At 31.9% G+C, this 230,686-nt stretch carries 189 protein-coding genes, 8 tRNA genes, 1 other RNA gene and 2 riboswitches (1 of these 200 cut by a window edge); of the genes, 117 read left to right on the forward strand and 81 right to left on the reverse strand.

Features of this window, described 5'->3' with window-relative positions; genetic code table 11:
• On the forward strand, nt 1-451 hold a 451-nt coding region (locus HSX10_RS02325; protein WP_367651249.1), incomplete at its 5' end, for a DUF6876 family protein.
• A gap of 352 nt (nt 452-803) precedes the next feature.
• Nucleotides 804-1,241, forward strand: a complete 438-nt coding sequence (locus tag HSX10_RS02330) for a BfmA/BtgA family mobilization protein (RefSeq protein WP_173586603.1) — start codon at nt 804-806, stop codon at nt 1,239-1,241.
• A 445-nt stretch (nt 1,242-1,686) separates the two neighbouring features.
• Here HSX10_RS02330 and HSX10_RS02335 read toward each other — a convergent pair whose 3' ends face one another.
• Nucleotides 1,687-2,928 (reverse strand): site-specific integrase, encoded by a 1,242-nt coding sequence (locus HSX10_RS02335; protein WP_173586604.1) that lies wholly within the window; start codon nt 2,926-2,928, stop codon nt 1,687-1,689.
• Nucleotides 2,929-3,187: 259 nt separating this feature from the next.
• Nucleotides 3,188-3,581: a transfer-messenger RNA gene (ssrA, locus tag HSX10_RS02340) on the reverse strand.
• Between the two features lie 533 nt (nt 3,582-4,114).
• Between ssrA and HSX10_RS02345 the strand changes: the two genes are divergently transcribed.
• The 3 genes from HSX10_RS02345 (at nt 4,115) to HSX10_RS02355 (ending at nt 10,991) form a co-directional block, all read left to right on the forward strand.
• A complete protein-coding gene (locus tag HSX10_RS02345) occupies nt 4,115-4,999 on the forward strand; it encodes a tetratricopeptide repeat protein (protein ID WP_173586605.1) in 885 nt (294 codons plus the stop codon).
• Between the two features lie 7 nt (nt 5,000-5,006).
• Nucleotides 5,007-8,975: a choice-of-anchor D domain-containing protein gene (locus HSX10_RS02350; protein ID WP_173586606.1), complete on the forward strand. Its 3,969-nt coding sequence runs from the start codon at nt 5,007-5,009 to the stop codon at nt 8,973-8,975.
• A gap of 129 nt (nt 8,976-9,104) precedes the next feature.
• Nucleotides 9,105-10,991 (forward strand): cytochrome-c peroxidase, encoded by a 1,887-nt coding sequence (locus HSX10_RS02355; protein WP_173586607.1) that lies wholly within the window; start codon nt 9,105-9,107, stop codon nt 10,989-10,991.
• 76 nt (nt 10,992-11,067) lie between these two features.
• Here the strand turns inward: HSX10_RS02355 and HSX10_RS02360 are convergent, their stop codons facing one another.
• A complete protein-coding gene (locus tag HSX10_RS02360) occupies nt 11,068-12,021 on the reverse strand; it encodes a T9SS type A sorting domain-containing protein (protein ID WP_173586608.1) in 954 nt (317 codons plus the stop codon).
• 410 nt (nt 12,022-12,431) lie between these two features.
• On the opposite strand from HSX10_RS02360, the gene HSX10_RS02365 reads away from it, so the two are divergent.
• Both HSX10_RS02365 and HSX10_RS02370 read left to right on the forward strand, forming a co-directional pair.
• Nucleotides 12,432-13,637, forward strand: coding sequence for an NAD(P)-dependent oxidoreductase (locus HSX10_RS02365; protein WP_173586609.1), 1,206 nt, complete (start codon nt 12,432-12,434; stop codon nt 13,635-13,637).
• Nucleotides 13,624-14,415 carry an SDR family NAD(P)-dependent oxidoreductase gene (locus tag HSX10_RS02370; protein ID WP_173586610.1) on the forward strand — a complete coding sequence of 264 codons (792 nt, stop codon included), beginning with the start codon at nt 13,624-13,626 and terminating at the stop codon, nt 14,413-14,415. The genes HSX10_RS02365 and HSX10_RS02370 overlap by 14 nt, the downstream gene beginning before the upstream one ends.
• Here HSX10_RS02370 and HSX10_RS02375 read toward each other — a convergent pair.
• From HSX10_RS02375 to HSX10_RS02395, 5 genes are all read right to left on the reverse strand, one after another.
• Nucleotides 14,412-15,074, reverse strand: coding sequence for a DUF1361 domain-containing protein (locus tag HSX10_RS02375; RefSeq protein WP_173586611.1), 663 nt, complete (start codon nt 15,072-15,074; stop codon nt 14,412-14,414). The genes HSX10_RS02370 and HSX10_RS02375 overlap by 4 nt on opposite strands.
• Nucleotides 15,062-15,469 carry a ribosomal maturation YjgA family protein gene (locus HSX10_RS02380; protein WP_173586612.1) on the reverse strand — a complete coding sequence of 136 codons (408 nt, stop codon included), beginning with the start codon at nt 15,467-15,469 and terminating at the stop codon, nt 15,062-15,064. The genes HSX10_RS02375 and HSX10_RS02380 overlap by 13 nt, the downstream gene beginning before the upstream one ends.
• 67 nt (nt 15,470-15,536) lie before the next feature.
• Complete coding sequence (gene creD / locus HSX10_RS02385) at nt 15,537-16,928, reverse strand: cell envelope integrity protein CreD (protein ID WP_173586613.1); 1,392 nt, start codon at nt 16,926-16,928, stop codon at nt 15,537-15,539.
• Between the two features lie 83 nt (nt 16,929-17,011).
• A complete protein-coding gene (locus HSX10_RS02390; RefSeq protein WP_173586614.1) occupies nt 17,012-17,305 on the reverse strand; it encodes a winged helix-turn-helix domain-containing protein in 294 nt (97 codons plus the stop codon).
• A gap of 54 nt (nt 17,306-17,359) precedes the next feature.
• On the reverse strand, nt 17,360-17,968 hold the full coding sequence (locus HSX10_RS02395) for a hypothetical protein (protein WP_173586615.1): 609 nt from the start codon (nt 17,966-17,968) through the stop codon (nt 17,360-17,362).
• 314 nt (nt 17,969-18,282) lie between these two features.
• Between HSX10_RS02395 and HSX10_RS02400 the strand changes: the two genes are divergently transcribed.
• Both HSX10_RS02400 and HSX10_RS02405 read left to right on the forward strand, forming a co-directional pair.
• Nucleotides 18,283-20,832, forward strand: coding sequence for an adenosylcobalamin-dependent ribonucleoside-diphosphate reductase (locus tag HSX10_RS02400; RefSeq protein WP_173586616.1), 2,550 nt, complete (start codon nt 18,283-18,285; stop codon nt 20,830-20,832).
• A 160-nt stretch (nt 20,833-20,992) separates the two neighbouring features.
• Complete coding sequence (locus tag HSX10_RS02405; protein WP_173586617.1) at nt 20,993-21,361, forward strand: DUF1801 domain-containing protein; 369 nt, start codon at nt 20,993-20,995, stop codon at nt 21,359-21,361.
• Between the two features lie 172 nt (nt 21,362-21,533).
• Here the strand turns inward: HSX10_RS02405 and crcB are convergent, their stop codons facing one another.
• The gene (crcB, locus tag HSX10_RS02410; protein WP_173586618.1) at nt 21,534-21,899 is read right to left on the reverse strand and encodes a fluoride efflux transporter CrcB; all 366 of its coding nucleotides are present in this window, start codon (nt 21,897-21,899) and stop codon (nt 21,534-21,536) included.
• A gap of 355 nt (nt 21,900-22,254) precedes the next feature.
• Between crcB and HSX10_RS02415 the strand changes: the two genes are divergently transcribed.
• The 5 genes from HSX10_RS02415 to HSX10_RS02435 all read left to right on the forward strand — a co-directional run bounded on the left by HSX10_RS02415 (nt 22,255) and on the right by HSX10_RS02435 (nt 30,116).
• Nucleotides 22,255-25,278 carry a tetratricopeptide repeat protein gene (locus HSX10_RS02415; RefSeq protein WP_173586619.1) on the forward strand — a complete coding sequence of 1,008 codons (3,024 nt, stop codon included), beginning with the start codon at nt 22,255-22,257 and terminating at the stop codon, nt 25,276-25,278.
• Nucleotides 25,279-25,336: 58 nt separating this feature from the next.
• Entirely contained in the window at nt 25,337-25,891 is a 555-nt protein-coding gene (locus HSX10_RS02420; protein WP_173586620.1) for a T9SS type B sorting domain-containing protein, read from the forward strand.
• Nucleotides 25,892-25,931: 40 nt separating this feature from the next.
• Nucleotides 25,932-27,662 (forward strand): porin family protein, encoded by a 1,731-nt coding sequence (locus HSX10_RS02425; RefSeq protein ID WP_173586621.1) that lies wholly within the window; start codon nt 25,932-25,934, stop codon nt 27,660-27,662.
• A 102-nt stretch (nt 27,663-27,764) separates the two neighbouring features.
• Nucleotides 27,765-29,429 carry an amidohydrolase gene (locus HSX10_RS02430; protein ID WP_437344038.1) on the forward strand — a complete coding sequence of 555 codons (1,665 nt, stop codon included), beginning with the start codon at nt 27,765-27,767 and terminating at the stop codon, nt 29,427-29,429.
• A gap of 9 nt (nt 29,430-29,438) precedes the next feature.
• A complete protein-coding gene (locus HSX10_RS02435) occupies nt 29,439-30,116 on the forward strand; it encodes a hypothetical protein (protein WP_173586622.1) in 678 nt (225 codons plus the stop codon).
• Here HSX10_RS02435 and HSX10_RS02440 read toward each other — a convergent pair.
• Nucleotides 30,113-30,808 carry a class I SAM-dependent methyltransferase gene (locus HSX10_RS02440; RefSeq protein ID WP_173586623.1) on the reverse strand — a complete coding sequence of 232 codons (696 nt, stop codon included), beginning with the start codon at nt 30,806-30,808 and terminating at the stop codon, nt 30,113-30,115. The two genes, HSX10_RS02435 and HSX10_RS02440, sit on opposite strands and share 4 nt — an antisense overlap.
• Before the next feature lie 79 nt (nt 30,809-30,887).
• Between HSX10_RS02440 and HSX10_RS02445 the strand changes: the two genes are divergently transcribed.
• From HSX10_RS02445 to HSX10_RS02455, 3 genes are all read left to right on the forward strand, one after another.
• Nucleotides 30,888-31,382 (forward strand): YkgJ family cysteine cluster protein, encoded by a 495-nt coding sequence (locus HSX10_RS02445; RefSeq protein WP_173586624.1) that lies wholly within the window; start codon nt 30,888-30,890, stop codon nt 31,380-31,382.
• A gap of 47 nt (nt 31,383-31,429) precedes the next feature.
• Nucleotides 31,430-32,329, forward strand: coding sequence for a thioredoxin domain-containing protein (locus tag HSX10_RS02450; RefSeq protein ID WP_173586625.1), 900 nt, complete (start codon nt 31,430-31,432; stop codon nt 32,327-32,329).
• A gap of 65 nt (nt 32,330-32,394) precedes the next feature.
• On the forward strand, nt 32,395-33,222 hold the full coding sequence (locus HSX10_RS02455; RefSeq protein WP_173586626.1) for a glycerophosphodiester phosphodiesterase: 828 nt from the start codon (nt 32,395-32,397) through the stop codon (nt 33,220-33,222).
• Nucleotides 33,223-33,234: 12 nt separating this feature from the next.
• Here HSX10_RS02455 and HSX10_RS02460 read toward each other — a convergent pair whose 3' ends face one another.
• Nucleotides 33,235-34,533 carry an exo-beta-N-acetylmuramidase NamZ family protein gene (locus HSX10_RS02460; RefSeq protein ID WP_173586627.1) on the reverse strand — a complete coding sequence of 433 codons (1,299 nt, stop codon included), beginning with the start codon at nt 34,531-34,533 and terminating at the stop codon, nt 33,235-33,237.
• An 8-nt stretch (nt 34,534-34,541) separates the two neighbouring features.
• Between HSX10_RS02460 and HSX10_RS02465 the strand changes: the two genes are divergently transcribed.
• The 29 genes from HSX10_RS02465 to HSX10_RS02605 all read left to right on the forward strand — a co-directional run bounded on the left by HSX10_RS02465 (nt 34,542) and on the right by HSX10_RS02605 (nt 64,020).
• Entirely contained in the window at nt 34,542-35,774 is a 1,233-nt protein-coding gene (locus HSX10_RS02465) for an ABC transporter permease (RefSeq protein ID WP_173586628.1), read from the forward strand.
• Between the two features lie 132 nt (nt 35,775-35,906).
• The gene (locus HSX10_RS02470) at nt 35,907-36,887 is read left to right on the forward strand and encodes a PLP-dependent cysteine synthase family protein (RefSeq protein WP_173586629.1); all 981 of its coding nucleotides are present in this window, start codon (nt 35,907-35,909) and stop codon (nt 36,885-36,887) included.
• Nucleotides 36,888-37,077: 190 nt separating this feature from the next.
• Nucleotides 37,078-37,971 (forward strand): T9SS type A sorting domain-containing protein, encoded by an 894-nt coding sequence (locus tag HSX10_RS02475; RefSeq protein ID WP_173586630.1) that lies wholly within the window; start codon nt 37,078-37,080, stop codon nt 37,969-37,971.
• A 223-nt stretch (nt 37,972-38,194) separates the two neighbouring features.
• On the forward strand, nt 38,195-39,262 hold the full coding sequence (locus HSX10_RS02480; protein ID WP_173586631.1) for a methyltransferase: 1,068 nt from the start codon (nt 38,195-38,197) through the stop codon (nt 39,260-39,262).
• Nucleotides 39,263-39,587: 325 nt separating this feature from the next.
• On the forward strand, nt 39,588-40,715 hold the full coding sequence (locus HSX10_RS02485) for an FIST signal transduction protein (protein ID WP_173586632.1): 1,128 nt from the start codon (nt 39,588-39,590) through the stop codon (nt 40,713-40,715).
• Between the two features lie 8 nt (nt 40,716-40,723).
• Nucleotides 40,724-42,430: an ATP-binding protein gene (locus tag HSX10_RS02490; RefSeq protein ID WP_173586633.1), complete on the forward strand. Its 1,707-nt coding sequence runs from the start codon at nt 40,724-40,726 to the stop codon at nt 42,428-42,430.
• Between the two features lie 43 nt (nt 42,431-42,473).
• Nucleotides 42,474-43,748, forward strand: a complete 1,275-nt coding sequence (locus tag HSX10_RS02495; RefSeq protein ID WP_173586634.1) for a DUF2851 family protein — start codon at nt 42,474-42,476, stop codon at nt 43,746-43,748.
• Nucleotides 43,749-43,759: 11 nt separating this feature from the next.
• Complete coding sequence (locus tag HSX10_RS02500; RefSeq protein WP_173586635.1) at nt 43,760-43,987, forward strand: PspC domain-containing protein; 228 nt, start codon at nt 43,760-43,762, stop codon at nt 43,985-43,987.
• A 2-nt stretch (nt 43,988-43,989) separates the two neighbouring features.
• Nucleotides 43,990-45,012: a potassium channel family protein gene (locus HSX10_RS02505; protein WP_173586636.1), complete on the forward strand. Its 1,023-nt coding sequence runs from the start codon at nt 43,990-43,992 to the stop codon at nt 45,010-45,012.
• Between the two features lie 97 nt (nt 45,013-45,109).
• A complete protein-coding gene (locus tag HSX10_RS02510; protein ID WP_173586637.1) occupies nt 45,110-46,735 on the forward strand; it encodes an alanine/glycine:cation symporter family protein in 1,626 nt (541 codons plus the stop codon).
• A gap of 17 nt (nt 46,736-46,752) precedes the next feature.
• Entirely contained in the window at nt 46,753-47,634 is an 882-nt protein-coding gene (locus HSX10_RS02515; protein ID WP_173586638.1) for a ComEA family DNA-binding protein, read from the forward strand.
• A 13-nt stretch (nt 47,635-47,647) separates the two neighbouring features.
• Nucleotides 47,648-48,814: an acyl-CoA dehydrogenase family protein gene (locus HSX10_RS02520; protein WP_173586639.1), complete on the forward strand. Its 1,167-nt coding sequence runs from the start codon at nt 47,648-47,650 to the stop codon at nt 48,812-48,814.
• Between the two features lie 116 nt (nt 48,815-48,930).
• Nucleotides 48,931-49,821, forward strand: a complete 891-nt coding sequence (locus tag HSX10_RS02525) for a tyrosine-type recombinase/integrase (protein ID WP_173586640.1) — start codon at nt 48,931-48,933, stop codon at nt 49,819-49,821.
• Between the two features lie 81 nt (nt 49,822-49,902).
• Complete coding sequence (hpf, locus tag HSX10_RS02530) at nt 49,903-50,205, forward strand: ribosome hibernation-promoting factor, HPF/YfiA family (protein WP_173586641.1); 303 nt, start codon at nt 49,903-49,905, stop codon at nt 50,203-50,205.
• Nucleotides 50,206-50,316: 111 nt separating this feature from the next.
• Nucleotides 50,317-50,390 (forward strand) — tRNA-Thr (locus HSX10_RS02535).
• A gap of 65 nt (nt 50,391-50,455) precedes the next feature.
• A tRNA-Tyr gene (locus tag HSX10_RS02540) sits at nt 50,456-50,537 on the forward strand.
• A 44-nt stretch (nt 50,538-50,581) separates the two neighbouring features.
• A tRNA-Gly gene (locus tag HSX10_RS02545) sits at nt 50,582-50,654 on the forward strand.
• A 70-nt stretch (nt 50,655-50,724) separates the two neighbouring features.
• Nucleotides 50,725-50,796: transfer RNA gene (locus HSX10_RS02550), tRNA-Thr, on the forward strand.
• 78 nt (nt 50,797-50,874) lie between these two features.
• Entirely contained in the window at nt 50,875-52,062 is a 1,188-nt protein-coding gene (gene tuf, locus HSX10_RS02555) for an elongation factor Tu (protein WP_173586642.1), read from the forward strand.
• A 64-nt stretch (nt 52,063-52,126) separates the two neighbouring features.
• Nucleotides 52,127-52,199 (forward strand) — tRNA-Trp (locus tag HSX10_RS02560).
• A gap of 52 nt (nt 52,200-52,251) precedes the next feature.
• Nucleotides 52,252-52,446 carry a preprotein translocase subunit SecE gene (secE, locus tag HSX10_RS02565; protein ID WP_173586643.1) on the forward strand — a complete coding sequence of 65 codons (195 nt, stop codon included), beginning with the start codon at nt 52,252-52,254 and terminating at the stop codon, nt 52,444-52,446.
• A gap of 20 nt (nt 52,447-52,466) precedes the next feature.
• Nucleotides 52,467-53,012, forward strand: coding sequence for a transcription termination/antitermination protein NusG (nusG, locus tag HSX10_RS02570; protein ID WP_173586644.1), 546 nt, complete (start codon nt 52,467-52,469; stop codon nt 53,010-53,012).
• A gap of 66 nt (nt 53,013-53,078) precedes the next feature.
• A complete protein-coding gene (rplK, locus tag HSX10_RS02575; protein WP_173586645.1) occupies nt 53,079-53,519 on the forward strand; it encodes a 50S ribosomal protein L11 in 441 nt (146 codons plus the stop codon).
• Nucleotides 53,520-53,529: 10 nt separating this feature from the next.
• Entirely contained in the window at nt 53,530-54,219 is a 690-nt protein-coding gene (gene rplA, locus HSX10_RS02580; protein WP_173586646.1) for a 50S ribosomal protein L1, read from the forward strand.
• Nucleotides 54,220-54,238: 19 nt separating this feature from the next.
• Nucleotides 54,239-54,760 carry a 50S ribosomal protein L10 gene (rplJ, locus tag HSX10_RS02585; protein ID WP_173586647.1) on the forward strand — a complete coding sequence of 174 codons (522 nt, stop codon included), beginning with the start codon at nt 54,239-54,241 and terminating at the stop codon, nt 54,758-54,760.
• 60 nt (nt 54,761-54,820) lie between these two features.
• Entirely contained in the window at nt 54,821-55,195 is a 375-nt protein-coding gene (gene rplL / locus HSX10_RS02590) for a 50S ribosomal protein L7/L12 (RefSeq protein WP_173586648.1), read from the forward strand.
• Between the two features lie 122 nt (nt 55,196-55,317).
• Nucleotides 55,318-59,130, forward strand: a complete 3,813-nt coding sequence (gene rpoB, locus HSX10_RS02595) for a DNA-directed RNA polymerase subunit beta (protein WP_173586649.1) — start codon at nt 55,318-55,320, stop codon at nt 59,128-59,130.
• A gap of 140 nt (nt 59,131-59,270) precedes the next feature.
• A complete protein-coding gene (gene rpoC, locus HSX10_RS02600; RefSeq protein WP_173586650.1) occupies nt 59,271-63,572 on the forward strand; it encodes a DNA-directed RNA polymerase subunit beta' in 4,302 nt (1,433 codons plus the stop codon).
• A 124-nt stretch (nt 63,573-63,696) separates the two neighbouring features.
• Nucleotides 63,697-64,020, forward strand: coding sequence for a DUF3467 domain-containing protein (locus HSX10_RS02605; RefSeq protein ID WP_173586651.1), 324 nt, complete (start codon nt 63,697-63,699; stop codon nt 64,018-64,020).
• A 278-nt stretch (nt 64,021-64,298) separates the two neighbouring features.
• Here the strand turns inward: HSX10_RS02605 and HSX10_RS02610 are convergent, their stop codons facing one another.
• Nucleotides 64,299-65,888 (reverse strand): peptide chain release factor 3, encoded by a 1,590-nt coding sequence (locus HSX10_RS02610; protein WP_173586652.1) that lies wholly within the window; start codon nt 65,886-65,888, stop codon nt 64,299-64,301.
• Between the two features lie 386 nt (nt 65,889-66,274).
• Between HSX10_RS02610 and HSX10_RS02615 the strand changes: the two genes are divergently transcribed.
• The 9 genes from HSX10_RS02615 to HSX10_RS02655 all read left to right on the forward strand — a co-directional run bounded on the left by HSX10_RS02615 (nt 66,275) and on the right by HSX10_RS02655 (nt 84,323).
• Nucleotides 66,275-78,205 carry a CLIPPER-2 domain-containing protein gene (locus HSX10_RS02615; RefSeq protein ID WP_173586653.1) on the forward strand — a complete coding sequence of 3,977 codons (11,931 nt, stop codon included), beginning with the start codon at nt 66,275-66,277 and terminating at the stop codon, nt 78,203-78,205.
• A 28-nt stretch (nt 78,206-78,233) separates the two neighbouring features.
• On the forward strand, nt 78,234-79,160 hold the full coding sequence (locus tag HSX10_RS02620) for a PorP/SprF family type IX secretion system membrane protein (RefSeq protein ID WP_173586654.1): 927 nt from the start codon (nt 78,234-78,236) through the stop codon (nt 79,158-79,160).
• 10 nt (nt 79,161-79,170) lie between these two features.
• Nucleotides 79,171-81,147 (forward strand): OmpA family protein, encoded by a 1,977-nt coding sequence (locus tag HSX10_RS02625; protein WP_173586655.1) that lies wholly within the window; start codon nt 79,171-79,173, stop codon nt 81,145-81,147.
• 222 nt (nt 81,148-81,369) lie between these two features.
• Entirely contained in the window at nt 81,370-81,792 is a 423-nt protein-coding gene (locus HSX10_RS02630; RefSeq protein ID WP_217363221.1) for an OmpA family protein, read from the forward strand.
• 125 nt (nt 81,793-81,917) lie between these two features.
• Nucleotides 81,918-82,442 (forward strand): isopentenyl-diphosphate Delta-isomerase, encoded by a 525-nt coding sequence (gene idi / locus HSX10_RS02635; protein WP_173586656.1) that lies wholly within the window; start codon nt 81,918-81,920, stop codon nt 82,440-82,442.
• On the forward strand, nt 82,442-82,852 hold the full coding sequence (locus HSX10_RS02640; protein WP_173586657.1) for a 6-pyruvoyl trahydropterin synthase family protein: 411 nt from the start codon (nt 82,442-82,444) through the stop codon (nt 82,850-82,852). The genes idi and HSX10_RS02640 overlap by 1 nt, the downstream gene beginning before the upstream one ends.
• Nucleotides 82,853-82,856: 4 nt before the next feature.
• Entirely contained in the window at nt 82,857-83,828 is a 972-nt protein-coding gene (locus HSX10_RS02645; RefSeq protein WP_173586658.1) for a type I phosphomannose isomerase catalytic subunit, read from the forward strand.
• Between the two features lie 82 nt (nt 83,829-83,910).
• Nucleotides 83,911-84,180: a hypothetical protein gene (locus tag HSX10_RS02650; protein ID WP_173586659.1), complete on the forward strand. Its 270-nt coding sequence runs from the start codon at nt 83,911-83,913 to the stop codon at nt 84,178-84,180.
• Nucleotides 84,181-84,249: 69 nt separating this feature from the next.
• Nucleotides 84,250-84,323, forward strand: a tRNA-Thr gene (locus tag HSX10_RS02655).
• A 230-nt stretch (nt 84,324-84,553) separates the two neighbouring features.
• Here the strand turns inward: HSX10_RS02655 and HSX10_RS02660 are convergent.
• The 16 genes from HSX10_RS02660 to HSX10_RS02735 form a co-directional block, all read right to left on the reverse strand.
• Entirely contained in the window at nt 84,554-85,255 is a 702-nt protein-coding gene (locus HSX10_RS02660) for a DUF4369 domain-containing protein (RefSeq protein WP_173586660.1), read from the reverse strand.
• A 51-nt stretch (nt 85,256-85,306) separates the two neighbouring features.
• The gene (locus HSX10_RS02665; protein ID WP_173586661.1) at nt 85,307-86,617 is read right to left on the reverse strand and encodes a DUF819 family protein; all 1,311 of its coding nucleotides are present in this window, start codon (nt 86,615-86,617) and stop codon (nt 85,307-85,309) included.
• Between the two features lie 65 nt (nt 86,618-86,682).
• The gene (locus HSX10_RS02670; protein WP_173586662.1) at nt 86,683-86,862 is read right to left on the reverse strand and encodes a type II toxin-antitoxin system antitoxin; all 180 of its coding nucleotides are present in this window, start codon (nt 86,860-86,862) and stop codon (nt 86,683-86,685) included.
• Between the two features lie 5 nt (nt 86,863-86,867).
• Nucleotides 86,868-87,368 (reverse strand): hypothetical protein, encoded by a 501-nt coding sequence (locus HSX10_RS02675; protein WP_173586663.1) that lies wholly within the window; start codon nt 87,366-87,368, stop codon nt 86,868-86,870.
• Nucleotides 87,368-87,526: a DUF4177 domain-containing protein gene (locus HSX10_RS02680; protein ID WP_173586664.1), complete on the reverse strand. Its 159-nt coding sequence runs from the start codon at nt 87,524-87,526 to the stop codon at nt 87,368-87,370. The genes HSX10_RS02675 and HSX10_RS02680 overlap by 1 nt, the downstream gene beginning before the upstream one ends.
• A gap of 4 nt (nt 87,527-87,530) precedes the next feature.
• Nucleotides 87,531-88,391 carry an SPFH domain-containing protein gene (locus tag HSX10_RS02685; RefSeq protein WP_173586665.1) on the reverse strand — a complete coding sequence of 287 codons (861 nt, stop codon included), beginning with the start codon at nt 88,389-88,391 and terminating at the stop codon, nt 87,531-87,533.
• A 335-nt stretch (nt 88,392-88,726) separates the two neighbouring features.
• Entirely contained in the window at nt 88,727-89,653 is a 927-nt protein-coding gene (locus HSX10_RS02690) for an alpha/beta hydrolase family protein (RefSeq protein ID WP_173586666.1), read from the reverse strand.
• Nucleotides 89,654-90,088: 435 nt separating this feature from the next.
• The gene (locus tag HSX10_RS02695; protein ID WP_173586667.1) at nt 90,089-90,583 is read right to left on the reverse strand and encodes a YqiA/YcfP family alpha/beta fold hydrolase; all 495 of its coding nucleotides are present in this window, start codon (nt 90,581-90,583) and stop codon (nt 90,089-90,091) included.
• Between the two features lie 129 nt (nt 90,584-90,712).
• A complete protein-coding gene (locus HSX10_RS02700; protein ID WP_173586668.1) occupies nt 90,713-91,414 on the reverse strand; it encodes a sulfite exporter TauE/SafE family protein in 702 nt (233 codons plus the stop codon).
• Nucleotides 91,415-91,861: a FixH family protein gene (locus tag HSX10_RS02705; protein WP_173586669.1), complete on the reverse strand. Its 447-nt coding sequence runs from the start codon at nt 91,859-91,861 to the stop codon at nt 91,415-91,417. It abuts the gene before it with no gap.
• A 70-nt stretch (nt 91,862-91,931) separates the two neighbouring features.
• Nucleotides 91,932-93,356, reverse strand: a complete 1,425-nt coding sequence (ccoG, locus tag HSX10_RS02710; protein ID WP_173586670.1) for a cytochrome c oxidase accessory protein CcoG — start codon at nt 93,354-93,356, stop codon at nt 91,932-91,934.
• 18 nt (nt 93,357-93,374) lie between these two features.
• On the reverse strand, nt 93,375-94,262 hold the full coding sequence (locus tag HSX10_RS02715) for a cbb3-type cytochrome c oxidase N-terminal domain-containing protein (protein WP_173586671.1): 888 nt from the start codon (nt 94,260-94,262) through the stop codon (nt 93,375-93,377).
• Nucleotides 94,259-94,447, reverse strand: a complete 189-nt coding sequence (locus tag HSX10_RS02720) for a CcoQ/FixQ family Cbb3-type cytochrome c oxidase assembly chaperone (protein ID WP_173586672.1) — start codon at nt 94,445-94,447, stop codon at nt 94,259-94,261. Before HSX10_RS02720 ends, HSX10_RS02715 begins: the two co-directional genes overlap by 4 nt.
• A gap of 5 nt (nt 94,448-94,452) precedes the next feature.
• Nucleotides 94,453-96,648, reverse strand: a complete 2,196-nt coding sequence (gene ccoN, locus HSX10_RS02725) for a cytochrome-c oxidase, cbb3-type subunit I (RefSeq protein ID WP_173586673.1) — start codon at nt 96,646-96,648, stop codon at nt 94,453-94,455.
• Between the two features lie 5 nt (nt 96,649-96,653).
• Nucleotides 96,654-96,842, reverse strand: coding sequence for a cbb3-type cytochrome oxidase assembly protein CcoS (gene ccoS, locus HSX10_RS02730; protein WP_173586674.1), 189 nt, complete (start codon nt 96,840-96,842; stop codon nt 96,654-96,656).
• Between the two features lie 79 nt (nt 96,843-96,921).
• Nucleotides 96,922-99,297 carry a heavy metal translocating P-type ATPase gene (locus HSX10_RS02735; protein WP_173586675.1) on the reverse strand — a complete coding sequence of 792 codons (2,376 nt, stop codon included), beginning with the start codon at nt 99,295-99,297 and terminating at the stop codon, nt 96,922-96,924.
• Nucleotides 99,298-99,403: 106 nt separating this feature from the next.
• Here HSX10_RS02735 and HSX10_RS02740 point away from each other — a divergent pair, with 106 nt between their 5' ends.
• Nucleotides 99,404-100,081 carry a Crp/Fnr family transcriptional regulator gene (locus HSX10_RS02740; RefSeq protein ID WP_173586676.1) on the forward strand — a complete coding sequence of 226 codons (678 nt, stop codon included), beginning with the start codon at nt 99,404-99,406 and terminating at the stop codon, nt 100,079-100,081.
• 69 nt (nt 100,082-100,150) lie between these two features.
• On the forward strand, nt 100,151-100,399 hold the full coding sequence (locus HSX10_RS02745; protein ID WP_173586677.1) for a hypothetical protein: 249 nt from the start codon (nt 100,151-100,153) through the stop codon (nt 100,397-100,399).
• Nucleotides 100,400-100,514: 115 nt separating this feature from the next.
• On the opposite strand, the gene HSX10_RS02750 is transcribed toward HSX10_RS02745, so the two are convergent.
• Both HSX10_RS02750 and HSX10_RS02755 read right to left on the reverse strand, forming a co-directional pair.
• Nucleotides 100,515-101,864 (reverse strand): DEAD/DEAH box helicase, encoded by a 1,350-nt coding sequence (locus HSX10_RS02750; protein WP_173586678.1) that lies wholly within the window; start codon nt 101,862-101,864, stop codon nt 100,515-100,517.
• A 42-nt stretch (nt 101,865-101,906) separates the two neighbouring features.
• A complete protein-coding gene (locus tag HSX10_RS02755) occupies nt 101,907-102,797 on the reverse strand; it encodes an aldose 1-epimerase family protein (RefSeq protein ID WP_173586679.1) in 891 nt (296 codons plus the stop codon).
• Nucleotides 102,798-103,012: 215 nt separating this feature from the next.
• Between HSX10_RS02755 and HSX10_RS02760 the strand changes: the two genes are divergently transcribed.
• From HSX10_RS02760 to HSX10_RS02775, 4 genes are all read left to right on the forward strand, one after another.
• Nucleotides 103,013-103,405, forward strand: a complete 393-nt coding sequence (locus HSX10_RS02760) for a group III truncated hemoglobin (RefSeq protein WP_173586680.1) — start codon at nt 103,013-103,015, stop codon at nt 103,403-103,405.
• A gap of 51 nt (nt 103,406-103,456) precedes the next feature.
• Nucleotides 103,457-103,906, forward strand: a complete 450-nt coding sequence (mscL, locus tag HSX10_RS02765) for a large conductance mechanosensitive channel protein MscL (protein ID WP_173586681.1) — start codon at nt 103,457-103,459, stop codon at nt 103,904-103,906.
• A gap of 102 nt (nt 103,907-104,008) precedes the next feature.
• Nucleotides 104,009-107,212 carry a cytochrome c biogenesis protein CcsA gene (locus HSX10_RS02770; RefSeq protein ID WP_173586682.1) on the forward strand — a complete coding sequence of 1,068 codons (3,204 nt, stop codon included), beginning with the start codon at nt 104,009-104,011 and terminating at the stop codon, nt 107,210-107,212.
• Nucleotides 107,213-107,343: 131 nt separating this feature from the next.
• Complete coding sequence (locus HSX10_RS02775; protein ID WP_173586683.1) at nt 107,344-108,495, forward strand: trans-sulfuration enzyme family protein; 1,152 nt, start codon at nt 107,344-107,346, stop codon at nt 108,493-108,495.
• On the opposite strand, the gene HSX10_RS02780 is transcribed toward HSX10_RS02775, so the two are convergent.
• Together HSX10_RS02780 and pckA are read right to left on the reverse strand one after the other, a co-directional pair.
• Complete coding sequence (locus HSX10_RS02780) at nt 108,479-109,168, reverse strand: DUF2490 domain-containing protein (protein ID WP_173586684.1); 690 nt, start codon at nt 109,166-109,168, stop codon at nt 108,479-108,481. The two genes, HSX10_RS02775 and HSX10_RS02780, sit on opposite strands and share 17 nt — an antisense overlap.
• A 57-nt stretch (nt 109,169-109,225) precedes the next feature.
• Nucleotides 109,226-110,836, reverse strand: a complete 1,611-nt coding sequence (pckA, locus tag HSX10_RS02785) for a phosphoenolpyruvate carboxykinase (ATP) (protein WP_173586685.1) — start codon at nt 110,834-110,836, stop codon at nt 109,226-109,228.
• A gap of 254 nt (nt 110,837-111,090) precedes the next feature.
• On the opposite strand from pckA, the gene bshB1 reads away from it, so the two are divergent.
• From bshB1 to HSX10_RS02845, 12 genes are all read left to right on the forward strand, one after another.
• A complete protein-coding gene (gene bshB1 / locus HSX10_RS02790) occupies nt 111,091-111,810 on the forward strand; it encodes a bacillithiol biosynthesis deacetylase BshB1 (protein ID WP_173586686.1) in 720 nt (239 codons plus the stop codon).
• Nucleotides 111,811-111,869: 59 nt separating this feature from the next.
• A tRNA-His gene (locus HSX10_RS02795) sits at nt 111,870-111,945 on the forward strand.
• 467 nt (nt 111,946-112,412) lie between these two features.
• Nucleotides 112,413-112,706, forward strand: coding sequence for a hypothetical protein (locus tag HSX10_RS02800; protein ID WP_173586687.1), 294 nt, complete (start codon nt 112,413-112,415; stop codon nt 112,704-112,706).
• Between the two features lie 467 nt (nt 112,707-113,173).
• A complete protein-coding gene (locus HSX10_RS02805) occupies nt 113,174-116,206 on the forward strand; it encodes a T9SS type A sorting domain-containing protein (protein WP_173586688.1) in 3,033 nt (1,010 codons plus the stop codon).
• 397 nt (nt 116,207-116,603) lie between these two features.
• Nucleotides 116,604-118,124, forward strand: a complete 1,521-nt coding sequence (locus HSX10_RS02810; RefSeq protein ID WP_173586689.1) for a helix-turn-helix domain-containing protein — start codon at nt 116,604-116,606, stop codon at nt 118,122-118,124.
• A gap of 5 nt (nt 118,125-118,129) precedes the next feature.
• Nucleotides 118,130-119,281 (forward strand): tetratricopeptide repeat protein, encoded by a 1,152-nt coding sequence (locus HSX10_RS02815; RefSeq protein ID WP_173586690.1) that lies wholly within the window; start codon nt 118,130-118,132, stop codon nt 119,279-119,281.
• Between the two features lie 152 nt (nt 119,282-119,433).
• Nucleotides 119,434-126,720, forward strand: a complete 7,287-nt coding sequence (locus HSX10_RS02820; RefSeq protein WP_173586691.1) for a choice-of-anchor J domain-containing protein — start codon at nt 119,434-119,436, stop codon at nt 126,718-126,720.
• 125 nt (nt 126,721-126,845) lie between these two features.
• Nucleotides 126,846-127,781, forward strand: a complete 936-nt coding sequence (locus HSX10_RS02825) for a PorP/SprF family type IX secretion system membrane protein (RefSeq protein WP_173586692.1) — start codon at nt 126,846-126,848, stop codon at nt 127,779-127,781.
• Between the two features lie 18 nt (nt 127,782-127,799).
• Nucleotides 127,800-129,671: an OmpA family protein gene (locus tag HSX10_RS02830; RefSeq protein WP_173586693.1), complete on the forward strand. Its 1,872-nt coding sequence runs from the start codon at nt 127,800-127,802 to the stop codon at nt 129,669-129,671.
• Between the two features lie 273 nt (nt 129,672-129,944).
• The gene (locus HSX10_RS02835; RefSeq protein ID WP_173586694.1) at nt 129,945-135,896 is read left to right on the forward strand and encodes a T9SS type B sorting domain-containing protein; all 5,952 of its coding nucleotides are present in this window, start codon (nt 129,945-129,947) and stop codon (nt 135,894-135,896) included.
• A 140-nt stretch (nt 135,897-136,036) separates the two neighbouring features.
• On the forward strand, nt 136,037-136,666 hold the full coding sequence (locus HSX10_RS02840; protein ID WP_173586695.1) for a nitroreductase family protein: 630 nt from the start codon (nt 136,037-136,039) through the stop codon (nt 136,664-136,666).
• 71 nt (nt 136,667-136,737) lie between these two features.
• A complete protein-coding gene (locus HSX10_RS02845; protein WP_173586696.1) occupies nt 136,738-137,931 on the forward strand; it encodes a DegT/DnrJ/EryC1/StrS family aminotransferase in 1,194 nt (397 codons plus the stop codon).
• On the opposite strand, the gene ribB is transcribed toward HSX10_RS02845, so the two are convergent.
• The 8 genes from ribB to pheT all read right to left on the reverse strand — a co-directional run bounded on the left by ribB (nt 137,928) and on the right by pheT (nt 148,709).
• Entirely contained in the window at nt 137,928-139,076 is a 1,149-nt protein-coding gene (gene ribB / locus HSX10_RS02850; RefSeq protein ID WP_173586697.1) for a 3,4-dihydroxy-2-butanone-4-phosphate synthase, read from the reverse strand. The two genes, HSX10_RS02845 and ribB, sit on opposite strands and share 4 nt — an antisense overlap.
• Nucleotides 139,077-139,109: 33 nt before the next feature.
• Nucleotides 139,110-141,116, reverse strand: coding sequence for an LptF/LptG family permease (locus HSX10_RS02855; protein ID WP_173586698.1), 2,007 nt, complete (start codon nt 141,114-141,116; stop codon nt 139,110-139,112).
• A 21-nt stretch (nt 141,117-141,137) separates the two neighbouring features.
• Nucleotides 141,138-141,779, reverse strand: coding sequence for an outer membrane lipoprotein periplasmic chaperone LolA1 (lolA1, locus tag HSX10_RS02860; RefSeq protein WP_173586699.1), 642 nt, complete (start codon nt 141,777-141,779; stop codon nt 141,138-141,140).
• A 38-nt stretch (nt 141,780-141,817) separates the two neighbouring features.
• Nucleotides 141,818-144,274: an FtsK/SpoIIIE family DNA translocase gene (locus HSX10_RS02865; RefSeq protein ID WP_173586700.1), complete on the reverse strand. Its 2,457-nt coding sequence runs from the start codon at nt 144,272-144,274 to the stop codon at nt 141,818-141,820.
• A 61-nt stretch (nt 144,275-144,335) separates the two neighbouring features.
• Nucleotides 144,336-145,094 carry a M15 family metallopeptidase gene (locus HSX10_RS02870; protein WP_173586701.1) on the reverse strand — a complete coding sequence of 253 codons (759 nt, stop codon included), beginning with the start codon at nt 145,092-145,094 and terminating at the stop codon, nt 144,336-144,338.
• A 110-nt stretch (nt 145,095-145,204) separates the two neighbouring features.
• The gene (locus tag HSX10_RS02875; RefSeq protein WP_173586702.1) at nt 145,205-145,573 is read right to left on the reverse strand and encodes a diacylglycerol kinase family protein; all 369 of its coding nucleotides are present in this window, start codon (nt 145,571-145,573) and stop codon (nt 145,205-145,207) included.
• Between the two features lie 7 nt (nt 145,574-145,580).
• Nucleotides 145,581-146,081, reverse strand: coding sequence for a thiol peroxidase (gene tpx, locus HSX10_RS02880; RefSeq protein WP_173586703.1), 501 nt, complete (start codon nt 146,079-146,081; stop codon nt 145,581-145,583).
• 201 nt (nt 146,082-146,282) lie between these two features.
• Complete coding sequence (gene pheT / locus HSX10_RS02885; RefSeq protein ID WP_173586704.1) at nt 146,283-148,709, reverse strand: phenylalanine--tRNA ligase subunit beta; 2,427 nt, start codon at nt 148,707-148,709, stop codon at nt 146,283-146,285.
• A 339-nt stretch (nt 148,710-149,048) separates the two neighbouring features.
• On the opposite strand from pheT, the gene HSX10_RS02890 reads away from it, so the two are divergent.
• A complete protein-coding gene (locus tag HSX10_RS02890) occupies nt 149,049-150,293 on the forward strand; it encodes a peroxiredoxin family protein (protein ID WP_173586705.1) in 1,245 nt (414 codons plus the stop codon).
• A 34-nt stretch (nt 150,294-150,327) separates the two neighbouring features.
• Here HSX10_RS02890 and HSX10_RS02895 read toward each other — a convergent pair whose 3' ends face one another.
• A complete protein-coding gene (locus HSX10_RS02895; RefSeq protein WP_173586706.1) occupies nt 150,328-150,759 on the reverse strand; it encodes a PH domain-containing protein in 432 nt (143 codons plus the stop codon).
• Nucleotides 150,760-150,926: 167 nt separating this feature from the next.
• On the opposite strand from HSX10_RS02895, the gene HSX10_RS02900 reads away from it, so the two are divergent.
• The 6 genes from HSX10_RS02900 to HSX10_RS02925 are packed head-to-tail and all read left to right on the forward strand — an operon-like array spanning nt 150,927 to nt 154,842.
• Complete coding sequence (locus HSX10_RS02900; RefSeq protein ID WP_173586707.1) at nt 150,927-151,349, forward strand: DUF2141 domain-containing protein; 423 nt, start codon at nt 150,927-150,929, stop codon at nt 151,347-151,349.
• Nucleotides 151,350-151,367: 18 nt separating this feature from the next.
• Nucleotides 151,368-151,991, forward strand: a complete 624-nt coding sequence (locus tag HSX10_RS02905) for a hypothetical protein (RefSeq protein WP_173586708.1) — start codon at nt 151,368-151,370, stop codon at nt 151,989-151,991.
• A 6-nt stretch (nt 151,992-151,997) separates the two neighbouring features.
• On the forward strand, nt 151,998-153,350 hold the full coding sequence (locus HSX10_RS02910; protein WP_173586709.1) for a histidine kinase: 1,353 nt from the start codon (nt 151,998-152,000) through the stop codon (nt 153,348-153,350).
• 11 nt (nt 153,351-153,361) lie between these two features.
• Nucleotides 153,362-153,682 (forward strand): 2TM domain-containing protein, encoded by a 321-nt coding sequence (locus HSX10_RS02915; protein ID WP_173586710.1) that lies wholly within the window; start codon nt 153,362-153,364, stop codon nt 153,680-153,682.
• 11 nt (nt 153,683-153,693) lie between these two features.
• Nucleotides 153,694-154,044, forward strand: coding sequence for a 2TM domain-containing protein (locus HSX10_RS02920; protein ID WP_173586711.1), 351 nt, complete (start codon nt 153,694-153,696; stop codon nt 154,042-154,044).
• A 42-nt stretch (nt 154,045-154,086) separates the two neighbouring features.
• Entirely contained in the window at nt 154,087-154,842 is a 756-nt protein-coding gene (locus tag HSX10_RS02925) for a LytR/AlgR family response regulator transcription factor (RefSeq protein WP_173586712.1), read from the forward strand.
• Nucleotides 154,843-154,844: 2 nt separating this feature from the next.
• Here the strand turns inward: HSX10_RS02925 and HSX10_RS02930 are convergent, their stop codons facing one another.
• Nucleotides 154,845-156,023 carry an LETM1-related biofilm-associated protein gene (locus tag HSX10_RS02930; RefSeq protein WP_173586713.1) on the reverse strand — a complete coding sequence of 393 codons (1,179 nt, stop codon included), beginning with the start codon at nt 156,021-156,023 and terminating at the stop codon, nt 154,845-154,847.
• Nucleotides 156,024-156,170: 147 nt separating this feature from the next.
• Between HSX10_RS02930 and HSX10_RS02935 the strand changes: the two genes are divergently transcribed.
• From HSX10_RS02935 to HSX10_RS03005, 15 genes are all read left to right on the forward strand, one after another.
• Nucleotides 156,171-156,749 (forward strand): RNA polymerase sigma factor, encoded by a 579-nt coding sequence (locus tag HSX10_RS02935; protein WP_173586714.1) that lies wholly within the window; start codon nt 156,171-156,173, stop codon nt 156,747-156,749.
• Between the two features lie 39 nt (nt 156,750-156,788).
• Nucleotides 156,789-157,103, forward strand: coding sequence for a hypothetical protein (locus HSX10_RS02940; protein ID WP_173586715.1), 315 nt, complete (start codon nt 156,789-156,791; stop codon nt 157,101-157,103).
• A 2-nt stretch (nt 157,104-157,105) separates the two neighbouring features.
• A complete protein-coding gene (locus HSX10_RS02945) occupies nt 157,106-157,612 on the forward strand; it encodes a hypothetical protein (protein WP_173586716.1) in 507 nt (168 codons plus the stop codon).
• Nucleotides 157,613-157,741: 129 nt separating this feature from the next.
• Complete coding sequence (locus HSX10_RS02950; RefSeq protein WP_173586717.1) at nt 157,742-158,023, forward strand: EF-hand domain-containing protein; 282 nt, start codon at nt 157,742-157,744, stop codon at nt 158,021-158,023.
• A gap of 111 nt (nt 158,024-158,134) precedes the next feature.
• A complete protein-coding gene (locus HSX10_RS02955; RefSeq protein WP_173586718.1) occupies nt 158,135-158,887 on the forward strand; it encodes a hypothetical protein in 753 nt (250 codons plus the stop codon).
• An 85-nt stretch (nt 158,888-158,972) separates the two neighbouring features.
• Nucleotides 158,973-160,010, forward strand: coding sequence for a YHYH protein (locus tag HSX10_RS02960; protein WP_173586719.1), 1,038 nt, complete (start codon nt 158,973-158,975; stop codon nt 160,008-160,010).
• Nucleotides 160,000-160,656, forward strand: a complete 657-nt coding sequence (locus HSX10_RS02965) for a DUF6702 family protein (protein WP_173586720.1) — start codon at nt 160,000-160,002, stop codon at nt 160,654-160,656. The genes HSX10_RS02960 and HSX10_RS02965 overlap by 11 nt, the downstream gene beginning before the upstream one ends.
• A gap of 11 nt (nt 160,657-160,667) precedes the next feature.
• On the forward strand, nt 160,668-161,660 hold the full coding sequence (locus tag HSX10_RS02970; protein WP_173586721.1) for a YHYH protein: 993 nt from the start codon (nt 160,668-160,670) through the stop codon (nt 161,658-161,660).
• 3 nt (nt 161,661-161,663) lie between these two features.
• Nucleotides 161,664-162,260, forward strand: coding sequence for a hypothetical protein (locus HSX10_RS02975; RefSeq protein ID WP_173586722.1), 597 nt, complete (start codon nt 161,664-161,666; stop codon nt 162,258-162,260).
• Between the two features lie 158 nt (nt 162,261-162,418).
• Nucleotides 162,419-164,752 carry a CotH kinase family protein gene (locus tag HSX10_RS02980; protein ID WP_173586723.1) on the forward strand — a complete coding sequence of 778 codons (2,334 nt, stop codon included), beginning with the start codon at nt 162,419-162,421 and terminating at the stop codon, nt 164,750-164,752.
• 112 nt (nt 164,753-164,864) lie between these two features.
• Entirely contained in the window at nt 164,865-165,389 is a 525-nt protein-coding gene (locus tag HSX10_RS02985) for an EF-hand domain-containing protein (protein WP_173587019.1), read from the forward strand.
• 192 nt (nt 165,390-165,581) lie between these two features.
• A complete protein-coding gene (locus HSX10_RS02990) occupies nt 165,582-166,343 on the forward strand; it encodes a YHYH protein (protein ID WP_173586724.1) in 762 nt (253 codons plus the stop codon).
• A 2-nt stretch (nt 166,344-166,345) separates the two neighbouring features.
• Entirely contained in the window at nt 166,346-166,957 is a 612-nt protein-coding gene (locus tag HSX10_RS02995) for a toxin-antitoxin system YwqK family antitoxin (RefSeq protein WP_173586725.1), read from the forward strand.
• Complete coding sequence (locus HSX10_RS03000; RefSeq protein WP_173586726.1) at nt 166,932-167,630, forward strand: SCO family protein; 699 nt, start codon at nt 166,932-166,934, stop codon at nt 167,628-167,630. Before HSX10_RS02995 ends, HSX10_RS03000 begins: the two co-directional genes overlap by 26 nt.
• Nucleotides 167,631-167,725: 95 nt before the next feature.
• Nucleotides 167,726-168,814, forward strand: coding sequence for a WD40/YVTN/BNR-like repeat-containing protein (locus tag HSX10_RS03005; RefSeq protein ID WP_173586727.1), 1,089 nt, complete (start codon nt 167,726-167,728; stop codon nt 168,812-168,814).
• 67 nt (nt 168,815-168,881) lie between these two features.
• Here HSX10_RS03005 and HSX10_RS03010 read toward each other — a convergent pair whose 3' ends face one another.
• From HSX10_RS03010 to HSX10_RS03040, 7 genes are all read right to left on the reverse strand, one after another.
• Complete coding sequence (locus HSX10_RS03010; RefSeq protein WP_173586728.1) at nt 168,882-169,352, reverse strand: sensor of ECF-type sigma factor; 471 nt, start codon at nt 169,350-169,352, stop codon at nt 168,882-168,884.
• Nucleotides 169,353-169,358: 6 nt separating this feature from the next.
• Nucleotides 169,359-169,865: a hypothetical protein gene (locus tag HSX10_RS03015; protein WP_173586729.1), complete on the reverse strand. Its 507-nt coding sequence runs from the start codon at nt 169,863-169,865 to the stop codon at nt 169,359-169,361.
• A gap of 82 nt (nt 169,866-169,947) precedes the next feature.
• Nucleotides 169,948-170,490: an RNA polymerase sigma factor gene (locus HSX10_RS03020; RefSeq protein WP_173586730.1), complete on the reverse strand. Its 543-nt coding sequence runs from the start codon at nt 170,488-170,490 to the stop codon at nt 169,948-169,950.
• A gap of 305 nt (nt 170,491-170,795) precedes the next feature.
• Nucleotides 170,796-172,622: an ABC transporter ATP-binding protein gene (locus tag HSX10_RS03025; RefSeq protein ID WP_173586731.1), complete on the reverse strand. Its 1,827-nt coding sequence runs from the start codon at nt 172,620-172,622 to the stop codon at nt 170,796-170,798.
• Nucleotides 172,623-174,353, reverse strand: coding sequence for a phospho-sugar mutase (locus HSX10_RS03030; protein ID WP_173586732.1), 1,731 nt, complete (start codon nt 174,351-174,353; stop codon nt 172,623-172,625). It abuts the gene before it with no gap.
• 81 nt (nt 174,354-174,434) lie between these two features.
• Nucleotides 174,435-175,403 carry a glycosyltransferase family 2 protein gene (locus tag HSX10_RS03035; RefSeq protein WP_173586733.1) on the reverse strand — a complete coding sequence of 323 codons (969 nt, stop codon included), beginning with the start codon at nt 175,401-175,403 and terminating at the stop codon, nt 174,435-174,437.
• A 44-nt stretch (nt 175,404-175,447) separates the two neighbouring features.
• On the reverse strand, nt 175,448-175,981 hold the full coding sequence (locus HSX10_RS03040; protein WP_173586734.1) for a DUF4199 domain-containing protein: 534 nt from the start codon (nt 175,979-175,981) through the stop codon (nt 175,448-175,450).
• Between the two features lie 160 nt (nt 175,982-176,141).
• On the opposite strand from HSX10_RS03040, the gene HSX10_RS03045 reads away from it, so the two are divergent.
• The 3 genes from HSX10_RS03045 to HSX10_RS03055 all read left to right on the forward strand — a co-directional run bounded on the left by HSX10_RS03045 (nt 176,142) and on the right by HSX10_RS03055 (nt 178,626).
• Nucleotides 176,142-176,393 carry a type B 50S ribosomal protein L31 gene (locus tag HSX10_RS03045; protein WP_092467308.1) on the forward strand — a complete coding sequence of 84 codons (252 nt, stop codon included), beginning with the start codon at nt 176,142-176,144 and terminating at the stop codon, nt 176,391-176,393.
• Nucleotides 176,394-176,540: 147 nt separating this feature from the next.
• Nucleotides 176,541-177,716 (forward strand): GlmU family protein, encoded by a 1,176-nt coding sequence (locus tag HSX10_RS03050; RefSeq protein ID WP_173586735.1) that lies wholly within the window; start codon nt 176,541-176,543, stop codon nt 177,714-177,716.
• Entirely contained in the window at nt 177,685-178,626 is a 942-nt protein-coding gene (locus HSX10_RS03055) for a TolB family protein (protein WP_173586736.1), read from the forward strand. The genes HSX10_RS03050 and HSX10_RS03055 overlap by 32 nt, the downstream gene beginning before the upstream one ends.
• Nucleotides 178,627-178,635: 9 nt before the next feature.
• Here HSX10_RS03055 and HSX10_RS03060 read toward each other — a convergent pair whose 3' ends face one another.
• On the reverse strand, nt 178,636-180,252 hold the full coding sequence (locus tag HSX10_RS03060; protein WP_173586737.1) for an ABC transporter substrate-binding protein: 1,617 nt from the start codon (nt 180,250-180,252) through the stop codon (nt 178,636-178,638).
• A 45-nt stretch (nt 180,253-180,297) separates the two neighbouring features.
• Here HSX10_RS03060 and mtaB point away from each other — a divergent pair, with 45 nt between their 5' ends.
• Nucleotides 180,298-181,632: a tRNA (N(6)-L-threonylcarbamoyladenosine(37)-C(2))-methylthiotransferase MtaB gene (gene mtaB / locus HSX10_RS03065; protein ID WP_173586738.1), complete on the forward strand. Its 1,335-nt coding sequence runs from the start codon at nt 180,298-180,300 to the stop codon at nt 181,630-181,632.
• Nucleotides 181,633-181,711: 79 nt separating this feature from the next.
• The gene (locus tag HSX10_RS03070) at nt 181,712-182,212 is read left to right on the forward strand and encodes a hypothetical protein (RefSeq protein WP_173586739.1); all 501 of its coding nucleotides are present in this window, start codon (nt 181,712-181,714) and stop codon (nt 182,210-182,212) included.
• Nucleotides 182,213-182,286: 74 nt separating this feature from the next.
• Here HSX10_RS03070 and HSX10_RS03075 read toward each other — a convergent pair whose 3' ends face one another.
• The gene (locus tag HSX10_RS03075) at nt 182,287-182,583 is read right to left on the reverse strand and encodes an N-acetyltransferase (protein WP_173586740.1); all 297 of its coding nucleotides are present in this window, start codon (nt 182,581-182,583) and stop codon (nt 182,287-182,289) included.
• A gap of 184 nt (nt 182,584-182,767) precedes the next feature.
• Between HSX10_RS03075 and HSX10_RS03080 the strand changes: the two genes are divergently transcribed.
• The 4 genes from HSX10_RS03080 (at nt 182,768) to HSX10_RS03095 (ending at nt 187,511) form a co-directional block, all read left to right on the forward strand.
• The gene (locus HSX10_RS03080) at nt 182,768-183,430 is read left to right on the forward strand and encodes an alpha/beta hydrolase (protein ID WP_173586741.1); all 663 of its coding nucleotides are present in this window, start codon (nt 182,768-182,770) and stop codon (nt 183,428-183,430) included.
• A gap of 137 nt (nt 183,431-183,567) precedes the next feature.
• Nucleotides 183,568-184,524 carry a lytic transglycosylase domain-containing protein gene (locus tag HSX10_RS03085; protein WP_173586742.1) on the forward strand — a complete coding sequence of 319 codons (957 nt, stop codon included), beginning with the start codon at nt 183,568-183,570 and terminating at the stop codon, nt 184,522-184,524.
• A 3-nt stretch (nt 184,525-184,527) separates the two neighbouring features.
• Complete coding sequence (cls, locus tag HSX10_RS03090; RefSeq protein WP_217363222.1) at nt 184,528-185,976, forward strand: cardiolipin synthase; 1,449 nt, start codon at nt 184,528-184,530, stop codon at nt 185,974-185,976.
• 77 nt (nt 185,977-186,053) lie between these two features.
• A riboswitch (SAM-I-IV-variant riboswitch) is annotated at nt 186,054-186,149 on the forward strand.
• Nucleotides 186,150-186,197: 48 nt separating this feature from the next.
• Complete coding sequence (locus tag HSX10_RS03095; protein WP_173586743.1) at nt 186,198-187,511, forward strand: Na+/H+ antiporter NhaC family protein; 1,314 nt, start codon at nt 186,198-186,200, stop codon at nt 187,509-187,511.
• Between the two features lie 5 nt (nt 187,512-187,516).
• Here HSX10_RS03095 and HSX10_RS03100 read toward each other — a convergent pair whose 3' ends face one another.
• Nucleotides 187,517-188,098, reverse strand: coding sequence for a tetratricopeptide repeat protein (locus HSX10_RS03100; RefSeq protein WP_173586744.1), 582 nt, complete (start codon nt 188,096-188,098; stop codon nt 187,517-187,519).
• Between the two features lie 170 nt (nt 188,099-188,268).
• Between HSX10_RS03100 and rpmH the strand changes: the two genes are divergently transcribed.
• The 3 genes from rpmH to HSX10_RS03115 all read left to right on the forward strand — a co-directional run bounded on the left by rpmH (nt 188,269) and on the right by HSX10_RS03115 (nt 191,766).
• Nucleotides 188,269-188,430: a 50S ribosomal protein L34 gene (gene rpmH / locus HSX10_RS03105; RefSeq protein WP_173586745.1), complete on the forward strand. Its 162-nt coding sequence runs from the start codon at nt 188,269-188,271 to the stop codon at nt 188,428-188,430.
• Between the two features lie 100 nt (nt 188,431-188,530).
• Entirely contained in the window at nt 188,531-191,383 is a 2,853-nt protein-coding gene (gene carB / locus HSX10_RS03110; RefSeq protein ID WP_173586746.1) for a carbamoyl-phosphate synthase large subunit, read from the forward strand.
• 74 nt (nt 191,384-191,457) lie between these two features.
• Nucleotides 191,458-191,766 (forward strand): T9SS type A sorting domain-containing protein, encoded by a 309-nt coding sequence (locus HSX10_RS03115; RefSeq protein ID WP_173586747.1) that lies wholly within the window; start codon nt 191,458-191,460, stop codon nt 191,764-191,766.
• Nucleotides 191,767-191,988: 222 nt separating this feature from the next.
• Here HSX10_RS03115 and HSX10_RS03120 read toward each other — a convergent pair whose 3' ends face one another.
• The 3 genes from HSX10_RS03120 to recF are packed head-to-tail and all read right to left on the reverse strand — an operon-like array spanning nt 191,989 to nt 193,832.
• Complete coding sequence (locus HSX10_RS03120; RefSeq protein ID WP_173586748.1) at nt 191,989-192,285, reverse strand: DciA family protein; 297 nt, start codon at nt 192,283-192,285, stop codon at nt 191,989-191,991.
• Nucleotides 192,286-192,330: 45 nt separating this feature from the next.
• The gene (locus tag HSX10_RS03125; RefSeq protein WP_173586749.1) at nt 192,331-192,756 is read right to left on the reverse strand and encodes a lipocalin family protein; all 426 of its coding nucleotides are present in this window, start codon (nt 192,754-192,756) and stop codon (nt 192,331-192,333) included.
• Nucleotides 192,753-193,832: a DNA replication/repair protein RecF gene (gene recF, locus HSX10_RS03130; RefSeq protein WP_173586750.1), complete on the reverse strand. Its 1,080-nt coding sequence runs from the start codon at nt 193,830-193,832 to the stop codon at nt 192,753-192,755. Before recF ends, HSX10_RS03125 begins: the two co-directional genes overlap by 4 nt.
• Nucleotides 193,833-193,971: 139 nt before the next feature.
• On the opposite strand from recF, the gene HSX10_RS03135 reads away from it, so the two are divergent.
• From HSX10_RS03135 to HSX10_RS03170, 8 genes are all read left to right on the forward strand, one after another.
• Nucleotides 193,972-194,745: a tetratricopeptide repeat protein gene (locus HSX10_RS03135; protein WP_173586751.1), complete on the forward strand. Its 774-nt coding sequence runs from the start codon at nt 193,972-193,974 to the stop codon at nt 194,743-194,745.
• 3 nt (nt 194,746-194,748) lie between these two features.
• Nucleotides 194,749-195,255 carry a 6,7-dimethyl-8-ribityllumazine synthase gene (gene ribH, locus HSX10_RS03140; RefSeq protein WP_173586752.1) on the forward strand — a complete coding sequence of 169 codons (507 nt, stop codon included), beginning with the start codon at nt 194,749-194,751 and terminating at the stop codon, nt 195,253-195,255.
• 213 nt (nt 195,256-195,468) lie between these two features.
• The gene (locus tag HSX10_RS03145; RefSeq protein ID WP_173586753.1) at nt 195,469-195,684 is read left to right on the forward strand and encodes a hypothetical protein; all 216 of its coding nucleotides are present in this window, start codon (nt 195,469-195,471) and stop codon (nt 195,682-195,684) included.
• Nucleotides 195,685-195,691: 7 nt separating this feature from the next.
• Nucleotides 195,692-195,976 (forward strand): riboflavin synthase subunit beta, encoded by a 285-nt coding sequence (locus tag HSX10_RS03150; protein WP_173586754.1) that lies wholly within the window; start codon nt 195,692-195,694, stop codon nt 195,974-195,976.
• Entirely contained in the window at nt 195,976-197,859 is a 1,884-nt protein-coding gene (gene mutL, locus HSX10_RS03155) for a DNA mismatch repair endonuclease MutL (RefSeq protein WP_173586755.1), read from the forward strand. The genes HSX10_RS03150 and mutL overlap by 1 nt, the downstream gene beginning before the upstream one ends.
• Nucleotides 197,860-197,862: 3 nt before the next feature.
• Nucleotides 197,863-198,615, forward strand: coding sequence for a rhomboid family intramembrane serine protease (locus HSX10_RS03160; RefSeq protein ID WP_173586756.1), 753 nt, complete (start codon nt 197,863-197,865; stop codon nt 198,613-198,615).
• A gap of 2 nt (nt 198,616-198,617) precedes the next feature.
• On the forward strand, nt 198,618-199,490 hold the full coding sequence (locus tag HSX10_RS03165) for a rhomboid family intramembrane serine protease (RefSeq protein WP_173586757.1): 873 nt from the start codon (nt 198,618-198,620) through the stop codon (nt 199,488-199,490).
• A gap of 4 nt (nt 199,491-199,494) precedes the next feature.
• Complete coding sequence (locus HSX10_RS03170) at nt 199,495-200,517, forward strand: endonuclease/exonuclease/phosphatase family protein (protein WP_173586758.1); 1,023 nt, start codon at nt 199,495-199,497, stop codon at nt 200,515-200,517.
• Here the strand turns inward: HSX10_RS03170 and HSX10_RS03175 are convergent, their stop codons facing one another.
• From HSX10_RS03175 to HSX10_RS03235, 13 genes are all read right to left on the reverse strand, one after another.
• Nucleotides 200,518-200,826, reverse strand: a complete 309-nt coding sequence (locus HSX10_RS03175) for a DUF6122 family protein (RefSeq protein ID WP_173586759.1) — start codon at nt 200,824-200,826, stop codon at nt 200,518-200,520.
• Between the two features lie 75 nt (nt 200,827-200,901).
• Complete coding sequence (locus HSX10_RS03180) at nt 200,902-201,522, reverse strand: WbqC family protein (protein ID WP_173586760.1); 621 nt, start codon at nt 201,520-201,522, stop codon at nt 200,902-200,904.
• A gap of 3 nt (nt 201,523-201,525) precedes the next feature.
• Nucleotides 201,526-203,133, reverse strand: a complete 1,608-nt coding sequence (gene lepB, locus HSX10_RS03185; RefSeq protein WP_173586761.1) for a signal peptidase I — start codon at nt 203,131-203,133, stop codon at nt 201,526-201,528.
• A gap of 116 nt (nt 203,134-203,249) precedes the next feature.
• Nucleotides 203,250-203,951: a 4-hydroxy-tetrahydrodipicolinate reductase gene (dapB, locus tag HSX10_RS03190; protein ID WP_173586762.1), complete on the reverse strand. Its 702-nt coding sequence runs from the start codon at nt 203,949-203,951 to the stop codon at nt 203,250-203,252.
• 1 nt (nt 203,952) lies between these two features.
• Entirely contained in the window at nt 203,953-204,498 is a 546-nt protein-coding gene (locus tag HSX10_RS03195; protein WP_217363223.1) for a DUF5683 domain-containing protein, read from the reverse strand.
• Nucleotides 204,499-204,532: 34 nt separating this feature from the next.
• Nucleotides 204,533-205,435: a ParB/RepB/Spo0J family partition protein gene (locus tag HSX10_RS03200; protein WP_173586764.1), complete on the reverse strand. Its 903-nt coding sequence runs from the start codon at nt 205,433-205,435 to the stop codon at nt 204,533-204,535.
• A 3-nt stretch (nt 205,436-205,438) separates the two neighbouring features.
• Complete coding sequence (locus HSX10_RS03205; protein WP_173586765.1) at nt 205,439-206,206, reverse strand: ParA family protein; 768 nt, start codon at nt 206,204-206,206, stop codon at nt 205,439-205,441.
• 229 nt (nt 206,207-206,435) lie between these two features.
• Nucleotides 206,436-209,279, reverse strand: coding sequence for a M16 family metallopeptidase (locus HSX10_RS03210; protein ID WP_173586766.1), 2,844 nt, complete (start codon nt 209,277-209,279; stop codon nt 206,436-206,438).
• Nucleotides 209,280-209,677: 398 nt separating this feature from the next.
• Nucleotides 209,678-211,801 carry a methylmalonyl-CoA mutase gene (scpA, locus tag HSX10_RS03215; RefSeq protein WP_173586767.1) on the reverse strand — a complete coding sequence of 708 codons (2,124 nt, stop codon included), beginning with the start codon at nt 211,799-211,801 and terminating at the stop codon, nt 209,678-209,680.
• A gap of 47 nt (nt 211,802-211,848) precedes the next feature.
• On the reverse strand, nt 211,849-213,216 hold the full coding sequence (locus HSX10_RS03220; protein ID WP_173586768.1) for a methylmalonyl-CoA mutase subunit beta: 1,368 nt from the start codon (nt 213,214-213,216) through the stop codon (nt 211,849-211,851).
• The gene (locus HSX10_RS03225) at nt 213,209-213,535 is read right to left on the reverse strand and encodes an FtsB family cell division protein (protein WP_173586769.1); all 327 of its coding nucleotides are present in this window, start codon (nt 213,533-213,535) and stop codon (nt 213,209-213,211) included. Before HSX10_RS03225 ends, HSX10_RS03220 begins: the two co-directional genes overlap by 8 nt.
• Complete coding sequence (gene udk, locus HSX10_RS03230; protein WP_173586770.1) at nt 213,535-214,140, reverse strand: uridine kinase; 606 nt, start codon at nt 214,138-214,140, stop codon at nt 213,535-213,537. The genes HSX10_RS03225 and udk overlap by 1 nt, the downstream gene beginning before the upstream one ends.
• 55 nt (nt 214,141-214,195) lie before the next feature.
• Nucleotides 214,196-214,639, reverse strand: coding sequence for a c-type cytochrome (locus tag HSX10_RS03235; RefSeq protein WP_173586771.1), 444 nt, complete (start codon nt 214,637-214,639; stop codon nt 214,196-214,198).
• Nucleotides 214,640-214,877: 238 nt separating this feature from the next.
• On the opposite strand from HSX10_RS03235, the gene HSX10_RS03240 reads away from it, so the two are divergent.
• Nucleotides 214,878-214,952 (forward strand) — tRNA-Pro (locus HSX10_RS03240).
• A gap of 174 nt (nt 214,953-215,126) precedes the next feature.
• On the opposite strand, the gene HSX10_RS03245 is transcribed toward HSX10_RS03240, so the two are convergent.
• From HSX10_RS03245 to HSX10_RS03305, 13 genes are all read right to left on the reverse strand, one after another.
• Complete coding sequence (locus HSX10_RS03245; RefSeq protein ID WP_173586772.1) at nt 215,127-216,101, reverse strand: T9SS type A sorting domain-containing protein; 975 nt, start codon at nt 216,099-216,101, stop codon at nt 215,127-215,129.
• Nucleotides 216,098-217,384 carry a YncE family protein gene (locus HSX10_RS03250; RefSeq protein WP_173586773.1) on the reverse strand — a complete coding sequence of 429 codons (1,287 nt, stop codon included), beginning with the start codon at nt 217,382-217,384 and terminating at the stop codon, nt 216,098-216,100. The genes HSX10_RS03245 and HSX10_RS03250 overlap by 4 nt, the downstream gene beginning before the upstream one ends.
• Before the next feature lie 21 nt (nt 217,385-217,405).
• Complete coding sequence (locus HSX10_RS03255) at nt 217,406-218,494, reverse strand: YncE family protein (protein ID WP_173586774.1); 1,089 nt, start codon at nt 218,492-218,494, stop codon at nt 217,406-217,408.
• A 4-nt stretch (nt 218,495-218,498) separates the two neighbouring features.
• A complete protein-coding gene (locus tag HSX10_RS03260) occupies nt 218,499-220,334 on the reverse strand; it encodes a TonB-dependent receptor plug domain-containing protein (RefSeq protein ID WP_254453189.1) in 1,836 nt (611 codons plus the stop codon).
• Nucleotides 220,335-220,368: 34 nt separating this feature from the next.
• Nucleotides 220,369-220,597, reverse strand: a riboswitch (cobalamin riboswitch).
• Nucleotides 220,598-220,759: 162 nt separating this feature from the next.
• Nucleotides 220,760-221,944 carry an ABC transporter permease gene (locus HSX10_RS03265; RefSeq protein WP_173586775.1) on the reverse strand — a complete coding sequence of 395 codons (1,185 nt, stop codon included), beginning with the start codon at nt 221,942-221,944 and terminating at the stop codon, nt 220,760-220,762.
• Nucleotides 221,941-223,122, reverse strand: a complete 1,182-nt coding sequence (locus HSX10_RS03270; RefSeq protein WP_367651250.1) for an ABC transporter permease — start codon at nt 223,120-223,122, stop codon at nt 221,941-221,943. The genes HSX10_RS03265 and HSX10_RS03270 overlap by 4 nt, the downstream gene beginning before the upstream one ends.
• 12 nt (nt 223,123-223,134) lie before the next feature.
• Entirely contained in the window at nt 223,135-224,109 is a 975-nt protein-coding gene (locus HSX10_RS03275; RefSeq protein ID WP_173586777.1) for an HlyD family secretion protein, read from the reverse strand.
• Nucleotides 224,106-225,575 (reverse strand): TolC family protein, encoded by a 1,470-nt coding sequence (locus HSX10_RS03280; RefSeq protein ID WP_173586778.1) that lies wholly within the window; start codon nt 225,573-225,575, stop codon nt 224,106-224,108. The genes HSX10_RS03275 and HSX10_RS03280 overlap by 4 nt, the downstream gene beginning before the upstream one ends.
• A 210-nt stretch (nt 225,576-225,785) precedes the next feature.
• Entirely contained in the window at nt 225,786-226,268 is a 483-nt protein-coding gene (locus HSX10_RS03285; protein WP_173586779.1) for a DUF4625 domain-containing protein, read from the reverse strand.
• 57 nt (nt 226,269-226,325) lie between these two features.
• A complete protein-coding gene (locus HSX10_RS03290; protein WP_173586780.1) occupies nt 226,326-227,108 on the reverse strand; it encodes a DUF4625 domain-containing protein in 783 nt (260 codons plus the stop codon).
• Between the two features lie 45 nt (nt 227,109-227,153).
• Nucleotides 227,154-229,523, reverse strand: coding sequence for a TonB-dependent receptor (locus HSX10_RS03295; protein ID WP_173586781.1), 2,370 nt, complete (start codon nt 229,521-229,523; stop codon nt 227,154-227,156).
• A gap of 188 nt (nt 229,524-229,711) precedes the next feature.
• Entirely contained in the window at nt 229,712-230,005 is a 294-nt protein-coding gene (locus HSX10_RS03300; protein WP_173586782.1) for a hypothetical protein, read from the reverse strand.
• 67 nt (nt 230,006-230,072) lie between these two features.
• On the reverse strand, nt 230,073-230,462 hold the full coding sequence (locus tag HSX10_RS03305; RefSeq protein ID WP_173586783.1) for a MerC domain-containing protein: 390 nt from the start codon (nt 230,460-230,462) through the stop codon (nt 230,073-230,075).
• 135 nt (nt 230,463-230,597) lie between these two features.
• On the opposite strand from HSX10_RS03305, the gene HSX10_RS03310 reads away from it, so the two are divergent.
• Nucleotides 230,598-230,686 carry the start of a Fur family transcriptional regulator gene (locus tag HSX10_RS03310; RefSeq protein ID WP_173586784.1) on the forward strand. Its footprint extends 286 nt past the window's final position, so the window shows 89 of its 375 coding nt (coding positions 1-89); it begins with the start codon at nt 230,598-230,600; its stop codon lies off the right edge, out of view.

Consider the following 230,686-nt stretch of genomic DNA (forward strand, 5'->3'; position numbering starts at 1 on the left):
TAAAAGAGAGCGTTCCTATCCAAAAGATGCGCTCTCTTTTTCATTATTAATCTTACTAAATAGAATTACAATGAAGAAACAAGTTAACAAAATAAAAGCCGATTTACAACATTTTTTTGGGACAGAAAAGGTCTTTAAAATTCCATTAATTGGAACGCGTTTTACTGACGGATTAAAATATTTAGCCAACGAAGCGGAATGCTTTTGGCTGATTACAGATGCATCCGTAATTGCAAAAAGTTTATCGAATAGAAGTGAATTTATTACCATTGATTTTAAACGACTTTCTGAAAAGGAACAGTTTGAAAAGCAATGCGAAGCCATCATAAATTATAGTGATGGAAAGGGTACTATTTTTGAAACGCATCGCTATAATGTAAATGATTTTCCTTTGGATGAACTGCGCTTATTATTCGTAGATAATACACTAATGCTTCCGAGCGAATATTAACAGTTGCATGAGCTCAAAAGGCAGTCTTTTTTTGTCCTGATATTTTGTATTCTTCAACAAAAAGAGCTATTCCTTAAGGATACTTTTAAACTTCAAGAATAACAGTCTTAAAAAATCGTAATACAATTAGCACTCGTTAAAAAGCCATTACATTTTTGGATGTAATGGTATTTTTTTTGTCCAGCGCGCTGGACGAAAAGGAATAGCAAGAGGGTAACACGCTACGCGATGTTACTGTTTTTTAACTTATTGACTATTAGTGTTTTATACGTAATTAAAAACTGGTTTAGAAATCATTTTTAGCGTAAAAATGCTCGCAGCCCAGTGAAATCAATAAAAATTTAGCGTAAAAATGGATAAAGGCTATGAAAAAGAACGATTTGAAAGTTTAAGCATCAAAAGTTCTGTAGTGAAGAAATTTAGAGATTATTCTAAATCAATTTCAAAATCGAACTCAATGACTTTGCTTTTGATGGTTGAGTTTTTTGAGCGTAATGAACTTTATCCAGGAGATGATTTGAAACCAGGCTTAATGGAAACTGAAAATCGGATTAAGAAAAGAATCAATGCGCTCATTGCCATTATAAAAGATATAGAAAAGAACCAATCTAAACCGACATTGGCAATGTTGCAATCTCTTTTTGAAGGATCTGAGCCAAAGCAAAAATTAATTCTTGCGAAAAGTTTTGAGGAGTTAGAGAAAGAAAGATTGAATAAAGAATTTAAATTGCGATTTAAAGAAAAAAGTGAATCTAATTTTAAAAATGATAGCGAGGATTCAAATAATTGAAAGCAGATATCAAATTAAATCAATTAGCATCAAATGCTATGAACACCTAAAAACACTGTAAATATGTTAATTTTAAGGGCTTTAAAATCATTTTTTCAAGCCTCGACAATGTAGTTGTCCAGAATGATGAGATAATTGGTTAAATCATTTGTAAATTACCTTATTTTTGATTCTGAGTTGTAATTATAAACCAGATAAATAATTTAGAGTTTTTTGAAATAAAAAAAATAATTTTAAATTATTGTTAGCTTAGTTTATAAATGTTTTCTTTTGTTTGTTAATGTTTATATATACATACCAATGCTTGTTCATTGCTTGTCCACTACTTGTTCAGTACTTGTACCGATTTTGATCATGTTCTAATCATATCGCAAAATGAATCATTTGATAGCAAAACTAATTAGGGTTAAAAGCACTATAAATTTCAGCTTTAAAATTGAATGTATTATTGGTTTTCTTTTCGGTCTTTTCTCTGGGTTTTCAGTTTCTCTTCAAGTATATTCATATCGTCACTCACTTTTCGATCGACTATTTTCGCATAATGTTGAGTCGTTCTTAACGATTTATGTCCAAGCATTTTACTAACGGTTTCTAATGGCACACCGTTCGTTAATGTTACAGTAGTAGCAAACGTATGTCGTGCCAAATGTGTGGTTAGTGGTTTTGTGATACCGCAGAGCATCGCTATTTCTTTTAAATAGGCATTAGATTTCTGGTTACTAAATACAGGAATTAAACGTTCACTTTTTAGCACTTGTGGGTCGTAGGCATACCGATTTAAGATCTCTTTCGCTATGGGTAACAACGGAATACTACTTCGTGTATTTGTTTTGGTTCGTTTGATATTTATCCACTGCTTGCCATCAATGCCAATAGTAATATCTGATTTTGAAAGTTTCTCAACATCAGAATAGGCGAGACCTGTGTAGCAGGAAAATACAAACATGTCTCTAACGACTTTCAGCCTATCAAAATGTAATTCTTTAGTGTAAAGTGTTTCTATTTCTATAGTAGTTAGATATTCACGTTCTACAGCTTCAAATTGGACTTTGTAATTATAAAATGGATCGCGATCCATCCATTGATTGGCTAAAGCAATGCGAATGATTTTTTTGAAATTATTAATATATTTCAATGCCGAATTATGATTGCACTTTCTAGTCGTTTTTAAAAAGAACTCAAATTTGGTAATGAATCGATAATCTATATCTTTTAGTTTGTAATCTTCCAGTTTGTATTCCTCTTCAATAAATTGTTTTACATGATCGTAACACGTCCAATAGCGTTTTGCAGTACTGACAGAGATATTTTTCCCTGCTAATAAATCGGTTCTTTCATTATGTTCTTTGAATACTTCAAGAATAAATCTAATTTTCTTTCCACCACCTTTTAAAAGATTCATCATAGACCTAGCAGATATCAAATTATTCTCGTCCATGCATCTTTGATGAATTTTATATAGCTTATGTTTTAGATTATCAATGTGGTTATTAATTTCGATAGCCTCACGATTTGTACCCATAACTTTTTGGGATTTAGTACTCCAAAATTTTGGATCAATCTTCCTGCTAATACTATATTCAATGCGTTTATTGTCAAATGTTAATCGTAAATAAATGGGTGCTAATCCTCTACTATTTATCTTTGAATTGACAAGATGAAAATGGATAGAAAAGTCTGTTCTCATAATTATACAAATTTTAGGTCTCGCTAAAGTCCTAAAAAGGTAGTAAATTAGAACTTAAAAACCTAATTCGTTTTTTTTGTAAATAACTGAAAATGAGTAAAATATTGTGCGTAGCGAGACCTATTTTAAAAATCGAAAAGGGGTCACCGAATTGGTCTCGATTGAGATGGTTTTAAAGGATATCATTTAATATTAAATAAAACACAAAACCCTGTAAATCATAAATTTACAGGGTTTTTGAAGAGTTTTGATACTCTAAAAGTGGAGTCGGAGAGAATCGAACTCTCGTCCAAACAAGTAACCAAAAGGCTTTCTACACGTTTATTCTTTTCTTAGGTTTTCGACTTGAAGCTGGTTAAAGACAACCCACTTTTAGCTTAGCTTCTTAATCTCGAAAAGGTATCGAAGCACTACCTAATCTAAGTCAATTTTTACGATGCCTAATAAAGAACGCCATTAACTAAGGCTTTCTCGAGACATTTAGCACTCCTACCTAGTAGGACGAGGCTTAATCTTACTGTAATTCAGATTATGCAGCTAAAGCGTAGTTATTCTCGCCGTTTAAAATTTGGTCTAGCCTTTTACGTGTATCAATGCCATTACACGACGTGCTTACAATTCGCTTAATCTCGCTGTCAAAACCAGTCGACCCCAATTTAATAGAATAGTAATTTCCAAGAAACAGATAATAAAGTTTCAAGGGCTGCAAATTTACTAAAAATACTAACGCAAAAGCTATACCAAATACATTTTATAAACTTCTTAACTAACATTGTCAGCTTATAACATCCCAAATTGGCACTCTTTTTTACATTTTAACCTAAGATTTGTGTTGAATTACCTACGTTCTATATAAAGTTTTTAGACTTAAAATACAGCAAATTTTCATTTACTTTTTTGTTTGTTTTTACGCTTCAAGTCAGAGGCTTATAGTCTGCTTTTTTTATTTCAAAAATCACTCCTTAACAATTAGAATACATTATTAACAATGCCTTGGTGATCATTTAAAGTAATCTTAATAAGGTGTGTTAAGTTGTTGTTTGTTAGGTTTTTGGTAAAATGTAAAAAACTAAAAAACGCACTTTAACGATGTTTTGTGCTTTTCAGTGGGGTCTCAATTTAATGCAGGAAGACGATGTTTTGTTAGAATTTCTACATTTGTTTCGAATTAAAAATAAGTGTTCTCATGAAAATAAAATTGCATACTTTACTCTTAAATCAGAGTGCTTTTCTAAGTGTATTTTTATTCAAAATTATACTATCTATTGTTGTATTTATAAGCTTGTCTACAAAAGCATCTGCTCACGGAGATTTAACAAAACAAATAGCAATAAAGACACACCAAATTTCAGAAAGTCCAAACAATTTTAAACTGTATTACGAAAGAGGATTGTTATATCAACAGCATGTTGAATATCCAAAAGCAATGGAAGATTATTTAAAATCTAAAACTCTAGGAAATACTGATAATGCATTACAATACCGAATTTCTGAACTTAATTATCTATCTGAAGATTATCCAAAAGCTTTACAAAACATAACTTCTTATTTAGATATTACACCTACGGATGTAAAAGCTAAAAAGCTTGAAGCACAAATATTGTTTCATTTAAAATCTTACCAGAAATCCTTAAGTGCCTATAAATATGTTATGGAGCATATGGTTGATTTAAGACCAGAGGATATTTTAGAATATACAGACATAATTCTAGCCGAAAATAATGAAAATTATAAAGTAGCCTTAGAGGTTATAGAATTAGGTTTAAAGAAGCTAGGTTCAAATACGCTAGCTCTTCAACTTAAAAAACTAGACTATCTCAAGGCAGATCATCAAATAGAGGAAGCTTTAAAACAATATGATTATTTCATTTTAGAATACAAAAGAAAAGAGTTTTGGTACTATAAAAAAGCCAATTATTTAGCCCAATTAGATAGATCTAACGAAGCCAATATTGCTCTAAAACAAGCAACGATTGCTATAGATCAATTGGATAACAAGTTTAAAAAAATGAAATCGATTACAGAATTAGAAGTCAAAATACAAGATTTAGAAAACACAATTAATAACTGAAAAAATTATGATTAAGAAAAGTACTTTTATGTTAATGATGCTGCTGGTTATGGCGTATTCATTTTCTCAAACCGTATCGGTAGATATTCCCATTAATGGGAGTGCGGGTTCTGCTGAAGAAAATTATAGCGGCAGTGGTCAAGTCTACACTGGTAGTTCGGATTTAGAATTATACCAAGACGGAACGGATGAACAAGTCGTTGGTCTTTATTTTCAAAACATAGGACTTCCTCAAAACGCAGTTATTACTAATGCGTACATTCAATTTCAAGTAGATGAAAATGGCGCAGGAGATGTTACTGTAAATGTAACAGGAGATGATACAGATAATGCATCAAGTTTTGTTGGTAATGCTGCTTATGGTGTTTCTTCAAGACCCTCTACAACAGCAAACGTAGATTGGGCTATTGCGAGTTGGGATGGACAAATTGGTCAGGCATCAACAGATCAAAGAACACCAGATATCAGTGCTATACTTTCAGAGATTACCTCAAGAAGTGGTTGGGCAGAAGGAAATAGTATGGTTTTTAAATTTACAGGAGTTTCCAGATCAGATGGTGCTTGGAGAGAAGCTGAAAATAATTCAGGAGGCACACCTTCATTACATATTGAATACACAGCTGAGCCTTCAGAAGTTGTTATTTCTACAGTAAATATTACAGCTAATGAAGATGATGGTACGGCTGAAGAAGCGTTTAGTGGTAGTGGTTTTGTAAGTACTATTAGTTCCGATTTAGAATTGTACTATGATGGTACTACAGAACAAGTTGTAGGGGTCCGTTTTGAAAATATTAATCTTCCACAAAATGCTGTGGTAACCAATGCTTATGTTCAGTTTGAAGTGGATGAAAACGGAAATGGAGATGTCACTGTAAATGTTACAGGAGATAATAGTGACGATGCTTCTGTGCTTGGATCTAATGGTAATTTTGGCCTTTCAACCAGAACAGCAACTACAGCAAATGTAGATTGGGCTATTGCGAGTTGGGTAGGGCAAATAGGTCAAGCTTCAACAGCGCAGAGAACACCAGATATCAGTGCTATTCTTTCTGAAATTACAGCAAGAAGTGGTTGGGAACCAGGGAATAGTATGGCATTTATGTTTACAGGAGTTTCGAGATCTGATGGAGCTTACAGAGAAGCTTCTAGTGCATCAGTTTTGTTGCATATTGAATATGAAACACCTCCAGTTGAAATCGATATTACAGGAAACTCTATTTCTATTGAAAATGGAGATACAACACCAGACCTTTCAGATTATACACAATTTGAAAACACAGGAATTAATGAAACATTAACCAGAACGTTTTCTATTACAAATTTAGGGGAGCAAGATCTAAACTTAACAGGTTCACCATTAGTTTCTATAACTGGTGATGCTGAGTTTACTATTCTTACACAACCAAGTTCTTCTATAGTAAGTGCTGGCGGAAGTTTAGATTTTGTAGTGCAATATGCACCAACTGCAGCAGTAACTAACACGGCAATGATTTCAGTTGCTAGTGATGATGCCAATGAAAATCCTTATACGTTTAGTTTACAAGCTACTGGTGAAACGGCTGTTATCGATTTAGATGTTTTAGGGAATGGAACATTAATTTCTAATGGAGATACGACACCAGATGTTTTAGATCATACAGATTTTGGTCCTACTTTTATTTCTATAGGAACAACAAAAACTTATACAATAGCAAATACAGGAAATAGTGTAATTACAATAGCTTCTATAATTAGTGACAACCCAGAGTTTGTGATTACTAATTCAGAGTCGACTATTAATGGAGGAATGTCTTCAACTTTTAATATCACTTTTATACCTACAAGTTCAGTCTCATCTACAGCGACAATCACTATAGAGAGTAATGATACGGATGAAAATCCATTCACATTTAATGTGCAAGGAGAAGGAGAAGAGGCTTCTTTCCCTGCTACAATTATGGCTGGTGATGATTGGTTCTACTTAAATGATGGTAGCGATCAAGGTACAGCATGGAGAACCTTAACGTTTGATCAAAGCAATTGGGAAGAAGGAGCTACGGAAATTGGTTACGGAGATGGAGATGAAGTTACCGATTTAGGAGTGCCTGCTACACCAAGACCTGTTACAACCTATTTTAGAAAGTACATTGATATGGAAAATATAGGAATGTATAATAGTCTAGATTTAGAAGCTGTTAGAGATGATGGGATTGTGGTTTATGTCAATAATGTTGAGGTTTGGAGAAATAACATGCCAACGGAAGGTCCTATAGCATTCGATGATGAGGCAATCACAGGAATTAGTGGGTCTGATGAAGATTTTTGGAATACACAAAATGTAAATTCTTTCCCGTTAGTTGAAGGAGTTAATATTATAGCCGTAGAAATTCACCAGAGTAGTGTAAATAGTGGAGATATTAGTTTTAATTTTAAACTAACACCTAGCACATCTATTGCACCAACTATTGAAGTAGAAAGAGGCCCTTATTTACAAAGTGGAACACCTACAAGTGTGGTTGTAAAATGGAGAACAGCAGTAGAAACGCAATCTGCGGTTAAATACGGAACAGCTTTAGATATGTTAACTTCAGTAGTTTCTAATTCAGAATTAACTACGGAACATGAAGTGACTTTAACGGGGTTAGATCCTAATACTACATATTACTATAATATTGGTAATGAAGATGAAGTACTTGCACAAAGCGAAACTGGAGATATGTTCATTAAGACAGCACCTGTTGCAGGAACAGATCAATTTGTAAGAGCATGGATTTTAGGAGATCCTGGAACAGGAAGTATTAATCAAAGAAATGTTAGAGATGCTTATTACAATTACGTTTCTACAGTAGAAACAAATACAGGTCAAACGGATATGATGTTGTTTTTAGGAGATAATGCTTACAGTAATGGTACTGATGCACAGCACCAAAGTTATTTCTTTAATGTGTATGACGACATGTTGAAAAAGGCAGTAGCTTGGTCTTGTTTAGGAAACCATGATGGTTTTACTTCAGATTTAGAAACTCAGTCTGGTCCTTATTATGACATATTTACATTTCCAACGGCTGCTGAAGCTGGTGGAGTTGCATCAGGGACGGAAGCTTATTATTCTTTCGATTATGCAAATATTCACTTTATAGTATTAGACTCTCATCAATCAGGTAGAGAAGTAGGAGGTAGCCAATACCTTTGGGCTCAAAATGATATTCAGAATACAACACAAGATTGGATCGTCACTTTATTTCATCACCCAGCATATTCTAAAGGATCTCACGATTCGGATTGGGAAGATAGATTGATTGAAATGAGAGAAAATTTTATGCCAGTATTAGAAGCTAACGGTGTAGATTTAGTATTAAATGGGCATAGTCATTCTTATGAGCGTTCTTACTTTATCAATGGACATCAAGGATTTGCAAACACTTTTAACATCGATAATATAACTAATGGAGGTCATACTGTTGGAGCAACAGGAGATGGAGATGGTAAAGTTGATGGCGATGGTGCATACCAAAAAACTAGCGATGCAACAGAAGGAGCTGTTTATATTACTGCAGGTTCATCAGGACAAATATCAGGAGGAGATTTAGATCATGAAGCCATGTTTTTATCTTTAAATCAACTTGGGTCTTGTGTGATGGAAATTGAAAGTGATGGTAATGGTGGACAAAACTTAACGGTTAAGTTTGTAAGAGATACTGGTGCTATTGATGATTATTTTACCATCAGTAAAACAGGAGTAACACTTAGTGTTGATGATAACGAAACAGTAGAGAAAACGATAAAAGTTTTCCCTGTACCAGCTAACGATTTACTTAATATTAAAGTAAACCTTAATGAGCATGTTACAAATGTTAAATTTTATAACAGCACAGGAAAGTTAGTTAAGGAAAGTGATAACGAAACTATCAATGTAAGTAATATGGCAACAGGAATGTATGTTATTGAAATTGCTACAGATAAGAATACGTATTACAAGTCTATAATTATTGAATAATTTACCTAACTAAATTATTTATTAAACCTCAACACAATGCTGTTAATAGCAGATTGTAGTTGGGGTTTTTAATTTATCTATAAGTTGATAAAATTTAAAGGATTTCTAAGTTGAAAATCTAAGTGTAAAATGAAAAAAATAATCTTTTTAATCATCTCTGTTTTAATTTGTTCTTTAGTATTGTCTGGGAAAGAAGGCACAGAGCCTTTTGAAACCAATGCCATTACAGAAAATATAGGAGTCTTATACGCTTCTAATTTTTATAAATTTCAAACAGAAGTCAATACCTTGGTGAAGTTGACTAGTAATTCTAATAGTTCTAGTGAATTAAAAGCCATTAAAACTCAAGTTGAAAAGACAAGATTAGTCTATAAAAAAATCGAATTTATTTTCGATTACTACCAAACCTTTTATAACGGGACTTATATAAACGGAGCACCTTTACCTAAAGTTAGTGAGTATTATGAAGAAGGAAAAATTATTGAACCTTCAGGATTACAAGCCTTAGATGAAGCTGTAAATGAAGAGGCTTCAATTGAAAATATAGAATATATAAAAAAATTAGCAACCGAACTTAAAGCACATGTAGATTATGCTTCTGAGATTCATTTACCAATTCGTGTAAAATCAAGTCAGGTTATAGAATGTATGCGTTCTGGTATGGTTAGGATTTTTACATTAGGTGTTACAGGTTTTGATACACCAGGTTCTGTAAATGCTTTAAAAGAAAGTTATGTGAGTTTGCAAAGTATGGAAACTGCATTTTTATATTTTGAAGAAGACATACAACCCAAAGCTAAATCTAAGTTCAGATCTATAAAAAAACTTTTTAAAAAAGGGAAAAAGATACTTAGTGATAATGTTAGCTTTAATGATTTTGATAGAATGACATTTCTAAAAGAAGTCATTAACCCTTTGTATGCAGAATTGTTAGAGTTTCAAAATTTAAATAAAATTACACTTGAACCTTATAAAAAACACGCTCAGAATTATAAAGCGGTTAACCTTTTTCAATCCGATTTTTTAGATACTAAGTTTTATTCAGAATTGGTGTATTTACCATTAGATAATCCTAAAACTATTCAGTTGGGTGCGTTGTTGTTTAAGGACACTAAGCTTTCTAATGGTAATATAATGTCTTGTGTTAGTTGTCACGATCCTAACAAAGGTTTTACAGATGGTTTACCAAAAAGTTTAGCCAATAAAAAAGGGTTTTATACATCTAGAAATTCACCTACCGTTATCAATTCTGGTTATGCGTCGCGTTATTTTTGGGATTTACGTTCTTATGATTTAGAACGTCAAGTGGGGCATGTTATAGATAATGATTTAGAGTTTAACACCACTTTTAAAGCTATTGTAAAGAAATTAAAAACAAATCCTAATTATTTAAAGTTATTTAAAGACGCTTACGGCGGTATTGATAAGCAAGATATTAATGAGCGTTCTATCAGTAATGCAATTGCAGCTTATGTAAATTCTCTAAAATCTTTTGATAGTCCATTCGATAAATATATTAGAAACGAGAGTAATGATTATCCTAAAGATGCCTTACGCGGATTTAATTTATTTATGGGAAAAGCAGCTTGTGGTACCTGTCATTTTGCACCGATGTTTAACGGAACTGTTCCGCCTTTTTATTTAGAGACAGAGTCTGAAGTTTTGGGTGTTACACAAGGATTCGATACTATTAACCCTAAATTAGATAACGATATGGGGCGCTATGCTAATGGGTTAGATATTGATAAACAACCTTATTTTAGAAACTCTTTTAAGACTGTTTCTGTTAGAAATGTCGCTTTAACAGCACCATATATGCATAATGGTTCTTTTAATACTTTAGAAGAAGTGTTAGAGTTTTATAATTTAGGAGGTGGTGCAGGTATGGGCTTAGATGTAGAAAATCAGACTTTATCTGATGCGCCGTTAGATTTAACAACTCAAGAAATTAAAGATATTATAGCCTTTATGGAATCTCTTACGGATACGTCTAGTTTTTTAGATGAAGAAGATTAGGGGGGATTTCAGTACCATTTAAAACAAAAAAACAGGAAGCTTTCACTTCCTGTTTTTTTATGGATATATTTTTGTGTTAATCCTTTGTAACTCTTAAAGTCTGTGTGTTATTTCCTGAAGAAACTTTTACTAAATAAAGTCCTTTAGATAATTCAGATAAGTTAATAGATGAACCTGTAATAGCATCTTTATCAAAATTAGCGACTGTTTGCCCTAATAAGTTAAATACAGTAACGTTGTCAATATCTTGAGCTGATTTAATGTTTAAAATTCCAGAAGTTGGGTTCGGGTAAACACTAGTCGTTTCAAATACGTTATCTGAGATAGATAATGCGGCATCCGTTGTAAAACTCCAAACATCACCTGTTGTTGATCCCATGCAATTTGTAGCATCTACACTCCAATAATACGTTGTATTAGCTTCTAAATTTGAAAAAGAATCTCCATTTTCAAAATCAGTATAAGCTTGTGTTGGCGGGTTTACAGTATCTAAGTAAAATACACTTGTATCTTCAGTAGTAGAAGCTGTCCAGTTAAAAGATACAGAAGCATCAGTTGTTTGAAGTTCAACATTAGAAGCTGAATTTGCAGGACTAGGTGCCGATGCTAATTCAGGAGCAGCGTCATTAGGGCAACAAGTAACACATTGAATCCTTGTATATGTTGTTGTGTCATCATTACTACAGTTCTCATCTATATGCCAATAAATAGTAATATTAGTAACTCCGATAGGTGCCGTAAAATTTAATGGACTCATACCATATGCAATTACAGTATCATCACTTTCTGTAACCGTTATATGTATTGGGTTATCTCCAGTAACCGAATAGTCATAGCCTGGTGTAAGATTTCCAATTAAAGAATATTCAGAATTTGGCCAAGTATCAAATACAATAGTTTCAGCATAACCTGTATTTTCCATAGCAACAGTCCCTCCTGGCCAATGTCCGCCAGAACCATCAAAACATTGTGCATTTGTAGTCATTGTTATTGTAAGACATAAGATAAATAATAGAGTAATTTTTTTCATTTTTTTTGTTTTAGTTAATGAGCTCAAAACTACAATTGATAATTACTAAATAGGTTACTTTATTATTATATAAATATTACTTTAAACTCTTGTTGTGACTGAGTTTTAAGGGAGTGTTAAGTGGTTGTGTTTTTAATGATGTAGATGTTTATGCCTCTATTATCTTAAAGTGAAATTTTATTTTATAGCCATATAATTGATACACAGATAAAAACTATTTCATTTATTTAATGCTGATTTTTTTCTTTTTTATCAATATGAAGAAGAATAAGCAGTATTAAAATAGAAATACAGTGTGTTAATTAGTATACGATGTTAAATAATATTAATTTGCTCATATATATTAATCACATTATTTTCGTGAAAACAACATTTTTTATTTTATTAGAATATAAAAACTCCATCGGTATATGATATTTGCCATTATAAAAGAACGTAAAAATCCACCGGATAGACGTGTGGTTTTCTCTCCAAAACATTTGGAAGAAGCTAGAACACAATTTCCTGAAGCGACATTTATTGTAGAGTCTTCTGATATTAGAATATTTCCAGATCAAGCCTATAAAGCATTAGGTTTTGAAGTTTTAGAAGATGTTTCGCATGCTAATGTAATGATTGGAGTAAAGGAGGTACCAATTGAAAATTTAATTCCTAATAAAAAATATTTCTTTTTCTCACATACGATTAAAAAACAACCTTACAACAGGGAATTGTTGAAGGCTATGTTAGATAAAAATATAGAAATGTACGATCATGAAACTATAGTAAGAAAAACAGGAGCTCGTCTTATTGGTTTTGGTCGTTACGCAGGTTTAGTTGGTGCTTATAATGGTTTTAGAGCATTAGGTTTAAGAGATGGTTTATTTACATTGCCAAAAGTAGAAACACTTGCCGATTTAGATGCCGTAAAAGCGGAATTAGATAAAATAACAATCCCTAATATTAAGATTTTATTATCAGGTACAGGTAAAGTTGCTAATGGAGCTAAAGAGATTTTAGACCATTTAGAGATTAAACATATTAGTGATGCGTTATATTTAACATCGCAATTTACAGAGCCTGTTTACGGTACTGTAGATGTTATGGAGTATTCTAAACGTATTGATGGTAAAGTAGGAGATAGATATAAGTTTTATAAAGATCCGTCGGGTTACGAAAGTAATTTTATGCCTTATGCTAAGGAAACGGATTATTTTATTGCAGGTCATTTTTATGGTAATAATGCTCCTTATTTCTTTACAAGAGAAGAGGCTAAGGATCCTGATTTTAGAATTCATTTATTAGCAGATGTATCTTGTGATATTGATGGTCCTGTGGCAAGTACATTGAGACCTTCAACAATTGAAGATCCTTTTTATGGTTATGATATTAAAACGGAGAAAGAAGTTGCTTATGATGCTGAAGGTGCTATAACCGTTATGGCTGTAGATAATTTACCTTGTGAATTACCAAAAGATGCTAGTGAAGGTTTTGGTGAAGCATTTTTAGAACATGTAATTCCTGCATTTTTTAATAATGATGAACGAGAAATATTGAAACGTGCTAAGATGACCAAAAATGGTAAATTGACTAGACGTTTTCATTATTTACAAGATTTTGTAGATGGAAAAGAGTAAAAAAACAGCTTTAGTTACAGGTGCAGCTTCAGGCTTAGGTTTTGAGTTGGCTTTATTGTTAGCTAAAGATGATTATAATCTTATTTTAATTGACATTGATTCTAAAAGATTAGACCAAGCAAGGGATATTATTTTAGAAACTTATACGGTTGAAATTACCTTGTTGTTAAAAGATTTAAGTTCCACAAATGTTGCTAGAGATATTTATGATAACATAAAAAGTACTCCTATAGATGTTATTATAAACAATGCCGGTTTTGGAATGTTTGGTGTTTTTTGTGAATCAGATTGGGAGCGCGATTCGCAAATGTTGCATTTGCATGTGTTAACAAGTACACATTTACTAAAGTTAATTTTACCAAATATGGTAAAACGTGGTTCTGGTAAAGTTCTTAATTTATCTTCATTAGCGGCCTTTCAGCCAGGTCCATTAATGGCTTTATATTATGCTTCAAAAGGTTATATTTTATCATTTTCAGAAGCTATTTCTAACGAACTCAAAGGAACAGGAGTAACCGTTACGGCTTTGTGTCCTGGCCCAACAAAAACAGCATTTCAAAGTACCGTTTCTGATGATGCAACAGAAGGTAAAATTGCCTTTAATATGGCTTCAGCAAAAGAGGTTGCTGCTTATGGATATGATGCTATGAATAAAGGTAAAGTTGTTGCTATACCAGGAACATTTAATAAATTTTTATCTGTTTTACCACGATTTTTAACTCGTAATAGAACAACAAAAATTGTAAGGAAAATTCAAGATAAAAATAGAGAGTGCTAATCATCTTGATGCTTTAAATTTTTAAACATCCAAAACCCAACGGTTAAAAACATCCCGAAGCCTAAAGTAAACAGCCATGCATTTATATTTTGAAAAGGTGTCATAATTATAATCAAAATGTCTTTAAATAAATAATGAGGTTGACTTATAATTTCCCAAGAATTATAACGTAAAAATCGACCAAGATAAACTCCAAATCCACATAGAAAGAAGATAGCTGTAGTTATTGTTTTTGTAGGGGTTTTTTTAAACGTTGAATTCATTAATTTTTGCATATCTATAATAGAAAGATAAAAAAGAAATAAGCCACTCAAAGCAAAAGATAAAACGACTAAGACATCTAGCCATAAAAAAGATTTACTACCAAATCTAATATGAATAAGGTCTGTTATAATATATGGAGCATTAGGTAAAAACAATACCCAAATTACAAACCCCAATACTAATTTTAATTTACTTAAATGAGCTTTAGTGCTAAGGTACATCGTAATTGTGTACGGTATAATGGCTAAAAACACATTCCATATTAAAAATAGAAAGAAAAAGGATTTGTTAAGTTTCATACGTACCATAAGTAATACAATGCTAAAGCTTACAGCAACAAGAATTAAGGCTAAGGTTTTAAACCGGGTTTGAATTAATGTTTTTAAGGCTTCCATAGTTTTGCGTTTTCTTTAGTTTCTAATTTTAAAACTTTGGTTTCTAGTATTAAAACGGTAATAACTCCTAGTGTATAGGCTATTAAATCATTAATTTCAAAAGTGCTTCCAAAAATTAATTTTGCAGTAAAACTGCGTTCTAAATTAAAGTAAGTTAGAAATGGTGTGAGTTGAAGACACTCTACAGTATAAGCAAAAATGAGTACTGCTAAGCTTGATGTCCAAACCCCTAAATTAGTACAACCTCTTAAAATAGCGTACAGTAAAATAACCACCAGATAATCACCAAAGGTGTGACGTATAAAACCAGAATGAAGCGTAAATGCTATGGTTAATTCTATTAAAAATAAAGTAAGTGCTGTGATGAGGTATTTTTTATTGAATTGAAATTTCATATTTATATTTTTTAATTACATCTCGCTTTACTTTGTATGATAGAAGTGGAACGAGATGTTTTATTTATTATCCGTTATTCCAGTCAATTTTACGAGACACAAACATCACTATTGCTAAGATTAAGAATAGACCAACACTCCCCACTAATAAAGCATAGTTTTCTAGTTGAATAATGACGTAGATAAAGGCGTATAAAGCTGTAAGTGATAAGCCAATTAATGCCGAGAATTTAAAATTCTTGAGCATAGATTTAGAGTATAAGGTTATCAATAGTATTACGGAAACACCTGCAATTAAATAAGCTTTTAAAAAGTTACTATGTTCCGATATAGAAACTAATAAGGTGTAAAACATAATTAACGCCAAGCCTATCATGAGATATTGAAATGCATGAATATGAATTTTACTCATGGTTTGGATTAAGAAAAAGATTAAAAATGTAAGTCCAATGACTAAAAATCCATATTTGGCAGAACGTTCACTTTTTTGATATTCATCTACTAAGACCACAAATTTAGTTCCGAAGGCAAATTGGCTCAAACTTGGTACTTGATTTAAGTATTGTTGCGAAAATGCTCTATTGATCGCTAACACTTTCCAATCCACTTTAAAACCATCTTTGGTAATACTTCTTGTTTCGTCATCTGGTGAATAATTTCCAATAAATCCTGGATCGGCCCAATTAGAAGTCATTTCCATGGTAGTTGTCTTACCAACAGGAATCACTTGTATTTGCTCACTTCCGTCATAGGTTACATTCATATTAAAATTAAAATCACCTTTCAGTAAGTCTTCATTTAAAAATGCTGTTTCTAATTCATCTAAATTGTTTAAAGATGAGTTTTCGTTATAGCTGGTTTCAAAAGCATAAGATTTATCGTTAATAACTATAGCCATTTCGTTTTTAATACCTTTTAGATTACTTGTTTTAAATAGAATACTAGATTTTTCCCAAATAATATCTTCATTTTTAATTCCTTTTCCTTCAAGATTTATGGGGTGGTAACGTCCTGTTAAAGCCATGTCAGACGTAAAAACGGCAGACTCAAAATTACCTAAATACATGGTTTTAGATTTTACAGCGGCATCTACATGTAGTTTTTCTGGAAAAATATAAGCGTAATTAATTAGTGTTTTAGTTTCCTTTAAATAGGTTTTTGTCTTCTCATTAAAAGTAGAAGTTTCTGAATACGATTTGTAAGGTATTTTTATAATTGGACCATAAATTAAGACTTCATTTCCCCATTTCTGATTAATCTCATTAACCACATCTTTTTGTCGGTAAGAGCGTTCACTTATTAAAATATTCACATAACTTAAAGGAATAAGTAATACTAAAATTAAGGCTCCAACCATCATCATTCGGGCAGTAATAGACGTTTTTAGCCATTGCGAGAATTTGTTGGGTTGCTGAATTTGTTTTTGAGGTTCTGGTTTTTGGTTTTCGGTACTGTTCATTATATATGGTTTTAGTTGCTGTAAAGTACTTTGTTTTTCAAAGTAAATGTGTAAAAAAAAGATTTTATAAAAGTGAAAGGGTACTAAGTTTTTCTGATTAATTTTTCAAGGGCTTCAATATGTTTTTTAAACTCTGCTTTTCCTAATGTTGTGGCGCTGTATCTAGTGTTAGGTTTTCGGCCTATAAATTGTTTTTCAACTAAAACATATTCTGCTTTTTCTAGAGCTTTGGTATGGCTGGCTAAATTACCATCGGTTGCACCCAGCAATTCTTTTAGCATATTAAAATCGGCATACTCGTTTACCATTAAAACAGACATGATTCCAAGTCTTATTCTATGATCAAAAAGTTTATTTATGTTGGTTATAATGCTCAAAATTCAGTATTCAATAGTTGTATTGCGTTCTCTTTATGCTTTTATGTTTAAGGATTATTTTCTGTCATATTTAAAATGCATCCAGGTCCCATAAATAATATGCATAACCCCAAAACCTATAACCCAAAGCCAAAATCCATAGCCAGGATATAACGTTGCAATAAGTCCTAAAGTGATCTGAATAAATCCTAAATATTTAATGTCACCAATACTAAATTTAGCAGCATTGACTAAAGCTAAACCATAGAAAATAAGCATAAGCCCACCAGTTTGTCCGTATCTGCCTTGAGATAAAATAATTAAGATGTATAAACCGCCAGCAATTAAAGGAATTAAGAAATTAAAGATTAGGCGTCTAGAGGATTTATCCCATATTTTCTCACCCGTTTTCTTTGCTTTTCTAGTGGTTAGTAAAATCCCCGTTGCTATACTAAACACTGCGACTAAAATTAAAACTAACATTACCGATCTAAAAATCCAACCGTCTAGCATTAATGTACCATAACTATAAGTGTCTACTAAATAATAAGTAATGGCAGCACCAATTAAGGCATAGATTCCGGCCATGATTCCAGATAAGCCACTCAATGAAATAAATCGAGAAGATTTATTCATCAGGTTTTTAATCTCGCTAATATCTTTTAAGTAATCCTTATCACTCATAATTAAAGTACTTTGAATTGCAAAGTGAATTAAATTATTCTATTGAAGCAAATTTATTTTTAATATTTTATTATTTACTTCTGTATTAAGAGACGTATAGGTTTTAGAAATTAAATTATATAAGGTTTCAGATCAATTAATGACTTTTAAAACTGCCATTGGTATTTTGCTTTTAGTTATCATAATTCTACAGCTTTTTAAATTAATCAACAATCCTTCTCACTTATTAACAAGTATGATTTTTGTCATGTTTTGAGGTTTTATGTTCGCTAGCTTTGTAGTTATTCTAAAAATATTTCAAAATATATTCCGTTATGAATGAAACTGTTTCGTCCACAAAATCAAAGACTTATCAAAATGTTTTAAAAGCTTCTCTATCTTATTTTAATAACGATGAACTTGCTGCAACCACTTGGATTAACAAGTATTGCCTAAAAGATAGGCAGGGCAATTATTTGGAAAAATCACCAGATGATATGCATAAGAGAATGGCAAAAGAATTTGGTAGAATTGAAAATAAATATGCAAAAACAGAAACAATTTTAGAAAGTTTATCAGCGTACGGAAAAAATAGAGACCCATTAGACGAAACTAAAATTTACCAACTTTTTAAAGATTTTAAATACGTTATTCCACAAGGAAGTGTGATGTTTGGTTTAGGAAATAAGCAAGTCATCGCCTCTTTATCTAATTGTATTGTGGTGCCATCGGTTTTAGATTCTTATGGTGGCGTTTGCCATACCGATGAGCAATTGGCACAATTATTTAAAAGACGTTGTGGTGTTGGTGTAGATTTATCAGAATTACGACCTAAAGATGCTTTGGTATCTAATGCCGCTGGTTCTACAACAGGAGCCGTTTCTTTTATGAATCGTTTTTCTAATACAACAAGAGAGGTTGCACAAAATGGAAGACGTGGTGCTTTAATGTTAACTATGGACGTAAAACATCCCGATATAGAAGATTTTATTACCGTAAAACAAGATCTAACCAAAATAACAGGGGCTAATATCTCTATTCGTTTGTCAGACGAGTTTATGGAAGCTGTTGTTAACGATACTAAATTTACGTTGCAATGGCCAATAGATAGTAAAGATCCAAAATATACTAAAGAGATTGAGGCTAAAGATTTATGGAATAAGATTATTACTTGTGCACATAATACAGCAGAGCCAGGATTGATTTTTTGGGACAGACAGCATAAATATTCCACCTCTTCGGTATATCCAGAATTTAAAAATAGCTCTACCAATCCGTGTTCAGAAATTGCCATGCAAGGTGGCGATAGTTGTAGATTAATCGCTATTAATTTATTCAGTTTTGTAGATGAGCCTTTTACAAAACAAGCTAAATTCAACTTTAAGAAATTTTATGAAGTGACTTACGAGTCGCAACGTCTTATGGATGATTTGGTAGATTTAGAACTAGAAGCTGTTGAGCGTATTTTGGCAAAAATCGAAGCCGATCCAGAGCCAGATGCTGTAAAACGAACTGAAAAAGAATTATGGAACCTTCTCTATGAAACAGGGAAAAAAGGAAGACGAACTGGTCTTGGTTTTACAGCCTTAGCCGATGCTGTTGCTGCTTTAGGTCTAAAAATAGATACGGATGATGCGCTAGTTGCTGTAGGTGAAATTATGAAAACTAAAATGACTGCAGAGTTTGATAGCAGTATTGATATGGCGATTACTAGAGGTCAATTTGATGTATTTAATAGAAATATTGAAGATACTTCAGAATTTGTTCAAATGCTAGCTAGCGAGTTTCCTGAAATCTATAATAGAATGATGGAACACGGTCGAAGAAATATTTCCATAAGTACAGTGGCTCCAACAGGTTCTTTAAGTATGTTGGCACAAGTTTCTTCTGGGATTGAGCCCGTTTTCTTACTCTCTTATGTAAGACGACGAAAAGTAAATACGAATGATGAAAACTCAAAAGTAGATTTTGTTGATGATTTAGGCGATGCGTTTGAAGAATTTACCGTCTATCACAAAAAGTTTGAAACTTGGATGAATGTCACAGGGAAAACTGAAATAGCAGATAGTCCATATGCAGGTGCAACAGCACCCGAGATAGATTGGAAAAAACGAGTAGAATTACAAGCTTTAGTTCAAAAATATACCACGCATTCAATTAGTTCTACTATTAATCTAGCTTCTGATGTTACCGTAGATTTGGTAGGGGATATTTATGTAGATTCTTGGCAAAAAGGGTTAAAAGGAATTACGGTTTATAGAGATGGTTCTCGAAGTGGGATTTTAGTCGCTACAAAAGAAGAAAAGCCAGAAGAAAAAAATAATACTTCCACTGAAACTTTAATAGCAAAACGACCAGATAAAATAGAAGCAGAGATTGTGCGTTTTCATAATGATTCTGAAAAATGGTTAGCTGTTATCGGTTTGGTAGAAGGACGTCCTTATGAAATCTTTACAGGCCAGATGAAAGATGCCTTCAATTTACCTCAATGGGTAGAAAAAGGTTGGGTTATTAAACAACGAAATGATGATGAATCTTCAAGATATGATTTTCAATATATAGATAATGAAGGTTATAAAATAACGATTCAAGGTTTATCGCGATCATTTAACAAAGAATTTTGGAATTATGCTAAGCTAATTTCTGGGGTGTTACGTCATGGAATGCCAATTCCGTATGTTGTAGGTTTAATTCATGATCTAAATTTATACGACGATCATATCAATACATGGAAAAATGGTGTCGCAAGAGCCTTAAAACGTTTTGTGCCAGAAGGAACAGAAGCTGTGGATAAAAAGTGTCCTAGCTGTAATGATCCTGAAGGTTTAATATATGAAGAAGGATGTTTAAAATGTAAAAGTTGTGGGTATTCTAAATGCGGATAATAAACTATTTTAAGCTATCTTTTTTTTTGAATGATCTGTATTAAAGATTAATAAAAAGACCTCATTTGTTATAGACTTTGAGGTCTTTTTTATATAAATAAATTACCCTTAAATTTGAATGAATAAAAAAGTTAAAAAAAAGCGTAAATAAAAATATAATTTGAATCCAGCAGAAGACTATATCTTAAAACAAGAAGAGCCTTACAAATCTATTTTAATGCATTTGCAAGTTTTAATAATACATACGTTACCTGAAGCAGAGTTGTTATATAAATGGAGATTGCCTTGTTATTATATAGGAAAAAGGCCAATCTGTTATATCAATCAGAGTAAAGATTATGTTGATGTTGGTTTTTGGCATTCCGCACACTTATCTAAACAATGGGATGCGTATTTAATTTCAGAAAATCGTAAAGTCGTTAAATCATTACGATATAAAACTATTGAAACTATTGATGACACCGTTATTATTTCAATACTAAAAGAAGTCGAAGCTTTGAAGGAAAAAGGATTTTATAAGAGAGATTAGTTTTTTTTAGTCCACCTTCTGCAGTTCTCAGTTTGCAGTCTACAGTTTGCAGTCAAAAGTCTTCAGTTGATAAATAACAATAAGATTTTAAAGGTTATCTAAATTTCTCTGTGAATCTCGGTGTAATCTCAGAGTATCTCAGCGAAACAATAAAACAGCAGTTTCAATAAAATTACTTCACCAAAAACATACCTAAAAACACAGCTAAAAACCCAACCACAAAACTAGCAATCGTATAAATTGCAAAAGTCATAAAATCACCAGATTTTAAAAACATATGATTTTCATAAGCAAAGGTAGAAAATGTAGTAAATCCACCACAAAATCCAGTCGCTAAAAGTAAAGTCTGACCTTGAGATAACGTTTCATTTTTAGCAGCTAAGCCAAGAAATACACCGATTAATAAACTACCAAAAATATTAGCAGTAAAGGTTCCGTAAGGGATTCCGGTTTCAGTATTATTAAGCCATTTTCCTATAAGAAATCGTAGTACACTACCGCAACCACCACCTAGAAATACGAGTATAAGATGTTTCAATTTTTTTAACTTTAATTATTAATTTGATGTAAGATATTTATCTCAAATAATAGGTTGAGCTCTTCATACAAAGCATAAACTTATAAAAGGAAATTTAAAAGTATAAAAGTAACCGATTTTTCCGAATGAATAATAATCAAAACATGTAGAGTTTATAAGCGCACGCCATTAAATGACTTTTTAATTAAAAAGGAATTGTAAATAGTGAAAAATAAGCGCTTTGGTTTTTAAAAATTAAATTATAGTTTTAAATATAAATAAGAGCATTTATAATTATAGGCAAATTATCTCGTTATAGATTTTGTATTGAATTATATTTGCACATAATAAAATCATCAATAAAAACACGTAACAAATGATGTTCATCAAAAGACAGTTAATCATCGTTTTCCTTATAGTTTCTTCAATAGGTATGGCACAAAAATCTGCCGTATATACTAACGATTATAAAGATTACCAAAAGGCATTAACGCTATATAATAACAACCAGTTTAAAGCTGCTCAATCTTTATTCGACGATGTAAAGTTGAATACAAAAGATGCAACAATAGAATCTGATTGTGCTTACTATATTGCGAATTGTGCTGTAAGATTAAATCAAAATAATGCAGATAATCTTGTAACAGCATTTGTTGAAGATTACCCGACTAGCACAAAAAGAAATACAGCATTTTTAGATGTAGCCGATTATTATTTTAATAATGGAAAATATGCTTATGCTCGTAAGTGGTACGATAAGGTAGATCAGCGTAGTATTTCTGGAACGGAGAAAGACCGTTTCAATTTTAATTATGGCTATGTTTTGTATTCTACACAAGAAGAAAAGCAAGCTTCTAAATATTTTAATCGTGTTGTTAATTCAAAAGAATACGGATCGCAAGCCAAATATTATATTGGGTTTATGGCTTATCAAGGCGATGATTATGATACCGCAAATGAGTATTTTGATCAAGTTAGTGATAACGAAAAATACAAAGAGAAGTTGTCTTATTACCAAGCCGACTTAAACTTTAAGTTGGGGAAGTTTGAAAAAGCTATTGAATTAGCTTCTGCACAATTGGCAAAGAGTAATGCAGCAGAAAAGTCTGAATTATCAAAAATCATAGGAGAAAGTTACTTTAACCTTGAGCAATATGATGCTGCTATTCCTTATTTAAAAGCGTATAAAGGAAAAGATAGAAAATGGAACAATACAGATTATTACCAACTCGGTTATGCGTATTACAAGCAAAATGATTTTGAAAGTGCCATTTCAGAATTCAATAAAATTATTGGAGGTGACAATTTTGTAGCTCAAAATGCTTATTACCATTTGGGTGAAAGTTATATTAACCTAGATAAAAAACAAGAAGCATTAAATGCATTTAGAAATGCATCTCAAATGGATTTTGATTTAAAAATTCAAGAAGATGCTTGGTTAAACTATGCTAAGATTAGTTATGATATTGGGAATCCTTATCAATCCGTTCCTCAGGTTTTAACAGGCTATTTAAGTCAATATCCAGATACAAAATATAAAGATGAGGTTGAGACTTTATTAATCGATTCTTACATCACATCAAAAAATTACAAAGAAGCTTTAGAGCTTTTAAAAGGTAAAAATAGTTTTGAAAATAAATCGGCTTACCAAAAAGTAGCCTTTTTTAGAGGAGTAGAATTATATAACGAGAATAAATATAATGAAGCTTTAGATTTATTTAAAGGTTCTTTAAAAGAACCAATTGATTCAGAATTTGTTGCAAGAGCTACATTTTGGAAAGCTGAAACAGAATACAACTTAACTAATTACAATGATGCCTTAATAGGATTTAAGCAATTTGCAGGTTTTAGTGATATTTCAGATTTATCAGAAAATGAAAACTTAAATTATAATTTAGCTTACACTTATTTTAAGTTGAAGGAATATACAAACGCTTCAAGTTATTTTGAGAAATTCATAAAGAATAAATCGAATGACCAACTGCGTCAAAACGATGCGTATTTAAGATTAGCAGATGGTTATTTTGTATCTAGCCAATATCAAAACGCAATTGATGCTTATACCAAAGCCATTAAAATTAATGAAATAGAAACGGATTATGCAGCGTTTCAAAAAGCAATGAGTTTAGGTTACTTGGCAAAAGGACCTGAAAAGATTTCAGAATTAAACTCATTTATAAAAACATATACAAAATCATCTTTACGAGACGATGCTATGTATGAGTTAGCAAATTCATATGTAAAAGCAGGTGATACCAATAAAGCGATGCTTATGTACGATCGTTTAAATTCAGATTATCCTACGAGTGCTTTCACTTCAAAATCTTTATTACGTCAAGGTTTAGTTTATTATAATGGTAACGATAATACTAGAGCGTTGACTAAGTTTAAGAAAGTAGCAACAGATTTCCCGGGGTCTGGTGAAGCAGTTCAAGCGGTATCAACAGTACGTTTAATTTATATCGATTTAGGTCAAGTAGAAGAATATGCCTCTTGGGTAAGGACTTTAGATTATGTTGAGGTTTCTAATGTAGAATTAGATAATACCACGTATTTAGCAGCAGAAAAACCATATTTAGATAACGATACGGATAGAGCAATTCGTCAATTTAATAAATACTTAAATGAATTTCCTAAAGGACTAAATAGTCTAAAAGCACATTTCTATTTAGCACAATTATATTACAAAAAGAATTTGTTTGATAATGCTTTACCTCACTATTTGGCAGTTGTTGAAGCTTCTAAATCTGAATATTCTGAGCAAGCAACGGTTAAGCTTTGTGAGATTTATTTAAGTCAATCTAATTGGGAAAAAGCAATTCCGGAATTAAAACGTTTAGAGGTTGAAGCAGATTATCCTCAGAATGTTATTTATGCACAGTCTAATTTAATGAATGCGTATTACCAAACTGATGATTTTGCTAAAGCTGAAGGTTATGCAGCAAAAGTATTGAGCAATCCAAAATTAGATAATAAAGTAAAGAGTGATGCAAAATTAACTATTGCGCGTTCTGCTATTAAAATAGGAGATGAAGCTAAAGCAAAAATGGCATATGCTGAAATTGAAACCATAGCGACAGGAAGTGTTGCAGCAGAAGCATTATACTACAAAGGTTATTTTGAAAATAAAGAAAGCGCTTACGAAGCGTCTAACATTACCATTCAAAAATTAGCTAAAGATTACGGAAGTTATAAATTGTATAGTGCAAAAGGTTTAGTGGTTATGGCTAAGAACTTCTATGCTTTAGGAGATGCGTTTCAAGCCACTTATATTTTAGAAAGTGTAATTAGTAATTTCCCTGACTTTACAGAAGTTGTTAGCGAAGCAAAAACTGAACTTAGTAAAATAAAGGCAGAAGAAGCTAAGACTAATTCATCGGTAGAAACGGATGAAAATTAATAAATTCCTGTAAAGGCAGGAATCTCTAAGTCGAAAATTAAAAACTTAATTATAAGTAATGAAAAAACTAAAAACCTTCACTTTATATATTCCAATACTATTATTAGCACTTATATTAACTTCATGTGAAGAAGATAATGAAAAACCTCAAGATGTTGATGTTTTTTTAGGGTGTTGTTCTGAAGATCCTGTTTACGGTGATAATGTTGATAATTTAGATCAATCAATAAATGGTGAGATTTCTGTTTCGGATATACTTACACCTAATGGAGATGGCATGAATGATCTATTTGGAATTACAAATATTGAAAACTATTCTAATCATTCAATAACAATTTATAATTCGGAAGATGAATTGGTTTTTGAAAGTAATAACTATGTAAGTGGTTTTAATAGTGAAGGGGATTTTTTTCCTAATGGTGAACAAACCCAATCTGGCATTACAACATATACAGATGGAACCTATAAGTATAAATTAGTAATTGAAGATGAGCAAACATTTTATAAATCAGGAACCTTTTGTTTATTCACTAACAATCCACCTGTAGAACAGCAAAATTTTAGTGAATGCTTAGATCTTGGAGAGTTTGATCAAATTCTAACAGGATATTAAAATAGTCGTTAGCAGACGCAATCAAATCAAAATATTACACATGAAAATTAAATATTTAATATTAACAATGTTTACCTTGAGTGCAGCTTTTAGTTTTGCTCAAGAGCGTACCAAAGATACTCTTGGAGATCAAACGGTAAACGTTATAAGACCATATACACCAACAATTTCAGATGCTTTTAAGATTAAAGATAATCCGAAGTTAAACGATTCTAATGCGGTTAAGAAAAAGGAAATAAAGTATAATATATTTTCAATTCCTGTAGCTTCAACATTTACACCTGCAAAAGGAAAAGCAGCAACGGTAGATAAGGCTAAAGCTATAAAATTATATGATAATTATGCTTCGTTAGGTGTCGGTTCTTACACCACTATTTTAGGTGAGGTTTATCTAAATCATGAACTGAGTAGGGATGAAAATGTAGGTGGTTATTTTAGTCATCATTCATCTCAAGGTGGTATTGATGGTGTAGAATTAGATGATAATTTTTCTAAAACAATGTTAAATGCTTATTACAGAAAAAGTGATAGAGATTTTACATGGCAAGTAGACGGAGGTTTTAATTTGCAAACCTACAATTGGTATGGTGTACCACAAGATTTTTATGATGAAAGTGTTTTAAATGATATTGATTCTGGGCAGACTTATAACGATTTGTATGTGGGTGGTGAAATTGATTTTGAAGATGCTATAGTAAAAGATGCAAGTCTTCGTTTTAGACACTTTGGTGATAATCACGATTCTGCTGAAAATAGATTGGTAGCTAAGTCGGGCTTTGATTTTGAAGTGCAAGATGCTGTTATTAAATCAGAGTTTTCTATAGATTATATCAGCGGTACTTTTGATCGCGATTACTATAATATTGACGAAATTAATTATGGTAATGTTACTTTCGGGTTTGCACCTTCATACCAACTTATTCAAGATGAATTAACTCTAGATTTGGGAGTTAAATTGGCATACCTTAATGACACAGAATTCAGCAATAATAAGTTTTATATTTATCCAAACATCGAAGCATCTTACCGTTTAGTAGACGAAATATTAATCGCTTTTGGGGGACTTAAAGGTGATTTAATTCAAAATTCTTATTACGATTTTGTAAATGAAAATCCATTTGTATCTCCTAGTTTATTTGTTACACCAACCAATCAGCAATACAAAACTTTTGTAGGAGCTAAAGGGAAGCTTTCTAGTAAGATGGCATATAGTTTAAAAGTGAATTATTCATCAGAGAAAAATAAGGCTTTATACAAATCAAATGAAGTGCCAAGTGCAGTTTTAACAGATTATCAGTACGGAAATTCATTTAATGTAGCTTATGATGATGTTACTACATTTTCTTTTGCAGGTGAGCTTAATGTAGATTTAAATAGAAACTTTACGTTAGGTCTAAAAGGAGAATATTTTGGGTATAGCACAGATAACGAATCTGAAGCTTGGAACTTACCAGATCTTACAGCTTCTGTATTTTTAGATTATCAAATTTCAGAAAAATGGTCTGCTGGTGCTAGTATGTTCTTTGTAGGAGAACGTAAAGATCAAGCTACATTTTATGATGTGTTAGATCCTTTGAACACAACCATAACAACGGTAAGTTTAGATAGTTATTTTGATGCTAATATGCATGTCGGTTATAAAATAAACGATCAGTTATCTATTTTTGCTAAGGGTAATAATTTAGCAAGTCAAAATTATGAACGTTGGTTAAATTACCCTGTACAAGGTATTCAGGTCTTAGCAGGCGCAACATATCAGTTCGATTTTTAAAAATAAGTAGTTCAATTAATTTAATATTCAACTTACAATTAAAAAAAGCGTTCCCTAATCGGAGCGCTTTTGTTATTTTTACATATCAATAAACCTAACGAAATGAAATTTCAAAATTACAATTACCCATTATCACGTTTAATTAAGATGAGTAAAAATGCCTTTTTATTGTTGGCTGTATTCTTTTTTATGTCTTGCGAAAAAGGGAAACAAGAAGTAGATTTAATTGTTACCAATGCTAATATTTACACCGTAGATGATGCTTTTAGTAAGGCGGAATCGTTTGTCGTTAAAGACGGTAAAATTATTGCTGTGGGGACAACTTCAGAAATGGATAAACAGTATATAGCTGCAGATACTATTAATGCAGATGGAAACACAATTGTACCAGGGTTAATTGATGCACATTGTCATTTTTTAGGCTTAGGATTTAATCAACAATCGGTTGATTTATTTGGGACGAAGAGTTTTGAGGAAATGATGAAGCGCTTATTAAATTTTCAGAATAAAAATAATAATGAATATATTTTAGGTCGTGGTTGGGATCAAAATGATTGGGAGATAAAAGAATTTCCTAATAAAAACCTGCTAGATAAACTTTATCCTAATACACCGATAGCTTTAACAAGAATAGATGGACATGCTATATTAGCTAACCAAGCAGCTTTAGATTTAGGGAATGTAACTATAGATAGTAAGATTGAAGGGGGTGAAGTTGTAGTGGAAAACGGTAAGCTAACTGGTATTTTAATAGATAATGCAGAAAGCTTGGTAATGGACCATTGGCCAAAACCAACAAAATCTGATATAACAACAGCATTATTAGAAGCACAAAAAATGTGTTTTGATTTAGGGTTAACAACTGTAGATGATGCTGGTTTAAATAGAGAGGCTATTGAGGTGATTGATAGTCTTCAAAAAGCTGGAGAATTAAAAATGCGTATTTACGCCATGGTTTCTCATACAAAAGAGAATTTAGATTACTATTTAGATAAGGGAATTACTAAAACAGATTATCTTAATGTACGTTCATTTAAGTTTTATGCCGATGGTGCTTTAGGATCAAGAGGCGCAATGCTGCGTGAACCTTATTCAGATAAACCAGGACATTTAGGCTTGTTGGTTACCGATTTAGAAACTATGAAAAAGTCTGCTGAACGTATTGCGAATTCAGAATTTCAAATGAACACACATGCTATCGGTGATTCTGCAAACCATGCTATATTAGAAACCTATAATAAAATTTTAGCAGGTAAAAAAGATAGACGATGGAGAGTAGAACATGCCCAAATTGTTTCACCTGAAGATTTTGGATTATATAAAAATGTAATGCCATCTATCCAGCCAACACATGCAACGAGTGATATGTATTGGGCAGAAGATAGAATAGGAGAAGAACGTATAAAAGGAGCGTATGCTTACAAGCAATTATTAGAAGCTTACGGAAAAGTTGCTTTAGGAACCGATTTTCCTGTAGAAAAAGTAAGTCCGTTTTTAACGTTCTATGCGGCTGTGGCAAGACAAGATTTTGAGCAGTACCCAGAAGGTGGTTTTCAAATGGAAAATGCATTAAGTAGAGAAGAAGCTTTAAGAGGAATGACCATTTGGGCAGCTTACTCTAATTTTGAAGAACATGAAAAAGGAAGTATCGAAGTTGGTAAGTTTGCCGATTTTATTATTTTAGATAAAGATATTATGTCAGTTAATACAAGTGTTATTCCTCATATTAAAGTATTAAAAGCGGTTGTAGGAGGAGAAGCGCAATAATAAATAGTTATGATAAAAAAGTCTCTTTACACGTTATTGTTCTTAGTGTTTTGTTCAAATTTTACTTTTGCTCAATACGGTTGGACAGATGCAGTTGTTTATCTTAAAAATCAAAAAGTGTTAACAGGTTTAGCTAAGATACCCATGATGTCGGATGGTTTAAATCTTAAAAAAGAGCAACTTAAATTTAAGACAGATAAAAAATCTAAGAAGTCTAAATATAAACCCGAAGAGATCGATAGTATTGTTTTTACCATTACATATAAAGAGCGTGTAAATGGTAATCGTATTGAGAAAACTCGAGTTGAAACTTATATACCTATTTATTTAAATAATAGACAAACTAAAATGGGCTTTGCTGAAATATTAGTAGATGGAGCTTTAAAATTAGTTGGTAGAACTGTATCTGTGCAATCAGGTGGAGGATTTATGCCAACTGCAGGTGCACCAAATATGGCTCCTATTTATCACCCAGGTTATATGGGGAGTCATAATCAGGTATTGATATTAAGAGATGGTGAAACACCAGAGATATTCAATCAAGTAAGTTTAACAAAGTCCTTTAGAAAAAGAGCAATGGAATATTTTGAAGATTGCCCAGTTCTTAAAACTAAAATAGAAACGAAAGAGTTTAAAAAGGAGGATTTGCAAGATATCATCAGATTTTATAATTCAAATTGCAATTAAGAAAGTCTAGCTAAATAATCAAAGTGTTCGCCATCCATTACTTTTTCGCATTTTAACCCCACAGTCAAACAAGCTGTTTTTAGAGTTTCAAAATCTAAATAGAGCCATTTCATAGGCTTTTCCTTTTTACCTTTATAAGATAAGAAATAATCTAATTCACCAGGATAACTTTGGTTTAAATCTAACCACATTCCGCCATCTTCATCTTCATACATGTAAGAAATATCAGAAGAATCAATCAAAATTTGACCATCAGTATTTAATAACGATTTTAGATGGTTTAAATGTTTAGAAACTTCAGATAACTCTTTAAAAATTCCGGTGCCATTCATCAGTAATAAAATGGTATCAAAAGTCTCAGTTTCTTCTAACAGAGGTTTTAATTCAGCATGTAAAACGCCACGTTTTTTAGCTACTTCAATAGCGCCTTTAGAGTTGTCTATAGCTTTTATTTTTAATCCTTTTTCTTGCAACCATAAAGAATGACTCCCAGAGCCACAACCAACATCTAAGGTTTTGCCTTTACTTAATTTTAAAGCTTTTTGTTCTAATTTAGGCATTTCAGCATAATTTCTAAATAAATAAGGAAGAGGTAAATCATCTTCATCCGAAATATTTGTAGACGTGATTAAGTCTTCAGTATAATTTCCGTTTTGATAATCTAATAACGCTTGTCCAAAAATATCTTTCATAAATAATTAGTGCTAAAACTTAGTTGAGTGATTTTGTTTTTCTCGGATATGAATCGAGAACTTTACTTAAATTTGTATTATGCAAGATCAAATAAATAACCTTCCAAAGCTCGCCAAAGATAAGCATAAGGAAAACAAAACCTTTTTTACAAAGCTAAAAAAGAAGCCACCAAAACAGTTAGATTATATAATGCAAGAACTCCATGAAGAAGAATTTGAACGTACCGACTGCCTAGAATGTGCTAATTGTTGTAAAACAACAGGTCCTTTATTTACCGCTAAAGATATACAGCGTATCTCCAAGTTTTTTAGAATGAAGGAGCAGCAGTTTATTGAAACCTATTTGCATTTAGATGACGAAAATGATTATGTTTTGCAATCAGTGCCTTGTACATTTTTAGGCGCAGATAATTACTGCTCTATTTACGATGTAAGACCAAAAGCATGTAGTGAGTTTCCGCATACAGATCGTAAAAAGTTTCAACAAATTTCTAATTTAACGTTAAAGAATGTGGCTATTTGTCCGGCAGCTTATAATATTGTTGAAGAAATGAAAAAGAGGATTCCTAAGTAAGAGAATAGCTTCGGAATAATTTTTGATATTTAAACAGAAAACACTTTATGAAAAATCTATTTAAAAAATTTATATTTCTATTCTTTGTGGTTAATGTCTCTCACTCACAAGCATGGTTAACTAATTTAGATATCGCTCAAAAATTAGCTTTGGTTCAGAATAAAATGGTGCTGATGGTATGGGAAGATGCTACAGAGTACGATTATCAGGTTGTTGTAAATAATGAGAATGGTAATATTGTTTTTGTTCAAAATTTATTTGAGAATGAAGAGGTGAGTCCTTTAATATGGAAATATTTTATACCTGTTATTGTAGATGAATTAGAGTATGAAGATTTGTATATGAATATTAAAGACAAACGATCTCAAAAATACATTGATAAGTTTAATGATGATTCAATTAAAATTATGGATATAAATGGTCATATTTTAAACGTATCTAATCAACCTGAAGGTTACCAAAACATCACAAAAATCATTTTAGATTATGGGTTAAATACGGAATTTATAGCAACAGAATTAAAAGGGTATAATACTAATCCAGATTTTTATTCAGCTTATTATTTGGCTTCAAAATATTTAGATTATTCATTATACACAAAAGAAAGTATTAGAGAGAATATTTTAGATTTAGCGACCATTTATTTAGATACTGCAGCTGAGTATTTAGTGAATAACCCAGAAGAAAATCAATCCGATTTATTGCAAAGGGTAGCACTTTCTAAAATTGAACAATACCTAATATTAAAGCGTCCAAGAAAGGTTTTAAGAGAGTTAAAACGAATTGATACTGAAACTATAGCGCAAAATAATCAAGGATTTGTAGACTTTTTATACTATACGTCTTACCGTGTTTTAGGAGATATAGAAGAAGCCGAATTATGGAAATCTAATATTTCTTCGTTAGATTTAAAGAAGGCACAATTGCTTATTAATCTTAATGATTAATGATTCTGAGAAATTTACACTTACAGTATAAGTTGCCCATTTGTATATTCACTTTAATAATAATTATGAGTTGTAGTTCAGAGAAAAAAATAGGAGTTCAAGGACATAGAGGTTGCAGAGGTTTAATGCCAGAAAATTCTTTAGCCGCTTTTGAAAAAGCAATAGATCTTGGTGTACAAACTTTAGAACTAGATATTGTAATTTCTAAAGATGGAAAAGTTGTGGTATCTCATGATCCTTATATGAATTCTATATTTTGTCTGACTCCTGAAGGTGGAATTATTCCTAATGATTCAGAGACTGATTACAATTTATATGAAATGAATTACGATGAAATTAAGACATTTGATTGTGGTACAAAATTTCATCCCACTTATCCAAATCAAGAAAAATTTAAAACTTATAAACCTCTATTGTCAGAAGTATTCGATTTAGTAAAAACTAAAAAATCGGATGTTAAGTTTAATATTGAAATAAAATCTGACCCTAGTTATTACGATATTTTCACACCACAACCAGAAGCTTATGTAGCTTTAGTTTTAGAAGAAATAGATAAACACGACATGTTTAGTCGTGTAAATCTTCAATCTTTTGATGTTGCTATTCTTGAAGAAGTAAAGGTACAAGCACCTAAAATACCTTTGGCTTTATTAGTGGAAGATGATGAAACTATTAATGAAAAGTTGAATCTATTATCATTTCAACCCGAAATTATAAGTCCTTATTTTAAATTGTTATCAGAAGCGTCTATTTCAAATTATCAAAAAGAAGGTTTTCAAGTTATTCCTTGGACAGTAAATACAGAAACGGATATGAAGCAAATGATAGCCTGGAATGTGGATGCAATTATTACAGACTATCCTAATGTGCTCATAGAAATTCTAAAACAATAAATAAGTATTAATTTATTTATACAATAAATACTTGTTTCTTGTAATGTTAAATTTAGCTAAGCCATTTTTCCAAGTGGCTCTAATTTCACTTTCAGATAACCCAGATTCTATTTGCTGTTGTAGTTTTTTTGTTCCTGCTAATAATGTAAAAAAGTCAGTAAAAAAGGGACCTTTAGAGCCTGCTTTTTTGTCTTTATTATAGAATTCAATTAACCATTTTAAATTAAGGGTGTCTAAATGTGCTTCTTTAGATAAGTCATAACCAAAACAAACTTTATTTTCATGTTTAGGATATTTCGCTCCCTCATTAGCTTTTGGTGTAAACTGAAATGGTAAAGATTGCTTTGCAAATAAAGGTGAGCCAACAATTTGAAATTGTTTATCTGTTCCGCGTCCTACACTAATATTAGTGCCTTCAAAAAAGCATAAACTTGGGTAGAGGTTTATAGCCGCTTCGTTAGGTAAATTTGGAGACGGTTTTATCGGTAAATTATAAGGAAGTTGATGGTTATAATTTTCAACAGAAATGACACTCAATTCACATTGTATTCCGTTCTTTAGCCATCTTTCGCCATTAATCATTTTTGCGTATTCACCAATAGTCATACCGTGAACCACAGGGATGGGGTGCATACCAACAAAACTCGTGTGTTTTTTTTCTAAAATAGGCCCATCAATATAATGCCCATTTGGGTTGGGTCTGTCTAATATGAGAACCGGAATGTTTTGCTCTGCACAAGCTTCCATGACATAATGTAGACTAGAAATATAAGTATAGAAACGAGCACCAACATCTTGTATGTCAAAAACAACAAGATCAAGTCCCTTTAATTGCTCAGCGCTTGGTTTTTTGTTTTTACCATAAAGTGAAATAATAGGTAAGCCTGTTTTAGTGTCAATGCCATCTTTTACAACTTCGCCTGCATCTGCAACACCTCTAAATCCGTGTTCTGGTGCAAATACTTTTTTTACATCAACTTTTAGATTTAATAACGAATCTACAAGATGTGTTTGATTTATAGCGTTAGATTTAGAATTGCTAGTTTTAAAAATAACACTGGTTTGGTTGGCAACAATCCCAACACGCTTTCCTTTTAATAATGGAAGGTAGTCTTGCGTTTTATTAGCACCAACAATAATTTTTTGTTTATTTAATGTACTTAACGGGGCTGGTGTGTCGTTAATAGCTAAAGTGTCTATGCTATAGTTTCCTGCATCTTTGTTTGTGCTATTTCCACATGAAAATGTTACCAATGAAATCCCAATAATTATAGAGAATAAAACTGTATTTTTGAAAACCTTTAAAAGCATATATAAGTTTGAATTTTGAATTATTTATAGCTAAACGCATAATTGGCAATAAAACGTATAAAAGTAGTGTATCGGGACCAATAATTAAAATTGGTATCGCTGCAATTGCTATTGGTGTTATTGTAATGCTTATTGCAATAGCTACAGGTTTGGGTTTACAGCAAAAAATTAGAGATAAAGTTGTTGCTTTTAATGGTCATATAGAAATTACCAATTACGATAATAATACTTCAGATGAGTCTCAAGTACCTATTTCAATTGATCAAGAATTCTATCCGAACTTTAAAGATGTTGAAGGTGTAAAGCATGTTCAAGGGGTAGCTCAAAAATTTGCAGTTGTTAGGACTGAAACTGATTTTGAAGGTATAGTTGTTAAAGGTGTTGGTGCAGATTACAGTTGGGAGTATTTTCAGGAATTTTTAATTGACGGTCGCTTACCAGATTTTACAAAAGACAGAAATGAAGAAATTTTAATATCTCAATATTTAGCCAATCGCTTAGGGTTTAAAGTAGGAGATAAGATGCAAACGTTGTTCTCAGAACGTATTGATAGATTACCTCGTCTTATGAGTTTTGAAATTGTTGGGATTTATAATTCTGGTTTTCAAGAGCTCGATGAGAAATTCTGTATTGCAGATTTAAGACATATTCAGCGTTTAAATAAATGGGAAGCTGACCAAATTGGGAATTTTGAGGTTTTTATAGATGATTTTTCAAAGATTGAAGAAAAGACATTAGAGATTTATAAAACAATTCCATCTTTAATGAATGCAAATCCAATCACTAGAAAATATTATGCGATTTTCGAATGGATTAAAATTTTTGATAATAATACTTATGGTATAATTGCTATAATGATTATTGTTGCAGGTATTAATATGATTACCGCATTGTTGGTTTTAATTTTAGAGCGTACTCAAATGATTGGTATTCTAAAAGCTTTAGGAAGTTCTAATTGGACGATTCGAAAAGTGTTTCTCTATAACGCATCTTATTTAATTGGTTTAGGTTTGCTTTGGGGAAATATAATAGGTTTAGGTTTATTATTTGCTCAAAAGTATTTTAAGCTATTTCCATTAAATCCAGATACTTATTACGTCAGTAATGCACCTGTTTATATCAGTTTAGATTATATCGTTCTACTTAATATTGGCACATTTATAGCTTGTTTATTAATGTTGTTAATTCCTTCAATTATTATTTCTAAAATTTCCCCAGTAAAAGCTATCCGATTCGATTAATCCATTATTAGAGGTTGTTAGTTAGTTGTTTAATGTTTGTGTTTTAGTATGGCTGTGCATAACTAGATTAATTAATATTTATCGTTTATTTCCTTTCAATTCCATTATTTTTGCACTTCTGAAAAAATAATTATGGATTACGTAGAAAATATATTAGGTACTATAGGGAACACACCATTGGTTAAAATGAATAAACTAGTGGAAGATTTACCTTGTTTGGTACTTGCTAAATACGAAACTTTTAACCCAGGAAACTCTGTAAAAGACAGAATGGCTTTGCAAATGATTGAAGATGCAGAAGCAGATGGTCGTTTAAAACCAGGAGGAACTATTATTGAAGGAACTTCGGGAAATACAGGAATGGGATTGGCTCTAGCAGCCATTATAAAAGGATACAAATGTATTTTTGTAATGGCAGATAAGCAGTCTAAAGAAAAAGTAGATATTCTTAAAGCTGTTGGTGCAGAAGTTGTAGTTTGTCCTACAGCAGTAGAACCAGATGATCCACGTAGTTATTATTCTGTATCTAAACGTTTAGGAGCAGAAACACCAAACTCTTGGTATGTTAATCAATATGATAATCCTAGTAATACAAAAGCACACTATTTAAGTACAGGTCCAGAAATTTGGAAACAAACCGATGGTAAAATCACACATTTTGTTGTTGGTGTTGGTACCGGTGGAACAATTAGCGGCGTAGGTAAATATTTAAAAGAACAAAATCCAAATATTAAAGTTTGGGGAGTTGATACTTATGGTTCGGTATTTAAAAAATATCATGAAACAGGTGAGTTTGATGAAAATGAAATTTACCCTTACGTAACCGAAGGTATTGGTGAAGATATTTTACCTAAAAATGTAGATTTCGATATTATTGATGGCTTTACTAAAGTTACAGATAAAGATGCTTGTGTTTACACACAACGTTTAAGTAAAGAAGAAGGAATGTTTTTAGGAAACTCTGCAGGATCTGCAATTAAAGGAGTGTTACAGTTAAAAGAACAGTTTAAACCAGAAGATGTTGTTGTTGTTTTGTTTCATGACCACGGAAGTCGTTATGTAGGAAAAATGTATAATGATGATTGGATGCGTGAAATGGGTTATTTAGATTAATAAATAACTCTTTATATAAAAGTGAAAATCCTGATTTAATTATCAGGATTTTTTTGTTTAACAGCATTATAAAAGCAACGAAATAACTTGTAGTACATTTTAAAAAGGAAGTTACAGTTAACATATTTAGATGATTACAGCTTTCTCTATAACCTAAATTTGTCTATATTGGGTCCCTAAACCAATTTCTATGAAGCAATTATACATATTCGTTTTAGCTATAAGTATCAGTTGTGTTAGTTTCTCGCAAAACACATATATTCAATTAGAGTTGGTAAATCCAAGTATTGGTCAGCCGTCAACAGGTAGTTCATGGGATACAACTTCTAATGATGATGGTTTAAATGCGATATTAAATTCGTACACTATTTCTTCGTATCAGGTTTTATATCCTGAAGTTCACTCTGGTTTGTTTTACGATGAAGATGCAATTAACTCTAGATATATGAATGTTGTATGTCAAAATTGTGATTTAGAACAACTAATTTTAGATTTAACAGCTTATTCAAATGTTGTTAAATATGCTATCGGAAATGATACAGATGATTATTTGAAAATAAGTAACGGTCTATCTTTTAATTTGGTTGATGATAACATAGGAGCTGCAACAGGAGTAAATGCTATGAATATTATTGAAACAAATGATGACGGTTTAAATCAGATTTTTAGCAATTTTAATGTTAGAGGTTATGAATTGGTTGACAATCCTTATAACGGTTTCAATGGAAATAAATCTATTGTTTGTGATTGTAATGCTGATTTGTTAAAACTAGAATTAGAGTCGTACGACGCTGTAATTTCAGAAGTATATGATGTTAATTCTATAATATTATTATCTGTAGATGAAGTTACAGAAACAGCTGTGAGTATTTATCCTAACCCGTTTAATAATAAAGTAATAATTGAAATAAACCAACCTATAGAAAATGTAATGCTATATAATATTTTAGGAAAACAGGTTTACAAATCAGCTTCAATTAAAGATTTAGAGAATTTTTCTTCAACATTAAAATCTGGAGTTTATCTTTTAAAACTTTTAACTTCTAATGGAGAATCTATGACTAAAAAACTAATAAAGTCTTAGTTTTTAATCCGCGTTTTCTGTTTTTTGAGAATACAATAAAATTTTATTTATTGTATATATAAACATAAAGTATTTAATTCATCCCTATTATAAAACAAAAATCCTGATATCACTATCAGGATTTTTTATTTAGTAACTAAAAAATAGATGGCTTCAATTTAATAATACATTATGGTTGCAATAGTATTTGCCTACCTTCACCCAAAAGTAATACCATACTATAATGACAGAGTTAAAAGTAAATAGACCAGAACCGTTTTTACCATTACAAGATATGGTAATTTATAATCGAGGAGAAGATCTTCAGCAAGTTATAAAAGTATTAGAAAGCGGTAAGCCTGTTTTAATTACTGAATTTTATAATAACGGAGCTATATTACTTAGAGGTCTTCAAGAACATTTAAACAGAAAACTACCTAATAAGTCGTTCAAGGAGCAGAGAATTTATCGCTCGGAATATCATAAGCTTTCAAACCTTATTAAGATTCAGATTGAAAATCATCAATTGTTAGTGAAAAAATCACCTGTTATAGGATGGTTTGAAAAATTGTACCCTGATACTAGTGACTTTTTATTAAGTCTTCCGCAGGTACAAGGTTTTAATAGTGCGTGGCAATGGTATAAAAATGGGATTACAATCCCTGTTTTACGAAATAAAATTCACCCTTACTATGGTACTTATTTTCCAACACGCTTTGAACACTTAGAATTGTTTGATAACTGGTTAAAGCGCTATACAGGTCCTAAGAAGTCAGCGATAGATGTTGGTTTTGGTAGTGGAGTCTTAGCATTACAAATTATAAAGCATGGATTTCAAAAAGTATTCGGAACAGACACCAATCCTAATGCTGTTATTGGTTTAACAGAATCGATGGGTGAGACTAAGCTTTCAAGGAAAATAGAATTAGATTTTGGATCACTTTTTGGTAAATGGGATAAACCAGTGGAACTTATTGTTTTTAATCCGCCTTGGTTACCTGAAACTCGAAATGTAGAAAATTTAGATGCAGCTATTTATTATAATGATACATTGTTTCCTCATTTTTTCGAAGCAGCAAAACAAATGCTACTGCCAGACGGTAAGTTGGTGCTTATTTTATCTAATCTAGCAGAAATAACAGGCTTATCTAAATCAAATCCTATTGAACAAGAAATAGCAGAAGGAGGACGTTTTCAGTTAGAAAAATGTTATACCAAAAATGTTAAAAAGGCATCTGATAAAACAACTCGCGATTCTCATTATCGTAAAACCGAAGAAGTTCAGTTATGGGTGCTTACTCATGCTAAGTAAAAGGTTGTAACACTTGGTTTTTAAAATGTAAATACGTGAAGGTATTATTGATTTAAATTTTAATCAATATAATAAGTTCATTAATATTTCGGTGTACCTACAAATAAGGTTAAAGAAGAATACAGGGATATTATAAAGGTTTTAAAATCTTAATATTTAGACGTTTCTATTATATATTTGTGAAATTAATTAGATTAATTCTCTATAAGTATCAAATATGTGATGTATTCGTCATACTTTTTAGAAAGTATCAATAATTTAGTATATATTGGCTAAAGAGCATTTTTTACCGACAAAGTGTTTTTGAAATTAGCCCCAATATAACATGAAAGTAGAGCAACTATCCTTAAAGGATTCTACATGGAATGATGAGGTAAATAATATTAAGATTGTACCTACTATTCTCTTATTATTTGTATCACCTTTATTTGTTTCTAAGAATGATTTGGTAAACAAATTAATTATACTTTATCCTGAAGCTACAATTGTTGGCTGCTCTACAGCTGGTGAAATATCTAATACAAACGTATCTGATAATTCTGTCTCACTTACAGCAATTGAACTTGAAAAGACAAATCATAGATTAGTAAAAGTTGACGTCGATAGCATGGCCAAGAGTTATGAAGCGGCTACTTCTCTTGCAAAAAAACTTAATAAAGACAATCTTAAACATGTTTTGGTGTTTAGTGATGGCTTAAATGTTAATGGTGCTGAATTAGTAGCAGGCTTAAAAAGCATTTTACCAGAAGTTAGTATTACTGGTGGTTTAGCTGCTGATGGATCAGATTTTAACGAAACGTTTGTAATAGCAAATGGCACTACAACGGATAAGATAATTGTTGGATTAGGGTTTTATGGTGACCACTTAAAAATTGGTTATAGCTCTAAAGGAGGATGGGATAGTTTTGGCATTGATCGTTTGGTAAGTAGGTCTGAAAAAAATGTACTATACGAATTAGATGGTTTACCAGCATTAGAATTGTACAAATCTTTTTTAGGAGACAATGCATCAAAATTACCCAGTTCAGGCTTATTATTTCCTTTAAGTATGCGTGTAAATGAAACGGATGCACCTGTTGTAAGAACTATTCTAGGTATTAATGAAGAAGAACAAAGCTTAACTTTTGCGGGCAATATACCAGAAGGTTCTTATGTACGCTTAATGAAAGCAAACGTAGACCGGCTTATTAATGGAGCAGAAGATTCTGCAAAAAAAGCATTAGAAGTTACAAAGCAAGATACAAAATTGGCAATTTTAATTAGTTGTATAGGTCGTAGATTGGTATTAAAACAACTTATAGAAGAAGAAGTCGAGGTTGTAAGAGATGTAATAGGTAAGGATACTAAAATTACAGGCTTCTATTCTTATGGAGAAATAGCTCCCTTTGGTTTATACTCACCTTGCGAACTTCATAATCAAACAATGACAATTACGACATTATCCGAATGGTAAATTCTAACATGCATAGATTATTACGAAGACAAATTCGTAAAGCAGGCTTTGAAGAAGCAGATTTAGAAAAGTTTAAAGACTTTTTTGAAGTCGTTAATGAAGCCTATAAAAGTTTTGATGATGATGTAAAACATCATGAAATTATTTTTGAAGAAAGCTCTAACGAACTTTACAGAGCCAATTTAGCTTTAAAATCTAAAGTTAATAGTGTAGAGACTAATTTAAATGCCATTGTAAATACTATTGAAGGTGTCATCTTTAAAACAGATATGGATGGGAATTTTATATATCTAAACAAAGCGTGGGAAGATTTAATTGGTATACCTATTAAAGATGTATTGGGTAAGAACTATAGAGATTTATCAATAGGAATTAATAAAAAAGAACAAGTTAAAATTTCTAAATTTTTAAGAGGAAAAGATAATGATTATAGTTCTTTATTTTACTTTAATAAATCTAAAGGAGAAAAAATTTGGATTCAATTACGATTAGTTATTATTTGCGATTCAAATGGTACATATAATGGCACTATTGGTACTATGACAGATGTAACTCAGTTAAAAGAAATTGAACTAGAGTTAAGTGAGGCTAATAAAACAAAGGATGAATTTGTGTCTACAATGTCTCATGAAATAAGGACGCCTTTAAATGCTGTAATTGGTATGTCTGATATCTTGTTGTTGGAAAATTACTTGCCAGAACAATTAGAGAATTTGCAAATTTTAAAATATTCAGGAGAGCATTTATTAGAATTAATCAATGACCTATTAGATCTCAATAGATTTAAGTCCGATGAAATAAAACTGATTGAAAAGGATTTTAATCTTCCAGAATTTATTCAGAATATTCAGCTGCATTTTAAACAAACAGCAATAAAAAAGAATCTAAATTTCGATACCATTATTGACAGTAATATTCCTTTAGTCTTAAAAGGAGATAGTCTAAAATTATCGCAAGTTTTAAGAAATTTATTAAGTAATGCTTTTAAATTCACAGATGAAGGTAGTGTTATTTTTAAAGTAGAGGTTGTTGAAACTGTTTCAAATAAAACTAAAATACGTTTTAGCATTATAGATACCGGAATTGGTGTTTCTTATAACAAGCAAAAAGATATATTTAAAAGCTTTGTTCAGGCCAATGATAATACATCTGCGCTCTATGGAGGTTCTGGTTTAGGATTATACATTAGCAAGGAACTTATAAAAATTCATGATAGTAATTTACATATAGAAAGTGAAGAAGGAAAAGGGGCTAAATTTTGGTTCGAAATTTCATACAAGCACTCTAAAGTAAAATTAATCGATGACCATAATTATGTATCAAAAACAGAAACAATTGATATAAAAGTTTTAGTAGCAGAAGATAATAACCTTAATGCATTACTACTTAAGAAGTTATTTAAAAAATGGAAAATAGATTATGCAATAGCTAAAAACGGACAAGAACTATTGGATATATACATAAATGAAGATTTCGATTTAATCTTAATGGATTTACAAATGCCTGTTTTAGGTGGTTATGAAACAACAATGAGAATCAGAAAAATGTCGGATAACATTAAATCGATCATCCCAATTGTTGCATTGACAGCTTTTACAGAATCTGAAGTTAGAGATAAAACAAAGCGCTATAAAATGAATGGATATCTTAGCAAACCTTTAGATATTAATGAATTATATGATGTTCTTAATCTTTACAGTTCTAAAAAACAATAATTATTATAATTGTTTTTGTTCAATATTTTAGTACTTTAGGTCAATGCAAGAAGATTTTCTTCATTACATATGGAAACATAAAGCCTTTAATTCGTCACTTTTAGTAACTACAAACGACGAGAAAGTTCGTATTGTTAATTTAGGTCAACATAATCATAATGCTGGTCCAGATTTTTTTAATTCGCAATTAACGATTGAAAATCAATTTTGGGCAGGTAATGTAGAGATTCATATTAAATCTTCAGATTGGTATGTTCATAATCATGAAACAGATAAAGCTTACGATAATGTAATTCTTCATGTGGTTTGGGAGCATGATACCGAGATTTTTAGAAAAGATAATTCAGAAATTCCAACCTTAGAATTGAAACATTATGTAGATAAAAGTTTAATTCATAATTACCAGAAACTTTTAAAGTCTAAAACATGGATTAATTGTGAAACCAATTTCAATGAGGTTGATGATTTTTTACTTAATAATTGGCTAGAGCGTCTTTATATTGAGCGTTTAGAGCAAAAATCAGAAACTATTCAAGATTTATTAATAGCTTCTAATAACGATTGGGAAGCTGTATTGTTTAAAATGTTATTGAAGAATTTTGGATTAAAAGTAAATGGAGAATCGTTTTTAAGCATAGCAAATTCTTTTGATTTTTTAGTTTTTAGAAAATTACAAAATAATGTACATAATGTAGAGGCGTTATTGTTTGGTCAAGCCAATTTATTAGAAACGGAAACTATAGAAGAAACCTATTTTTCAGGCTTAAAAAAAGAATACAGTTTTTTTAAGCATAAGTTTAATTTAGATAGTCGAGGTGTGTTACCTCTACAGTTTTTTAGGCTTCGGCCACCAAATTTCCCCACAATTCGTTTATCTCAATTTGCAAATTTATATGCGACTGAGCCTCATTTGTTTTCAAAAATGATGAATTTAAATACTTTAAGTGAGTTATATGACTTCTTTAATTTAGGTGTAACTCAATTTTGGGAGACCCATTATACATTTGCTAAATCTTCAAAAAAGGCAAAGAAAATAATGACTAAATCTTTTATAGATTTATTAATTATAAATACTTTAATTCCTTTTAAATTCAGCTATGCTAAATCACAAGGAAAATCGATTGAAGAAGATTTATTTCAGCTTATTAGAGATTTAAAAATTGAAAATAACAGCGTAATCAATAAGTTTTTAGAGCTTAAGTCTGTTGATAAAAATGCATTGAGTTCTCAGGCATTATTGCAATTAAAACAATACTACTGTGATAAAAATAAATGTTTGCATTGTGCCATAGGAAATCGTCTAATTGTAAAAAAATAGTAAATTGCAGCATGAATTGGTTCTATGCACTCTTATTATATTTTCAAAAACGCGGTTATTACGTTTGTCAACGTATAGCTGATCGTCTAGGGATTAGAGCAAAAATTGTGAGAACATCATTTATGTATCTCACCTTTGTAACTCTAGGTTTTGGTTTTGCACTGTATTTATTTATGGCCTTTTGGATGCGTATTAAAGACATTGTTTATACAAAGCGCTCTTCTGTTTTTGATTTATAAAAATGAATAACACTCTTTTAAAACTTTACCGATCTAAGATTTATACAGCTGTGATGCTAGTCATTATCTTGCTTACTATTGGTGTTTTAGGTTATCGGTATATTGCAGGGTATTTTTGGTTAGATGCTTTATATATGACAGTTATTACCGTAACAACTGTTGGTTTTGCTGAAGTCAATCCGTTAGATACGCCTTCTAAGATATTTACTATTTTTCTAATCTTAACAAGTATTATTGTTTTAGGATATGCTATTTCAATTATAACAGAATATATTTTGAACAGGAATAATTATGAAGATATAAAACAAAGGAAGATGCAAAAGAAAATTGAAGAGATGTCAGAACATATTATTATATGTGGATATGGGCGTAATGGAAAACAAGCTGCTAAAAAATTATTATCCTATGAAAAATCATTTGTAATTATAGAAGAAAATAAAGAAGTCATAGAGAAATGTCAAAATCATGATTTGCCTTTTGTCTTAGGAAATGCAAATGATGACGAAATCTTAATAGAAGCAGGTATAAAAAAAGCAACAACTTTAATTTCTGCTTTACCTAATGATGCAGATAATTTATTTGTGGTTTTGTCTGCAAGACAGATTAATGCTAAGTTAAATATTATTAGTAGAGCATCTGAAGAAACATCGTACAGTAAATTAAAATTAGCAGGAGCTAATAATGTAATACTACCAGATCGAATTGGAGGAGACCATATGGCCTCTTTAGTGGTTACGCCAGATTTAATTGAGTTTATAGATAACTTAAGTATTGTTGGAGAACGCAACGTAAATATGGTTGAAGTTAAAGTAGAGCTACTTTATAATGCACAAGAAGAAAAAACAATTAAGGACTTAGATTTGAGAAATAGGACAGGTTGTACTGTTATTGGATTTAAGAATGATAATGGGGATTATGTTGTTAATCCTGAGGCAGATACTAGGCTGGTCCCTGGGTCTTATATCATAGTCTTAGGACGTCCTGAACAAATTATGAGGCTCAATTCTGAGTTCGAATTGGAGTAAAAAATATCATCATTTTTTGAGCTCATACTTCATATGCTCAATTTTTTTTTGCATCTTGTCGACTTCTAAACTTAAAAACTAACTAATAAAGATACTAATGAAGAAATACCTTCTATCAATTTTTGCATTGATTTTACCACTTTTAAACTTCGCACAAGAAACAACTTCCGAAAAAATTGATGTCATTTTTAAGGAATATACAGGTTGGTTTGTTGATGCTATTTTTTACGAAATTCCATTTTCAGAAACTTATAAAATTCCGTGGGTACTTATCATTTTAGTTGGTGGTGCCTTATTTTTTACGATCTATTTTAAATTTATCAATTTTACGGGCTTTAGAATGGCTATTAGAGTTGTTAAGGGTGAATATGAAGATATTGAAAAGCATGGTGCAGATACTTTATATGGTGATAATACAGCTAATGAAGGAGAGAATATTATTGAAACAATGAAAGATGATGGTGCAGACGGAGAAGTTTCGCATTTTCAAGCTTTAACAGCTGCTTTATCTGCGACTGTAGGTTTAGGTAATATTGCAGGTGTTGCCGTAGCATTGTCTATTGGTGGACCAGGAGCAACATTTTGGATGATTGTAGCAGGATTGTTAGGTATGGCATCAAAATTTGCAGAATGTACACTTGGTGTAAAATATAGAGATGTTGGAGAAGATGGAACGGTATATGGAGGTCCAATGTACTATTTAACTAAAGGATTACGATCTAAAGGAATGGGGGGATTAGGAAAAGTACTTGCTGTCATATTTGCTATATTTGTAATCGGTGGATCTTTTGGTGGAGGAAACATGTTTCAAGCCAATCAAGCTGCAGCTCAATTTGTTAAATTATTCGAATTAGATCCAGCTTCTAATGCAGGGTTATATTTTGGTTTAGTTATGGCGGCTCTTGTAGCTGTAGTAATTATTGGAGGTATTAAGCGAATTGCTAAGGTAACTGAAAAAGTAGTTCCTTTTATGGCAGGTATATACGTGTTAGCTTCTTTAATTATTTTAGGAGCTAATTTTAGTTTAATAGATGATGCCTTTGCTTTAATATATCATGGTGCATTTTCTGGATTAGGAATAGCGGGTGGACTAGTAGGTGTAATGATTCAGGGGATTAGAAGGGGAGCCTTTTCTAATGAAGCAGGTGTTGGTTCTGCGGCTATTGCGCATTCAGCTGTTCGCACAAGATATCCAGCTTCAGAAGGTATTGTTGCACTTTTAGAACCTTTTGTAGATACGGTTGTAATTTGTACAATGACAGCTTTAGTAATTGTAATTACTAATTTTGATGGTGGTTTTATGGAATATGGAGTAGAAATCACGGAAGGTGTAGAAATTACAGCCACAGCATTTGATTCAGTGATTCCACATTTCTCTATCGTTTTAACAATCGCTGTTATATTATTTGCTTTTTCAACGATGATTTCTTGGTCTTACTACGGAATGCAAGGTTGGGTGTTTTTATTCGGGAAAGGGAAAATTACAGATTTAATCTATAAAATATTATTCTTATTCTTTGTTGTAGTTGGTGCTTCTATTAGTTTAGGTGCCGTAATTAACTTCTCTGATGCTATGATTTTTGCGATGGTAGTCCCTAATATTATAGGTGTAGTAATTTTATCTCCAATTATTAAGAAAGAATTGACGAGATATTACAAAGCTATTAATGTAAAACATGAGGCAATAGAAGACGGTGCTGATAACTTAAATGAAATTCTATAAAATAAAAATATAATATTATGAAATCCCATTTCCAGTTTACTAATCAACAGCGGAATGGGATTTTTTTATTGTGTGCTATTATAGTTATTCTACAGTGTTTGTATTGGTTTGTTCCAAATGTCTTTTCATTTACTAATAATACTATTCCTGAAAATACAAATAAGATAAATGCTTTTAAGAAAGAATTAGATTCACTTAGATTAATTGAAATAGAAAATAGTAAACCTAAAATTTATCCATTCAATCCTAATTATATTACAGATTATAAAGGCTATTCATTAGGTATGACAAATGCTGAAATAGATAGACTTCATAAATTTAGAGCGACAAATAAATGGGTGAATTCAGCTAAAGAATTTCAACAAGTCACTAAAGTTTCAGATTCTTTTTTAAAAACAATAACACCTTATTTTAAATTTCCTGATTGGGTTACGAATCCAAAACCAAAATCTCAAGGGAATTATAACTCGTACACTTCAAAGCCAAAGACTTTTAATCAAAAGATAGATTTGAATACTGCAACGGCAATCCAGTTGCAAAAAGTGTATGGAGTAGGTGAAAAGCTTTCAGAGCGTATTATCAATTACCGAAATAAATATAAAGGCGGATTTATAGCAGATATTCAGCTTTCTGAAGTTTGGGGTTTATCCACAGAAGTTATTGAGCGTATACATAATGATTTTACTGTTAAAACTCCTAGAGCGATAAAAATTGTCCATTTAAATACAGCAACAAGAGATGAGTTAGTCACCGTTCAATACATAGATTATGAGGTTGCTAACAATATTATTGAAGAAAGAACGCTTAGGGATGGCTTCAGTTCTTTAGATGAATTAATGAAGGTCGAAGATTTCCCTATCAAAAAAATAGAGATAATTAAGTTATATTTGCAACTCTAACAAACAACAATTCATGTCTAACTTATATTTTACAGAAGAGCACAATTTATTCAGAGAAAGTCTTAGAGACTTCTTGCAAAAAGAAGTCGTTCCTCATATTGATAAATGGGAAGAAACAGGCCATATAGAACGTTTTATTTGGAAGAAATTTGGAGATATGGGCTATTTTGGAATTGCTTACCCAGAGCAATATGGCGGACTAGATCTAGATCTTTTTTATACCATTATCTTTCTTGAAGAATTACAACGTATTAATTCTGGTGGATTTGCCGCTGCAATGTGGGCACATGCTTATTTAGCGATGACCCATCTAAATAAAGAAGGTGATGATGCTATAAAAGAAAAATATTTAGCAGATAGCATTTCGGGTGATCAAATAGGATGTCTTTGTATAACAGAACCTTTTGGAGGTAGTGATGTTGCCGGTATGCGCACAACAGCTGTAAAAAAAGGAGATACTTATGTTATCAATGGTTCTAAAACCTTTATAACAAATGGTGTTTATAGTGACTATTTAGTTGTTGCTGCTAAAACCAATCCTGAATTAGGAAATAAAGGGATTAGTATTTTTGTTATGGATAGAGATACACCTGGTATTTCTGCTACAAAATTAGATAAATTAGGCTGGAGAGCTTCAGATACTGCAGAAATTGCATTTGATAATGTTGTAATCCCTACTTCTAATTTAATGGGGGAAGAGAATAAAGGATTTCCATATATTATGCAACATTTTGCTTTAGAGCGCTTGATAATGGGGGTTAATTCTCATGCAAGAGCAGAGTATGCTTTAGAATACGCAAAACAATATATGTCTGAAAGAACAGCTTTCGGTAGAACAATAGATAAATTTCAAGCCCTAAGACATTCTTATGCCGATTGCGAAACGCAAATGGAAATTTGTAAGCAATTTAATTATTATGTTGCCAAGCGTTTAGATATGGGAGAATATGTAGTGAAAGAAGCTACAATGTCTAAGTTGCAGTCTACAAAAATGGCAGATGATGTTATTTATCAATGTCTTCAGTTCTTAGGTGGTTATGGTTATATGGAAGAGTATCCTTTAGCACGTATGTCTAGAGACAGTAGATTGGGCCCAATAGGAGGTGGAACTTCAGAAATACTTAAAGAAATCATTGCTAAAATGGTAATAGATAGTAAAGACTATAAACCAGCAACGTAAATCTCACATTATAATATTGAATTTAAAATCCTGCTAATTAGCAGGATTTTTTTTACCTATTCTTTAATTTTAGAGATGTTAATCGTTATATTTAAAATTAGTCGCACATTTGTAATATGAGTCTAAAACCTTTTTCAGATTATTTATTATTAGAAAAAAAATACTCTAAGCATACACTGATTGCTTATGTCAGAGATATTGAAACTTTTCAAGAGTTTTTAAAAAAGCATCACAATTCAGAGAGTGTCACTAAAGCAGGTTATTCCGAAATCAGACAATGGATTGTAGAGTTAGTAGATAATGATATTTCAAATAGAACTATAAATAGAAAGATAACGTCATTGAACACCTATTATAAATTCTTACAAAAAGTAGAAGAGATTAAAGAGAATCCTTTAAAAAAACATAAAGCTTTAAAGGTTGGAAAGAAAGTACAACTTCCATTTTCAGAGAAAGAATTAAAAATAGTATTAGAAAATGCTATAGAAGTAAATGATTTTGAAACGGCAAGAAATCAATTAATCATTGAGATGTTTTATGCAACAGGTATGAGACGAATAGAATTGGTCAATGTAAAGTTAGTTGATGTAGATGTCGAAAGCAATCAAATTAAAGTGCTAGGGAAGCGAAATAAGGAGCGTTATATCCCATTAATTGATTCTGTTATTAAATCTTTAAAATGTTATTTAAAATATAGAAAAGATTTGCCCTTAATAGAAAATAGTGAGATGTTATTTTTAACCCAAAAAGGGGTTAAAATTTATGAAAAGCTTGTTTACAGAATAATAAATAAGTACTTTAGTGAAGCTTCCACGAAAGTAAAATGCAGCCCTCATGTGTTAAGACATTCGTTTGCTACACATTTATTAAGTAAAGGAGCTGATTTAAATGCAATTAAAGAACTTCTTGGTCATGCTAGCTTAGCAGCCACTCAAGTTTATACACATAATAGCATTAGTGAATTAAAAAAAGTGCACGAAAAGGCACATCCAAGAAACCTACGTTAAGCTTTATGCTTAACATATAGAAATTACTGCTAAAGCAAATAAATAGGCTTTAGTAGGTTTATACAACTTAAAATAAACAATATGAAAGTAAACACTCAATCCGTTAATTTTACAGCAGACACTAAACTGATAGATTTTATTCAGAAACGAATGGATAAATTAGATATGTATTACGATAAAATAATACAATCAGATGTGTATTTAAAAGTTGAAAACACAAGTGATAAAGAAAATAAAATTTTTGAAGTAAAACTAAGTGTACCTGGTGATAGTTTTGTTGTTAAGAAGCAATGTAAGACATTTGAAGAAGGGGCAGACGCTGCTATTGCATCTTTAGGAAGACAAATTAAGAAGCGAAAAGAGAAATTAAGAGCACATATTTAAAATTTTTTTCAAAAAAGTTTTGAATAACTGAAAAAAGGTTTTACATTTGCATCCCGTTAGAGATAGCGGGACTTTTTATGAGCTCTTTTAGAGAGTTGAAAAGTAATAAAAGCCGATGTAGCTCAGCTGGCTAGAGCAGCTGATTTGTAATCAGCAGGTCGTGGGTTCGAGTCCCTCCATCGGCTCTTTAAGGATTTAGTTTTTAAATAAATTCTTGATGTTTTTTTTTGAAATATTGAAATATTTTTTTGGGGAGATACTCAAGCGGCCAACGAGGGCAGACTGTAAATCTGCTGACTACGTCTTCGCAGGTTCGAATCCTGCTCTCCCCACAATTATTTTAAAACCTTTAATTAAAGAGATTTAATTATAAAATGCGAGAGTAGCTCAGTTGGTAGAGCGTCAGCCTTCCAAGCTGAATGTCGCCAGTTCGAACCTGGTCTCTCGCTCAAAATTTTCGAGTTTAGACGCGTGATTTTTACTTCATAAATCTAACTAATCGGTAATCGTAAATGAAAAGCCGGTGTAGCTCAGGGGTAGAGCGTTTCCTTGGTAAGGAAGAGGTCACGAGTTCAATTCTCGTCATTGGCTCTTTTTTTTCTAAGTTAATTACATTTAGAATATATAATTAAACACTAATAATATAATTAAGATTAAAATAAATTAAACATGGCAAAGGCAACTTTTGATCGTTCAAAACCACACTTAAATATTGGTACTATTGGACACGTAGATCACGGTAAAACAACTTTAACTGCTGCTATTACTAAAGTATTAGCTGATGCAGGTTTATCTGAAGCGAAAGATTTCGATCAAATCGATAACGCACCAGAAGAAAAAGAAAGAGGTATAACAATTAATACTTCACACGTAGAATATGCAACTGCTAATCGTCATTACGCTCACGTTGACTGTCCAGGTCACGCGGATTACGTAAAGAACATGGTTACAGGTGCTGCTCAAATGGATGGTGCTATCTTGGTTGTTGCTGCAACAGATGGTCCAATGCCACAAACACGTGAGCATATCCTTTTAGGACGTCAGGTAGGTATTCCAAGTATGGTTGTATTCATGAATAAAGTGGATATGGTTGATGATGAGGAGTTACTTGAATTAGTTGAAATGGAAATTAGAGATTTATTATCATTCTACGAATATGATGGTGATAATGGACCTGTAATTGCTGGATCTGCTTTAGGTGCTTTAAACGGAGAACAAAAATGGGTTGACACTGTTATGGAATTAATGGCAGCTGTTGATGATTGGATTAAGGAGCCTGTTCGTGATATGGACAAGCCTTTCTTAATGCCTATAGAAGATGTATTTTCTATTACAGGTCGTGGTACTGTTGCAACTGGTCGTATTGAGACTGGTGTAGCTAACACAGGAGATCCTGTTGAGATCATCGGTATGGGTGCTGAGAAATTAACATCTACTATTACAGGTATTGAAATGTTCCGTCAGATTTTAGATAGAGGTGAAGCTGGTGATAACGCTGGTATCTTATTAAGAGGTATTGAGAAATCTCAAATCTCTAGAGGTATGGTAATCGTTAAGCCTGGTTCTGTAACACCACACTCTAAGTTTAAAGCTGAGGTTTACGTATTGAAAAAAGAAGAAGGTGGACGTCATACTCCATTTCATAATAACTACCGTCCACAGTTCTACGTTCGTACAACTGACGTAACGGGGAACATTATGCTTCCTGATGGAGTTGAAATGGTTATGCCTGGTGATAACTTAACAATTACTGTTGAGTTGATTAACACAATTGCAATGAACGTAGGTTTACGTTTCGCTATCCGTGAAGGTGGTAGAACAGTTGGTGCTGGTCAGGTTACTGAAATTTTAGACTAAGCTTTATAGTTAAAATAATTTAATTAAGGTGTCTTGAAATCTCGAGACACCTTGATTAATGTTTACGGGTTTAGCTCAGTTGGTAGAGCACTGGTCTCCAAAACCAGGTGTCGGGAGTTCGAGTCTCTCAACCCGTGCAAATAAAATTTAATGGATTATTTTTTTAATCCTTAATAAAGTAAATTACAAATGGCAGGATTAGTAACATATATAAAAGAATCGTTTGGTGAGTTGAAGAACAATGTGTCATGGACACCATGGCCAGAAGCTCAAAAATTAGCCGTGATTGTTGCTGTATTTTCAATTATTTTTTCTCTAGCTATTTGGGGAGTTGATACTGTTTTTAGTAGAGCGGTAAAAACTTACTTTGAAATAATTCACTAACAATTATACAAGAAGAGAGTATGTCTGATAAAAAATGGTATGTTGTTAGAGCGGTAAGCGGTCAAGAAAATAAAATCAAATCTTATATTGAAAGTGAAATTTCAAGATTAGGTTTAGACGATTTTGTTGATCAGGTTTTAGTACCTACCGAAAAAGTAATTCAAATACGTAACGGAAAAAAAATAAACAAAGAAAAAGTTTATTTTCCAGGTTACATTATGGTGCAAGCTAATTTAAGTGGTGAAGTACCTCATATTATAAAATCGATTACTAATGTTATCGGTTTTTTAGGTGAAACAAAAGGTGGTGATCCTGTGCCTTTAAGACAGTCTGAAGTAAATAGAATGCTTGGTAAGGTAGATGAGTTATCTGTAGAAGCAGATGCTAGTGTTGCTATTCCATTTACAAAAGGAGAAACTGTTAAGGTTATCGATGGTCCATTCAATGGTTTTGATGGAACAATCGAAAAAATTAATGAAGAAAAGCGTAAGCTTGAGGTAATGGTTAAGATTTTTGGAAGAAAAACACCATTAGAATTAAGTTACATGCAAGTAGAAAAAGTTTAATAATTGTTACATAAAGAGCGTATTATCTATGCTTCCAATATAGATAATCGTAATAAACATTAAGAAATGGCAAAAGAAATAGACAAAGTAGTTAAGCTACAAGTTCGGGGAGGTGCTGCGAATCCATCGCCACCGGTAGGACCCGCTTTAGGTGCCGCAGGAGTTAATATCATGGAGTTCTGTAAGCAATTTAATGCTAGAACTCAAGATAAAGCAGGTAAAGTTTTACCTGTTGCGATCTCAGTTTACAAAGACAAATCATTTGATTTTGTAATCAAGACGCCACCTGCAGCAGTACAATTATTAGAAGCGGCCAAACTAAAAAAAGGATCAGGAGAACCAAACCGACGCAAAGTAGCAAAAGTAACTTGGGATCAAGTAAAAGCTATTGCAGAAGACAAAATGGTAGATCTAAATGCATTTGAGATCGGATCAGCTATGAAAATGGTTGCCGGTACAGCAAGATCTATGGGTATCACTGTTAAAGGAGGAGAAGCTCCAAACTAAATTTTTAGATATGGCAAGATTAACAAAGAAGCAAAAAGAGGCAAGAGCAAAGGTTGATAATAACAAAATTTACTCTTTAGAGGAAGCTTCAGCTTTACTAAAAGAAATTACATACACAAAGTTTGATGCTTCTATCGATTTAGCAATCAGATTAGGTGTAGATCCACGTAAAGCCAATCAAATGGTTCGTGGTGTAGTTTCATTACCACACGGTACAGGTAAAGACATGAAGGTTCTTGCACTTGTAACTCCAGACAAAGAAGCAGAAGCAAAAGAAGCTGGCGCTGATTACGTTGGGTTAGATGAATACTTACAGAAAATTAAAGAAGGTTGGACAGATGTTGACGTTATCGTTACAATGCCAAGCATAATGGGTAAGTTAGGACCATTAGGTAGAGTATTAGGACCAAGAGGTCTTATGCCAAACCCTAAGACAGGTACAGTAACTATGGATGTAGCTAAAGCAGTTGCAGAAGTAAAAGCTGGTAAAATTGACTTTAAAGTAGATAAAACAGGTATTGTACATGCTCCAATAGGGAAAGCATCGTTTGATACTGATAAAATTATTGGTAATGCCCAAGAATTATTATCTACAATCATGAAGTTAAAACCAACGTCGTCAAAAGGAACGTATGTAAAGAGTATTTACATGTCTAGTACTATGAGTCCAAGTATCTCAATTGACACAAAAATAGGATAGTAGTTAAACTTAGAATATTATGACAAGAGAAGAAAAATCCCAAGTAATTGAAGAGTTGACTGCTCAATTAGCAGATAATACTAATATCTATTTAACTGATATTTCAGGATTAGATGCAGCAACGACTTCAAATTTAAGAAGAGCATGTTTCAAAGCTAACATCAAATTAGCAGTTGTAAAGAATACACTTTTAGAGAAAGCAATGGAAGCATCGGATAGAGAATTCGGTGATTTACCTACAACTTTAAAAGGAAATACATCAGTAATGTATTCTGAAACAGGAAATGGTCCAGCTAAAGTAATTAAAGAATTCCGTAAAAAATCTGAAAAGCCTTTATTAAAAGGTGCTTTCATTGAGGAGTCTGTTTACATTGGAGACGATTTATTAGATACTTTAGTTGATATTAAGTCTAGAGAAGAGCTTATTGGAGAGATTGTAGGATTATTACAATCACCAGCTAAGAATGTAATCTCAGCACTTAAATCTAGTGGTGGAACCATCGCAGGTATCGTTAAAACATTATCCGAAAGAGAAGGATAATTGTATAGCATATACACATAGAAAATTATATTATAACACACATTATTAAACAATAGAAAAATGGCAGATTTAAAAGATTTCGCAGAACAATTAGTTAACTTAACAGTAAAAGAAGTTAATGAATTAGCAACTATATTAAAAGATGAGTACGGTATTGAGCCTGCAGCTGCTGCTGTAGCTATGGCTGGACCTGCTGCAGGTGGAGCAGATGCTGCTGAAGAGCAAACTGAATTTGATGTTATCTTAAAAGCGGCAGGTAGTTCTAAACTAGCTGTAGTAAAATTAGTTAAAGAATTAACTGGTTTAGGTTTAAAAGAAGCTAAAGGATTAGTTGATGATGCACCAAGCCCAATCAAAGAAGGTATTGCAAAAGACGAAGCAGAAGCTTTAAAAGCTCAGTTAGAAGAGGCAGGAGCTGAAGTTGAGCTTAAGTAAGCTTACTTTTTCTACAACATATGGTTTAGGTCTAGAGGGAAACTCTAAGACCTAAACCCTTTTGTGTATATAAACGTTATATACATTTTTTAGTTTTTATTTAATAAAAATCTCGTTCATCAATGTTAGCAAAAAAGGCTGAAAGAATTAATTTCTCTTCTATTGTAAATAGGACAGATTACCCAGACTTTTTGGATATCCAAATTAAATCCTTCCAGGATTTTTTCCAATTAGAAACAAAGTCAGAAGAAAGAGGTACTGAAGGTTTATACAATACCTTCATGGAGAACTTCCCAATAACAGATACACGTAATCAATTCGTACTAGAGTTTTTAGATTACTTTATCGATCCACCTAGATATTCAATAGAAGAATGTATCGAAAGAGGATTAACTTACAGTGTGCCTTTAAAAGCAAGATTGAAGCTATATTGTACGGATCCAGAACATGAGGATTTCGAAACAATAGTTCAAGATGTATATTTAGGTACTATTCCTTACATGACTCCTAGTGGGACATTTTGTATTAATGGTGCAGAACGTGTTGTCGTTTCTCAATTGCATAGATCACCTGGTGTATTCTTTAGCCAGTCTTTCCATGCTAATGGAACAAAATTATACTCTGCCAGAGTAATTCCTTTTAAAGGTTCTTGGATAGAATTTGCAACTGATATCAATCAAGTAATGTATGCTTACATTGATAGAAAGAAAAAATTACCAGTTACTACACTTTTCCGTGCTATCGGTTTTGAACGTGATAAAGATATTTTAGAGATTTTTGACCTTGCAGAAGAAGTAAAGGTTTCAAAATCTGGATTAAAAAAAGTTATCGGTCGTAAATTAGCTGCACGTGTATTGAATACATGGCACGAAGATTTCGTTGATGAAGATACAGGTGAAGTTGTATCTATTGAGCGTAACGAAATTGTATTAGATCGTGACACAGTTATAGATAAAGATAATATTGAAGAAATTCTTGAAGCAGACGTAAAAACTATTCTTTTACACAAAGAAAGTGCGCAACAAGGAGATTACGCAATTATTCATAATACATTACAGAAGGATCCAACAAACTCTGAAAAAGAAGCTGTTGAGCACATCTACCGTCAATTACGTAATGCTGAGCCGCCAGATGAGGAAACAGCACGTGGTATTATTGACAAATTATTCTTTTCAGACCAACGTTACTCTTTAGGTGAAGTAGGTCGTTATAGAATGAATAAAAAATTACAGTTAGATATCGGAATGGACAAACAAGTTTTGACCAAATTAGATATCATAACTATTATAAAATATTTAATTGAGCTTATCAATTCTAAAGCAGAGATTGATGATATTGATCACTTATCTAACCGTCGTGTACGTACAGTAGGAGAACAATTATCTTCTCAGTTTGGTGTTGGTTTAGCACGTATGGCACGTACTATTCGTGAACGTATGAACGTTCGTGATAACGAAGTGTTTACTCCTATTGATTTAATTAATGCTAAGACTTTATCGTCTGTAATTAATTCTTTCTTTGGTACAAACCAATTATCTCAATTTATGGATCAAACCAACCCTCTTGCAGAGATTACGCATAAGCGTCGTCTTTCAGCATTAGGACCAGGTGGTTTATCTAGAGAAAGAGCAGGTTTTGAGGTACGTGATGTTCACTATACTCACTACGGACGTTTATGTCCTATTGAAACACCAGAAGGACCAAACATTGGGTTAATTTCATCTTTATCTTGTTTTGCTAAAGTGAACTCAATGGGATTCATTGAAACTCCATACCGTAAGGTTGAAGAAGGTGTTGTAGATATTAAAAATGCACCAACATATCTAAGTGCCGAAGAGGAAGAAGATATGTTAATTGCACAAGCAACTATAAAAGTTGATGAAGATGGTAAAATTTTAGAGGACAAAATTATCTCTCGTCAAGAAGGTGATTTCCCTGTTATTGACCCAATCAATGTTAATTATACAGATGTTGCACCAAACCAAATTGCATCGATTTCAGCTTCATTAATTCCTTTCTTGGAACATGATGATGCCAACCGTGCATTGATGGGATCTAACATGATGCGTCAGGCAGTACCATTATTACGTCCTGAAGCACCAATTGTAGGTACAGGTTTAGAACGTCAAGTAGCATCAGATTCTAGAGTGTTGATTAATGCTGAAGCAGATGGTACTGTTGAGTATGTAGATGCTCAGAAAGTTACTATTAGATATGAGCGTACAGAAGAAGCTGCCATGGTTAGTTTTGAAAGTGATACTAAAACATATCCTTTAGTAAAATTCAGAAAAACCAATCAAGGTACTTCTATTAACTTAAAACCAATCGTTGAGAAAGGTGATAAAGTTGCTAAAGGTCAAGTTCTTTGTGAAGGTTATGCTACTGAAAATGGAGAATTAGCGCTTGGTAGAAATATGAAAGTAGCCTTTATGCCTTGGAAAGGGTATAACTTTGAGGATGCAATTGTAATTTCTGAAAAAGTAGTTAGAGATGATGTATTTACATCTATTCACATTGATGAATATTCATTAGAAGTAAGAGATACAAAATTAGGTAACGAAGAGTTAACTAATGATATTCCTAACGTTTCTGAAGAAGCAACTAAAGATTTAGATGAAAATGGTATGATTCGCATTGGTGCGGAAATTCATCCAGGTGATATCTTAATCGGTAAGATTACTCCAAAAGGAGAATCAGACCCAACTCCAGAAGAAAAACTTTTAAGAGCTATTTTCGGAGATAAGGCTGGTGATGTTAAAGATGCATCTTTAAAAGCATCTCCATCTCTTCATGGTGTTGTAATCGGTAAAAAATTATTTGCTAGAGCTGTAAAAGACAAACGTAAGAGAGCACAAGATAAAGAAGATATCGAAAAGTTAGAAGATGTTTATGATAACAGATTTGATGATCTTAAAAATGTTCTTGTTGATAAGTTATTTAATATCGTTAATGGAAAAACGGCACAAGGAATCTATAATGATTTAGGTGAAGAAATTATTCCTAAAGGTAAAAAATATACCTTAAAAATGTTAAATGCTGTAGATGATTATACACATTTAACTTCAGGAAAATGGACAACTGATGATCATACTAATGAGCTTGTTGCAGATCTAATCCATAACTATAAGATTAAGGAAAATGATTTACAAGGATCATTAAGACGTGAGAAGTTTACAATCTCTGTTGGTGATGAGTTACCTGCAGGTATCATTAAATTAGCTAAAATTTATATAGCTAAAAAGCGTAAGCTTAAAGTTGGTGATAAAATGGCGGGTCGTCACGGTAACAAAGGTATTGTTGCACGTATCGTTCGTCAGGAAGATATGCCATTCTTAGAAGATGGAACGCCAGTTGATATTGTATTGAATCCATTAGGTGTACCTTCTCGTATGAACATTGGTCAGATCTATGAAACAGTATTAGGTTGGGCAGGTAAAGATTTAGGTAAAAAGTATGCAACACCAATTTTTGATGGTGCAACTTTAGATCAAATTAATGCCTACACAGATGAAGCTGGTATTCCAAGATTCGGTCATACTTATCTTTACGATGGTGGAACAGGAGATCGTTTTGATCAACCAGCAACAGTTGGTGTGATTTATATGATTAAACTTGGTCACATGATTGATGATAAGATGCATGCACGTTCTATCGGACCATACTCATTAATTACACAACAACCATTAGGTGGTAAAGCACAATTTGGTGGTCAACGTTTTGGAGAGATGGAAGTATGGGCACTTGAGGCTTATGGAGCATCAAGTACACTACGTGAGATCTTAACTGTAAAATCAGATGATGTTATTGGTAGAGCTAAAACTTACGAAGCTATCGTTAAGGGAGAGCCTATGCCAGAACCAGGACTTCCAGAATCATTCAACGTACTTATGCACGAATTGAAAGGTTTAGGATTAGATATTAGATTGGAAGAATAATTTATTAGAAATTATTCTATGTGAATAAGGTTCGCGCAGGGATAACTCGAGAGTTGTCCGTAATCGCAAAATTATTCATAACAATCGCAAAAAATTATTGGGCAGTTAGCAATAACTGCCCATACATAACACAAAATAACATGGCAAGAAAACAAGATAAGAATACAGTACAGAAATTTAACAAAATTTCTATTGGTTTAGCATCGCCTGAGTCTGTTTTAGGAGCGTCTCGAGGTGAGGTATTAAAGCCAGAAACTATTAATTATCGAACACACAAACCAGAAAGAGATGGTTTGTTCTGTGAGCGTATTTTTGGTCCTGTGAAGGATTTTGAATGTGCTTGTGGTAAATATAAAAGAATACGTTACAAAGGTATTGTTTGTGACCGTTGTGGTGTAGAAGTTACAGAAAAGAAAGTACGTAGAGATCGTGTTGGTCATATTAACTTAGTTGTACCAGTTGCACATATCTGGTATTTCCGTTCTTTACCAAATAAAATAGGTTACCTTCTTGGATTACCATCTAAGAAATTAGATATGATTATCTATTATGAGCGTTACGTGGTTATTCAACCAGGTATTGCTATGAATGCTGAAGGTGAGCCAGTACAAAAAATGGATTTCTTAACTGAAGAAGAGTATCTAAATATCTTAGAAACTATTCCTCAAGAAAACCAATATTTAGATGATACAGACCCTAACAAATTCATCGCTAAGATGGGTGCTGAGTGCCTTATTGATTTATTAGCACGTATAGATTTAGATCAATTATCTTATGATTTAAGACATAAAGCTAATAATGAAACATCTAAGCAACGTAAAACTGAAGCTTTAAAACGTTTACAAGTTGTTGAAGCGTTTAGAGATTCTAACTTAGTTAGAGAGAACAGACCTGAGTGGATGATCATGAAAGCTGTTCCAGTAATTCCACCAGAATTAAGACCTTTAGTGCCTTTAGATGGTGGTCGTTTTGCGACTTCAGATTTAAATGATTTATACCGTCGTGTAATTATCCGTAACAACCGTCTTAAAAGATTGGTTGAGATAAAAGCACCAGAGGTTATTTTACGTAATGAGAAACGTATGTTACAAGAATCAGTAGATTCATTATTTGATAACACACGTAAATCATCTGCAGTAAAAACAGATTCTAACAGACCATTAAAATCATTATCAGATTCACTTAAAGGTAAGCAAGGGCGTTTCCGTCAAAACTTACTTGGTAAGCGTGTGGATTATTCAGCACGTTCTGTAATTGTTGTTGGACCAGAATTGAGATTATTCGAATGTGGTTTACCAAAAGATATGGCTGCAGAGCTTTACAAACCTTTTGTAATTAGAAAATTAATTGAAAGAGGAATTGTAAAAACTGTAAAATCTGCTAAAAAAATTATCGATAGAAAAGAACCTGTAGTTTGGGATATTTTAGAGAATGTTTTAAAAGGACATCCAGTTCTTTTAAACCGTGCTCCTACATTACACAGACTAGGTATTCAAGCATTCCAACCTAAGCTTATTGAAGGTAAAGCGATTCAGTTACACCCATTAGTGTGTACTGCATTTAACGCCGATTTCGATGGTGACCAGATGGCGGTGCATTTGCCATTAGGACCAGAAGCTATTTTAGAATGTCAGATGTTACTTTTAGCATCACATAATATTTTGAACCCTGCAAATGGTTCTCCAGTTACTGTACCTTCTCAGGATATGGTACTTGGTTTATATTATATGACTAAGCTAAGAAAAACGGATGCAGATTATACTGTAAAAGGTCAAGGTTTAACATTCTACTCTCCTGAAGAAGTAAACATTGCTTATAACGAAAAGCAAGTTGATTTAAATGCAGGTATTAAAGTTAGAACAACTGACTTTAATGAAGAGGGAGAATTAACAACTCAAATTATTGAAACTACTGTAGGTCGTGTATTATTTAACGAACATGTACCTGAAGCAGCTGGTTATATAAATGAAGTTTTAACTAAAAAATCATTAAGAGAAATTATTCATGGTATTCTTAAGAAAACTAGTGTACCAGAAACGGCTGATTTCTTAGATGCAATTAAAACTTTAGGTTACAAATTTGCATTCCAAGGTGGTTTATCATTTAGTTTAGGTGATATTATTATTCCAGCTGAAAAGCAAGGAATGATTGATGCTGCTAATACTCAAGTTGATGGTATTATGGGTAACTATAATATGGGACTTATTACTAACAACGAACGTTATAACCAGGTTATTGATATCTGGACGTCTACAAATGCTGAATTGACTGAATTGTCAATGAAGCGTATTCGTGAAGATAAACAAGGGTTTAACTCGGTGTTTATGATGCTTGATTCTGGTGCAAGGGGTTCTAAAGAACAGATTCGTCAGTTAACAGGTATGCGTGGATTAATGGCTAAGCCTAAAAAATCTACTGCCGGTGGTGGTGAAATTATTGAAAATCCAATTCTTTCTAACTTTAAGGAAGGACTTTCAATTTTAGAATACTTTATCTCTACTCACGGTGCTCGTAAAGGTCTTGCCGATACAGCTCTTAAAACAGCTGATGCAGGTTACTTAACACGTCGTTTAGTAGATGTTTCACAAGATGTAATTGTATACGAAGAGGATTGTGGTACATTAAGAGGTATAGAAGTTGCTGCTCTTAAGAAAAATGAAGAAATTGTTGAAAGCTTAGAAAATAGAATTGTTGGTAGAACTTCACTTAATGATGTTTATAATCCATTAACAGAAGAGTTACTAGTAGAAGCTGGTGGTCATATTGATGATATAATCGCTAAGAAAATTGGAGATTCTCCATTAGATTCTATCGAAGTACGTTCTCCATTATCTTGTGAAGCTAAGAAAGGTATTTGTGTTAAATGTTATGGTCGTAACCTTGCTACTGGTAAATTAGTACAAAGAGGTGAAGCTGTAGGTGTAGTTGCTGCTCAATCTATTGGAGAGCCAGGTACTCAGTTAACATTACGTACATTCCACGTTGGGGGTATTGCAGGTAACATTTCTGAAGATAATAAGTTAACTGTTAAATTTGACGGTATTGCTGAAATCGAAGATTTAAAAACTGTAAAATCTAAAGATAATGAAGGTAAAGAGGTAGATGTAGTGATCTCTAGAACTTCAGAATTGAAATTAATGGATGCTAAAACAGGAATTGTTTTAAGTACAAGTAATATTCCTTATGGTTCATTTGTTTACGTGAAACCAGGTGATAAGCTTAAGAAAGACGATGTTGTTTGTTCTTGGGATCCATATAACGGTGTTATTATTTCAGAATTTGCTGGTAAAGTGAAGTATGAAAACATCGAACAAGGTATTACTTACCAAGTTGAAATTGATGAGCAAACTGGTTTCCAAGAAAAGGTAATTTCAGAATCTAGAAACAAAAAATTAATACCAACGTTATTAATTGAAGATTCTAAAGGTGAAACTATCCGTTCTTACAACTTACCAGTAGGTGCACACATTATGATTGATGATGGTGATGATATTGAAATCGGTAAGATTTTAGTTAAGATACCTCGTAAATCTGCTAAAGCAGGTGATATTACGGGTGGTCTTCCTCGTGTAACTGAATTGTTTGAAGCACGTAACCCTTCTAATCCTGCTGTTGTAAGTGAGATTGATGGTGTTGTTTCTTTCGGTAAAATTAAACGTGGTAACCGTGAAATCATCATTGAGTCTAAATTAGGAGAGGTTAAGAAATACTTAGTAAAATTATCTAATCAAATTCTTGTACAAGAGAATGATTATGTAAAAGCTTGTATGCCTTTATCTGATGGTTCTATTACACCAAATGATATTCTTAACATTAAAGGGCCATCTGCGGTTCAACAATACTTAGTAAATGAAGTACAAGAAGTATATCGTTTACAAGGTGTGAAAATTAATGATAAGCACTTCGAGGTTGTTGTAAGACAAATGATGCGTAAAGTTAGAATTATTGATTCTGGTGATACTATTTTCTTAGAAAATCAATTAGGTCATAAATCAGATTTCATTGAAGAAAATGATAAGATTTTCGGAATGAAAGTTGTTGAAGATGCTGGTGATTCTGTGAATTTAAAATCAGGTCAAATTGTAACGGTAAGAGATTTAAGAGACGAAAACTCAAGCTTACGTAGAGAAGATAAGAATCTTGTTACTGCTAGAGATGCTAAACCTGCGACTGCAACTCCAATTTTACAAGGTATTACAAGAGCTTCATTACAAACTAAGTCGTTTATTTCTGCGGCATCGTTCCAGGAAACGACTAAGGTTCTTAACGAAGCAGCGGTAAATGGTAAAGTTGATTCACTTGAAGGACTTAAAGAAAATGTAATTGTTGGTCATAGAATTCCTGCAGGTACAGGTGTTAGAGAATTTGAAAACATTATTGTAGGTTCTAGAGAAGAATTTAATGAAATGATGAAAGCTAAAGAAGAGATGAATTTTAATTAATTCTCTAGTTTTTTTCAAAATAATAAATAAATTAAAAGCCTTCTTGTATTTTTACATGAAGGCTTTTTTAATTTAAAAAGTATTAATGAAGACTTCCTTTTTTAGGAAGCATAAATAATTTAGCATGGCAGACGAAAAAAATAATCCAAATAATAAAAAAGGGCAAATTAATATTGAGCTAGATGAGAAGATAGCAGAGGGTACATATTCTAATTTGGCTATAATTAATCATTCAGTATCAGAATTTGTTGTAGACTTTGTAAGTATTATGCCTGGTACACCTAAAAGTAAAGTAAAGTCTAGAATAATTTTAACACCACAGCATGCTAAACGTTTATTAAAAGCATTAGCTGAAAATGTTACCCGTTTTGAAAATGCTCATGGAGAAATAAAAGATTATGAGCAACCTCCAATACCATTAAATTTTGGACCAACAGGTCAAGCTTAATTTTTTTGATTCAAAAACAATTATAGCTTAAACCTATTGTTTATTTATATTAAATAGTTTTTTGTTATTTAAAAGGCTTATTTTAATATTGTTTATAGAAGATTTTTAATTTAATTAATCACGTTGTAGGTTATTTTAATTAAAGTCCTTTAAATTGGCTTTAATTGATTTTTCACCTATCTTATTACAAATAAAAACCCTTAAAAATTAATTTAAGGGTTTTTTTATGTGTAATCTGTTAATAGTAAAATTACCATATATAAGATAATCATAAATTTTTAATCAAATTCAGAAGTCATATGGAATGTAATAGTAGGATATTTCTGTTGTGTCATTTGTAATGTAAACATAGAATCTGCTAAAAAGACTAATTGATTCTGTTTGTCTTTGGCTAAAAAACGCTGTTTTACACGTAAAAATTCTTTAAATTCCTCGCTTTTTTCATTATCGGTTTGTACCCAACATGCTTTTTGTACGTTTAAGTTTTCGTAAGTACATTTTGCTCCATATTCGTGTTCTAAACGGTATTGAATCACTTCATATTGTAATGCACCAACCGTACCGATTACTTTTCTACCATTTAAATCTAAGGTAAATAGCTGTGCAACACCTTCGTCCATTAACTGATCTATTCCTTTAAATAATTGCTTAGATTTCATAGGATCAGCATTATTAATGTACCTAAAGTGTTCTGGTGAAAAGCTTGGTACACCTTTATAATGTAATATCTCGCCTTCAGTTAATGTGTCTCCAATTTTAAAACTACCAGTATCTTGTAATCCAACAATGTCTCCTGGGTATGAGATGTCTACAATTTCTTTCTTTTCAGCAAAAAATGCATTTGGACTAGAGAATTTTAATTTTTTGTTATTTCTAACATGTAAATAAGGTGTATTACGTTTAAATTCACCAGAAACAATTTTTATAAATGCCAATCTATTTCTATGATTAGGATCCATATTGGCATGTATTTTAAAAACAAATCCACTAAATTGATCTTCATCTGGTTTAACTAAACGTTCTTCACTCTGTTTAGGTCTAGGTTTAGGTGCTATATCAACAAAGCAATCTAAGAGTTCTCTTACACCAAAATTATTTAGTGCAGAACCGAAAAATACGGGCTGTTGACTACCGTTTAAATATTCATCTTTATTAAATTCAGGGTATATACCTTCTACTAATTCAATTTCCTCTCGTAAGGTATTTGCAGCTGTTTCTCCAATTAATTTGTCTAATTCTGATGAAGATAAATCTGATATTTCTATCGTTTCTTCAATGTCTTTACGACTATCACCAGAAAATAAATTTACATTCTTTTCCCAAATGTTGTAAATCCCTTTAAAATCATAGCCCATTCCAATAGGAAAACTTAGTGGAACAACCTTTAAACCCAACTTTTGTTCTATTTCATCTAACAGATCAAAGGCATCTTTACCTTCTCTATCCATTTTATTAATAAAAACAATCATTGGAATGTTACGCATTCTACAAACTTCAACTAATTTTTCAGTTTGTTCCTCAACCCCTTTTGCGACGTCAATAACAACAATAACACTATCTACAGCTGTTAATGTTCTAAATGTATCTTCTGCAAAATCCTTGTGACCGGGGGTATCTAAGATATTTATTTTTATACCATTATATTCAAAAGCTAATACAGATGTTGCTACAGAAATTCCACGCTGACGTTCAATTTCCATAAAATCACTTGTTGCTCCTTTTTTTATTTTGTTACTTTTTACAGCACCTGCTTCTTGTATGGCGCCACCAAACAAAAGTAATTTTTCTGTTAAGGTTGTCTTACCTGCATCTGGATGTGAGATAATTCCAAAGGTTCTCCTTCTTTCTATTTCTTTTAAAAAGCTCATAAATATTATTAAAAATCGATTACAAATATAAGTCTATAATAAGAAAAATTATAAAACCATTTGGAATATAAAACAAGATGTTTTTCTTGTATCGGCATTTTTTTTAACACGAGTTTATTTTTTTTAACTATATTTTAACTTTATTAAAAGAGGTTTTAAAATATTGATTTTTTTACTAATTGTTAATGTTCTGATATGTAGTTTGTTATTTTGTTTTAATATTCAGTTTAGTTTTTTTTTGTACTAAATACGACTGACAATAAAAATAAATAATCTTATAAATTTATTTGCTTTTGTGCATTTTATCGGATATATTCGCACTTTTATCGAAAAATTTCAATACTCATTTTTGAATGAGAAATAAGACTTTACAACAACTATAATATATGGAAATTACTACTCGGTTCTTATGGACTAAAAATTTAATTGCTAATCTTTGTTTTTCTTTAAACAAAAGTTTCGGTTCTCATTCTAAAGTTCTTATTCTAAGTTTCTTTTTTCTTTTTAGTTTAGTAATCAATGCTCAACAAGATGTCACAGCTATCTATGGAGATCAAGGAGGGTATTTTATGTCTTCTACTACTACGCCAGTAACTTCAGATGATTCAAATAATTTAATTGGTTTTACTTCTAATGGAGTAACTTATTCTACTGGGGTTGATAATTCTATTTTAACTGCTAATAGTGTAGCTTTTACAGCTCTTGAATTTACAGCTTTTCCTGTCCCTGGAAATATAACTTATAATAGTGAAGAATTAATAGGTGTTGCTTATAATTGGGATGGTAACCCACAAAATAATTCTGCTTCAGATTATATTAAAACATTCGATCCTATTGTTCCTAGTTTTTTTATTAGAGATGGAATTAGCGGACTAGAACTAGGAACTAACTTTTTTAATATACAAGCTCAGGATTTTGTTTACGATAACTTACTTATTAATGCTGTATCGGGTGTTAATGATGGTATACCTGATTTAATAGCGACACAGACTGGTGCTCCATCAGGAAGTGATGTTTTTAAATTTGTTGATGATTTAGGTAATACAGTCGGAAACGCAGTTAGTGTTGGTTTTGGAGGTGTTCCTATTGTTGGAGGAATGCATTGGACTATTTATAAAGTTGATACAAGTACAGGTGCTGTTTCAGGTACATTTAATAATGGAATTAATACATATAGAGATTTAAGATTATTAACTTTTGAGCTTAATGATTTCGGAATTACTACAGCTAACTTATCTCAAGCAACTAAATTTATACATAATACATCAGGAAATACTGATATTGCTTTTACAGCATATAATAAAAATACGCTTAGTTTTAGTCCAGTTGATCTAGCTATTACTTCTAAAATAGAGACACCTTCAGATTTGTGCTCTACTAATTCTTTAGATTTTGTAACTACAGTTTATAATAATAGTGGTATTGATAGTAATGGTTTTGATGTTGATATGCCTATTGAATCAGGACTTAATTATGTTAGTAGTAGTGCTGTGTTTTCTTCTGGTATAGCTGTTGCAAGTTATAATAGTACAACAAATTTATGGAGTGTATCTGGCTTAGAAGCTGGTGAAAGTGTTGTGTTGACTGTAAATGTATCAGTCTCAACTTTGTCTTTACCAATTGCATATACTAATAGTATTAGTAACATGTTACAAGATGATACTAGTACTAGTAATAATTCTATTAGTGTTTCTGAAAATGATATCGATTGTGATGGCATATTTGATTCTTCTGATATTGATAACGATAATGACGGAATTCTTGATATCGTTGAGAACTCTTGTGATGCTAAATTCACTTTTAATACCGGTACAGCTGGCTGGTATTCACTAAATGATAATGATCTAAGTAAAATTGCATCAAATCCTATATCTAATTCAACTTCAACAGTTACAGGAAACCATGGTTGTACCATTGATATTACAGGTTTAGCAAATACTAATATTGCAGGATTAAGTCCTGATGCAACTGATTATGCTGTAGATTCTGATATTGATACTGGATTAACATATTTAAGAAAATCAGATATAGGTGGTCTAAATTATGGTGGTTTAATAGGGGGGACATTCTCTTATGATCATTATAATTATAGAGCTGGTTATACGGGAAATCCTGGTTGGTTAACAACTGGATCTGGGTCAGCCGTTAACGTGTATTTTTATGATACAGCAGGGAATTTTGTTAATGCAACAAGATTACTGACTTCTGCAGAACTTAATAATTGGGAAAACGGGATATGGAATACAATTTTGATAAATATTGATGATGCTTCTTTTTCGGGAACATTAGAAGATTTAACTAATGTTTTAAGCGATTTAAATGAAATAAGTATTCGTGTTGAAAATATTGGTAGTGGTCATGATGGTAATTGTTCGGATATAGAATATTTTGCTTTAGATAATGTAGCTTTTTCTTCATCTTTAGCCGTCTGTGATAATGATACAGATAATGATGGTGTGCCAGATTATTTAGATTTAGACAGTGATAATGACGGTATTTATGACGTTGATGAAGCAGGGAATACGGCATTAGATACAAACAATGATGGTGTAATAGATTCGAATGATACAGGCTTTAGTGATGTTGATAATAATGGTGCTGATGATGATGCAGAAATAACAACACCTATTGATACGTTAACTGATGATAGTTACGATTTTCAAAATACGGATAGTGATGGTGATGGTTGTAGTGATGCCAATGAGGCTTATAATGATACGGTAGCTGATGGTGGTGATGGAGGCCAGTTTGGAACAACAGACCCTGCCACAGTAGATCCCTCGACAGGTTTAGTTACAGAAGCAGGTATCGATTATACTTTAGGAACCAATGCAGCAGTTACAGATAATTCTAGTTTAGTATGTACTGATAATGATGGTGATGGTAATCCAAATTCTACTGATCCAAACCCAAATGTGCCAACAGCAAGTAGTGATACTGCAAGTGCACTTCTAAACCAATCGAATACGATTAATATTTTAGATAATGATGATTATTTAGATAATGCTGATACTGACAACGCAGGTACAACAACGATTACAGATGAAGGTTCAGGTTCTTCAGGTGGCACAATAGCTTTTGATGCAAATACAGGTGATTTAATATATACACCATTATTATCTGAAGCAGGTACAACAGTAACTGTAGTGTACGAAGTTTGTAATGATTCTAATGGAGCAATTATTTGTACAACGGCCACAGTAACTATAGACGTTGAAGGTGATAATGATGGTGATGGTGTAGGCGATTCAGCAGATTTAGATAATGATAATGATGGTATTTTAGATGTAATAGAAAATATAGGCTGTTCTTCAGGTAATGGATATGTGGTTCAAAATTGGAGTTTAATTACCCAATCTGAAGTTGTATTTGAGCCATGGAATTCTGTAGCACCTCAGGTTGCTGTTCCTAGTAATAGAGTGGAATCAGTCGTGCCCTATGCTGGGTTCGATGGGGTTATTCTTACACCAGCACTTACTCCAGATGATGATTTTATAGTGGATGATATTAGTGGTAGTGAAAATTTAACAAGTGTTGGATCAATTACTTTTGGAGATGGTATGCAAATTGTTGATTCAGGTCCAATAGGAGGTTTATCAGGTAATGTTTTCTATGTAACGGCGATATTAGAAATTCCTGTGGGAACAACAAGTTTAGATATAAGAGTTGATAGCCCTGATAACGTATTTGATTTACAAGCACTTTATGTGGCACACGATGGATCAAATAATCCTAGTACACTGTCAGGAGACTTACGATATATTGGTGAATCACTAAGAGGTAACAGTTCGCCAGTTTTTACATTAAATTCAATATCAACATACATTAGGGTAGCTTATGTATTAACTGATGGTAGAGGAAATTCTTCTGCAAGTCTTAAATGGAGTATAAATAGTGGCGCTTTTGTAGATGTACCTTTTACATCTATGTATTCTGGGGTTCCATGTGATAGTGACGGCGATGGTGTAGATGATTATTTAGATTTAGACGCAGATAATGATGGTATTTACGATGTAGATGAAGTAGGCGGTACCGATGTCGATAACGATGGTATTGCAGATGGTGCCGTTGGTACAACAGCAACTACTAATGGTATTCCTTCTACTGCAGGTACTGGTACAACACCAATAGATACATTAAATGACGGAAGTTTCGATTTTCAAAATACAGATAGTGATGGTGATGGTTGTAGTGATGCCAATGAGGCTTATGTAAGCGCAACTGCTTCGGGTTCAGATGGGGGACAGTTTGGTGATTCAGATCCAGCTACGGTAAATCCAGCAAATGGTTTAGTTACAGAAACAGGTGTTGATTATTCTTTGGGAACTAATTCCGCAGTGACTGATGCAACAAATTCTTTTGCATGTTCAATAGCATTAGAAGCTGTTAAGACGGTGGCAATCAGCAATGATGTATTACCAAGCGGCTTAAGTTTAGGAGATACAATGACTTATACGATAACTGTAGAAAATACAGGAAACGTAAGTTTAGATAATGTAGCTATCGCAGATACCTTTATAGATGCTAACGGTAATACTTTAACTTTATTAACAGGCCCAACATTTAATAGTGCAGATGTAGGAAGTGCAGAAGGTTTATTAGCAGTAGGGGAAACGGCAACATATACAGCAACTTATGTTATAGAACAAGATGCAATAGATGCAGGAGGTTTTAGTAACAGTGTTTTAGCCGAAGGCGATAGTCCAGCAGGAACAACAGTTGATGATACCAGTGATGATAATGATGATACAGATGGCAATACAGAAGATGATGCCACAGTAACAACAATAACAGCATCACCAAGTATCGAAGCCGTTAAAACAGTAGCAATCAGCAATGATGTATTACCAAGCGGCTTAAGTTTAGGAGATACAATGACTTATACGATAACTGTAGAAAACACAGGAAACGTAAGTTTAGATAATGTAGCTATCTCAGATACCTTTGTAGATGCTAACGGTAATACTTTAACTTTATTAACAGGCCCAACATTTAATAGTTCAGATGCAGGAAGTGCAGAAGGTTTATTAGCAGTAGGAGAAACGGCAACATATACAGCAACTTATGTTATAGAACAAGATGCAATAGATGCAGGCGGTTTTAGTAACAGTGTTTTAGCCGAAGGCGATAGTCCAGCAGGAACAACAGTTGATGATACCAGTGATGATAATGATGATACAGATGGCAATACAGAAGATGATGCCACAGTAACAACAATAACAGCATTACCAAGTCTAGAAGCTGTTAAGACGGTAGCACTTACAACAGATGTATTACCAACAGGCTTAAGTTTAGGAGATACAATGACTTATACGATAACTGTAGAAAACACAGGAAACGTAAGTTTAGATAATATAGCTATCGCAGATACCTTTGTAGATGCTAACGGTAACACCTTAACTTTATTAACAGGCCCAACATTTAATAGTTCAGATGCAGGAAGTGCAGAAGGTTTATTAGCAGTAGGGGAAACGGCAACATATACAGCAACTTATGTTATAGAACAAGATGCAATAGATGCAGGCGGTTTTAGTAACAGTGTTTTAGCCGAAGGTGATAGTCCAGCAGGAACAACAGTTGATGATACCAGTGATGATAATGATGATACAGATGGCAATACAGAAGATGATGCCACAGTAACAACATTAACAGCATTACCAAGTCTAGAAGCTGTTAAGACGGTGGCAATCACAACAGATGTATTACCAACAGGCTTAAGTTTAGGAGATACAATGACTTATACGATAACTGTAGAAAATACAGGAAACGTAAGTTTAGATAATGTAGCTATCGCAGATACCTTTGTAGATGCTAACGGTAGCACTTTAACTTTATTAACAGGTCCAACATTTAGTAGTTCAGATGCAGGAAGTGCAGAAGGTTTATTAGCAGTAGGAGAAACGGCAACATATACAGCAACTTATGTTATAGAACAAGATGCAATAGATGCAGGCGGTTTTAGTAACAGTGTTTTAGCCGAAGGCGATAGTCCAGCAGGAACAACAGTTGATGATACCAGTGATGATAATGATGACGCTGATGGCAATACAGAAGATGATGCCACAGTAACAACAATAACAGCATCAGCAAGTCTAGAAGCTGTTAAAACAGTAGCAATCAGTAATGATGTATTACCAACAGGCTTAAGTTTAGGAGATACAATGACTTATACGATAACTGTAGAAAATACAGGAAACGTAAGTTTAGATAATGTATCTATCGCAGATACCTTTGTAGATGCTAACGGTAACACCTTAACTTTATTAACAGGCCCAACATTTAATAGTTCAGATGCAGGAAGTGCAGAAGGTTTATTAGCAGTAGGAGAAACGGCAACATATACAGCAACTTATGTTATAGAACAAGATGCAATAGACGCAGGAGGTTTTAGCAACAGTGTTTTAGCTGAAGGCGATAGTCCAGCAGGAACAACAGTTGATGATACCAGTGATGATGACGATGACGCTGATGGCAATACAGAAGATGATGCCACAGTAACCACGATAGGTGAATCACCAAGTATCGAAGCTGTTAAAACAGTAGCAATCAGCAATGATGTATTACCAACGGGCTTAAGTTTAGGAGATACAATGACTTATACGATAACTGTAGAAAACACAGGAAACGTAAGTTTAGATAATGTAACTATCGCAGATACCTTTGTAGATGCTAACGGTAATACTTTAACTTTATTAACAGGCCCAACATTTAATAGTTCAGATGCAGGAAGTGCAGAAGGTTTATTAGCAGTAGGAGAAACGGCAACATATACAGCAACTTATGTTATAGAACAAGATGCAATAGACGCAGGAGGTTTTAGCAACAGTGTTTTAGCCGAAGGCGATAGTCCAGCAGGAACAACAGTTGATGATACCAGTGATGATGACGATGACGCTGATGGCAATACAGAAGATGATGCCACAGTAACCACGATAGGTGAATCACCAAGTATTGAAGCTGTTAAAACAGTAGCAATCAGCAATGATGTATTACCAAGTGGCTTAAGTTTAGGAGATACAATGACCTATACGATAACTGTAGAAAACACAGGAAACGTAAGTTTAGATAATGTAGCTATCACAGATACCTTTATAGATGCTAACGGTAACACCTTAACTTTATTAACAGGCCCAACATTTAATAGTTCAGATGCAGGAAGTGTAGAAGGTTTATTAGCAGTAGGGGAAACGGCAACATATACAGCAACTTATGTTATAGAACAAGATGCAATAGACGCAGGAGGTTTTAGCAACAGTGTTTTAGCCGAAGGTGATAGTCCAGCAGGAACAACAGTTGATGATACCAGTGATGATAATGATGATACAGATGGCAATACAGAAGATGATGCCACAGTAACAACAATTACAGCATCAGCAAGTATTGAAGCTGTTAAAACAGTAGCAATCAGTAATGATGTATTACCAACGGGCTTAAGTTTAGGAGATACAATGACTTATACGATAACTGTAGAAAACACAGGAAACGTAAGTTTAGATAATGTAGCTATCTCAGATACCTTTATAGATGCTAACGGTAACACCTTAAATTTATTAACAGGCCCAACATTTAATAGTTCAGATGCAGGAAGTGTAGAAGGTTTATTAGCAGTAGGGGAAACGGCAACATATACAGCAACTTATGTTATAGAACAAGATGCAATAGATACAGGAGGTTTTAGCAACAGTGTTTTAGCCGAAGGCGATAGTCCAGCAGGAACAACAGTTGATGATACCAGTGATGATAATGATGATACAGATGGCAATACAGAAGATGATGCCACAGTAACAACAATTACAGCATCAGCAAGTCTAGAAGCTGTTAAGACGGTAGCACTTACAACAGATGTATTACCAAGCGGCTTAAGTTTAGGAGATACAATGACTTATACGATAACTGTAGAAAACACAGGAAACGTAAGTTTAGATAATGTAGCTATCACAGATACCTTTATAGATGCTAACGGTAACACCTTAACTTTATTAACAGGCCCAACATTTAATAGTTCAGATGCAGGAAGTGTAGAAGGTTTATTAGCAGTAGGGGAAACGGCAACATATACAGCAACTTATGTTATAGAACAAGATGCAATAGACGCAGGAGGTTTTAGCAACAGTGTTTTAGCCGAAGGCGATAGTCCAGCAGGAACAACAGTTGATGATACCAGTGATGATGACGATGACGCTGATGGCAATACAGAAGATGATGCCACAGTAACCACGATAGGTGAATCACCAAGTATCGAAGCCGTTAAAACAGTAGCAATCAGCAATGATGTATTACCAAGCGGCTTAAGTTTAGGAGATACAATGACTTATACGATAACTGTAGAAAACACAGGAAACGTAAGTTTAGATAATGTAGCTATCGCAGATACCTTTGTAGATGCTAACGGTAATACTTTAACTTTATTAACAGGCCCAACATTTAATAGTTCAGATGCAGGAAGTGCAGAAGGTTTATTAGCAGTAGGAGAAACGGCAACATATACAGCAACTTATGTTATAGAACAAGATGCAATAGATACAGGAGGTTTTAGCAACAGTGTTTTAGCCGAAGGCGATAGTCCAGCAGGAACAACAGTTGATGATACCAGTGATGATAATGATGATACAGATGGCAATACAGAAGATGATGCCACAGTAACAACAATTACAGCATCAGCAAGTATAGAAGCTGTTAAGACGGTAGCACTTACAACAGATGTATTACCAACGGGCTTAAGTTTAGGAGATACAATGACCTATACAATAACTGTAGAAAACACAGGAAACGTAAGTTTAGATAATGTAGCTATCACAGATACCTTTATAGATGCTAACGGTAACACCTTAACTTTATTAACAGGCCCAACATTTAATAGTTCAGATGCAGGAAGTGTAGAAGGTTTATTAGCAGTAGGGGAAACGGCAACATATACAGCAACTTATGTTATAGAACAAGATGCAATAGACGCAGGAGGTTTTAGCAACAGTGTTTTAGCCGAAGGCGATAGTCCAGCAGGAACAACAGTTGATGATACCAGTGATGATGACGATGACGCTGATGGCAATACAGAAGATGATGCCACAGTAACAACAATTACAGCATCAGCAAGTATTGAAGCTGTTAAAACAGTAGCAATCAGTAATGATGTATTACCAACGGGCTTAAGTTTAGGAGATACCATGACTTATACGATAACTGTAGAAAACACAGGAAACGTAAGTTTAGATAATGTAGCTATCTCAGATACCTTTATAGATGCTAACGGTAACACCTTAACTTTATTAACAGGTCCAACATTTAATAGTGCAGATGCCGGAAGTGCAGAAGGTTTATTAGCAGTAGGAGAAACGGCAACATATACAGCAACTTATGTTATAGAACAAGATGCAATAGACGCAGGAGGTTTTAGCAACAGTGTTTTAGCTGAAGGCGATAGTCCAGCAGGAACAACAGTTGATGATACCAGTGATGATAATGATGACGCTGATGGCAATACAGAAGATGATGCGACAGTAACCACGATTACAGCATCACCAAGTCTAGAAGCTGTCAAGGTAGTAGCAATCAGTAATGATATCGCTCCAACCGGCTTAAGTTTAGGAGATACCATGACTTATACGATAACTGTAGAAAATACAGGAAACGTAAGTTTAGATAATGTAGTTATTACAGACACATTTGAAGATGCTAACGGTAACACTTTAACCTTATTATCAGAACCAACTTTTGATAGTGCAGACGCCGGAAGTTCAGAAGGTTCATTATTAGTAGGGGAGACAGCAACTTATACTGCAACTTATGTTATACAGCAAGATGCTATAGATGCAGGAGGCTTTAGCAACAGTGTATTAGCAGAAGGCGATAGTCCAGCAGATACAACAGTTGATGACACGAGTGATGATAACGATGATAATGATGGCAACACAGAAGATGATGCCACAGTAACAACGCTTACAGCATCACCAAGTATAGAAGCTGTTAAAACCGTAATAATCAGTAATGATGTATTACCAACTGGCTTAAGTTTAGGAGATACAATGACTTATACGATAACTGTAGAAAACACAGGAAACGTAAGTTTAGATAATGTAGTTATCACAGATACTTTTGAAGATGCTAACGGTAACACGTTAACGTTATTATCAGGACCAACCTTTGATAGTGCTGACGCCGGAAGTTCAGAAGGTTCATTATTAGTAGGAGAGACTGCAACTTATACTGCAACTTATGTTATAGAGCAAGATGCAATAGATGCAGGAGGCTTTAGCAATAGTGTATTAGCAGAAGGAGATAGCCCAACAGATACAACAGTTGATGATACAAGTGATGATGGAGATGATAATGATGGCAACACAGAAGATGATGCCACAGTATCACCAATCACTGCATCACCAAGTCTAGAAGCTGTTAAAACAGTAATGATCAGTAATGATGTATTACCAACAGGCTCAAGTTTAGGAGATACCATGACTTATACGATAACTGTAGAAAACACAGGAAACGTAAGTTTAGATAATGTAGCTATCACAGATACTTTTGAAGATGCTAACGGTAACACGTTAACCTTATTAACAGGTCCAACTTTTGATAGTGCTGATGCAGGAAGTGCAGAAGGTTCATTATTAGTAGGGGAGACAGCAACTTATACTGCAACTTATATTATAGAGCAAGATGCAGTAGATGCAGGAGGCTTTAGCAACAGTGTATTAGCAGAAGGCGATAGTCCAACAGGAGTAACAATAGATGATACGAGTGATGATGATGATGATGATGATGGCAACACAGAAGATGATGCAACAATAACACCAATCACAGCATCACCAAGTCTAGAAGCTGTTAAAACTGTAGCGGTTAGTAACGATGTATTACCAACGGGCTTAAGTTTAGGAGATACGATGACGTATACGATTACTGTGGAAAACACAGGAAACGTAAGTTTAGATAATGTAGCTATCACAGATACTTTTGAAGATGCTAACGGTAACACGTTAACGTTATTATCAGGACCAACCTTTGATAGTGCAGATGCTGGAAGTTTAGAAGGTTCATTATTAGTAGGAGAAACAGCAACTTATACCGCAACCTATGTTATAGAGCAAGATGCAATAGATGCAGGAGGCTTTAGCAACAGTGTATTTGCAGAAGGAGATAGTCCAGCTGGAGTAACAATAGATGACACGAGTGATGATGGAGATGATAATGATGGAAATATAGATAATGATGCAACAGTAACAACTATAGTATCAAATCCAAGCATTAATCTAATCAAAACCACTTTAGATTTAGAAGATACTAATGGAGATGGTATTTCGGGAAGCTTAGGTGATTTAATTTCATATGTATTTACTGTTGAGAATACAGGAAATGTTACACTAACAGATATTGTAGTTCAAGATAACTTACCTGGTTTAAATTTATTAGGTGGACCAATTGCTCAATTAATACCTGGTGAAATTGATACCACAACATTTACAGCAACCTATGAAATTACACAAGCTGATTTAGATGCAGGTAATGTTATAAATTCAGCAACTGTTATAAGTGAAGGTCCAAGAGGAGATTTAATTGATCCTTCAGATGATATTACTGATACTAGTGATGATCCAAATAATTTAGATGACATTGATGATAACAATGATGGTAATCCAGATGATCCAACTGTTACACCAGTTAATTCGTTCTTCGATATTGAAGTAACTAAAGTTGTAGATGTTTTAGAGCCCGTTATTGGTTCATATGTAACATTTACTATAGAAGTCGCTAATATTGGTAACGTAACGGCAACAGATGTTATTATTAACGAGCAAATCCCTAGTGGTTATGTATTCGTTTCTTACATCTCTACTTCTGGTGTTTATTCAGATTTTGATGATCAATGGGTAATAGGTCAATTAGATCCTGATCAGGTAGAAATATTTGAGGTAACTGTTGAAGTTTTAGGATTTGGAGATTATTTAAATGTCGCTTATGTTGAAAATGCATTAGGAGGTGAAGACACTAATACTTTTAATGATGAAGCTAGTGCAGAAGTAGATCCTATATGTTTAACAATTTATAACGAATTTTCACCTGATGGAAATGGTGTGAATGACACATTTGTGATTGATTGTATAGAACGATATCCAAATAATAAACTAGAGGTTTATAATAGATGGGGGAATATTGTTTATAGTAAAAAAGGCTATCTCAATAATTGGGAAGGTAAATCAAACGGAAGAACTGTTATTAACGAATCTAACGACTTACCAGTAGGTACATATTATTATGTATTAGACTTAGGGAATGGTATAGATCCACTTGTAGGATGGTTATATATAAATAGACTAAACTAATTAATACTGAATAATAAAAAAGATTAAAATGATACATAAATCATCACTAATAAAGGGATTAATAGTTTTAGTATTTATACTAACAAGTACTATTAGTTTTGCACAGCAAGATCCACAGTACACTCATTATATGTTTAATACAATGAGCGTAAATCCAGCTTATGCAGGTCAAAGAGAAACGTTGAGCATTGTAGGTCTTCATAGATCTCAATGGGTTGGTATAGATGGAGCTCCACAAACACAATCCTTGAGTTTTCATACACCATTACGTAATGAACGTATTGGGTTAGGTTTAAATATTGTTAAGGATGCTTTGGGGCCTGCAAGTGAAACATTTGTAGATGCTAACGTATCTTATACAATACCTTTAAATGCCAATGATTTAAAATTATCATTTGGAGTAAAAGGAGGGATTCATTTGTTAGATACCGATTGGAGTAAAGGTACATTTAGAGATGCAGATCCTGCATATCAAAATAATATAAATTTAGTTTCACCAATGGTGGGGGCTGGTTTATATCTGCACACTAGAAAATGGTATCTTGGTTTAGCAGTACCCAACTTTATAGATACTGATCATTATGACGATTATGAAGAGTCTGTAGCAACAGAGCGTATGCACTTTTACTTTATTGGTGGTTATGTCTTTAATTTAAGTGAAACAACGGAGTTTAAACCTGCATTTTTAGTTAAAGGAGTTTCTGGAGCACCATTAATTGCAGATGTATCTGCTAACTTTTGGTTTCAAAAGAACTTTACTTTGGGTGTTGCATGGAGATGGGATGATTCTGTAAGTGCTTTAGCTGGTTTACAAATAACACCAGGTATGTTTGTAGGCTATAGTTATGATATGACAACAACTGGATTGAGTAATTATAATAGTGGTTCACACGAATTAACATTAAGATTTGAGATCAAAAGACTAGGTAGAATATTATCCCCACGTTTCTTCTAAAAATAAGATTATGAAAAGAATATCGAAATATATATTATTGGCGTTTGTAGTTGCGTTTACTTCATCTGTATTTGCACAGAATGGAAAGATACAAAGTGTAAAAGATGATTATAGAGATTTTGCTTATGTAAAAACAAGTGAAGTGTTATTAGAAGTCGCTGAGAAAGGTTATAAATCTGCTGATTTATTTCAAAAATTAGGCAATTCATTTTACTATCAAGATAAAATGGAAGAAGCAGCTAAGTGGTATGGCGAATTAATGGCTATGGATGAAGTTATTGAGCCAGAATACTATTTCAGATACGCTTTAGCGCTTAAAGGAATTGAAGACTATGAAGGTTCTGATAAATGGATGAAAAAATTTAATGAGCTTAAGCCTGAAGATTTAAGAGGAAAGGCTTTTTTATCTAAAGTGGATTATAGAACATCTATTGAAGCATCAAGTAGAGATGATATTGAGGTTATTAACTTAGACTTTAATACAGAGTTTTCTGATTTTGGAGCTGCAGAATACGAAAACGAAATTGTATTCGCTTCAGCAAGTGGAGGAGGCCGTAAGTATAGATGGAATGAACAACCTTATTTAGATTTATTTTCAGTTGAAAAGAAAGAAGATGGATCTTTCGGAGAAGTGAAAAGTTTAGAAGGTGATGTAAATACTAAGTTTCATGAGTCTAGTCCTGTATTTTCTCCAAATGGAAAATATATGTTCTTTACAAGAAATAATTATTTCCATTCAAAATATAAAGAAGATAATACAGGTATTAATAGACTGCAATTATATAGAGCAAGTTTATCAGAAGATGGTTCTTGGGATGATATTCATAAAATTCATTTTAATAGTGAAGATTATAGTGTTGCTCATCCAACTTTAAATGTCACAGGTTCTAGATTGTATTTTGCTTCAGATATGCCAGGAACTTATGGACAGTCTGATATTTTTGTTGTAGATGTTAATGATGATGGAACCTTAGGTGAACCAGAAAATTTAGGAAGCTCTATAAACACAGAAGGAAAAGAAACTTTTCCGTTTATGAATACAAATGGTGATTTATATTTTTCTTCTACAGGATTTCCTGGATTAGGAGGAAGAGATATATTTAAATCTGAAGGTGTAGATGCAAAAGTTGAAAAAAGTTCGAGTAGAAATTTTCCAATTGAAAATGTAGGAAAACCTGTAAATAGCGTGTCTGATGATTTTGCTTATTATGAGAATTTAGTAACTAAACGTGTTTATTTTAGCTCTAATAGAGAAGGAGGGAAAGGAAGTGATGATATTTATACTTTTGAGATTACTGAATGTAAACAATTAGTTACAGGTACGGTTTTAGATATAAAAACAAACGAGCCTATTCCTAATGCTACAGTAGTTTTATTCGATGGAGAAGGAAATGAAATAGAACGCAAAACAGTTGCTGAAGACGCTGTATTTGAGTTTGATTTAGCATGTAAAACAGAATACTTAGTAAGAGGCGAAAAAGAAAAGTATACCTCAGATGAAAAACGTTTTGCTACGCCATCAAAACAACAAGACCTAGAGTTACAACTATTCTTAGAAATAGACGAACAACAAATTGAGCCTTGTGATGATTTAGCTAAGGTATTAGATATCCCAATCATCTATTTTGATTTTGATAAATCTAACGTTAGATATGATGCAGAGATTGAGCTACAAAAAGTATTGGCGGTATTAAATAAATATCCTACAATGCATATTGATATTCGTTCACATACAGATTGTAGAGGAACAGCTTCATACAATGAAAAATTATCAGAACGAAGAGCGAAGTCTACACGTCAATATTTAATAGATAAAGGAATTTCGTCAGAACGTTTAACCGCTAAAGGTTATGGAGAATCACGTTTAGTAAATGATTGTGGTTGCGAGCCGACTAATGAATCTTCTTGTTCAGAAGAAGAGCACCAATTAAATAGACGTAGTGAATTTATTATCACAAGTATTGATGGAAAAACATGTGACGATTAATAAAAAACTCACATATAATAATTACAAAAGCCGTTTAATTTCTTAAACGGCTTTTTTGTGTTTAAATTTTAGTATTGATGTATTATACTTTTAGTTTTTTAAGATGCACTTTTCACCTTCCACTTAGATTGTAATGAACGATATGTTATTAGAGCAAAAAAAGACGGGTATAATCCTAAAGAAGAAATTTTTGAGACTCCTAAAAACCCTAAAACAATAGAGATGCCAATTGTTTTAAATATGCCATTGATTCTTAAAGTTTCAGATCCTTGTCCGCCTAATGATTTAGGTTGTAAATTAACGTTACAACCTATATATTTTGATTATGATGATTCAAATATTCGCTTAGATGAAGAAATAGAATTAGCTAAAATTTTAGCGGCATTAAAAGAATATCCGGAATTAAAAATTTATATAGAATCTCATACAGATTCTAGAGGTAGAGATTCTTATAATTTAAAACTATCTCAGCGTAGAGCAAGGTCTACATTAAAATGGCTATATGATAAAGGGATTTCAAAACGAAGATTATCTGCAACAGGTTATGGCGAATCTCAATTGATTAACGCATGTGGTAATGAAATAGATTGTAGTGATGAAGATCATCAATTAAATCGTAGATCAATGTTTATTATTAAAGATTAATTTATTAATTATTATTCTATCATAAAACTACCTTGCTTGTGTCTTACAAGCAAGGTATTTTCATTTCATAGGCTTTTTATGAAAAGATTAATGCGTTTTAAAGTTTTACTTGGTATTTTTACGGCATGATAGAAGAACAAGTCATCTTAGTAGATGAAAATGATAAACAAATAGGATTAATGCCAAAGATGGAAGCACATGAGAAAGCGCTTTTACATCGCGCATTTTCTGTGTTTGTATTTAATGATAAGAAGGAACTAATGCTTCAACAACGTGCTTTATATAAGTATCATACTCCTGGTTTATGGACTAATACTTGCTGTAGTCATCAGCGTGATGGAGAAAGTAATTTAGAAGCTGGTAAACGACGTTTACAAGAAGAAATGGGATTTGTAACAGAACTAGAAGAGAAGACTTCATTTATATACAAAGCTCCTTTTGAAAATGGATTAACAGAGCACGAGTACGACCATATTATGGTGGGTTATTATAATGACGAACCTGTGGTAAATCCAGATGAGGTAGCAAGTTGGAAATGGATGACTTTAGAAGCTGTTAAAACAGATATTTTAGAAAAACCTGAGATTTATACAGCTTGGTTTAAAATAATCTTCGAGAAGTTTTATGAATATATAAACATTAATAAATAATGCAAGTCACAGTACATCGAAAAGCGCATTTTAACGCAGCACATAGACTGTATAGGAAAGATTGGAGTTTTGAGAAAAACGAAGAAGTATTCGGGTTATGTAATAACCCTAATTTTCATGGTCATAATTATGAACTAATCGCAAGCGTTAAAGGGGAAATAGATCCTGATACAGGTTATGTTATTGATATAAAAATATTAAAAGATATTATTAAATCTGAAGTAGAAGATGCCTTCGACCATAAGAATTTAAATATTGAAGTTCCCGAGTTTCAGGAACTAAATCCTACAGTAGAAAATATTGCTGTAGTTATCTACAATAAAATTAAACCTAAACTTAAGCCGGAATTTCAACTAGAAATTACACTCTACGAAACACCTCGTAATTTTGTAACCTATTCTGGAGATTAGTTATATGAAAAACGTATTATATCCATTAAAATTTCAACCCATTTTAAAAGAAAAAATTTGGGGTGGAGAAAAATTAAATCAGCATTTTAATAAAGCTTCAGATTCTAAAAAACTAGGTGAAAGTTGGGAGGTAAGTACTGTTCCTAACGATATTTCTGTTGTTATAAATGGAGATTTAAAGGGGCGTTCACTTCAAGATTTAGTTAATGAATATCAAGCCGGATTTTTAGGAGAGAAAAACTGGAAGCGTTTTGGTAATGAATTTCCACTACTCATCAAATTTATTGATGCTAAGCAAGATTTAAGTATTCAACTGCATCCTAATGATGAATTAGCTAGAAAACGACATAATTCTTTTGGTAAAACAGAAATGTGGTATGTAATGCAAGCTGATGATGAAGCAAATTTAATTGTTGGATTCAATAAAAAAGTAAATAAAGAGATTTATTTAAAACATTTAGAAGAGAAGGCCTTAACAGAGATTCTAAATTTTGATAAAGTAAAGGAAGGTGATACTTATTTTATTGAATCAGGTAGAGTTCATGCCATAGGAGCAGGGGTTTTGTTAGCCGAAATTCAGCAAACGAGTGATGTAACGTATCGCGTTTACGACTGGGACCGTGTTGATGATGATGGAAATGAAAGAGAGCTTCATAATGATATCGCTATTGATGCTTTTGATTTTGAAATGAAAAATGATTTTAGAATCGATTATGAAAAACAAAAGAACAAAGCAAACCAAATGATAGGTTGTCCTTTTTTTACTACAAATTTTATTGAATTAGATACTGAAGTAGATAAAGTAAATATGCAAGATTCATTTATAATTTATATGTGTGTCGATGGTGAAGTTGAAATTTCTTCACCTATTTTAAACACGAGTATATCTAAAGGAGAAACGATTTTAATCCCTGCGAGTATTAAAAACTTTAAATTAAATTCGGCTTACGGGAGGTTATTAGAAGTATACGTTTAAAACTTCAGATAAAAAGTAAATATGAGAATCAATTAATTAAAAGGATTTAGTATTTTTGCGGTTACTATAAAATAAAATTATTATGGCAAATAAAAGAGAATTAAAAAAAGATATCAATTACGTATTAGGAGATATTATTGAAGCAGTTTATGTTTGGGAATTAGCTAATGCTCAAAAACCAACAAAAGATAGTGAAGCTGTTATTGATGAAGCTATTGTAACGTTTGATGAGTTAATTGCTCGTGTAAATGACAGAAGTGTAGAAAATAAAAAAGCTCATTTTAAAGCTATAAGTGCTGATCTTGAGTCAAAAGGAAGAGCTCTTATAGAAAAAATAAATAAATTAAATTAAATTTGCTTGCAGATTTAAAAATCTATCTTAAATTTGCGCTCGCTTACCGATATTAGGTAAGCATTTATTGCCGATGTAGCTCAGCTGGCTAGAGCAGCTGATTTGTAATCAGCAGGTCGTGGGTTCGAGTCCCTCCATCGGCTCTTATTTAAAACTTCAATTACTGTAAAGTAGTTGGAGTTTTTTGTTTAATAGAAGTTTTTAGTTGAAAATAAGGGGATTAGGCTTTTTAAAACGGAGTGATTCCTATTTAAATACAATAGAACATAAAAAATCCAATCATATAGTTATGATTGGATGTTTAATATTTAAGAGTTATATCTAAACTTTATATTATAAAAGTATCAGGTTTATGAGGAAATAACTAGTTGTCTTAATTTCTATTTGCTATAACTTCTTTTAGCTTTTTACCATAAAAAGAGTTTTTAATTTCTTCATTTAGGTTGTTGTAAATAGAATCTATATATACTGGATTAGCATTTTGCGTTTCGTATAAAGCTAGGTAAGGAGCAATTTCACTATCCTTATTATTTATAGCGTATTGAATAGTGTAAGCATACTTACGTTTTATAAGTTTATCTGCTATATTATTTAAAGAGTCTAGTGTTATGCTGTCATTATCTTTTTGTGCTATAAAACTAGCCTCAATTAAGTCAAGATTCTTGTGATTGTATGAAGACATCACTTTTACATATGCTTCTAAAAGCTCTTGTTGTTTAGAACCTTTAATTTCATAATCGTAATTAAAAGTTTTTAACGTTGTTGAGATTTCAGTAGTTCCTTTATCAGCGAAAAATGGAATGTAATGCTCGTCTTTATCATTTTTATGAAGTTTTAAATAAAGGATAACAGGTTCGTCAATATTTGTATGTAATGAAAATTCTGTTTGGCCTGATATAACCATAGAATCTAAATCAATAATACTAGAATCCCCTTCTTTTTGAAGATAAACGATTCCTTTTTTTAAGCCTTTAATGTTTCCTTTTAATGTGAAATTAGCATCATTGTCTTTACCACAAGATACAGCTAATGCTACTAAAATTATGAGACTTAATACTTTGTTTAATTTTGTCATGTTTTGCAGTGTAATTAGGTAAGCAAATATCTTATTTTAGTTTTAATATAACTAGCTAACGGCTGCTAATTCCATTAAAATAGTACAGCCAATAGCAGCAATAGTTCCAACAGCATATCCAAATACAGCAAGTAGAACTCCAACGGTTGCTAAAGACGGGTGAAATGCAGAAGCTACAATAGGGGCAGAGGCTGCTCCGCCAACATTGGCTTGGCTACCAACTGCTAAAAAGAAATAAGGCGCTTTAATTAGTTTGGCTACGACTACTAGTAGTATAGCGTGAATAGTCATCCATACAACACCAATAGCGATAAGACCAAGATTATCAAAAATCATGGTTAAATCCATTTTCATTCCGATACTAGCAACAAGAATGTAGATAAAAACACTTCCAAATTTACTTGCACCTGCACCTTCATAGTTTTTGGCTTTTGTATTTGATAATAAGATAGCAATTAAAGTCGCGATACTAATCATCCAAAAGAATTTTGAGCCTAAGAAAGTGAAAATATTTCTTGTTGTTGGTGATTCTATTCCTGCAACAACACCTTCAAAAAGAGGGCCTAAATAGTTAGCGCTTAAATGGGCGATACTTACCGTTCCGAAAGCAATCGCACAAATAATCATAATATCTGATAATGATGGATTTCGCTTTACTTTTTCAGTAAACGTAGACATTTTTTCTTTTAATTCCTCAATAGAAGAAGTGTCTGCTTTTAGCCACTTATTAATTCTATCTCTTTTTCCGATACCAATTAATATAATAGCCATCCAAATATTAGCGACTACGATATCTACAAATACCATTCCTCCATATTTGGCTTGGTTATAACCAAAGATTTCTAGCATGGCTGTTTGGTTGGCACCTCCACCAATCCAACTTCCTGCTAAGGTAGAAAGCCCTCTCCAAACGGCATCTGGACCAACGCCTCCAACAGTATTTGGTGAAACGGTTGCAATTAATATAATAGCGATAGGTCCGCCTATAACAATCCCTAAAGTCCCTGTAAAAAACATTACTAATGCCTTCCATCCTAAATTAAAAACAGCTTTTAAATCGATACTTAAAGTCATTAAAACTAAAGCGGCCGGTAATAAATAACGGCTAGAAACATAATATAAACTTGTACTGTGTTCTGTAATCACTCCTGTTTCTGAAACTGTGGTCCATTCTGGTGAGATTAAACCTGTAGTTGTTAAAAGTGCAGGTAGCATGTAAGCCATAAATAAACCAGGTACTATTTTATAAAACTTGGGCCAAAATCCTGTTTTTATAGATTCTGTGACAAACACAAAACCTAAAGCAATCATTAAGAGTCCAAATACAATAGTATCATCAGTAAAAATTGGAGTATTATCCATAAATAAAGTTATTTTAGAGCACGCAAAATACAAAAATTAAAAACTAAAAAAGTGACCATTTACGGTCACTTTTTTTCTGTTGAATCATCTTTTTGTTTGGGCTGCCTATTGTGTTCTTTTAGATATTGCATTAGCATCCATTCTATTTGTCCATTAGTGCTACGAAATTCGTCTGAAGCCCATTTTTCAACGGCTTTCAGCATATCTTCATTCATTCGTAGTGCAAAGGCTTTCTTTTTAGACATTATAATTAATTAAATTTTGATTTATAATAAGCTATTATGCTTTTAGCATTCTCTTGTTTTTGTGTTCCAAGTAATAGCTTTTTACCGTTTTTTAATTTTAGTTGAATTCCAATATCTCCAGATATGTTAATGGCTTGTCCTTTAGATCTGTTCCAAAGTGTTCCTCCTTTTAGTCCCCAACCTCCATAATCTGTAATAGGATCGTATGTTCTGATATATGCTTTTTCAATTTCACTCCATTTAATTGTTTTATAATTCCAATGAATAGGGAAAAATTTATAGTGGATTCCTATTTCATCGATTCTAGAACTTAGCTTAACAAAAAAGATTAAACCTGTGGCTACTATAAATATAGAAATAAGTCCTATTAATTCAGAACTAGAATAATTATCAGGGTTTTCTAAATATGCTTTTATAAAAAGTCCTAAAGGAATTAATGTGCTAATTGATATCAATATAATCAACCATAATTGATTGAAGCGTTGTTCTTCTTTAAATATCCTCATTATCTATTTTTTTCGCGTTCAAAAACTACAGTAGACCAATTTACAGCAATTTGCTTAACGCTCCATCCTTCTCGAGCATATTGATTGAGTAAATCTTCAAAATTTTGAATACGGTTTCTAAAGCCTAGTCTTGGTGTTATTACTTTGTATTCTTTCATATGTTTAATGATTTAAAGTGCCAGTGTTTAGTACTGGGGAGGCATCTTTATCTCCACATAATACAACCATTAGGTTACTGACCATAGCGGCTTTGCGTTCTTCATCTAAATCTACAACTTGTTTTTTGCTTAGTTGTTCAATAGCCATTTCTACCATACTTACGGCACCTTCTACGATTTTATGTCTTGCAGCTACAATAGCTGTTGCTTGTTGGCGTTTTAACATGGCGTTTGCAATTTCTTGTGCATAAGCTAAGTAACCGATTCTAGCTTCTAAAACTTCTATACCAGCAATAGATAAACGCTCATCTATTTCTTTTTCTAATGCATTACTAACTTCATTTACACTAGATCGTAGCGTAATATCTTCATCAACACCTTCATCTGCAAAATTATCGTAAGGATACATACTTGCTAATTTACGAACAGCAGCATCTGTTTGTACACGCACAAAATTTTCATAATTATCAACATCAAAAGCAGCTTTGTAGGTGTTTTTAACACGCCAAACTAGAATTGTACTAATCATAATAGGATTTCCTAATTTGTCATTCACTTTTAAGCGTTCACTATCAAAATTACTAGCTCTTAAAGAAATTTTCTTTTTAGTATAAAAAGGATTTGCCCAATAAAAACCATTCTTTTTTACAGTACCAACGTATTTTCCGAATAAAAGTAAAACACGAGATCCATTAGGTTGCACCATAAGAAATCCACAAGCTAAAATTAAAGCAATTATAACACCGAATGTAGCCCAACCTGTTTTTGTGATAATCATGATTGCAATACTTCCGAAAAAGAGTATTACAAATAAAAATAGCATAAGATACCCATTAGCAGGGACGATAATTTTTTCTTCTTTCATAAGTTCTAAATTTAATTGATTGATAATTTAATATGATATCAATATGATATCATAAAGATATACTTTTATATATTAGTATCCTAATGTTTTATTTTGTTACAGTCTTGAAGAAAAAAGATATAATCAAACTTTGGCACACAGTTTGCAAAGTATTAATTGTAATGCTAATAACATGTTACTCTAGGTAACAAGATTACAAAGTTGTAGCATTACATTGGTTGGTTAGTTAGAAAAGCATCTCGTGGTTGGGATGCTTTTATTTTTTGTTTTTTAATAAAAAAAGCATCACGGTAGTGATGCTTATAGTTTTTAGAGCCTTAAATGATAATATAAAATTATGGTTCTATAAAATTTGTGATACTTATAATAAGCTGTGGAGAAATAGCTCTAAAAGATTCGTTATAAGATTTTGAATTTTCTAAATCACCTCCTTCAATTTCAAAGAGCACGTGATTCATGTTTTCTATGATTACTAATTGGGATTTTTCATTAGCAGCATTTAATACTTCGGCTTCTTTTTCTGAAACTTGAAGATCTTTTGTTCCGTTTATAATAAGAATAGGCATATCTAGATCCTTAATTATTTCTGTAGGGTTATAAGACATCCAATTCATCATAAAGGGTTGTATCTCGGCGTTAAATACAGAAGCTAAAGCAATAGGGAAATCTGTTGTTGTTTTTCCTTCTTTTAAGCTTGTTACAATACGTTTTGTGTCTTCACTAAACATTGGTGCCGTTTTATCAATTTGCTCAATTAATACATCTCCTATATTATTACCAGCACCAGCTAATGAAATAAAACCATCAGCTTTATCTTTTGCAGATACCATACCAACTAAACTTCCTTGGCTATGACCAATAACGTAAATCTTATTATAATTATTTTTTTCTTTGAAGTAATCTAAGACGTCTGAAGCATCAGTTATAAAATCATCAAACATCATGTTTTTGTCTATATTATTATGTAGAATTTGTTTTACAACACGTTTATCATATCTAAAAGTTGCAATTCCATTATTAGTAAGTCCTTCTGCTAATTTTTTTAAAGAATTATTTTTAAGAAAATTCTGATTACCATTTCTGTTGGTAGGACCAGAGCCTGCTATGATAATTGCTAAATTTGGTTTTTCAATGTCATTAGGAGTTAGTAATGTACCATCTATCCATTTTGATACTGATAATTCATCTTCGGTATAAGTTGTAGCTTGGCTGAAACCTAAAAAGGTTGTTAAAGATATAAAGAGGATTAAATATTTTTTCATATTAATAGTTTTAAAAGTGTCTAAAGTTACTTCATATTGAATTAAATTTTACATAATGAATTAATTTTTATTTCTAATAACATCTATTAAACGTATAAAAACATGAATTTCTACACGTGTATTTTGTCGGTAAAAAGAGTGTTTTAATCGATAAATGTTAAAATTTAATGTATTTCATCGATTAAATATGTTTATTGTCTAATGAATTGAAAATGAATTATATATTTGACTCGTACTGAAATTAAGTTTTAGTTCAATGGATTAATTAATTAATATTTGCCATGTGTTGAGTTGGCTTAGAGACCCTGAATCTACCAGCATATAAAAGCAAATAAAATGAAAACCGAGATTGAGGGATCTCGGTTTTTTGTTTTTATAATTTTTTTATAAGGTGTTTTTTTAGCCATTTTGACTTCTACATACAATCATAATCTCCTATTCTTTAATTTTATTAAAAAACGTTTCAACTTCTTCTTTAAAAATAGATATAGGAATGCGGTGAGCTAAATGATTACGGAGATGAATATTAAAGTCGGGTTGGAGATCAATCATATTAGCTATAAATTGAAGTGTGTCTTTAGGATTAACAATAGCATCTTCAGTTCCTAAAACGATATGTTTATTGTTGCTTATTTTATGTGTGATTTCAGGTATGTTCTGTGTTGCAGGGCGTTTTGCTAATGCCGGATTGAAGAGTAGAGCAGGGCATTGAAAATGATTTGATACATAATAGCCTGCAAAGCCACCCATACTACTTCCCATAACGATATCAAAATTAATATCAGGATAGTATTCAATGATATCAGTAATACTATTTGGTGCATTTTCGTAATCAATAGAAGGTGAAAATACATCTCCATAATGTTCTAAAATTATTCTTTTTTCAGGACTTAAACTACCATTTAATCCGTGTATGTATAAAATATTCATGACGTAAATTATATGATGATGGTTATAAAATTATTTCAGCTTTATAAATATAATTGTATTTAGTATGATAAAAATAACTTATCTTTTTTAGCATACTTAATAAAAAAGGTTTTTTTGAGATGAAATGATTTAATGACACTCGATAGCGCTAGTGGCTGTATCTACAATTGGAGCAGGAGAGATATAAGGAATACCTAAACCTAAACCTCGAAGTATAAATAAAACCCCAATGATTATAACAAAAACAGGAATCGCTTTTTGGATGCGTTGTTTTATAGTACTATTTAAAAATTTACCTAAATAAATAGCCATTGTCATTAAAGGAATAGTCCCAAGTCCAAAAAGAAGCATATACAAACTTCCTTGAAGTAGACTGCCGCTTGCAATTGCTCCGAATACAGCCATATAGACTAATCCGCAGGGTAAAAAACCATTAAGAAATCCTATGGTTAAAAATGTGTCAGCAGTTTTCTTTTTTAGAGCTTTTCCTAAAGAAGATTTTACCTTAGAAATAACTTTATAAAGTGGTTTTGAAAGATTGTATTTACCGATGATATGATGTGGTAAAAGAACCACAATAATCATTAAAGCACCAATTATTATAGATAATTGTTGTTGAATGCCAAAGATGTAAAAGCTTTTGCCAACAATACCAAAAATTAAACCGATGATACTGTAAGCAAGTAGTCTGCCAAAATGATATATTGCTATCTGACTTACTTTTTTAAATGAATTAGAACGATCTACAGGTAACATAAAAGCTATAGGTCCACACATACCTACGCAGTGTAAACTTCCTAATAGCCCAAATACAAATGCAGAAACTAACATTTAGTAAATGATTTCAGTTCTATAAATGTATGAATTATCGTTAGATTTCCAGTCTACTTTAATGTTCCAACGACCATCCAATAAACTTTTGTCAGGTATGAGCAAATTGTGTTTAGATAATGAAATTGGAATTTCAAAATCAAATTGTTTATTAGATGGTCTATATAGGAACACTGTACCTGAAATATTCTTATAATCTATATCTTCTGGGAAATTAATAATAACACCTTCGCTAGATTTTGTCCAGTTAAGATTTGTTGTTAACGTTTTAGAATGTTCTTCTTTATTTAGGTCTTCTTGAAACTCTAACTCTTGGCCATAATAATCCTCTGTTACTAAGTCATAATCATATTTATCATCTACACTCATGGTAATGATAAAGTACATGATGAAGCTAATAAAGCATAAAAATGCAATGACTATACCTGTTCCCCAATTTATTTTCATATCTTAATTTCCCTTAAAAGGGATTTTTTAAATTATTATATTTTGTGCGTTAGCAGAAAATTTAACTGTATTAATTATAACTTCTTGGTCCTAAAAAGTTAACTGTTGTAGTTTCTATCAATTCTTCATTGCTATAAACTTCAATCACCAATTTATTTTTATCACCAGATAGTTCACTTTTATCAATTTCTACAAATAAGGTTCCTTCAGCTAAATCTTGAGCAGGAACGATAAAGTTTTTTGTTGTAGAAACAAGTTTTATTGTTCCATCATACTTTCTTAATTTAAAGTTGATATGTTCAATATCTTTCGTTGTTTTATTGACTAATTTATAAGTAAAAACGTTACTAATGATATTGCCTTCTTTGTGTTCATATAATTGACCAGGAAGTCTAAGTACTGTTGCTTCAACATCATTTCTAAGAAATAGTAAGCCTATAAAAATACCAGTTAGAATGGTTAATACGGCTATATAGCCTTTCATTCTAGGGGTTAGTTTAAACTTCTCTTTCTTTTCAATTTCGTTTTCACTAGCATATCTAATTAAACCTTTAGGAAGGTTAATACTTTCCATAATATGGTCACATTCATCAATACAAGCTGTACAGTTTACACATTCTAATTGCGTACCGTTTCTAATATCTATTCCTGTAGGACAAACATTAACACATTGTAAGCAATCTATACAATCTCCATGGCCTAAAGCTTCACGATCTTCATTTTTTCTAAACTTCTTTCTTCCATTTTCTGCTTCGCCTCGTTTATGATCATAAGCTACAACGATAGATTTTTCATCTAGTAAAACACTTTGCAATCTTCCGTAAGGACAAGCTATTATGCATACTTGTTCTCTAAACCAAGCAAAAACAAAATAGAATACCGCAGTAAAAATCAGTAGAGGAAACAGCGTACCTAAATGATCTAAAGGATTTTCTGATATGTATTTTAAAAGTTTGTCACTTCCTATTAAATAAGCTAAAAATACATTTGCTATTATAAATGAAATGATTAAAAAGATAAACCATTTTAATCCTTTCTTTCTTATTTTTTCAGCATTCCACTCTTGCTTATCTAACTTACGTTGTTTGTTTCTATCGCCTTCAATCCAATATTCAATACGACGAAAAACCATTTCCATAAAAATGGTTTGTGGACAAATCCATCCACAGAACACACGACCAAAACCTACTGTAAATAAAGCTATAAAAACAATGGAAATAAGCATTGACATAACTACAAGATAAAAATCTTGAGGCCAAAAAGGCAAGCCAAATACATTAAAACGACGTTCTAAAATGTTTAGTAATAGAAACTGATTTCCATTAATTTTAATAAATGGAGCCACCAATAAAAAGATAAGTAAACCATAGCTTACAATCTTCCTGTATTTATAAAAATGTCCACTTGGTTTTTTAGGATAAACCCAAGCGCGTTTACCTTCATCGGTTACTGTACCGATGCTATCTCTAAACGATTCTTTTTCTGATGGTTCCACTTTATTTTTTGTTCTAAATTATTCTGCAGTTTCTTCTACCCAAACGTCTCCTTCTGGAGCTTTTGGTTCTGCTGGTGTTGTACCTTGAAATTGTAAAACATAACTAGCTACCTGTGCAATTTCAGCAGGTTTTAAACTTTGTTTCCAGGCAATCATACCTTTTCCATCTCTACCACCTTCAGATACTGTTTTGAAGACATTTTTAATACCTCCACCTAATATCCAATGATCGTCAGTAAGGTTAGGTCCAATACCACCACCTCCATCGATTTTATGACAAGCCACACAGTTGGTTTCAAATGTTTTTTTACCGCTATTTAAATCTGAAGTTTCAGTTAATAATTCAACGGTATTAAAATCTACTAAGTCTTTAGCTGTTTTTTTGTATTCATCAATAGCTATTTGAGCTTGAGCATATTCTGTTTCTAATTCGTCAAACTGATTATCGGCATCAAAAACTTCATATTTTATAAGATAAATGATGGCAAAAACGATTGACACATAAAAACCGTATAACCACCATGGCGGAAGGTCATTGTCTAATTCTTTTATTCCATCGTAATTATGATCTAGAATAATTTCGTGTTCTTCTTCAATGGCTTTTGCACCTAATAATTTGATGTAAGTAGTTTGTATCCAAACAAGAAGTTTAGAAGGTTTTTGAGCGTTGGCATCAAAAACAGCTTTTTCTTCTTCATCTAAACTTTGGTATAGAATATTTTTTAATGAACCAGATATTGATTCAATAGCAATTAATATTAATAGAACTAATAATAAAAATAGTAATATTAAAGGTTGCTGAATAAATGCAGGTTCATCACCAGAATCTACAAAGTATTCTATGATTCCGAAAATGATAAAGAATATAATAGGCACTCTTAACCAAGATGGCGTTAAATTTTTCATAGTTCAGTTTGGTTTTGGTTGTTATCTAATGGTAAATTACTTACCGTCGTTATATAGTCTTTCTTTGCAGACAGTACCCACCAACATAAGATGACAAAAAAGCCAAAGAAGATAAGTAGTGAAATGATTGGATAGATTTCTATTCCAGCGATACTATCCATATAGTTTTTTACAAATTTTAGCATCTTAATTAATTTTTAGTAGTTTCAGATTCTATAATATCCTTTACTTTGATATCTGTACCTAAGCGTTGTAAATATGCTATTACGGCAACTATTTCTCTGTCTCGCATTTCAACGAACTCAGCACCACCTGCTTGTTTGTCTGCTTCATATGTAGCAGCGAAATCTGGATCAGCATAAAGGTTTTTCTCAATTTGAGTTCCTTGTTCTGTCATGTGTTGTTGCGCATTAGCAATCTCTTCTTCTGTATAAGGTACACCAAGTGTTACCATACCTTCCATCTTAGCTTCTGTTTGAGACTTGTCTAATTCATCTCTCACTAACCATTTATAAGATGGCATAATAGAACCCGATGAGGTACTTTGTGGATCATACATATGATTTAAGTGCCAATTGTCTGAATATTTTCCTCCAATACGATGTAAATCTGGACCTGTACGTTTACTTCCCCAAAGGAATGGGTGATCGTAAACATATTCACCAGCTTTAGAATATTCACCGTAACGTTCTACTTCACTTCTAAAAGGACGAATCATTTGAGAGTGACAACCCACACAACCTTCACGGATGTATATATCACGACCTTCTAATTCTAATGGTGTGTAAGGCTTAACACTAGATAGTGTTGGTATATTAGATTTAATCATAATGGTTGGTACAATTTGTACAACACCACCAATTAAAATTGCTATAGTAGCTAAAATTGTTAATTTAATTGGTTTACGTTCTAATACAGTATGCCAACCTTCACCAGCAAGTCTGTGTTTAGGTACACGTTTTAATGCAGGTGCTTCAGCTAATTCATCTTCTACACTAACTTCAGCATTTCTAATCGTAGCAATAACGTTATACAATAAGATAAGCATCCCAGTAATGTAAAGAGTTCCACCGATAGCACGCATCCAATACATTGGCATAATTTCAGTAACTGTTTCTAAGAAGTTACCATATTTTAATGTCCCATCAGGATTAAATTGTTTCCACATACTTGCTTGTGTAAATCCAGCAACATATAATGGTAAAGCATAAAATATAATACCTAGGGTTCCTATCCAGAAATGAGCATTTGCTAATTTGATAGAATATAATTTTGTTTTGAATAATCGTGGAATTAACCAATAGATCATACCAAAAGCAAGGAAACCATTCCATGCTAATGCACCAACGTGTACGTGAGCAATAATCCAATCGGTAAAGTGACCAATTGCATTTACGTTTTTAAGCGATAATAAAGGCCCTTCAAAAGTCGCCATACCATAACCGGTAAGTGCAACAACCATAAATTTTAAAACAGGATCTGTACGTACTTTATCCCAAGCACCACGCAAGGTTAAAAGTCCGTTAATCATACCACCCCATGAAGGCATTAATAACATTACAGAGAATGCTACACCTAAATTCTGAGCCCATTCTGGTAAAGCAGAATATAATAAATGGTGAGGTCCTGCCCAGATATAAATAAAGATTAAAGTCCAGAAGTGAATAATAGATAATCTATATGAGTATACAGGTCTATTAGCGGCTTTAGGTACAAAATAGTACATCAATCCTAAAAATGGAGTTGTTAAGAAAAATGCCACGGCATTATGTCCGTACCACCATTGTACTAAAGCATCTTGAACACCAGCATATACAGAATAACTTTTCATTCCACTTACAGGAAGTTCTAAACTATTAAAGATATGAAGTACTGCAACAGTAACAAACGTTGCTAGATAAAACCATAAAGCAACATATAAATGACGTTGACGACGTCTTAGCATAGTTCCAATTAGATTCCAACCAAAAACAACCCAAACCAATGTAATAGCAATATCAATCGGCCATTCTAGTTCAGCATATTCTTTAGAAGATGTATAACCCAATGGTAACGAAATTGCAGCAGCAACAATAATGGCTTGCCATCCCCAAAAGTTAATCTTACTTAGGGTATCGTTAAACATTCTGGCTTTAAGTAGACGTTGTGAAGAGTAATATACACCTGCAAAAATTGCGTTTCCAACGAAAGCGAAGATTACAGCATTGGTGTGTAATGGTCTTAATCTACCAAAACTTAGCCATGAAATGCCATCGGTTAAGTTTGGGAAAACAAACATAAATGCGAGTAGTAACCCTACTGCCATACCTACAACACCCCAAAATATAGTGGCATAGAGGAAATTTTTAACGATCTTGTTATCGTAATAGAATTGTTGTACTTCCATAGTAATTAATTGGTCTTATTGGTTTTATTAGTTGTTTTTGGTTTTTCTTTTACTAGTTCGTCTTCAAAAAGCATGCGTACAGAAGGTGTATAGCTATCGTCAAATTGACCGCTCCTTACCGCTACAATAAAAGCAATAAAGAAGATGATAGCCACAAGAATACTTATGGATAATAAAATATATATAACACTCATACCTACTGAAGTTATGGCCCAAAATTAATATTGCACCTGTTTAAAAAACATGACATTTATCATGTTTTCTTATTTTGATTCATTCTAATCGTTTACCTAAAATATTAGTTGCTATTGTTGTAAATATAACAATACTTATTGAGCTTAAAGGCATTAAAATAGCTGCAACTACAGGTTCTAATTGTCCAGTAATGGCGAAATATAGCCCAATAGTGTTATAAAAAAATGAAAGTACAAAGCTCCATTTAATAATTTTTATGGCGGACTTAGATGCTGATATAAAGCTAAATAATTGTTTGAATTTAGAGGCATCTAATATAGCGTCACAGGCTGGTGAGAATACGTTAACATCTTCAGATAAAGCGATACCAACATCACTTTGTGCTAATGCACCGGCATCATTTAAACCATCACCAATCATTAATACTTTAGCGCCTTCTGTTTGATGATATTTTATAAAGTCTAATTTATCTTCAGGTTTCTGATTGAAAATTAATTTAGTTTTAGCAGGAAGTAATTTTGTTAAGTTTTCTCGCTCTCCTTCGTTATCACCAGAAAGAATCACTAAATCATAATGTTTTTTTAGTTTGTTGAAGAGTTTTGAAACTCCTTTTCTATAGCTATTATAAAACGTGAATTTTCCTTTATAAACATTGTTAGTACTAACATGTACTGTAGTATTTAAAATAGCACTTTTATTAGGATTGCCAACAAAGCTAGATGATCCAATTTTCATGTTTAAGGCATCGTGCTTTACTTCAATACCTTTACCTATGTGCTCTTCAAAAGCATCTAGAGTGATGATATTGTTTTCTTTTAATATACTATATAAGGTTCTACTTAAAGGATGATTAGATCCGCGAAGGGAATTTTTTAAAACTAAGTTCTCAGCTTCAGAAAGTAATTCGCCATCGTATTCGGCATTACTTTGTTTGTTAGAGGTAATGGTTCCTGTTTTATCAAATATAACAGTATTTATTTGTGCCAGTTTTTCAATTACACTTGCATTTTTTACATAGAATTTTTGTTTTCCAAAGATTCTAAGCATGTTTCCAAAAGTGAAAGGAGCAGAGAGAGCAATGGCGCAAGGACAGGCAATAATTAATACTGCTGTAAATACATTCATTGCTTTACTAGAGTCTACAAATAACCAAAAAACCGTTGCTATTAAAGAAATAGTTAAAATTGAAATCGTAAAATATTTACTTATAGTATTGGTGATATTTGTAAATCCTTCTTCTTTATTTTTATTGAAAACATCATTACTCCAAAGTTGTGTAAGGTAGCTTTGTTCAACAGATTTTAAGGCTTCCATTTCAATAACACCATTTGTTTGTTTTCCTCCAGCAAATAATTTATCTCCAGATTGCTTGGTGACCGTTTGTGATTCTCCGGTAACAAAACTGTAATCTATTTTAGCCTTTCCGTTTATTAAAATACCATCTATAGGAATTAATTCTTCATTCCGAATTAAAATACGATCTCCTTTTTCAATATCATACACCTGAATTGTGTCTTCATGTCCTTCTTTATCAATTTTGGTAACAGCAATAGGGAAATAGGATTTGTAATCGCGTTCAAAGGATAAGAATTCATAGGTTTTTTGTTGAAAAAACTTTCCTGTTAATAAGAAGAAAATTAATCCTGCTAAACTGTCAAAAAATCCTGAACCTATATTCAGCGAGATTTCAATTGTACTTCTCACAAATAATACCGTAATACCTAAAGCAATAGGGACATCTATATTTAATATTTTAGCTCTTAGACCTTTAAGAGCTGAAATAAAATAATCTTGAGCAGAATAAAATACGATAGGTAAGGATAACGCAAACATTAGCCAGCGAAAGAAGAATTTGTATTGGTCGAGCCAAAATTCGTTAACCTCAAAATATTCTGGAAAGGATAAAAACATAATGTTTCCAAAACCAAAACCTGCGACTCCTAGTTTATAGATTAAGGCACGATTGATTTGTTTTTTACCCGAATTAAAATCATCTAAACTAATATAAGGTTCATAACCAATAGAACTTAATAATAAGACTACAGATTTTAAATTAGTAGTATCATGTTTATACGTTACTCTAACTGTTTTTTTACCGAAATTAACTTGAGAATCGGTAATATTAGGATTTAATTTGTTGAGGTTTTCAAGTATCCATATACAAGAACTACAATGTATATGCGGAATATAGAGTGTTGCTATTTCTATAGTTTCATCTCTAAATTCTGTAAGTTTTTCTATGATATTTTCTTGTATAAGAAAATCATATTTACCTTCAATTTCTTTTGGAACTGCACCAGGAGAATTCTCTAAATCATAATAACAAGTAAGGTCATTTTCGTTGAAAATTTCGAAAACAGTTTTACAGCCATTACAACAAAAATGTTTGTCTTGGAACTCAATTGGGTGATGCCCACAGTCATCCCCACAGTGAAAACAAGTGTTGTTTTCCATTTTATAATTTGCTCATTTATACCTACCGCAAAAGTATTAAAACTACCAAGTAATATCTATGATATATGTCATGTTTTACGTAACTTTGAATTTAATAGTTTCTGCAATGAGTAAGTGCCAACAATGTATTGTTAAACAGTTTAATGCTTTAAAAGCGTTAGGTAAAGAAGATTTAATTCGTATCTCTGGCTGTAAGACTTCAAAGAGTGTAAAAAAAGGAGAAATTCTTTTTAGAGAAGGAGAAAGTGTTAACGGTATCTATTGTATAAAAGATGGTGTTTGTAAGTTATCTAAGTTGAGTGCAAACGGTAAGGAACAAATTGTAAAACTAGTAGTGAGAGGTGATTTAATAGGGCAGCGCTCTTTGGTTACTGATGAGAAATCTAACCTTACTGCAATTGCTGTAAATGAGATGCAAGTTTGTTTTATTCCTAAAAGTGAGGTTCTTCATGATTTATCTAGAAATGCAAGTTTTTCTTTAGACATGCTTCAAGACATGGCAAAAGAGTTGAGGTTAGCCGATAATATTATAGTAGACATGGCTCAGAAACCTGTAAAACAACGCTTAGCGGATGTTTTAATTTATTTGTACAATACTTTTGGAAATGATGATAAAGATTATTTAGGAGTTATCCTTTCTCGGGAAGATTATGCTAGTATTGTTGGTACCGCAACAGAATCTGCGATTAGAATTTTATCTCAATTTAAAAAAGAAGGTCTAATATCGACCAGAGGAAAACATATAAAAATTTTAGATTTAGAAGGTTTAAAACGTATTGAATAATACCGTTTAAATTGATAGATAATCACTACGATTGATCAAGTTGAATCTTATTAAAAAAAATAAAAAAACATGAATAAATTTAAGCTATCATTAATCTTAATCCTTGTCTTTTCTTTAGACTGTTTTGCGCACCAATCTGGTGATAATGGAGTAAGAAATACTGCTATAAGTAGCGGAATTGGATTAGGTAGTGTTTTAGCTGTAGTTGTTTCTTGGGAAAGAAATAAATCTGTTTTATTAGCTTTTTTACACGGTATTTTTAGTTGGCTTTATGTGGTGTATTTTGTATTGACTAGAAAGCCAGAAGAAAAGCGCTAAGAGTGATTGAATATAAGTTTTACAATCTTATTAGATCTAATAAGATTGTAAAACTTACTGTTAAGTAAAATATGTTTAAAGATTGTTACAAACTGAAGATTTAGTCTAACAATTCTTATTTCTTATTTCGTTTATTATAATTTTTATCTCCTCTTGTTTTTGGCTTTTTGTATTTAGCCGCAATCTTAAACTTATAAGAACCACCTAAGTTTTCTTTTGAGTTCTTTTCAGATTTTTCATGGAAAGCTGGTCCTGGTGCATCTGCATCAGTACGTTTAATAGGATTATTATGTTCTCTAATTTGTGGACGTTCTTCTTCTATTAATTCCGTAGAAATTTCAACATATTCAGGGATCTCGAGAGTTTCAATTTTCATCTGCATTAACTCTTCAATACGCTCTAAACCTTCTTGCTCCTTAACTGTAGAGAATAAAATAGATTGTCCTTCTTTCTCAGCACGACCGGTTCTACCAATTCTGTGCATGTAGTTTTCAGGATAATCAGGTGTATCAAAGTTAATAACATGAGAAACGCCTTCAATATCTAACCCTCTTGCCATAACGTCTGTAGCAACAAGTAATCTGTTTTCACCTTCTCTAAATTGCTCAATACTACGTAATCTGTAATTCTGAGTTTTGTTAGAGTGAATAACACAAGATTGACTTGGGAATAATTCTTCAAGTTGATCAAATAAGCGATCAGCCATTTTCTTATAAGCAACAAAGATTAAGACTTTAGAAAATTCGTCTTTATCACTAAGTAATTCTTGTAACAGATTAACTTTGGTATAAAAATTAGGAACATCGTAACGCACTTGCGATATGTTTTCTAAAGGCGTACCAGAAACTGCAATAGATATTTTTGATGGTTTTTTGAAGAAATCTACAATTAATTCATCAACATCTTTAGTCATTGTAGCCGAATACATAATGTTTTGGCGACGTTCTGGTAAAATATCAAATATATTAAGGAGTTGATGTCTAAAACCTAAATCTAGCATTACATCAACTTCATCAATTACTAATTTCTGAATAGATTTTAATTGTAAAACTCTACTCACAGCTAAATCATACAAACGTCCTGGTGTAGCAACAATAATATCTTGTCCTTGTGCAACAGCTTGCTTTTGTGTGTTAATGTTAGTTCCACCGTAAACACCTAAAACACGATTGTTAATGTATTTAGAAAGTTTTTCAATTTCACTTACAACCTGTACAACTAATTCTCTTGTTGGTACTAAAATTAAAACTCTTGGGTTTTCTTGTTTAGAATATGCAAGGCTTTTAAGTATCGGTAGCATATAGGCAAAGGTTTTACCTGTACCAGTTTGTGCTATACCAACAACATCTTTACCTGCAGCAACTACATTAAAAGATTCTGCTTGAATAGGCGTTGGAGTTGTAAATCCTAAATCGTCTAAAGCGTTATGTAAAGGAGTATTTAAATTGAGATCGTTAAAAGTCACGTTGTAAAATTTTGTTGCAAAGCTACCACTTTATTAATCAACTTACACTAATCGGTTTTTTTCTATTTCAATATGGTAAGCTGCGCTATATTTTGTGTCAGGTTCTAGCTGTAAAATACCTTCTTTATTTTCTAACTTTTGATCTGTTGTTTCATTATCTGCAAAACCTAACCAAGGCTCAATACAAACGTAAGGAGCATTTGGTTTTGCCCAAATTCCTAATTGATCAAAATCTTCAAAAGTCATTGTTAAGAGTTTTCCTTTGGTTTTATGTTTTAAACTTACAATTCTTGATTTTAAATCTTTAAAAATTAAAGCATCTTCAATAAATAAATCAGGATGTAAATTAATTTTGTTACCATCAGTAAAAGCAGGTTTCGTTTTTTGTGTAAGCAAACCTATATCCATATTTAATAAATAAGATTCGCTTTCTTCTGTTTGCTCAAATTCTAAATAATAATCTGTGTAATCTTCATCATCTGCAATCGGGCAATTAAAAGCGGGATGACCACCTAAACAAAAATAAAGTGTTTTTTCGTCTAAATTTGTAACAGAGTGGTTTACGCTTAAAATGTTTTTAGAAAGCGTATATGTAATTTCAAATTCAAACTTAAAAGGATATAAGGTATATAACTCTTCATCTGAAATTAAAGAAAATGTAATGTTAGATTTAGATTGGTTTTTAACAGTGAAATTTTCATTATGCCTAGCAAAACCATGCTTGGGCATATGATATTTTTTACCATTATAGATGTAGGTATCATCTTTCATGCTACCAATTATAGGAAACAAATTAGGCGCATGACTTCCCCAAATATTTGGATCTGCCTGCCATAAAAATTCGGTTTCGTTTTTTACAGAGGTAATATTACTTAACTCAACACCTTTAGGTTTTATATTGATGTTTAACAGGTCATTTTTTAAGCTGTACATTCGTCTAAGATTTTATTTTTTAAAGATACAATTCTTATGTTTTTTATGCGATTAGATTTTTAAAATTTACGTCGTTTATTTTTGTTTGTTCTCCCTGTTTGAAATCAATGTTGTAAAAATATTAATAGAGAAGAAATATATTGAGAAACCTGAGATGTAAAAAATATAATTGTAAATTATGGTACTATCTATTTTTAAATATGAAAAGTAAATCAATGAAAAAAGAAGATCTAAAAAACAGAGAAGATATATATCTATTAGTTTCTGAATTTTACAAAAAAGTAAGGAAAGACGAAAAATTAGGGCCGTTTTTTAATGAAACCATACAGGATTGGGATGCACATTTAGATCATTTAACCACCTTTTGGGAATCTAGTTTATTTCTAAAAACAAAATATTCAGGAAATCCTTTAGAAGCACATACTAGGGTAGATGCTGCATTTGACCATAGTATTACAGAATTACATTTTGGTATATGGTTAAATTTATGGTTTCAGACTATAGATGAATTATTTGAAGGAGATTATGCAGAGAATGCCAAACGCAGAGCTCGTAAAATGGGAACTTTTATGTACATGAATATTTTTGCTGCAAGAAACTCAGAATAATAATTTGCATCTTTCTAAATTTGCACCTTATAATTATTAAATACGATAAGAATGGGCTTATTAAAAGAGTTTAAAGAATTTGCTGTAAAAGGAAATATGATGGATATGGCAATTGGTATCATCATTGGAGCAGCATTTAATAAAGTAATAGATGTCTTGGCTAAAGAGGTTATTTTGCCACCTTTATCTTTATTAACTGATGGTGTAAATATTGGAGAAAAGAAATTAGTATTAAGAGAGGCTATTTTAGATGCAACAGGAGCCATTAAAATAAGCGAGGTTTCTGTAGCTTATGGAAAATTATCAGAAGTGTTTTTAGATTTTTTAATCATTGGGTTTACAGTTTTTATTATTGTAAAATTCATGAATCGCCTTAGAACTAAATCTCACGATGCAAAGGATAAAACAGTAGTGACACCAAAAGATATTCAGCTTTTAACAGACCTAAAAGAATTGATGATAGAGCAAAATAGAATGCTAAAAGCAAATACAACTAAGTAAGCTCTTTTTTTACTAGAATTTTAACATCTTTAGAGGTATTAAACCCTTTATGTTAATCGTTAAAAACTATATCTTTGCGCGAGCTTAAAAAAGCCTATTATTATGCAAAAGAAAATCGCCAATTTACTATTCTCCACAAAACTTACTGCGTTTTTATTTATTGCCTTTGCCGTTGCTATGGCTGTAGGTACTATTTTAGATAGAAACATGGATACTTCCCCAACGCCATACACCCGCACATTAATTTATAATGCCTGGTGGTTTGAAGCTATAATGGTGTTTTTTGTAATCAATTTCGCAGGTAATATTTTTAGATACCGTTTATATAAAAAAGAAAAATGGGCAACCTTAATATTACATTTATCTTTTGTTTTTATTCTTTTAGGCGCTTTTATTACACGTTATGTAGGGTTTGAAGGAATGATGCCAATTAGAGAAGGTGAAACTCAAAGCGAATTTTTCTCACAAAAAACATATATAAGTGGTCGTATTTTAGGCGATTATAAAGTGAATGGTCAGTTGCAACAACGCCGAATAGAAGAAGCTGTAGACTTTTCACCACGCTTAAATAATACTTTTAGTGAAACTTTTGATTATGGAGGTGCTGAAGTTCATATTGAATTAGAAGAATTTATTGAAAGTGCAGAGCAAGATATTATTCTTAATGAAACAGGAAAGCGTTATTTAAAAATAGTTGAAGGTACCCAAAGCGGGCCACACAATCATTTTTTAGAAGAAGGTAAAGTTACCAATCTTCATAATACTTTAATCTCTTTGAATAAATTTCAAGAAGGTGCTATAAATATTTCAGAAACTGAAGATGGTTTATTTATTCAGTCTCCTTACGAAGGAGAATATATGACTATGGCTACTATGGCAACTGGTAAATTAGCGAAAGATAGTTTACAGCCTTTAATATTAAGATCTAGATATGTAATTGGTGATATGCAAATCGTGATGCCAAAACCTATAGCGAAAGGTGACTTTGGGATTATAGAAAAGCCAGAACTGTTTAAAACCAATAGCGATGACGACGGACTTGTTTTAAATGTTACAGTAAATGGTGAAACAAAAAAAGTTGGATTATTAGGCGGATCTGGTTCTAATAACGAATTTGAAGAAATTGAAGTTGGTGGATTAGAAATAGCATTAAAATATGGACCTAAAGCATTAAAATTACCTTTCGAAATTAAATTGAATGATTTTATTGCAGAAAAATATCCTGGTACAGAAAAAGCATATTCGTCTTATGAGAGTAAAATAACTGTTTTAGATAAAGAAGATGGTGATTTTGATTATCGCGTATATATGAACCATGTTTTAGATCATAAAGGTTATCGCTTTTTTCAAGCTAGTTTTCACCCCGATGAAAAAGGAACTGTACTTTCTGTAAACCATGATTTTTGGGGAACTAATATCACTTATATTGGTTATATGTTATTGTATTTTGGATTGTTAGCTATTCTTTTTGCTAAGCATACACGCTTTGATGAAATTAGAACAAGACTTGGTAAAATAAAGCAGAAGAAAGCTAAGATGATGACTATGATTTTGCTTTTAATCAGTTTCTCTGGTTTTACACAAGAGCATTCAGAAGATGATGGTCATAATCATGGAAATCAGCCAGAAAAAGAACAAATAGATTCTATTTTAAGAGTACACATCACACCAAAAGAGCATACCGCTAAGTTTTCAAAAATGGTAGTTCAAGATTATGGTGGTCGTATGATGCCGATGCATACTTATGCTTCAGAAATGTTAAGGAAGTTGAGTAAAAGTGATGTTTACGAAGATTTTGATGCCGATCAAGTTTTCTTATCTATTCAAGAAAGTCCGATGCTTTGGTACAATGTGCCAATCATTTATTTAAAATCTAGAAAAGCAGATTCTATCAGAACTATAATAGGTATTGACTATGACGAGCAATACTCAAGGCTTGTTGACTTTTTTACACCAGATGGGCGTTATAAATTAGCGCCATATTTAGAAGAGGCCTATAAAACAACAGAGCCAAACGGATTTCAAAAAGAAGTAAAAGAAGCAGATTCTAGAGTTAATTTATTATACAATGCCATAGAAGGACGTACTGTAAAAATATTTCCTGTTCCTAATGACGAAAATAATAAGTGGATTTCTTCTTTAGAGTTTAGAGAACAAGAATATAGAGAAAAAATAACAGATACTTTATATGGTAACTTTATAAACAATGGTTTTAGTGCTTATTTAGTAACGCTCAATAACGCGAAACAAACAGGAGATTATTCTAAAGCAGAAGAATTACTTAACGGCATTAAAAAAACTCAACAACGTTACGGTAGTAAAGTAATGTTATCTGATGATAAGATAGATGCTGAAATTCTATATAATGATTATGATATTTTTAAACGATTATTTAGCTGGTATATGTATGCTAGTACGGTATTGTTTATTCTTATTATTATTCAGATTTTTAAATATAGAAGTAAGTGGTTAAATATTGCTATTAAAGTATTAATAGGTGTTATTATAGCATTATTTGTATTGCATTTAGGCGGATTAGCATTACGTTGGTATTTATCAGGGCATGCACCTTGGAGTGATGCTTATGAGTCTATGATTTATGTCGCTTGGTCCGTAATGTTATTTGGGCTATTGTTAGGTGTTAAAAAGAGTAGTTTAACTATTGCTGCATCAGCATTTGTTTGTTCTATGATTTTAATGGTAGCACACTGGAACTGGATGGATCCTGCAATTGCAAATCTTCAACCAGTATTACAAGGCTATTGGTTAATGATTCACGTTTCTGTAATTGTAGCAAGTTATGGTCCTTTTGCTATTGGAATGATCTTAGGAGTTGTGTCATTATTTCTTATGATTTTTACAACTAAAGAGAATAAGGATCGTATGCTAATCAACATAAAAGAATTAACCATTATTAATGAAATGGCTTTAACCGTTGGTTTAGTAATGCTTAGTATTGGAAACTTCCTTGGTGGTATGTGGGCTAACGAAAGTTGGGGTCGTTACTGGGGATGGGATCCAAAAGAAACTTGGGCACTTATTAGTATTATGATTTATGCTTTTGTAATCCACATGCGTTTGGTGCCAGGGCTAAGAAGCCGTTGGATTTATAACTTAATGTCAATTATTGCCTTTGGGAGTATTCTTATGACTTATTTTGGCGTAAATTTCTACTTATCAGGATTACATTCTTATGCTAGTGGCGATCAAATTTTAAGTTTCCAGTTTATTGCGATTACTTTAGGTGTCATTGCTATATTAGGAACTTTATCATATGTACAGTATAAAAAGCATTATAAGAAGTAAAGAGAAACTTCATATATTGTATAATAGAATAAATTGGTTGATGAACGCTTATGTTTGTTAACCAATTTTGTTTTATAATTAACAAGACTTACTTTCCTTTTTATTAATTTTAGAATCTAAAAAGAAAAGCAATGTCAAAGAAAAAATTAGGTTTAAATACCATTTGTACACATGTAGGAGAAGTAAAAGATGAACAATTTAAAGGGGCTGTTTCGCCAATGTACTTAAGTTCTTCTTATGAGTTTCTAGATGTGGATGTAAAACGATATCCGCGTTATTTTAATACACCAAATCAAGAATTTTTAGCAAAAAAAATTGCTGCTTTAGAACATACAGAAGCTGCATTAATTTTTGGTTCTGGTATGGCAGCTATAAGTACCATGTTTTTAGCTTTTTTAAAACAAGGTGACCACATAGTAGTTCAGAATACATTATATGGAGGAACGGTCAATTTTATAAAAGAAGAATTTCCAAAATACGGTATTGAATTCACCTTTACTAATGGGTATAAAGTTGAAGATTTTGACGAAGCTATAAAACCTAATACCAAATTAATTCATATTGAAACTCCTTCAAATCCTTTAATGACTATTACGGATATTAAAGCGATAGCTAAATTAGGGAAATCTAGAGGTGTATTAACGTCTATAGATAATACGTTTGCTTCGCCTGTAAATCAAAATCCAATGGATTTGGGTATAGATATGGTAATGCATTCTGCAACGAAGTATTTAGGAGGTCATAGTGATATTCTAGCAGGAGTTGTGGCAAGTACAGAAGAACATATAGAACGCATTTGGAATGTCGGTAAAAATTTAGGTGGAAACTTAAGTGATATGACCGTTTGGATGTTAGAGCGTAGTATGAAAACTTTAGGCTTACGTGTTAAAGCCCAAACAAATAATGCCGTGAAATTAGCCAAATGGCTAGAGAAACACCCTAAAGTAGCTAAAGTTTATTATCCAGGATTAAAATCGCATCCAGAGCACAAATTAGCTAAATCTCAAATGAGTGGTTATGGTGCGATGTTGTCTTTTGAATTGACTGAAGATTTAGATGCCTATAAATTTCAAAAGGAATTGCAGCTTATTAAATCATCTATGAGTTTAGCAGGAGTAGAAAGTACGGTAATTTCTCCGCACTTAACTTCTCATGCTTTATTAACTCAAGAAGAACGTGATGCCGTTGGTATTAGTGATCAGTTAATTCGTTTTTCTGTTGGAATAGAAGAAGTAAAGGATTTAAAGCAAGACATCAATCAAGCAATTATGGCTTTAAAGTAGTTTTAGGTTTTCTAGAATCGGTTTGAATGCTAATACCTACTTGGATTCTATTTAGATTTTTTTTCTTAGCATGACGTTTTAAATAACCCATTTGTAGTTGCGCATGTTTTAAAATATTGAAACCTATACCAGCATAAAATCGGTTTTCATGAAATACTTGATCCTGAAAATTAACAAAAGGTTCTTCAGTAAGTCCTAAAAATAAGGTTTTACTTAAAGGATATTTTAAGCTTAAGCGATAACGAAATCGGTGTTGTAGTTCATTTCTATCTGTATACTTTAGAAAACGTTGTTCAAACCTTAAACGATGCTGAATACTTAGATTGCCCAACTTATGTTTTTTGGAGTATTGCTCCATAATTCGATGTTCAATAGTATTAGGTATATTATCGCTACCTAAATAGCTATCTATATCTAAATAAGCAGCAGCAAGTGTTATGGTTTGGCTGTTTTTAATATGATAATTAGCATTGAGACTTAAAAAAGTAAGATTGTAATTTGATGTCGGTTCATAGAACCTTAATTCGGCATAGGGCATTAAACTAAAGTGTTCTGTAAATGTATGATTAACGCCAAGTGTATACCAAGCTCCTAAATAATCTTCAGATGTATTTTGAGCATTTAATACGGTACTTATAAAGAGTACTGAAAATAAGGCTAAGATTTTTTTCATAATATTTAAAACAAAAAAAAGAGCCCTATTTAGGGCTCTTTTCAATTATATTAATGATTAAACGTGATCGTTTAAGTGGTGGTGTTCATCTATTAATGGACCTCCTTCTATAATTGCTTCAGAAGCTTCACTAGCAAATTTCTCGAAGTTTAAGTGGAAAGAATGTGCTAATTGAATTGACTTACTGATATAATCTCCTTTTTCTTTCCAAGTGTTCATTGGATCTAAAATTTCATTAGGAACATTAGGACAAGATTTTGGCATAAATAAACCAAATATTGGGTGTTGGCTAAATTCAGCATTATCTAATTCTCCATCTAAGATTGCTGTAATCATAGCTCTCGTGTATTTTAATTTAATACGAGATCCTACTCCGTAAGGTCCTGCGCTCCATCCTGTGTTAATCAACCAAACATTAACGCCAGCGTCTTGCATTTTTTTACTTAGCATTTCAGCATATTTTGTTGGGTGTAATGGCATAAATGGTTCACCAAAACAAGCAGAGAATGATGGTACTGGTTCTGTAATACCTGCTTCTGTACCTGCAACTTTTGCTGTATAACCAGAAATAAAGTGGTAAGCAGCTTGGCCTGGTGTTAACTTAGATACTGGAGGTAATACACCAAATGCATCTGCTGTTAAGAAAAATATGTTTTTAGGGTTTCCTGCGTAAGAAGGAACTTGAATATTATCAATATTATAGATTGGGTAACTTACACGTGTATTTTGTGTAATAGTACTGTCCATATAATCTACTTCACCGTTTTCTTTAAAAACTACGTTTTCTAAGATTGCACCTGGCTTAACAGCTCTAAAAATGTCTGGTTCTTTTTCTTCAGATAAGTCAATAACTTTTGCGTAACATCCACCTTCAAAATTAAAGATATTATTGTCAGCTGTCCATCCATGCTCATCATCACCAATTAACTTACGAGTTGGATCTGCAGATAATGTTGTTTTACCTGTACCAGATAATCCAAAGAAAATTGCAGTATCACCAGCTTCACCAACATTTGCAGAACAGTGCATTGGTAAAACATTTTTCTCAACAGGTAATACAAAGTTAAGAGAAGAGAATATACCTTTTTTGATTTCACCTGTATAAGCAGATCCACCAATTAAAGCTACTTTTTTAGAGAAGTTAAGAATAGAGAAGTTACCTTGACGTAAACCAACAGCTTTAGGATCTGGAGCTTCATAACCTGGAGCACAAAGTACTAACCAATCTTCTTTAAAGTTTTCTAATTCAGACTCATCTGATCTTAAAAACATGTTATAAGTAAACATGTTAGACCAAGGTAATTCTGTTACAGTTCTAACGTTTGTTTTATATTCTGGGTCAGCACATACATAAGCATCTCTTACGTAGATTTCTTTACCACTTAAGTATTTTGTTATTTCAGTTTGTAAAAGTTCAAAATTTTCTGTAGAGATAGCTTTATTTGTTTTCCCCCACCAAACACGATCAGCAGTATAATTGTCTTTAACAATAAAACGATCTTGAGGAGAACGTCCTGTATATTTTCCTGTGTTTACAGCAAGTGTTCCATTAGCAGTTTCCTTACCCATACCTTTTTCAACTGTGATACGTTGTAATTCTTCAGGTGATAAATTCCAATGTGCATTGGTGTCTTTTAGTCCGTACTTTGTGAGATCTCTTGTTTTCATGTTTGATTTATTTTATAAAGTTTCTATAATTTAATTGTTTTCTTACTTTTAATTATAGTGTAAAGATATAGGCATTATCAAGTATTATTTATGACGAAAGTCATACTTTGAATCTATTATGAATTTTTAAGTTTTCATTACACTTTTTTGAAAAAATCACAAATTTATACAGACGATAACGTTTGCGAAATAAAAAGAAATGTAATATCTACCTTATTTTTAATATTTTTGACAATTAGAAAACTTATTTTTTTATGAAATTAGACATATTAGCCATTGGAGCACACCCTGATGATGTAGAATTAGGTTGTGGAGGAACACTCGCAAAAGAAGTTTCAAAGGGTAAAAAAGTTGGTATTATAGATCTCACAAGAGGAGAGTTAGGAACTAGAGGTACAGCAGAAACACGAGATGAAGAGGCTTTTAATGCCGCTAAGATCTTAGGAGTGCACTCTAGGATAAATATGAGATTTGCTGACGGATTCTTTTTGAATGATAAAGAACATCAGCTAGAGCTTATTAAAATGATTCGTTATTATAAACCCGAAATTATAATATGCAATGCTATTAATGATAGGCATATTGATCATCCTAAAGGAAGTCAGCTTGTAAGTGATGCTTGTTTTTTAAGTGGACTGAAGAAGATAGAGACTTATAATGATGAAAATGAAGTTCAAGATCCTTGGAGGCCTAAAACAGTTTATCATTATATACAATGGAAAGATATTGAACCAGATGTTGTTGTAGATGTTACAGGATTTATAGATAAAAAGGTAGATTCTGCACTAGCTTATAAAACACAATTTTTTGATCCAAATAGTAAAGAGCCTGAAACTCCGATATCTAGCAGAAACTTTACAGATAGTATAGATTATAGAGCAAGAAATTTAGGACGTTTAATTGGAGTAGAACATGCTGAGGGTTATACAGTTGAGCGTTATGTTGCTGTGGAATCTCTATTTAATTTAAAATAAAGTAAAAAACTATTTGCAGATAATAACAAAACTATTATCTTTGCAATCCAATTTAAAATGGTGGTTGTAGCTCAGCTGGTTAGAGCGTCGGTTTGTGGTACCGAAAGTCGCCGGTTCGAACCCGGTCTTCCACCCAAATTACAAAGCTTCTCTGAAAAGAGAAGCTTTTTTTGTGGAATAAACTTTTATTGTAAATGATTTGGTGTGAAAGTTGTACTTAAGTAAAAATTTCAGTTCATCTAAAAATAAAAAGTATTTCTTATAAACTGTATAAGTTTTATTGTATTTATTCTTACACTTAATTTCGTCATTAATTCATGTTTTTAGTTAAATGTTTTCTATCTGAAGAGTATGTTTTATATGTTATTTTAATAAAAAATAAAAATTTAGCTCAGTTTGTATCTTAGGTAGGATATAAATGTGTTTTGTTTTTAATGTATTAATTTATAGTATTTTGAGGTTGTTTTATTGTTTCGAATTTCCGTAAATACCAAATATAGAATCTTTTTTAGCGCACGTTCTTATTATATATTAGAGCTCAGAAGAGTTGTATTCCCATAGAATATAATTAATACTAACTAATTATTTAAATCCTGAAACGAATGAAAAAAATTACATTTTATTTTCTGATGCTTTTAAGCATTACTGCTTACGCTCAAATTGAAGTCCTCGAAGATTTTGAAGATGTAGCAAATAATCAAATACCTGAAAATTGGACAGATACTAATTTTGCAGTTACAACGAACTTTGCTTGTGATGGTTCTAAAAAAGCTATTTATACTGGTTTTACAGTAGCAGGTCAAGAAACTTTAACAACTCCAAATTATACTGCTATTTCAAACGGCACTGACCTTAATGTAAGTTTTTCTTATAATATTTTTGAACAAGTTAGCTAGTTTCCGCCAGCGAGTTATGTAGCACCAGCTGCAGGTTGGGGGTCTTTAGTATTAGAATATAGTACTGATAATGGAGTTTCATGGATTAATAATAGACGCTCTGAGTTTTTGATTGTGAAGGACTAAAAGTTATAAGTTATAGTATTGAATTATTTATAAAAAATTCATGTTTAATGTCATGATAAATTGATGCTGTCGTTAAAATTTTTTCTATCTAACTCTTGTGTATTTATCGAGTATTTCAATAAAATTTCAAGATTTAGCTTAGTTTGTGTCTAAAGTAATATAAAAACATAATTTTTATTTAAGTAATTGTTTATTAGTTTTTTAGGTGTTGTTTTTGGCTTTAGTATTTCGGGAAATATTAAAAACAACCACTTTATATAATGTATTTCTATTCCTATATTGGTCTTTTCAAATATTAGCCAAAACACAAAACTCAGACTATTAACTAAAATCCAAAACCAATGAGAAAAATTACTTTGTACTTTATGATGCTCTTAAGCATTACAGCATTCGCTCAAGTAGAGATTGTTGAAAATTTTAATAATGTTCCAGATTTTGAGCTTCCGACAGATTGGACTCAAACAGGCGACTTTTTAGCGACACCTGGTTTTGTATGTGATGGGTCTGGTAAGGCATTAGTTACAGGTTTCGAATTTGCAGGATCAGCAACTGTTACAACTCAAAACTACACTACAATAACTAATGATACTGATCTTACTGTTAGTTTCTCAGTAAATATTCTTGAACAAGCTACATTTTGGCCGCCTATTACATTTAGTGCTCCAGCAGAAGGTTGGGGAAGTGTTGTTCTTGAGTACTCGTTAGATGGAGGTGTCAACTGGATTACAGCATATACTATAGATGATTCAAATTATACCTTTAACGATGTTGATAATTGTTATTCAATACCAGTGACTAATTTAGGTGCACTTACAGCGGGTAGTGACTTTCAAGCGCGATTTGTTGCAACTGCAACAACAATTGCAACGGCTAAATTATTTGTTGTAATAGATAATATTTCAATGACGCAAATAGCAACTGAAGTGCCAAATTGCGATACAGTATTATTAAATCCTGTAAATGGATCTGCAAGTGCTGATTTAAATACCGTTTTAACTTGGGAAGCTGCAACAGGTTTACCAACAGGCTATGCGGTTTCTGTGGGTACGACTTCAGGGGGAACTGAAATTGTGGATGCAGCTACTACAGCAACTACAAGTTATTCATTAGATGGCTTAGGTTTGGTTTATGAGACAGAATATTTTGTAAATATTGTACCATTTAATGGTATTGGTAGTGCAACAGGTTGTACAGAAGAAAGTTTTACGACACGTTTAACACCAATACCAGGAGCAACATGTTCTAGCCCAATAGATATAGCTACACTACCATATATTGTTGCTAATGACGATACTGCTAACTACGAAAATAATATTAATGTAGGACCTTGTGGTGGTTATCCAGAAGCGTTTATGACAGGTAATGATGTATTCTATCAAATTTCACCTGATGAAGATATGTCAATAGACATTAGTCTTGCCAATGTATCTGAATATGCAGCAGCTATTCACGTTATGGAAGGGTGTCCTGATACGTCATCAAATTGTGTCGCAACGTTAGGAGATAATTATGCATCTGCACCACCTTATACAATGGAACTTACAGATGTTGTTTTATTGGCTGGTCATTCTTATTTTATTGTATTGAGTCGTGCAAGTTATGACGGTACATTTTCTTATTCTATGATTGTTACTCAGAATGAGTGTATTAATCCTGAATTTACGGTTACTCCAGTTGCTGAATGTGATTCAGGTGAGTTTTCTGTAGATGTTGATATTAGCTATTTAGGTGATGCATTAGACTTAACTTTAGCGGATAATTTTGGTTATTCAAACGATGCTATTACTTCAACTGGAATTGTAAATGTTGGGCCTTATCCGACTGGAACTACTGTTGAATTTACATTGACTAATAATGGTTTTACTGAATGTTCTTATTCAGATTCAATTTACTTTTATTGTCCACCAGCAAATGATGATTGTGTAAATAGTACTGTTTTAACAATTAATACAGATGGTACTTGTGCGATTGTTACTAGCGCAACTAATGCAGGAGCTTCAGAATCAACTAACAATCCAATAAATTGTGATTTTACAAACAGTAATGATGTGTGGTTTAGCTTTGAAGCTACCAAAGAAACGATCATATTAGAATATTCTAATATTGTTGCAGTAATTGGAGATGGGGGAATAATACAAGCTACCGAATTACTAGAAGGAACTTGTGGTTCATTTACAAGTTTGGCTTGTGTAACATCCTTTAGCAACTACATTACATTAAATAATTTAACTGTAGGTAACACGTATTATATCAGAAATAGCTCTGCTAATAGTGGTGAATATGCTCAAAATTTTGACATCTGTTTAAAAGAACCACCTGCAGCGCCAGCTAATGATGAGTGTGCTAATGCTACAGTATTAAATGTGTCTACAGATGAAAGTTGTGATAACCAGATTACTGGAACTACAGTAGGAGCAACAATTTCGGATGATAATAGCTGCAACGCTGACTTTACAGCTTTTTATAAAGATGTATGGTATGTATTTACAGCACCTGAAACTGGTTTATACAAGCTTTCTTTTGAAAGAACGCAGTTAGATCCAAGTTCATATTTCTCTGTTTATTCAGGAACTTGTGGAGCTTTAGTTGAAGAAAGTACAAATTGTTACAATTCTGATCCTTATGTGCTTTCAGCAACTAGTGGTGAAAGCTATTATGTAATGGTAAGATCTGGAGATGATGGACCTGGTATTGATTTCGATTTATGTATATTTAAATTACCACCTCCTGTTGAAAATGATAGCTGTGCTACACCAACAGTTTTATCTGAGTCTACTGATGCTAATGGAGATAACATGATATCTGGTGATTTTGCAAACTCCTACCCATCATCTGAGTCTTGTGCGTCATCAGCGAAAACTATTTGGTATAGCTTTACAGCAACCCAAACTGGTACGTATCACTTTAACCTTACAAATACTGTGGGTTATCCTAATTACACAATATTTAATACTGATGATTGTTCATTAACAGCTAATAATTATGTTGCTGAAACATATTGTTATAATTCAGGTGAACGTACGGTAGAATTAGTTGGAGGAAACACGTATTTAATATCAATTTTTAGTTTTGATAATAATACTATTGAATCTTTTGATTTGTTAGTCTATCCAGATGCTACATTAAATTTAGATTCAAATACTTTAGACACATTTAAATACTATCCAAACCCTATAGTAAATACATTAACGATTGAAGCGACAAGCGCAATCTCAAATGTTAGTGTGCACAACATTGTTGGTCAAAAAGTTCAGATGGCTACTCCTAATAGCTTAGAAACAACAATTAATATGGAGGATTTAATTAGTGGTGTGTACTTTGTTACAATTACTACTAATGGTTCTCAGAATACGATTAAAGTTGTTAAAAAATAAACTGTAATGACCTCAATTGATTAATAGCAAATCAATAAACATGGGCTATATTAGATTATAGCTCATGTTTTGTTTTAAAAAAAATAAGCAGCCCATGTGGCTGCTTTTTTTATACATTTTATGCAAGTGTTTTTGTTAGAAATAAAAATCTATATTTATATTGTTACGTTGTATAGGTATTGTTTAATACTTTTATACCTATATTTTGATGCTATTTAGTAATTCTATCTAAAAAGAAAGTCTATTTGCGCTGTATTTTTAAATAGTATAACGTCGAAAACAATATTTGCATTGTAGTTGTAATATGATATTAAATTTAATAAATATAAAAACATTAAAGAATATTAGCAGTCATCCGCTAATAAAGCTTTGTGTAATTACAATTCTATACCTTCTGTTGTCAAAACATTTGTATGCGCAACAAAGTGATCTTGTTTTAAAGGCAGAAGAGCTCGTTTATTCTAATCCGGTTGAAGCTATAAAAATAGCAGACCACATCTTAAATATTAGTCAAAAACCTAATGAAAATGCAACTGCTAACTTGCTATTGGCTAAAAGTTATATGGCCAAAGGGGATTATGATAATGCTATTGTTTATGCCTTTGATGAGGTCAAACAATTAGAAGAAGTAGATGTAAATACACGAATAGAAAATAATATTATTAAGGCTAGACTATTACGAAAACTATATTTAGATCCCCAATCTATAGAGTGTCTCAATAAAGCAAGAGCTTTAAATTCGGAAATTTTATTAGAAAAAGACCGTTTTGAATATCATATTTTTTTAGAACATATAAATATGCTTCTAGACAGGCTCAAGATTAATGAAGCCATAACGGAGCTAAAAGAGAAGGAAATTCAATTTAAAAGTTTTTTAGATAATAACGAAAATGAAAAAAGAACGTATTATTTATTAACTACAAAAGCATATAATAGTTTAAATCAGTACGATTCTGCTTTTGTATATATGGATAAAACATTTGAGTTATTAAATACGTCTCAAAATAATAACTTGTATGAAAAAGCCTTAACCTATAAGGAATCAGGACTGTTATATCTTCAGAATAAAGAATTTAAAAAAAGTAAAGAAACCTTATTTATTGCATTACAATTTGGTGAAATTTTAGATAATCAGTTTTTATTAGAGCAGATACACAGAGATTTAGCAATTAACTATTTGGCATCTAATCAGAATAATCAACATAACGTATATTATAAAAAGTTTTTAAATCTAAATAATTCAATAGAGGAAATAGAGCAACAATCTGTTAATACGTATTTCAATATTATTAGTAGACAAGAAGAAAGCCAACTAGAAAGTTATAAATCAAAATACAATCAGTACTTATTCATTTCATTTGCAGTTGCCATATTTATTATCATTATTGGGATTTTAATTCTTATAAAAAGCGAAAACATTAAAAAGCGTAAAAGAGAGATTATTAATTATTTAGAAGTAAGTCGGAATATTTTTACAAAAGTAAAACCGACACAAAATGTACAGAAACAGGCCAATAAACGGTTAGTAATACCCGAAGAAACCGAGCAAAATATTATATTAAAGCTTCAGCGTTTTGAAAAATCGTTAAAATACTTAAGTAAAGATATGTCGCTTGCATTATTAGCAGGTCAATTTGAAACCAACACCAAGTATCTTTCTGAAATTATTAATAAAAACTATAACGATAATTTTAACACCTTTATAAATAAACTCAGAGTAAACTATATAATTGAAAAATTAAAAAATGATACCAATTACATAAATTATAAAATTAGTTTTCTAGCCGATGAAAGTGGTTTCTCATCACATAGTAACTTTACTACTGTATTTAAGGGAATCGTGGGTATGTCTCCAGCGACATTCATAAATTTACTAAAAATAGAACGGGAGGAAATTTTAAATAATAAAGAAACTTAATGGGTTTGAAATTTAAATATTATCTTCTTCTTGGTGTGTTTGTTCTCATAACACCTTCTCTTTTTGCTATTCAATTACCAGAACAGCAAGGGGACAGTTTAGTAAAAGAAGCTACAAAAGCAGTTTATAAAGACCCTAACAGATCTATTGAATTAGCTTTGACGGTCTATGACAATAGCTCTTATTCTATACAAACGAGGACTAATGCGTTAATGGTCGTTTCTACAGCTTACACATCAAAAAGAGATTATCAAAAAGCTTTAGATTATATCATTAAAGCTAATGAGTTTTCTAGTCAAATTGACAATGAAAAACTGCAAATAGAAATGTTATTTAAAACAGGAATTCTATATCAGCAACTCAAAATTTATGACAAGGCCATAGAGTATATGGAGGAAGTTGAAAAAAGATGTTTAAATTATTCAGATAGAGATGTTGTTGGAGGAACCTTAGCATCTAGTTATCTAGTAAAAGGATTTGTATATAAAGACAATTTAAATTGTGATATTGCAATAGCGTTTTTTGAAAAAGGGCTAAAAGAGTACGAAAGACTTGGTAAACACCATCATAATAGAAGTATAGGATATTATAATAAAGGAAATTGCCAAATATTACTTTCGGAATATGCCAATGCAAAAGAGAGCTTTAATAAGTCAATTGAATTAGCAAATATTGAAAATGCTAGTAGCTTAGTTTCATTTGCGGAAAAAGGTATGGCAGAAGTACATACATTAGAAGGCAAATATGAAGCTTCTGTGTTGCTCTTACAATCTGCTTTAGATAAATCTAAAAATGTAGGGGATTTAGTTTTAAACTTAGGGATATACAAAGGGCTATTTGAGAATTATTTAGCCTTAAACCGATGGGATGAATATCAAAAATACTACGAGCTATTTTTAAAGACACAATTAGAAATAAAAAAATCTGAACGCAACTCTCTAAGCGTATCAATTATTGAAAATTCTAAAAATTTAAATGAAGAATTAAATGATATTCAATCGCAATTTAGAAATAGAATTTACTTGTTAATTTTAATTGTATTAACATTCATTATTGTCGTTGTTTTGATAGAAGTTAAAAACAAAAACGCAATTAAAGCACTACAACAAAAAATAGAAAGCACTCAAAGCATAAAACCTTCGATTAAAATTAAATAGCATAATATATTGTCTTAAGGCATTGTAAATCATGTTTTTATGCATTTATTTTGGCTGTTAGATTTCGGGAAAAAATAAAGACTTAAGCTATATGTATTAATCATATTAATATATATTTAGCATTGAATTATTAATTCTGAAATTGATTTAACATGAGAAACAAATTACAAAAGTCAGTTGCAAGAGAATCCAGCTTTTCTTCGATTGCAATGTTTAAAAAAAGAAATTTCCGTTTTGCCTTTACATTATTTTTATTAATTTCAGTAAAAGGATTTGCGCAATTAAATGAAACTTTTGATAGCGGTATTCCTGCAACATGGACACTCATTGGAAATGGAGTTGGTGCTGTTGGTTGGAGTACAACTACCGACGGCTATTTAAGTACAAATGGTGTTTCAATAAATCCGAGTTCAGATAATATAGGTGATCAAAATACAGCTCAGTATTTTTTGATTACACCGCAAATTACTATTCCAGAAAATGGGGAAATTCAATTCTATACAAAACAGTCTAATGAAGCAGATAATGGAGCGCAATATGAAATTAGACTTTCTACGGCAGCACAACCCGATATAAATGGATTTAATATTCCTCTTCAATCATATACAGAATCTACCTTAAATATAGGTAGTCAAACATCTTATGAAAAAAAGGTCGTAGAGATACCGACTTCAATTCCGGCTGGATTAGAAATATATATAGCATTTGTAACTATAAACACTCAAAATGGAGCAACACCAACTGGTGATGAATGGTTTGTAGATGAGTTTTCTATCTTAGAAGGTTGTATCGAAGTCATAGATGATACTGTAACAATTGATGCCATAACGGTAGATACTGCGGAGGTTAGTTGGACGCATCCAACCGCAACTAATTTTGAAATTCAAATTCTTCCAACAGGAGGTGTTCCAGCAGATAGTGGTATTCCTGTAACAGGAACAAGTTATGCTTTAATGAATCTTGACCCTGAAACTGAATTTGATATTTATATCGCTGCTGTTTGTGATAACGATACACAGAGCGCTTTTACGGGACCATATACGTTTGAAACTCTAAAATATGGTCTGTCCTGTGACACTCCTATTAGTATTCCAAATATTTCATCAACGCCTTATATTTTTACAGACAATTTAGCTAATTGGGCAAATCCAGATGTAAGCTACACGACACAAGGTTCTAATTGTATATCGGGTGCTAGTTCAACAAATTATTTAAATGGAGATAAAGTGTTTTTTACATATACTCCGACACAAGATGAATTAATATCATTGACTCAAACTACTTTTGACGGAGGTGACCAATCAAATAACTGTTATAATGCGCTCAGTACCCTTCTCGTATATGATAGCTGTGCCTCTGTTGGTGTTAATTGTATTGCAGGTGTAAATACGACTAATGGTTTCGAACCAAAATCTATAGATAATTTATTTGTAGAAGCAGGTGAAACTTATGTTATTGTAGTCTCTACCTTATTTTCATCTGGAGCAGGTATGTGTTTTGAATTAGAAATTTCTGGAGGCACATGTGCACCACCAGCTGATTTTACTTACAACGGTTTAACAGAAAACAGTGTAGAGTTTTCTTGGGATAATATTGGTGGTTTTGCAGATACTTGGGAGTATGTTGTTGTTCCTACAGGTGCTGGTGAGCCAACAGGTGCTGGTACTCCAACGAATTCAAATATTGGGAATCTTATTAATACAGGATTGACAACTGCTACAACATACGATTTTTATGTGAGATCTATATGCGATGGCACACCTGGTGATTGGAGTAATCCAAGTGTATTTACAACGCAGTGTACGTCGTTTGATCTTCCTTATTTTACAGATTTTAATAATGCTACGGACGAAAATCCGGAGCCTTGTTGGACTACTATTGATGCTAATGGTGATGGTGTTACTTGGAATTTTATTGGTGGATGGGCTACCGTTCGAACTGAAAGCGCACGCTATGAAAATAACGATATGTACGTGTCTCCACGAATGAATTTTGACGGTACACCAAAACGTATACGCTATAAACATAGATCAACACAAGGAGCATCAACATATACCGTAAAATTATCTACAACAGGTGTAGGTGTAGATGATTTTACTACTGTAGTGTTACCAGCAACAACAATTAACAATACAAGTTTTCAAGAAATCATTGTGGATTTACCCGAAGACATTGTGGGCGAAGTTAATATTGCGTGGATTGTTGAACCTAATACAACCGAAACAGCTTTAAGATTTACTATCGATGATGTAAATATTGAAGATAAACCCACTTGTCCAGATCCTTTAAACCCATTCGTACTTCAAATTACAGACGATTCGGCTTGGTTATTTTGGAACCCTGGTGATGAAGAAACGGAATGGGAAGTCGCTATTCAAGATTTAAATTCAGGTTTGCCTACCGAATTAGGAATTATTACCTCAAGTAATTTTCCATATATGGCAAATGATTTAGAGTCTGGTAATAGATATGAATTTTACGTAAGAGCTGTTTGTGCAGAGGATGACCAAAGTCAGTGGGTTGGGCCAATTACATTTACAACCTTATGTACGTCTTATGACACGCCGTTTTATGAAAGTTTTGATGATGAAGATTTAGATACTCAAAAATTCTGTTGGAAAATTACAGATGCCAATAATGATGGAACAGCATGGATGATTGATGATTATCATGCCGTTATGCAAACATCCATATTTACACCTCCAACGAGTTTTAATGACTATTTAATTTCACCAGCTATAAATTTAGATGGGACTCCAAAAGCCTTAAAATTTAATGTTAGAGCAGATTTTTCATTATTTTCTAGTGCAACACGTTTTGGTTTAGAGGTATTAATGTCTACAACAAACACAAGTCCAGGTAGTTTTTCAGTGATTTCACCCTTAGAAATCATATCTAATAGTACGTATGAAGAAAAAACGATAATTGTAGAAGGTACCGGAACGGTTTACTTTGCATTTAGAGTGCCTCCAGAATTTACAGGAATTTGGTCTATGCTAAGTATAGACGATGTGAGTATAACTGACGCTCCAGCTTGTGTTAATCCATCTGATTTAGTTGTAAATACAACGACAGAAACTACAGCAGATTTATCGTGGTCTCTTGGGTATGATGAAACAGCTTGGAATATTGTTGTACAATCAGCAGGATCTGGTGTACCAACTGAAGATGGAACAGCTGTTGAAACAACTAGTTATTTGGCAACCGATTTAATGCCGGATACTGAATATGAATTTTATGTTATGTCTGATTGTGGTGATGGTACTAGCGATTGGATTGGGCCAATGCAGTTTAGAACATTATGTACGTCGTTTCCAAGCCCTTTTGTAGAAACCTTCAATACAGATTCTGACTCAGCTGACTGTTGGCAAGTAGTAAATAACAATCAAGACTATTACTTTTGGCAATTAAATAGTTCGGTATTTCCTTACGAAGGAAATCAATCTGCAGCCGTTACTACAACTACAAATGGAAGCAGTGACGATTGGTTGATTTCTCCAACAATTTCAATTACTGAAAATCAACGTTTACGATTCTATTATAGAGCAGCTAGTGTCTATTATATTGAAGATTTAGAAGTTTTATTGTCTACCAATGGAACAGGTTTGGATGAATTTACAACAGTTTTATATGATTCCGATGATGACCCTGTAATAATTAGTAATGAGGAATATAGAGTTAAAATAATAAACTTTCCAGAAGGTGTAAGTGGTGATATAAATATAGCATTCCATGTGCCGTATTTTCCACCTAGTCCTGCAGGATATCGTGGTTATGTATTAGCCATAGATAATGTGAATATTGAAGATGTTCCAGAATGTGCACAGCCTTCAAATGTAACATTAAACAACATTACAGATACAGAAGTGGAAGTAGGCTGGGATGTAAATGGTGATGAAACAGAATGGGAAATTTCAGTGCAACCATCAGGAACTCCGGCTCCTGTTGGAGATACGGATCCAGCTTATTTATATAATGCTTCAACAAATCCGTTTACAATTACAGGGTTAGAGGCTTCAACAATGTATGATATTTACATTAGAGCAGTTTGTGATGGAAATAATGGCGAGTGGACAGCACCAGAAATCTTGACCACAAAATGTAGTTTCGATAACTTGTGTCAATATACCTTTATACTAACTAGTGATTGGAGTATATCTGCATCACTAGATATCACTCAAAATAATCAAGTAACACAATCATTGCCATTTAATGGAGAAGATGCCGAAGAGTTTACGGTCTTTTTATGTTCAGGTGTTGAATTTTCAGTATTCTTTGGTACTTTAGGAAGTGCTCAATCACAATATGAAAATTACCAATTTGAAATTTTAAATAGCGAAGGAGTTTCAGTATACCTAAGTCCTTTAAATATTCCGCTAAGAAGAACCGTTTATGAAGGTACAGCAATTTGTGGTGTAATTTCTTGTCCACAACCTACTGATTTAGCGATTAGCGATACAAATGTGATGACTTGGACTCCTGGAGGCAGTGAAACAGAGTGGGAGGTTGCTATTCAATCTATTGAAAATGGAACATTACCAGAATCAGGAACCATTGTTTCAACAAATTCGTATACACCAACCGCTGCAGATTTTAATGATCCTAATGCTGCGACTTATGAGTATTTTGTAAGAGCAGTTTGTAGTGCTGAAGGTGAAAGTTATTGGTCAGGTCCTTTCGATTTTGTAAGAAATGATGATGTGACAACAGCGATTACCCTACCTATAAATTCAGATGAATCTTGTGATCTTAAAGTCACGGAGGTCTCATTTGTTGATGCAACAGTATCATCTGAAACCATGAGTTGTGATGGAACAAATGGTGGTGATGTTTGGTTTGATTTTACGGCTGAATCACTAGTACATATTATTGAAGTCAATGGATTTACTGGAAACTTTTATGATACTAGTGGAGATATGCCTTATCCTGTCGTTACAATGACACTTTACAAAGACAATGGTGGCAGTCTGCAAGAAATAGCTTGTACTTATGATAAAGTTTTAGTGGCAATGTACGCTTCAGAGTTAGTTGTTGGTGAAAATTATAAATTAAGATTAACATTAAATAGTTCAGAGCCTAATGATCGTAGATTTCAAGTTTGTTTAAGAACGCCTTTAGATCTTTGTGATGTTGAAACGGTTAATGGTGGTTTTGAAGAACCTGGTTTAGATTATCTAAGTGGTATTACTTCAATAGCTGCTATTGAGCCTATGCCAGGTTGGAGATCAAGTATAGATTGGCAAGCGATTTTTATATGGGAAGGATTAAATGCACCTGGTTTTGAAGCTTATGAAGGCAGTCAATGTGTGCAATTACTATCAGATGAAAATGAACCTATAGATCCTGAAGATCCAAATGTTAGAGGGTACTATAGAGATTTTGATACATCAGAAATAACGTTATATGATTTTAGTTATGCACACCTTGCAAGAGCTGAGAATAGTATAGTACAATTATTAGCAGGTTCTCCAGGTGGACCTTACACGCTCATCAGTGAAAATTTAGCAGAAGTCCAAGCTTGGACACTTATCTCAGGTGAATATGAAGTTCCAGAAGGTCAGGATGTAACCCGATTTGTTTTTAGAGCTGTGGGTGATAATGTCATAGGGAATATATTAGATGCTGTTAGTTTTACGGCAAACAATACCATTATTACAGAACCATTTGTGGTAGACTGTGACAATGTTATTGCTAATGTAGAAGCCAATGGAGTAGGAACATGGATTCCAAGTGAAACTAATCCAGGGTCAGTTACAATAACAGACTCTGATAGTAGATCAACGTCTATAACTAATTTTGTACAACCAGGAGTTTATATTTTTACATGGCAAACGTCTTACTGTTCATACGATATAGAAATCACGTACAACGGCATTTCTGACACACCAGAAGTTACGAGTCCAGTTGAGTATTGTTTAAATGATACCGGCGCACAACTTACAGCTACACCTTCAGATACATACAGTTTAATGTGGTTCACACAATCAACCGGAGGTACAGGAAGTGCAACGGCACCAACACCAGATACCTCAGTGGTAAACACCACATCCTATTATGCTGCTTATGTAGATACAGAAGGTTGTGAAGGCCCACGAGCAGAAATCGAAGTGGTAGTGAGCGATTCATTTACACCAGAACTCACATTTACTTACGAAGATGTATGTGTGGTTTCAACAGTAAATCCAGTGCCAAGTTTAAGTACAAATTTTGCCACAGGCGGGACCTTCACATCAGCAACTTTAACGGTAGATGCAACCACAGGTGCTGTAGATATGACATCAGCCACAGCAGGAGAACATGACATTATATATACCTACGATGGAGATACAGAAACATGTACTTCTGCCGGAGCTTATACCGCAACACTAAATTTAATAGCTGCTACAACCCCTGTAACAACGTTTGACTATGGATCATCACCTTATTGTGAATTAGAAACATCAACGGTATTACCGAATGTTTCTTCAGGATTTACAATAGGTGGTGTATATAGTTCAACAACCTTAACGGTTGATGCCAATACAGGAGCTATTGATTTATCTACAGCAACAGCAGGAAGTCATGAGGTGACTTACACTGTCGAAGCTGATGAGGCTAACTGTTCAGATACAGGTTTAACAACCACCACAATAGAAATTACAGCAAGTACCACACCAGTAACGGACTTCAGTTATGTAGAAGATATTTATTGTGCCGATAGTAGCTCTATTTTGCCAGAACTTGTCGCCGGATTTGCCACAGGAGGCACATTTAGTGCAGAAAGTGGTTTATCTATAAACACAACCACAGGAGAAATCAATGTGGCCTCAAGTACTTTAGGGAATTATAATGTGACTTATGAAATCGCAGAAGATGTTTCCAGCTGTATAGAAAATAGTACGAGCACATTTAACATCACCATTTTAGATGCGATCGAAGTTAGAGTCGAAGGAGAGTGTAATGATTCAGATTATATCCTTACAGCCTCACCAATAAATAATTCTTTTGAAACCAATGAAGCTATTTATACTTGGATGGATGCCAACGGCAACGTTGTAGGTCAAAATTCAGAAGTATTTAATGTTTCGGATTATGCGAGTCAAAACCCAGAGGTCACCGTACCCTTACAATTTTCAGTAACCGTAGATTTTGGAGGTTGTTCTGTAACCACGAGCTACACGACCGAGCGACTATCATGTCGCGATATTCCAAGAGGTATTTCACCAGATGGCAACGGTAAAAACGATACGTTCGATTTATCAGGCTATGGAGTTAAAGAGTTAAACATCTTTAACCGTCATGGAGTAGAGGTTTATAACTTTAATGGTACGTACACTAACCAATGGTATGGACAAACCAACAAAGGAGACGATTTACCAGATGGCACGTATTTCTATACTATTCATAAAGAGGATGGCAGTTCATTAACCGGTTGGGTATTTATCAACAGAGCACAATAATCATAAATGAAAACAGAGCACTATAAAATAGAGATGAAATATTCTTGTATAAACTTATAGTCATATTAAGAACTAATTATTTAAGGATATTCCATTTGTCAATTGAAAAAAATAGATGTAACCAAATGAAAAAAGTATATTTTACAATCGCCTTTACACTTATGATCTTAGTGAGTGTCAGCGCACAGCAAGACCCTCAATATACACAGTATATGTATAATATGAATGTGGTAAATCCAGCTTATGCAGGTTCTAATGAAGCTTTGTCCATAGGATTACTGTACCGCTCGCAATGGGTTGGTATTATAGATGCACCAAAAACAGCAACCCTTTCGCTGCACAGTCCAGTAGGTAAAAATGTAGGATTGGGATTATCGGTCATCTCAGATAAGATAGGACCCGTAGAAGAAAATAACGTGTATGCCGATTTCTCATATACCTTAAATTTAGGAGGAGAACAGCGTTTAGCCTTCGGGATAAAAGGAGGAGCCACATTCCAAAATATCGGTTTGTTTAGTGATATCGGTAATGGCTATGTGCCAGACGCCAGTGATGAAGCTTTTAGCCAAAACACCAGCAATACCTATCTAAACATTGGAGCCGGAGCCTTTTATTATACAGACAAGTATTATGTGTCTTTATCGGTACCAAACATGTTAAAGAGTACCTATTTAGATGTGACTAATAACGGTCAGCAATATGAATACGGATCAGAAGTATTACATTATTTTTTATCCGCAGGTTATGTGTTCGATCTGTCAGCCAATACAAAATTTAAACCGTCGTTCTTAATGAAATCTGCTTTTGAAGCGCCTACCTCAATAGATGTCTCAGCAAACTTTTTGTTTTATGACAAGTTTGAAGTGGGAGCGACCTATCGTTTAGACGACTCAGTAGGAGCGATGGCCAATTTTGCGGTAACCCCAGAGATTAGAATTGGCTATGCTTATGATTACACAACCTCAGATTTAAATATAAAGTCTTCAGGTTCCCATGAGATTATGTTGTTATTCGACCTAAATTTCTCTAAAAAAGTATCCATTTCACCAAGATTTTTCTAACAAAATAAACGTTTTAAAATGAAAAAAATATACAGTCTTTTCAGCTTATTTTTACTTGTAACTTTAGGCTACGGACAAAATAAACAAACCGAAAAAGCGGATAAGCTTTACCAAGGCTATCAATATGTAGATGCGATAGATGCGTATCTAAAAGTGGTTGACGATAATGAAGCAGATGCTTATGTGTATAAGCAACTCGCTGATAGTTATTACCATTTGTTTAACATCAAGGAAGCTTCAATCTGGTATAAAAAAGCTTTAGAAACGACACAAGATGCGGAAACGTATTTTCGATATGCCCAAGTTTTAAAGTCTGAAGGCAACTACGACCAGGCGAATGCACAAATGGATGAATTTGCAAAATTGGCACCAAACGACCAACGTGCCAAAGCGCATTTAGCAAACCCGAACTACATTCCAGAATTAGCCGATATCACCAAAACATTTGAAGTTGAAGATATTACAATAAATGATGCAGAGCACAGTGATTTTGGAGCGGTATTATCTAATGATAATATTTTATACTTTGTAAGTACAAGAAAAACGTCAGGTAAAGAAGATGCCTGGACCAACCAGCCATATCTAGATATTTACCAATCCATTAGAGATGAAAAAGGTGATTTATCAACACCAGAAGAGGTCAGTGAATTAAATACAATCTACCATGATGGTCCTTTAACGATAAGTGCTGATGGCAAAACGATGTACTTCTCACGAGATGGTCATAGTGATGGTACCTTTAAAAAGCTAAAAAACAAACGGGTCAAACTAGCACAGCAAGGTATTTATAAAGCGACGTTAGTTGATGGAAAATGGGGTAACATCGAAGCCTTACCAATCAATAGCATAGACTATACGGTCAGTCATCCAAGTATTAGTAGTGATGGAAAAACGTTGTATTTTGCCTCTAATATGCCTAATGGACTAGGAGACTCAGATATTTGGAAGATCAGTATAAATGGTAACAGTTATGGAGACCCAGTGAATTTAGGTCCCAAAGTGAATACCTCAGGCAAAGAAGGCTTTCCGTACATCAGTGAAGATAATATATTATATTTTGCATCAAGCGGAAAACAAGGTTTTGGAGGCTTGGACATTTTTAAATACGATTTAAAAACCAATGAGACTTCCGTAAACTTGGGAAACGCAATTAACACTACTAGAGACGATTTTGCTTTTAGTGTTAATACCACTTTAAAAATCGGCTATTTTACATCAAATAAAACAGGAGTAGATCAAATTTATCAGGCTATTCCTATATGTCAGTTTGAAGCTATCGCGCTTGTAAAAGACCAAATTACAAATACGATACTTTCAGGAGTTGAAGTTACCATTTTAGATGCTCAAAACAATACCATAGCAACTCAAACTACCACTGCTATAGGTACTGCAAGTTTTAATTTGAGTTGTGAAAATGAATACAGCATTACTGTTTCAAAAGATGGCTATGAAACGGCATCGTTTAAAGTAGCAGCTTCAGAAGGTGAGGATGTTACAGTCCATGCGGATTTAAAACCCATAAACGAAATGATTACAGAGACTGAAGTCAAGTTAAATAACATTTATTTTGAGTTCAATGAGAGTAATATTACCAATCAAGGAGCCTTAGAATTAGATAAATTTGTAGAAATTATGAAGGATTATCCAGAGATGAAAATCATGGTGAGATCACATACAGATTCAAAAGGTCAAGCAGATTACAATTTAAAATTGTCCGAAAGACGTGCCCAATCTACGATGCAGTATGTGATATCAAAAGGCATCAGTAAAGATAGATTGTCCGCAAAAGGTATGGGAGCAACATCACCAAAAATCGATTGTGAATCTAACTGCACAGAAGATGAAGACGCACAAAACAGACGCTCTGAGTTTTTGATTGTGAAGGATTAATTAAAGCCAATTGTTTTAATTGTTAGTAATAAACTAAAGCATAGTAGAGCGATTAATAACAAAATTCAATTTACAGTCAAGCTATACTAATTATTAGCTTGACTGTTAACTTTTTTTAGGTAGGTAATTATAGAATATAAATGTTTTATTATGGTTAAGTAAAACTTTATTTTTTACAAACAATTAACAATTGCTTATAAAGTTAAATAGATATAATCAAATCTCACAAGTGTGTAAATTTCTGATTATTAATGTTTTTTACAAAGAATTCAAATGAATAGGTATTTATTTTTAATAGTTTTTAGTATATTTTTCTTTCAGGTTAACGCCCAAGAACCAAATGATTGTATAAATGCTATTACGGTGTGTGGTAATGGTAACTTTTCTTCGAATGCAACAGGATATGGCAATGATTATGAAATTACGTCATGTGGCGGTAATGAACATAATTCACTTTGGTTAGAGGTTAATATTGTACAATCCGGAACTTTAGGTTTTGATTTAATTCCAACCGATCCTGATATTATGGTGGATTATGATTTTTGGGTGTTTGGTCCCAACAGTGTTTGTTCTAATCTTCAGAATCCTATTCGTTGCTCTACAACCAATCCTAATGCCGCAGGTCTTGCTAATAATCATACAGGAATTAACGGAAGTACAACACTAACACAAACAGGACCAGGACCAAATGGTAATGGTTATGTATATTGGTTAAATGTAAATGCAGGAGAATCCTATTATATTGTTGTTGATAGACCTGAAGGAGATGGTGGTTTTCAAATAGAATGGACAGGTACAGCTATGGACGGAACTGGAGCATTTCCGACACCGCCAGAACCTAATGAAATTGATGATCAAATAGCGTGTAGTAATAGTGTTATTGGAGGAGTTCCTACAGGTGTTTTTCCATTAATTAGCTTAAGTAGTAGTATAAGTAATGATTTAGCAAATGAAACGGTTGAGTATTATGCCAATTTAGCCGATGCTACAGATGGTGTCAATCCTTTGCCTATCATTTATTCTAATACCTCTAATCCTCAAACGATATATGCTAAAGTAATATCAGGATCAGATTGTTATTCTTTAATAGATTTTGATTTAATAGTTTCTGAAATTCCTGAAGCCACATTATCTGCTTCGAGTAATGCATTATGTGAAGATGAAGACGTCACATTTACAATTTCAGGCTCACCAAATACGACTGTTTTTTACACTATTGACGGAGGAACGTCAGAACAGATTTTATTAGATGCATCAGGTATAGGAACTATTACTGAATCACCTTCAGATGATTTTGTTTTAACTTTAGAAGAAGCACAAATCTTAAATGATTCAGGAGTGTTAATCTGCTCCAATATTTTGTCAGACTCAGAATCTATAACGGTATCTTCAAATTCAACACCAACAATAGTTAATAATACTCCTATTTGTGAAGGTGAAGATGGAGAGTTAGAGTTTTCTGGTGATCCTAATGCAACAATTACGTACACAATTGATGGTGGAGCAAATCAAACATTTGATTTAGATGCATCTGGTGATTACACGTTAACCTTACCTGGTTTACTTGCAGATACTGAGGTGGAAATTATATCAGTAACAAATCCATTACCTCCAAATTGTGTACTTGCACTGAATATTACAGAAACAATTGTAGTTAATCCATCACCAACAGTTATAGCTCCAAGTCCTTTATTAATTTGTAATGATGGAGTAAACCCTAATTCAGCGGAATTTAATTTAGAATTAGAAAGTGCAGAGATTTCTAACAACGAACCTAATGTAAGTGTAACATATTATGAAACTCAAGTTTTAGCTGAAGCTGGAAACCCACTAACTGCATTGGTCTCTCCTTATGACAGTACGTCTGCAAATCAAACGATTTATGTACGTGTAGAAACGGATCTAGGTTGTGTAGACTATACAACTCTTAATCTTGAAGTGGTTGGTGCACCTATTGCGAATACAGTTCCAGCATTGCAAAGTTGTGATGCCAATAGTCAAGGTTTTGGAACGTTCGATTTAACACAAGCCGAAGCTGATATTATTGCAGGAAACACACAACCGGTGGAAGTCTCTTATTACATATCGCAAGCTGAAGCGGAAGCGGGTACTCCAGAAATAAGTGATCCAACAGTATTTCAAAATACATCAGCTTATAACCAAACGATTCATGTTCGTGTGGATACTGACGGAACAGACTGTTATAATATTTCAAGTTTAAATTTAGAAGTGTTTGATACACCAATAATGAATACATTACCACCTTTTGAAATGTGTGACGATGCTGTAAATGATGGATTTACACAATTCGATTTAGAGTCTCAAACACCGTTACTTTTAGGTGGAACTATAGATGTTACGGTAAGTTATCACTATACGATGTCTAATGCCGAAGATGGAATTGATGAATTACCAAATCTTTATACAAACACAAGCAGTTCTCAAACCATATATATTCGTGCTGAAAATAATTTTAATATAGATTGTTATGAAATCACGACATTAACTTTAGAGGTGAATCCTTTACCAGTATTAGTGAATCCAACACCATTAGAAGTCTGTGATGATGGTACGCCAGATGGTTCAACAGAAATAGATTTAAGTGTTAAAAATGTAGAAATTACGGGGAGTAATCCTAATTATTCTATAAATTATTATTTAGATTTAAATGATGCAGAATCAGAAACCAATCCCTTACCCATCCTTTATACTAATATTTTTAGTGGTCAAATTATAGTAGCCCGTGTAAATGATATAAATACAGGTTGTTATTCTACTACAGATTTAGAGTTAATTGTAGCACAAGCCCCTGTTGCTAATAGTCCTACAGCTTTAGAATATTGCGATCCAGATAGTGATGGTTTTGGTGTTTTTGATTTAGCAAGCAAAGATAATGAGATTACAGGTGGTGATGCAACGCTAACGGTAAGTTACCATGAAACCATGGCAGATGCAGATAATAATGTGAATGCAGTAACGAGTCCTTACGATAATATTGTACTAAATTCACAAATCCTTTATGCGCGTGTTGAGAGTTCTACTATACTTACAGATTGCGATTCTATTGTTCCTTTAGAGCTTATTGTAAATCCAACTCCTCAATTAGGAACAACAGCACCAGAACCTTTTGAAGTCTGTGATGATATTTCAGCAGATGGATATGCTCAGTTTGATTTAACAAGTAAGAGAGTAGAAATTTTACAGAGTTTAGCAGATTCTACGTTGTATACTGTTACGTTTTATACAGACGAAACTAATGCTGATTTAGCATTGAACCCGATTCTTAATTTAGTTAGTTACACAAATACTACGGCTTTTAATCAAACATTATGGATTCGTGTAGAAGATAATGTGTCTGGTTGTTATAAGTTAACAACTTTAGAGTTAATAGTAAATTCCATACCTGTATTAGTACAAGCAGAACCATTAATTCTTTGTGATGATAATAATCCAGGTGATGAAGTAGAAGAATTTACTTTAGAGGACGCTTCAGGGGAAATATTAAATGGACAATCGGGAATTAGTTTAGCTTTCTTTGAAACTCAAAACGATGTAGATACTAACAATCCAATAGTAGGTTCTTATGCCAATATTTCTAACCCACAAACTGTAATTGTAGTAGGAACTAATGTCACTACAAGGTGTACAAATACATCATTATTAACTTTAAGAGTTAGTCCAATTCCATCTCCAACAACACCAACAGATTTAGAAGTTTGTGATGATGATACAGACGGATTTGCTAGTTTTAACTTAGAAGATAGAACGGTTGAAATTATAGGTAATGAGTTAAATATTGCCATTACTTATCACGAAACCTTAGCGGATGCAAATTCTGGTATTAACACTTTTGTAAGTCCATATACTAATATTGTTACTAATGAGCAAACGCTTTATGTTAGAGCCACAAATACAATTACAGGGTGTTATAATACATCTAAAACTTTAACTATTCGTGTTTTAGAAACACCACAAATTCTAACATCTATAACTGATTTTGTCAATTGTGATTCAGATTCAAATGGTATTACACAGTTTAATTTAACTACAAAAGATTCAGAAATAATAGGAAGTCATACCAATGTTACCTTAACATATCATATTAGCGAGGCTGATGCTTTAACAGGAAATAATCCTATATCTAATACAGGGAATTATACCAACTCTATAAATCCACAAATTATTTACGTGCGTTTAGAGAATGATAATAGTGATTGTTTTGATACAGGTTCATTCGAAATTAGTGTGTCACTCCCTCCTGAAGCCATTCAACCAACACCTCTAGAAATATGTGATGATGAAGTTGCTGATGGAATTACGCTATTTGATTTAACAATTAAAAATGATGAAATCACAGGAGGAGAGGCAAGTTGGAGTGTTAATTATTATGAAACTTTAGAGAATGCTCAGGATGAAATTGATGCTGTAGATGCAGAAGCGTATACAAACGCAGCTATTGGTATAGTAGAAGCTAATCCACAAACATTATTTGCTGTGGTTACCGATACAGATACGGGGTGTTCAGATATGGTGACTTTAACCATTCGTGTTATGCCTAATCCAACTCCAACAAATGTAATGCCAGATCTTGTTTTGTGTGATAATAATAATACAGGAGATGAAATAGAGTTATTTGATTTAACTATAAATGAAACGCTACTTTTTAACGGAGAAGCAAATGTATCTGCAACATATTACGAGAGTTATAATAATGCGGAGGATGACTTTGCTGCGATTCCAGATCCAACTCAATATTCTAATTTAAGTACATCTCAAGTTATTTATGTACGTGTATCTAATGATATTACAGGTTGTTTTACTATTGGGAATTTTACACTAATATTAAATACATTACCTACTGCAGTTCCTGTTACAGATTTTATACAGTGTGAATTGTTTACCGATGGCTTTGATAGTTTTGACTTAACAACAAAAGACGAAGAAATCTTAGGAGGACAAGATGCAACAGAATTTACCGTGAGTTACCATGAAAATTTGTTAGATGCAGAAGTGGGAACAAATGATCTAATTGGTTTATATACTAACACAAGTAACCCTCAACAAATTTTTGTTACAATCACCAATAATACAACAGGTTGTTCTATAAGTTCACAAAGTTTTTATATTGAAGTTCATGAAGCAGCACAAGCTAATTCTGATACCAATCCCATATTGTATGAAGTGTGTGATGATGATATTGATGGCGATTATACCAATGGTAGTGCACAATTCGATTTAACAACGATAGATATTGAGGTTTTAGATACTCAAGATCCTTCAAATTATATTGTTACGTATTATGCGACTCAATACGATGCAGATTTAAAGGAGAATCCATTACCAACCTTGTATGAAAATACCGTAAATCCTCAAGTTATTTATGCAAGAGTCGATAATGATACACCAGATGCAACGACAGGAAATGATAGTTCAATTTGTTATGCTGTGGCCGAATTAACTTTACAAGTCAATTCTTTACCAGATTTTAATTTAGAAGATAGTTATATACTTTGTATAAATACAAATGATACAGAGGTTTTAGAACCTTTGGTTTTAGATACTTATTTGTCATCTACAGATTACAATTTTGTATGGTATTTTAATAATGTAGAAATAGTTGGAGAAACACAATCAAGTATTATTCCATTAGAAGAAGGAACGTATAGCGTTGATGTTACTGATATTTTTACATCTGCAAAGACCAATTGTGTTAGCACTGATAGTACAGAAGTTATAGAAAGTGAACCACCAAGTATAACCATAGAGCTCTTAACTCAAGCTTTTGCAGATAATCATGTATTAGAAGCAACAGCAATAGGAATCGGAATTTATGAATACAGTTTAGACGGTGGTCCTTGGCAAGATTCAGGAATCTTTAGTAACGTGTCTTCAGGAGATCATGAAATCACAGCAAGAGACAGAAACGGATGTGGATTAAGATCAACTTCTAAATTTGTACTTGATTATCCATTGTATTTTACTCCAAATGGAGATGGGAATAATGATACTTGGAATATTGAAGGTATTGGAGATAGTGCGGTGATCTATATTTATGATAGATATGGTAAGTTGTTACAACAACTAAATCCAGATGGTGATGGTTGGGACGGAACGTATAATGGTAAAGTAATGCCTACAGATGGATATTGGTTTATTGTAGAATACGATGAACAAAGTACAGGCGTGCGTAGAGAATTTAAAGCTCATTTTAGTTTAAAACGATAAACTCAAGATAAATTTAAACAAAAATTAAAGCTGAATGGTTATTAGTATCCATTCAGCTTTTATTTTTATTCATTCTTTGGATCAATAGAATCATAATCGTTCAAAAGAATTATTGTTTACTTTTGAAAAAAATAAGATAAATGTCTATTATAAAAAAGTTACAATGGCGTTATGCGACTAAGAAATTTGATTCATCAAAATCACTTTCAAAATCACAATTAACCACTTTAAAAGAAGCTTTTAATCTTACAGCTTTGTCTTATGGGTTACAGATTTTAAAACTCGTTATAGTAGAAAATAAGGAAGTCAGAGAAGATTTGGTTAAAATTGCTTTTGGCCAACGACAAGTAGTAGATGCTTCTCATTTGTTAGTGCTTTGTGTTCAAAATGAAATTAATGGAGATAATGTTGAAGAACATTTTGAAACTATAAAAGCTATTAGAGATACACCAGATGCTATTCTTAGTCCATTTAAAAATGAATTAAAGTCTACGATTGAAAATATGTCTGCTGATAAAAAATTAAGTTGGGTAACTAAACAAGCCTATATTGCTTTAGGAAATTTAATGACAGTTTGTGCGGTAGAAGGGATAGATAGTTGTCCTATGGAAGGATTTATTCCTTCAGAATTAGACAAAATATTACAATTAGATCAGCATGGACTTAGCTCTGTTTTATTACTTCCTGTAGGTTTTAGAGCCGAAGATGATATATTTTCAACTTTCAAAAAAGTAAGATTGCCTGTTTCAAAAACCATCATAGAATTATAAGCCTTTTTAAAAGCATGACTTCTGTAAATTGGTATCTTTGTTTTTAATCTAAAAACAAAAATAAAATTGATATGCCAGGATTTGAGTTATTCAGTGATTTAGAACGCAAAGAAGTTAATGATGTATTAGACAATGGAGTTTTAATGCGTTATGGTTTTGATGGGATGAGAAATGGCCATTGGAAAGCTAAAGAATTAGAAACAGAATTAGGAAATACTTTTAAATCCAATTACGTACAATTAGTTTCAAGTGGAACTGCAGCTGTATCTGTAGCCTTAGCTTCTGCGGGCGTTGGAGCAGGTGATGAGGTTATTATGCCAACATTTACTTTTGTTGCGAGTTTTGAGGCTGTAATGATGCTTGGAGCGATTCCGGTTTTAGTAGACATTGATGATACGCTAACTTTAGATCCTAAAGCGGTTGAAGCGGCTATTACTCCAAAGACAAAAGCTGTTATGGTGGTTCAGATGTGTGGTAGTATGGGAGATATGGATGCGCTACAAACTATTTGTACTGAGAACAACTTGTTGTTTATTGAAGATGCCTGCCAAGCTATTGGAGGAACTTATAAAGGAAAACCTTTAGGTAGTATTGCTGATTTAGGTTGTTTTTCTTTCGACTTTGTAAAAACGATTACATGTGGTGAAGGTGGAGCAGTAGTAACAAATAAAAAGGAGTATTACATTAATGCAGATCATTATAGCGATCATGGTCACGATCATATTGGTGGTGATAGGGGAGCAGAAACACATCCATTTTTAGGTTATAACTTTAGGATTTCAGAATTGCATGCTGCCGTTGGTTTAGCGCAAGTAAGACGTTTACCTGAGTTTATTGAGATACAGAAAAAGAATTTTAATACTTTAAGAAACGCTATTGCGAGAGTAGCTGGTGTTACTTTTAGAAGTGTTCCAGAAGGAGGAGAAGAAAGTTATGCATTTTTAAACTTCTTTTTACCTGATTTAGAAACGGCACAAAAAGTTATAGCAGGTTTTAAAGAAGGTGGTGTTGATGCCTGTTGGAACTATTACCAGAATAACTGGCATTACATTAGTGAGTGGAACCACTTAAAAGATTTAAAATCTTTGGTACCTCTTTCTAATGAAGTAAAACAAGGGTTAGAATATCTTCAAACAAAAACCTTTGAACAATCTGATTATTATATAGCACGTAATATTTCTTGTTTAATCAAACTTTCTTGGTCTGAAGAAGAAGTTAAACAACGTGCAGAAAAAATGGCAAAGATTATTAAAGAAAATATTTAATATTCAACATATTCTACAATCTCTAAACCATAACCGATCATTCCAACGCGTTTGGTTTGGAGACTGTTAGATATTAGGACCAATTTACTGATTTTTAGATCATGTAAAATTTGTGCTCCTATACCAAAATCTTTAGTATCCATACCTAAGCTTGGTGCTTTTACTAACTCTCCTTCAACTTGATTGTCTCTTAAAATATTAAGTCGAGTTAATAAGTTAATAGATTCTGGTTGTTGGTTAATAAAAATTACAGCTCCTTTTCCGTTTTTATTGATAACATTAAACATGTCATCTAATTTCTGATCAGGGTTATTGGTTAAAGATCCAAGAATATCGCTATTAACTAAAGTGTTATTTACACGTGTAGGGATAGGTTCATCAGATTTCCAAGTTCCTTTTGTTAATGCAATGTGAACTTGATCGTTTGTAGTTTGTTGGTAGGCTCTAAGTCTAAATTTACCAAAGCGCGTTTCAATATTAAAATCTTCTTTCTTATCAATTAAAGAATCATGCTCCATTCTGTAAGCAATTAGGTCTTCAATAGAAACAATTTTAAGATCAAATTTTTCAGCCACTTTCATTAGCTGAGGTAGTCTAGCCATTGTTCCGTCCTCATTCATGATTTCAACAATAACTCCAGCAGGTTCAAAACCAGCTAATCTTGCAAAATCAATAGCAGCTTCTGTATGTCCAGTACGTCTTAAAACACCACCTTCTTTAGCAATTAAAGGGAAAATATGCCCTGGTCTTCCTAATTCAAAAGGTTTTGTTTCTGGATCAACTAAAGCTTTAACTGTTTTAGCTCTGTCTGCAGCAGAAATCCCTGTAGTGACACCATTACCTCTTAAATCTACAGAAACTGTAAATGCTGTTTCCATAGGGTCAGTATTATTTCTAACCATAGTAGAGAGTTCTAACTCTTCACAACGCTTTTCTGTTAGAGGTGCACAAATTAAACCACGACCATGAGTTGCCATAAAATTAATCATCTCTGGCGTTACTTTTTCTGCAGCAGCTAAGAAATCACCTTCATTTTCACGATTTTCATCATCTACAACAATAACAACTTTGCCTTGTTTGATGTCTTCTATAGCTTCTTCAACGGTATTTAAAGTCAATTTTGTATTCATGGTTTTAGTTATCATGGCACTAGTTTTTTAGACAGAGTAAAGATACGGTTATTTTATGTTTTGAAGCGTACTCAAGAAGAAGTCTTGAGAAATTTTACTTCGTACAATAATATATTTTAATGGGTAAATAGGGAGTGTTAAACAAAGAAGTAACGGGTTAATTCGCTTTTCTTTTAACTTAATACTTTTATAAAATTTCGAATAATTATAAGCACTGATGATTACAAAGATGAAGAAAATGACAAATGCTATGATGCTAATAATAAGTGCATACTCTGAAATTTCTACAAGTTTATTGTTTTTTAATACAAAATGTAATGCTAATAATACAGCACCAATACAATAATTAACTAAGCTGATTTTTGAATAATTTTGATACCCTTTCATTAATTTTTTAGCTTCAATGAGATCGTTAGGGATTTCTAAACCTTCATGCTTTAACTCTTCAAGTGATTTACCTCTGTTTAATAAATTACGAATAGCAATTTCTTTAGGTTTCTTATCAAAATCAAACTCGTCTTGTTGTTTTATGATTCCAATTAACTCTTCAACAGTATATTTTGAATAAGAATTAAAGGTTTTAGTATCACTTTCTGAAAGTTGAAGTTTTTGCTTAGAATTAAATAAACGTTTTAAGGGTACTAATATTCCATCAAACTGAAAAACGCCTTTATCATTAGTTGCACGTGTTGTAAGATATATACTTAAAGGAAGCATAACAACGGTAGAAAGCCAAGATCCTATAACAGGACTAAAACTGCCTTTTTCAGCACTATTTCTTGCAAAAATACCAAAGAAATGATAGGTTAAAAATAATACAATAGCAATTATCATAGGGAGTCCTAAACCTCCTTTTTTAATTAGGGCACCAAGTGGCGCACCTACAAAGAATAAAATGATACAAGCAAAAGCTAATACATATTTATCATGTAAAGAGATAATATGTTTGTTTAGAAAAATTTGTTTTGTTGATAGATTTTTAGCATTAGAATCTAAAACTTGTCTTGTGCTATTAGAAGAGTTTATTGCTAAATTAAGAATCTGTACTTTTTGAGCAGTAGTAAAGTAATCTAAGAATGCTTTATTAGGAATAGTGTCGTTACTAATGCTATCAGTATTTATTGAATCTTTAATTTTAATATTAATACCTAATGTAGGATAAGTACTTCTATTTATTAATGTTGTTGATAATGCTTTGTAGTCATTTGTTCTTTTATGCTTTAATGTGTCAATTTGTTTATTTAGTTGACTTGCATTAAGCATGTTATATCTGTCGTGATAATTTTTTTCGTCTAGATCTTCCGGATTTAAAATTTCTAAATCTACATTGGTAATGTATGTTTTGAAGTAGCTTTTTACGTGGGGTTTATTTATGTTTTTACGAATATCTTTATTAATAATTTCTTCGTAATAATAACCGTTTTCTAATTCGAGTTGAAGAATATTAGAATCAGGACTACTTTTAAGTTCTCCTTTTTCTGAAACAATAACTTTGAAGTTTCCTGAGCGCGTTGTACTCTTTTCGTGTATAATTACATTATTAAGGAACTGACCACGATCACCAGATTTGCTTTCTACTTTAATATTAATATTTCCCATTTCATTAAACTGACCTTCAGCAATTGCTAAAGCCGGTTTCATTTTGGCAATATTTCGTCTTAAATTGTAAAAGTTATATTCTGCCCTAGGAATCACATTATTTGCAAAGAAGAAACAACCAATACCTAGCGCAACTATAAATACACTTAAACTTCGCATGGCACGTTGCAATGAAATACCTGTAGATTTCATTGCCGCAAATTCATAGTTTTCAGCAAAATTACCGAAAACCATAATTGAAGATAATAAAATTGTTAAGGGTACTACCAAAGGAATCAGCTTTGGCATATAGTATAAGATGAATTTAGCGGTCACCATGACATCTAAATCTTTACCAGCAAGCTCAGCTATGTAGAGCCAAACGCCTTGTAAAATGAAGATAAACATGAATATAATAAAGACGCTAAAAAACGTCTTTAAGAATGTGATAAGTATGTACCTATCTAATATTTTCACAGTGTATAATTTAATTTAGCCTTAATCTATTTTATTGATAAAGTAATTACTGTATTTACTTTTATCAAATGTAAATAAGGTTTTTGAAATAGGTTGGTCGGTTTTAAAAGAATTAACAGTTAAAATTGTTTTTGTTCCATTTTTACCAACTTCAATTAAATTGTAAATATGTTTTGTTGTGGCATCAATTCCTAATAAAATGTGCTTTATTTCAGAATTAGTATCCATTGGACTCAATTTAATGTATTGAATTTTTCTCCCTTTAATAGTTTGAGAAATGTCCATCTTGTAAGTGTAACCATCTTCGTAGAATGATAACATTTTGCTTGGTGTTATTGTACTTTCATCTTCAGTATTGTCTGAAGAAACTGTTACTTCTTCATCTTCAGGACTAATAGTATATAACGTTTTACCATCAAAAACACGAGTGATACCTAAAATGTTAAGTTTGTATTTATCACCTTCAAGAACAACATCTCCACGTGTTTCTTGCTTAATGTTTTCACTAACATTATTTAATTCGTATTTAAAATCTAAACTGATGTTTTTGTAGCTTTTAATTTTAGTATTTACTTCTTTTAACATGGCTTCAGCTTTAGCATCATTTTGAGCAAAAGCGTTAAATCCTAAAGCAATACATGCGATAATAATTAAATTCTTCATTCGTTTTTTTTCTTTTAATCTTTTAAAATCTTAATTTATTATTCGTTTTCTAATAATTGATCTAGAGCAACTAAATCTGGTACTAATACTTGGCGTGCTTTGCTACCTTCAAAGTTACCAACAATACCTGCGGCTTCTAATTGGTCAATAATTCTACCAGCTCTATTATAACCTAATTTTAATTTTCTTTGTAATAAAGAAGCGGAACCTTGTTGTGCTGTAACAATAAGTTCTGCGGCATCTCTAAACAATTTATCTCTATCTGAAATATCTATATCAAGATTTATGCCACCTTCTTCGCCAACATACTCTGGCAGTAAATGAGCATCAGGATACGCTTTTTGAGAACCTATAAATTCTGTTATTTTTTCAACTTCTGGTGTATCTACAAAAGCACATTGAATACGGATAAGTTCGTTACCTTGTGTATATAACATATCTCCACGACCAATTAATTGATCTGCACCTGAGCCATCTAAGATAGTTCTCGAGTCAATTTTACTTGTAACTCTAAATGCTATACGCGCAGGGAAATTGGCTTTAATAATACCTGTGATTACATTTACAGAAGGACGCTGTGTGGCTACAATTAAATGTATACCAATAGCACGAGCTAATTGTGCCAATCTAGCAATAGGGGTTTCTACTTCTTTACCCGCTGTCATAATTAAATCGGCAAACTCATCTACCACTAAAACAATGTAGGGTAAAAAGGCGTGACCATCATTAGGATTTAATTTTCTAGCTTTAAACTTGGTGTTGTATTCAGCAATATTTCTACAAAATGCATTTTTAAGCATTTCGTAACGGTTATCCATTTCAATACAAAGTGAATTTAAGGTATTTATAACCTTAGTATTATCTGTAATAATGGCATCTTCGCTATCTGGTAACTTGGCTAAATAATGACGTTCTATTTTATTGAAAAGCGTTAATTCTACTTTTTTAGGATCTACAAGAACAAATTTTACTTCAGCAGGATGCTTTTTGTATAATAATGAAGTTAAAACGGCATTTAAACCAACCGATTTACCTTGCCCTGTTGCACCAGCCATAAGCAAGTGTGGCATTTTAGCTAAATCAACCACAAAGGTTTCATTGCTAATGGTTTTTCCGAAAGCAATTGGTAAATGCATTTCAGATTTTTGAAATTTCTGAGAAGCAATAACAGAACGCATCGATACGATAGTCGAATTTTTATTTGGTACCTCAATACCAATTGTTCCTTTTCCTGGGATTGGTGCAATTATACGAATACCTAATGCTGCAAGAGATAAAGCAATATCGTCTTCTAAATTTTTAATTTTTGAAATACGAATTCCTGCATCAGGTACAATTTCATAAAGCGTAACTGTTGGTCCTATTGTTGCTTTTATACTCGCAATACCAATTTTATAATTGTTAAGGGTTTCAACAATTTTATTTTTGTTTTCTTCTAATTCTTCCTGATCTATAGAAATACCTTCGTTATCGTATTTCTTTAATAAATCTAGAGTAGGGAATTGGTATTTTCCTAATTCTAATGTTGGATCGAATTGACCAAAATCTTCAACTAATTTATCCGCTAAATTATCTGATTCTGATTTTTCTTCTTCAACCTCTTCAACTTCTATTTTTAGCTCAGGAACCTCAATGGTTTCTTCAATAGTCTCCTCTTTTGGTTTTTCAGTGACTTCCATTTTTAAACCTTCGGCTATAGGATCCTTTTTAGGTTCAACCTTAGGTTCTGGTTTAGAATAATTAGTTATGGTAGGCTCTGCATTTTCCTTTGGAATATCGAAAGCAGATTTTATAGAGTCAGCCTCTTCAGTTAAACTATTATCTATGATAACAGAAGGTTCTTTTACGGGTTCATCTGAGCTTAAATCTTCTTTAATAGCGCTTTTGGCGTTTTTAAAGCTATTCATAATTGATTCACCTGTAACTTTAAATCTAATAGCTATATAAGCAATAAGTCCAAGTAATAGTAAAAGTATAACGCCTGTTTTTCCTATATAGTCTTGAAGATATTCGTTCATTTCGAAACCTATAGTACCACCTAAAATATCATATTTATGCGTAAAAAAACCAAATAAAATAGACAACCAAATAACCGTGAGTGTTCCCCAAACCCAATGTTTTCTTAGTTTAGCTTTACTAAGATTTATGGAAACATAAATACCTGAAAGAAAAAGTAAACCTGAAAATATAAAAGAAGGTAAACCAAATCCTTTTGTGATAAAAAGATCACTGACCCAAGCTCCTAATTGGCTTGCCCAGTTTTTGTAATTATTAGTTCGTTCTGGAAAGTTTTGAAGTATACTTTGGTCTTCCTTTCCTGTAAATACAAAGGAAAGAAAAGAGATGAAAAGAAGAATCCCTAGTATAACAAGGAAACTACCAAAAATCAGTTTTTGCTGATTGGTTAGCGTAAACGAAGGCTTTTTTAGCCTTGACTTAGCTTTATCCTTCGGTGCTGCTTTAGTTGTAGTTCTCTTTCTTGTTGTTTTTGCCATTATAAGCCGAATTTATTTCGGTAGCTAGTTCCTTTTAAGGAAATTTATTATTTGTGTTCTTTTATTTTTTTGAAATACCATTAACATACGAGTTAATAATATCTACTCCTTTGGCTTGTTCATAACCTTTAAAGCCTTTAATATCATTAAGGGTTACATTTTGATTGTAATACTCTAAATAAGTGTTTGCTAAAGGTAAATAAGACCAATGCCATTTTTCAATACTATAACCTGTTCGTTCATTGTCTTTATCTGTATAAACTTGGTAAAAACCATAATCATTAGCGTTTTTTACTAACCAATTATAAATATTTTTACCTTCTTTACTGCTAAAATACGAATTACTTAAATTATTTAAGTCTAAATCTGTACCCCAATGATGACGAGATGAGCTAGGCATAGAGCTGTATTCTAAAATCATCTTTGCACGCAATAAAGGTTCTTGATTAGAATAGCGTTTCCATTTGCGTTCCCAAATAACTTTTTGTTCTTCAAAATTTCGGGTTCCAGATAAAATAATGAGCTTAATATTGTCTTGTTTTGCAGCGTTATACATTTTTAAAAAAGAGGTGTAAGCTTCTTTTTTAAGGTATAATGTTTTTGCTGCATATTGTTTGTCAACTTTTATAAAAGTTGTATCAGTTTTGTAATCAAACTTACCTAAAACAAAGTTTTTAGTAATGTTAGTCTGAGGTTTTTTAGTCGGTTTTGGATCTGTTATTTCAGTTTTTATAATGGCTTTTGTTTCCTTTTTTTTATCCTTTAGATTGCAACTAAACAAAGTAAAAATAAGAGTAAGGGTCGCAAATAATGATTTCATTTTAAAACTCTAAATTTTAATTGATTTGATTACTGCAAAAATACAAATATGAAATGTTTATTCTATCGATTTTCTAACGGAAATGCTAGCTAAAATGACAGTAATAATTTTTACATTAACTTAGGGATGTAAATTATTCCGGCAATAATTAATGCTGAAATAGCGGCGATAAAAACAGCTCCTGCAGCGACATCTTTTATCAATCCAATTTTTTCGTGATAATCTGGATGAACAAAATCTGCAATCGCTTCAACAGCTGTGTTTACACCTTCAATGCTTAATACTAAACCAATCATAATAACTTGTGCCATCCATTCTGTTTTAGAGATTTCAAGATAGAAACCTGCAATGGTCACAGCAACAGCTATAGTGAGTTGTACTTTAATACTTGCTTCGGTTTTAAAAAGTATTATCATACCTTTAAAAGCAAAACCAAAACTCTTAATTCTATTAATTATAAAAGGTTCTTTTTTCGGCATTCAGTAATTATGCTAAACTTGCTAATGCAGTTTCGTAATTAGGCTCATCTTTAATTTCGGCAACTTGCTCGGTATGTAAAATTGTTCCGTCAGTATCTAAAACAACAATACAACGAGATAATAAAGGTACTAATGGACCTGTTTTAAAAGTAATACCATAATCTTTTCCAAAATCTCCTGTTTTAAAATCTGAAAGGCTTTCTACATTTTCTAAACCTTCAGCACCACAAAAACGTGCTAATGCAAATGGTAAATCTTTAGAAATACATAATACTTTAGTGTTTTCTAACTCACTTGCTTTTTCGTTAAAAGTTCTAACAGATTGTGCACAAGTACCTGTGTCTACACTAGGGAAAATGTTTAATACAACACGACTTCCTGAGTAATCTGATAAAGATTTTGCAGATAAATCAGTTGCTGTTAATGTGAAATTGGGTGCTTGAGTACCAGTTTTAGGTAATTCTCCAGTGGTCTCTATAGGGTTTCCTCCTAATGTTATGTTTGACATGATTTGTTTTTTTAAGTTTGTTAAAAATAGGAACTTTATAATTGAATTATATTAAATAAAGGATAATATTTTAAATTGTAATTATTAAGTATTCTGAAACAGAGTTATAGTGAGAATCTATAATTTGATGATTTTACTATGAAATAAAAAAGCCCTTAATCGTATTTGGTTAAGGGCTTTTTTGAAAATAATTAGTAATTATTATCGTAATTCAGCGCCTAGCTTACTTTCAAAATTAGATTGTAGCTTAGACATGATTTTATCAATCTGTTTATCGTTTAATGTTTTGTGCTCATCTTGAAAAATAAAGCTTACAGCATAACTCTTTTTACCTTCTGGTAAATTTTTGCCTTCGTAAACATCAAATAAGTTGATGCTTTGTAGCAATTGTTTTTCAGTTTGCTTCGCGATAGTGTGTATATCTTGAAACGTTACTTTGTTATCTAATAACAGTGCAAAATCTCTTCTTGTTGAAGGATATTTAGAAATAGGAGTAAACTTAACTTTATTATGTTTAGCCGTTTCTATAACATTATCCCAATTAAAATCAGCAAACAAAACGTTCTGAGAAATACCAAAGTGTTTAAGTACTGATTTTTTAACCAGTCCAAAAGTTACAAGTTTAGTTTTGCCTAATGAAAGCGTCATACCTTCGCTTAAAACATCGGATGTTGAAGGTGCTGATTTTAAACGTGTAATACCTAGACGTTCTAAAATCACTTCAATGGTTCCTTTTAAGTAAAAGAAATCACTTGGTGTTGGTGCAGCATTCCAACGAGCTTCTGTTTTATTTCCTGTAACAAAAACAGATAAATGCTTGTGTTCTTCTCGCTCTTCTGAAAATTGATGGTATGTTTTACCAAATTCAAAAAGCTTTAAATCATCACGTTTTCTATTAATATTATGTGCTACAGCTTCTAATCCAGAAAACAATAAGGATTGACGCATTACTTCAAGATCATTACTTAAAGGGTTTAGCATTTTAATATTATGTGCTTCATTTAAATCTTCACTTAGCTCTATATATTTAGGAGTCGTAAGAGAATTAGCCATAATTTCAAAAAAGCCTTGAGATGCTAATTGATTTCCAATAATATTTTGAAGTTTATAATCTTCAAAACGAGATGAATTAGAAATTGAAGCATTCAATTTTGTAGTTGTAGCAATATTATTATATCCATAGACTCTAAGGATTTCTTCAATAATATCAGCTTCACGTTGTACATCGTTTCTAAATGCAGGTACGGTTAACCCTAAACCAGCTTCAGTAACGTTGTTTACTTTAATATCTAAAGATGTTAAGATGCTTTTTATAGTTTCTTCAGGGATACGCTCTCCAATTAATTTCTGAGCATGATCAAAACTAAGTCTTACTTCAAAATCTTTTATTTTCTTTGGGTAAGTATCTAATATATCACTTGTAATTTCTCCGCCTGCAATCTCTGTAATTAACAAAGCAGCACGTTTTAAAGCGTATTCAGTAAGGTTAGGGTCAATTCCTCTTTCAAATCTAAAAGAAGAATCTGTATTTAAACCATGACGTTTAGCTGTTTTACGAACACTAACAGGATTAAAATAAGCACTTTCTAAGAAAATACGAGATGTGTGTTCTTTAACACCAGAATCAATACCACCAAAAACACCGGCAATACACATTGGTTTACTGTCATCACAGATCATTAAATCTTCCTCATGCAATTCACGCTCAACACCATCTAAGGTTGTGAATTTTGTTCCTGCTTCGCAAGTCTTAACTTCAATTTTACTACCTGAAATTCTATCACCATCAAAAGCATGTAAAGGCTGTCCTAACTCGTGTAATACATAATTTGTAATGTCTACAACATTATTAATAGGAGATAAGCCAATAGATTTTAAGCGGTGCTGTAACCAAGCAGGTGATGCTTCAACTTTTATTCCTGAAATAGTAACTCCACAGTAACGTGGTGCTTTTTCATAGTCGTGAACATGCACATCAACTTTATAAGCTCTGGCATCAACATGGAAAGAACTTACTGAAGGTGTTATCAGTTCTAGTGACACTTCTTTTTGTAATAATCCAGCTTTTAGATCTCTAGCAACACCATAATGACTCATTGCATCAGCACGGTTTGGTGTTAAACCGATTTCGAAAATCTCATCGTTTTCAACTTTAAAAAGGTCAGCAGCAAGTGTACCAACTTTTATATCAGCATCTAATACCATAATACCATCGTGAGATTCACCAAGACCTAATTCATCTTCAGCGCAAATCATACCATGACTTTCTTCGCCTCTAATTTTTCCTTTCTTAATGGTCCAAGCTTCACCTTCTTCAGTGTATAATGTAGTACCAATTGTAGCTACAGGAACTTTTTGTCCGGCAGCAACATTAGGTGCACCACATACAATCTGTATTGGGTTTTCGCCATCGATATTTACAGTCGTTATTTTTAACCTGTCAGCGTTAGGATGTTGCTCGCAAGTTAAAACTTCGCCTACAACAATACCTTTTAAGCCACCTTTTACGGATTCGTAGGCATCAATACCTTCTATTTCTAATCCCAGATCAGTTAATAATTCGCCTGTTTTTTCAGCGTCCCAATCTGTCTTTATAAACTGTTTTAGCCAGTTGTATGAAATTTTCATATGTTGATTTTAATCAGGCGACAAAGATAATAATACTTGTTGCGTTACGAAATATCCATTCTAAAAAAATTATTTAAATGTGAAGATAATTATTTCAGAGCGTCATAATACGGCTAAAAGTGCTATTTAATGGTCTACGGCTCTTTAAATAAAGCGTGTTAATAGCAAAATTTCAGGGTTATATATTGAATATAAAGTTTCAAATTAAGATTTTTTTGTGATGCAGTCCATTGCGATGACAATCATTTATAAGTATTTTAGCCATGCTGCTTGTAAGGTAATACCATTAAGCAGCACTAATATTTACAAAATATAATGCTATTAAAGTCTAAAATATTCATGAGATATATACTAATTTGCCTTGTTGCCTTAACCATAGTGTCTTGTAAAAATGATGCTAAATCTACAAATTTAGATACTGAATATCAACAAGAAAATACGTTGAAAACAGGTATGTATAAAGCTGTTTTAGAAGTACAAGACGGTGAATTATTACCTTTTAATTTTGAAGTAGAGTCGGCAACACAATTAAAAGTTTTTAATGCAGAAGAAGTTATTGAGGTTGATGAAATTACTTATGAAAATGATTCTGTAGTTATAAAACTACCGGTTTTTGAGGGTTACATTTCAGCAAAACTAGAAGGAGATAAACTTAAAGGAAACTTTATTATAGAAAGTTTAGAGCGATCAGTTCCGTTTTCTGCTGAATTAGGAGTAGAAAAACGCTTTAAAACGACATCAAAACCATCACAAGATGTTTCTGGTGTTTGGGAAACTATTTTTAGTCCAAATAATGCAGAAGATACCTATATGGCAAAAGGAATTTTTAAGCAAAAAGGAGCTGTTGTAACTGGAACCTTTAGAACAACGACAGGAGATTATCGTTTTTTAGAAGGTGTTATGGATGGAAACGAAATGAAGCTTTCTGCTTTTGATGGTGCACATGCATTTTTATTTAAAGCTACAGTTTTAGATTCAACATTAGAGGGCGTATTCTATTCTGGTAACCATTGGAAAGAACCTTTTACAGCTAAGAGAAATGAAGCTTATGAATTAGAGAAAGCTGATAATTTAACTTTTTTAAAAGAGGGTTATGACAGTATTGATTTTGAATTTCCAAATACTTCAGATGAATTGGTGTCTCTAAAAGATGATCGTTTTAAAAATAAAGTTGTGATTGTACAAATTATGGGGAGTTGGTGTCCTAATTGTTTAGATGAAAGTAAATATTATGCTGAGTTTTATAAAAACAACAAGGATAAAGACATTGAATTTGTAGGTTTAGCTTTTGAGTATGCTAAAACAAAAGAAGCTGCTTTTAGTAGAATTGATCGCTTAGCAGATAGAGTTGGTATAGATTACCCAATTTTGTTGGCGCAATATGGAACTTCAGATAAAGAGAAGGCACAAGAAAAATTACCAATGTTAGACCATGTGTTATCTTACCCAACGTCTATTTATATTGATAAAACAGGAAAGGTTAGAAAAATTCATACAGGATTTAATGGACCTGCAACAGGAGAGAAATATATAGAGTTTAAAAACGAGTTTGAAGCTTTTGTAGCTGAATTATTAGCAGAATAAGTTTTACTATTATAAAGTGTTTTAGGTATTGGATTTATTCAGTGATTTTTATGTTACTGTTTAACTCCAATATTTTTTTTATAAAAGTTTCATTTGTTTTTGGGCTGATATAAATTTCATCGTATTTATTATACTTTATGATTAAACCATTTCTAGAAGTTGCTGGTTTTAATCCTACCCAAAGTGTTTTTCCTTTTATAATTTGAGTAATGTCTTCAATCTTTATTTGTCCTTTTAAAGGTCCACATTTATATATCAGTCCGTCTTGTTTTGTTAACTTATAGTTAGTCCCGAAAAATAACCAGAAGATTAGAATCACGACTCCAAAAATCACTATTAATGGCCAATATTCCTGTTGCTTTATTTCTCCGTTAATAAGTCCTAGAACTATAATTGTAATAAAAAAAGCATTTAAGCCCAGTATAATTACGCTGAATAGCATGTCTTTTTTACTTTCAAATTTCATTCTGTTTAATTAATAGGTTAGGTTATTAGAAATACTAATATAATAAATTAGGAATAGTATTATTTTTAAAAAGGAACAGTTCATCTTCTAAAAATTACATTTCAGTAAATTTCGTTTTAAAATCGATGTGATGTATTCGATATTTGTATCAAACAAAACCAACAATCATGAATATACTCGTAAAAATGACTACTATTTTAATTATCTGTTTTTTAAGCTTTCCAATAGAAGCTCAAGATAATCTAACTATTACTATAATTGTAGATGAGGCTGCTAGCAATGATGGAAAAATGTTTATCGCACTCTACAATACAGAAACTGATTTTTTAAAAAAACCTTTTAAAAATTCAATAAGTGTTATTGAAAATAACTCTAGTACGGTTGTTTTTAATAATATTCCTCAAGGAACTTATGGTATTTCTGTTTTTCATGATGAAAATGATAACGGAATAATGGATACTAATTTTATGCACATTCCTAAAGAAGCTTATGGATGCTCAAATGATGCTAAAGGATTTATGGGACCACCAAAATGGTCTGATGCTAAATTTCAGATGAAAGAAAATAAGACTATAACCATATCAATTTAATCTCATAAAAATCTTATTATGAAAACGATAATCACCGTTTTATTATTTGTATTAACTACAGTAACACAAGCACAAACCGATTTTGAAAAAGGAATGGCAAAGGCTTTTAAACTTTGGGAACAAGGAGAAACAGACAAAGCAGAAAATATGTTTGAGCGTATCGCAAAAGCAGAACCTAAAGAATGGTTGCCTGATTATTACATTGCTCAGATTAATAGTTTAAAAAGCTGGGGAGAAAAAGATGAAGTAGTCTTAAAAGCACAGTTAGATAAAGCACAAAAACATTTAGACGATGCAATGTTTAAAAGTGAAAATAACGCAGAATTATTGGTGATGCAAGCTCACATTTTAACCAATTGGGTGGCTTTTGATGGTATGACTTATGGTATGAAGTATAGTGCGAAAATATCTGAATTGTATGCGAAAGCAAGCGTTATAGATGCTACAAACCCAAGAGTAGCTTTTGGTAAAGCGGAATGGGGAATGGGAAGCGCAAAATACTTTGGTAAAGACATCGCCCCTTATTGTAAAGAGATTGAAGCTTCTGTTAAACTTTTTGATACCTTTAATCCAAAGAGTGCACTTCATCCAAACTGGGGTAAAGAACGTGCAATAGCTGTATCAAAGCAATGTAAAGCTTAATAGCATATGAAAAAGTCATTAAAAAAAATATTTTTAACGTTCGGAATTGGGACTGTGGTTTATGTTGTAGGGAATTTAATTTCGTCAGGATTTCAATATCAAACGATTAATGACTTTTTAATTGACTTTGGTTTTTATCAACTTTATGCCTTTGTTTTAGGATATTCAAATATGGCATTTTTCGCCTATATGGGAAGTCGTGAATGGAAAACTGATGATACCATAAAACGTTTAATTTATGGAATTATAGGAAGTACAACACTTACGCTAATTGGCTTGTTCTTTATAAGAGTTTTTACAGCGACCGTGATTTATGATCTAGAGTTAAAGTCGTTTTTAAGCCGTGAATCTTGGCGAGGCTATTCTTTTGGTTTATGGGTTACCATAGTTATAGTTACTGTTTTTCATTTGGTTTATTATTATAATCGCTATCAGAAAAATAAAATTAAAGAGCAAAAGGTTATCGCAGGTACGGCAAGTGCCAAATTTGATGCTTTAAAAAACCAATTAGATCCACATTTTTTATTTAATAGTTTAAATGTATTAACGAGTTTAATTGAAGAAAATCCAGTTAATGCTCAGAAATTTACAACATCATTATCTAAGGTTTATCGCTATGTTTTAGAGCAAAAAAGTAAAGAATTAGTTACTGTAGATGAAGAATTAAAATTTGCAAGAACCTATATGTCGCTTTTAAAAATGCGATTTGAAGATAGTATCATTTTTGAAATTCCAGATAAAGCATCCAATCCAGAAAATAAAGTTGTGCCATTGTCATTGCAATTACTTTTAGAGAATGCAGTAAAACATAATATGGTAACATCTACTAAACCATTACATATTATAATTTATGAAGATGGAGATAATTTGGTGGTAATGAATAATCTTCAACTTAAACAAATTGTAAAAAAAAGTAGTGGCGTTGGTTTAGAAAATATTAAACAGCGGTACGCGCTGCTTACCAATAAAAAAGTGCAAATTAATCAAAGAGAAAAGGACTTTGCCGTAGCTATACCTATGCTTAAAAAGCAAGTTACGGTTATGAGAAGAACAGAAAAATCACAAGTGCGTATTAATGATCATTATGTAAAAGCACGTAAACGAGTGGAGGAGCTTAAAGCTTTTTATTACAATTTAATTTCTTACTGTTTAGTCATTCCTTTTTTAATTTTTATTTGGTACAAATACTCTTATTATACCATTCAATGGTTTTGGTTCCCGATGGCAGGTTGGGGAATTGGTTTAGCATTTCAAGCTTATAAAGTTTTTGTAAATGATGGGGCTTTTGGTTCTAAATGGGAAGAACGAAAAATTGAAGAATACTTGCGTAACGAAGAGGAAACTAAACGTTGGAATTAATTTATTGAATTATGAAAATAGATAACTCAGATTTAAAATATTTGAAAGCAAAGAAGAAAGTTGAAAAACTAAAAGCTTTCTACACACATCTTTCGGTCTATTTTATTGTTAATACGTCTATTTCTGGTATTAAGATTATAAGTTATATGAACAACGGAAAAAGTTTTATGGAAGCTTTTTTTGAATTATCTACCTCAATGTCATGGTTAATTTGGGGAGTTGCCATTGTGTTGCATGGCCTTTCTGCATTTGACATTTTGGTGTTTTTTGGTGAAGAATGGAGAGAGCGAAAAATTAAAAAGTTGATGGATGATGAATTGTCTAATAATTAAAAAGAAATAATATGGAAAAGTATCATATAGAGTCTGATATAGAAAATGATGTTAGTATCAATTCTGATTTCAGAAAAGAAGAGGCTTATTTAAGAGCAAAGAAAAAAGTAGATGCTATAGTTGGTTTTTACTGGCATTTGGTAAGTTATGTAGTGGTAAATTTGTTTTTAATTATACTAATTGGTGTAAATTCAGAAGAAGGATTTACAGGTTTTGGAACTTATGCTACCGCAATTTTTTGGGGAATTGGGTTATTCTTTCATTTTTTAGGAGTTTTTGGTCCAGATTTCTTTTTTGGAACCAGTTGGGAACAACGAAAAATTGATGAGTTTATGCACAAAGAAGAACAGAACTGGGAATAAAAATCTTTACGACTCAATAAAGAATAATATAATTTAAAGCATATGAATGTAATTATTATAGAAGACGAAAAACCATCTGCAAGACGTTTGCAGCGTATGTTAAAAGCTTTAGATATAGAAGCAGAAACGATGTTGCATTCTGTAGAGGAATCTGTAGAATGGTTTAATAACAATGAACATCCCGATTTAATTTTCTTAGACATTCAATTGAGTGATGGATTATCTTTTGAGATTTTTGAAACTATAGATATTAAGTCGGCCGTAATTTTTACTACAGCCTATGATGAATATGCTTTACAAGCTTTTAAACTCAATAGTATAGATTATTTATTAAAACCAATTGACGACGATGATTTAGCTACTGCTGTAGAAAAGTATAAAGTAAGATTACCGCAAAAAAAATCTGTTACACTGGACTTTAATGATATTAAAAACCTGCTTATTAATCCGATTGAACGAGAATATAAAAAACGTTTCTCAGTTAAAGTAGGGCAACATTTAAAACTTATTAATATAGAAGATATCGAATGCATTTATAGTGAAAATAAAGGAACCTATGCTTTTACTAATGAAGGAAGAAACTATCTTTTAGATGTTACTTTAGACCAATTAGAAAAAGAATTAGAACCAGATGTTTTTTTTAGAATCAGTAGAAAATTCTATGTAAATATTAATGCTATTAAAGATATGGTAAGTTACACCAATTCTAGATTACAAATAAAACTAAATCGTTTTAATGAGCAAGATATTATTGTGGCAAGAGAACGTGTTAAAGATTTTAAAACCTGGTTAGAATAAGTTTATTTCTTATCGTCTATTCTATTATCATCAAAAGCAGAAGGCAATAGAGTAGGAATAAATTTAATAAATAAAGGTAAAAGTAACATGCCGCCTGGTAACATAAAAATGGCTAAACTTGGTATGGATTTAAAAATATCCATAAGTTGTGTCTGAATTTTTTTCTGCTCTTCGTCTGTTAAGTTACGTTGTGTAGATTGTGTTAATAAATACAAAGCCTCTTTGCTTTCCGATAATTCTTTAATTAATCGTTTGCTATTTCTTCTTATAAGTTTAAAAACAACCTTTGTACTATTGTCGTAAAAACTTTGTGCTAAATTTTTAGAACTTAAAAAAGCAACATCATGTTTATGCTCGTCGTAGAATAGATTTATATCATTTATAGATTTTACAATGACCGTGTTTTCTACATTTAAATCTATTTTTAATTGGTCTAAAAAGTTTTGCTCTTCTTTATCTATAATCTTGTCTGTCCAAGATGCCATACAAACTAAGTCTATGACATATAATTTTTCTAAAGGCTCATTTATAACCGAAATAGCATCTTTATAAGTTAAGATTTCTGCATTTTTATGACGAATAGAGCTTTCAAATAATCGAATAAGGTTATCGTCATATTCAGATTTTTGAGACTTATTCTCTATAGCAGCAAAAACAATAGTTTCTAGAGCAAATTCAAGATTAGTTACATAATCTCTAACACCTTTTTCATCTTTTAAAAAACGATGGTAACCTAATACATCAACAAATAAAAGTGCGTTAATTAAAAAATAATTAAAACTCTTTGAAATAAAATTGTCATCAATATGTATCCGCTTATGAATAATTTTCTCAAGTAAGCTGTCCGGTCTTTTATCGCTAAATAAATCTTCAAAAAACGATCGTTTTTGGTCACTTATCGTTTTGTAATATCTAATAAGGCTATCCGTAAATTGCTCTTCTGGTGGTTGTTCCTTATTGTAAATAAAGTAAAAGGTAAGTAGTAAATTAGTTTTACAGCGTTCTTCTTCTGTAAGAGTAAAGGTTTTAGCGATATCTAAAACCACTTTAATATTACTGCCATATATAAATCCTGCACGCTTAAGGCTTCTATAAAATGTGTCATTCTCTGTCTGAGAGTACTTTGTTTCAGAAACTTGATTAAGCAGTTTTTTTATCCAGCCGCTAGCTGATGGATTCATAATAGAATATTTTAAAAATTCAAAGTTAAATTTTTATAACGGAATATCATGAATTTATTTCATTAACAAAATTCAAGTAAAACATAGGTTATTTTTTTACTAATTGTATATAAACTAAATTAGCGGCTTATTAATTTAAATTATTCTTTGAAAGAAACAGAATTTATACAAGAACTAAAGTTAAAAAGCCCCAAGGCTTATAGTCAGCTTTTAGATGATTATCAGCATAAGGTTTTTAGTACTTGTATTTCATTTGTGCCTAATAGGGAAGATGCAGAAGACATTGCACAAGATGTTTTTGTTGAGGTTTTTAATTCAATTAAAAAATTTAAAGGTGACTCTAAGTTGTCTACTTGGATTTATAGAATTGCCACTAATAAATGTTTAGAATTTATTAGAAAGAAGAATACAAAGAAACGTTTTGCTTTTTTGCAGTCTATAACAGGAAATGCTATTCCTATAGATAAAACAGATTATTTTACAGAGATGAATCATCCAGGAATTTTGCTAGAGAACAAAGAGTTAAATGCAACGCTGTTTAAAGCTATAAATAATTTACCAGAAAGTCAGACTGTAATATTTACCTTACATAAAATAGATGGTAAAAGTTATCAGGAAGTCGCCGATATAACAGGTAAAAGTCTATCTTCTGTAGAGTCTTTAATGTTTAGAGCTAAAAAGAATTTACAGAAAATTTTAGAAATTTATTATAAAAATGAACATTAGCACAAGTTTTATGAAGCTTTTGCATCTAAAGATATAATTATGAAACCTAATGTTGAAATGTATAAAAAAGTAAAAGCCACTTTTGATTCTATAGAATCGATTGAAAAGGCTAAAGTATCTCCTTTTTTTAAAGAAAATGTGATGCATCAAATCCGTAATGCTTCCCAAGATGTACAAGATAAAACTTGGTCATGGTTTACACCACAATTACAATTAGCAACACTAGTTTGTATCATCATTTTAAATGTATTAGCATTTAATAATCTTAAAGAAAATACTTACGATAATAATGTTACTAGTTTTGCTGAATCTTATGGATTATCTACAAGTACAGAATCTACTTTATTAAATTAATTATGAAGAAAAATGTAATTTTATATATACTACTGATTTTTTTAATTGTGGTTAATGTGTTTTTTTTATTTACATATATAGGAAGTCAAAATGATAGATTACCAAGAGAACCACAAGGGAATAAAGATTTTATTGTAAAAGAATTAGGCTTTAATGCTGAACAGATAGCAAAATTTAAAGCGAATAATGTAGGGCATCATGAAAAAATAATGAAGCTGTCCGATGATGTACGAGGTTTAAAAGATTTACTTTTTGATAAATTATCTGATGTTGATGTTCAGGAATCTTCAATAGATTCTATTACGTCATTAATTTCTGAAAAAGAAAAAGAAAAAGCTAAAGAAGTATTTTATCATTTTAAAATGATTCAGGAATTATCTACTGATAAACAAAAAGAAAAGTTTAAAACTATCATAATAGATGCACTTCGTCAAGGAGAACAAGGGCAACAACGACCTCCAATAAGAGAAGGAGAAGAACATAGACCTCCACCTCCAAATAGACAATAACTAATTAAAGTTATATAAAAAGACCTTCAATATTTTGAAGGTCTTTTTTTGTGTTTTATTTAACAAAGGTGAGTACAAGTTTAAAAGTATAAGTGCATCTAAACTTATATAACATTAAAAATATTCAACATGAAAAGTATCACATTTAAAACAGTAGTATTAGTATTTGGTTTAGTCGGATTTTCAAATTTAACTTATGCGCAGTCAGACAGACAAGAAAGAAAAAAGCCAACATTTGCAGAGTTATTAAAAGAAATGGACGCCAATGAAGACGGAAAACTTTCAGAAGCAGAAGTAAAAGGACCTTTAAAAGATGGGTTCTCTGATATCGATACAGATGAAGATGGTTTTATTTCAGAAGAAGAATTTAAAAATGCACCAAAACCTGAACGTAAAGGAAGAGATAAGTAAGAATAATTTGATTGGTTAATTGTTTTGATTATGAAAGGCTTCGTGAGAAATTATGAAGCTTTTTTTTACAATGAAAATGACTATAAGCATCAAAATTTAATGCATTAAGGTATGAGATTATTCAGGAAAGTTAGAAAAAAATTACTAAACTCAGGAAAAATAAAAAGTTATCTAGTTTATGCGCTTGGGGAGATATTATTAATCGTTATAGGTGTTTTAATAGCATGGAAAATCAATAATCTAAATGAATTAAGAAAAAATAGAATTGTAGAGTTGAAAATTTATCAATCACTTAACGAAGAATTAAATGCAAATCTTATTCTTTTAGATGCTTCAATAGCGAGTTATAATAAAAATGTAGAAAGTATACAGAATACCATAGATATTATAATGAGAGATCAACTTGGGGAAATAGATGAAGATGATAAATTAGAGATTATTAATGTTAATTATCACCCAATACAACTTCATAGTGGAGCCATAAATTCAGTTAATACAACTAATAAATTCGAATTTATTGAAGGTGTTTTACTAAAAGATTTAATTGCAGCTTACCCTAATGAATTGGATGCTTTTGAAAATCAAGAATCAAAAATAGAAAACATTATCGTTAGCAGATTACAACCTGCTATAGAAAAACATATTTCCTTAATTGATATTATTTCTAAACGAGAATTAAAAAGCAATAATTATCAGATGCTTTCTCTAGGATCTAATTATACTAACTTACTTAAAAGTAGGGAGTATCAAAATTGTTTAGTGGATAGATTATTACAAACGGAAATACAATTAATGAATGCTGAAAGCTTAAAAAACAAAACAAAAACAATGGCATTTAGGTTAGGAAAAGCATTAGGAGATTAACAGATTATATTTTTTATTTCAATTTAATCACAAGTTTATAAAAAGTTTCGCATCTAAAATAATATAATCACTAAAAAAATAGAATATGAGAAATGTAGAAATAAATCAAATTTTTATAAAGCCTGTAGCAATACTAAGTGTGTTATTATTGCTTTTTATGGCTTGTAGTTCAGATGATGATAGTACTGATACATCAGAAGGTACAGATGATTCAGATAGTTCAGTTGTAGATGTAAATACATCTTATTTTACAACAGAAGATGAGTCAGTTATCATAACAATTGTTCCCTGTACTTTATCTGATGGTACAGTTACAGATTGTTACCAAGTTGTAACAAGTAGTTTACCAACAGATCACAACATGGGACCATGGTGTCCAGGTAATATTAGCGATGATGCAGAAGCTGGTGGTATTTGGTTAGAAGATGGTGAGGTACATGATGTAGATGGTGCTTTTATTGAAAATTTAGCAACTTTTTACAACGATGATAATTGGATGATGTATGATGGAAATGGTGATATTTATATTACTGAATCTGAAGAAGATTGTATAAATGCGGCTAACCCAGATGTAGGAGAAGAATATGAGAACTTTTGTGTAGAATGTCTTCCTGCTTATATCTCAGATTTAACACAGACTTGGTTAATTCCAATAACACCAGTATTACAAGATACTTCACTGTTTTTTACTACTGAAGGTGGTGGGGCAGTTGGTCCTGGTGGTCCAGGGGAAGTTATAGAGTCAGTGCCTTCCACTCGAGGTATCGCTTTAAACGGTATTGAATTTTCTGCACCTGCACCAACAGACAATATTCTTTCAGCTTACACCATTGCTCCATTTGATGATGCTGGTGGACATATAAATGTTCATCAAGGTTATCACTATCATGCAGCAACAGGTTTCAGTACAAAGGTTGAGCAAGAAGATGGTCACGCCGCATTAATAGGTTATGCTTTAGACGGAATTGGTATTTACGAATTAGAAGACGAAGACGATAATGAGCCTACAGATTTAGATGAATTACGTGGGCATACTGATGAGGCACGTGGGTATCATTATCATGTAGACGAAGCTGGAAATAACAATTTCATTAATGGACTAAAAGGTGCTTATGCTATTTAAAAATAATTGTATAAGAAGATATTTCTTCTTAATAATAGGAGGGGTGATGTTTTTTTCGACATCAATACAAGCACACCAACCAGAAATTTCTACAACAATGTTGGTGGAAAATAATAATCATACTTGGGCATTACAAATAAGTGCATCATTAACGGCTTTTCAACATGAAATTAGAAAGCATTATGCTGAGACACCTTATAAAACGCCAGAGGAGTTTCAAGAAATGGTTCTTGAGCATATTAAAAATAATCTAGAAATAGAATTCAACGGAAATAAAAAGGTAACACTAAGCCATGGTATCGTGAAACTGGGACATGAAACTAAAGTGATTTTTGAAGTTTTAGGTATTCCTGAAAGTATAGAATCTGTTTTGGTTAAAAATGAATCATTTAAGGATATCTATAATAATAAAAGTGCCTTAATAATTTTGAAAGAGGGTTTTAATAAAGAAAATTTTGTTTTAACTAAAGACAATAATCATGTTCTAAAATTAGAAGTAGACGGAAATAAGTTTGTGCGTGTAGAAGAGAAAACAATAAGCTCATCATCTTTAAACGTGATCTTAATTTTAGCTGTTGTTTGTGTTTTTGGATTATTAGTTCACAGTCTGAATGAAAGAAGGAAATTAAAGGAAACTAAAGACTAAATATATTTAATATGAAGAGAGAAAGAATATTCAAAGAATTTTATCTTATAGCAATAGTATTAGCCGTATTTGGTTTTTTTACCTGTAGTAGTGATGATAGTAACGATGACAGTTCTGGAGCTGCAGATGTAACAGCAGATGAGGTTATTGCTGAGTCTTTTTTTAATACATCATCATTAGTGTCATACGAAAAAGTAGATTGTACCATGGAAGATGGATCTTCTGGTGATTGCTATAAATTAGTTTTTACAAGTAATCCTGTTGAAAATGGTCCATATTGCCCAGAAACAATTAATGATATTGGAGGATTAGGAATTTATGATGGGACAACAAATGCAGGGTTTCAAGTTATGAAAGCCGATTTGTTTAATGCCATGGAAGCTGATGGCTATGATATTGTAGATGATGAAGGAAATATTTATACAGACGATTTTGCTTCAGGTCCAGTAAACCAAGATTATTCTTATTGTTTAGAAGCAGCACCTAATGATAACTTATTATTAACCTTTTTAATTCCTGCAACTCCTGTGTTAGCATCGTCTAATAATACAATTAGTACTGTAGAATTAATTGGGGTATCGGTTGATGGAGTTCCTATTAATGGAGATCCACCATCTGTAGCAAACCCAGGAAATGAAATAGAAGGGAACATTCCTTCTTTAGATCCATGTGGTGGTCATCATGATCCTGCAGGTTATTATCATTGGCATTTTGTACCCGAAACTATGAATCAGGTTTTAGAAGCTAATGGTATAGAGGATGTGTCTTGTACATTAATAGATCAGGTTTCAGATACTAAGCTTATTGGTTTTGCTAAAGATGGTTTTCCTATTTATGCTTACGAAGTAGAACCTACAGATTTAGATGATTGTGGAGGCAGAACAGCTGTAACTTCAGATTACCCAGATGGTGTTTATCATTATGTGGCTAGTAATACAGAGGCACCTAATGTACCAAAATGTTTAAAGGGAGTTTCTGCAAATAATAATTTTTCATATCAATAAAAGATGAAAAAAATAATATTATTTTTCTTGCTAGCTACTGGTTTTATAAAAATGAGTTATGCTCATAATCCTTTATCTGCTATGTATTATTTAGAAGTTAAAGATGATTTTAGCATCTTAAATATTAGCTTAAGTCAGGTAGGCTTGAATGAAGCTATTTCAAAATATTACAAGGATGATAATGAGTTGTCTGAAGCAGAATACAAAGAGCTCATTGTAAAATATGTTAGAGCTAATTTTAATTTGAATATTAACGATTCAAATATTAATTTATTAGATGGAGGTGTCAAACTTGGTAATCATCAAACGGATTTAAAGTTTATAACGTCAAAAGTTCCTTCAAATTTAGAAACATTAAATATTAAGATTGATGCATTTAAGGAAAATGAACATCATCAAACTATTTTTTCAATGTCGTATCATCAAAAAACAAGTAAAGTGATTTTAAATGAAGCGAATAGTTATACATCTCATTTAGAATTTGTAGATAATAAAATGGTAGAAGCTTCTCAAGAGTTTAAGATGGTGTATTTATGCTTTTTTTTTATTATACCAGCAGCAATGGTTGTTAGAAAAGTATTTCCATCACACAAACTATAAGGTATTAAAATATTGTTTAAGTTTATTAATTGTTTCATTAAGGCTTCGTGAGAAATTACGAAGCCTTTTTTTGTTTTTATTTAACATTTTATGCAAGTTTTATTCTGTAAACGCATCTAAAGTTATATCACTGAAAAACAATTCAAAAATGATAAATAATGAAAAAAACAATTACACTTTTAACAATCTTGTTTCTTACAATAAATTTGTTTTCACAAGAATTATATGATATTAACACCATTCAAACTATAGAGATCGAATTTGCAGAAAGCAATTGGGATGCTTTACTAGATGCAGAAAAAGCGGGTGATAATAATTATACAGAAGCTACATCCGTAACGATTAATGGAACTGTATTTAACCAAGTAGGAGTAAAATATAAGGGGAATAGCTCTTACAGTTCTAGCCAAGTTAAAAACCCTTTTCATATTGAGTTAGATACTTATGTAGATCAGGATTACCAGGGGTATACAGATATTAAACTAGCAAATGGTTTTGCAGATCCTTCATTTGTTAGAGAAACAGTGGCTTATAATATAGTTAATCAGTATATGGATGCTCCACAGGCTAATTATGCTAATGTTTATGTTAATGGAACTTTAATTGGTTTATATACTAATACGGAAGCTATTTCTAAGAAGTTTGTAAATAAACATTTTAACTCTAATGATAATGCCTTTTTTAGTTGTAGTCCACCAGATGGAGCAGGGCCAACGACAACCACTTTACCTAATTTAGAATATTTAGGGACAAGTTACACCAGTTATGATGATGCTTATGAAATTAAATCAGATGACGACGATGATGAATCAGTTGCACTTGCACATTGGGATAATTTAATAGAACTCACAAATATTTTAAGCAACGACATAGATAATATTGAAAATGTTTTAGATGTCGATAGTGCAATTTGGATGTTAGCTTTTGATAATGTAATGGTAAATTTAGACAGTTATATAGGTCAGTTTAAACAAAACTATTATTTGTATAAAGATAATAATGGTCAGTTTAAGCCTGTAGTTTGGGATTTAAACATGTCTTTCGGAACATTTGCTATGACAGGAGAAACTAGTACTAGTGGACCTGGAGGTCCAGGCGGACCAGGAAGTTCTACAGGAACCTTAAGTTCAACTACAGAAAAAGCAGAATTAGATCATTTACTACATGACGATGATGATAGTAATTTCCCTCTTATTTCAAAATTGCTAGCGATACCAAAATACAAAAGAATGTATTTAGCACATTATAAAACTATTTTAACAGAAAATATAAGTAACTCAAATTACTTAACCTTAGCTAACGATTATCAAGCAATTGTTACGGAAGCTGTTACAGCAGATACTAATAAATTTTATACAGATGCTCAGTTTACAGGAAATATAAATACAGACTATTCTGTAGATGGTAATACCGCATGTGGTTTAACCAACTTAATGTCTGCTAGAAGTTCTTATTTATTATCGCAATCAGATTTTACAAATACACAGCCAACAATAAGTGCTGTAGAAACTTCTAATGAGACTCCAATAATAGGAGATACGGTAACAATTACAGCAAATGTTACCGATGAGAATACTGTTTATATAGGTTACAGAACAGACGAAACATTGCCTTTTACAAAATTAGAAATGTATGATGATGGTGCACACAATGATGGTACTTCTGGTGATGGAGTATTCGGTTTAGATATCGTTGTAGAGACTGCTAATCTTCAATATTATATTTATGCTGAAAACTCAAATATTGGGGCTTTTTCACCTGCAAGAGCAGAGTACGAATTCTACAGTATTGAAGGAACTTACACAACAATAGCTGTTGGTGATTTAGTGATTAATGAAATTATGGCCTCTAATGAAACGACTGCAGTTGATCAAGATGGCGAATATGACGATTGGTTAGAGCTTTACAATAATAGTTCTGAAACTTTGAGCTTAGATAATTTATACCTATCTGATGATTCAGATGAATTATTAACTTGGGCATTCCCTTCAGGGTTAACAATAGAGCCTGATAGTTATTTAATTGTTTGGTGTGATAAGGATGATGATCAAGAAGGTTTACATGCAGATGTGAAATTTTCTTCAGGTGGAGAAAGTGCTATTTTATCTTATGATGATGGTACAATAATAGAAAATATAATATTTGGTGAACAAACGGATGATATGGGGTATGCTCGTGTACCTAATGGAACGGGCGATTTTGTAATTCAAGAACCAACCTTCGGGGAAAATAATGAATCACTTTCTGTAGATGAGGTTTTATTTAACAATGGACTTAAAGTTTATCCTAATCCGACATCTAATTATTTAGAAATTCAAAATTCTAATTATACAATAGAGTCAGTTGCAGTTTATAATTTACAAGGACAACAGTTGTATAATAATAGCTATGCTAATGAAAATACAATTTCTCTTGATTTTTCATCGTTCTCAAAAGGATTATATATGGTTGTAGTGAATAAAATAGCCGTTATCAAAATTGCAAGGAATTAAACAATTGATATATTCTTAATTAATAAAAAGCTTCATGATGCATTCATGAAGCTTTTTTTGTACCTAACGCAAGTTTATTTTAAAGAAAACATCTAAAGATAAAATAGATATTATGAAAACAAACAAATTAAAAAATACGCTAGGGATTTTATCAATACTATTATGCAGTTTTGCTTTTGCACAAGGACCAGGCGGAAGAGGTGGTAGACAGGGTGGAGGACCACCAGAAGGAGGAAAGCCAGATGCTTCTAAAATTATTGAAATCTTAGATACAAACGGTGATGATAAAATTGATATAGATGAAGCAGCAAAAGATGAACGCGGTAAGATTTCTGAAGATTTTAGTAAAATAGATGCTGATGGGGATGGTTTTATTAATCTTGAAGAGTTAGAAGCTGCATTAGATAATACAAAACCAAAACCGGTATCAGCTGAAAAAATCTTAGCAGAAGTAGATCAAGATGAAGATGGTCTTTTAAATGAATTAGAGGTTGCAGCAAAAGACAAACGTGATCTTATGGCTCATTTTAAAGATATTGATGTTAATGGGGATTCACAATTAGATTTAGAAGAATTAGAAGCTTTTTATTCTAAAGATGATGACGTTGATAGAAAAAAAAGAAGAGACAAGCATTAATAATAGATAATCAGTTTAGCTATTTCTAAGGATTAATTATACTACAGGTATTGTAACTGTTTATTAGATTTATATAGCCTTATTGATACTGAAAGTAAAATAAAATTTAGTTTGATGCGCAAGTTTTATTTTGTAATCTCATCTAAATTTTCAGAGAATTAAACAAACAAAAAAAAATAAAAAAAAACGACTATGAGAAATTTATTAAAATTATTAGGTTTGATTGTACTGGTCTTTTCGTTAAATATTGCTTGTTCAAGTGATGATAGTACTGAAGATTCAGTAGCAGGTACAGATGATACGGATGATGAAATTGTAACAGAACTTCACGCCGCATTTTATGCTTTTAATACGGATGCTACTACAATTTATTTAGACGGTTCTAATGTTGTTATTGAAACAACAGGTTTACCAGATCACGAAACTGTTTATTGGGGAGAAGGAAATGATTTATATATTAATGAACCAACTGTTGAGGTTACACCAAGTATAATGTCTAGTAACAATAATGCTGTTACTATAACTGTAGACGCAACCCCTAATTTAACAGGGAGTTCAGTATCTACAACTTTTGATACTATAGGGATTGCAGTAAGTGGAGCATCTATTTTTAATGACCAAGAAGGCGCAGGAGATCTAGATGAGGCTGCAGCAAGTTTAGATTGGACAGGTGGTCATATTGGTCCAGGTGTATATCATTATCACTTAGAACCAAAAGCATTTAGTAACGATGATGATAATTTGGTAGGTATCTTATTAGATGGTGTTTTTCTATATGGAAGACAATGTTCTTCAACAGGAACATATCCAACAGATTTAGACACATCAGGTGGTCATACTTCTACAACAGAATACACTGACGGTGAAGAAGAATATCATTATCATATTATAAATGAAGTTTATTCAACAACAGGTTCTTATTTAGCATTTGCAGGGCCATTTCAAGGTTATTAATCATGAGGATATCATTTTTATTAGTTGTTTTTTTTATAACTTTTGGGAGTTGTAAGGAGTCTTCAGAAGATTTAAATTCCGCAATTCCAAAAGAAAGAATATTTCTTATTAAAAATGTTGAAGTAAAAAAATCAGATCTTGTTTTAAATCCGTTAGAAGGTGTTTGGTATTATAATGATGAACCTTATAATGGGTATTCATTAAAATTTCATAAAAATAATACGCCTGAAGAAAAATTAGGTTTTTATAAAGGTAAAAGGGAAGGAGTTGCCAAAACGTGGTCGGCAAACGGAGTATTACGTATAGCTTCTAATTATAGTCAGAACAAATTAGTTGGTGATTATAAAAGTTACTGGGAAAATGGTAATGTTGCTTTGCATGTAAATTACGTAGATGGGAAAAAAGAAGGAGAAGAAAAACAATTTTATTCAAATGGAGAAATTTCTAAACTACGTTGGTTAGAACGTGGTAAGGAAAGTGGTTTACAGAAAGCATGGTTGCCAAACGGAAAACTTTATGTGAATTACGAAGCCAAAAATGGAAGAGTTTTTGGGTTAATGCGTGCTAATGCTTGTTATAAATTAGAAAATGAAAAAGTTGTTAAAAAGAAATAAGTTAACTTTAGTTTTGCTATCTCTGATGTTTATTACAATAAGCTGTAATGAAGTAAATAAGAATAAGGTAAAAGAAGAAGTTGAAGAAGTAAGTAGGGTAGATTACTTACCTTATTACAATGAAGAATCATTTACACCTCATTGGTTAGTGCCAGAAAGTGAGGAAGAGAAATTTTTTCATAAAATAAAAGATTTCAAATTAGTAAATCAGTTAGGCGAAACGGTAACGCAAGAAACATTTAAAGATAAGATTTATATTACAGATTTCTTTTTTACAAGCTGCCCAGGGATTTGCCCTCAAATGACTGGAAACATGTTTAGTTTGCAAGAGGAATTTAAAGAGGATGATGAGATCTTATTTCTGTCACACTCTGTGACGCCAACAAGAGATTCTGTACCTGTTTTAAAACAATATGCAGAAAAACATGGTGTAATAGATCATAAATGGCATTTGGTAACAGGTGCTAAATTTGATATTTATAATTTAGGGAGGTCTCAATATTTTATTGAAAATGATCTAGATGAACCTAAAAGTATAGATGACTTTTTACACACTGAAAACTTCTTACTTATAGATAAGAATAAACATATTAGAGGTATTTATAATGGTCTCAATAGAGCTTCTATGCAGCAGTTAATTATTGATGCAAAAGCATTAAAGGAAGAAGGTTAAAATGAATTAATTAGAATTGTTTATAAATTGTTTTTTTGAAAAGGCTTTACGATTATATCGTGAAGCTTTTCTATTTTTATAAAAAATTAAACTTAATGAGATTACTAATCATTTGCTTATTATTAATTGCTTTAGGAGCTTGTAAAGCTAAAATAACAGAAAAACCAAAAAGTTTTAATAACGTTGAAATTGTTCACTTGGTAGAAGACAGTACTTTGAATATAAGAGCCCTTGAAATTTTAGATTCCTTGGGTCCTATATACTTAACTTCTAAAGGAGAATTAGGAATGTTGTTTCAAAAAAAAGTTCTTCAATCAGTAGATTCTTTAGATACTAATCTAGTTCCATATTATAAGCTAAACCTAACTACAGATTCACTTCAACTTAATTTTAGAGCCTTAGCAGTTAATGAAAAGAATGGTTTCGGAATTACAGTAGGGAATCCTGCACTTTTATATAAGCTAAATGCAGATTTAGAAAAAAATAAAATAGTATATCAAGAAAATCATCCTAATGTTTTTTACGATGCTATGGATTTCTGGAATGAACAAGAAGGTATTGCTATTGGTGACCCAACAGACGGTTGTATGAGTATCATTATTACTAGAGATGGAGGAGAAAATTGGACAAAAATGAGTTGTAATTATTTGCCAAGTATTAAAGATGGTGAAGCTGCTTTTGCAGCAAGTGATACTAATATTGCCATTGTAGGAGATGAAACCTGGGTGGCTACAGGAGGTAAAACAAGTAGAGTAATGTACTCACCAGACAAAGGAATCACTTGGCGTGTTTTTGATACGCCTATTATTCAAGGAAAAGAAACAACAGGTATTTATTCTATTGATTTTTATGATGAAAATAATGGTTTTGCTATCGGAGGAGATTATACAAATCCCGAAGCAAATTCGGCTAACAAAATAAGAACGACAACAGGTGGAGTTACATGGCAGGTTGTTTCAGATAATGAAGGTCCTGGTTATAGAAGTTGTGTGCAATATATCCCTAATAGTGGGGGCAAGGAGTTAGTGGCTGTTGGCTTTAACGGAATTGATTACAGTGCAGATTCTGGTACTACATGGAAACACCTTAGTAATGAAGGGTTTTATACCATTAGATTCCTAAATGATTCTACAGCATATGCAGCGGGAAAGGGGAGAATTAGTAAATTAATTTTTACAGAATAAAAAAAAGGAAGCTATTACAGCTTCCTTTTTTTAATATATTAAGGGGTATTAATCTATATTAGTAGGGTTAATCGTTAGAATGGCGTTTTTTATATTCATCAAACATCTTTTGTCTGAAAGAATGTTCTGCTTGGTAGAGCTTAATTATTTTTTTAGCAGGAAGAATACTTAATAATTCTTTTAAGTATTTAGATTTCAAATCTGTCTTTTGTTTTTCAAATTTTTCAATATCAAGTAAAAGAGTTTTAGCTTCCGATTCAGAAAGATCATCAGAATTTTTTTCTTTACGTCTAGCGATAGACTTTTCTCTTAATTCATTTTCTGCATTTTCATTTGCATTATATATAGGCCAAAATTTTTGAGCTTCAGTTTTAGTGAAATCTAATTTTTCTGTAATATGAGCTATTTTTAATGTTTTAATTTTTTCTCTATCAAATTTTTGCGCAAATAAGCTTATAGAAAAAAGTAAGAATAGAATAACAGTAAATGTCATTCTGTTCTGTGAATTCAATAGGTGATTTTTATTTGAAATATTCATAGTGTATTATTCAAAAATTAGGTCTTCAGGTTCTATATTTTCAAAATATTGATCTAGTGTTTCTTCTGAAATGTTTAAATCAATAAAATCAGTTTCCGAAATGTCTTCAGTTACAAATAAAGATGCAAAATCTTCATTAGTATATTCTTCTTGGTATAGATAGCCTTCAATAATAGCAGTATCTAAGCTGTTAAATGAAATATTATTTTTAGTGTTAAATACTAAGCTAAAGAATAATAAAAAACTAGCAGCAATACCAGCAACATAATAAAATGAGCGTTTAGTTTTTAATGAGATAACAGGTGTTTCAGTATCCGTTTTAAGCTTTTCTAAAATAGTATTATCTACAGTATCAAAATAATCATTTGGTAACTCAAAACCAGGATTCTCTATACCTTTAAAAGTTTTTTTCTCTTTTAAACGGTCTAAAAAATTAGTTTCGAAAGACTCAAAATAATGATCCGGAGTCTTTAAACCTGTAGATTTAATATGATGTAAATTTTTATCTTTCATTTTATGCTGAACTTGTTTCAGTATATGTTCTACGCTTTTAGAAATTTCATTTATCTATTAGACTTCAAATTTCCTAAATGGTTTAATTTGAGGTTAAAAAAGCTTCAATTTTTTTAGCTGCAATATGATAAGAGGCTTTTAAAGCCCCTTCGCTAGTTTCTAAAATTTCGGCAATATCTTTATATTTTAAATCATCAAAATAGCGCATATTAAAGACTAACTGTTGCTTTTCCGGTAACGTCGCTATCGCTTTTTGTAATTTAAGTTGAATAGCATCACCTTCAAAATAAACATCAGCAGTCAGGTTATTAATAGCCTTGTCTTGATATTCTTCATTGGTAATTTGTAATCGTTTTGCATTTTTGTTTAATAATGTAATGGATTCGTTTGTTGCAATACGGTACATCCAAGAAAATAATTTACTTTCTCCTTTAAATTTATCTATGCTTCTATAGATTTTAATAAATGTGTTTTGAAGCGCATCATCTGCATCATCATGATTAAGAACAATTTTACGAATATGCCAATATAAGCGCTCTTTATAAAGTTGTAATAACTCTCTAAAGGCAGCTTCTTTAGACTCAGAGTCTTTTAGGCGTAATATGAAATCCGATTCGCTATTCAATTAATCTACTTTAGTATTTAGACTTCGTAATATATTAAAAGTTTAATGATGATCTAAAATAATTTATTTCATCTATTTTGCTTTTATTGATTTTCAGTGTTTTAAAATGTATTTCATCGATTAAATACATATAGTAACGATTAAATGTATTTTTTGTTGTGAGATAACTAATTTTATTATATGTTTGCCTCAGCTTAACCTAATAAGCGTTATCATAGCCCCAAATCTGATAACAAAGAAAAGGATGTATAATATATACATCCTTTTTTTATTTCTACTAAGTTTTTAATTTTAAATTGTTCAGTTTATTCAAAGCTTTGCATATCTACTAATTTTCTATAAACGCCATTTTTTGCAATAAGTTCACTATGTGTACCTTGTTCTGCAATTTCTCCTTTTTGCATTACTACAATAAAGTCCGCGTTTTGGATGGTAGATAGACGGTGAGCGATAACAATAGAAGTTCTATTCTTCATCATATTCTCTAAAGCATCTTGTACTAGTCTTTCACTTTCAGTATCTAAAGCTGAGGTTGCTTCATCTAAAATCATTATTGGTGGATTTTTAAGGACTGCTCTAGCAATGTTTATTCTTTGCTTTTGTCCTCCAGAAATTTTACCACCAGAATCTCCAATATTAGTATGAATACCTTCAGGTAAATCTTTTACAAATTCCCAAGCATTTGCAATTTTTAAAGCTTCTGTAATCTCTTCGTCACTAGCATCTTCTTTTCCTACTTTTAAATTATTAGCGACAGTATCGTTAAATAATATTGAGTCTTGATTAACTAAGCCTAAAAAGCCTCTTAAAGATCTTTTAGATAGATTTTTTATGTTTTCTCCATCAATATTAATGTGACCTTCATTAACATCGTAAAATCGAGTTACTAGATTTGCTATAGTACTTTTACCACTTCCAGATTGTCCAACAAGAGCTATAGATTTTCCTTTAGGAATTGTTAAGCTGAAGTTTTTTAAGACATAATGATCTTCATATTTAAATGAAATATTTTCAACAGTAATTTCCTTATCAAAAGTTTGTTTTTCGATAGGGTTTTCAATTTCTTTTATTTCATTCTCTGTTTCTAAAAACTCTAGGATTCTATTAGCGGCTCCATCTCCACGTTTTACACTATAGCTCGCTTTAGCTATTGCTTTTGCAGGTGTTAAAATGTTATAGGCTAATGTAATGTACCCCACAAAGAAACTTGCATCCATTGTTTTGTCTACAAAAACAAGATAGCCACCATAAACTAATAAAACACCAATAACTACAATTCCTAATAACTCACTTAAAGGAGATGCTAAGTTTTGTCTATTAAGTAGCTTGTTAGAATAATTATAATATCTGTTGTTACTGTCTTCAAATTTACGTGCAAACATTTTCTCTACGTTGAAGGCTTTTATAATTCTTAAACCTCCCATAGTTTCTTCTAAAACAGATAAAAATATCCCTTGTTCTTTCTGAACTTTTAGAGAGCCTTTCTTTAAGGATTTTCCGATTTTAGAGATTATAAAACCTGAAACAGGAATAAATACGAGAACAAATAGTGTAAGTTTAGGACTAAGAATAAGCATTGTAACTAGAGAGAATAATATTGTAAGCGGTTCTCTTACAATCATTTCTAGTATAGCTAAGAATGAATTTCTAACCTCGTTAACATCTGCACTTACTCTAGATATAGTATCTCCTTTTGACTTTTCTGAATAAAAAGCAAGTGGTAGTGTTACTATTTTATCGTAGAGTTTGTTTCTGATATCTTTTAACACCCCATTTCTTAAGAAAGTAATAAAATACATTGCGAGATAGTTAGAAATGTTTTTGAGTAAAAACATACTTATTATAACTCCGACCATCATCATTAGTACTTTAAAGTCTCCATATTTTTCAATATTATCGACTATAAAATAATTGAGATAATCTTCCCCGTAATTTTGTAATTTAAACCAACCTTGCCATATCGGTTTTGCTGTAACGACACGTTGATCACTAAAAATAACTTTAAATACAGGAATTAAAGCGATAAAAGAAAGTGTGCTAAAAAGCGCATATAAAATATTAAAGAAAATGTTTAAATACGCATACCTCTTGTAAGGTAGGGCAAAAGGTATGAGTTTTTTTATGTAATTCATCTACTGTAATTTCATGTCTACTAAAATAGCATCGATTCTGTCATCCAACAATTGCTCCGTTGTTTCAAAGTCTGCCGAATTGTCAAGATCTTTATTTACGCTGATATAGAATTTTATTTTAGGTTCTGTTCCACTTGGTCTTAAAGCTATTTTGCTTCCTTCTTCTGTATAATAAATTAAGACATTAGATTTAGGAATTTCAATCGCTGTTTCTTCATTAGTTTGAAGATTTTTTGAGATTGATAATTGGTAATCTTCAATTAAAACCACTTTTTCACCATTGATTTCTTTTAAAGGATTATTTCTTGCATCAACCATCATTTGCTTAATTTCTTGTGCACCTTCAATACCTTTTTTAGTTATAGATACTAAACGTTCTTTAAAGAAACCATGCTCAACATATAAGTCAATTAAGCTTTGGTACATTGTTTTACCTTCAGCTTTTGCTTGAGCTGCAATTTCGCAAGCTAATAGAGTAGAGGTAACCGCATCTTTATCGCGAACAAAATCGCCAACCATAAAACCAAAACTTTCTTCTCCACCACCAATGAAATCCATGGTTGGGAAATCTTTAATCATTTTAGCAATCCATTTAAAACCTGTAAGGCCTATTTTGCATTCCACATCATAAGCACTAGCTAAAACAGACATCATAGGAGTTGATACAATTGTAGAACCAACAAATTGGTTATCGTTGATTTTTCCTGAGTTTTTCCATTGTTTTAGTAGAAAATTCGTCATTAAAATCATCGTTTGGTTTCCGTTAAGAATTACCAATTCATTTTCTAAATTACGAACTACAACTCCTAAACGGTCACAATCAGGATCTGTTCCGATCACAATATCACCATCAACTTTTCCTGCAAGTTCCACTGCCATTTTTAAAGCTTCTGGTTCTTCAGGGTTAGGTGATACTACCGTTGGGAAATCTCCATTTGGTACACGTTGTTCTTCAACAATATTAACGTTGGTATAACCCGCACGTTTTAAAGTTTCAGGAATAGCTGTAATAGAGGTTCCATGTAAAGAGGTAAAAACAATGTTTAAGTTTTCTTTAGCTTCTTTTGAAGTATCAAAACTTCCATTTTTTATAGATGAATTGATAAAAACATCATCAACATCTTTACCTATATATTGAATTAAGCTGTCATTAGCTTCAAACTTAATTTCAGAATACTCTAATTTATTTATTTCTGCAATAACTCCAGAATCTTGAGGTGGCACTAATTGTCCGCCATCTTGCCAATATACTTTATAACCATTGTATTCTGGTGGATTGTGAGATGCTGTTAATACAATACCACAATGACAATTTAAATGTTTTAGTGCAAATGATAATTCTGGGGTTGGTCTTAAATCTTCAAATAAGAATACTTTAATTCCATTAGCAGAAAATACATCTGCAACCAATTTTCCAAATGTTTTACTATTGTGTCTACAATCAAAAGCAATTGCCACTTTTAATTCTTCACCAGGAAACGATTCTTGTAAATAGTTACTTAAACCTTGAGTGTTTTTACCTAATGTATATTTATTCATTCGGTTGGTCCCAAGGCCCATAATACCACGCATTCCACCTGTTCCAAATTCAAGATCTTTATAAAAACTTTCCTCTAATTCTTTCGGATTAGTAGCAATTAGGTTTTTTATTTCTTTTTGAGATTCTTCATCAAAAGTTGGTGTTAACCAAGAGTTAACACGTTCTAGTATTTCTGGTTTAATATGAATCATGAGTAAAATAGATTTATTTAGAGTAAAAATAATTGAGTAACAAAAATAAACAATATAACAATTTTAGAACGAGTTATCGCTTTATAATTGTGGTGTTCTGTGTAAATTTAATTCCTCTTTAATATAGTAACGTTGTTGGTTTTGTCGGTTGCTGCGTAAAACAAGTTCACCTAAAAAACCAGCAATAAATAATTGTGAACCAATAATCATTGTAGATAGTGCAATGTAGAATTGCGGACGATCTGTGATAAGTCTTCCTGTTGGGTTTAAAAATAATTTATCGATACCTAGATAAAATGCAAATCCGAAACCAATAAGTGTCATTATAACACCAAGGGCACCAAATAAGTGCATCGGTCTTTTTCCGAAATGAGAAACAAACCAAATCGTTATTAAATCTAAAAAACCGTTGATAAAACGATTCATTCCAAATTTAGTTTGGCCATATTTTCTAGCTTGATGAAGCACTACTTTCTCGCCAATTTTAATAAAACCTGCATTTTTTGCTAAGACAGGGATATAACGATGCATTTCTCCATAAACATCAACGTGTTTAACTACAGTATTACTGTAAGCTTTTAACCCACAATTAAAATCATTGAGTTGTACACCTGAGGTTTTTCTTGCCGCCCAGTTAAATAATTTTGAAGGTAGATTTTTAGAGATAAAAGAATCATATCGTTTCTTTTTCCAACCAGATACAAGATCTAAACCTTCTTTTTTAATCATTTTAAAAAGTTCGGGTATTTCTTCTGGGTTATCTTGTAAATCAGCATCCATGGTAATAACAACATCGCCTTCTGCTTTTGCAAAACCGGCATGTAAAGCTTGAGATTTCCCAAAGTTTTTTAGAAACCTTATGCCTTTTACATTTGGGTTTATTTCACCGAGTTCTGTTATTGTTTGCCAAGATTGGTCCGTACTACCATCGTCTATAAATAGTATTTCGTAAGAAAACTGATTAGACTGCATCACAGATACAATCCAATTGTGTAATTCTTTTAGGGATTCGTCCTCATTAAGTAGTGGTATAACTACTGATATATCCATAGAGTTTTGATGTAATTTCTGAACTTCAAAAGTAAAGAAATTAATTAAGCTTCGTTAGGGTCTTTACGTTTTGTAGCAAGAGCAACAATAAGGCCAATAACACTATAAGCAACAAGTTGATATGCGTTTGTTTTAATTGTATTTGCTAAAGAGAAAAAACTATCCTCTGCTTGCATTTGTTCCATAGCTTGGTCAACGGCTTCTTGTGGAGCTCCAAAATTAGACATCATTGCAATTTGAGAATTTATAATTTTTTCTTGAAGAATAACGGCTGCCTCAGGATCTACAATATTAAAAATAACAAAGCCAATAAGTGCAGGGATTAAAGTTCCGATTGCAATTGTGATAAAAAAAGCAGAAAAAGCTTCTTTAAAACTAATAAAGCCACCTAAAAGTTTTTTAGCATTTATAGAAGATATAATTCCAAAAACTATGACTAATAACATTTGAGTGATGCCGTACCACCATTGTGTAAACAAATCTAGATAAACAGCGTAACCTATAATTGTAAAAGAAGATATGATTAGAGCTAGATATAAACCGTAATTAATTGCTATAGATTTTAAAGATTTGTCCATTTTAAAATAAGTTTTTTAGTTTAATTATCTAGTTAGTATGCAAAGTTATAAATATGTTACATATATTTGTAAAATAAAATTTGTAAAAAAGATTGTAGGTTTGTGAAAAATAATTAAATTTGCACCTCGAAAAAATCGAATTTATTTAAAGCATTTAGTAATGAAAGCAGGAATACACCCAGAAAATTATAGAGTTGTAGCGTTTAAAGACATGTCAAATGAAGAGGTGTATTTAACGAAATCTACAGCAGACACAAGTGAAACTATCGATGTAGATGGTACTGAATACCCATTAGTAAAATTAGAGATCTCTAGAACATCTCACCCTTTTTACACTGGTAAATCTAAATTAGTAGATACAGCTGGTCGTATTGACAAGTTCAAAAACAAATATGCTAAGTTTAAAAAATAAACTTTGCTTACTAATACTACAAAAAAAAGCCTTTCTGTTATCAGAAAGGCTTTTTTATTTTATGCAATTAAGTTATTTTTGATATTATAATTAAGTCTGAATTTTAGATATTATCATCTAACATCAACTTCAAATTTTAAACATTCAATGAACTATATATTATTTGATGGTCCTTACCGCAATAATCTCTTACCTTTTACTTTTACAAAACCAGTAGCAGAATTAAGAATTGGTATTTTAACAATTCGTCAGAAATGGGAGTCTTATTTAGAATATACAACCACTACAGTTACTGAAGATTATTTATCAGACAAATATCCAATGGTAGAAATGGAAGAGAACATTATGATTAATGCTTCGTTTTTACCTAATCTAGAAGTTGTAGAAGTTGTAAAAAACTTAAAACATAATGAAGCTTTATTTAAAGACGAAGATGTTATTGCTTTTTTTGCAAAAGAAGGTGAAGAATTTTCTGATTTTTCAAATTTTGACGCCATTGAATTTAATGGCGATATCTTGAAGATTGAACATACTTGGGATATTTTCTCTAAGAATGGAGAAGCAATTATTGAAGATTTTAATTTAATTACAAAAGATAGGGAGTCAGAACCTATACCAGCAACAATAAACACAATTAACCCTGAAAACATATTTATAGAAAAAGGAGCAACCTTAAATTTTGCGACTTTAAATGCCAGTTCAGGACCAATTTACATAGGTAGAGATTCTGAAGTTATGGAGGGATCTATAGTTAGAGGACCTTTTGCACTTTGCCATGATGCGACTTTAAAAATGGTAAGTAAAATATATGGACCTACAACAGTTGGTCCGCATAGTAAAGTTGGTGGAGAGGTAAGTAATTCTGTTATTTCTGGGTATTCTAATAAAGGACATGATGGCTTTTTAGGGAATTCAGTTTTAGGAGAATGGTGTAATCTTGGTGCAGATACTAATAATAGTAATTTAAAAAACAACTATGCAGAAGTAAGGCTTTGGGATTACGAAACTGAAGGTTTTGCAAAAACAGGATTGCAATTTTGCGGCTTAATGATGGGAGATCATAGTAAATGTGGTATCAATACCATGTTTAACACAGGTACTGTTGTTGGTGTAAGTGCTAATATATTTGGAAGTGGTTTTCCTAGAAACTTTGTTCCTAGTTTTTCTTGGGGCGGAAGTAAAGGCTTTGTAACCTATAAAACCAATAAAGCTTTTGAGGTGGCAGAAGTTGTAATGAAACGACGTAAAATTGAGTTAACAGATCAAGATAGAGCTATTTTAGAACATGTTTTTGAAGAAACAAAACAATACAGAAGAGATTAAGACGATGTTGAAATTGAAATTTACACTACTAATTTTATTAGTTTTTAATTTTGGGTTTACTCAAAGCAAAGACGTAGAAGTTGAAAAACTAGAAATAAATACGAAGCTAGATCATTTTGCTCCTCGTGTTGTAGGAGATAAAATATTTTTTAGTTCGAATCTTATAACTAAAAGAGGTCGTGCTGTGAAAGATGATTTTGGTGGATTTTTGTATGATATATATGAAGGATCTATTGATGAAAAAGGTGAAATACAAAATGCGAAACCTATAGTTAAGACAGAATTAGGACGATTTAATATGTCTGCAGCGACCTACTCTAAAGACGGTAAATACATGTATTTTACCACAAATCAGGCAAGTAAAGGGAATAATAAATATAAGGGCGTTGAGACTTATAATTTGCAGATTCAGAGGGCTGAATATGTAGAAGGTAGTGGTTGGACTAATTTTACAACATTACCGTTTTGTGATCCTGATTTTAATTTTTTACACCCAGCATTAAGTCTTGATGAAACTACACTTTATTTTGTAGCAACTGTTAAAGGAACAAAAGGGAAGTCTGATTTATATAAGGTTTCTGTTAGCGACCATAAAACATATGGAGAAATTAGTAAATTAAGCGAAAAGATTAACTCATCACGTACCGAGATTTATCCTTTTGTTAGTGCAGATAATAAACTTTATTTCACGTCAGATAGACGTGGAGGTAAAGGTAGTTTAGATATTTATAGTTATGACTTAAGCTCTAAAAATGAGGAAGAAATACCAGTCTCTTTAGAAGAACCTATTAATAGTCCTGGAGACGATTTTTCATTTTTCTTAAATGATGATCTAACAACAGGTTATTTATCTTCTAGACGTTTAAAAGGAGAAGGTGGTGATGATTTGTACTATTTTTCAAAATTTTAAATTATAGATTTAATCTTTTTTTACGGATTTTAGCTCTAGAAGGTTAGTGGCGTTAATGCCTAAGCCATCGACGTTTTTTCTAGTGAATCTAACAACTTCATCATAGAATAAAGGAACTATTGGTGCAGAATCCATAATTAAAGAATCCATTTTTGTGTAAAGTGCTTTTCGTTTTTCTGAATTCGTTTCTAGATAAGCAGCTTCATACATTTTATCGAACTGAGTATTTTTAAAGTGTGTGTAATTTGGGCCGTTTGGCGCAAAATTCTTGCTGTAATATAAAGAAAGATAATTTTCAGCATCAGGATAATCGGCAATCCAACTCGCTCTAAAAAAGTCTACTTGGCCATTAGCTTTGGCGTCTTTAAGACTTGAGGGCGGAATGACATCAACATTCACTAATAATCCTGTTTTTTGAAGTTCTTGTTGAATAAATTCGCAAAAACTTAAATAATTACTAGTTGTTGTAAGTGTGATTTCAGGATTCTTGTTTCCTGTTTCATCTTTATATTCTGAAACTAATTGTTTTGCTAATTCAGGTTGGTAAGTAAATCCGATGGTTTCATCATAACCTGGTAATCCCTTTGGTATAAAGCCACCATTTGCAGGAATTCCGATCCCATTTCTTAAATACATCATCATTTTATCACGATCAAAACCTACATTAATTGCTTTTCTTAATTTTTTAGACTGAATGGTGTTGACTTCAGTTTCCATAAAAAAGCCTAAATATTCGGTGTTTAAATAAGGACCTCTGATCATTTTTACCTCCTTGGCATAATCAGGTCTTAACTGACCATCAGTTGTTAGGATTTCATCTTTATAAGAACCATCTAATCCTGAAACAAAATCAATGTTTCCTTGTGCAAATTGTAAAAATTCACTTTGCTTATCTGGTAAAAAGGTAATGGCTACGGCTTCTAGATAAGGTAATTGTTGACCTATAGAATCTGTTTCAAAATAATGATTGTTTCGTCTAAAAACTAGTTTTAAATTTTCTTCCCAACGTTTAAATTTAAAAGGACCAGTACCAATAGGGTGAGATCTAAAGTCATTACCATAATGTTCAACAATTTCTTTTGGGACAACAGAACAATATTTCATGGTTAATAAACCTAAAAATGCAGGAAAAGGTTGTTTCAATTTAATTTGAAATACAGAATCATTGATAGCAAAGAAATCTTCTACTTTGTTTAAAACCCAACTTCCTGGTGAAGCAATGGTTTTATCTCTTAGCCTATTGAAGCTATATTCAAAATCTGAAGCATTAACCTGTCTTGTAGAATCTTTTCCGAATAATTCATGTTTATGAAAAAACACATCATTTCTAAGATTAAAAGTATAAACCGTTGCACTATCTGAAATTGTACATGTTTTAGAAATAGAGGGTTGCACATTTAATTGGTCGTCCATTTGTACCAATCCGTTAAATAACTGATTGGTAGCCCAAATATCTGCTAAGTCTTTTGAAAAAGCAGGATCTAAAGAACCTATGTTTTTATGTTCGTTGTATCTAAATACTTCAGTCGTTAATTGTGGATTTTCATTAGAATCACATGAGAAAACTAATAAAAAAAGCGAACAATAGAGTAGACTATGGAATAAGGAGGGTGTGAATTTTAGCATATAACTTATATGTTGTAAATTTGCAAACTTGGTAAAAGTACAAGAATGAATCCAACTAAAAAAGTCGCATTTTACACACTAGGTTGTAAACTTAATTTTTCTGAAACTTCTACAATAGCGAGAAGCTTTAGTGAGGAAGGGTTCGATCGTGTGGATTTTAAAGAATCAGCGGATATATATGTTATTAATACCTGCTCGGTTACCGAAAATGCAGACAAACGATTTAAGTCTATTGTAAAACAAGCTCAGAAGGTAAATCCGGATGCTTTTGTTGCTGCAATTGGTTGCTATGCGCAGTTAAAACCTGAAGAATTAGCAGATGTAAATGGTGTAGATTTAGTTTTAGGAGCTACTGAAAAATTCAAAATCACAGATTACCTTAATGATTTAACTAAAAATGATTTTGGTGAAGTGCATTCTTGCGAAATAGAAGATGCTGATTTTTATGTTGGTAGTTATTCTATTGGAGATAGAACCAGAGCATTTTTAAAGGTTCAAGACGGTTGTGATTACAAATGTACTTATTGTACCATTCCTTTAGCTAGAGGGATTTCTCGTAGTGATACTATGACGAGTGTACTTAAAAATGCTAAAGAAATCTCAGAACAAGGGATCAAAGAAATTGTACTCACAGGTGTTAATATTGGTGATTACGGTAAAGGTGAGTTTGGGAATAAAAAACACGAACATACTTTTTTAGATTTAGTTAGAGAATTAGATAAAGTAGAAGGTATTGAGCGTTTAAGAATTTCTTCAATTGAACCTAATTTACTTAAGAATGAAACTATCGATTTGGTTTCGAAATCTAGAGCATTTGTACCTCATTTTCATGTGCCATTGCAGAGTGGAAGTAACCTTATTCTTAAAAAGATGAAGCGTCGCTACATGAAAGAATTATATGTAGACCGTGTCACTAAAATTAAAGAAGTGATGCCAGATGCTTGTATTGGTGTTGATGTTATTGTTGGTTTTCCTGGAGAAACTAACGAAATCTTTTTAGAGACTTATAATTTTTTAAACGATTTAGATATTTCTTATTTACATGTGTTTATGTATTCGGAACGAGATAATACAGAAGCAGCCGAAATGGATGATGTAATACCTAAGAATGTGAGAGCCAAGCGCAGTAAAATGTTAAGAGGTTTATCTGCAAAGAAACGTCGTGCTTTTTATGAAAATCAGTTAGACACTGACCGTACTGTTTTATTTGAAGGCGAAAATAAAGAAGGTTACATACATGGATTTACTGAAAACTATGTAAAAGTTAAAGCACCTTGGAATCCAGAATTGGTAAATACACTTCAAAAAGTCAGATTAACGAAGATAGATGAAGATGGTCTAGTTCGTTTTGATTTTCAACAAGATTTAGTTGCTAACTAACTGTGTTTTAATTTTTTTTATTAAAGTTTATTAATAATAAGATATTTCGTTTTACCTTTAAAAATTGTAAATTACTATAATGAAAAATACAATTAAGGCTTTTTTTATTCTTTGTTTAGCAATTGCTATGAGTGCTTGTACTAAAAGTGATAAGTCTAAAGCAATAGGTGTTTGGCAATTAACGACCCGCACAACAGATATTCCTTTTGATGTTAATAGTGATGGTGTGTTTAACACTAACTTAGTTGATGAAATAGATTGTAATGAAATAGAAACTTTAACTTTTGAAGAAAACGGAACTGTTTTTTCAGGAAACGAAGCTTCTGTTATAATGAAGTATTTTAAGACTGCTGACACTAATTCTTATGGTCTTAATATTGATTGTAATAAAGAAGGAATTATTAGTTTTGCTTCTAGTTATAATGAGATTGATGAGGATACAATTCAGGTTTCAGGTAGAAATTATGTAATTGACAATAATACAATGACAACTATATTTAAAGATGCGGTAAAAGTTTATAATGAAGATTTTACTGAAATTATAGAAACAAGAGATTTAAAGCTTGTTTATAAAAAATAAATAGCTAATTATTAGGCCATAAAAAACTCGAAACACTTAAGTTTCGAGTTTTTTTTTATATTAATTTTTCTTTTTTATATACGAATACCTACTGGAAGCATGCGTTTATATTTTCTGTTTCGTCTTACAAATTTTGCGATTTCAGGACTTGTTGGTACTACACTAATGTCTCTTTCTTTTATATTACTAAAAACTAAATCTATAAACTCTAATTCTAGTTCATCTGTTCTAATAGCCTCAGGAATAATCATTTTAGTTAAGAATATTTTGCGTTCCTGCAAAGAATATTCAATAATAGCCATCTCATTTTCAACGTTTAATTCAAATTGACGTAAAAAATCATTATCAATCAGTTCAGCAGTTTCTGTCATATTTGTTTAATTTTTTAATTAGCAGTTGGAGAGTAGATACTATATTTTATATAGTTTTGTAAAACAAAGATACGCATAAATGAACTATAAACCTATGTGTCTAGTGTTAAAAGCTTGCTGAGTAATGATTTATAGTAATGTATTTAGATTTCTTTAACAAAAATATTGTCTAAAGCTAAAACAGATGAAAACAGACCTTACACATGTTTATTTAATGCCAGGTATGGCAGCTAACCCTACAATATTTGAGTACATTAAATTACCTGAAGACCAATATGAAATTCATTGGTTAAAATGGCAAATTCCGGATAAAGAAGAAACGCTTCAAGAATATGCACAACGCATGTGTAATTTTATAAAGCATGATAATATTGTTTTGTTAGGAGTCTCTTTTGGAGGGATTTTAGTACAAGAGATGTGTAAATTAATAAAAGTTAAAAAGTTATTTGTAGTTTCTAGTGTAAAATCTCATAATGAGTTACCCAAGCGATTCAAGCTTCTTAAAGTTACTAAAGCTTATAAGATTCTTCCAACCCAATTGGTTAGTAATATAGATTTATTAGCAAAGTATGCCTTTGGAGAAACGGTGAAAAAACGTGTAGATTTGTATAAAAAGTACCTTTCCGTTAATGATAAAACTTATTTAGATTGGTCTATTAAGCAAGTGGTGTGTTGGGACCAAGAAGAGCCAAATACTCAGGCTATTTATATTCATGGCGATAAGGATATTGTTTTTCCTCATTCTTGTACCGGAAATTGTATCGTTATTAGTGGCGGAACTCACATAATGATCATTAATAAGTATAAATGGTTTAACGAAAATTTACCAAAACTTATAGAGTCTTGAATTGAATACTGATTGAAGAATGAGTATATTTATAAAAAAGAGTTAGAAAAATAAAAACATAATACAAGCATCTTGCAGACCTTTATTAATCAGCGAAATGATAATAAACTTAGTTCTTGTATTTAAAAATGAATCACATGAAAATCATAAAAAATAGTTTAGCATTAGTCGGTATCGTTTGTGTATCTGGCTTATTTATTTTTGCAATGCAAAAATCCCCAGAACCAGATAATGCATTATCTGATTATATGTTGGGTAAAGATGATCCTATTGTCAATAATTATAATGTATATGCCTTAGAAATGCCTGAAGATTTAAACTTTGCAGGTGAAGCTGTACCAATTAATGATCCGGATATTTATGAGCGTATGGATAGAGAATTATTGGTTAATACTTATTGGCAATCTAATGGCTTATTAATGTTTAAGCGTGCTAAAAAATATTTTCCAATTATAGAACCTATTTTGAAGAAAAATGGAATTCCAGATGATTTTAAATACTTAGCTGTAATTGAAAGTGGATTAATTAAAACTGCAAAATCACCTGCAGGTGCTAGTGGTATGTGGCAAATTATGGCAGCTACAGGTAAAGAGAACGGCTTAGAGGTTAATTCTAATGTAGATGAACGTTATAACATTGAAAAGGCAACAGAAGTAGCTTGTGATTATTTAAAGAAAGCTAAAGCTAATTTAGGATCTTGGACAAAAGCTGCAGCAGCATATAATGCAGGTAATGCTGGTGTTTCTAGACGATTAAAAGAACAAGATGTTACTGGTTATTACGATTTATTATTAGGAGAAGAAACAGGACGTTATGTGTTTAGAATTGTAGCTTTAAAAGAAATTCTTTCAAACCCTGATAAGTATGGATTCAACTTTAATAAATCACATTTATACAAAGAAGTACCAACTTATAAGGTAAAAGTAGATACGGCAGTAACTGATTTTGCACAGTTTGCTAAACAATTCGGAATCAACTATAAAATTCTAAAACTTCATAACCCTTGGTTAAGAGAACCGTTTTTAAATAATAAATCGAGAAAACTTTATGAAATAGAAATTCCTAAAGAAGGATATTATAATACACTTCCTTAAATTTTGGAATTTATAAAAAATCATATTTGGCAAATTTTAATTGTATTCAATTATGCACTTGCATTATCTGCAGTGGCAACAATTTTGCTTAAAAAATTAAACCCAACAAAGGCTTTAAGCTACATCATAGGATTGTTAGCTCTACCTTTTTTGGGTTTAATTGTATACTATCTTTTTGGGCAAGAATACCGAAAGACTAAAATATTCAGTAGAAAGAATGTTTTAAATCAGACGATTATAAAAAAGATTCAAGATCAATTAGAATTAGATACCAAAGAGATTAATGAGGTTGATGATTTACTTGATCAAAAATCAAAATTAATTCCTTTACTATATAATAGTGAAAAATCAAAACTCACTATTAATAATGAAGTAAAGCTTATAAAAAATGGTGACGATAAGTTTAAATTGCTTTTTAAAGATATAAAAGAAGCAAAAGATCATATTCATTTAGAGTATTTTGTAATACAAGATGACCAAATAGGTACGGAGTTATTAAATTTATTATGTGAAAAATCACGAGAAGGCTTAGAGATTAGAATTGTTATTGATGATGTAGGGAGTTCTATTTCTTCTAAAATGAAGCGAAAAATAAAAGATTGTGGTATTCAAATGCATTCTTTTATGCCTGTCTTATTTTCAAAATTCACAGGTCAGATGAACTATCGTGATCATCGAAAGATTACCGTTATTGATGGTAAAATAGGATATGTTGGCGGAATAAATGTATCGGATCATTATGTAAATGCAAATAACGATAGGTATTGGCGTGACACACATATTCGTTTAGTAGGCGAGGCTGTTAAACCTTTGCAGATTTTATTTTTTACAACTTGGGATTTTGTGTCAGATGATGGATTAGAAATATCTAAATCTTATTTCCCTGATCACGATTGTAAAGAAAACGTACCACTTCAAATTGCAGGAAGCGGTCCAGATACGGATTGGTCTAATATAATGGAAGCTATTTTCGTTGCCATTACAAATGCAGAAGATCATGTGTATATTACTACACCGTATTTTATTCCTAATAGCGAGATTCTTACGGCACTACAAGTTATTGCGAGAAGTAATATTGAAGTGAAAATTATAGTTCCTAAAACTTCGGATTCCTGGATAGCAGAATATGCTACTAATTCTTATTTAGAAATGCTTTTAGAGGCAGGAGTAGAAGTTTATCATTACACAAAAGGATTTGTGCATGCAAAAACAATGGTTGTAGATGGTGTTTTTAGTACGGTTGGTACTACTAATATGGATTATAGAAGTTTCAATATTAATTTTGAAGTCAATGCTTTAATTTATAGTAAAAAAATTAGTAGTGAATTAACAGCGTTTTTTAATGAAGATTTAAAAGATTGTGAAAAACTAGAATTACAATCTTGGAAAAAACGTTCTAAACGCACAAAAATTATTGAAGCGATAGCGCGTTTAATGGCTCCGTTATTATAATAATTTCTTCAATTTTATAATAATGAGTTAAAATTGAAAGCAAATTTAATTATATATAGTATATTTGCCGACTTAAAATAAATTATCAAGAATCTCAAAAGGAGATAGCAACCTGCATTAACAAGCAAGGTGCTAAAAGGATAAGCCAATACTTTGGAAAAAATGTTAATCTAATTTTTCTTTCTTATTTGCATTCTGTCTTCTTTTTAAGAAATAAAAGAATGAAGAAATTAAAAGAATCAGCACCAAACTTTACAGCATTAATTCCATTATTAGTTTTTGTAATTACCTTTTTAGGAATAGGTATTTATAAAGATGATTTTTATCTATTACCTGCGCCAATAGCAGTTATTGTTGGTATTGTCGTTGCCTTCTTGATCTTTAAACAATCTGTTAATGATAAGATAGCGATACTTTTAAAAGGTTGTGGAGATAATAAAATACTAACCATGTGTTTAATCTATTTGTTAGCAGGTGCTTTTGCTGCAATTACTAAATCTACAGGAAGTGTCGATGCTATTGTTAATCTGGGGATGGATTATATTGCTATTCAGTATATTTATTTAGGCATTTTTTTAATAGCAGCTTTTTTATCCATTTCAACAGGAACATCAGTAGGAGCTATTGTAACACTAGCTCCAATAGTAGTTGGCTTTTCAGGACATGGAGATATTTCTTTAGCTGTACTTTGTGGTGCTTTACTAGGTGGATCTATGTTTGGAGATAATTTATCCGTAATATCAGATACAACTATCGCTGCAACACAGTCTTTAGATTGTAAAATGAGTGATAAGTTTAAAGAAAATATTAAAATTGCACTTCCGGCAGCATTAATAACCTTGGTTATTTTAACAGTACAAGGTTTAGATTTAAGTTCTAATGTTTTAAATGATGTTCATTATGATTATTCAGTCATAAAAATTGTTCCTTATATATTAGTCATTATACTATCTGTAATAGGTGTAAATGTATTTGTAACGCTATTTTTTGGAATTATTTCAGCTATTGTATTAGGTGTTTTTGATGGCGATTTTACAGTAATGGAATCTACAAGAATTGCATATACAGGTTTTACAAATATGACAGAGATTTTCTTACTATCACTATTAACAGGTGGTTTAGCAGCTCTGGTAGAAAGAAATGGAGGTATAGACTATATTTTAAATAAAATAAAAATTCTTATTAAAAGTAAAAGGTCTGCTCAATTTGGTATTGCCGCTTTGGTGAGTACTATAAATATGGCGATTGCAAATAATACTGTATCTATAATTATATCGGGTTCTATTGCAAAAACAATAAATGATGAATATGGTTTAACGAATAGAAAAACAGCTTCAATCTTAGATATTTTTGCTTGTGTTATTCAGGGAATATTACCTTATGGAGCTCAGGTTTTAATGATTCTGAGCTTTTCTGAAGGTCAAATAGATTATATAGATTTAATACAAAACACGTGGTATTTGCTTATATTGTTTGTGACAACAATTTTATTAATAAGCTTTGAACCTTTGTTTGTTAAGAAAGTAAAGAAGTAAAAGAATTATCTTTTACTTCTTCTGTTTTGTCTAGATGATGTGGGTTGTCCGTACTGATGTTTAGGTATAGCAGAAGCTTTTTTCATTTGTTGCTTCATCATTTTAATTTGATCAGCTAACATATCACGTTTGTCTAATTTTTCTGCTTCAGCTAATAATTTTTGAGCTTCTGGTTTTTTACGTTTAGAAAAAGCAATTCCGGCTAAGTTTAATTTTGCCATCGCTAAATCATGATCCATAGATAAACCTAAATCAATAGCTTTTTTAAAATAACCTTCGGCTTCATTCATATTAGTCTGAGAAACCATAATACCATTTAAATAGTTTAAATAACCTTGTTGCTTTTTAACTAAGGCACCTTCAGGGTTCTTTATTTTGTCTAACCATTTTTTAGAACCTTCAAAATCTTGTTTTCTAAGCTTTAAGAAAGCTAATAAAATCATTTCATTTTTAAAGTAAAGGAAAATAAATATTGTAGACAGTAATAGGTACATAATACCGTTACCTATATAACCTTCAGTAAATTGATATATTCCATAACCAATGATTAATGCAGCTATGACTAATTTTATATTTTTATTAAACATATTTCTGTGTATTTTTACAGTGCGCAAAGATAATAAAATCTAAGAGTTAAAATTCTATTCAAAATTTTTCTTTTGGTATTTGCTAATGTAAAAAGTTGTTGTATATTTGCACGCAGTTTTGGGATAGCTCTCAAAAGATAAAATGATTATAAGATTTAAAATATAAGAAAATGCCAAAAAGAACGTTTCAACCGTCAAAAAGAAAAAGAAGAAACAAACATGGTTTCAGAGAGAGAATGGCTTCTGTTAACGGAAGAAAAGTTTTAGCACGTAGAAGAGCTAAAGGCAGAAAGAGGATCTCTGTATCTTCAGAAACAAGACATAAAAAATAATGATTAACAATTGTTAATATATTAGGGCGTTACTTAGGTGTAACGCCTTTTTTTATACCCTAGAGATACTTATTTTTGCACACCATAACAATTATTACACATGCCGAAGAACAAAAACATTAAATCGATATTACTTATAGGATCTGGTCCAATCGTTATAGGACAAGCTTGTGAATTTGATTATTCAGGATCTCAAGCACTTAGATCGCTAAGAGAAGATGGAATTGAAACAATTCTTATCAATTCTAATCCTGCAACAATAATGACAGATCCAACGATGGCGGATCATGTTTATCTGTTGCCATTAACAACAAAATCGTTAATTCAGATATTAAAAGAACATCCGCATATAGATGCTGTTTTACCTACAATGGGAGGACAAACGGCTCTTAATCTTTGTATTGAAGCTGATGAAAAAGGGATTTGGGAAGATTTTGATGTAGATATTATAGGTGTAGATATCGATGCTATAAATATTACTGAGGATAGAGAACAATTTAGAGAATTAATGCTGAAAATTGGTGTCGGTATGGCGCCTCAAGCTACGGCAACATCTTACCTTAAGGGGAAAGAAATTGCACAAGAGTTTGGTTTTCCTTTAGTTATTAGAGCGTCTTATACATTAGGAGGTGAAGGTGCTTCTTTTGTACATAAAGAAGAAGATTTTGATAAATTATTAACGCGTGGATTAGAAGTATCTCCAATTCATGAAGTTATGATTGATAAAGCTTTAATTGGCTGGAAAGAATACGAATTAGAGCTACTTAGAGATAAAAATGATAATGTTGTAATTATCTGTACTATCGAGAATATGGACCCTATGGGAATCCATACAGGTGATTCTATTACGGTAGCACCAGCAATGACTTTATCTGATAAAACATACCAAAAAATGCGTGATATGGCAATCCATATGATGCGTAGTATTGGTGATTTTGCAGGTGGATGTAACGTTCAGTTTGCAGTAAGTCCTGATGATGAAGAGAATATAATTGCAATTGAAATTAATCCTCGTGTATCTCGTTCATCAGCATTAGCAAGTAAAGCAACAGGTTATCCTATTGCAAAAATTGCAGCAAAATTAGCCATTGGTTATAATTTAGATGAATTACATAACCAAATTACAAAATCTACTTCTGCCTTATTTGAACCAACGTTAGATTACGTTGTTGTTAAGATTCCACGTTGGAATTTCGATAAATTTGAAGGATCAGACAGAACTTTAGGTTTACAAATGAAAGCTGTAGGAGAGGTGATGGCTATTGGTCGTTCTTTCCAAGAAGCGCTACATAAAGCAACTCAATCTTTAGAGATTAAGAGAAATGGTTTAGGTGCAGATGGTAAAGGTTACACAGATTACGATACAGTAATAGAGAAATTGACTTTTGCAAGTTGGGATCGTGTTTTTGTAATTTACGATGCCATCGCTATGGGAATTCCTTTAAGTCGTATTCATGCTATTACTAAAATTGACATGTGGTATTTACGTCAGTATGAAGAATTATTTGAACTTCAGAAGGAGATTTCAACTTATACAATTGATACTTTAGGTCGCGAATTATTATTAGAAGCGAAACAAAAAGGTTATGGTGATAGACAAATAGCCCACATGTTAGGCTGTTTAGAAAGTGCCGTTTATAATAAACGTAGCGAGTTAAAGATAAATCGTGTATTTAAATTGGTAGATACTTGTGCTGCTGAGTTTAAAGCACAGACGCCATACTATTATTCAACATTCGAAAGCGAAGTAGAAACAGCTGATGGTGAAGTTTACGTTCAAAACGAAAGTGTTGTTACTGATAAAAAGAAAATTATAGTTTTAGGTTCAGGTCCAAACCGTATTGGTCAAGGAATTGAATTTGATTACTGTTGTGTGCATGGTGTTTTAGCTGCGGCAGAATGTGGTTACGAAACGATCATGATTAATTGTAATCCTGAAACGGTTTCTACAGATTTTGATATTGCTGATAAATTATATTTTGAACCTGTATTCTGGGAGCACATCTACGATATTATTCAACATGAAAAACCAGAAGGTGTCATTGTACAATTAGGTGGACAAACCGCATTGAAACTGGCAGAGAAATTAGAGAAATGGGGCGTTAAGATTATGGGAACTAGCTTTAAAGCTTTAGATTTAGCTGAAGATAGAGGTAGTTTTTCTAACATATTAAAAGAACACAATATTCCATATCCAGAATTTGCAGTTGCTGAGACTGCAGATGAAGCTTTAGCAATCGCTGATGTTTTAGATTTCCCTATTTTAGTAAGACCTTCTTATGTTCTTGGTGGACAAGGAATGAAGATTGTTATTAATAAAAAAGATCTTGAAGAACACGTAGTTGGATTATTGAAATCTATACCAGGAAATAAATTATTATTAGATCATTATTTAGATGGCGCTATTGAAGCTGAAGCAGATGCAATCTGTGATGGCGAAAATGTTTACATCATTGGTATTATGGAGCATATTGAGCCATGTGGAGTACACTCTGGTGATAGTAACGCAACGTTACCTCCGTTTAATTTAGGTGAATTTGTATTACAACAAATTAAAGATCATACTAAAACAATTGCTTTAGCTTTAAATACTGTTGGTTTAATTAACGTACAATTTGCGGTAAAAGATGATATTGTATATATTATTGAAGCTAACCCAAGAGCATCTCGTACGGTTCCTTTTATTGCAAAAGCGTATAAAGAACCTTATGTAAATTATGCTACAAAAGTGATGTTAGGTGAGAAAAAAGTAACTGATTTTGATTTCAATCCTCAATTAGAAGGATATGCAATTAAGCAACCGGTATTTTCATTTAATAAGTTCCCTAATGTAAATAAACAATTAGGACCTGAAATGAAAAGTACAGGTGAAAGTATCTTATTTATAGATAGTTTAAAGGACGATCAGTTTTATGATTTATATGCAAGAAGAAAAATGTATTTAAGTAAATAATGGCACGGTTTTCGATTAAGTGTAATTGTTATTTATTAATAATGACTAACTTAGTCCTTTAATCCCTACTTATTATGAAGCAAAAATTACTTATTTTATTATTTTTTATATCAGCATATTCTTTTGCTCAGGTATCTTCTGTTCAAATTGAAGAGTTTACGATATCTCCTAATCCTGCAAAAAGCAGTCTTAATATTACATTGTCAGATACTAATGATGATTTAAAATTAGAAGTTTTTGATGTTTTAGGAAAGCGAATATATAAAGGTGTAATCACTAAATTAGAGTCTTCAGTAAATGTCTCTAATTGGAAAAAAGGCGTCTATTTAGTTAGAGTCTCTGATGATAAAAAGACACAAACAAAGCGGTTTATAAAACAATAGTTTTAGAAACTGAAACAAAATAGAATACCAAATTCTTTTAAAGTTGATTTAATTAACTTTTTATAGAATTTGGTATTTTTTTATGAAGTATAATGTCTTAAATAGTAACTGCTAAATTGGCAGCGCGAGAATTGTATATATATTAAATTCCGAATCGATAGAATTTCTTTTTTTCTGAATTTATAGCTTTAAAAGAAAACTTAATTCAATATAAAATGGCTTTTATCTAAGCACCAATTTTTTAACAACTTCCTTTCTTAGTGACTCATTAAGCATTTTTACAATCTTTTCTGTTCCATAACTTAATTCTTCACGCAGTACGCTAGAGCTAAGTTGTACATAGAGTGTATCGTGTTTTAACTCTATGGCAGTCGTGTAATTATTAACACCATTTCCCATAAGGTTTGCCCATGCTTCTCGTACATCTACTTTATCTAAACCAGATTGTAAATTATTGGTTTTTACAAATTCTTTAAGAACGTCTTGTATAGTTTGATTGTCGTTATTGCGTTTTGCCATGTTCATTTACCTCTAATGAGGCGTCTCTTTTATTAGTTATTGATTTTATTTTTCTTCAAGGTCCAAATTTATTGGAACGTAACGTTTGTATAAATATGTGTTTTCAGCTTCATTGGTAATTAAAAGGCGTTCAGAAGTTGCTTCTAAAACAGTTTCTTTCCATTTTGAATATGGAGTTGTGTAATAGATATTTAAATCATTATCTTCAATTTTTAGTTGAATAGCTTCTGCATCATCAGATGCGTAATACGTATCATTTATTCCAGGTGTTAATTTTTTTCTAAAACCTTTTAAACTATCATTTACACTAATGAAATCTATTGTTTCATTGTATTTATATTCTTTTTTACTACCATCTGCCATAGTAACTTCTTGAATTTCCCAATAACCTTGTAGGTGTTCTATATTCGCTTCTTGATTTTTAGAACAGCTTAAGATAACAAGACAAATGAGCCAGAAATAATTTTTCATAATTTAAACATTTTATAAGATTGATGAGTTTGTTTTATCACATTTTCAGTTCGCTCTGCATGTGTGTCGCTAATAAAAATCTGACCAAAATGTTCGTCATCTACGAGATTAATAATTTGCGCGACTCTGTTTTCATCTAATTTATCAAAAATATCATCTAAAAGCAGAATAGGCGAGACGCCACTTTGTTGTTTTATAAAATCGAATTGCGCCAATTTTAAAGCAATTAAAAATGATTTTTGCTGTCCTTGACTTCCAAACTTTTTAATCGGAAAATCATCAATTAAAAATACTAAATCATCTTTATGTGTACCAACACTAGTGTAATGTAAAGCTCTATCTTTATTTATAGCATTGGTAAGTAAATTCTTTAATTCATTATCAAACAAATCACTTTTATATTGTAAGTCAATTACTTCTTTACTTTGACTGATGGCTTCATATCGCTCTTTAAAAATAGGAATAAAGGTTTTTAAAAAAGCATCTCGTTTTTTAAATATTTCAGTTCCGTAAGAGTGAAGTTGTTCGTTATATATATTAAGTGTGTCTGAATTAAAGGTATTGTTAAGTGCAAAATATTTTAAGAGCGCATTTCTTTGAGCTAATACCTTATTATAATTAATAAGTTCTAATAAATAGTATTTATCACTTTGCGAAATAACGCTGTCAATAAATTTACGTCGTGTGTCGCTACCTTCTATTATAAGGTCGCGATCCGCAGGCGAAATAATAACCAAAGGAATAAAGCCAATATGCTCGCTAAATTTTTCATAAGCTTTAGCATTTCGTTTAATTACTTTTTTTTGTCCACGCTTTAAAGAGACAATAATTTTTTCTGTACGTTCGTTTTTAGTGAAATTTCCATCAACCACAAAAAACTCAGCATTATGGTTGATATTTTGAACGGCAATAGGATTAAAGTAGCTTTTTCCGAACGCTAAATGATAAATTGCATCTAAAGCATTTGTTTTTCCAATTCCATTGGCACCTACAAAACAATTGATTTTGGCGTCGAAATCGAAAACTTGACTTTCAAAATTTTTATAATTAACTAAAGATAGAGAGTTTAGATTCATGAAAACTTGACGTTATGCTTGGTTTTACTGCTGTAAAGGCACATTTGAGTGAGTTTTTAATTATTCAAAAATAACAAATAAATAGGCTTTAAAATCCCAATAAAAATTTTATTTTTGCGCACGCACAAAATGACAGATTATGGCAACGTATAAGAAAAGAGGCTACAAACCTAAAACTAAAAAGGAAAAAGAGCAAGAGGAAATTATCGATGATAGTCACTCTACAACAGCTGAAGTATTTGATACTTTAGATGAAGGTGCTTCTAGAACTGAAGAATGGGCTGTAGCAAATCAGAAATATATTTTAGGTATTGTTGGAGCTATTGCTGTAGTAGTATTAGGATATTTAGGTTACAACAAGTTAGTATCAGAGCCACAACAAAAAGAGGCTATGAACGAAATGTACACAGCTAAAAAGTATTTTGACGATGCTGTTAGTGGTATCTCTTCAGATTCACTTTACAAAATGTCTTTAGAAGGTGGTGAAGGTAAATATGGTATGTTAGATATCGTTAGTGAGTATGGCGGAAGTCCTGCAGCTAACTTAGCAAACTATTACGCTGGTATGGCTTACTTAAACTTAAAAGATTACCAGAATGCAATTACTTATTTAAGTGATTTTTCTAGTGATGATAAAATGTTAAGTCCTATTGCTAAAGGTGGTATTGGTGATGCTTTTGTGCAATTAGATCAAAAATCTGATGCCTTAGGATATTACGAAGAAGCTTTTAAAGCTAACGTTAATGATTTTACAACACCTTTATACTTAATGAAAGCTGCACGTGTAGCTATTAGTTTAGGTGAAAATGATAAAGCTTTAAAATATTTAAAGCGTATTAAAACTGAATTTTCTGCTTCAACTGAAGCTAAAAAAGTAGATGTTTTAATAGGAAAAGTAGAAGCAAGCTTATAATATATGGCAACTGCAAATCATAATTTATCGGAATACGATAAAACAACAATCCCAAACGCGAAAGATTTTCGGTTTGGGATTGTTGTTTCAGAATGGAATGACGAGGTTACAGAAGGTTTATGGCAAGGTGCGTTTGACGCTCTTTTAGACTGTGGAGCAATTAAACAAAACATTGTTCGTTGGAATGTGCCTGGAGCATTTGAGCTTACTTACGGTGCAGCCAGAATGAGTAAAAGCATTTATGCTAATTCTGGGATGTTAGACGCAATTATTGTTATAGGTTGTGTTATTCAAGGAGAAACGAAACACTTCGATTTTGTTTGTGAAGGTGTTACTCAGGGTATTAAAGATCTTAATGTAAAAGGAGATATTCCTGTTATTTTCTGTGTACTTACAGATAATAATAAGCAACAATCTCTTGATCGCTCTGGTGGAATACATGGAAATAAAGGCACAGAAGCTGCAATCGCTGCTATTAAAATGGCCACTTTACGTAAAGACTCAGAATAAATTAAGTTCTCTTTATTGTTTATATAAAGATTACAATTTTTAAAATAATCCACATCAATTATACTATTGGTGTGGATTATTTAATTTTAGATACTAAGTACTGCCATTCTACTCTTGGCACCCTTTTTGTTAATAATTTTAAGGAATCCTTAAGGGTTATTTCCTTGTATTTTCAGTACTTTTGAGATTAATCAAGTTTAAATTTAGAGTCATTTGTTTAAGCAAAGAAAAAATAAACGTTTTACTTACAAATCTCAACTTCAGGATTCCGATAAAAGCAAGTCGAAAGACGACTTCGAAACATTATGGAATGAAGCTAATGTTGGTAATAAACAACGTGGTAGTGCTTTAAAATCGTTACCCATACAGATTATTATCTTAGTTTTAATTTTTGTTTTAATTTATATCCTTGACGGATATATTAAATAAGAATACTATGGGGTTAATGAAATTAAAAAAAAATAAAAAGTATAACTATAAGCCAAGATATTATAAAGGTGATGGTAATCCTTTTGAGCTTAAACATAAGTTTGATGATCATAGAACAACGGTAAACCCTGAAAAGGGAATTAAAGGGAAATTTAATGCCGCTATTGACGATTATAGATACAATCAAGATGATAGTGTTAATAAGCGCGTCATTATTATAGTAGCAATATTAGTACTGTTATTTTTGTTTATTATTGGTTTTGATCTTACAATATTTTTCCCAAATAACTAATGTCAGATATTATTCAGCTTTTACCCGACCATGTTGCTAACCAAATTGCAGCTGGTGAGGTCGTTCAACGTCCAGCTTCTGTAGTTAAAGAGCTACTAGAAAATGCTATTGATGCTAATGCTACAGAAATAAAACTAATTGTTAAAGACGCAGGTAAAACACTCGTTCAAGTTATAGATAACGGAAAGGGCATGAGTGTTACTGATGCTCGCTTAAGTTTTGAGCGTCATGCTACTTCTAAAATTAAAAGTGCAGAAGACTTATTTCTATTAAATACAAAAGGATTTAGAGGAGAAGCTTTAGCTAGTATTGCGGCGATTGCACATGTGGAGCTAAAAACAAAACAGGCGGACGATGATTTAGGAACCACTATTGAAATAGAAGGGAGTGTTATTAAAACTCAAGAAGTTTCAGTAACACCTACCGGAACATCAGTGGCTGTGAAGCATTTGTTTTTTAATATTCCAGCAAGACGAAACTTTTTAAAATCAGATACTGTAGAATTACGTCATATTACAGATGAATTTCATCGTGTGGCTTTGGCACATCCTAATATTGCATTTTCATTTTATCATAATGGAAGTGATATGTTTAATGTACCAGAAGAGAATTACAGACAACGTGTTGTTCATATTTTTGGAACTAAAACGAATGAAAAATTAGTGCCTGTTGAAGAAGAAACTGAAGTTTTAAAAATTTCAGGATTTGTCGGTAAACCCGAATTTTCTAAGAAAACAAAAACTGAACAATTTTTCTTTGTTAACCAACGCTTTATAAAAAGTCCATATCTTAATCACGCTATAAAATCGGCTTACGAAGGTTTGCTAAAGGATAGTTATCATCCTAGTTATTTTTTGAATTTAACAGTAGACCCTAAAACGATTGATATAAATATTCATCCTACAAAAACAGAAATTAAGTTCGATGATGAACATACGCTTTATGCCATTTTAAGAGCAGCTGTTAAACATAGTTTAGGACAGTTTAATATTGCTCCGATTTTAGATTTTGAGCATCAAACAAATAATTTAAATACACCTTATGAATATAAGGATAAGTCGGCTTCAACACCTGCTATAGAAGTTGATCGTAGTTTTAACCCTTTTGCTGATGACTCTGGTTCAAGAATATCTGGTAATGGAACAAGACAATCGGCTAAGAGTCCTAATACCGGATTTAAATCGGTTCCAACAGCATCATGGGAAAGTTTATATGTTGGTTTAGAATCTAAAGGAAATAATTCTGAATCAGATTTTAGTCAAGTAACTTTTGAAAGTGAAGCAAAGGATACTTCTATTTTTGAAGATGCTTCTATTGAAACTACAAAAACAACATTTCAATTACAGCAAAAATATGTTGTAAGTACTCTAAAATCTGGGATGTTAATTATTGATCAAAATAGAGCACATCAACGTATCTTGTATGAGAATTTCTTAAAGCATATTACAATTAAAGAAGCGACAAGTCAGCAATTATTATTTCCGTTAGAATTACATTTTACACCTAGCGAGATTAATATTATTGAAGATTTAAAGTCCGATTTAGAGCATACAGGTTTTGTGTTTTCAGAGTTAGAAAATAAAACGGTAACCATAACAGGGGTTCCTGTAGGAGTACCAGAAAGTGAAGTGTCTATTATCTTAGAGCAATTGATTAGTGATGTAGAAAATGATGTGCCTGATGCCAATTTTAGTTCTACAGATTTATTAGCTAAATCTATGGCTAAAAGTTTAGCGATTAAAAACGGTCAATCTTTAAATAGTACAGAACAAGAACATATGGTAAATAGTTTATTTGCCTGCAAAGAACCTAATGTATCACCAGCTAATAGACCAACATTTATTACTATGGCTGTTGATGATATTGAAAAAAAATTCATGTAATTTATGAGACAAGGAATAACAGATGCTGTAAAGCATTTATTGATTATAAATGTTGTAATGTTCATAGGAACTATGACAATTGGAAATGGTGAAGCATTTTACCAATGGTTTGCGTTGTATTTTCCTCAGAATCCAAATTTTCAACCGTGGCAAATTTTAACTCACATGTTTATGCATGGTGGTTTTATGCATATTGCTTTTAATATGTTTGCATTATGGATGTTTGGTACTGCTGTAGAGCAAATATTTGGCTGGAAGAAATTTATTATATTTTATTTGCTTTCTGGTTTTGGAGCTGCTTTAATTCAGCTTGCATTTTTGTATTTTCAGTATAACATGGGGTTGACAACTTTAATAGATTCAGGCGTTTCTCAAACAGAAGTTGTTAGTATTTTAAGTGAAGGAAAATACAGTACTGCTTGGGTACCACTTTTAGGTGATCAGTTTGATAGTTTTGTAAGTGCATTTAATGGAACTATGGTTGGTGCTTCTGGTGCTATAATGGGGGTTTTAGTAGCTTTCGGAATGTTGTTTCCTGAGTCTAAATTGATGCTTATTTTCTTACCTGTGCCTATAAAAGCAAAGTATTTTATTCCTAGTATTATTGCCTTAGATTTATTCTCTGCAATTTCAGGTAGTTCTATATTTAGCCCTAGTAATACTGCTTTTATGGCACACGTTGGTGGTGCACTTACAGGTTTTCTTTTGATGTATTTTTGGAAGAAAAATGAAAATGATAAATACCGTTGGAACTAATTATGAGCACTTTTGATGATTTAAAATATAAGTTTAAGAATCTCGATGTTTTCGGTAAAATAATCGCCGTTAATGTTGTTGTATTCTTCATTGGTCTCATTTTTAAATCTTTATTAAGGTTTAATTTGTTTACCTATTTTGAACTGCCGTCTGGTATTATGGACTTTGTTTTTCAACCGTGGTCACTTATGACTTATGGTTTTCTGCATAATGGATTATTTCATATTGCATTTAACATGTTGTTTCTTTATTATTTATCTCAAATCACAACAAATTTATTTCGCTCAAAAATGATTCTAAATGTTTATTTTTTAGGAATTATTTTCGGTGGTTTAGCCTATTTAGCATTTAATAACTTATTACCATCATCTCTGGTAGGAGGTAATGGTGTATTGGTTGGTGCTTCTGCAGGTGTAAGTGCGTTATTAATTTTTGTAGCAGCTTATATGCCTAATAGTGAAATTAGGTTGTTTAACATGTTTAATGTAAAATGGAAACATGTTGCGATGGTTATTGTTGGTCTCGATTTAATTAGAATAATTATGGGGATTAATCAGGGAGGTTATGTAGCTCATTTTGGGGGGTATATTTTAGGTTATTTCTATGCAACCCAGTTAGTAAAAGGAACAGATATAGGAACCGGTTTTGAGCGTACTATGGATAAGTTTATGAATTTATTCAAACCCAAATCAAATCTAAAAACAGTTCATAAAAATAAGACTAAAAAGACGACTGTTAATAAGACTAAAAAGGATACTAGCGCGTTAGATAAACAGAAGAAAATAGATGTAATTCTCGATAAAATTAGTAAAAGCGGTTACGAAAGTTTAACGGCAGAAGAGAAGGCATTTTTATTTAAAGTGGGTAAAGATTAAAAGAATGAAGGGTCTAAAGTTAGGTAGTAAAATCATCTTTTTTATCAATTCGTTGGTGGCATTTTTATTGCTTATATCTTATGTTTTACCTTATATTCCACCAAATAATTTTGCTTCATTATCAGTCTTAAGTTTAGGAGTTCCATTACTTATTTTATTTAATATTATTTTCTTTTTATATTGGTTACTTCGTGTAAAGAAGCAATTGCTATTATCATTGTTTGTTTTATTATTAGGGTGGAATCATATAAACTCAATGTATCATTTTTCTTCTTCAGAACATGTTAAGGATGATTCTGATTTTTCAGTAATGTCTTTTAATGTTAGACTTTTTAATAAGTTTGAATGGTTACCTAAAAAGACAATTAAAGAAGATATTTTAACTTTTATAAAGAAAGAACAACCCGATATTTTATGTCTTCAAGAATATAGAACATCAGAAGCTATTGATTTAGAAGGTTACTTTAGTTTTAATGCTAAACCTACTAAAGGTGTAAAAGGAGGTCAGGCTATTTTTTCAAAATTTTCAATAGTAAATTCGGGTTCTCTTGAATTTCCTAACACCTATAATAATGCCATTTTTGTAGATATTGTAAAGCAAAAAGACACGATTAGAGTTTATACAATGCATTTACAATCATCCGGAATTCAAACCGATGTAGAAAAGCTTAAAGAAGAAACATCAGATCATTTGTTTAAACAAGTAAGAACTACATTTAAGGCGCAACAAGATCAGGTTGAACTATATCTAAAGCATAAGTCAAAATCTCATTATAAAACAATTGTAACAGGTGATTTTAATAATACTTCTTATTCTTATATCTATAGAAAGGTAAAAGGGGACGATTTAAAAGATACATTTGAAGACGAAGGTGAAGGGTTTGGTAGAACTTATGATTTTAAATTCTTCCCAATGCGAATCGATTTTATTTTAGCTGATAAGGATTTTATAGTCAATAGCTTTAAAACGTTTGATGTTAAATTATCGGACCATTATCCTATTAAAACAACTTTAAAATTACCGTAATTACATTAGCGAACAATCTGCAATGTCCGCAATAATGTGTATTACTAATCCTAAGCCTATAAGTCTTGTTTTCTTTGGTATCAGTAATATTATATAGAAAACAATGGCATAATAGCTGTGAAGTGGGTGAAAATTAATGCTACAGCGTCGCGGATCAAAGATAGGATTGGCCAATAGATGATCTAAATCTATGAGCATCCCTAAAAGCATAATTCCATAAGCCTTTAACCAATATGACTTGTAAAATAGAATAGCAATCACCAATGGTAATCCAAAATGTATACCGTAATGGATAGTAGATTGTAGCATCTTTTTCTTGTTGAATTATTATTTTAAACTTCTTATAAAGTTAAGCAGATAACACGTTTCTAATTAAATAAAGATTTAGATACTTGGTAGCTGTTGTCGTTTTAAATACAATTCTGTATTTGGACCTTCATTAAATAAAAGGTCTAAAATACTCAGGTTAGGAATAAATCCGTGTTTCTCAGTAAATACTTGTGTGTAGGGTTGAAGTGATTTTACCTCTGCATTGCGTTTTACTAACTTTCTAAAGTCTGTTTTGTCAACAGGATTTTTTTCAAAATCAGTAGTGAACTCTGGTTTTATGTCTAATTGTATGCAATTTGCAATGACTTCAAAACTCTTCAAATTATAATCTAATATATAATTGAATTGTGTTTCAAAAAGTGGCATTAAATCATCTATATAATACTCAAAAAAAGGAGACATACTATAAGCCGATTGTAAAGACTTTAGTAGTAAAGGTTGCCATTGCTCTTCATTTGCAATTTTTACATCTTTATATAGTTGTCTGTTCTTCTGACTATAATTAACAGGTACAGTTAAGGCTAACTTACCGTTTGCACCATAGATTTCAACACGGTTTCTATATGATTGTTTTTGGTAATTATCACTCACTTCAAAACACACCGTATCAGAATTAACTATGGTTAAAAATTGAGCAACGTTAGGAAAACAAGTCGGGTATATAAGACTTTTCAAAATCTAGCTTTGTTTAGCTTTTTTCTTTTTTCTCCATTTGTTGAAAAAAGTAATTACTAAGACAAGTACAATAAAAGGAATTAAATAAGATGTTCTTTCATTACCTCCGCTAACGGTTGTAAAAATTCTATCCCATCTAAATTTCCAGTTTTTAACACCATCATTAATACCGTCAATACTCATCCAGATGAATACAGGTTTACCAAAAATATGATCGTTAGGTACAAATCCCCAATATCTACTATCAATAGAATTGTGTCTGTTATCTCCCATCATCCAATAGTAATCTTGTTTAAAAGTATAAGATGTTGCAGGTTCGTTATCAATAAAAATTTGATTACCTCTAGTTACAACTTCGTGACCTTCGTATTCTGAAATAGCACGTTTGTATATCGAAATGTTTTTAGTATTTATTTGTAAAGTTTCACCAGCTTTAGGAATCCACAGTGGTCCAAAGAAATCGGGGTTCCAATTGTAATTAGGATCTCTAGGGAAAATATTATCTCTTATACCTTCAGTTTCTTTAAATGGTACAATTGAAGCCACTTCAGGGTGTAATCTAAGCTTTGCAACAGCTTCATCTGTTGCAGCAGGGATTTTATAAGAACCTTCAGTAGAACCGTAACCTAAACCGTCTGTAATGTCATATTTTTTTAATATTTCTATTATTCTTGCAGGCTGTAATTGACGTTTAAAAGTGATGTCATAAGAAAATTGAAGGTGCGACCTTGGAGGTAGTTTGTTCTGTACTCCATTGATATACACATAACCATTTTTTATTTCTAAAGTATCACCAGCAACACCAACACATCGTTTTACTAAGTTGGTTTTTTTATCAATAGGCTTGTAGTAATTTCGTGCTGGATTAAAATTATTCATATCCAGCAATGTATCTGCAGGTTGATTAAATACCACAATATCATTACGCTCAACATTTTCAAAACCTGGAAGTCTTAAAAAAGGTAATTGAAGTTTATTAATCCAAGATGTTTTTCTTTCTTCAAAATTATCGTTGAATAAATATGATTTTTTTCCTAATACAGGAATTGTATCATGTACCATTGGTGCACCAACAGTAGTCATTGGTGTACGAGGTCCGTAATGTAATTTACTTACAATAAGGAAATCTCCGACTAATAAAGATTTTTCTAAAGATGAAGAAGGAATTACAAAAGGTTGAAAGAAATACGTGTGAACAATGGTAGCTGCAACTATGGCGAATAGGATAGAGGTTATCCATTCTCCTGTACCTGTTTTAGGTTTTAAGACTCTATTTTCAATGTAATTTACATCTGCGACATAGTTAAGGTAATACAAATAAAAACCTAGAGTAACAATACATAAAAGGGCATCTAACTTTGTGTCTTTTCCGTAAGCACGAGCAGTTTCTACCCAAGAAGCCGGAATCATTATAAGGTTTACAATTGGTAAAAACATCAAAATAACCCACCACCAAGGACGAGAAATTATTTTCATTAATACTACAGCATTGTAAATTGGGACAAATGCTTCCCAAGGTTTCTTGCCAGCTTTAATGTATAGTTTCCATGTTCCTAAACCATGAATAATTTGTATAATTACTATAAAAATAAACCACTGTGTCCAGCTCATAACTTTATATTTTGTCTAAATGTGTACTGCCAATTGAAGTTCTAAAAAAAAATATTTTTGAATTTCAACTGTTATAATTTTGAAATTATTTGAATTCATTAATTTACGTTTGCAAATTAACCAATGTTTAATACATCTTTCATAGTAAAGATGCCTTTTTTATCTTTAATCCATTCTGCGGCAATTACTGCTCCCATAGCAAAACCTTGTCTACTGTGTGCCGTATGCTTAATACTTATAGAGTCAATCTCTGAATTATAGGTGATTTCGTGAGTACCAGGAACTCCTTCAATACGTTTTGCATCGATATGGATTTCATTAGATTTAGGATCTTCTAACGTCCAATTTTTATAATTGGTTTGTGCTATAATTTCTTCGGCTAAAGTAATCGCTGTTCCACTTGGAGCATCTAATTTCTGGGTGTGATGAATTTCTTCTATTTCTGTAGTGTATTCATTAAAGCCCGACATTAATTCACTTAATCGCTTATTGATTTCGAAAAAAATATTAACACCTAAACTAAAATTAGAAGCATATAGAAATGTTCCGTTTTTAGAATTACAATAATCTACAACATCATCATATTGATCTAGCCAACCTGTTGTTCCTGAAATAACTGGAACTCCAGCATCTAAAGCCTTTTTTATATTAGATACAGCTGCTGTTGGAATACTAAAATCAATAGCAACATCAGCATCAGAAAAGTCTTCATTAGAATCTGTGTTAGATACTTTAAGTACGATACTATGGTTGCGTTCTATCGCTATAGCTTCAATGCTTTTTCCCATTCTGCCATAACCGAGTAAAGCTATTTTCATATTAAAATTTATAATTAAGTGTTAGCCCTAAGTCTCCGGTGTTTTCCAATTGGTTATATTGGTAATGCGGACTTAAGCTTAGATTTTCATCGACATTAAATTGAAGTAAATGCGCATCTATATTTGCATCTAAAATATTTAAGGCATAAAAACCAAGGGTGACTAAAAGCGATAATTCTTTGTTTTTTCTAAATTGTTCTTGTGCTCTAATAAGTCCGTCGTCTGAAATTAAATCATAGAACTCGTCATCTTTAAAACCAGCCAAACGTCTTTTGTAAGCATCTCTATAACGATCATATTGTTTATCGTTTTTAGAATAAAAGTAGATACTTGTACCAATTGCACCCCAAACAATAGGGATTTTCCAATATTTTTTATTGTATGCTTGTCCTAAACCTGGTAGAATAGCAGAATAAAAAGCCGCTTTAGAAGGGCGTAAAGGATCAATTTCTTTTTTTGTTAAAATAGAATCGGTAACTATAAAAGGACTTTCTTTTAAATCAATACCAGTGCTGTCTTTTTCTTTTTGAGAAAATGATAATAGCATTGAAAATAAGCATAGTATAAGACTGTAAAAACCTTTATTTGTCACGCTGAACTAATTTTTTAATCCGATTAAAATCTTCTTCAGAATGAAAAGGGATCGTTATTTTACCACTTCCATTCTTAGCTACTTTAACGTCTATTTTGTGTCCAAAGTATTCCGAAAAATCTTTAACTCCACTGGTAATATTCTTTGGAATTTCTAATTCTGGTTTTTCAGGCTTAGAAGGTGTATCAGAATTTAGATTTTTTATTAATTGTTCTGTAGCTCTAACTGAAAGTTTGTTAGTGATTATTTTTTCATAGACATCAAGTTGGTCTTCCGGACTTTTAATATTAACCATCGCTCTACCGTGACCCATACTTATAAAACCATCTCTCATTCCGGTTTGGATTATCGGATCTAATTTTAATAAGCGTAAGTAATTAGCAATCGTAGATCGTTTTTTTCCGACACGTTCACTCATTTGTTCTTGTGTTAATTGAATTTCATCAATTAAACGTTGGTAGGATAAGGCAATTTCAATAGGATCTAAATCTTGACGCTGAATGTTTTCTACCAATGCCATTTCTAAAGACTCTTGGTCATTAGCTATTCTTATATAAGCAGGTATAGCATCTAAACCAATTAATCTAGAAGCTCTAAAACGACGTTCTCCAGATACCAATTGGTATTTGTTAAAAGCTAATTTTCTAACAGTTATAGGTTGAATAACACCAAGTTCGCGAATGGATGAGGCGAGTTCTTTAAGTGAGTCTTCATTAAAATTTGTTCTAGGTTGAAAAGGGTTGACCTCAATACTTTCTATATCGAGTTCTACTATGTTACCAACCACTTTATCAGCATTTGTATCTTCTGCAGAATTTATATCATTCTCAGGATCCTTCAATAATGCTGAAAGTCCACGTCCTAATGCTTGTTTTTTAATTGCCTTGGCCATTTATTATAATTCGTTTTTCTTTATAAGCTCTTTAGCTAAATTTAAATAATTTACTGCTCCTTTACTAGTTACGTCATAGTTTATAATGCTTTCACCATAACTAGGTGCTTCACCTAAACGCACATTACGTTGTATAATGGTATCGAAAACCATATCGCTAAAGTGTTTTTGTACTTCTTCTACAACTTGGTTTGAAAGGCGTAAACGTGAATCAAACATAGTAAGTAATAAGCCTTCAATATCTAACGATGCATTATGTATTTTTTGTACACTTTTAATAGTATTTAACAGTTTACCTAAACCTTCAAGTGCAAAATATTCGCATTGGATAGGTATAATTACAGAATCTGCAGCTGTTAAAGCATTCAATGTTAGTAAACCTAGAGATGGAGCACAATCAATTAGAATGTAATCATATTCAGATTTTAAGTCTACAATTGCTTTTTTAAGCATGTATTCTCTTTGTTCTTTATCTACAAGTTCTATTTCGATAGCTACAAGATCAATATGTGCAGGCAGTATATCTACATTTGGAGCATTGGAAGCTACAATAGCTTCTTTTGCGGTAGCCGTATGTTCTAAAACTTGATATGAACCTATTTCAACAGCATCTACGTCAAGACCTAAGCCAGAACTAGCATTGGCTTGTGGATCTGCATCGATAAGTAGAACCTTTTTCTCTAGTGCACCTAAAGAAGCGGCTAAATTTACTGAGGTTGTGGTTTTGCCAACACCTCCTTTTTGGTTTGCTATCGCAATGATTTTGCCCATTTTATATATTGGATTCAGTTAATACCTTCTCATGTTATCGTCTGAGAGCCAATAAGCCTTGCTAGAAAGCAAAAGCTACGTCATTTCAGAGCCGAATAATTCCATAATAAGTCCACGGTAAAAATACGATTATTTACGACTTTAAGAAATTGAAGTTGTTAACACTTGTATAAAAAAAGCAGCCTTCATAATCATGTTATGAAGGCTGCTAGGAACTAGAACTTTAATCTTATTTTTCAGGATTATGGATCCCTGTGATATGACCTTGTGTTAAATATTTTTTTGCTACACTATGTAAATCTTCAACAGTTAAACCGTTTACTGCATCTTCAAATTTTAAAATATCTTCTGCATCTTTTTTAAGATAATCTGCATTTTTTAGCTGTGATAACCAAAATCGATTTGTTTTTAAATCTTCTTTATAATCTAAAATTTGAGCTTTTTTTACTTTTTCTAAATCTTTGTCTGTCGGACCTTCTTTAATAAGTAAATCGACTTCTTTTAATGTTGCAGCTATTAGCTTATCTACATTTTCAGGTCCACAAGGAAAACTAATAGTAAATCTATACCAAGGGTAAGGCATATTACTAATGCTTGCACCAGCACCAGCACCATAAACGCCACCTTCTTCTTCTCTTAATTTTTCAACCAATTTAATAGTGAGTACTTCGGCTAAACTTTTTAAGGCATGAGCTTCTTTTTCGTCATAATCTGTAGGACCATGATAAGTCATCCTAACAGAGCTTTTTGGATCTTCACCTTTTTCTATAATTTTTTGATGAGAACCTGTTAATGGTCTAAAATCCATTACATTATAAGTTTCTTTGCTGTTAGTGCTTGGTAAACTCGCTAAGTATGTTTCGCAAAGTTCTACTAGTTTTTCTTCGTTAATATTACCTACAAAGTAAAAGTGAAAATCTCCTGCATCAGCAAAGCGCTCTTGGTATTTTTTGTATGCTAAATCATAGTCTGCATTATCCATATCTTCTGCAGTTGGGAAGCCTGAGTATCTTGGACTTTTTCCATACATAAATTCAGACATTTTATCTTGAAAGTAGTATTGAGGATTAGATAAAAGGTTACCTAAAAATGCTTTTTGTTTTTCAGCAAAACTTTTAAATGCTTTTTCGTCTTTATTTAAAGCAGTAAAATATAAATGTGTTAATTGAAATAAAGTTTCTAAATCTTTTGGTGTTGTGCTTCCTGAAATTCCCTCGCTATAAGTCCCGATTGATGGTCTTACATAAGCAATTTTACCAGACATCATTTTACTTAATTCTACCTTATTAAATCCGTTAACACCAGCTTCTGTTAAACCTCCGTTAGCATTAGAAGTTGCTTTGTAATCTTCAACAGAATATAAAGATGTTCCTCCGTAGCTAAATGCATCAAACAAAATTTCATCATTTTTAAAATCTGTTTTCTTGTAAGTAACCGTTGCTCCGTTGCTAAGCGTTAAGGTTGTTGTACCAAGTGTTTCGTCTGTCTTATAGTCTTTAATACTTCCTTTTGTTGGCGCATTTGTAATTAATGAAGAAGCTACAGCTTTATCTTCGTAAGGTTTTAAATCCATAGATTTAACCGTATCTAACAACTCGGTAACTTGTGCTTCTTTAACTGGTTCTAAATCTTCTTTTTCAGGACCTGTAAGAATAACCACTCTGTTATCTTCTTTAATATAAGATTTAATAAGTGCATTAACTTCTTCTAAGGTTATGGTTGGTAATTGCGAGTTCATAAAATCGAATCTCCAATCCATACTTGGCATAGGGCTTTGTTCTAAGAAATTGTTGATATATCGACCTACAATTCGGTTAGATTCCATTTTGTCTCTATCTTTATAAGCACGTTCCATATTGGCAATTAAGTCTTTTTTAGCACGATTAAATTCGCCTTCAAAAAAACCATGTTGACGAACACGTTCATTTTCTACTAAAAGTGTTTTTAGAGCCTCTAATTGTCCGGTAGGACTTGTCATAGCAAAAGATTGAAATGCATTTTTTGTACGCGCATAAGTTCCGCCGTAATAAGAGTAACCATAAACAAAAGGTGGATTCTCTCCATTTCTAATTTCATCTAATCGGTTGTTTATCATTTGAGAAAATAAATTTTCTACCATAGATTTTCTATTGTCGGCATAAGTTAAATCGGGCTTAGAGTTAACCTTATCCTTAAACATTAATTGTACATTAGCAAAAGGCGCTTCTTTATCAGACTCGATTGCAATAAATGTTTCGCTATGATTAGGTAAATCGAATGAAGGTCTAGGTTTTGGATTTTTAGGATTTTTTATATGACTAAAATGAGATTTTATTTTCTCTTCAAGTGTAGCAACATCGATGTCACCAACAGCAATAACAGCCATTAAATCGGGTCTGTACCAATCTTTGTAAAAGCGTTTTAAACTTTCGTATTTAAATGTTTCTAGATTCTCTTTCGTTCCAATAGGAAGACGTTCTGCATACATAGAGCCATACATCATTTTAGGCAAGTATTCTTGCATCATACGCTCGTCAGCACCTTTTCCTAAACGGTATTCTTCTAAAACAACACCACGTTCATTATCAATTTCTTCGTCTGTTAATAAAGCATTATGTGCCCAGTCTTCAATAATTTGAAATCCTTTTTCTAATTTTTCAGGATCATCACTCGGAATAGGTAGAATGTAAACCGTTTCGTCAAAACTAGTATACGCATTAAGGTGTGCTCCAAATTTCACACCTATACTTTGAAGATAATCTACAAGTTCATTTTTTTCAAAATTTTTGGTTCCATTAAAACTCATGTGCTCCATAAAATGAGCAAGACCTAATTGATCTTCATCTTCTAAAATAGAACCGGCATTGATAACCAGTCTTAATTCTACTTTGTTTTCTGGTTTAGGATTGTTCTGAATGTAATAGGTAAGTCCGTTTTTTAAAACTCCAGTTTTTACGTTTGGATCTGTAGGAATAGGATCTGAAGGATTGTATTTTAATTGAGTTTTAGATTTTGTGGCTATAACTTGAGCATTTATAGGAAATGCAAGTGTAAGGCACATTGTAATTAATGTACTAATAAATAATTTTTTCATTGATTGATGAGTTTAATGAATTAATATTAAATAAGGATTTGCTCCTAATTTAGATATAAAATTATGATTACTAAAACAATAACAATATTTTAACTAAAAGGTTAGTTGATTTTGAAGGCTTTTTTATTTAAAAAAAGAGGAAAAATTTAATGTTATTATCACTTTTGCTTTCGATTTAGCCTGAGTGTTTCGGATACTTCTATTTCTAGATTTTCTTTCCTTATTATACTATGAAAGTTTTCTTTAATTTTTTAAATAGAAGGTAGGCTGTCTTCACCAACATTAATAATTGGTATCAGTTATATGATGATTTTACGCTGTTTTTTAATTTGAAAAACTTAATACTTTAAGTTTATAAAAAGATATAATTATTTTTTGAATTTAGCTTTACTGAATAATTAATCGATTAAAATCTCTAAAATCTGAATGGCAGCATCGCTAATTTTAGTTCCTGGTCCGAAAACGGCAACAGCACCTGCATCTATTAAATAAGGATAATCTTGTTTTGGGATAACGCCACCTACAATAACCATTATATCATCACGGCCATATTTTTTAAGTTCTTCGATAACTTGTGGTACCAAAGTTTTATGTCCGGCAGCTAATGAAGAGATGCCTAAAATATGTACATCATTTTCAATGGCTTGCTTTGCAGCTTCTTTAGGAGTTTGAAATAAAGGACCGATATCAACATCAAAACCAACGTCTGCATAACTAGTAGCGATGACTTTTGCACCTCTATCATGCCCATCTTGTCCCATTTTTGCAATCATAATTCGAGGTCTACGGCCATCTTGTTCTGCAAATTTATCGGCAAGTTCTTTCGCTTTTTGAAAGCTTTTATCGTCTTTAATTTCTTTACTATACACGCCTGAAAATGATTTTATTTGTGCTTTATAGCGTCCAAATTCAACTTCTAAAGCATCGCTTATTTCTCCTAATGTTGCTCTTTTACGAGCTGCATCTATGGCTAAAGCTAATAAATTTTCATCACTTGTCTTAGCTGCTTCTGTTAATTTTAATAATGCTTCTTTGACTTCTGTCTGATTCCGAGTCGCTTTTATAGTGTTTAAGCGTTCTATTTGTTGTAATCGTACAGATTGGTTATCTACTTCTAAGGTAGAAATAGGATCTTCTTGCTCTAAACGGTATTTATTAACACCAACAATAATATCTTGTGTAGAATCTATACGAGCTTGTTTACGAGCAGCAGCTTCTTCAATTCGTAACTTAGGTATGCCAGCTTCAATGGCTTTGGTCATGCCTCCTAATTCTTCAACTTCTTGGATTAAACTCCAAGCTTTTTCTGTAATATCAGCGGTTAATTTTTCAACATAGTAACTACCTGCCCATGGATCTACCGTTTTTGTAATCTGTGTTTCTTCTTGTAAATAAATTTGTGTGTTTCTCGCAATACGCGCAGAGAAATCTGTAGGTAAAGCAATGGCTTCGTCTAGCGCATTGGTGTGTAAACTTTGTGTCCCACCAAAAGCTGCTGCAGAAGCTTCAATACAGGTTCTTGCTACATTATTAAAAGGATCTTGCTCGGTTAAACTCCAACCCGAGGTTTGGCAATGTGTTCTTAACGCTAATGATTTTTGGTTTTTAGGATTGAAGGGCTTTACTAATTTTGCCCATAGCATTCTTGCCGCTCTCATTTTAGCAATTTCCATAAAATGATTCATGCCAATAGCCCAAAAGAAAGATAGGCGAGGAGCAAAAGTATCAATGTCCATACCTGCCGCTAATCCTTTTCTAATATATTCTAATCCATCAGCTAGAGTATAGGCTAATTCTATATCACAGGTGGCACCAGCTTCTTGCATGTGATAACCTGAAATACTAATACTGTTGAATTTAGGCATTTTTTTACTCGTATATTCAAAAATATCAGAGATGATTTTCATTGAAGGTGTAGGTGGATAGATGTAAGTATTTCTCACCATAAATTCCTTTAAAATATCATTTTGAATTGTTCCTGCTAAGTCTTTAGCTTGTACACCTTGTTCTTCTGCAGCTACAATATAAAATGCCATAATTGGTAATACGGCTCCATTCATGGTCATTGAAACTGACATTTTATCGAGAGGAATCTGGTCGAAGAGTATTTTCATATCTTCAACAGAATCGATGGCAACACCAGCTTTACCAACATCTCCAACTACGCGTTCGTGATCAGAATCATAGCCTCTATGCGTTGCTAAATCGAATGCTACAGATAAGCCTTTTTGTCCTGCTGCGAGATTACGTCTGTAAAATGCATTACTCTCTTTAGCGGTTGAAAATCCTGCATATTGTCTAATAGTCCAAGGTCTTCTTACATACATTGTAGAGTAGGGGCCGCGAAGGTTTGGTGCTGTTCCAGCAACAAAATTGAGGTGTTCTAATCCTTTTATGTCTTCTTTAGAATACGTTGATTTGATGGCAATACCTTCAGCTGTAGAAAAGTTTTTTTCTTTGACCTTAGTCAAGGATTTTACTTCTGGTTTTAAAGCTATATGTTGAAGATTTTTTCTTGACATTAAGTTAAAGGTTAGAGATGAAAAAGAACTATAAAGTTGATTTCTATTTAGTGTTCTTCGTTATTTAGTCTTTTAATTTCTGTATTCTCAGATAATCTTTTTTGAATTACCGGAACAATTAAAGTTTTACGCTTTTCGATTTTTAAAAACGGACTTTTTTCAATTTCATTTTTCATTTTATCAGCAGAATTAGGATGTTTATTTGTTCCTAATAAAACTAATTTTTCAGTATCAAAATCAACTTGTTCTTTTGCGGCACTTTCTTTAATTTTTCTCTGAATAGTACCTTCTTTAAGTTGACTTAAAAAACCAGCATTAGCTTCAATATCTTTAAAAAGATCAAGTGCTTTTTCTGCCAATTGTTTTGTAATACTTTCTATATAATATGATCCATCTGCCGGGTTATTTACCTTATCAAAATAACTTTCATTTTTTAATATTAAAAGTTGATTTCTGGCAATACGTTCTCCAAATTCATTCGAATTATGAAAAAGAGTATCGTAAGGAGCATTACAAATTACATCTGCTCCTCCAAGAATAGCACTCATACATTCTGTAGTTGTACGCAACATATTAATATTGTAATCGTAAATAGTTTTGTTACGATTACTTGGTGTTGCTATGATTCTGCATGAATCATTAACACCGTATTCTGATGCTAAAGTGGACCATAATTGACGAAGTGCTCTGATTTTTGCCATCTCAAAGAAATAGTTTGTTCCTACGGCAATATTAAATGTTACTTGTAGGGATTGCTTGGCTTCGCTAGATCGTTTATTATCTAAATAATTTAAATATTCATTGGCATGAGCTAAAGAATATGCTAATTGCTGAACTATGGTAGCTCCTGCATTTTGGTATAAAGCAGAATCAATACTTAGTTGATTTGATGTTTTTACAATTTTTTCAAACTCACTATGATCAGCGTTAAGGTTTTTATACCAATTTCCTGTTTTAGCAAGTTGACCAATAATATCTGTTTGTATGTTTATAGAAGAAGCTTGAGGTGCTTTTTTTATAAAATCTACAGATAGAAAATCACATTTTAAATCAACGCTTGTAGTATCTAAATCAATATTTTGAAATAATTCTTTAAGTGATATCGATTCTGATTCTATATTAAAAATAATATTTTCAGCTCCACGTTTAATGGCATCTAAAGCTTTTAAATTACTGATTTTAGAATCTGTAACATTTATAGCCTGACTGATTTTAAAATTAGTAGCTCTACTTTTAGAAACTTCGGGTAAGGTTTTAAATTCATCAGCATGGTAAAACGGTTTTACATTGATATTCTCATTGGTTTTCCAAATAAGTGTTTCGTTGTAATCTGCTCCTTTAAGATCAAATTGAATCTTTTGTTTCCACGCTTTTGAAGATACGGCTTCAAAATCCTTAAATAATGATTTACTCATCTCGTTTTTGTTTCGCGATACTGTCTTCATACTCTATAATAAAAATGTCTTCATTAGACTTTTTCATGTAATAGGTTTCTCTCGCTGTACGCTCAATACCCTCGTCTGTGCTCAGTTCTTTAATGGCTTTGTTATCTTTAGCCATCTCGTTTCTGTAATGTTCTTTTTGATACTCTAATTCTTCAATATCATTATTTAATTCATGATGAAATAACCATGAATGTGCATCAAAAAAGAACATCCAAACCAAAAACACGGCAAGAACAATAACATAAATGTTCTTAAATGGTTTTAGATATTTTTTATTGAATTTTGGCATTATAAACGTTCGTTAATTATGGTTTTAACGATATCTACAGCTACCGTGTTGTATTTGTTATTTGGAATAATAATATCAGCGTATTCTTTCATTGGTTCAATAAATTGCTGATGCATTGGTTTCAATGTGGATTGGTAACGTTGAAGTACTTCGTTGATGTCTCTTCCACGTTCTGTAATATCACGCCTAAGTCTTCTAATTAAACGTTCGTCTGAATCAGCATGAACATATATTTTAATATCAAATAGATCTCGGATCTCTGAATGCGATAAAATTAAAATCCCTTCTACAATCATTACTTTTCTAGGTTTAGTAACAATGACATCTCCTGTTCGGTTATGTTTTACAAAAGAATAAACGGGTTGATTAATAGATTTTCCTAGTTTTAAATCTTCAAGATGTTCTCTAAGTAAATCAAAATCTATAGATCTTGGATGATCAAAATTGATTTTAACACGTTCTTCAAAACTTAAATGTGTGGTGTCTTTATAGTAAGAATCTTGTGAAATCACACCGACTTCACCTTCTGGTAGTTCATTTAAAATTGTGTTGACAACTGTTGTTTTTCCACAGCCTGTACCACCTGCAATCCCTATTATAAGCATATTTAATTCAGATTAGTTTATGCTGCAAATTTATATTTTTTAAGTTGTATTGTGTTTATAATTCTGAAACTTTCTCAGGAGTTACAAAGTTGTCAATATTATTTCCCCAATTGTTATTGATATAATTAATAGCATCTGCGACTTCTTTATTTGAAAGACCAAGAGGTGACATTACACTATTATAATCAATACCATTAACTGTAATCTTGCCTGTAAGTCCGTGTTTAATAGCTTTAATACTTTCTGTTTGATTTTCTTGTAAGAAGTCAGAATCTGCTAAAGGAGGGAATATTTTAGATACACCTTTTCCATCAGTTAGGTGACATGTAATGCATAACTTATTATAGATTATTTTACCGCGTTCTATACTTTCTTTTAGTAATGGTAAATCTTGTTTTGTAACACTATTATTTTGAGCTGTGCTTTTAGATTTTTTCTCATTTGAATTGCATGCTATTAATACGAATAGAGAAATACTTATAATAATTATTTTTTTCATTCTTTTATTAATTTAGTGAACCCATATAAATATAGTTATTTGGTTTCTTAAAAATACCTTATTGATCTTTCTTATTCTGTTTTTCTATTAAGTTGTAACGCAAATAGAAGGGTATATTATTAAATTTTAGATCTTTTTTAAGTTGTGGTTTTTTTTAAGTAAAATTTAAAAGTAAAAAATATTGCTATTATGTAAATAAAAGATGTATATTTGCAGTCCGAAATTGAGAATACAAATTCGGGGTGTAGCGTAGCCCGGTTATCGCGCCACGTTTGGGACGTGGAGGCCGCAGGTTCGAATCCTGCCACCCCGACTACTTTATCCCAAATAAAAAAACTCTGTAAGTCTAATGATTTACAGAGTTTTTTGTTTTTAATTATGTTTTTAAGTTATTGATTATTAGCAAGTAAAGTGTTTTTAGTCAATACGTTTTTATAAAAAAAATGCTTTCCAAAGTAGTAAGGAAAGCATTTGTATAAATTATCTTCTAGTTTTTAATAAGTCTATGTTGACTTACTTTTCCTTTTGATGCAATTCTAACTAAGTAAATACCACTTTTAAGTTCTGATATTTCTATAGCATTATTAGAGTTAACTTCTTTTGAAATCACTAATTTACCAAGAATGTCATAAATACTTACTTCAACTTTTTCAGTAGAATTGATGTGTAATTTATTTGAAGCAGGATTAGGATAGATAGAGACTACTGAATATTCTTCATCATCGATACTTAAAGATTGCTGATTAATAACACCGATACCATCTAAATCAAATCCACTAGAATAAAATGGCGTTGAAAAAGGGTCATTAATGGCATTACCAAAACTATCATATCTAGCATAAGCAGGATCTATGCTTCCCACAACATCAATAATTTTTACGTGTGTAATATTATTTTTGTTTAATAAAGCATCATCTTCAATATCAGATAAGTCAAAAGGTGTTCCGAAAAGACCTCTATATTTTCCTGCAAGATTATTGATATATGTAGGATCAACATTTCCAAATCCACCAACTTGTGTTTCTGTTTGTGTTTCGCTATGAGATGGAAATCTAAAATAATTAACACCATCAGAACTCACTTCAACAAAAGCTAATTCTAGAAATGTATCACTAAAACTGTTTTCAAAAACAGCAAAATCAAAACCATCTTCATTAGCTATTGGTGTTTCAAAGGTTAGTACAGCTTCGCCAGCATCACCTAAGCTTACTACATTATTAGTTGCTATACCTAAAGCATCTTCTGCAACTCCATAAGTTGCATAATTACTACCTTCATGTTCTTGCGAAGGATTAGAGATGTTTACATATCCACGTTGTAGTTCTATGCCGGTTGCCCAGGCTACAAAAACATCGCTGTCTGCAGCAATTGCTGTAGATCCTGCTTGACCCGCAGCAGGTGCGTAATTTTGTGCTTGTAAAACAAAGCTAGAACATAGGAAGAGAAAGATTACTTTGATCATTTTACGATTAATTTTAAAGTTGTAGAATTTCCTTTTACTTCCACATTAACTAAATACATACCAGCTTCGATACCGTCTAAAGCTATTGGCTGCGTGTTTGTGTATTTTACAGCTTTTACTAATTTACCAGAGACATCATACATTTTGATATTCGCATTTTCAGTAAGGTTTAATTCAAAACTTCCTGATGCTGGGTTAGGATATAAAGTTGTCGTTTCAAAAGCAAAATCATTTACACTTAAAGTACTTTCGCTTTTATAAACACCATTAGGTAATGGTCCTACAGTATATTCTGTAAGTAAACTTCCACTTTCATCATATACAAACACTTTTCCTGAGCTTACATAATCTACTGCATCTAATAAATAGAGTTTGTCGTCTATCTTATCGAATCCATAAGGTAATTGTGCATTATTAGATGAATTAAAAGCAACTGTTGGAAGTGCTGTATCTGTTAAAGCCATTTTATAAATGTCTCCATTGAGAACATAGTATAAATCAGTTTCGCCTAATGCTAAAAAACTTGGATGTTCTGTAGTTTGAAAATCAATTGTAACATGGTTGTCATAATCAGATAAATCTATTTTATGAATGCTACCAAGAGTTTCATCACCTGTCCATGATGGTTTTCCGCTAGATAGAACATAAAGATAATTGTCTTCAACTTTTATTGTAGATGGTACATCGCCTACGGTAATTGATTCTACTGTATTAGTAGCTATATCAATTACAGAAATAGTATTACCAAATCCGTAGCCACCTTGATGAGCAACAAATAGTTTTCCGTTTTTTTGTATAATTTCTTCCGGACCTTCTACAACAGATATTGTTGAGGTAACGGTGTTTGTAGCTAAATCGATTACAGCAACATAATCATCTGTAGTGTCAAAACCATCTCCCCAATTTGTTACATAACCATTTCCGTTATAGAAAGTAATGTTTCTAGGGTTGCTTATTTGATCTGTTATACTGGTTACAAATGCAAAAGTAGTACTGTTAATGATTTTTATTTCATTACTACCATTAAGTACCACGTAAGCATAATCGTCATTAAAGCCCATACCTTGTCCTGTATTTCCTAAAGTCATACTAGGGTTTTGAGTCGTGAAAATATCATTATCTAATGTTCCACTTTCATTTATGTGAGAAAGAGAAGCTGTATCGGTACCATATAATCCTTCATTTAAGATAAATACACCACCAGAGTAGTCTTGTGCATAACTACTTGCAGAAAGTAGAATTGCTGTTAAAATGTAAAATGCTTTTTTGTAATTGTTTTTCATAATTTAATAGTTTTTAATTCGTTATAGATTGTTAAAATAAAATGCATTTGGAATGATTTGAACAGAAAATTGATTTTGTAAATCACCATTTAGATTGTAAATAAATGCTTCGCCATTAGAAGTGTAATCTTTAGCGTCAGCAATATAAATAGCACCTTGATATACCTTAAAAGCATAAAGAATCTCTACACCATCTGCTACTGGTGAAAAATCGAAATTTTCTGGTAGTTGAAAAGCATTATTATCTATAGAGTAAACCTCATTATTTAAGGTGTAATACAAAATTCCATTTTCAAACTCTAAATAGCTAGGGTGTTGTTCTGCTGAAAAATTAAGTACTATGGTTTCGTTAGTGTTAGATAGGCTGATCTTAAAAAGTTTTGCAAGGGTTTCATCTCCTGTCCATGATGCTTTACCAGAGCACATCACATAAAGAAAACCGTTGTCAATAACTATTCCGTCGGGTACATCTGCTACAGTAATAGTATTCAAAACACTTTGTGATGCTACATCAATAACACTTATAGTGTTGCCATAGCCATAACCTCCTTTGTGAGTTACGTAAAGTTTACCGTTATCTAGTAGTATTTTTTCAGGACCTTCCGCTACCGGAATTGTAGCTTCTATAAGATTTGTATCTAAATTTAAAACGGCAACATAATCGTCATTAACGTCATTTGGATCTCCCCAATTGGTTATATAACCTTTATTGTCACTAAATTCAATATATCTAGGATTTACAATCATATCGCTCACCGTTGCTATAAATTCAAAAGTATAACGGTTAACAACTTCTATAGTAGCCGAATTATTTACTATGAGATATGCATTTTCACCATAAAACCCCATGCTTTGCGCTGTATCACCAAGACCCATTCCGTTTACTTCAGAATAAATAGAATTATAAACTTCACCTGTGTTTTCAAAAAATGAAACAGAAGCATTAGAGTAACCGTATCCACCTTCATTCAAAATAAAAATTCCATCAGTGTAATCTCCAGATGGTGGTTGTACGGAAATAGGATCGTCTCTATCATCACTAGTACATGATGTCATAGTGATTAAAACTAACATTAGCAGACTTGCGAGTTTGTAAAAATATTTTTTCATTTGTTTAAAATTTTAGATGTAAATAGAAATTGAAATTCCGACCAGGCATTGGGCGGTTGAGAACGCTTTCGTAAGATTCGTTCCAGAAGTTTAATATTTGCGCTCCTATTTTATAGTCACGATTTTTTCCTAATGTGTATTCTGCTCCTAAATTAGCAACCATATAGCTGTCTAAAATATGTTCGGTAGCATGATCTGTGGTGGTAAAAACCTCATCGTTATTAAGGTATTGATAATAGGCCGAAATTCTTTTATAATTATACCCAAAAGAAGTCGTGAATTTGTAAAACGGAACATAGATGAGCTGTTTTCCTGTTTCTTTATTTTCTGAAACAGTATAAGCAAAGGTTGCAGAACCCGTGAATTTGTGATTTCCAAATGATTTCTGAGCTGTAACGACAGATTCTAGTCCGTAAATCTGAACTTTATTAGTGTTCTCTGGTCTAAAAATACCAGAGCTGTCAGGCACCCAACGTAATAAGTTTTCTACGTAATTATAATAACCTGTTAAGGAAATAGAAAGGTTTTTAAAATTGAAATTATTGCTAATTTCACCTTGATAAGATTCTTCTGGTTTTAAGTCCGGATTCCCAACACCTTGCCAATACAAATCGTTATAAGTCGGGATTCGGAAGTTTTTAGACGTATTAACTTTTAGTTGATAAAAATCAGTAAGCTTTGTACTAAAACCTGCAGAATATAAAAGTGGATTTCCATATTGTTCATTCGTTTCTTGACGTAATCCTAATTCATAAAGAAACGTTTCTGAAAGTACATGTTTAAAACTGATTAAGGCAGCCGATAAGTTGCGTGTTTCTGAAGCAATATTAGAACCTTTACCATCATTGTGTGTGTAATTAATTCCTGCGGTAAGCAATATCTTATTAGAAAGAGCAAAGTCTAGGCCGTATTTAGAAATAAAACTCGTCACTTTTCCGTAGGTGTAAAAATCATTGTCTATGTTACCGAAATAACGGTATTCTTCTGTTGTGGTTGCTATCTTTAGATTGGACTTAAACTTACTGAAATGACTTTCCCATTCTACAAGAGAGCGTGTGTTAAAGTCAGTATATTTTGTTTTTAATGCGTTTGGTGTTGGTACTGAAAAATTTCGCCTACCATCATAAACATTCGCAAAAACTTTTAGGGTGTTATTTAAATTTAATTTAGAAGTTGCCGCTAAACTAATGTTAGTATTATGATACTGACCATTAATATTGATGCGGTCAGTTTCTGGGTAGGGATAATCATTATCAGAAGCATTTCTTGCAATGCCTAAAAGCACACTAAATTTTTCTGATGAATAATTAGTTTGGTAATCTATGCCATAGGTGTTAAACTCTCCGTAGTTAGCAAAAAGTTCATTATGAAATCCTTTATTAAAACCGAGTTCATTTACCAGATTTATAGAGCCGCCAATAGCGCCACTTCCATCGGCAACACTAGAACCGCCAGGTTTTATTTCTATTTTATTATAACCACGTGTATTTATGGTATTAAAATCGGTTTGTCCGGTGGTTTGTGAGTTAATGTTAATACCATTCCAAAGTACAGAGGTTTGTGATGCTGTTGTACCACGAAAAGAGGGTGAAGAAACCATACCTAAACCATTCTCCTTAAAATAAACCGTGCTATTAAAGTTTAGAAAATTAGTTAGAGAAGCTTGATTTTGTTTTAAGACACTATCTTTTACAATAGTTACATTTCTTGTATAGGTAGAATCTTTAAGTCGGTAGGCAATAAGGCGTACCTCTCTCAAAGCCGTGATGGAATCGGTTTGCGAATGAAGCATAGACGAAAAACCTATGCAAAATAATATGGTGCATACAAAATATCTCATAAACCCGATGCTTTTTACCCGAAAGCTGCTGTGTTAATTGTTGGTAATATTGGCAGGTCTCCTGACTCGTGTCCGACTAATGTTCCTTCCCATTCTAAAGAACAGTGGATATTTGAAGATTTTCATTAGTGGCATCCCAAATGGGACAAAACTTACAGTTGCGGGAACAGTTCAGGATTATTTAGTTAACAACTATTTTACCTGATTCCCTTTTAATTATATCTATAAAATTATAGACATAAACCAATAGAGTGTAAAGATAAATAATTGTATTTGAATTAAGATCAAAACAATCTCTTAATTAGTGAAAAAAATCAGTTGATTTAAAGATGAATTAGATTCATTTTTCTTAAGCTCTAATCTATGTTTTAATAAACAAGACGCTATCGATTATTTATATATTGAGGTAGTTGAGGTTTTAGAATTTAATTAGAAAGGTTAATAACCGATTTTTGAACTTTATTTCTCAAATAATTAAACCTTAAAAGTGCTAAAACATACCCAACTAACAATAATGCAAGAAGGTGAATAATTTCATTATTATACAACTGACTATCCAGACCCATAATCGTTTGTTTTTTTAGGAATTCAAAATAAGGTCTCAGTGGTATAAGATTAGCGATACTTTGTAAAAAGAGAGGCATTTCTTTAAAAGACCAAGTAATTCCGGTAATTAAAAATACGGGATAAGAGGTAAATGCCATAATTTCCATAGCACTCGTTTGAGATTTAAAGAAGGAGGATATAAACCAAGTATAAAATATGGTGGCTATAAAAAATAAAAAGGTTACTGTAAATAACGCAAATAAGCTACCGTTTAATGGTAAGTTTAAAGCCGGATAAGCAACTAGAAAAGTTAGTGTCATATAGGCGAAATAGAGTATCATGTAGAAACCTGTTTTTCCTAAAAAATAATTAAAAAAACTAAATTTGCTGTCTTCAAAATTAATAAGAATTTGATTGTTTTTACAGTCAGAAGCTATACTTTCAGATAAGCTAATTAATAAAGTTTGGTGTAGAATAAGTATCAATAATGCAGGTAATAAAAAATTACCGTAATTATTAGTCGGATTGTAAACTGCATGAATTTGAGCTGTAACAGGCTTTGCTTTGTTTTTGGCCGTTGAAGGGTTTATTCCTTTCGATTCAAAAAACTGTTGGCGTGAGTCAGAAGCATATTCCATAGCGACTAAATTAACAGCTTTATTAATGTCGTTAGAGGATAGAAACTTAGAATTATTAAGAATTAAACCAATTGGTGCACTTTCTTTATTAATTAATTTTTTTTCAAATCCATTAGGGATTTCAACTATGGCTTGAACATCAAAATTATAGAATCCTTTTTCAGCTTCACCATGATTTGTATACGTATCAGTAATATTTATTTTTTGAGTCGCATTAAGTTTTGTTAAGAACGCTTTACTGCTTTTAGAGTGATCTAAATCTACAATACCAACATTTACTTTTTCTTCATCTTTATTCATGTAGGTAGTTCCCATTAAAGCAAAATAGAGTAGAGGTGCTGCTAATAATGCTAATAGAATACTATGATCGGTTTGTATGAGTGTTGCTTCTCTTTTTAGCAATCTCCATATGATTTTCAGATTCATATTGCACTTGTTTTTGGTTGTAGAAAAATGATTTTTCTATTAATTATTAACCCTGTAATAATTATTAAAATACCAACGACGAGGAATATTGTAAGTTTTCTTAATTCAGGGACAATAGAATAGAAGGGCGTATCTAGTTGGTAAATTTTAAGAAAGGCAGTTAAAAAATGGGTGTAAGGTATCGCTTGTGCGTACATGCTATTAAACCAAGGCATAGCCCAAATTGGAAATGTAAATCCACTAAACACAAATGCAGGTGAATTGTAAAAAATGGCCATGTCTAAAGCAATAACTTCAGATTTAAAAATTAAAGAAATTCCGAAACCAAGACATATATTAACCGTAAGGAATAGTAATAATAAGAGTAATAAATAGCCTATGTTACCATAAATAGGAATACCGAAAACAGGAAATACAATAGCAAATATTAATCCACATAAACTTAAGCTATAAATCATATAAGCTAAGTATTTTCCGAAAAGTATAGCTAATATATTGCCGTTAGCAGTACGATGCAAATCTTCATAAGTTCCTTTTTTCCATTCATTATTAAAAGCTCTTGTGGCAGCAAAAAAGATGATCATTTGCAATAAAACGGTCGCTAAACCAGGTAATAAATAATAGACATAATTATACTGTGGGTTGGCTAAAACTTTGGTGTTAACTTTAATTGGTAAAACGGTTCCTAATATTTTATCTGGATTAATTCCTAAAGGTGCAATGCTTTTAACCACAACTCCTGCGCTTACTAATTGTGTAATTTGCTCAGCTGATTTATACAGAAGATTTCCGAAAACAATATTGGTAGAGTTGGTATATATTTTTAATTGAACAGGAATACTTTTAAGGACATCTTTATGAAAATCTTTAGGGATATAAAATATACCTTGAACTTCATTTTTAACAAAAACATCTTCAATAGCATCGTTTGAAGACATATAATAACTCACTTTTAGATTTGGTGAAGCTTCTAAATATCGAATATAAGTTCTACTAAGTTCACTATTATCATTATCATAGACAGCTACCGAAACCTCTCTTAATGCGCCTTTATAATATATTGAGCCTAGCACAAAGAAAACTATTACGGGAACTATTATAAATAAATTCCGAGTCGATTTTAGGCGTGCTAACCTGAGCATTTCTCGTTTGAAAATATGATAAAAAGGCAAATTCATGCTTTTTGGGACTTATTTTATTATTTGAATAGACATTCCAGGACGTAATTCTGAAATACGTTCTTGTGGTTTAAGGTGAATTTCGAAAGATTTCAATTCATATTCTCCTTTTGCTTTTATAGGAACCCACGTTGCAAAATCTGCCATTGGCGAGATATAAGTAACTTTAAATTCTAAGGTGTCATTGCTTAATCCTGGGATTTTAGCTTTGTAGATTGTTCCCATTTTAAAGTCTGCCAAATGATCTTCTCTAACATTAAAAATAGCATAGATATCTTCAGGTTTTTGAATGGTTAAAATAGGATAACCAGCAGCCATAACTTCACCTTCTTCAGCAATTTGATTGCTAATAACACCTGCGGTAGGGGCAACAATTTCTAGTTCATCATAAAAAGCTTCCATTTCACTATAGGCACCTTGAGCGCTTTCGTAGCTTCCATAAGCGGCTTTAATATCCTCTTTTCTTGTACCGCTTTTTCCCATGTTCCACATAGATTCAGCAGCGTTCATTTGTTCTTTTGCAGCATCATATTTAAATTGAATTTCGTCCATTTCTTGTTTAGAAATAATACTGTCATCATAGAGTGCTTGGTATCTTTTATATGTTTTTTCGGCAAAATCAAATTGACTTTTCGCCATTAAATATTGGTTTTTAAGAGCATTGACTTCCTCTTTACGTGCACCAGATTCTGCTTTTTCAATTAAAGATCGTGCCGCTTTAACCATCCCTTCAGCTTGTCCTTTTTTAGCATCTAAAACATCGGTTTCTAAAGTAGCTAATACTTGCCCTTTTTTTACGGTACTTCCCTTTTCTATTAAAATAGTATTGATTCGGCCTGCTATTTCAGAAGCAACGTTTACTTCTGTAGTCTCAAGCATACCAACGTATACGTCTTCTTTAGGTGTGGTAGCGCCTATTAAAAAATAGACAATAGAGAAGATGATTATTAATATAGGAATTGATAATACGATGTACGATTTTTTCATGGTAAATATTGGTTACTTAAAATTGGGATTATTTTTTCGGGTTCGCCTATGGCAGTGTATAAATTAGCGATGGCCTTATAATAACCATCAAGAGCAACGAGTTGTTCTATTTTAGATTTTTCGTAAAGTAAAGAAGCATCAATGACATCAATAGATTTTCCTATACCTTCTTCAAAACGTCTTCTGTTTATTCTAAAGTTTTCTTCTGCTAAATCTACGGTTGTTAATTGGCTATTGTATAATTTTTGCTGATTAAGTGTATTCCTATAATTACTTTCAACAAGAAGTTTAATTTGTTGGGTAGCGTATTGCTTTGCGTTTTTTACTTCCTCTTGAAGATGTTTACTCGCCTTTAATTTATTAATATCCTTAAACCCATTAAAAATGTTGATTTGCGCTTGTACACCAACAATGAATTTTGAAGGAATAATGGGTAAATCTTCACGAAACATATTATAAGTACCAAAAGCAGCGATGTTAGGCATGAATTTGGATTTCTCTAATGCATGAGATTGTTTAGCCATCACTTCTTTTTGATTGATGAGTTCTAAAGCAGGTTGATTGGTATTTGCAGTTTCTAAAAGCTTACTGAAATCAAAATATAGATTTTGATAACCAATACTATCTATTGTTTTTAAGACTGTAGAATCGGGTAAATTCATTGTTGTACGCAATGCCATTTCTGCTAATTCAAGTTTGTTCTTATCATTGTTAAGATCCTTTTCAGCATTGGCCACAGCAACTTTTGCTCTTAATAAAACATGTTTGGCAAGGATTTCTAATTCAATAGCGCGTTCGGTTTGCTCTTGGTGTTTTAGCATGCCTTCATATGCTTGTTGGCGTGTTTTTATCACTTGTTTTAAAAGGACTACGGTAAGATAGCGGTCTATCAGTTCGTTAGCTATTTCGTTTTTAACTTGTTTAAGTTCTATTTCAGAAGATACTAATTCTGCTTTAGCATAACGCTTAGCTGCAATAATTTTTCCACCTGTAAAAATCGGTTGTGTTGCAGTAATAGCTGCAGTTTGAATGTTCTGATTATCGACAACTAAATTGTATGAAGGCAGTTGAGATAAAGAACTAACAATTGTACTATAAGCAGATTCTGCAGGTAATGCTATACCAAGCGCTTCTCCATAAGTACTAATAAAAGCTGTTCCGTATTTACCTGCCAAGTCATCTATAGAATTTTTAACCTGAGAGGTGTTGATTTCCATATTCTCGCTGAGGTACGTGTAACCACCTATAAGATTTACGGAAGGTAAAAAGTTTCCTTTAGCAGCTTTATCTTCAAATATTTTTTGCTGAACACGTTCTTCATAACGTTTTATTTTCTCATTGTTGTTGTAACTTATTTCTAAGGCCTCAGAGATACTTGTTACTTTTTCTTGTCCGTAAGTGTAATAGGAACAGAGCAAAGTAATAAGGCTAATACGCAGAATTTGAGTTGTTTTTTTAGAAAACATATATGTCTTATTGATACAAAATTGAATAATGAATTTTTTGTAAAATTACGTTGTAGTATCAACAATAAATATGACCTAGGTCAGTGTTTGAGGTGATTTGATTATGATGACTAACTTATAAATAAAAAAGTGCCAATATTTTATTACTGGCACTTTAAGTAAACATAAAAAGGACTAATTCAAATTATATTTGTACTAGGGGTAGTTTTGTTATTCAATAATCTTAATATCAATAGAGGTTCTACTTTGCCAACCAGTTACATCTGTTACGGAATAAGCACAATGGTAATCTCCGGTGTCAATATCATTAGGAATAGTTATGCTGATATTAATTTCATAAGTTGTTAATTCACCTTCAATATTAAAATTCTGCATATATATGAAAGGATTTACAGCTACTTTTATAGGTTCTAAATCGCATGTTTCACCTTGGTCATCATGCGTGTGATGGTCAAAATTATGGTGAAGATCTAAACTGTAAGAAGCTAACGCTCTGTTGTCTGTTACTTGTGCTTTAAAAGTGTAAGTTTCCCCTTTTACAAGTTGTTCGCATGCCTGTGGAAAACCTTCTGTGTAGTTAATCGTAATTGTTGGTTTTTCTTCATCTATATTAATGCTATCATCACTAGAACACGATGTAATTAGTAACATTATAGAAAATACGAAGTAAAAATAAGTTGATGTTAATTTCATTTTATAGAGTATAAAACCGCATAGCATATTTAGTATACTATGCGGTATAATAATGTATTAAGATGCTGTAATATCTATGTGTGTTTCGTAAGATTTTGTGTTTCCATCTTCATCCTCAACAGTAAAAGTAACATGATATTCTCCTGCAGGTGCAGTTGCTGGTACATCAATATGCTCATGGAATTCAACGTCTGTTAGGTCATGGTAACCTTCTGAAAATACAATTTCTTCATCCCATTCTATTTCACCATCACCAACAGGAAGATCATGAGCGTGAATATCTACCGTTATATTATGGATGCCGTTTAAAGCACTTATCATAAATTCAGCATGAAAATCAGCGCCTTTAGCAGCTGTAGTATCTACAGAGTAATCACTTAATGTAATGTGATTTAAAATTTCTAAATGACCTTCAATTTCAGTGCTATTCCCTAACTCATCTATTACAGTTAATTCAATATGATATTCACCAGCTGGTATATCTGTTGGTACATCTACATGTTCGTGGAAGGTTGGGTTTATTACTAGGTAACTAGCATCTGTGTATTCTTGGAAAAAATCCCACTCAACTTCACCATCTGCAAGCGTTAAATCGTGTGCATGGATAGAAAGCGTAATGCTGCTAACTACAGCTTCAGCATTAATTTCTGCTTCTAAATGAATGTCAGAGCCTTTAAAAGCAACTTGGTCTGTTGAGTGTACGCTGCCTTCACCGTATTCAAAACCAGTTATTTCTGGTGCATTTAAGCTAGATGATCCGTTGTCATCATCACTGCTACATGAGTTTAAAAGGATTCCGAAAAAAGCGATGATTGCTAAAAATTTAAAATTTGATTTCATAATGTTTGTTTTAATTTTTGTTTTCATGGTTGTTAATTGATTATTTTAAAAGGTTTGTGTTAATGCAATTGAAATATTTCTACCTGCTTCGGGCACATCGATTAAGCGGTAAAAGCTGGTATGGTCATAATATTTAGTATCGAAAACATTATTGAGCTTAAACTTTACATCTAATGGACGTTTTGTTTTAAAGAGCTCAATTTGTGTTAAAAGCGACATGTTTAAGACTTGATAACCATCCGTTTTTTCTTCTGGCGGAACAATTTCATTTTGTTTTGCTGTAATTCTATAATCTGCTATAAGTTGCGGTTGTTTAAAAAAAAGAAAATCTTTAAATTGGTAATTAGCAGAAAATAATCCTGATAATGGTGGTGAAAACGGAATGGTAAAGCCTTCTTTAGGACCACTAGTTTGTCTTGAGTAGACATATTCTGCAGAAGCATTTAATTGAAGATTGTTGATTATGTTGGTGCTTGCTCTTAATTCTCCTCCAGCTCTAAATACTTTGTTTTGAGTATACTCATAAATTTGTAATGTCTCGTAATAGTTAGACGTTGGATTTAAATAAATAAAGTTTTCGAAAAAATTAACAAAAGGACTAATACCAAAGCTGTAGTTTTTTGTGGTATGATCTATGTCAATATCTAATTGATAAGATTCCTCAGGATCTAAATCTAGATTTCCTTTTTCATAACGGTACATGTGGTAATTAACACCATCAGAAGCCAATTCATTAGCTAATGGCATTCTAAAACTTTTGCCAATATTTATTTTGAAAGTTGTGTTTTTAACAAGGTAACTTAAGCCTAAAGAAGCACTGATGTTTCCAAAATTCAGAATTTTATCTTGTGCTCTTTGTAAATACACATACGATGTAGAACCGTTGGCATTGTTGATGGTTGACGGATACCAATCAAAATAAGATTTGCTATTTATTTGTCCATAATCATAACGTACACCTGCTAAAAGGTGTAAATCTGAATTGATTTCGAATTGATCAAAAGCAAAAGCACCAGCAGTAAAACGGTTATATTCAGGGATTAAAAATCCCCATCCACCAATCGTATTATTTTGATATTCTAGGTTTATACCAGCAACAATATCGTGTTGTTCATTAGGTTTAAAAGCGTCTTTAATATTTAGCGAAAATGTGTTTTTATTAAAACTTCGCTCTTTGCTATTAGAAGGTGTTGGCATAAAACCATGCGGTACAGGTTCTGAATGTTCTTCTCTAATATTATTTTGAAAGCCTAAATCAGCATGAATAGTGTGTTTGTCTAAAGCTAATGAGGTGTTATTTGTAATTTTAAAATGGTTAACTTTATGATAGGGAAGGTCAATATCTCTGTTAGAGCTATCATAGTCTATACTGGATGTTCTAACTTCTAAACCATGTGCATTGGCAAAAAAACCGTTTTTAGCGTTAACATTACTAATCGTCGTTTCTGAGGTGAATTTATCAGTGACATAACCGAGACTTAAACTAGCGTTAGCTTCTCGTCCAGCTGTATTACGTAAATTATTATCGTGTAACTCAAAGATATAATTCTCGTAATTTATTTTATCTGTGGGTACTTTGTAGTCGCCATAATCTCTGTATGTAATACGTCCACGATAAAACCATTTTTCTTTTCTTGCTTGGATTCCTGCTGAAATTCCTAATAAATCATTATTACTTTCACCTAATACATTTACTTCACCACTAAAAGAATTAACAAGGGGTACTTTATTGGGTTGAATATCTACAACACCAGCAATAGCATCTGATCCGTAAACTAAAGAAGCAGGCCCTTTTACAATCTGTATATTTTCAATTCCATATTGATCAATTTCTAACCCATGATCATTTCCCCATTGTTGAGCTTCGTATTTTATACCATTTTGTACAACAACAACTCTGTTAAAACCTAAACCTCTAATGACAGGTTTAGATTGTCCGGATCCAATTTTAATAGTACTGACACCTGGAATTTTACTAAGCGTTTGCATCAGGCTATTCTCTCTGTTGTTAGAAAGAAATTCTTTAGTTACTAGCTGTGAAACTACAGGTGATTCATTACGTTCTCTTTTTTTTGTTTTTCCATTAATTTCAATTTTATCAAGCGCAGTGGTAGATTCTTCTAAGAAAATTTTATGTGTTTCTTGATCGTTTCCTACGTTAACAGTTATAGTCTTAGAAGTAAAACCTAAATGCGATATGGTAAAAGTATAGTCGTCTTCAGAAATATTCTTTAAAGTAAAAAATCCTGTAGATGATGATGTAGAAAATGAACCTTTACCAATAATATTGGCACCTTCAATAGGTTGTAAGGTTTTTGCGTTTGCTACAATTCCTTTTATTTGAAAAGAATCTTGCGCAAACCCTATGAGGCTTAGGCTAAAGCATAGCCATAAACTCAGTGTTCTGTAAAACATAATGAAATACTATAAAATTTAATTAACTGTTCTTAAGATTGAACTTTAACAAAGCCTATATTTATTCGTATTAAATAGTTGCATCAATTACAATAATTTATAAAATCAACGTTGTTGAAATCTATAATGTAGCTTGAAGCGTTAAGTAGTTAAACGAAACTTATTTTAATAAAAAAGTATAGGATAATTTATAGTGAATAGGGTGGAGGCCGACCAAATAATTGGTTAGAAGCAATGGTATTAGAAGTTACAAAAGAGAAATGCTTTATTGTACTTCTATTAATGATTAGCTCGGTATTTTCAATTGAAAATTCTTGAGGTTCTAGTATAAAAGCAGGCGTTAAATTATGAATTGTTGCATTATCACAAACAACACAATGTGTAGCATCATCTTTATCATCTTCATGCGTTAATGCATGAAGTCCTACCAACTTAATGGATAGAAAAAGAATAATAAAGAAATATGTGATGCTGTTTTTCATTTAAGACTAGAAATATTTTAGGTTTTTAAGTTTATTACAATGGTTTAAAATGTGCTAAAGTTGTGATTTATTGTCTTGGTTTTGCTATTCTTCTTAATAAATTCCAATTAATATAATGCGCAAAAGCGATTAAAGTAGCGCCAATAGCGGTATTGCTAACTTCCCATAAATTCGTTAAGTGAAGTCTACTTATTGCTAAAAGTAAAAAACCTAATAAAGCGACTTTTAAAGGTTTAGTTTTATGGTGGGTGTTTTTATAACTAGGCCAAAGTGAAGTGAATATAAATACAAGACCTAGGCAAATAAAGGTCCACTCAATCATTGGGTTATTTAAAAAATATAAACTGCTAAAAGATGAAAACGAAAGCAATATTGGCAGAAAAGCACAATGAATAGCACAAACTAATGAGCTTGTCATTGCTATAATATCTAGAGGGTTGTTTTTTGTTCTGCTCACGTTCTTCAATTTTATTTGACTTATATTGATTTATTAAAGCGATTTTGTCGCATTAGTATGTTTTGCAAATATATTATTTATTTATAATATTGCAATGTTGTTGCAATAAATTATTGCAAATAAATCGCATTAAGAATGAAAAGAAGAAATACGCCTAGTAAAGAAGCCGTTTTAAGTGTTATAACTAAGGCAGGGAAAGCGATGAGTCAAGATGCGATTGAGGA

The organism is Winogradskyella undariae (assembly GCF_013285155.1).
Classification (GTDB): domain Bacteria; phylum Bacteroidota; class Bacteroidia; order Flavobacteriales; family Flavobacteriaceae; genus Winogradskyella; species Winogradskyella undariae.

Coding starts and splice junctions, on each gene's coding strand:
- HSX10_RS02330 (WP_173586603.1), top strand. CDS start 804: ATGGATAAAGGCTATGAAAAAGAACGATTTGAAAGTTTAAGCATCAAA.
- HSX10_RS02335 (WP_173586604.1), bottom strand. CDS start 2,928: ATGAGAACAGACTTTTCTATCCATTTTCATCTTGTCAATTCAAAGATA.
- HSX10_RS02345 (WP_173586605.1), top strand. CDS start 4,115: ATGAAAATAAAATTGCATACTTTACTCTTAAATCAGAGTGCTTTTCTA.
- HSX10_RS02350 (WP_173586606.1), top strand. CDS start 5,007: ATGATTAAGAAAAGTACTTTTATGTTAATGATGCTGCTGGTTATGGCG.
- HSX10_RS02355 (WP_173586607.1), top strand. CDS start 9,105: ATGAAAAAAATAATCTTTTTAATCATCTCTGTTTTAATTTGTTCTTTA.
- HSX10_RS02360 (WP_173586608.1), bottom strand. CDS start 12,021: ATGAAAAAAATTACTCTATTATTTATCTTATGTCTTACAATAACAATG.
- HSX10_RS02365 (WP_173586609.1), top strand. CDS start 12,432: ATGATATTTGCCATTATAAAAGAACGTAAAAATCCACCGGATAGACGT.
- HSX10_RS02370 (WP_173586610.1), top strand. CDS start 13,624: ATGGAAAAGAGTAAAAAAACAGCTTTAGTTACAGGTGCAGCTTCAGGC.
- HSX10_RS02375 (WP_173586611.1), bottom strand. CDS start 15,074: ATGGAAGCCTTAAAAACATTAATTCAAACCCGGTTTAAAACCTTAGCC.
- HSX10_RS02380 (WP_173586612.1), bottom strand. CDS start 15,469: ATGAAATTTCAATTCAATAAAAAATACCTCATCACAGCACTTACTTTA.
- creD (WP_173586613.1), bottom strand. CDS start 16,928: ATGAACAGTACCGAAAACCAAAAACCAGAACCTCAAAAACAAATTCAG.
- HSX10_RS02395 (WP_173586615.1), bottom strand. CDS start 17,968: ATGAGTGATAAGGATTACTTAAAAGATATTAGCGAGATTAAAAACCTG.
- HSX10_RS02400 (WP_173586616.1), top strand. CDS start 18,283: ATGAATGAAACTGTTTCGTCCACAAAATCAAAGACTTATCAAAATGTT.
- HSX10_RS02415 (WP_173586619.1), top strand. CDS start 22,255: ATGATGTTCATCAAAAGACAGTTAATCATCGTTTTCCTTATAGTTTCT.
- HSX10_RS02420 (WP_173586620.1), top strand. CDS start 25,337: ATGAAAAAACTAAAAACCTTCACTTTATATATTCCAATACTATTATTA.
- HSX10_RS02425 (WP_173586621.1), top strand. CDS start 25,932: ATGAAAATTAAATATTTAATATTAACAATGTTTACCTTGAGTGCAGCT.
- HSX10_RS02430 (WP_437344038.1), top strand. CDS start 27,765: ATGAAATTTCAAAATTACAATTACCCATTATCACGTTTAATTAAGATG.
- HSX10_RS02435 (WP_173586622.1), top strand. CDS start 29,439: ATGATAAAAAAGTCTCTTTACACGTTATTGTTCTTAGTGTTTTGTTCA.
- HSX10_RS02440 (WP_173586623.1), bottom strand. CDS start 30,808: ATGAAAGATATTTTTGGACAAGCGTTATTAGATTATCAAAACGGAAAT.
- HSX10_RS02445 (WP_173586624.1), top strand. CDS start 30,888: ATGCAAGATCAAATAAATAACCTTCCAAAGCTCGCCAAAGATAAGCAT.
- HSX10_RS02450 (WP_173586625.1), top strand. CDS start 31,430: ATGAAAAATCTATTTAAAAAATTTATATTTCTATTCTTTGTGGTTAAT.
- HSX10_RS02455 (WP_173586626.1), top strand. CDS start 32,395: ATGAGTTGTAGTTCAGAGAAAAAAATAGGAGTTCAAGGACATAGAGGT.
- HSX10_RS02460 (WP_173586627.1), bottom strand. CDS start 34,533: ATGCTTTTAAAGGTTTTCAAAAATACAGTTTTATTCTCTATAATTATT.
- HSX10_RS02470 (WP_173586629.1), top strand. CDS start 35,907: ATGGATTACGTAGAAAATATATTAGGTACTATAGGGAACACACCATTG.
- HSX10_RS02475 (WP_173586630.1), top strand. CDS start 37,078: ATGAAGCAATTATACATATTCGTTTTAGCTATAAGTATCAGTTGTGTT.
- HSX10_RS02480 (WP_173586631.1), top strand. CDS start 38,195: ATGACAGAGTTAAAAGTAAATAGACCAGAACCGTTTTTACCATTACAA.
- HSX10_RS02485 (WP_173586632.1), top strand. CDS start 39,588: ATGAAAGTAGAGCAACTATCCTTAAAGGATTCTACATGGAATGATGAG.
- HSX10_RS02490 (WP_173586633.1), top strand. CDS start 40,724: ATGCATAGATTATTACGAAGACAAATTCGTAAAGCAGGCTTTGAAGAA.
- HSX10_RS02495 (WP_173586634.1), top strand. CDS start 42,474: ATGCAAGAAGATTTTCTTCATTACATATGGAAACATAAAGCCTTTAAT.
- HSX10_RS02500 (WP_173586635.1), top strand. CDS start 43,760: ATGAATTGGTTCTATGCACTCTTATTATATTTTCAAAAACGCGGTTAT.
- HSX10_RS02505 (WP_173586636.1), top strand. CDS start 43,990: ATGAATAACACTCTTTTAAAACTTTACCGATCTAAGATTTATACAGCT.
- HSX10_RS02510 (WP_173586637.1), top strand. CDS start 45,110: ATGAAGAAATACCTTCTATCAATTTTTGCATTGATTTTACCACTTTTA.
- HSX10_RS02515 (WP_173586638.1), top strand. CDS start 46,753: ATGAAATCCCATTTCCAGTTTACTAATCAACAGCGGAATGGGATTTTT.
- HSX10_RS02520 (WP_173586639.1), top strand. CDS start 47,648: ATGTCTAACTTATATTTTACAGAAGAGCACAATTTATTCAGAGAAAGT.
- HSX10_RS02525 (WP_173586640.1), top strand. CDS start 48,931: ATGAGTCTAAAACCTTTTTCAGATTATTTATTATTAGAAAAAAAATAC.
- hpf (WP_173586641.1), top strand. CDS start 49,903: ATGAAAGTAAACACTCAATCCGTTAATTTTACAGCAGACACTAAACTG.
- tuf (WP_173586642.1), top strand. CDS start 50,875: ATGGCAAAGGCAACTTTTGATCGTTCAAAACCACACTTAAATATTGGT.
- secE (WP_173586643.1), top strand. CDS start 52,252: ATGGCAGGATTAGTAACATATATAAAAGAATCGTTTGGTGAGTTGAAG.
- nusG (WP_173586644.1), top strand. CDS start 52,467: ATGTCTGATAAAAAATGGTATGTTGTTAGAGCGGTAAGCGGTCAAGAA.
- rplK (WP_173586645.1), top strand. CDS start 53,079: ATGGCAAAAGAAATAGACAAAGTAGTTAAGCTACAAGTTCGGGGAGGT.
- rplA (WP_173586646.1), top strand. CDS start 53,530: ATGGCAAGATTAACAAAGAAGCAAAAAGAGGCAAGAGCAAAGGTTGAT.
- rplJ (WP_173586647.1), top strand. CDS start 54,239: ATGACAAGAGAAGAAAAATCCCAAGTAATTGAAGAGTTGACTGCTCAA.
- rplL (WP_173586648.1), top strand. CDS start 54,821: ATGGCAGATTTAAAAGATTTCGCAGAACAATTAGTTAACTTAACAGTA.
- rpoB (WP_173586649.1), top strand. CDS start 55,318: ATGTTAGCAAAAAAGGCTGAAAGAATTAATTTCTCTTCTATTGTAAAT.
- rpoC (WP_173586650.1), top strand. CDS start 59,271: ATGGCAAGAAAACAAGATAAGAATACAGTACAGAAATTTAACAAAATT.
- HSX10_RS02605 (WP_173586651.1), top strand. CDS start 63,697: ATGGCAGACGAAAAAAATAATCCAAATAATAAAAAAGGGCAAATTAAT.
- HSX10_RS02610 (WP_173586652.1), bottom strand. CDS start 65,888: ATGAGCTTTTTAAAAGAAATAGAAAGAAGGAGAACCTTTGGAATTATC.
- HSX10_RS02615 (WP_173586653.1), top strand. CDS start 66,275: ATGGAAATTACTACTCGGTTCTTATGGACTAAAAATTTAATTGCTAAT.
- HSX10_RS02620 (WP_173586654.1), top strand. CDS start 78,234: ATGATACATAAATCATCACTAATAAAGGGATTAATAGTTTTAGTATTT.
- HSX10_RS02625 (WP_173586655.1), top strand. CDS start 79,171: ATGAAAAGAATATCGAAATATATATTATTGGCGTTTGTAGTTGCGTTT.
- HSX10_RS02630 (WP_217363221.1), top strand. CDS start 81,370: ATGCCAATTGTTTTAAATATGCCATTGATTCTTAAAGTTTCAGATCCT.
- idi (WP_173586656.1), top strand. CDS start 81,918: ATGATAGAAGAACAAGTCATCTTAGTAGATGAAAATGATAAACAAATA.
- HSX10_RS02640 (WP_173586657.1), top strand. CDS start 82,442: ATGCAAGTCACAGTACATCGAAAAGCGCATTTTAACGCAGCACATAGA.
- HSX10_RS02645 (WP_173586658.1), top strand. CDS start 82,857: ATGAAAAACGTATTATATCCATTAAAATTTCAACCCATTTTAAAAGAA.
- HSX10_RS02650 (WP_173586659.1), top strand. CDS start 83,911: ATGGCAAATAAAAGAGAATTAAAAAAAGATATCAATTACGTATTAGGA.
- HSX10_RS02660 (WP_173586660.1), bottom strand. CDS start 85,255: ATGACAAAATTAAACAAAGTATTAAGTCTCATAATTTTAGTAGCATTA.
- HSX10_RS02665 (WP_173586661.1), bottom strand. CDS start 86,617: ATGGATAATACTCCAATTTTTACTGATGATACTATTGTATTTGGACTC.
- HSX10_RS02670 (WP_173586662.1), bottom strand. CDS start 86,862: ATGTCTAAAAAGAAAGCCTTTGCACTACGAATGAATGAAGATATGCTG.
- HSX10_RS02675 (WP_173586663.1), bottom strand. CDS start 87,368: ATGAGGATATTTAAAGAAGAACAACGCTTCAATCAATTATGGTTGATT.
- HSX10_RS02680 (WP_173586664.1), bottom strand. CDS start 87,526: ATGAAAGAATACAAAGTAATAACACCAAGACTAGGCTTTAGAAACCGT.
- HSX10_RS02685 (WP_173586665.1), bottom strand. CDS start 88,391: ATGAAAGAAGAAAAAATTATCGTCCCTGCTAATGGGTATCTTATGCTA.
- HSX10_RS02690 (WP_173586666.1), bottom strand. CDS start 89,653: ATGAAAAAATATTTAATCCTCTTTATATCTTTAACAACCTTTTTAGGT.
- HSX10_RS02695 (WP_173586667.1), bottom strand. CDS start 90,583: ATGAATATTTTATACATACACGGATTAAATGGTAGTTTAAGTCCTGAA.
- HSX10_RS02700 (WP_173586668.1), bottom strand. CDS start 91,414: ATGTTAGTTTCTGCATTTGTATTTGGGCTATTAGGAAGTTTACACTGC.
- HSX10_RS02705 (WP_173586669.1), bottom strand. CDS start 91,861: ATGAAAATAAATTGGGGAACAGGTATAGTCATTGCATTTTTATGCTTT.
- HSX10_RS02715 (WP_173586671.1), bottom strand. CDS start 94,262: ATGAAAAATTTAACGCCATCTTGGTTAAGAGTGCCTATTATATTCTTT.
- HSX10_RS02720 (WP_173586672.1), bottom strand. CDS start 94,447: ATGCTAAAATTTGTAAAAAACTATATGGATAGTATCGCTGGAATAGAA.
- ccoN (WP_173586673.1), bottom strand. CDS start 96,648: ATGGAAGTACAACAATTCTATTACGATAACAAGATCGTTAAAAATTTC.
- ccoS (WP_173586674.1), bottom strand. CDS start 96,842: ATGAGTGTTATATATATTTTATTATCCATAAGTATTCTTGTGGCTATC.
- HSX10_RS02735 (WP_173586675.1), bottom strand. CDS start 99,297: ATGGAAAACAACACTTGTTTTCACTGTGGGGATGACTGTGGGCATCAC.
- HSX10_RS02740 (WP_173586676.1), top strand. CDS start 99,404: ATGAGTAAGTGCCAACAATGTATTGTTAAACAGTTTAATGCTTTAAAA.
- HSX10_RS02745 (WP_173586677.1), top strand. CDS start 100,151: ATGAATAAATTTAAGCTATCATTAATCTTAATCCTTGTCTTTTCTTTA.
- HSX10_RS02755 (WP_173586679.1), bottom strand. CDS start 102,797: ATGTACAGCTTAAAAAATGACCTGTTAAACATCAATATAAAACCTAAA.
- HSX10_RS02760 (WP_173586680.1), top strand. CDS start 103,013: ATGAAAAAAGAAGATCTAAAAAACAGAGAAGATATATATCTATTAGTT.
- mscL (WP_173586681.1), top strand. CDS start 103,457: ATGGGCTTATTAAAAGAGTTTAAAGAATTTGCTGTAAAAGGAAATATG.
- HSX10_RS02770 (WP_173586682.1), top strand. CDS start 104,009: ATGCAAAAGAAAATCGCCAATTTACTATTCTCCACAAAACTTACTGCG.
- HSX10_RS02775 (WP_173586683.1), top strand. CDS start 107,344: ATGTCAAAGAAAAAATTAGGTTTAAATACCATTTGTACACATGTAGGA.
- HSX10_RS02780 (WP_173586684.1), bottom strand. CDS start 109,168: ATGAAAAAAATCTTAGCCTTATTTTCAGTACTCTTTATAAGTACCGTA.
- pckA (WP_173586685.1), bottom strand. CDS start 110,836: ATGAAAACAAGAGATCTCACAAAGTACGGACTAAAAGACACCAATGCA.
- bshB1 (WP_173586686.1), top strand. CDS start 111,091: ATGAAATTAGACATATTAGCCATTGGAGCACACCCTGATGATGTAGAA.
- HSX10_RS02800 (WP_173586687.1), top strand. CDS start 112,413: ATGAAAAAAATTACATTTTATTTTCTGATGCTTTTAAGCATTACTGCT.
- HSX10_RS02805 (WP_173586688.1), top strand. CDS start 113,174: ATGAGAAAAATTACTTTGTACTTTATGATGCTCTTAAGCATTACAGCA.
- HSX10_RS02820 (WP_173586691.1), top strand. CDS start 119,434: ATGAGAAACAAATTACAAAAGTCAGTTGCAAGAGAATCCAGCTTTTCT.
- HSX10_RS02825 (WP_173586692.1), top strand. CDS start 126,846: ATGAAAAAAGTATATTTTACAATCGCCTTTACACTTATGATCTTAGTG.
- HSX10_RS02830 (WP_173586693.1), top strand. CDS start 127,800: ATGAAAAAAATATACAGTCTTTTCAGCTTATTTTTACTTGTAACTTTA.
- HSX10_RS02835 (WP_173586694.1), top strand. CDS start 129,945: ATGAATAGGTATTTATTTTTAATAGTTTTTAGTATATTTTTCTTTCAG.
- HSX10_RS02840 (WP_173586695.1), top strand. CDS start 136,037: ATGTCTATTATAAAAAAGTTACAATGGCGTTATGCGACTAAGAAATTT.
- HSX10_RS02845 (WP_173586696.1), top strand. CDS start 136,738: ATGCCAGGATTTGAGTTATTCAGTGATTTAGAACGCAAAGAAGTTAAT.
- ribB (WP_173586697.1), bottom strand. CDS start 139,076: ATGATAACTAAAACCATGAATACAAAATTGACTTTAAATACCGTTGAA.
- lolA1 (WP_173586699.1), bottom strand. CDS start 141,779: ATGAAGAATTTAATTATTATCGCATGTATTGCTTTAGGATTTAACGCT.
- HSX10_RS02865 (WP_173586700.1), bottom strand. CDS start 144,274: ATGGCAAAAACAACAAGAAAGAGAACTACAACTAAAGCAGCACCGAAG.
- HSX10_RS02870 (WP_173586701.1), bottom strand. CDS start 145,094: ATGAAATCATTATTTGCGACCCTTACTCTTATTTTTACTTTGTTTAGT.
- HSX10_RS02875 (WP_173586702.1), bottom strand. CDS start 145,573: ATGCCGAAAAAAGAACCTTTTATAATTAATAGAATTAAGAGTTTTGGT.
- tpx (WP_173586703.1), bottom strand. CDS start 146,081: ATGTCAAACATAACATTAGGAGGAAACCCTATAGAGACCACTGGAGAA.
- pheT (WP_173586704.1), bottom strand. CDS start 148,709: ATGAAAATTTCATACAACTGGCTAAAACAGTTTATAAAGACAGATTGG.
- HSX10_RS02890 (WP_173586705.1), top strand. CDS start 149,049: ATGAGATATATACTAATTTGCCTTGTTGCCTTAACCATAGTGTCTTGT.
- HSX10_RS02895 (WP_173586706.1), bottom strand. CDS start 150,759: ATGAAATTTGAAAGTAAAAAAGACATGCTATTCAGCGTAATTATACTG.
- HSX10_RS02900 (WP_173586707.1), top strand. CDS start 150,927: ATGAATATACTCGTAAAAATGACTACTATTTTAATTATCTGTTTTTTA.
- HSX10_RS02905 (WP_173586708.1), top strand. CDS start 151,368: ATGAAAACGATAATCACCGTTTTATTATTTGTATTAACTACAGTAACA.
- HSX10_RS02910 (WP_173586709.1), top strand. CDS start 151,998: ATGAAAAAGTCATTAAAAAAAATATTTTTAACGTTCGGAATTGGGACT.
- HSX10_RS02915 (WP_173586710.1), top strand. CDS start 153,362: ATGAAAATAGATAACTCAGATTTAAAATATTTGAAAGCAAAGAAGAAA.
- HSX10_RS02920 (WP_173586711.1), top strand. CDS start 153,694: ATGGAAAAGTATCATATAGAGTCTGATATAGAAAATGATGTTAGTATC.
- HSX10_RS02925 (WP_173586712.1), top strand. CDS start 154,087: ATGAATGTAATTATTATAGAAGACGAAAAACCATCTGCAAGACGTTTG.
- HSX10_RS02930 (WP_173586713.1), bottom strand. CDS start 156,023: ATGAATCCATCAGCTAGCGGCTGGATAAAAAAACTGCTTAATCAAGTT.
- HSX10_RS02940 (WP_173586715.1), top strand. CDS start 156,789: ATGAAACCTAATGTTGAAATGTATAAAAAAGTAAAAGCCACTTTTGAT.
- HSX10_RS02945 (WP_173586716.1), top strand. CDS start 157,106: ATGAAGAAAAATGTAATTTTATATATACTACTGATTTTTTTAATTGTG.
- HSX10_RS02950 (WP_173586717.1), top strand. CDS start 157,742: ATGAAAAGTATCACATTTAAAACAGTAGTATTAGTATTTGGTTTAGTC.
- HSX10_RS02955 (WP_173586718.1), top strand. CDS start 158,135: ATGAGATTATTCAGGAAAGTTAGAAAAAAATTACTAAACTCAGGAAAA.
- HSX10_RS02960 (WP_173586719.1), top strand. CDS start 158,973: ATGAGAAATGTAGAAATAAATCAAATTTTTATAAAGCCTGTAGCAATA.
- HSX10_RS02965 (WP_173586720.1), top strand. CDS start 160,000: ATGCTATTTAAAAATAATTGTATAAGAAGATATTTCTTCTTAATAATA.
- HSX10_RS02970 (WP_173586721.1), top strand. CDS start 160,668: ATGAAGAGAGAAAGAATATTCAAAGAATTTTATCTTATAGCAATAGTA.
- HSX10_RS02975 (WP_173586722.1), top strand. CDS start 161,664: ATGAAAAAAATAATATTATTTTTCTTGCTAGCTACTGGTTTTATAAAA.
- HSX10_RS02980 (WP_173586723.1), top strand. CDS start 162,419: ATGAAAAAAACAATTACACTTTTAACAATCTTGTTTCTTACAATAAAT.
- HSX10_RS02985 (WP_173587019.1), top strand. CDS start 164,865: ATGAAAACAAACAAATTAAAAAATACGCTAGGGATTTTATCAATACTA.
- HSX10_RS02990 (WP_173586724.1), top strand. CDS start 165,582: ATGAGAAATTTATTAAAATTATTAGGTTTGATTGTACTGGTCTTTTCG.
- HSX10_RS02995 (WP_173586725.1), top strand. CDS start 166,346: ATGAGGATATCATTTTTATTAGTTGTTTTTTTTATAACTTTTGGGAGT.
- HSX10_RS03000 (WP_173586726.1), top strand. CDS start 166,932: ATGAAAAAGTTGTTAAAAAGAAATAAGTTAACTTTAGTTTTGCTATCT.
- HSX10_RS03005 (WP_173586727.1), top strand. CDS start 167,726: ATGAGATTACTAATCATTTGCTTATTATTAATTGCTTTAGGAGCTTGT.
- HSX10_RS03010 (WP_173586728.1), bottom strand. CDS start 169,352: ATGAATATTTCAAATAAAAATCACCTATTGAATTCACAGAACAGAATG.
- HSX10_RS03015 (WP_173586729.1), bottom strand. CDS start 169,865: ATGAAAGATAAAAATTTACATCATATTAAATCTACAGGTTTAAAGACT.
- HSX10_RS03025 (WP_173586731.1), bottom strand. CDS start 172,622: ATGAATTACATAAAAAAACTCATACCTTTTGCCCTACCTTACAAGAGG.
- HSX10_RS03030 (WP_173586732.1), bottom strand. CDS start 174,353: ATGATTCATATTAAACCAGAAATACTAGAACGTGTTAACTCTTGGTTA.
- HSX10_RS03035 (WP_173586733.1), bottom strand. CDS start 175,403: ATGGATATATCAGTAGTTATACCACTACTTAATGAGGACGAATCCCTA.
- HSX10_RS03040 (WP_173586734.1), bottom strand. CDS start 175,981: ATGGACAAATCTTTAAAATCTATAGCAATTAATTACGGTTTATATCTA.
- HSX10_RS03045 (WP_092467308.1), top strand. CDS start 176,142: ATGAAAGCAGGAATACACCCAGAAAATTATAGAGTTGTAGCGTTTAAA.
- HSX10_RS03050 (WP_173586735.1), top strand. CDS start 176,541: ATGAACTATATATTATTTGATGGTCCTTACCGCAATAATCTCTTACCT.
- HSX10_RS03060 (WP_173586737.1), bottom strand. CDS start 180,252: ATGCTAAAATTCACACCCTCCTTATTCCATAGTCTACTCTATTGTTCG.
- mtaB (WP_173586738.1), top strand. CDS start 180,298: ATGAATCCAACTAAAAAAGTCGCATTTTACACACTAGGTTGTAAACTT.
- HSX10_RS03070 (WP_173586739.1), top strand. CDS start 181,712: ATGAAAAATACAATTAAGGCTTTTTTTATTCTTTGTTTAGCAATTGCT.
- HSX10_RS03075 (WP_173586740.1), bottom strand. CDS start 182,583: ATGACAGAAACTGCTGAACTGATTGATAATGATTTTTTACGTCAATTT.
- HSX10_RS03080 (WP_173586741.1), top strand. CDS start 182,768: ATGAAAACAGACCTTACACATGTTTATTTAATGCCAGGTATGGCAGCT.
- HSX10_RS03085 (WP_173586742.1), top strand. CDS start 183,568: ATGAAAATCATAAAAAATAGTTTAGCATTAGTCGGTATCGTTTGTGTA.
- HSX10_RS03095 (WP_173586743.1), top strand. CDS start 186,198: ATGAAGAAATTAAAAGAATCAGCACCAAACTTTACAGCATTAATTCCA.
- HSX10_RS03100 (WP_173586744.1), bottom strand. CDS start 188,098: ATGTTTAATAAAAATATAAAATTAGTCATAGCTGCATTAATCATTGGT.
- rpmH (WP_173586745.1), top strand. CDS start 188,269: ATGCCAAAAAGAACGTTTCAACCGTCAAAAAGAAAAAGAAGAAACAAA.
- carB (WP_173586746.1), top strand. CDS start 188,531: ATGCCGAAGAACAAAAACATTAAATCGATATTACTTATAGGATCTGGT.
- HSX10_RS03115 (WP_173586747.1), top strand. CDS start 191,458: ATGAAGCAAAAATTACTTATTTTATTATTTTTTATATCAGCATATTCT.
- HSX10_RS03120 (WP_173586748.1), bottom strand. CDS start 192,285: ATGGCAAAACGCAATAACGACAATCAAACTATACAAGACGTTCTTAAA.
- HSX10_RS03125 (WP_173586749.1), bottom strand. CDS start 192,756: ATGAAAAATTATTTCTGGCTCATTTGTCTTGTTATCTTAAGCTGTTCT.
- recF (WP_173586750.1), bottom strand. CDS start 193,832: ATGAATCTAAACTCTCTATCTTTAGTTAATTATAAAAATTTTGAAAGT.
- HSX10_RS03135 (WP_173586751.1), top strand. CDS start 193,972: ATGGCAACGTATAAGAAAAGAGGCTACAAACCTAAAACTAAAAAGGAA.
- ribH (WP_173586752.1), top strand. CDS start 194,749: ATGGCAACTGCAAATCATAATTTATCGGAATACGATAAAACAACAATC.
- HSX10_RS03150 (WP_173586754.1), top strand. CDS start 195,692: ATGGGGTTAATGAAATTAAAAAAAAATAAAAAGTATAACTATAAGCCA.
- mutL (WP_173586755.1), top strand. CDS start 195,976: ATGTCAGATATTATTCAGCTTTTACCCGACCATGTTGCTAACCAAATT.
- HSX10_RS03160 (WP_173586756.1), top strand. CDS start 197,863: ATGAGACAAGGAATAACAGATGCTGTAAAGCATTTATTGATTATAAAT.
- HSX10_RS03165 (WP_173586757.1), top strand. CDS start 198,618: ATGAGCACTTTTGATGATTTAAAATATAAGTTTAAGAATCTCGATGTT.
- HSX10_RS03170 (WP_173586758.1), top strand. CDS start 199,495: ATGAAGGGTCTAAAGTTAGGTAGTAAAATCATCTTTTTTATCAATTCG.
- HSX10_RS03175 (WP_173586759.1), bottom strand. CDS start 200,826: ATGCTACAATCTACTATCCATTACGGTATACATTTTGGATTACCATTG.
- lepB (WP_173586761.1), bottom strand. CDS start 203,133: ATGAGCTGGACACAGTGGTTTATTTTTATAGTAATTATACAAATTATT.
- dapB (WP_173586762.1), bottom strand. CDS start 203,951: ATGAAAATAGCTTTACTCGGTTATGGCAGAATGGGAAAAAGCATTGAA.
- HSX10_RS03195 (WP_217363223.1), bottom strand. CDS start 204,498: ATGCTATTATCATTTTCTCAAAAAGAAAAAGACAGCACTGGTATTGAT.
- HSX10_RS03200 (WP_173586764.1), bottom strand. CDS start 205,435: ATGGCCAAGGCAATTAAAAAACAAGCATTAGGACGTGGACTTTCAGCA.
- HSX10_RS03205 (WP_173586765.1), bottom strand. CDS start 206,206: ATGGGCAAAATCATTGCGATAGCAAACCAAAAAGGAGGTGTTGGCAAA.
- HSX10_RS03210 (WP_173586766.1), bottom strand. CDS start 209,279: ATGAAAAAATTATTTATTAGTACATTAATTACAATGTGCCTTACACTT.
- scpA (WP_173586767.1), bottom strand. CDS start 211,801: ATGTCAAGAAAAAATCTTCAACATATAGCTTTAAAACCAGAAGTAAAA.
- HSX10_RS03220 (WP_173586768.1), bottom strand. CDS start 213,216: ATGAGTAAATCATTATTTAAGGATTTTGAAGCCGTATCTTCAAAAGCG.
- HSX10_RS03225 (WP_173586769.1), bottom strand. CDS start 213,535: ATGCCAAAATTCAATAAAAAATATCTAAAACCATTTAAGAACATTTAT.
- udk (WP_173586770.1), bottom strand. CDS start 214,140: ATGCTTATAATAGGGATTGCAGGTGGTACAGGCTGTGGAAAAACAACA.
- HSX10_RS03235 (WP_173586771.1), bottom strand. CDS start 214,639: ATGAAAAAAATAATTATTATAAGTATTTCTCTATTCGTATTAATAGCA.
- HSX10_RS03245 (WP_173586772.1), bottom strand. CDS start 216,101: ATGATCAAAGTAATCTTTCTCTTCCTATGTTCTAGCTTTGTTTTACAA.
- HSX10_RS03250 (WP_173586773.1), bottom strand. CDS start 217,384: ATGAAAAACAATTACAAAAAAGCATTTTACATTTTAACAGCAATTCTA.
- HSX10_RS03255 (WP_173586774.1), bottom strand. CDS start 218,494: ATGAAAAAATATTTTTACAAACTCGCAAGTCTGCTAATGTTAGTTTTA.
- HSX10_RS03260 (WP_254453189.1), bottom strand. CDS start 220,334: ATGAGATATTTTGTATGCACCATATTATTTTGCATAGGTTTTTCGTCT.
- HSX10_RS03265 (WP_173586775.1), bottom strand. CDS start 221,944: ATGAATCTGAAAATCATATGGAGATTGCTAAAAAGAGAAGCAACACTC.
- HSX10_RS03270 (WP_367651250.1), bottom strand. CDS start 223,122: ATGAATTTGCCTTTTTATCATATTTTCAAACGAGAAATGCTCAGGTTA.
- HSX10_RS03275 (WP_173586777.1), bottom strand. CDS start 224,109: ATGAAAAAATCGTACATCGTATTATCAATTCCTATATTAATAATCATC.
- HSX10_RS03280 (WP_173586778.1), bottom strand. CDS start 225,575: ATGTTTTCTAAAAAAACAACTCAAATTCTGCGTATTAGCCTTATTACT.
- HSX10_RS03285 (WP_173586779.1), bottom strand. CDS start 226,268: ATGAAATTAACATCAACTTATTTTTACTTCGTATTTTCTATAATGTTA.
- HSX10_RS03290 (WP_173586780.1), bottom strand. CDS start 227,108: ATGAAATCAAATTTTAAATTTTTAGCAATCATCGCTTTTTTCGGAATC.
- HSX10_RS03295 (WP_173586781.1), bottom strand. CDS start 229,523: ATGTTTTACAGAACACTGAGTTTATGGCTATGCTTTAGCCTAAGCCTC.
- HSX10_RS03300 (WP_173586782.1), bottom strand. CDS start 230,005: ATGAAAAACAGCATCACATATTTCTTTATTATTCTTTTTCTATCCATT.